This window comes from Aquimarina sp. U1-2 (genome assembly GCF_017897595.1).
In the GTDB taxonomy this organism is placed as follows: domain Bacteria; phylum Bacteroidota; class Bacteroidia; order Flavobacteriales; family Flavobacteriaceae; genus Aquimarina.
This window is the reverse complement of record NZ_JAGKIK010000007.1, coordinates 1-230,686: the sequence shown is the minus strand read 5'-3', so window position 1 is coordinate 230,686 and position 230,686 is coordinate 1. Positions and strand designations below refer to the sequence as shown.

Sequence of the window (230,686 nt, the reverse complement as noted above, 5' to 3'; positions counted from 1 at the left end):
CAAGAAAAGTGATCCAAATTATTTGCTCGTGGGAACCGATGGGGGGTTGTATGAGACTTTTGATCTTACCAAAAATTGGAGGTTTATAGATAATCTTCCGGTAACTCAGTTTTATAAATTAGCAGTAGACGATGCAGCACCTTTTTATAATATCTACGGAGGGACTCAGGATAATAGTACCCAAAGAGGGCCTTCTCGCACCGATAATGTGCATGGTATACAAAATTCTGACTGGGAAATTATTTTAAATTGGGACGGACATCAACCCGCTACAGAACCGGGAAACCCCAATATTGTATATGCAGAACGACAAGAGGGTAATCTCTCTAGGGTAGATTTAACCACTGGTGAAGTAACTGATATTCAACCACAACCTAAGGCCAATGAGAATTTCGAACGTTTTAATTGGGATGCTCCCATAGTAGTAAGTGCACATGATCCAAAAAGAATTTATTTTGCTTCTCAGCGTTTGTGGAGATCTGATAATCGAGGAGATAAATGGACTGCTATTTCAGGAGATTTGACCAAAAATCAGGAACGTATCGAATTAGAAATTATGGATAACAAACAATCCTGGGATGCACCGTGGGATTTTTTGGCCATGTCAAATTATAATACGATTACTTCGATAGCCGAATCACCAAAACAAGATGGCATTTTATATATTGGTACAGATGACGGACGTATTCAAATGACTGAAGATGGTGGTACAAATTGGCGTAAAATTGAAGTTGCAAGTTTACCAGGAGTTCCTGCAACGGCATTTGTAAATGATATTAAAGCAGATCTTTTCGATGCAAATACAGTGTATGTGGCTCTTGATAATCATAAATATGGTGATTTTAACCCTTATTTACTCAAAAGCACTGATAAAGGTCGTACCTGGAAATCTATTACCGGAAATATACCAAAGAACACATTAGTTTGGCGCATGGTTCAGGATCATGAACAACCTAATCTTTTATTTACTGCTACAGAATTTGGACTGTATTTTACCGTAGACGGAGGAAAAAAATGGGTAAAGTTAACAGGAGGTATACCCACAATTTCATTTCGTGATTTGGCAATTCAGCGAAGAGAAAATGATTTGATAGGAGCTTCTTTTGGAAGAGGGTTTTTTGTATTTGACGACTATGCCGCTTTGCGTAGTATTTCTGAAGCGAAATTAGAAGAAGAAGCAGTTTTATTTCCCACCCGTGATGCGTGGTGGTATCTCCCAAGACCAAGTTTAAGTTTCGGAGACAAAAAAGGGAGTCAGGGCGCGTCACATTATGTAGCAGATAATCCAGAATTTGGAGCTGTTTTTACTTATTATCTGAAGGATGGATTAAAGAGTAAGAAAGAAATACGACAAGAAAGCGAGAAAAAGAATAAGGGACAAGATATTACGTTTCCGGGATGGGATGCTGTAGAGACAGAACGCGTAGCCTCTAATCCAAAGATCATCCTTTCTATTGCTGATACAAATGGAAAAATCGTAAGAAGAATCGAAGGACCTATTAAAAGTGGTTTTCATCGTATTGCTTGGGATTTACGTTATCCGGCTCCAGATGCACTCACCCTAAAAACACAGGAGAATCCTTTTGGTTCACCTGCGGGCTTATTGGCAATTCCAGGAAAATATACTGCAACATTATCTAAAATTGTTGACGGAAAGGTAACACCGCTATCAAGTCCGGTTTCCTTCACAGTTAAGCGTATGAAAGAGGGAGCTTTACAAGGAGCAACTCCAGAAGAAGCCGCAGTTTTTTGGAGAAGTTTCGAAGATATAACCAGCAAGGTTTCTACTTTAAATATTCAGTTAAATACACTAGATAAGCGAATTAGAACTATGAAAAAGGCAGTATTAAGAGCAAATGAAGCCCCGGGAGACCTAGATAGTCGTCTTAATCGTTTAGAGAAAAAAATTACAGAGCTTACTAAAGAATATTATGGTAATCCTTCAAAACAACAAGTAGGTGAGAAGACCAAACCCACCATTGGTGATCGTATGTTCGCAATATACAGGGGTATTCAATGGTCAACTTATGGCCCAACAAATACGCACCTCGAAACTATGCAAATTATAACGACAAAATTAGCAGAGATAAATAAAACATATACGGCGCTCAAAAATGAAACAGATCAATTATCGAAGGATTTGCAAAAAGCAGGAGCACCATATGTAGAAGAGTAATGCACTTTTGATGGTTGTATTTGAAATGCTTAATTTTAGATACAATGCGAACACATTAATCACCAAAATTAATTTTTATGACATCTATTTTGAAATATATTGTAATTCTTACTTTCGTTTCGGTGTTGATAGGATGCAAAAACAAAACTTCTTCAGAAGCCGAAGAAAGTAGCAAAAGTAAACTAGAAGATAATGCTGAATTACCTGTTTCGATCGCAACTGAAGAGGTTCGTTATACTACGGATTCATTATCGATGAAAGGATATTTGGCCTACAATGAAAATGCAAAAGAAAAGAGCCCGGGAATAATTGTGGTTCACGAGTGGTGGGGACACAACGACTATGTACGAAAGAGAGCAGATATGCTTGCAGAAATGGGTTATGTAGCCTTGGCTATCGATATGTATGGTGATGGTAAATTAGCGAAGCATCCTGATGATGCAGGTAAATTTGCGATGAATGTAATGGGGAATATTGAATCTGCCAAAGAACGCTTTACTGCGGCTTTAGAATTACTTAAATCTCAAAAATTTGTCGATGCAGATAAAATTGCCGCCATTGGCTATTGTTTTGGGGGTAGCGTAGCACTTACGATGGCTAATTCTGGTATGGATTTGGATGCGGTTGCAGCATTTCATAGTGGAGTACAGTTACCAATAATGCCAACTTCTGATATTAAGGCCCGTATATTGATTTGTAATGGTGCCGAAGATCCATTTGTTCCTGAAGCCACTGTAGCTACCTATAAAAAAGCGATGGATAGTGTGAATGCACACTACAAATACATTGCTTATGAGAATACTACTCATTCGTTTACAAGCAAAGTTGCAGATTCGATAGGGAAAAAGTTTGATCTTCCGTTAGCTTATAATAAAGAAGCAGATCAAAAATCATGGAAAGAACTAGAGCTATTATTAGAAGAAGTATTCTAAGACAATGTGCACAGCCTCATATTGTTAAAATTTGAGGTGGTAAAGCTAAATCAACATAAAATATTTGTATAATTTTATGTTGATTTAGCCTATTATTTTCTCTTCTTATAAAAGGGAATTAAATAACTTATTGAGTATCCATAACCAACACCTATAGAACTAAAATCGTTGGTTCTTCCAAATCCCGGTATGAATAAATTGTCGAAACCATCGGGAATTTTTTCATTAACTTTACTACGTAAAGAAACGCTGGCTCCAAGATATATATTTTTGAATAGTTCGGCTTTTATGCCTAAAATAAATTCAATCCAGCTTGCATTTAAACCTTCAACAGTAACAGGTTCGGTAGTAGTGTTCTCTCCAAAATAATTAGTTCCTGTAAAGATAGTGTAGTCATTTAATGTTTGATCGAATGTAGAAAAGCCATACCGAAGCCCTACGAAAATACTGTTTTGCATTCCGTACCAATTGCTATAGGTGTTAAAATCGAAACCCGCTCTGAAATAATTTCCCGATCCTTCGACGTTAATATTTTCTTCGTCTCTAGTTAAAGATTCGTTACCTATTTCGACAGCGGCATAAAATTTTCGATATACCCTGTAATCTGCGACGACCTCAAATCCGGAATATTTATCATCTACCGAAGAACGAATGATTCTCCCAAGATCTACACCGGCTCTAAGTCCGTATTTCTCTCCGGGTGGTAATGTGTCTTGCGGAAGTATTTTTTCTCGCTCTTCTTCCTGCCCACTCATGATACCCGTAAGTAAAATACTAATGAAAAATAAGTATATGCGCATCTGTTTCATCTAAAATATCTCTTCTTCGTATTGAAATTTCACGAATCCAATCACCCGCTGTACCAGGATCTTCATCTGAGAATGTTAAACCATCATACACCACTCTAAATCCGCAGGCACTACTTACATATTCTTCTACAGGTGTATATTGAAAACTGATACGATCAGTATTGGGTGGCAAGTCACTAGCCGCGTTATTTGTTGTATCAGAATTGATGGTAAACTCGAATGCCGTACTACTACTATTGGTTCGAAGAGGAATAAAAATAGAATCTCGAACGGTTCCAATATCTATAAAACTATCGATTCCTACAGCTCTTACTTGCAACTCTGATGGTGCTTTTATTTCTGTTTTCGTATCAAAATCAAAAAATTTGACGATTAATAATGGAGTCGTTGGGGTTCCTTCTGCACAAATATCATCGCGTTCGCAACTACAAATGCCAAGTAGCAGTATTGCGAAGCACAAAAGGGTGAGAAAGGTGGTGTATAGTTTCATACGTTTAAATCTTTTTAATTGTTTGGAAACGAAATAATTAAAAAATTGAGAACGTATGTAAGCGCTACGCTCTCACATTAAAAACTTTAAACATTCCCTTTTGTGAAGTAATTTTTAAAATTTATTAATGCTCGTTTCATATGTTTATTTTATTGTTTTTAATGGTCAGATGGAATCGCCACTTAATCATATCGGTGGGTATCATCATTATTGTTATAGCTTATTTCATAGGTTATCTTTTTTCGAGTAATACCACGTTTTCAACATGATATGTTTGCGGGAACATATCCACGGGTTGAATTTTTGTGACTTTATACATATCATCTAATAACGCCAAATCACGTGCCTGTGTTGCACTGTTACAACTTACATATACAATTTTTGGAGCAGAAATATGAAGTAATTGAGTGATAACATCTTTATGCATACCATCCCGTGGAGGATCAGTAATAATTACATCAGGTTGACCATGCTCTTGAATAAAATGTTTACTAAATACTTTTTTCATATCACCTGCAAAAAAAGAAACGTTATGGATATGATTATTTTTTGCATTTTCTCTGGCATCTTCTATAGCTTCGGGAACCGCTTCAACCCCGATAACCTTTTTAGCTTTTTTAGCGACAAATTGTGCTATGGTTCCAGTTCCTGTATATAAATCATAAACCAGTTCATTGCCGGTAAGTCCTGCAAAATTTCGGGTCACTTTGTAAAGTTCGTACGCCTGGTTAGAATTGGTTTGATAAAAAGATTTAGCGTTAATTTTAAATCTTAGCCCTTCCATCTCTTCCTCAATATGGTCTTTTCCGCGATAGCATACTACGTCTTGATCATAAATCGTATCATTTCCTTTGGAATTTACAACATATTGCAGTGATGTAATTTCAGGAAATTCTGAAGCAATATACTCAAGCAATAGCTCCCTTTTTTCTTGATGCTCATAAAAAAATTGTACTAGTACCATGATCTCACCGGTAGAAGCAATGCGAATCATTAATGTTCTTAAAAATCCTTCTTGTTTTCTGGCATTGTAGAAAGGTAGTTCGTTTTGAGTAGCAAAATTTCTAATTTTGTTTCTAATAGTATTACTTGGATCTTCTTGTAGATAGCAGGTATCGATATCTAGAATTTTATCCCACATTCCGGGAATATGAAACCCCAAAGCATTTCTGTCTTCAATTGGATCTGCACCTTGAATTTCATCTATTGTAAGCCATCGGCTATCGCTAAATGAAAATTCCATTTTGTTTCTATAAAAGAATTGCTTTTTTGATTTCAAAATAGGGGATACTTCTGGCAACTCGATTTTACCCAGCCTGGTTAAATTATTTACAACTTCGTTTTGCTTATACGTTAATTGATGTTCATACGCCATAAACTGCCATTTGCATCCTCCACAAGTACCAAAGTGTTTACAGATAGGATCAATTCGTTTATCAGATAACTGATGAAATTGTATTGCAGTGCCTTCATAATAAGCTTTACGCTTTTTAGTAGTTTGTATATCGGTCACATCGCCGGGCACAGCATTATGCACCAGAATAATTTTCCCATCGGGAGCTTTGGCAATACTTTTACCTTTAGCCCCAGCATCCAGTATTTCTATATCCTTGAAAATTTGTCTTCGATTTTTTCTTGCCATGGGGCAAAAATAGAATAATTGAATGTATAAGCTTTCATTCGATAGAAAAAAGATTTCAATTGCTTATCGACTGATGATTATTTTCAACGAACGCATTGTGGGCTTGCATCGAGGTAGTTTACTTTCTAATGAATACAGTGTAATTTTTAGCGATCCCGTGTGAAATACAATTATATATTACCAAAGATTTAGTAATTTTGAGGTCTCTTTTAGGGATGATTTCTCTCCCACGCTGAATTTTCGAGACGTATCGAAAAGATAAAGGTACAGCAGGAATGGTTATTTTATCAATTTAAAGTATTTAAAAATGGCTGTTTTAGACCAATTAACTTCTCAAGAAGCAATCGATTTAGAAAACAAATATGGCGCTCATAATTATCATCCGTTACCTGTGGTGCTAAGCAAGGGAGAAGGAGTGTATGTATGGGATGTCGAAGGAAAGAAGTATTATGATTTTTTAAGTGCATATTCTGCTGTAAACCAAGGACATTGTCATCCAAAAATAGTGGAAGCATTAACCGATCAGGCTTCAAAATTAACATTAACTTCAAGAGCATTTTATAATGATGTATTAGGTGCTTACGAAAAGTTTATAACATCATACTTTGGATATGATAGGGTTTTGCCGATGAATACAGGTGTAGAAGGAGGTGAAACCGCTGTAAAACTTACCAGAAAATGGGCTTATGAAGTTAAAGGTGTTCCAGAAAATAAAGCTAAAATACTATTTGTAGAAGGTAATTTTTGGGGTAGAACGTTAGGCGCAATTTCTTCATCTACAGATCCTTCAAGTACTAAAGGTTTTGGCCCTTTTATGCCAGGATATGAAATTATACCGTATAATGACTTGAACGCTCTTGCTACTGCTCTTAAAGATCCTAATGTGGCGGGCTTTATGGTTGAGCCCATACAAGGTGAGGCAGGTGTGAATGTTCCAGACGAAAATTACTTATATGATGCGTATCAATTATGTAAAGAAGCCAATGTTTTATTTATAGCAGATGAGGTGCAAACCGGTATAGCAAGAACAGGAAAACTCGTTTGCTGTGATCATAGTGGATTTAAGCCAGACATCCTGATTTTGGGTAAAGCACTTTCTGGTGGCGTATTCCCGGTTTCAGCGGTTTTAGCGAGAGATGAAATAATGCTTACCATAAAACCAGGGGAGCATGGTTCTACTTTTGGCGGAAACCCTCTAGGTTGTAAGGTTGCTATGGCAGCATTAGAAGTCGTTAGAGATGAAAATCTTGCCGAAAATGCGCATGAACTTGGAGAACTGTTTAGATCTGAATTGAACAGCTATATAGAGAATTCTACTATTGTCACCTTGGTACGAGGTAAAGGACTTTTAAATGCAATTGTAATTAATGATACTGAAGATAGCGAAACTGCCTGGAATATATGCATGAAATTAAAGGAAAATGGTCTTCTAGCCAAACCAACACATGGTAATATCATCCGGTTTGCACCCCCTTTGGTAATGAATGAAGAGCAATTGTTAGACTGTGTAGCGATTATAACAACAACATTGAAACAATTTGAATAATCTTTTAGAAGTTAGTAGCTAATTACCTATGCTAAGATGCCATTTTGGTGCTACTTTCTATCTGAGCGCAGTCGAAATCTATTTTACAAAAGACGAAAAGTTCTTGACTGCGCTAGAATAGCTGTTGAATTACTGAAGATTAACTATAACAATTGAGCATTATCGGTATGTATCTATAGATCTCTGTACGCTTTTTTACACGATCATTTTGTATTAAATCTCGACATCACCCATACGTGGGGAAATGTTATAGAAGCAATCAATGTGAAGAATATTGACAAAAATAAACGATCTTGCTGATGAAAAAGAAAATAAAGTAATGATAACCCAATTAGAGATAGTATCCAATAGATAAAAGAAGATTTAAAATACTTAATAAAATTTTCTTTTTTGTAATTTCCATAAAGATAATATACCTGGTCTGTGAGAGATGGGATACTATGCCAAAAGATGAAGTAGATAGCAAAAGCCCATAACAACGATGCGGTATTAAAAACTATAAAAAAGAGAAATATATAGAAAAACTCTTCAAAAATATTCGTTTTTAACTTTTTGGCAATGTATGCTTTTATAATTGATATACAGAACAGAATTAAAAAAACGACTAAAAATATAAAAAAGGAATATTCATCCACATATATTCCTGTTATATTTTTGATAACGGCAGCTACTTCGTTAGCATTACTGTAAAATAAAATAAACAAGATTAATAAACCATACCATACATAAGTTAAAGAATTAACTTTATGATGTCCTTTAATTTTTGAAGCCCAATGTTGTTCTCCAAAATGATAAGCACTAAAGAGTATAAATAAAATAAGTGCTATGGCAGGCAAAAAGTAAAAGAGTGCTACGCTAAGAGAAATTACAACTAGATAAGCGATCAAGGTTCTTAGAAAATTAAGTGATATTCGAGAGTTAAAAACTTTCTTACTCTCAGTTGATTTTGAAGCTTTCCCAATTAACTTTATATCGTTAGCACCGTGTAATATGCCCAAGGACAAAATTAAAAAGTAAGCAATAAAGTTTTCTATTTCATTTTCAAAATATACCGCAAACCATAAAGAAAAGAAAGTTGCCAATACGATAAAGCTTTTCAAATTGTTAATAAATGACACGCTATTTTTCATAATGTTTAATAAATTTATCATAAAGTTAAACATTTTTTGTTTATTGTTTATTAAATTTGATTAAACAAAATTATAAATGTTATGAAAAATTTTTTACTGACAATTGCTGCAACCCCTGAAATTGCTACAGACGATTATGTAGGTTTCACATTTTTTGTAGGTTGTATGGCTATGATGGCCGCTTCTGTATTTTTTTTCTTCTCAATGAATAGTTTCGATAAAAAATGGAGAACATCAATTCTTATTTCTGGATTAATTACATTTATTGCTGCCGTACATTATTGGTACATGCGTGACTATTGGTATGCAAATGGTAGTTCTCCCACGTTTTTTAGATATGTCGATTGGATACTTACTGTCCCGTTAATGTGTGTTGAATTTTTCCTTATTTTGAAAGTTGCCGGTGCGAAAAAATCGTTGATGTGGCGTTTAATTGTTTTATCTGTCATCATGTTAGTGACAGGTTATTTTGGCGAAGCAGTATATAGAGATCAAGCCTGGTTATGGGGTCTTATCTCTGGAATCGCTTACTTTATCATTGTTTATGACATCTGGCTCGGAAAAGCGAAAAAACTGGCAGAAGAAGCAGGTGGAGCCGTTCTTACCGCTCATAAAACATTATGTTGGTTCGTATTAGTAGGATGGGCTATATACCCGATAGGATATATGGCAGGAACTCCAGGCTGGTATGATGGAATTTTTGATGGTCTTGCTATGGATGTGGTGTATAATATTGGAGACGCCGTTAATAAAATCGGTTTCGGTTTAGTAGTATATAATTTAGCTGTTACGGCTTCCCAAAAGTCGGTTAGCGCTTAGTTTTAGTTAGAAAAAAACCTGCTTCAAAGCAGGTTTTTTTCTATTACTATAGTTTTATGCGCCTGCAGATCTTCTAAATTCTTCGATCATTTCTTGATATCCTTCAAATCCTACGGTTGCAAATATAAAAATCACATAGATCAAATAAACAATACTTAATACTAAACCTATAATGGCTAATATTCTACCTGTTTTTACGTTATTATGTCCCTCATATAATTCGGGATTTTCTGTATATAAAGCAGTTGCTTTTTTAGCAAGAACAATAGCTACAATAGCAAAAATGATCCCTAAAATACCATAGCAACAACATCCTAATATAGATAGTATACCAAAAACTAGAATTAGGGTTGAATTGGGTAATGTTTGTTTTTCCATAATTAATTTTAATTGATTAGTTAAAAATAAATTTCATTTTAATCATATAGCCAATGATAATTGTAAGCACACATACAACGATAAGGCTAGTTTTGATTATAAACTCATGCTTGAATTTTATAAAAGTGTTACACCCCAAAAATAAGAGCAATACTATAATAGGGTATATTGCAGGATACATAAAAAAAGCTTGTTGAAATTCTCCTTGAAACAAAAGTGAAATTGACCTTTGCATGCCACAACCTAGACAATCTACGCCAAAAATTTTCTTGTTTACACAAGGAAGCATGTACTTTTCCAAAAGAAACTTTTATTGATTAGTATTTGCAATATACATAATAAAGTTATTTTTTTTGTTAAGAGTCGAAAAATCTGGCATTAGAAAAATTTAGCATGTTTCATGTATTAACCTGAGTTCGATCAGTATTTTGTTGAATAGTATTCCTTGACTTTGTCTGCCTAGTCAAGCGGAGTTGAGACCTAAGTAATGTACTTAGAAATAACCTTTTAATCTCTCTAGAAACGCCATAAATAAATCTTAGTTTTTGAAAATCTATAAGTTAACTATCAAATTTATATGACAAGAAAATCTATTACAGCAGATTTGGTATTAGAAAACACTTCCAAGGTTACGTCTCGTCAAAAGCAATGCTTTGTGGTGTGTTTTCAGATCTCATAAAGAAATTTTACTACATAAACAGGGATAAGTAGAGTTTAATTCAATTCGTTTGATATTTTTGTACTATTATGGATTTTAATATACTTAAGAAGGTTGCAAGTCTACTTTTAGTCGTTTCAGGTAGTATTGCTCTTATTTTTGAAATAGCTTCAACAACCAAAAACTATTACTTACAAAGTTTAGGAATAGTAGCACTAATGTTGGGTTTGTATCTCGTGAATTCGAAGTTAACTTCTACTTCAGAAAAAGAAGCTTCAAGAAATCCTAAACATGATAGCAATGATTAAAAAAGGAGATCTTGTATCAGTCGTAGATGAACCTATTTCAGGTAAGGTTATCGCGGTACATGCCAATGAAGTTACTATACTAACCGATGATGGTTTTGAGGTTGTTTTTTTGACTACAGAGCTTGTTAAGATTGGAGCTGACGAAATGCTCATGCCTTCTTTTGAAGAGGTTCAAAAAAGTGTTCATGAAAAAGAAATTTTTCGAAAAAAGCCCAAAAGAGCGGCTGTTAAACCTAAAGAACGACACCTTCCTCCCATGGAAGTGGATTTGCACATTCACAAATTGGTTGCATCTACAAAAGGAATGACAAATCATGAGATGGTTACATTGCAAGTAGACACTGCACAAAGACGATTAGAATTTGCTATCGATAAACGAATCCCGAAGATTGTATTTATTCATGGTGTAGGGCAAGGGGTGCTTAAAGAGGAACTTGCTTATTTATTCAGGCGATATGATAATGTGCGTATAAGCGATGCTGATTATAAGAAGTACGGCATGGGCGCCATGGAGGTGTATATCATTCAAAATCCAAAGCCGTAGTAGTTTATGGTGTAGGTAAAGTATAAGATCCCAGTTCAAAAAGCTCTTGTCGTATTTCTACATCTGTACCCAAAAAAGTAACATTAGAAAAAACCACGCTTCTGGTGGTAACATTATTTTCTGTAGTATAGGAGATAGTAGCAGTTCCGTTTGTACTAATCAATTCTCTAATAACACGTATATTTCCAGGTGGTATACTTGAACAAAAGTAAGCTTCGGCATCAATCGAATTATCAAATTGCCGATATATGAGATTATTAGTAGTATTAAGTTCTAGTGTTTGGTTCGCATTATCTTCTGGCGGATTGTCCAGATCAAAGTTAGTACTTGCAAAGTTTAAAGAAATAGTTTCATTTCCGTCGGTACTTACCTTAAAAATAACAAAATTGGTATCAATAGCGCAGTCTTCTAAAGTCGCTTCAAAATTAATATCGTCTTCTATAATATCTCCCTCGCTACAACTGGTCATCCAAAGAAGTAAGAGTATATATACAAATTTATCGTTCATTTGTTTTTTGTATTGCATATTCATTTTGAATAGAATTCGCTATTAAGAATCTTTAGTTGCTATTTACATGATTTGTATAGCACGCCTCATCATTCTTCATTTGAAATAATTAAATTTCTAGTTTGTTGAATATCTATAAAGCCAAAAGAGAAATTGTTATCATCAAAGTTTTCATTATTACCATCAAAAGTAATATTAGTAACATCAACTGTGGTTCGATAGGTTGAAAGTACCGTTGTATTATCAATATCAATTGTTGCATTTTCATTACTTTCAGAGGTATCAGGATCCAGGTAATTAAATAAATTATCTTCTGCAGCGTCAGTATTATCATTTCTAGGATTACCATCGTTGTCCAGATCTTCATTAATTGTTGGCGTACCGTCGTTATCATCATCTTCGTCCAAATAGTCTGGAATTCCGTCTCCATCTGTGTCGAGAAGATTACCGTTTTCCAAAAAATCGCTACCCAATTCTACACTGGTAAGCACATTGTCATTATCATCATCCTGATCTTTATAGTTGGGGATCCCATCGCCATCGGTATCATCGTCATCCAAATTGCCGTTACCGTTTAAATCTTCCTCTTCTGCCAGAATACCATCTTGATCATCTTCTACTGCAATACGTACATTTATTTCTGCAATTCCCGAAACGGCTCTCAATTCTTCGGTCACTATGATATCGCTAGGCGGAATGTTAGAACAGTAATAGTCATTTGTGATTGAAGTATTAAGCTGTCTATAGATCAAAGTTCCGGCATTTTCGCTCAAATCTATAACGATAGGTGTTTCGGTTACAATAGTATCGTTATAAACATCGTTTATAAAATTGAAGGATATGGCTTCGTTATTGGCAGCATTAATTTTGAAGAAAACAAATTCATTCTCCAATGCTCCATCACAAACTTCTAAAGTGGCATCTTCGAATTCAAAACTTGTAATAATAATGTCACCGTCATCACAACCAACAAGGGTTGCAAAAAAAAGAATCAGCCATAAGTGTTTCACGAGATTGTATTTAATACTGTTTAAGATTACTATTCGATTAGTTTTTTACCTTTTCTTAAAGACGCTACATCTAAGAGAAAGTTGCTAGATCATATGTTTTTATTAATGGACAAAAATAACCGAATTGAAAGATTATAACGCATAGCACTTACAATAATTTTGTTAAGAAGCGTAAAATGAGAATAAAAATTACGAATATTGCAAAGATTATGAAGTTTAAACCGGTTCGTTTATTGGCACTGCCCAAAAGGTATACTACCCCGAGGATTGCCTCGAAATTGAAAAATTGTTTCCAACGAATGCCTCGTGGGCTTGCCCCAAGGTAGTTTACTACTTCTTAAGATCTACGCTATTTCAAATGCAAATTTATAGCGTGTAAAATTTATCACTTGTAGAATTAAATGTTTGTGTGCTATGCAAAAGGTATATTTTGATAATGCCGCTACGACCAGTGTTCGACCTGAAGTAATTACCAGAATGATATCGGTTCTTGAAGAAGATTTTGGAAACCCATCTTCTATCCATGGCTATGGTCGTTCTGCAAAAAATCATATAGAACAAACCCGAAAAAATATTGCTAACTATTTAGGAGTAAAAGCTTCAGAAATCATATTTACTTCAGGAGGGACAGAAGCAGATAATCTGGTACTTCACAGTGCTGTGCGAGATTTGGGAGTACAACATATCATTACTTCAAAAATAGAGCATCATGCGGTACTGCATACGGTGCAAGAGATCGAAGCTAATAACGGAATAAAAGTAAGTTATGTCAATATACATCAAGACGGTGGTATTGATTATGATCATTTGAAATCGTTACTAAGTACCTCAACTGAAAAGGTTTTGGTAAGTTTAATGCATGTCAACAATGAAATCGGAACAATTTTAGATATTCGTCGCGTAGGGAGTTTATGCAAAGACTACGATGCGCTTTTTCATAGTGATATGGTACAATCGATTGGTCATTTAGAGGTAAACCTTGCCGAGCTTCACGTAGACTTTACCGCCGTTAGTGCACATAAGTTTCACGGTCCAAAAGGAGTGGGCTTTGCCTATATTCGTAAAAATTCTGGTCTTAAGCCGCTAATTTATGGTGGCGAGCAAGAACGTGGCTATAGGGCAGGAACAGAAAGTGTTCATAACATAGTGGGTATGGATGAAGCGTTACGATTAGCATATGAGCATCTTGCCGAGGAACAACAATACGTTGCAGCTATAAAACGCTATTTTGTAGCGCAGTTACAGACTCAAATTGAAGGCGTAACATTTAATGCGAATGGATGTGATCCTACTCATTGTACATATACTTTGATCAATGTTTGTCTTCCTATCCCAGAGGATAAAGCCGGTATTTTGTTATTTCATTTAGACATTAATGGTATTGCATGTTCTAAAGGAAGTGCATGCCAAAGTGGAAGCAGTAAAGGATCGCATGTGCTTACCGAAATTCTTTGTGACGAAGATTTAAAGAAACCCTCTGTTCGATTTTCCTTTTCAAAATATAATACGAAAGAAGAAGTTGATTATGTGATAAGGGTTTTGAAGGAGTTTATAGAGAATTGATTTTTATTACTTAACAAGATATCGAACCCCTAAAACCAAAAAACCTTCTATCGTGTCACTGATTCTGCTTTCTGTATAATTTATTGCATTAAAGTTTTCGGTGATTTCTGCATTATTAATATTTAATATATTATTGCCTTCTAATGTGATTTCCCAATGATCGTTTGCTGAAAATTGAAGTCCTGGCCTAATATCCAATATTTCGGTGCGGTCAATATCTGTTTCATAAATTGCATATTCACCTCCTAGTTTCCAGGTTAGTTTTTGGCTAAATAAAGAACCATTCACGTAAAAATAGGGTTTAAGGGACGAAGATTTGGTTTCGATATTGTTTACGGTAGTATTGTAGTTAAGTACATCATAAGACAATCCAGTAGTAAAATTAATCCCCTTTCTAAAATTAGTATAAATTCCCGATAGCAAACTAAGTCTTGAGGTTTTGGATATATTATGCTGTGAATTAATTTGATTTTCTTCTTCTATAAATGACCAAGTAGGATTAGCAAAAATAGAAAGGTTTAGTTTATTTATTGCATATTTGATTCTTGAACCTAAGGTAACTCGGTTTCGATTTTTGCCTATTATATTTTGAAAATTGATAACGCTATTTTCCAGAAACGTATTCATGGTTAAAAACCGCGGCGCAAAATTATAATTACCAAATAACAGAAAATTTGATCCCGATTTTGAATGAATATAAAAATAATTGGCTCGTATAGAATGTGAAGGTAGTATTTCGTCATTATCGATAGTACTGGACAATTGCTGTCTAAAATAATCCTTGACTATAGTATTCCTGTTAAGGGCTTTGCTGCCGGGTATTTGATAATCATATGCATACTCGAAACCTAGATTTTGTGATACATTCAAACGATAATCAATAGTGAAAGACGGCAAAAAAAAGTATCGATCAAAAGTTTGGTCAAATCTATTGAATGATACATATCTATATTGTGTTTTGGCGCTATAATAAAACTTACTAGATACATTGCCTTTGTATTGCATGCCAAAATAACTATCGGTGTGATCGGTTTCTATGTTATTGGCAAAAGTATCATTGTTTTCGAGAGTATTGGTGAACGTATCTTTTGAAAAAAATATTCCTTGATGAAACTCTAGTTTTGAGTTTTCGTATTTTGTAGAAGTTTGCAACTCGTACCCATAAACTCTTGACTCTTGATTCTGAAATTGAAAAACATCAAAAGTATTTTCAAGATTAAGATTTAAAAAAGGTTCATTCGATTGGATGTCGACATTGTTTTTCGAATTTTGCGTCTCTACTACACCAGACCAGGTTAATATCGTTTTTGGTCTAATTTTTTGCGTAATTGATAATTTTTGGTTGATAGTATGTCCTTTATTTGTAATATTCTGCAAAAAGCTGTTTGATCTCTGTCGAGACCTGTTATCAACAAAATATTCATCATCAGAATTCTGAGGATTATATGAAATTATGTAATTAACAAAACTTTTTTTATTGGGTTGATACCCTAATTCTAGCAGCGTAGTATTTAGAAAAAAAGTACTTTCTATTACTCTGGATTCTTGTTGTTGCGCATTGGGATTTTCAAAGAAGTTTCTAGTTAACAAAAATCGCTGGGATTGATTTGTATTGCTAGTTACGTTTAGAAACGAGATTTTCAGTTTTTTATATGGCTTGTAAACAAAACTCAAAGCTCCAAAAGTATTTTCTCTCTGTGATACATCTAGAGTTGGATCAAAAAACTTTGGTATTTGTTCGTTTTGTGGCTGTGTTGGCAAATTATTAATATGTAAATCATCTGATTCCCGGGTCTGTACAAGTCGTGAATATTCGTATGAGGTAAGAGACTGCTTACCTAAATTATTCCAGTCGCCGATAAAACCTAATTTGAGTTTGCCTCCCAATCGATATAGATTTGAATGTGTAGATGCTTTGCTCGCGATACCGCCTTCAACCCGTACATCTCCTGTTATTCTATTTTTGTATTCGTCTTTGATCGTGACATCCAGAGCCCGTATTAGGTTGTTGTCGAACCCTTCTAGATTTCCAAAATCGTTATATTTATCTAGATAGCGTATACCTTCTATCATTTTTGAAGTGATGCTTTCTGAGGTGGTACGATGTTGTTTTTTAAACAACTCTTCGCCATCAATTAAAAGTTTTTGCACCATTTTTCCATTGACCACAATTTGTCCTCCAGGTGTTATTTCTACACCGGGTAGTTTTTCCAGTATGTTACTTAGGTTTTTTTCGGTACCGTTGGTTAACTTTTTAAGATTGTAAGTTATAGTATCCTGTTGTATTTTCATCACCTTAGGGGTATATTCTAAAAATACTTCTCCTAATGTTTCTGTTTTTTCTGTAAGAATAAAATTTTTATCCAAAATATTAGGTGTATTGTTGATTTCAATAGTATCAATTACACTCTCATATTCAATATGGGTAATTTTTATTGTATAATTTCCTGTGTTTTTTAATTCTAGCGTGTATTCTCCATGAGTATTACTAATAGTATAGGTAATAAACTTACCATTATTAAGATTTACCTGGATAGTTGCCAAAGCAATGGGTTGTGAGTTTGTAGAGTTGGTAATTTTTCCGGTAACTGTATATTGACACCAAGATTGCATTGCGATTAGTGAAAGCATACAAGTTAATAGAACTCTTAGCATGTAATTAAGTTAGCAGTTTCAAAAATAACTAGACTTTTTATACGCGTATAAAAAGTCTAGTTATTTAATGGAGCCTTATTTCTAATTTAAAACAAAATTTTAGTTTTTACCTCCTGAAATTCTTACAACGGTACCATCTGGTCTAGTAATTGTTCTTGGCTTTAGCATATTTGCCATATAGGCTTCAAACTTTTCAGGGTTCATAATATTCCCTTCGGGTTCAGCGATTGCGATATTTTCATTTTTTTCTTTAACAGATGTGGCAACATAGAAAAATTTATCTCCAGATTGTAGTTGCACTATTAATCCGGGTAATCCCCAAAACCTACTTGGCCCATCATTTATTGGGATTTGGTCGGTGTACCATGCTACTAATTTTTCGCCACTCTCTTTATATGCTGTGGCTTGACGACAAGTATAGCCTGATATTATTTGGGTTTCTTTTGTTATTTTCCAACCATATGAGGTTAATTGCTCTTTTTTAATCGGATTTATTTCCCCAAATTTAGAGAATATCTCTCCGTAGTTGGTATATAATAACTTCTCTTTATGATTCTTGTAAGCACTGGTGTTAACAATCCTGGTCGTAGAGATTTTTTGATCACTACTATTTTTGTTGTCTTGCTTTACGATAGGGGTATCATCAATAGCACCATACCAAGAAATACCATTATTGTAAAGTAATACGTGGTCTGGAGTTTTTTGATCATCTTTCCATTTTGCCACAGCTTCTTCAAGGTTGCCATCTACATTTTTAGAAAACTTTTTGTAATTTATGGTGTAGGTTTGTGACCATCCAATATATTGGATTATTAATGCTAGTATTATAACTATTTTCTTCATAATTTAATTTATAAACTTTTGATTTAGAATATAATAGTAACAGAACAATAGATTCATTTTAATCTATTGTTCTGTTATACTTCTTTTACCGTTAGTCTACACACTGGCATTCAGTGTATTCATAACTTCCACCATCATCTTCGACAGTTGTCGTTTCACACCTTTCCAGTCTACAAAAAAAGAGATCTTCTTCTTGCATAGTCGTTTCTTTACCGTTTAGATTAGTAAAAGATACCATTCCTAAAGCAAATAACCCTTATAAAAATAAATTTTTCATACTTAAAATATTTTATGTGAGCTTTTAATTTCCACATAAAATAGGAAGTTTAATGTTTTGTCAACTCATAAATTTTATTAAGTACTTGTAAAAACCATAATAATTTTGCGTATTTGTTGTAATTTTTATTGAGGTTTTCCGTAAAAAAGAAAGGGTCTAAAAAGCACTTTTCTTTAATGCCATCACTTTCTAGACACCTTCTTTTATCTCATTTTTAAAAGCCTAAACCTTATGAGCTACCTATACTATTCTCTTTCCTGGACTTACGTGCTCTGGCATTTGTATTGATACGTTTTATAGATTGATCGATCTCGGTGAGTATCTGCGTTAAACCTTCTACCTGATTTCGTCTTGCATAGGTTTGTAGATCTCGCAATACATTATCAATCGCATCCTGCAAAGCGGTTTTTGCTTGCTTATCTGTCGGGATGTCTTTATTTGACTGGTTTTCATCCCGCTCTGATATCAAATTTGAAATCTCAGAAACCATGGTTTTCATCTCAGAATACCAGTTGGTTACATGCAGGATGTTAAGCGCTGTCTTGGCAGCAGGTGTATTTAGATCTACGTCTAAGCTATTAAATTTTGCACCTTGCGCTACATAACCGGCTGCATAAAGCTTATCATCGTTGTTTTTTAATATCTGACTCAATACCGCACTCGCTTCGCGCTCTTCACTTTCAGGACTATAAGCATAGCTATAAATAATATCCCTAAACCCAATAAAACTGCGGTTAAACTGTTGATCTAGCGAACTTATAGTGTCTGTATGTAGTTGTTTGGTAGAGCTACCAATCGCTTGTTGTGTAAGTTGTAAAGGTTGCTCAAGATCATTGATCAAAGGGGTGATAAGAACATGATCAACCCATTTTTGAGTGAGTTTTGATTTGATTTCCCTGCCCAACTCGTCAGTTTCTTCTATAGAATACAGGTAGAACGGGATGTTTGTTACTTTCATAAATAATGTGATTTTGTGATTTATGGCTTAAAAATATTAAAAATTTGAGTGCATAGTACCAGTATTAGGGCATATTTCTCTTTTTTGCTAGAATCAAAAAAGTTTAAATGACTTCTATACCAAAGTCAAAAGTCAATTTTTACTACCGGGGGGTCAACGTGAAAAAACTAAATCTATTTTTGTAGTGCTGGGGGGGGCAATGTGAAAAAACTAAATCTATTTTTGTAGTGCTGGGGGGGCAATGTGAAAAAACTAAATCTGTTTTTGTAGTGCTGGGGGGCAAAGTGAAAAAACTAAATCTGTTTTTGTAGTGCTGGGGGGCAGCGTGAAAAAACTAAATCTGTTTTTGTAGTGCTGGGGGGCGTCGTGAAAAAACTAAATTTGTTTTTACAGTGCCGGGGGTAAAACTGTTAAAACTCTATCCCCAACCGTACATTAAATACACGTGGTGTCAAAAAATTAGGAATAGCAAATTGGCGTTGGGTTGAGGCATCTCTTACAAACGTATTAGTAATCGAATTTTGGTTATCAAATACGTTGTAAATTTCGACGCCAAGATTTAGCGCTCTAAACGTATTTAAAAAATGCCCCTCTCGTAATCGTTTATTAGGGTCGACTACAACATAAGATATCCCTAAGTCTGCTCTTCGATAATCCCTAAGCCGGGTTTGAAAATCGTAAGGATCGGCATAACTGGGGGACCCGCCTGGTACCCCGGTTTGATACACCATGTTTAAATACATTTTTAGGCTGGGTATTGAGGGCACGTAGTCCTGAAATAAAACTCCGATTTTAAGACGTTGATCCGTAGGTCTTGATATAAATCCTCTATTGTCGATATTTTCTTCAGTTTTGAGATATCCCAGACTTATCCAGCTTTCTGTCCCGGGAACGAATTCTCCGTTTAATCTCAAGTCTGCACCTTGTGCATAGGCTTCGGCATTATTCCTGGCGCGATACCGTATACGTACATTTTCTATAGTATACGGATTCACATCGGTCAATTTTTTATAATAAATTTCTGAAGTGAGTTTAAATGGCCGATCCCACATGGTAAAGCTATAATCATGTCCCAACACTACGTGAATAGATTGTTGCGCTTTTACTTCGGGTCTTACCATACCCAAAGAATCTCTTAATTCTCGGTAAAATGGGGGCTGATGGTAAAACCCTCCAGATACCCGGAAGATCATATCGGTCTTCCAATTGGGTTTTAACGCAACTTGTGCCCTGGGACTTATCACCATTTGCGAAGCTGTAGGTTCTACCGTGCTGCCATAAACATTCCAGTGGTGAGCCCGTACACCAATATTAGTCCAAACTTCATGATCCTTGATAGCAGTTCTTAAACTGTATTGCGCATATCCAGAAATGCGATCAATAGTCACATCATTGGTAGCTCTTACACTAACAAAAGGTACCAGTTCGCTTTCAAAAGGGGTATAGGGTTGATCGTTTACTAGGTCCAGAATAGGAGGGCGTATCGAAAAACCGGCAGAATCTACAATTTCATATTCCTGCAAGCGATCCCTGATATCTTCTGTAGTATATTTAATCCCCCAGTCAAATTGATGCACATCTGCAGTATACGTTCCCTTATGCTCTACATTAAAAATCAAAGCATCAAGATCGTTACGTGCATGAGTAAGTTGCGAACCCACACCTTCAGCAAACTCTACCTCGCCCAAATCCTCGCTGCCAATATCTGTGTTCACGGTTCCTAAGGCGTAAGCGGCCAAAATATCATAATATTCTTGTTCCTGGGTATGGTATCCAGAAGCAATTAATTTTAGGGAAAGGTCATCGTTTGGTCGGTAAGTTCCTTTAAAAGCTCCAAAATACGTATGGTATCGATCTTCTTCTTGCCCTTGATAAGAAACTGTGAGTGCTCGTACGGTTTGTAATGTTCCGAAATTGACTTGTTGTCTAAGAGGTTCATAATCGTACTTATTAATAGCTACATTGCCAAGAAATCCTAACTCGAACGTGTCTGAAAGGTTATACGAAATATAGGTTTGAATATCTGCAAATAACGGCTGAAAGTTGGTCTCTGTATCCCTGGCGTTTACCAATAAACTATTATCTCTGTATCGAGCTCCCACAATGCCTGATATTTTTTTACTTTTTGAAACACCGCCTAGTGACATACTGCCCCCTAATAGACTTGCATTTGCAGTAGCTCCTAACCGGGTAGGTCTTTTGTATGTAATATCCAAAACCGAGGATAGCCTGTCTCCATATTTCGCCTGAAACCCCCCGGCAGAAAAATCTACATTTCGAACCATATCTGTATTCACAAAACTAAGTCCTTCTTGTTGGCCAGATCGTATTAAAAACGGGCGATAGACTTCAATCTCATTAACATACACCAGGTTTTCGTCATAGTTTCCACCTCGAACCGAGTATTGTGTGCTTAGTTCGTTGTTTGAACTTACTCCGGGTAAGCTCTTAAGCAAGCCTTCTACTCCGGCATTGGCAGATGGAGTTGTTCTAATGGTTTCCGGATCAAGCGTTGTTATTCCTTCTACGACTTTTTTTTCTCTACCCGAAATAATTACTGTACTTATTTGCTCGACGTTGGTTTTAAGTACCGGGTTTAATTCATATTCCTGGTTTTCTTGAAGGTTTATAGTGAATTGAAGACTTTTAAACGCAATATGTGAAATAACAATTTGCACGTCTTGAGCAGCAGGGATTCGCAATTCGTAAACTCCATTTTTATCTGACTGTGCTCCTGAATTGCTGAACGTGATATTTGCACCCTGTATAGGAACATTATCTTCATCTAGAACAATACCTTTTACAGTAGCATTTTGTCCGAAAGAAAAAACGCTCAAAAAGAAACAAAGGATAAAAGGATAAAAAAATGAATATTTCAAGAAAAGGTTGCGTTTTAAGGTTTTCTATAAAATGTAGTCTCAAATGTAGCTCTGTTTCCAACGTTATCAAACACTACCAGTTTAAAGTTATTTTCTGCAGCTATAGTAACATTGTCGCTAAAATCATAAACTAACATCCCGGTTTTATAATCATATTCCATCAAAATAAATTTACCATTAATAGTACCGCGATAACTTTTGATACCTGTTTGCGCATCATTTATTTTTATTTTTAAGTGACTTGCCTGTGATATCCATTTCTTATTAGAAACATTAATTGGAACTATTGTTGGTTTTTGAGTATCTGTAAATAGGGAGTATTTTCCAAAAGTCCTGGTTCGAGTAGAAAAGCGATTTTCTTTTTTTGTAGTTTTAGTATAGTAAACCTTATCCTTATGTCCAATCCGGCCAATGTATAGATTTTTCTTATCTTCATCTTTATAGCGTGAAACATCAAATACTATTGTCATGTTTTTATGTAATGGTGTGTGATCATTATGTAGTTCTGCCGTTTCCCCGTTTACATTCAGATCCAGATAGGTATCTTGATATAAACTCCCTTTTGGAATGAGAAGATCGACAATTCCCGAAGTATAGACGTAATTTTCATTTGCTTTTGCCAAATCTGATGTTTCAAACGGTTCCCACTTCGTAATAGTATCTGTATTTTTACCTAGAATAGGCACTTCAATGATTGTGGTATTGTTGTTAAAATCTTGAATTGAAACGCTGTAGAGATATGAAAGACTATCTTTAACATCAACATAGCCATTATTCACTTTTTTTTTGAAGACAGTAAGTGGGTTGTTAGGCGCTACAAAAAGTTTACTAATTCTACTTCGATTTTGTTTGTAGTACTTATAATCGATTAATCGGTTTATATATCGAGTTTCGGCAAATGAAAAACGATTCATTTCTAGTTCGAGGTGCTCTTGACCATTAACCTGAGCACTTACTTTATATACACCATTATGATTTTGAGCCAGATCTTGTTTGTCTACAGTAGATATACCAAAACCAATTGTACCATAAGCAGTGATATTTTCGGCCTTAAACGTACCGTCTCCTTTTTGAGTAAGCGTAAGACGATAAGGTTCTTGTTGTTGATTTACATGAGAATTTTCATTCAGGCTGTAGGCCCATACACTATTTACGATAGGTTTTCTAGTATCTTCTACTTCTATACCAAAACTTAAAGGATTCATTGGTCTCGATTTAGAATCTCTAATTTCGAAATGCAGGTGCGGACCAGAGCTGCCCCCTGTATTGCCACTAAATGCTATTATATCTCCTTTATTAACCTTTAAACTTTCAGATTTGGGAAAAAGTTCGATTTCGTAAGACTCTTTGGCATATTGTCTTTTTTTGACGTATGCTTCGATTTCGGGAGCAAACTTTTGTAAATGCGCATATACCGTAGTATAGCCGTTTGGGTGTAAGAGGTAAATAGCTTTTCCGTAACCGCCATGTGCTACTTTGATACGACTTACACGTCCTGATGCCGCTGCATACACAGGCAAGCCTTCTTCTCCATTGGTTTTTAAGTCTAGTCCTGAGTGAAAATGATTTGATCGTAATTCACCAAATGTTCCAGATACGACAACTGGAATATCCAGGGGTTTCATAAAATAGTCTGTAAGAATTTGTTCCTGCCCGAAACAACAATAGCACGCGAAAAGTAGTAAGAGAATTATTTTTTGCATAGAATCACCTGTAAAAATATAGTATGTGGCAAGACGTAAAGCTAAATTATTTTTTTAAATTAAAGGTGTTGTAACGCTTCATTAACAGCATTATTTAAATATCCGCCAGAAATTATATCTTTTTTTACACGGTCAACATTAGATTTCATCTTTTGATAATCGTTGTCAGACAGTTCTTCCAGAATCATACTTAAATCGGCTAAATTGGATATCGTAATCCCTAAATTATTTTCTATAATAAAAGTACTTATAGCTGCCTGATCCCAAACAATAACTGGTAACCCACAGAGAATATACAATGAAGTCTTGTGTGGATTATTAAATTTGAGATATTGCCCATATTGCCCGCTACACTCTTTTGTAGAAATCCCATCCCAAACTAAACCAAAGGATCCTTTAATATGATAGGCCACCTCATTTGATGGAAATGCTCCTTCATACCGTACTATAGATTCTTCTTTGGGAACGCTAAGTTTGTCATAATCAAAACCAACTCCGTAAAGTTTCATTACGAATTGACGTTGTGCTAAGCTGTCTAAATCGTAAATGTAAGAATTTTTACCTTCAGCAAATCCACCGGCATATACCACCTCATAGGGTTTCGTTTTGTTTTTGGTGTTTTGTTCTGGTAGTCCCTTGTCTAAAATATAGTCAAAAATACCTAAAACTACTATAGGTATTAGAACGCCTTGCGCCAAAAACCAATCCTTCATTGCTTGATTGTGTACAATAATAGCTTGTGAAGGTGTGATTTTTTGTAGTTCTTTAGATGCGCTACCTGTTCGTCCCTTTAAAAATCGTACATCATGTACTATTGTTATAATTTTGCAACGTTTCAATTTAGCGACAAATAGTACGTATCCTCTAAACTTATTAAGCGGATATTGGGTGCATAATGTACTATTGAAGGGAAGACGAAGAAGAGCAACACTTATCCCAAAAAAGTTTTTAATAGTGCCTATGGCAGAGTTGGGGATCGATGATTGTTTAAAACCAAGGTTTTTAAATCCCATAGTATTTAAAATAAGTTCGCAATCAGTTTTTGCTTTTCCCGCTGCATTAAATAGGGATTTGTAGTTTCTTGAGATGTAGTATCCTATCATGTCTTATGTTAAATCAATTAATGAATATCCGTAATCAATCATATCGCACTGTCTCATCAAGCGCAGTCGAGAGGTTAGTAAATCCAAATAGATATAAATCAGGTATCTACTTCGCTCGACCAGACATTAAAGTTAATTTTATGATGTATATCAGATATTCAAAATCAGTTCAATTTCAGAAAGGAAAGATACATACATTTTACTTTTTTTGTAACATATTCGTAAGATTATTAGCATTGTTAAAGGATGTAATACCCCGAAATAGTTTACTATATTACTGATTCTCAATCTAAGTTGTAGAAGCGCAGTACTTTCTATTTTCTTGGTTGTTTTAATGATCTCGTATAGTAGTCGTATCTTTGATGCTTAAATAATAGAGAAATATATCTAAATTTATAGAAAGTGAGCATAAAAAAATATGATTATCTAATAGTAGGAGCAGGGTTATTTGGGAGCGTTTTTGCTCATGAAATGACCAAACGAAATAAAAAATGCCTGGTCATTGATAAACGCGATCACTTAGGTGGGAATGTATTTTGTGAAGAAAAAGAAGGCATCAATATTCATAAATACGGAGCTCATATTTTTCATACCAATGATCATGAAATTTGGAAATATGTAAATCAATTTGCCACATTTAATAACTATATTAATTCCCCGGTGTCTTTATCAAAGGGTAAACTATATAATTTACCTTTTAATATGAATACGTTTTATCAATTATGGGGAACCAAAACACCAAAAGAAGCAAAAGCGGTAATTGATAGTCAAATTAAAAAGTATGGCACTACATCTCCACAGAATCTTGAAGAACAGGCCTTGTCACTTGTTGGTAAAGATATTTATGAAACCTTAATAAAAGAGTATACCGAAAAGCAATGGGGGAAAAAAGCGACAGACCTACCTGCTTTTATTATCAAACGTTTACCGGTGCGTTATACGTACAATAACAACTATTTTAACGATCGATACCAGGGAATACCCGAAGGCGGTTACAATACTATAATTAATGGTCTATTACGAGGTATTGAAACAAAAACAAAAGTAGATTTTTTTGCGAATAGAGCAGCATTAGAAAGGGTCGCGAATCAAATCGTGTACACAGGTAAAATTGACGAGTTTTTTGAATATACCTATGGAAAACTTGAGTATCGCTCATTACGATTTGAACACGAACTTCATGATATAGAGAATTACCAGGGAAATGCAGTAGTAAATTATAACGATGTCCAATATCAATTCACCAGGATCCTTGAGCATAAGCACTTTGAATTTGGAAAACAATCAAAAACTATCATTACCAAAGAGTATCCTGAAACTTGGGATCAGGGAAAAGAAGCCTATTACCCAATCAATAACCCCAAAAATCAAGAGATTTATAAGAAATATAAAGAAGCTTCTCATACAGTTAAGCATGTAATTTTTGGAGGCAGGTTGGCAGAGTACCGATATTATGATATGCACCAAATTATCGCATCTTCACTTAAAAAGGTAAAAGAAATATCAAAGATGCAATAGCGACAAAAGGTAACTGTGAAATACGCCGTAACGATAAGGTGGATACCCACCAATACGATTACATGGCCACGCTATTTTACCTCCTAGAAAATTATAAATATAAACCGATGAAATTAGTTTAAAAACTATTGGGTTTTTTCAATTGGTATGTTAACTTTGTGTAACGAAGTATTGCGAAATATACATTAATGAGTGATTTAATTGAAATTGTTGATTCTCTGGAGAATAGAATAAGCAAGTTGCTCCACAAATATGAATTGTTAAAAAAGCAGCAAGTGGATCTAAAACAGAAAATACAAGAATTAGAGACGATTTCTCTACTTCAAACAGATCAATTAAAGCAATGGGAAGAAAAATTCAGTGCGCTCAAAAATGCTAATGCAATGCTAGGCAGTGACGAATATAAACGGGAGACCAAGCTCAAAATAAACGCCTTAATAAGAGAGATCGATATGTGTATAGCACAACTCTCTGAATAGTAAATATATGGCAGATAAGCTTAAGATCAAATTATCTATCGCAGATCGAGTATATCCATTAACTATTAATCCAGAACAGGAAGAAGGATTACGAAAAGCCGCAAAAAAGATAGAAGTAATGATTAAGCAATTCGAGCAAAGTTACGCGGTAAGAGATAAGCAAGATGTTTTGGCAATGTGTGCTTTGCAATTTGCTGCACAGGTCGAACAAAAAAGTATAGATAAAGAAGATGATATGGATAAGGTAGCGAATAGATTGAATGCTTTAAACGATCTATTGCACGATCATTTGTCATAACGTTCATTACAAATAAATAGGTTACTGCCTGCACTAGTTGTTATTTTGATAAACTCAACAAGAATTAATTAAAAAGGGTGAGTTTAAGTTGTAAAAGCGCGCCGCCATGAGCGGATTCTTGATCAATTTGTTAGCCCTAAACCTGTTTTTACAGAGTTTATACAAAACCTTTGCTAGTGCAGGCTTTTTTTATATATAAATTTTACAAGAATTATGGATAGTATTATAGTAATAATTATAGCTTCAGTAGTGGGATTAATACTCGGGTTTGTTATCGCCAAAGTATTAGAACGCAATAAGGCATCAGAAATTATCAGGACTGCAAAGAAAAATTCAGAAAGCATACTTAGAGAAGCTAAGAGTGAAGGAGAAACTATTAAAAAAGATAAAATATTACAGGCAAAAGAAAAATTTATCGAATTAAAATCAGAACACGAAAAGGTAATCTTATCAAGAGATAAAAAAATCGCCGAAGCCGAAAAAAGAACAAGAGACAAAGAGTCACAGGTTTCTAATGAGCTATCAAAAAATAAAAAAATTAATCAAGAGCTTGAAGAAAAAGTAAAAACGTATGATAAACGAAACGAGTATTTAGAAAAGAAGCAAAGCGAACTCAAAAAACTCCATAAAAGTCAAGTACAACAGTTAGAAGTTATCTCAGGATTATCTGCCGAGGATGCCAAAGAACAACTTGTTGAATCTCTTAAAGAGCAAGCTAAAACAGATGCGATGTCCCTTATCCAGGATACTATCGAAGAAGCTAAACTTACAGCACAACAAGAAGCAAAGAAAGTGATTATCAATACCATTCAACGAATTGGTACTGAAGAGGCTATAGAAAACTGCGTATCGGTGTTTAATATTGAAAGTGATGACGTAAAAGGGCGTATTATTGGTAGAGAAGGACGTAATATTAGAGCTATCGAGGCAGCTACCGGCGTTGAAATCATTGTTGATGATACCCCTGAAGCTATTATTTTGTCATGTTTTGATTCGGTAAGAAGAGAAGTTGCGCGTTTATCTTTACATAAGTTAGTTACAGATGGTAGAATTCATCCTGCCCGAATCGAAGAGATTGTAAGAAAAACAAGAAAGCAAATTGATGAAGAGATCATTGAGGTAGGAAAACGTACTGTTATCGACCTTGGGATTCATGGATTACATCCAGAATTGATCAAAACTGTGGGTAGAATGAAGTATAGATCTTCTTACGGTCAAAATTTACTACAGCACTCAAGAGAAGTAGCCAAATTATGCGGAGTGATGGCTTCAGAATTAGGACTAAATCCAAAACTTGCCAAAAGAGCCGGGTTACTTCACGATATAGGAAAAGTTCCAGATACCGAGACTGAAGTTCCGCACGCTATATTAGGCATGCAATGGGCAGAAAAATATGGAGAAAAACAAGAAGTGTGTAATGCTATAGGAGCACATCATGATGAGGTTGAAATGACGTCATTAATATCTCCGATTATACAAGTTTGTGATGCGATTAGTGGTGCAAGGCCAGGAGCAAGAAGACAAGTACTCGACTCGTATATTCAGCGATTAAAAGATCTTGAAGAAATTGCTTTTGCTTTTGATGGTGTCAAAAAGGCATATGCCATACAAGCGGGTAGGGAATTAAGAGTTATTGTTGAAAGTGAAAAAGTAAATGATGAAAGAGCGGCAAGTCTGTCATTTGAGATATCTCAAAAAATACAGACAGATATGACCTATCCCGGTCAGGTAAAAATTACCGTAATTAGAGAGACCAGAGCAGTAAATATAGCGAAATAAGCCTATTTCTAACTTTTGAACACATACAAAGCTATACTAAATTTTTAGATCTCACATTAAATATTTTGTCTCTTTCGTATCTTAAAAAAGCAGAACGTAAAATCGAGGGTGTCTAAAAAGTATTAGAAAACGTCATTACGAAAAATTTTAATTTTGAAGTAATCTGTTTATCCAAAACTTAAGTTCAACAGATTCCTTCGCTTCTCTCGGAATGACAACTTTTTAGACATCCTCAATTTTGGTATTATATAATTCATGCTTCATCTTAAGTATCAATTTTCATTTATTGACATCGCCAAAGGGAACGTATACTACCCCGAGGTAGTTTGCTTTGAAACACATTTTCAAAAAGTATATTTCAGTATAAAACGAAAACTAGTAATTAAGATAAGCTCTTAAGTATCATAATCAATTGAAATAGTCAGTAGGTAAAACCCGCCCGTTGATAGCTTTAATCGCATAATCTGGAGCTCCTTCTGTTTTACTGGTTGTAAAAAAGAAGTCTTTTGTTCTACTATGGCGTTTTCTATAGAAGGGGATACCTTGATTATGATCAGATTTGTACACATAACCATATATCCCTTTATAAACAAAACCATATGTAGAACCGTCTCCTATTTCGTTATAATATATAGGGTAGAAATTGTCTGATCTCCCGGCATGGTAATATCTGTGTAAAGGTACAGTTCCCGGAATTTTATTCTTGAAAATTATACATTGTACACCTTCTAATTTCCAAGTGTTGTTTCCGTTGCCATATTTGCTAAAGTCAGTTGTATAATAGTGATCAGCATTTTTTCTACTATAATATCGATACAATTTGGCAGATGCTACCTCTTGTTGTCTCAGTAGCTTTAGTTGAGATATAACACTTATATCATAAGGAATATTAGCAGAACAGTTTATCGATTTATTGATATATTGATTAACCGTAGCCAAATTCGAAACTGCCAATTTTTTAATCTTGTTAGAATTCGTATTATTTTTAACATGAATTATAAAATCTCTAACAAATTCCCAGTCTTCTTTATTCTTAAAGCAATCGGTAATTTTTTCAGCAGCTTTTTTTAGTTCTGAAGAATTTATAAAACTACTATAAGGCTTTAGTTTGGTTTCTATATCTCCTGCCAACTCAGGGTTCGAGCGTAAATAATCTTGTATTCTATTGATTTCTCGATTTACATCATCAGGTTTGGAAATGGTGTTTGGCGCATAACCTACCAAATCAGATACAATTCCTGATTTAATCATAGTTTGTTCAATAATTTTTTCTTCTTGAGAAGTAGCACTTCCATCAGAATCAAATCCAAAAATTTTGCCAATAGAAAATTTAGCGGCTCTTTTGAAACTAGATTTACTAAGCATCGTTTGTTTTGTGTAGTTATAATTGTACACATAATAAATTTCTGCTCCTGTAATACGGTCGTCTATGTAAAGCGCTCCATATGCCGACAAGAATCTATTAAAGTCTTTGTTATCGATAAACGTTTGCGCCTCTGGTCGCATTGCGGGAGTACCTGTTACCAAATTTCGGAAACGTTTCACTTTAATTTTAGCGATAACCGAAATATGATTTTTATTAAACGTGAATTTTTGTTCAATGGCTTTTTTTTTCGATCCACCCAATTCGAAAATTTTGAGCTCTAAACCAGCAGATGTTTCTGAACTTTTCTTTATAAATCTGGATAGTTCTTGGTTTGTCTCAATTACCTCTAATTCAATATCGGTTGCCGGGCTTCCTACAGCACTGCTTTGAATTAGATTTGCGTCTGAGATGGCAATATTGAATGGGCGATATCCTGCGGGATCCATACCAAATCCGGCATGATAAATTTGACCATCTACGATAATAGATTTTCCTTGTGTCGTTTCGATCTGAGAAGTTGTTTCGACCGTTTGGGAATTAATATCTGTGTCGTCCTCGATATTACAGGAGGTTACTAGTGCTCCGGCTAGAAGCATACTAAAAATTGATTTTTTCATTGTAAAAGTTTTAAGATTAATAGAGATTGTATTTTGGCCAAATACATAATTTTGAATGGAAGGTAGTGTAATTTAGAGGTGAAATTGTATCAAATTATAACCTGATACATCTTTTTTGATAAATACATCAAGTATTTGAGTATTAATTGAATAATTTATACCAGCCGCTTTATTTTCTTTTTTATATGAAGATTTCCACACGACAAATTTGATCTACAAAGTATGATATCGAATACTTATAGAGACAAACTCAATTGCTAGGTATTATTTGGATATTTAATTAGACGTAAAACGGGGGTACTCAATTTTTATGCATTATTAAATCTATTACGGCTTAACATACCTTCAAAAATAAACGCTGGCTATATTTTGCGATGTCACCGCAGCCCTTCAATCCTTATTAAGATAATATAATACATAACACGGGTTATTATTAACGTAAATAGGATAAAAAAGTAAGGCTGCTAGTTTATAGCAGCCTTACTTTTATATTTAAAATCTTTGGAATAAAGTCCAAAATTATGATTCTGTCGAATTTTTAGCTTTTTCGATATTAATAGTTAATTCACCTGAATCGTCCATATCCATAAAAATACTATCACCTTCTTGTAACTGGGCGTTAATGATCTCTTCGGCCAAAGCATCTTCAATATATTTTTGAATCGCTCTCTTTAAAGGTCGTGCACCGTATTGTTTATCAAAACCTTTCTCGGTAATATAGTCTTTTGCTTTTTCACTAAGGGATAGATCATATCCTAATCCTTTGATACGATTATATAATTTATCAAGCTCTATATCAATAATTTTATGAATATCTTCTCTTTCTAAAGCATTAAATACAACTACATCATCAACTCTATTTAAAAATTCGGGAGCGAAAGCTTTTTTAAGAGCACTTTCTATGATACCCTTTGCATAATCATCTGCCTGCGTTTTTTTGGCTGCTGTACCAAAACCAACTCCTTGTCCAAAATCTTTGAGTTTACGAGCTCCTATATTCGAGGTCATAATAATGATAGCGTTTCTAAAATCTATTTTACGACCCAAACTATCGGTTAAGTAACCATCATCCAGTACTTGTAGCATCATATTGAAAACATCGGGATGTGCTTTTTCTATTTCATCAAGAAGGATTACAGCATACGGCTTTCTTCTTACTTTTTCAGTAAGTTGCCCACCTTCTTCATAACCTACATAACCGGGAGGTGCACCAATTAGTCTAGACACTGCAAACTTTTCCATATATTCACTCATGTCGATTCGAATAAGTGCATCTTCGCTATCAAAAAGTTCTTTGGCCAGTACTTTTGCTAATTGTGTTTTACCAACACCAGTCTGTCCCAGGAATATAAAAGAACCGATAGGTTTATTAGGATCTTTAAGTCCGGCTCGATTTCGCTGTATGGCTTTTACAACTTTCTTTACGGCTTCTTCCTGACCAATTACTTTACCCATAATTAGATCAGGCAATTCAGCCAATTTATTGCTTTCAGTTTGAGCAATTCTGTTAACAGGAATACCTGTCATCATCGATACCACATCTGCCACATTTTCTTCATCAACGGTTTCTTTGTGAAGTTTCGATTCTTTTTCCCATTGTTCTTGTGCTTTGCTTAGCTCTTTTTCTAAATTCTTTTCGTCATCTCTAAGCTTTGCAGCCTCTTCATATTTTTGTTTTTTTACGACGCTATTTTTATGTTCACGAACTTCTTCAAGTTTCTTTTCAAGATCAAGAACTTTTTTTGGAACATCAATATTTGTGATATGCACTCTAGATCCGGCTTCATCAAGCGCATCGATCGCTTTATCTGGCAAAAATCTATCAGTCATATACCTATTCGTTAATTTTACACAGGCTTCAATAGCAGCATCCGTATAATTAACATTATGATGTTCTTCGTATTTTTCCTTAATATTATTAAGAATTTCGATTGTTTCTTCAATATTGGTAGGCTCTACAATCACTTTTTGAAAACGTCTTTCTAGCGCGCCATCTTTTTCAATATATTGCCTGTATTCATCTAAAGTAGTAGCACCGATACATTGTATTTCGCCTCTCGCTAAGGCAGGTTTAAACATGTTTGAAGCATCTAGGCTTCCTGTTGCTCCACCTGCACCTACAATCGTATGAATTTCATCAATAAAGAGGATGATATCATCGTTTTTTTCTAGCTCGTTCATCACGGCTTTCATACGCTCTTCAAATTGTCCGCGATACTTAGTTCCGGCAACCAGACTTGCCAAATCAAGAGTCACCACTCTTTTATCAAATAAAATTCGGGATACTTTTCGTTTCACAATACGTAATGCAAGACCTTCGGCGATAGCAGATTTACCTACACCAGGTTCTCCAATAAGAAGTGGATTATTTTTTTTACGTCTACTTAGTATCTGCGAAACCCGCTCAATTTCTTTCGATCTTCCCACGACAGGATCTAGTTTACCATCTTCTGCCATGGCGGTTAAATCACGACCGAAATTGTCTAAGACAGGGGTTTTTGATTTTTTACCTGCTTTATTTCCTCCTGTAGAAGAGCTAAACGGATTTTCTTTAGAAGAATCCCCTGATAAATCATCGTCGTCAGAAAAGGATTCGGCTTTTGGGTTATCTATGTATTCTTCGTCGTTCGCAATCATATACTTAAACTGGTCTTTAACGTTATCATAATCAACTTTTAAACGATTTAAAAGCTTTGTAGTAGGGTCATTTTCATTTCTTAATATACACAACAAAAGGTGGGCTGTATTGATAGAAGAACTTTGAAAAAGTTTTGCCTCTAAAAATGTTGTTTTTAAAGCGCGTTCAGCCTGTCTTGTTAAGTGTAAGTTTTTTTTCTCGTTGGATACTATAGCAATATCAGGATTTGCGGGGCTTAAAATTTCTACTTTTCTTCTTAAATTTGTCAAATCAATATCCAAGGCATCCAGGATGCTTATTGCTTTTCCACTACCATCGCGCAACAAGCCTAACATGAGATGCTCTGTTCCAATAAAGTCGTGACCTAGTCGCAAGGCTTCTTCTTTACTGTAAGCAATAACATCTTTTACTCTTGGTGAAAAATTGTCATCCATATACTTTCTCTCTTTCTTTTTCTTTATAACTAAAATAGTAATTTTTAAGACTAGTACGACAAAAACTATTCCTTTTACATCATGATTAACAAATTATGACAATATAGCAACGTTTTGTCATGATTATGATAGGTATATGAATAATTTTTTAATTCAATCCTTTAAAATTTAAAGAAGTATTTTTCGTACTTCTTTGTAAATAGACAAAAAAAGGCTTAATAATCAAAACTAGGGGTACTCGACTTATTAACTAAAGATACTATAATTTTTGTTAATAAATTGCGTATATTAGATAGCTAAAATCACGGTACAAACGTCTTATTTACTTAAATTAGCGCGTTTATTAATTCAATTATAGAAAAAAGTTTTTTATGACAGAAGGAGAAAAACTTATACCTATTAATATAGAAGATGAGATGAAATCTGCATACATCGATTATTCGATGTCTGTAATTGTTTCTCGCGCACTTCCAGACGTTAGGGATGGACTTAAACCTGTACATAGACGGGTGCTGTATGGTATGTACGAATTAGGCGTTAGAGCAAGTAGTGCTCATAAAAAATCTGCAAGAATCGTTGGAGAGGTTTTGGGTAAGTATCACCCACATGGGGATACTTCAGTGTATGATACTATGGTTCGTATGGCTCAGGAATGGAGTTTACGATATATGCTAGTCGACGGTCAGGGTAACTTTGGGTCTGTAGACGGCGACAGCCCCGCTGCCATGCGATATACAGAGGCAAGAATGCGTAAAATATCAGAGGATATGCTTGCTGATATCGAAAAGGATACTGTAGACCATACATTTAATTTTGATGATACGCTACAAGAGCCTACTGTTCTTCCTACCAGAGTCCCCGGTTTATTAATAAACGGAGCTTCTGGAATAGCGGTGGGAATGGCAACCAATATGCCACCTCATAATCTTAGTGAAGTGGTAGATGGAACCGTGGCCTACATCGATAATACTAATATTGAAGTAGATGAATTAATTACACATATTAAAGCACCAGATTTTCCTACTGGTGGTATTATTTATGGGTATGATGGTGTACGAGAAGCCTTTAAAACAGGTAGAGGTAGGATAGTAATACGCGCAAAGGCATCTTTTGAAGAAGTAAATGGGAGGGAATGTATTATTGTTTCCGAAATTCCATATCAAGTGAATAAGGCAGACATGATCAAAAAAACTGCCGATCTTGTTAACGATAAAAAAATAGATGGTATTTCAACAATTCGTGATGAATCTGATAGAAAAGGAATGCGAATTGTATATGTACTTAAAAGAGATGCTATACCTAATATTGTTTTAAATCTTTTATATAAGTATACTGCTTTACAGTCTTCCTTTAGTGTAAATAATATCGCACTGGTAAATGGTAGACCTCAGTTGCTTAACGTAAAAGAAATGATTCATCATTTTGTAGAACACCGACATGAAGTAGTCGTTCGGCGTACAAAATTTGAACTTAAAAAAGCGGAAGAAAGAGCTCATATACTCGAGGGATTAATTATCGCATCTGATAATATTGACGAAGTCATAGCTTTAATTAGAGCATCTGCCAACGCCGATGAAGCACGTGAGAAGTTAATAAAACGATTCGAACTATCTGAAATACAAGCTAAGGCTATAGTCGAGATGCGTTTGCGTCAGTTAACCGGTCTTGAACAAGATAAACTTCGTGCAGAGTACGAAGAGCTCATGAAAACCATCGAGGATCTAAAAGATATTTTAGATAAAAAAGAGCGCCGTATGGCCATTATTAAAGATGAGCTTATCGAGGTAAAAGAAAAGTACGGGGATAAGCGTCGTTCCCAAATTGAATATGCAGGAGGAGATCTTAGTATAGAAGATATGATTCCTGATGAAAAGGTAGTGATTACTATTTCACATGCCGGGTACATCAAGCGAACTTCACTAAATGAATATAAAAAGCAGAATAGAGGTGGAGTTGGTCAAAAAGGAAGCACTACAAGAAATGAAGACTTCTTAGAACATTTGTTCGTAGGTACCAATCATCAATATATGTTGTTTTTTACCCAAAAGGGGAAATGTTTTTGGATGCGGGTGTACGAAATTCCAGAAGGGAGTAAGACTTCAAAAGGGAGAGCGATTCAGAATTTGATCAATATCAGTACAGATGATAAAGTAAAAGCTTTTATTTGTACTCAGGATTTAAAGGACGAAGACTATATCAATTCGCATTATGTCATTATGGCAACAAAAAAGGGTCAGGTCAAAAAGACGTCTTTAGAACAATATTCGAGACCGAGAACCAATGGAATTAATGCGATTACTATTAAAGAGAATGATGAACTTCTAGAAGCTCGATTAACTGATGGTAAAAGTCAGGTAATGCTTGCTGTAAAATCTGGAAAAGCCATTCGCTTTGAAGAAGAGAAGACCAGGCCTATGGGACGAGGTGCTTCTGGAGTGCGGGGTATACGTCTCGCCGATGATAAGGATGAAGTAATAGGAATGGTAGCCGTTAATGATATGGAAAGTAATATACTGGTAGTATCTGAAAATGGTTTCGGGAAACGTTCTAAATTAGAAGACTACAGGGTTACAAATAGAGGTGGAAAAGGAGTGAAAACCATCTCGATTACGCCAAAAACCGGTAATCTTGTCGCTATCAAAAATGTGACTGATCTTGATGATTTGATGATTATTAATAAATCTGGTATCGCTATTAGGCTTGCAGTAGAAGATTTACGTGTGATGGGCCGCGCTACTCAAGGAGTTCGTCTTATTAATTTAAAAGGTAAAGATTCTATCGCCGCTGTGGCCAAAGTAATACATGACGAAGACGAATTAGATGAAGATAATTTGGATGAAATAGCATCAGCTAATCCAGAGACAGATTCTTCGTCTAATGGCACGAATATTGATAAAGAAACGGAAGAATAATTAAAACTTATATTAAAAACTCGAATAATGAAGACTAAATTTATCGTAGTACTATTAGTAATGATCAGTACTGTCGGATTTTCTCAAAAACAAGCCTTAAAATCAGCTTCAAAAGCCTTGAAATCTGGTGATATAGAAGCGGCAAGCACAGCATTAAAAACTGCTGAAGGAGAATTAGAAGCTGCTGATGAAAAGCAAAAAGCGCAGTATTATTTTTTGAAAGGACAGGTACTTGCGTCTAATAGCGCAGATTCTTTAGATAAAATTGAGCAGGCTGCTACCGCTTACAATAAAACTATCGAATTAGAGCAAGCTTCTGGTAATTCTAAATTTTCTGCAGAAGCTAATCAGAAATTATTGGCATTGCGTCAATCTCTAATAGAAAGTGCGATCAAAGATCAAAATGCAAAAAATTATAAAGGAGCTTCAGATAAATTATATTTGGGATATACCACGAATAAAGTAGATACTACATATTTATATTACGCAGCTGGTAATGCTGTGAATGCCAAAGATTACGATACAGCTCTTAAATATTATGAAGAATTAAAGACTTTAGGTTTCCAGGGTGTTACGGTAGAATATGTTGCGACTAATAAAGAAACTGGGAAGGTAGAGCCTTTCGATGCGAAACAAACGAGAGATTTATCTGTAAAATCTGGATCTTATATCAAACCTGAAGATCGAAAAAGCCCAGCAAAATCCGGAGAAATTGCGAAAAACATTGCTTTAATTTATATCAATCAAGGTAAAGATGAAGAAGCTATGAAAGCGCTTGAGGATGCAAAAAAAGAAAATCCTAATGATGCTGCTTTAATGCAAGCAGAAGCCGATGTTTATTATAAGCTGGGTAATATTGAAAAGTACAAAGAGTTAATGGAACAAATCGTAGCAAACGATCCAGAAAACCCAGATTTGTTATATAATTTAGGAGTTAGCGCTTCTAGATTAGGAGATAATGACCAGGCAGTAGCATATTATAAGAAAGCACTAGAGCTAAAACCTGATTACTCTGCAGCTCAAATAAATATAGCTGCAGCTATATTGGGAAAAGAAAAGAGTATTGTTGATGAAATGAATAATCTAGGTACTTCTAGTAAAGACTATAAAAGATACGATGAGCTTAAAGAAAAGCGAATGGATATTTACAGAACCGCTGTTCCTTATTTAGAAGGCGCGCTAGAAAGTAAGCCAGACAACTTAGAAGCTTTAAGAACATTGATGAATATTTATTATCAATTAGATGATCCAAAAGCTGATGAAGTTAAAAGTAAGTTGGAAGCACTCGAAGGAGGAAACTAATAGATTTTCGCAAATAATCATACATAAAAACCGGAAGTATGTACACTTTCGGTTTTTTTGTGCTCTAGTTTTGAACTACTAACCTAAGTTCGATAAATCCAAAATGCATCAGTTTGATTGAAATTCTAATAAGAATTTTGTATCGAAAACAAGCATTTTGGAATCAAAAACCTATTCTCGATATACTTTTCATTCGTTAAAGTATTCGAATTAACAGTTTTTTGACAGTCTATAATAGAAGCAAACTCAAGTGAATATACCAAACGGATCAAAATCTACTATTTGATCAATACTACTTGCCAATGTGCATTTTTAGTACAGTAGCTTTGATGAAACTAGTATCAAGGCATCAATTACATTAACTTTTTAAGGGATGTAAAGTGAGCAATAGGATATTTTTCTGTGAACATCTTATCTTAATTCTGCACCTAATTTACTTTCAAAATTATGTTGCAGTTTATTCATGACTTTATCAATTTGTTTATCAGTAAGTGTTTTCTTTTCATCTTGTAACGTAAAGCTTACAGCATACGATTTTTTCCCTTTAGGGAGGTTTTTGCCCTGATAGACATCAAAAAGATGTATAGCTTTCAAAAGCTGTTTTTCGGTTTGCTTTGCAATACTATGAATGTCTTCAAATTTTATATGCTCATCTAATAGCAGCGCAAAGTCACGACGAACTTCAGGAAACTTGGGGATGTCCCTGTATTTAATAGTATTATATTTTGCATACTGCAAAACAGTATCCCAATTAAAATCAGCATAAAACACGTCTTGTGAAATCGAAAAATGTGTAAGCACAGATTTTTTTACTACACCAAAATCCACAAGTTTAGCTTTTCCTAAACTTAAAGATACTCCTTCAGAAAAAAGATCATTTTTGATAGGCGCGGTTTTAAGTTTTTCCAAACCTAGTCTGTTCAAAACCGAAGATACTATCCCTTTTAAGTAGAAGAAATCACTGGGTTGTTGCTTATTTTTCCAACTTTCAGCATTTTCATTACCAGTAATAAGTATACTTAGGTGTTTATTCTCAATGTGGCTTTCATTAAAATGATGATAGGTTTTTCCAAACTCAAAGAATTTAAGATTCGGTCTTTTTCGGTTTATGTTATACGAAACGGCCTCTAAGCCTGAAAACAACAAAGAGCGCCTCATAACTGCCAAATCGTTACTTAATGGATTCAACATTTCTACATTGTTTTCAGGTTGGATTTGTTTGCTCAACGCCCCATATTCTGGAGAGGTTAGCGAATTGGCCAACATTTCATGAAACCCTTGTCCTACCAGTTGGTTTGAAATTGTGTTTTGAACATGGTGATCAGAGAATTTATCTACATTAGCAATCGAAGCATTTAATTTCTGAGTAAATCCAATAGTATTATATCCATATATCCTTAGAATTTCTTCGATAACATCTGCTTCACGTCGTACATCATTTCTATACGCTGGAATGGTTAACCCCAGGCCACTTTCGGTAACACTATTCAATTTAATATCAAGTGAGGATAGAATGCTTTTAATGGTGTCCTTCGGAATTTCTTCGCCTATTAACTTAGTGGTGTTTTCAAAGGATAAGAATACTTGAAAATCTTCTATTTTTTTTGGGTATAGGTCTATGATCTCACTAGAGATATGACCTCCAGCTAATTCTTGAACAAGAAGAGCGGCTCTTTTTAAAGCATATTCGGTGATATTTGGATCTATGCCACGTTCAAATCTAAATGAAGCATCTGTATTTAATCCGTGTCTTTTAGCAGTTTTTCGAATCGTTACCGGATCAAAATAGGCACTTTCTAAGAAAATAGAAGTTGTACGTTCTGTAACTCCAGAAGTAACACCTCCAAAAACCCCGGCAATACATAGTGGCTTCTCAACATCGCAAATCATAAGGTCTTCTTCGTGTAATTCTCGTTCGATACCATCTAATGTGGTGAACTTTATGCCAGAACTCAAGGTTTTTACTTCGATTTGATTACCTTCAATATAATGCGTATCGAAGGCATGAAGAGGTTGACCTAATTCATGTAGTACATAGTTCGTAATATCCACAACATTATTTTTTGGAGTAAGCCCAATAGATTGAAGTCTATGTTGCAGCCATGTTGGAGATTCTTTGACCTGAATATCAGAAATAGTAACTCCACAATATCTGGGAGCAAGATCGGTATTCATTACATCTACCTTAATCTTATTCAACCTGTTTTCGACTCTGAAATTGCTTACAGAAGGAGTAATGAGCTCTACATTGATATCTTTTTGACGAAGACCAGCTTTAAGATCCCTGGCTGTACCCCAATGGCTCATAGCGTCTGCGCGATTTGGAGTAAGACCAATTTCAAAGACTTGATCGTTTTCAATATCAAAGATTTCTGAAGCTTTAGTCCCTACCGGTATGTTCGCATCCAGCACCATAATTCCGTCATGACTTTTTCCAAGACCCAGTTCATCTTCGGCACAAATCATCCCATGACTTTCTTCTCCACGAATCTTACCTTTCTTTATAGTCCATTCTGCTCCATCTGCATCATATAATACTGTACCAATGGTGGCAACAGGTACTTTTTGTCCGGCAGCAACATTGGGTGCGCCACATACAATCTGTACCGGTTCACCAGCGCCCAGATCTACTCGGGTGATTTTTAATTTATCGGCATTAGGATGTTTTTCGCAGTTTACAACCTGCCCAACAACAACACCTTCCAGTCCACCTTTAACACTTCGATAGCTCTCTATACCTTCAATCTCTAGCCCAAGATCTGTTAGTAAATTACCGGTTTTTTCTGCATCCCAATCCAGGTTAATAAACTGCTTTAACCAGTTGTATGAAATTTTCATTGATGATTTTTGTAAATTTAATTTGTAAAGATACTATATTGACTAAAGGTGGCAAACAAGAAAGACTTTATCTTCTCATGAATAAAAGATGTTCTACTGATTTGATTAAACATAAGTTACTAAATATATAGATTTGCGATTTACAGTAGTTTATTTTTTGTATTTTTGAAATTGATTATCCGTTAGTATACCTAAAATTTAACTGAGAAATCATCCTGAATTCATTTCAGGATCTCATTACGTTTATTTTCAGTACATTGAGATGAGAAGCTGAAACAAGCCTGTGCTGAACTCGTTTCAGTATTTAGCTCGACGCAAACCGTTTAAGTTAAATTATGGATATTGGTATTTTTGAATTTAAATTCAAATGATTATGAAATAAGTCATAACAAAAAGGATGATACCCACCGATAGGATGAGATGGCGATTCCATTTGACAATTAAAAAACAAAAAATATAGAGAGATGAAAGATTATAAACGAAGTACGTATTGTTTCATTACTTTTTTATTACTATGCTCATTTACTTTTGCTCAACAGCAAAAAGAAAAAAGTATGCATACTGAAAAAGAAAAAAATGTAACTATCGAGAAACTTAAGAAAAATGAAGTTAATGCCTCGAATATTGAAGAATTAGTTATTTACGACGAAGAGACAGCACCTTTTATTGATGCTAATGGCAAACCTGTGTTTCCTGAAGGATATGACAAAAGTAAGGATGTTATAATTCGTCAAAAATCAGAGAAGGGAGCCCCCGCGATTCTTATTGAAAAAGAAGACGATGGTAAAAAAAATGATAAAACCAAGACCCATAAAAAGAAGCAATAATTTTTAATTTAAATGTTCGCTTAGTTATCATAGTTTTTATTAGGGCTACATTCGATTCGGCTTTTTATCTAAACTTTTTGAAAGTGAAATTTATGTGATACTGAATTGACCTTTTTTCGGGATTGGGTTGACTTTAATCACATTAGTAAATTTAAAAACATATATTCAGAAATTTGAATAACAGAAATTAATTCGTGGCTGCCGTTACATAACATGTTACCGGCAGTTTTTTATAGACAACCACCTAATTTATGAATCATAAAAAACTATATTTCTTAGTAATAGTAATATGCTGCGTAGCCTGTAAAAAGGATAAACAACAATTGTCTTTTGACTTTAAAAGCGGTCCCTGGAGAGGAGTATTAGAGGTTCAGGATCATAAAGAGTTACCCTTTTTATTCGAGGTTATGGATGATCAAAGTTTAACTATATTTAATGCAGAAGAGAGTATTGAAGTAGATAAAGTAATACCCCATAAGGATAGTATCCAAATTAAGTTTCCTGTGTTCGAAGGCTATATTGAGGGAAAGTTTATCGACTCTACCCTTATATTGGGTAACTTTATCAATCAAAGTCTGAATAGAGTAGTGCCCTTTAAAGCACAATATGGGCAACAGGATCGATTTAAAATTTCTGAAAAGCCATTACATAACATTACTGGGGCGTGGGAGACCGTCTTTAAAGAAGATACTACTAAAGAACGTTATAATGCCAAAGGTATTTTTAAACAAAATGGAAATATAGTTACAGGTACTTTTAGAACAACCACAGGTGATTATCGCTATTTGGAAGGTGTACTTAATGGAAACCGTTTACAATTATCCACTTTTGATGGAGCCCACGCATTTTTATTTGAAGCGAATGTTACTGAAAACAAAATTGAAGGCTATTTTTATTCTGGTAATCATTCGAAAACCTCTTTTACCGCTAAACGAAATGAAGACTTTGAGCTTCCTAAAGAAGATTCGTTAACATTTTTGAAAGAAGGTTATGATACCTTATCGTTTAGTTTTCCTGATACTAACGGCAACATGATTTCATTAGAAGATGACCAGTTTAAAAATAATGTAGTCATCATTCAAATTATGGGAACATGGTGTCCTAATTGTATGGATGAAACCAAATATTACGTTGACTTTTACAATCAGAATAAAGGAAAAGATATCAAATTTGTGGCGCTGGCATTCGAATATGCAAAAACTTCAGATAAAGCTTTTCAGTCCATAAAACGATTACAAGAGAAATTGAAAGTAGAGTACCCCATTCTATTGGCTCAATATGGAACTTCAGATAAACAAAAAGCACAGGAGAAACTTCCTATGTTAAATCACGTTTTGTCATATCCTACTACCATTTTTCTGGATAAGAAAGGAAAAGTTCGCAAAATACATACTGGATTTAATGGTCCGGCGACCGGGACGCCCTATAAGAAATTTAAAACTGAATTTGAGCAATTCGTTGGGCAATTATTAGACGAATAGGTCAATTTGGTACTAGATGATTTCGGTTAGTGACCTTATTTCAGAATATAAAAAAAAGTAATGAATTTTTAGCTGTTTGTCGTGTGCCATTGCGTATTGGTGTATCTTTGCCATAAACCGATTTAAATGAGTAAAGCTGTTTATATTGCAACTATTGAACCTAATAGTGGAAAGTCTATTGTAGTTTTAGGAATGATGCGAATGCTGCTTGGCAAAATTGCCAAAGTAGGGTACTTTAGACCTATTATTGACGATCCCAGCGAAGGAGAAGTCGATAATCATATTAATACCGTGATCTCTTTTTTCGAATTGGATATTAATTTTAAAAATGCATATGCTTTTACCAGAAGTGAAATACTTCAAAAATACAACGAAGGAAAATCAGGTGAGATTATTGATGAAATTATACGTAAGTTCAAGAGACTTGAAGAGAAATTCGATTTCATCCTGGTAGAAGGAACAGATTTTTCTGATGAAGGTAGTATTATAGAATTTGATATCAACGTAATTATTGCAAAAAATCTGGGCATTCCGGCAATTTTGATCGCGAGTGGGATTGATAAAAAAAATGAAGATATTGTTGGTAATATAAAGCTTGCGTATGATACATTTCTTAGTAAAGACGTCGAGGTGCTGGCTGTATTTGCTAATAAAGTGATACCAGGAAACGAAAAAGAGTTAGCGCGCTTATTTCAACAAACATTTGAAGATCATGTCGATCAAATTATAATACCAAAATTAGATTCGTTAATCAACCCAACAGTCAAAGAAATTGTGAAGGAGTTGAATGGAACGATACTCTTTGGAAAAGAATATATCAATAATCAAGCGGGTAGTTTTGGAGTGGGAGCCATGCAATTGCGTAACTATCTTACTCATCTTAAGGAAAACAGTCTTGTCATCACTCCAGGGGATAGAGCTGATATTATTTTAGGGGTATTACAAGCTAACATATCAGACAATTATCCCAAAATCTCGGGAATGATTCTTACGGGTGGCATCATTCCAGAAAAACCTATTCTTGAACTTATTGAAGGGGTTTCTCTTTCATTTCCGATTATATCTGTAGCTAGTGGCACCTTTGCCATTACCAACCAAATAGGAGCAATCAAATCCAAAATCTATTTGGATAATTTACCAAAGATTACTACTTCGATCAGCACTTTTGCCAAATACGTGAACGAAGATGATCTGGCTAATCGTTTGGTAACGTTCAAATCAGATGGATTAACGCCACGAATGTTTCAGTATAATTTGCTTCGAAGAGCACTTCAGCATAAAAAACATATTGTATTGCCAGAAGGTTCTGATGAGAGAATTCTTTGGGCAACTTCTAGACTTCTCGTATCAGATGTGGTGGATATCACGTTAATCGGAGATGAGAAAAAGATAAAAAATAAAGCCACACAACTTGATATTTCTATTGATTTTAACAAAGTGCATATTGTTTCTCCAACAACGTCACCTCACTATGAGGATTATGTAGAAACATTTTACGAATTACGTAAACACAAAAATGTAAATATGGACATGGCTCGGGATATGATGGCAGATGTTTCATATTTTGGAACTATGATGATCTACAAAGGCCATGCAGACGGTATGGTTTCTGGGGCAGTACATACTACACAACACACCATTAGACCAGCATTACAATTTATTAAAACGAAACCAGGTGTTAAGGTAGTATCATCTGTATTTTTTATGTGTTTAGAAGACCGTGTTTCGGTATTTGGTGATTGTGCCATTAATCCAAATCCTAATGCAGAAGAATTGGCTGAAATTGCGATATCATCTTCAGAGTCAGCCATTGCTTTTGGCATAGAACCCAAAGTAGCCATGTTATCATATTCATCGGGGGCATCAGGAAAAGGAGCCGACGTTGAGGTGGTAAGAGCAGCTACTGCTATTGTAAATCGCGAACGACCAGATCTTAAGGTAGAAGGACCTATTCAATATGATGCCGCAGTCGATTTAAGGGTAGGAAAAAGTAAACTTCCTGATTCTGAAGTTGCAGGCCAAGCTAGTGTGTTAATATTTCCAGATCTGAATACAGGAAATAATACGTATAAAGCTGTTCAACGAGAAACAGGTGCCTTGGCGATTGGGCCAATGTTACAAGGCCTCAATAAACCGGTTAATGATCTAAGTAGAGGTTGTACTGTAGATGATGTATACAATACTGTTATCATTACTGCAATTCAAGCACAGGGATTATAATTTAAAATCTAGATGAGTTAAGTTATGCAAATACTAGTATTAAACTCTGGAAGTTCTTCAATTAAGTTTCAGTTATTCAAAATGCCAGAGGCACAAGTTATTTGCTCTGGCCTGGTCGAGCGAATTGGGCTAAACGACTCACAAATAACCTATACATCGGGTAAAGGAGCGTTTGAAAAAACATTGGCTATTAAAACACATAAGCAAGGGCTGGAACTTGTAGCAGCATATATTATGAGTGATCGCGTAGGTGTTGTAGCGTCTGCTTCAGATATCCAGATGGTGGGACATAGAGTAGTTCATGGGGGAAATGCGTATGCCGATACTGTGATCATAACCGAAGAGGTGAAGCAAAAAATTGAAGAACTTTCATCTCTTGCCCCGTTACATAATCCAGCAAATCTTCAAGGTATTTTGGTTGCAGAAGCTATATTTTCTGAAGCTAAGCAAATTGCTGTTTTTGATACTGCTTTTCATCAAACCATACCGGTTAAAGCCTATAAGTATGCGATTCCGAATACATTTTTAGACCAGCACCATATAAGACTCTATGGTTTTCATGGGACAAGTCATAAATATGTAGCGGCAAAGGCTATTCAATATTTGAATCGGGAGCACAGCAAAATCATAACCATTCATTTGGGTAATGGGTGTAGTATGACCGCGGTAAAAAACGGTAAAAGTATAGATCATACTTTAGGTTTTGCGCCCATGAATGGATTAATTATGGGAACCAGATCCGGGGATATAGATCCTGCCGTTATTTTCTATATGATCAATGCCCTAGGCTATACTGTAGATGAAGTATATCGTATTTTGCAGAAAAATAGTGGGATGCTGGGGCTTACGGGATACAGCGATTTAAGGGATATTGAAGCAAAAGCTAATGAAGGAGATCGCAACTGTAAATTAGCCTTAACCATGAATGCATATCGCATCCAAAAGTTTATTGGTAGTTACGCGGCTGTTATGAATGGTCTTGACGCTATTGTGTTTACTGCCGGAATAGGAGAAAATTCTGACCACATACGAAGTTTAGTTTGTAAAGAATTGGATTTTTTGGGTATTGAAATGGACTCAGAAAAAAATAAGATCCGATCAAAAGAAATTCGGGATATCAGTTCTTCTTCTTCACGGGTAAACGTGTTAGTCATTCCTACAAATGAAGAACTAGAGATCGCACAGCAGTCGTATGCCTTGATTTCTAAATGAATATAGAGCGTTTGTTTTTCAAGGTATCTTAAGCCGTAAGAGATTTTATTATACGTAATACGGGTTTAACATACCTTCAAAATAAACGTAGATGAATTTGATAATCTGACGAAAATGAAATTTATACTCCGACCCTGGAAACAAGGAGATTTGAAAAATTTGGTACGATATGCCAATAACTACAAGATTGCCAGAAATCTATCTGATAAATTTCCATATCCTTATACAAAACAAGATGGAGAAAATTTTATAGCCTTCGCTACACAAAAATCTACGCATTATATTTTTGCCATTGTCATCAACAATGAAGCCTGTGGAGGCATAGGTCTGCATCCACAAGACGATATCCATTGTAGAAATGCAGAACTTGGCTATTGGCTTGCAGAACCGTATTGGGGCAACGGAATCATTTCTAGCGCTATTCAACAAATAGTAGTTTACGGATTTGAACACCTGTCTAATGTTGATAGGATATTTGCCAGATCATTCGGGAGTAATTTAGCCTCTCAAAAAGTACTCGAAAAAACAGGTTTTGTATTAGAAGCTAAATTTACGAAGACATTATTTAAATTTGGTGAATATGAAGATGAGTGGATTTATGGATTAAGAAGACCATCCTAGGAATTTATCTGTTATACAAAACGAAAGAAATAGTACAGAAAATCGCCAGACTTCGAAGTAGTTTACTCATTAGAGAATAATAAAAACTTGATCTTACTATCCGGTGGCTGAATTTTTCCAATTTCTGAAAGACCTATTTTAGTAAGAAGCATACATGATCTACTATTTTCGGCAGTCGTTATTGCGTAAATCGGATGTATACCTAAGTTAGATTTTCCATACGCTAAAGTTGCTATAGCAATTTCTGTCATATATCCTTTGCCTTCGTAATCGGGTAGAATAGCAAATCCAATATCGGGATTTTTTAAGTACTCTCGTTTTACGAATCCACAAATACCTATTGGTGCTTGCGTGTTTTTTAACGATACTTTATACAGACCGTATCCTTTACTGCTATACGAAGTAAGTAAGCTCTTTTTGATATAAGTAATAGCATGAGTCTCACTTTTAATTCCTCTGTCACCAATATGTTCAATCCAATTTGGACTATTCAACAATTCAAAGAAAAATTTAGAATCGTTTATCGAGGCTTTTTCTAATAGAAGTCTTTCGGTTTCAAGAATTTTTTCATTCATCATTTAAAGTGAAAAATCGATATTGTAAAGCGAATATATAGTAATACCTCAAGATTTTGTCTTGGCAAAAAGCAAGTGTGTTCCTTTATTGGTAGACAAATCAAGTTTTATGGCAATAGTATTTTCAGAAGATTGAAAAATATGAGTTCTAGATGTCGTGTCTTTTTGATCAGAATTGATCAATGTATATTCAGACAGAAAACGAGATAACAATTTTAAAACATACTGCTGATCATTTGTCATATAGGTCACTTGTTTAGAGGCTTTGTTTACCCGAACGCCATAATAAAACGGCTCTGTATTCTTCCAGTTATAAAACGTATAATTACCGTTTGTATCTTCAGCTTTCGTAAAGTTTTTAGCGGCAAGGTCGTCTTCAAATTTTTTTATATTTCCAGATGCAATGTATTCCGAAAGTTTAGCCCATTCTTGCTCTTCCAGATGCTGTGCTACAAGTAGATTAGCACTTAAAAATAAGGTAATACTTAGTAAAATTGTTATTTTCATACGTTTGAATTTTAGTAATTATCTCATACAAATAAAACTAATTTAAAAATTGATTATCAATACTTTGTATAAAATTCATTGATATTTCCTTGGACTTACGATTCCATCTTTAATTCATGTCCTTTTGTAGAGGCGATTACCTTGCCATATCCAATCCCTCTATGAGGGTTTCATAATACGCTAATTATAAAAACATAAGTGCAAAAAAGTATTTTTTAGCAAATAGAAAAAGTGCAAGCCAGTTAAATTAATAACGAATCACTGAACGACTTATGATAGATCAGCTGATATAATTCCATATATTTTTATATTTCGCCATTTGTTGATAGGTGTAATTCAAGACTTTATTTTTTTCTAAAGACAACGTAGGATCTTCATTTAAAACTTTCATAGCATAGTATCGCGCTGTTTTTAGAATATCATTATCTCTAACAATATCGGCAATTTTCAAATTTAGAACACCGCTCTGTTGAGTTCCCATAATATCTCCGGGCCCTCGCAATTTTAAATCAACCTCGGCAATATCAAAACCGTCATTGGTGCGCACCATGGTTTCTAATCTGGTTTTACTGTCTGACGATAATTTATGACCAGTCATCAAAATACAATAACTTTGCTTGGCTCCTCGCCCTACACGACCACGAAGTTGATGCAACTGTGATAGCCCAAATCGCTCGGCACTTTCGATAATCATGACACTGGCATTGGGTACATTAACTCCAACTTCAATCACAGTAGTGGCCACCATGATTTGCGTTTCGCCTTTTACAAAGCGCTCCATCTCATAATCTTTTGCTGCGGGTTTCATTTTACCATGTACAATTGATATTTGATACTCTGGCGCAGGAAACGACCGCGCAACACTTTCATACCCATCCATCAAATCTTTGTAATCCAGAGCTTCAGATTCTTCGATTAGCGGATAAACCATATAAATTTGTCTCCCTTTTTTGATTTCATCGGCTATAAATTTAAAAACCTGAAGGCGATTGCTATCATATCGATGTACGGTTTTAATTGATTTTCTTCCGGGCGGTAACTCATCGATTACAGAAATATCGAGATCTCCGTACAAACTCATTGCCAAAGTTCTGGGAATAGGGGTTGCTGTCATCACTAAAATATGTGGTGGATACCTGTTTTTATGCCATAACTTTGATCGTTGTGCTACACCAAATCGATGCTGTTCGTCTATGATAGCAAGTCCCAAATTATGAAATTTTACCTTATCTTCTAAAACTGCATGTGTGCCGATGAGTATATGTAACGATCCATTCTCTAACTCTTCATGAATGAGTCGACGTTCTTTTGTCGTAGAACTGCCCATGAGCAATTTTACGTTTATTTTCAAATCTTTAGTTAATTCTAGTATTCCCTTATAATGTTGATTGGCCAAAATAGCAGTAGGCGCCATTAAACAAGCCTGAAAACCATTATCGATGGCAAGAAGCATGGTCATCAAACCTACAATGGTCTTGCCCGAACCTACATCACCTTGCAATAATCTGTTCATTTGAGCACTACTGCCTATGTCATTTCTAATCTCTTTAATAACCTTTTTTTGAGCATTGGTCAAATCAAATGGCAAATGGTTCTGATAAAAAGAGTTAAAATAGGTTCCGACTTCAGTGAATGGAAAACCTTTAATTTTTTGTTTTCGTAGTATTTTTTTTGTAATCAGTTGTAGCTGTATATAAAATAGTTCTTCAAATTTAAGACGGTACTGTGCTTTGGCCAAAAGTTCCTGGCTTTTAGGAAAGTGAATATTAAAAATGGCCTCACTTTTTGAAATTAATTTCAATTCAGAAACGATATCTTCGGCAAGGGTATCATAAAACCGAACTTTTGTCTCCATAAATAATTGTTGCATCATTTTTATGACCGCTCGATTAGTAACTCCTTTGTTAGAAAGCTTCTCTGTAGAAGGGTATATGGGTTGCATGGCTGTTCGTAGATTTTTTTCATGCTCTTCAAGCAATTCCATTTCAGGATGCGGCATGCTATACCCATTGTAATATTTTGTTTTTCCGAAGATAACATATGGAGTATTGAGCTTTAAGTTTTCGCGTATCCATTTGTGCCCTCTAAACCAGACCAATTCCATTTCCCCTGTATTGTCAATGAATTTGGCAACGAGACGTTTTCCTCGTTTTTGCGCTACAGTTTTGATATTAATAATTTTGCCTACGATTTGAACCTCGGCAGAGGTGCGTTGTAATTGATTAATCTTATAATATTGTGTTTTATCCAGATATCTGTTCGGAAAAAGATGTATCAAATCCTGATAGGTATGGATTCCTAATTCTGATCGTAGAACATCTGCCCGGGCAGGTCCTACGCCTTTTAGATAATCAATGGGTGTCTGTAGAATATTCGGATTCATTAAGACGAATATAGCATTAATTAGAAAATAGTTCAACCATAAATTTGCCACATTAACATGCTAAATTCGTTATTTTGGCAGAACATTTGATCAAATTATACTATGAGAAGTATTTTGTATGTTTTTTTATGGTGTATTTCCTTTGGAAGTATCGCCCAGCAAATAGAAAATTTTGATTTTTTAAAAGGACAAGTTGAGGTTACTATTGATGCGAAGACGAAGAAAGTAATAGGAGGGGTGAAGTATGCTTTCAAGGTTTTGAAAGAATCAAAATCTGTCTATATCGACGCACAAAACATGTCTATTGAAGAGGTACTTTTAAATGACCAGAACGTTAAATACGAGTACGACAGTAAAAAGATTACTATCCCATCAACGTTTACAGCAGGTACAGATCACATTATCGATATCCAATTTACAGCAACTCCTACAAAGGCTTTGTATTTTCTCGAGGATTATTGGGGAAATGATCAGATATGGACGCAAGGGCAGGGCAAGTATACCTCGAACTGGTTACCAAGTTTTGATGATATGAACGAGAAAGTTGAGTTTGATCTTACTATAGATTATTACAAAGGGTACGAAGTTATAGCGAATGGAAAGCTTCAAAAAACCACCTCGGTTAACGATTCCATACAACGATGGGTGTATGATATGAAAGACCCTATGAGTAGTTATTTGATAGCATTAGTAATTGGTAAATACGAAAAAGTTATTGAGACTTCTACAAATGGGACGCCTCTACTCTTGTACTATTATCCTGAAGAAAAAAACAAATTTGAATCTACGTACAGGCATAGTAAGCGGATCTTCGATTACCTAGAAAAGGAAATAGGATTTGCATATCCCTGGCAAAATTATAAGCAAGTCCCTGTGAAAGACTTTTTGTATGCAGGCATGGAGAATACAGGGACTACCATTTTTTCTGATGCCTTCCTAATCGATGAGCAAGCCTTTGTCGATAGAAATTATATCAATGTGAATGCTCATGAATTGGCACATCAATGGTTTGGAAATCTAGTCACCGAAACAGAAGGAAAACATCATTGGTTACAAGAAGGTTTCGCTACGTATTATGCATTACTGGCAGAACGAGAAATATTTGGAGAGGATTATTTCTTATTCAAATACTATGAGAGTGCAGAACAACTTACAGCACTTTCAAAAACGAAGAATGCTACTGCACTTTTAGATCCCACAGCGAGTTCGTTAACCTTTTATCAAAGAGGGGCCTGGGCATTGTATGCATTAAGAGATTTGATAGGAGATACCAGTTTTAAAATTACCATTCATAACTATCTCGAAAGCTACAAATTTCAAAATGTTACAACTAATGATTTCATAAATATCGCTGCAGAGGTAAGTGGTCAGGATTTGAGTAATTTCAAAAAGTTATGGTTAGAAAATGTAATGTTTCCATCAAAAGAGGCTCTGGCGTTATTAACACAGGCTACTTTTATCAAAGACTACCTTAATCTGGCACAAGAACGCACACAACCTATGGCAGGGAAATGGGGAGCACTTTCAAACACCCTTAAACCGCCGGTTAACGAATATCTTGGTCAAGAAGTTATTTATCAATTAGCCGGAGAAACCGGTCCAGAAGCTATTGCTCTTTATGAAAAAGCTTTTGCAACAGATAATATTTTTATCCGGCAGGCTATTGCCAATACATTGAGCACGATACCAAAGGACTTGCAAAAAGTATACGAGACCTTGTTAAAGGATCCTTCATACGCTACGATCGAGCCTGCATTGTATCATTTGTGGGCTAATTTTCCTGAAAAACGAGAAGAATATTTAGAAACTACCAAAAATAGTATCGGTTTTAGAAATAAGAATGTTCGTATACTTTGGCTGGTATTGGCGTTAAGTACTCCAAATTATCAAACAGATCAGCATCAAAAATTTTATAACGAACTCGCTGGATATACAGCGCCTACATATCATTTTAGCGCTCGTGAACATGCTTTCTCTTACCTCGAAAGTTTACAGGCTTTTTCTGATACGACCTTACTTCATTTAGTAGATGGCGCAACACACTACAATTGGCGATTTCGAAATGCTTGCAGGAAAATTCTTGATAAATTGCTAAAAGATGAAAAATATAAAAAGAAATATGTAGTTTTAAAAGATGATTTATCAAGGAATCAACAAGAATTTTTACGAAATAAACTAACCCCATAACCATATGATATGCGTGCATTGGTAATTTCTGGAGGCGGCAGTAAAGGTGCTTATGCAGGAGGAGTGGCTCAATATTTAATAGAAGAACAAGGTAAAAAATACGATCTTTTTCTGGGAACATCAACGGGAAGCCTCCTGATTCCCCAACTGGCATTAGGAAATATTAGTCGTATGTACGACATCTATACCAATGTAAATCAACATACTATTTTTAACGTAAATCCTTTTATTGTTCGAAAAAAGGGGAATCGAGAATTTGTATCGGTGAACTTTTTTTCATCACTATGGCAGTTTATGAAAAGGAAACGCACATTTGGCGAAAGTAAAAATTTGAGACGGGCTATTAGAAGAAATTTATCTGAAGCCGAATTCCGCTTGATCCGAAAAACAGCCAAAGACGTAGTAGTCACTGTTTCTAATCTTACCAAAAATAGAACCGAATACAAATCGATTAATGATTTTTCTTATGAAGATTTTTGTGATTGGATTTGGATATCTTGTAATTATGTGCCTTTTATGAGTTTGGCCACCAAAAATGGATGTGAGTATGCCGACGGTGGATTTGGATGTATGGTACCTATTAGAGAGGCGATACGAAGAGGAGCAACCGAGGTCGATGCTATTATATTAGAGTCTGAAAATATGGAACATAACAAAATACTAGGCAAAAACCCATTCTCTTTAATGGTAAATTTATTTAGTTATATGCTCGATCAGGTAGAAGGTCATGATACAATTGTTGGTAAATTAGCGGCTATCAATAAAGATGTACCACTCAATTTATATTATACACCGTCTAAACTTACAGAGAATTCTTTAATCTTTAACAAAAAATTAATGGGTAATTGGTGGCGCCAAGGTTACGAATACGCTGCTGAAAAGGCCAGACATGCCGAAGATAATAAATTGAAGGATATTGATATGGCCGGATGATCATGCTATATCATTAAACCCGGATTATGCAATAGAAAATCTATTCCGAGCTGAAATCCCTTCAAAATCAATTGCAGAGCTGCCTTTTTTGATTTAACCAAAACGATGCTATGCTAAAATCAATAAAAGCCTTGATTTTATTGGGCTTTCAACTCTCATTACGAAGTTCTATTGCATAATCCGGGTTAAAATCATAATAAATTACCAACCTCTTCTTTAACTTTTAAAAGTGCAGCTTCACTTGGAGCTCCGTTTTCTACAAGATAAGTCAAAATGGCTTCTCTCATTTGATCGGCAGAATTTACATCTTCTTTAAGTGTGATTTTTCGAACTAAGGCAATAGTAGCGTTTTTTGCAGCAATAATCGTATTCCAGCATTCGTCAGATACATAAATTTGTTGCGTAAGATTATGTTCAAATTCTTGATCTATCGTATTCACAAGTAATGCCTCATATCCTTTTTTGTCATTATCTACTGGCGTCATTCGAAATAACAATTTGCCAGGGGCAATCCTTTCTAAGAATAGTGCCATACGTTCATACGCTTGTAATCGCAACGGAAATGCTTGCTTTTGATGTTCCCGATGTAAAAGAAACCTGCGACGCCTTTCTTCATTGTTGGTATGTTGTTTAAAAAAATAAATAGCCAGTACGGTTACCAGCGTTGTTGGAATTAATGAAATAAGTAAGGGTATGATTTCTATAGTCATGGTAGTTTTTTGAAAATTAATTTGTGTGTATTATGAGTAGGATCCTCCAAGGTACATGCATTGTTTTAAATCTTTACTACTTGAAAATTCAACAGGATCTTTTGCATATTTAAATGAGTCTTCTAAGGTTCTGGTCAGCTCCCCATCATCAACGTTCAATTCGATATCCTTCATTGTAAACTGACACGGATGTTCGTATCCCGAAGCATGCGTAATTTCTATAAATTCTTTTCGAAATGTTTTAAAATATTGTGCCAGCCGATCCGATTTTAACGGTACATTAATACCGTTTTGAAGCCATGTGCTTTGGGTAGCAATTCCGCTAGGACAACGATTGGTATGACATACCTGCGCTTGTATGCAACCTATACTCATCATGGCTTCGCGTGCTACATTGATACAATCAACTCCCATGGCAAATGCCATAGCTGCTTTGGCAGGGAAACCCAGCTTTCCACTTCCTATAAAAACTACTCTGTCGGTTAATTTGTGACGTTGAAATATTTTGTAGATCGCAGTAAATCCATACACCCAAGGCAATGAAACGTGATCGGCAAAGCTTGGCGGAGCGGCTCCGGTTCCGCCTTCGCCACCGTCAATAGTAATAAAATCTGGTCCGCGATCTGTTTTCACCATAAGATCAGCAAGCGCTTCCCATTGTTCTGTTTTACCAATAGCAGCTTTAATACCAACAGGTAATCCGGTTGCCGCAGCAATGTCTTCAATATATTGTAAAAGTTCAGGAACCGTAGTAAAGGCGGTATGCGAAGATGGTGATAATACATCTTTTCCAGGTGTAACCCCTCTTATTTTTGCAATTTCAGGAGATATTTTCGCTCCGGGCAGTACCCCTCCTTTTCCGGGCTTGGCACCTTGCGATAATTTGATTTCGATAGCTTTGATAAACGGATTTTTTTGTACCAGCTCTTTCATTTTTTGTATAGAAAAATTCCCTTGTTCATCTCGAACCCCAAAATATCCGGTTCCAAAATGAAAAATAACATCACCTCCGTTGCTGTGATAGGGTGAAAGACCACCCTCCCCAGTATTTTGAAAAGCGTTTGCCTTTTGAATCCCAATATTTAAAGCCTCGACTGCTTTTGCAGAAAGAGAGCCATAGCTCATCGCAGATATATTGATAATTGATGCAGGGCGATACGGTTTTTTACGTTGATTATAAGCTCCCATGACTTTTGCGCAAGGAAGAAAAGAGGTGTCCATTTTATTAGGATGATCTTTTTCTATTTTGAAGGGAATCATGCAATTTTTAACAAAAATATGCTGGTGTTCATAGATATCTCTATCGGTACCAAAGCCTTCATAATTATTTTCGTTTTTTGAGGATGCATATACCCAACTACGCTCGATTCTATTAAAAGGGAGTTCTTCTCGATTATTGGCTACAAAATACTGTCGTATTTCTGGACCGATACTCTCAAGCATATATCTAAAATGACCGATTATAGGATAGTTATGATTGATCGTATGTTTTCTGTTAAAGAAAATATCTTTTATCGCTATTAGCAATAGAAAGATAATCATCCATAGCCACCAGGGTATTGATTTGAGTAAGTCGAAGATACTTTGCATATACAGTTGAGATATCTATTGGGCGTTGAGGTAGTCTAACGTAAGTTGAGACATGACTTTTACTCCAAGTTTAAGACCACTTTCATCAATATAAAAATCTGGGGTATGATGTGAAGCGGCATTCTGGGCTCCCGGGGTTTTTCCTCCCAGAAAAAAGTAAAATCCAGGCACTACTTCTTGAAAATATGAAAAATCCTCTCCGCCGGTAGTGGCTTTTGATAAAATTACATTTTCAGGACCTGCAATTCTCTGGATGGTTGGTAACATCATATTAACCAAGTCCGGATCGTTGTAGGTAATCGACGTATTGTTTTGAAAATCAATTGTTGCTTCTCCGCCATAGGTTTTTGCTATAGACGGTACCATTTCTTTCATTCTTCGAATAATAAGTTCACGCATTTGGGGGTCCAGAGTTCTCACCGTTCCTATAAGTTCTGCAGTTTCAGGAATGATATTAAAGCGCACCCCACTCGTAATTTTACCAACTGTAATTACTGCAGCCTCGTTGACCAGGGGAGATTCTCTACTTATGATGGTTTGTAAACCGTCTACTATTTTGGCAGAAATTAATATAGGATCCACACCAGTCCAAGGGGCAGACCCATGTGTTTGCTTTCCTTTTACATTAATAACAAAACGCTCTACAGCCGCCATGGTACCTCCTGGTTTATAGCGAATTTTTCCTACATCGGTACCCGAGTTGATATGCAAACCAAAAATTGCATCTACATCTGGGTTTTTCAAGACTCCTTCTTTAATCATCAGTTTGGCGCCGCCTTCTTCACCTGGTGGGGGTCCTTCTTCTGCGGGTTGAAATATAAATTTAACCGTACCCTTTATTTTTTCTTTGTATTTGCTGAGAATTTCTGCTACTCCCATTAAAATAGCGGTATGTGTATCGTGACCGCAGGCATGACTCACTCCAACTTCGGTATCAAGAAAGGTAGTTTTTACTGTGGATTTAAACGGTACATCGACTCTTTCAGTAACAGGTAATGCATCTATATCTGCTCTAAGGGCTACGGTTTTACCAGGATTATCGCCTTTCAAAATACCAACTACCCCGGTTTTCGCAACATTTTCAGTAACCTGAATACCTAAACCTTTAAGGTGCTCTGCAATTTTTTTTGCAGTTTTAAATTCTCTATTTGAAAGTTCTGGATTTTGATGAAAATCTCTTCTCCATTCAATAACTTTATTTTCCAATTTATTGGCCATTGCATCAACATCAGGGTCAATTTTTTGAGCACGAATGGTAGATGTAAAAATAGTAAGCCAAATGATCAATAAGGTAGATTGTGTTTGTATACTCATGATATTAAAAATTAATAAGTCGGTAATTTCCGTTTTGTAATTGTACGAGTGCTGTCATAGCAGATAGCGCAATATGTGTTTCGGGTAAGATATCCTTTTTTGAAACACCTCTATATGCCGTAGTTTGACCACAAAGAATGACTTGTACTCCGGCACCAGATAATGCGTTAATTAGTGTAGCGTTAGGATTATCAATACCATATTTTTCCTGATATCGATTATTAGATAATATATCAGTAATCGCGTCACCATGTACAACTAACGCTACATTAATATTTTTGGCGGGTACTCCGGCATTTACATGCATGTTTACATAACGTGCGGCAGTGTTAAAGAGTGGATTTATCGAGGTACTATCTTCAAAAGTTCGACCTACATCAAAAACCACCTTCAAGCTATTATGGGTGTCTGTTTTGAAATCTGGGTTACTTACTTCAAATGTTTCTCCGTATCCTGAAATGATTTCAGCTTTTTTTTGGGCATACATCATTACAGGAATTATAAATAGTACTACTATGAATAGCGTATTTTTCAATCTATATTTTTTGGTATTTAAAGATATTCAAAAATACGGTATACAAAAATTATATTGGCATAGTTTATGAAATACTAAGGATGCGTTCTAGCGGTATAATGGTAGATCGTTTTAGAATAACTTCTTTATCTGTAATACCCCAAATGGTCGTTTCCACTTTTTTAAATCCGGTATCGTCTACAAAAATAATTTTTACTTTTTGATGTTCAAGGTTTCCCAGAGAAAGTGCTCTTTGCAGTTCTAGAAACCTATCAATTTGATCTTTTCGTTTGTCTAGAACATCTTCTTTTGGAAATTTTAAAAATTTGATCTGCTCTTTTTCAATAACTTGTACATTTATGTCTGGGGCCATACGATTACATTTTAGATTAGTATTTTAAGTATATTGTATAGTAATTGTTAGGAAATCTTATACAATTCTGTATAGTTTAAAATGAGTGCGTCATTCTTACTATTTTCAATACAGACATCAGGTATTTTGTTGTAAACTTTCCTATCAATTTTTTAAATATAATACATTTTATCTTAAAATATTGCACTTTATCTATTTTATTTTAAGATTATCTACATGTTGTAAGAATTTTGAGTGAAATTTTGTGTGATTTCAATAGCATGGAATGAGCTAAAGTTATTGACTGTTATTTGTTTACAAAAAGACGCTTTATGAGTTTTAAAAAAGGCTTTCTTTGCTTAAATTTCGAATCATTTAAAATTGTCACGTTTGGAAGAGTATTTAGCAGAATTGAATGATGCGCAACGGGCTCCTGTACTACAGAAAGATGGACCTATGATCGTAATTGCCGGTGCCGGCTCTGGAAAAACACGTGTGCTAACCTACAGGATTGCTTATTTGATGCACCAGGGTGTCGATCCATTTAACATACTGGCATTAACCTTTACCAATAAAGCAGCACGCGAAATGAAAAAGCGAATTGCAAATATTGTTGGGGCTAGCGAAGCAAAAAATCTATGGATGGGAACTTTTCATTCTATTTTTGCAAAAATTCTTCGGTTTGAAGCAGATAAGCTTGGGTATCCTTCTAATTTCACTATTTATGATACGCAAGATTCACAACGATTGATAGCTTCTGTAATTAAAGAAATGGGGCTAGACAAAGATGTTTACAAATACAAACAGGTATATTCGAGAATTTCGTCCTACAAAAATAGTCTGATTACGGTCAAAGCCTATTTTCAAAATGCAGAATTAGTTGAGGCTGATGCTATGGCGAAACGCCCGAGAATGGGTGAGATATATCAACACTATGTAGATCGTTGTTTTAAGGCAGGAGCAATGGATTTTGATGATCTTTTATTGAAAACGAATGAGTTATTAAATCGTTTTCCTGAAGTACTGGCAAAGTATCAAAATCGATTTCGATATATTTTGGTAGATGAGTATCAAGATACCAATCATTCGCAATATCTAATCGTAAGGGCTTTATCAGATAAGTTTCAAAATATATGTGTGGTAGGAGATGATGCACAAAGTATTTATGCCTTCCGCGGAGCGAACATCAATAATATTCTCAATTTTCAAAGAGACTATGATCATGTGCAACAATATCGCCTGGAACAGAATTACAGATCTACAAAAAATATTGTACAAGCCGCAAACTCTATTATTGATAAAAATAAAACTAAACTTGATAAAGTAGTTTGGACTGCTAATGATCCCGGACCAAAAATTATTGTGAATCGATTACTTACCGATGGTGATGAAGGTAGATTTGTAGCAAGTTCAATTTTTGAAAATCAAATGCACAAGCAACTCGGAAATGGGGAGTTTGCTGTATTGTATCGAACTAATGCTCAATCCAGAGCTATTGAGGATGCGTTGCGTAAACGAGATATAAAATATCGAATTTATGGCGGTTTATCGTTTTACCAACGCAAAGAAATTAAAGACGTATTGGCCTATCTACGTTTGATTATTAATCCTAAAGATGAAGAGGCTTTAAAACGTATTATCAATTATCCGGCCAGAGGTATTGGTGCAACCACAGTAGATAAATTAATAGTTGCTGCAAACCATTATGATCGTTCTATTTTTGAAGTTATAGAGCATCTGGATCGAATAAACCTCAAAATTAATAGCGGTACAAAAACGCGTCTGGAAAACTTCATGAATATGATTAAAAGTTTTCAGATTACCAATCAAACATCTGATGCTTTTGTACTGGCTGAAACAGTTGCAAAAAAGACCGGATTACTTCAGGAATTAAAAAAGGACGGGACACCAGAGGGAATTGCCAGAATTGAAAATATTGAAGAGTTATTGAACGGTATTCGTGATTTTGTCGAAGGTCAAAAGGAAATAGAAGATGCCACCGGATCATTGGCAGAGTTTCTTGAAGATGTAGCGCTTGCTACAGACCTGGATCAGGATACCGGTGATGATGATAGAGTTGCGTTGATGACCATCCATTTGGCAAAGGGGCTCGAGTTTCCTTTCGTATATATTGTAGGTATGGAAGAAGATTTGTTTCCGTCGGGTATGAGTATGAATACCAGAAGTGAATTGGAAGAAGAACGACGTTTATTTTATGTAGCGCTAACAAGAGCCGAAAAGCAAGCCTACTTAACCTATACACAATCCAGGTATCGTTGGGGTAAGTTAGTTGATGCCGAGCCAAGTCGCTTTATTGAAGAAATAGACGATGAGTATCTCGAATATGTGACTCCGGTAGAAAATTATCGATATAAGCCCTTAATCGATGCCGATATATTTGGAGAAATAGATAAAAGTAAATTACGACTTAAAAAACCTGTTTCTGGATCACCGCCTTTGGCTCATAAACCTACGCAAGAGCAATTGCAAAAATTACGTAAACTTAGACCTGTTGGGAATGAAATATCGACTAGTGATACACCATCCAACATAGGTCATGATCATCTTGCTGCAGGCGTAGTCGTTGAACATATGCGTTTTGGAATAGGAAAAATTATGAAGTTGGAAGGAGTAGGGCAAGATAAAAAAGCAGAGATTAATTTTGAAAAAGGAGGTGTTAAGAAATTGTTGTTGAGGTTTGCAAAGTTAAAAGTTGTAGATAACTAAAATTGATTGTCTGTTATTATACCTAAAATTTAACTGAGAAGTCATCCTGAATTCATTTCAGGATCTCATTAAGTTTATTTTCAGTACATTGAGATGAGAAGCTGAAACGAGCCTGTGCTGAACTCGTTTCAGTATTCAGCTTGACGCAAACCGTTTAGGTTAAATCACGGATATTCGTATAACTGAATCTCAGAATTAAAACCAAATACTCATGATACAAGTACCATCGTTGATTTTGGATGTTGCAAAATGTAAAAAAAATATACAAGAGATGGCGCTGAAAGCCAAAAAACATGATCTTACTTTCAGGCCGCACTTCAAAACACATCAATCTCTTGAAATTGGTAGATGGTTTAAAGCATATGGTGTACAACAGATAACCGTTTCATCATTAGAAATGGCCGATTATTTCGCCGAAGAGTGGAATGATATTACTGTGGCTTTTCCTACGAATATTTTAGAGATTGATCGTATCAACGCGTTGGCCAAAAGAGTACATCTTAATGTTCTGGTCGAATCCGTTGATACTGCTAAATACTTGTCAGAAAATTTAAGAAATACCGTTGGTTTTTTTATCAAAATTGATGCAGGTTATCATAGAACGGGATTAGAACCTAACAAAACAACGATTATTAATGAAATTTTAAAGATCTCGAGTGCTGCACAGAAATTAGATTTCAAAGGTTTTTTGGCGCATTCTGGGCATACGTATAAATGTAATCAACATGAAGATATTCTTGAAATTCATGAAACATGCGTTCGGGTCTTGAACAATTTGAAGAAAATATATTCCGTCGATTTTCCTGACCTAATCGTTTCGTTAGGGGATACACCAAGTTGTAGCATAGCTGATCATTTTTCGGGTATTGATGAAATTAGACCGGGTAATTTTGTTTTTTATGATCTGATGCAACACAGGATTGGCTCTAACGCTGTCGACCAGATTTCGGTAGCTATGGCCTGTCCGATTGTAGCTATTCACGAAGATCGCAACGAGTTGGTTATTTATGGTGGTGGTGTTCATTTCTCTAAAGAAAGACTCGACACCAAAAATGAGGAGGGTGTCATTTATGGAGGTATCGTTGAGAAAAAAGGCAACGTGTGGGGTGATCTGATCCCTGGTACGTATATCAAAAGTTTGTCACAAGAGCATGGTATTGTTGCTGTACCAAGTACTCATATAAAGAAGTATACCATTGGTGATTATCTATTGATTGTACCTATTCATTCGTGTATGACAGCCAATTTGATGAAACGCTTCAAAACCACCGAAGGAGAAGAAATAGTTATGATGAATTCGTGGTAATTTTTAATATAATTTTTCAAATTAATCCAAAAAAGAACACATATCTTTGATATTAAACCAGTTCATTAGTTTGGTTTAAAAGATGGCAGATTTTATAAAAATATATAACGAAAATCCCAATCCGCGAGAGGTGCAACGCGTAGTGGATTGTTTACGCAGTGGTGGACTAATTATTTATCCTACAGATACAGTTTACGGTCTGGGGTGTGATATTACAAATACCAGAGCTTTAGAACGTATAGCTCAAATCAAAGGTGTTAAACTCGCAAAAGCCAACTTTTCTTTTATCTGTAAAGATTTAAGCAATTTATCTGATTATGTAAAACAAATCGACAACGCTACTTTCAAACTTTTAAAAAGGGCTTTGCCAGGACCTTATACCTTTATTCTTCCTGGAAACAGTAATTTGCCAACCGTATTTAAAAAGAAAAAGACTGTAGGTATTCGAGTACCAGATAATACTATCTGTAAAGCAATAGTAGACGGTTTAGGAAACCCGATCATTTCTACATCTATTTATGATGAAGATGAAGTAATCGAATACACTACAGATCCCGAACTGATTTTAGAAAAATGGGATACTATTGTAGACATAGTTGTCGATGGGGGATATGGTGATAATATTCCTTCTACAGTCATAGACTTAACTACGCAAGAACCGGTTTTAATTAGAGAAGGAAAAGGAAGTATCGATATAATTTAAGACACTGTATATTTCATCTCATTGCGATACATACTAGGTGTTTTTCCAGAGAATTTTTTAAATAGTTTATTGAAATGAGAAAAATTACTGAAGCCACTTTCATAACAAACATCGGTAATACTGGTTTGTTTTTCGTGTAATAATTTTGCGGCATGAACGAGTCTATACTCATTGACAAACTGTGTAAAGGTTTTTCCGGTAATTTTTTTGAAATACCGACAAAAGCCAGGAACACTCATACTTACTTTATCAGCTATTTCTTCTAAAGAAATGGGTCGAATAAATTCTTGTTGAACAAAGTTGAAGATGAGATTAATTCTATTATTGTCTTGTATTGCAGTTTCTATAATAAACCCTTCTGCATTTAAAATCGTATACTCATCAGTTTTTTCCATTTCTTTAAGAACTTTTAAAATACCAATCAATCTTTCAAATGATTCCAGATCTCGTAAAGCTTCTATTTGGGCTCCTATTTTCCTTTTGGTATTTCCATGAAACACGATTCCTTTTTTTGCCTGTCTCAATAGTTTGCCTATACCGCTCATTTCAGGAATATCGAAAAAATGAGTTCCTAAAAAATCGGGTAGCATCTGTACAATGGTTTCTCTGCTATTTCCTGTTTTTAAATCTGTAAAACCACAATGTGGTAGATTACTGCCTATAAGCATCAAAGCACCATTTCTGTAATACGACATGTGACTTCCTATTTGGCGCTTACCAGTGCCTCCATTTACATAAACGAGTTCTATTTCAGGATGATAATGCCAAATAGGGGCTTTATTTTGGTTTGTACGGGTAAACGTTTCATAGTACATAGAACTCCCAAATTCTGGTACTATTTTTTCTAAAGAGGGTTTCGTAGAATTCATAATTTGCGAGGTTAATTTATAAATATTGTAATAAACCGGTTAAAAAATTGTGATCTCACTATTAAAAGTGTGTTAAATTAACTAATTGTAATTGAATTGGATAATTTAAATGCTAAAATAGTACATAAATTGGTAAATTGTGTTGTGTTATACTATTTTCTTTGCTATTACTTTTGTACTGTAAATATTAACAAACTAAAACTAGAAAGTTATGAAAAGAGTAATTAACCTATGCCTACTTTGCGGAGTTTTATTATGGAGTAGTATCATAAAAGCTTCAGATGTTTTATCGGTCAAAGTTGAAAATGCTTCAACAATTAATGTTTCACTTTCGAATATTAGTAAGGGACAAAAATTGTATCTTAAAAATTATTCTGGAGAAATACTTTTTGATGTTACTTTGGACGCAATGACTTCTTATAGAAAATATTTTAATCTGAATACGGTAGAGAATGGTATTTACTTTGTCGAAACTGAATCTCAATTTGATATTAAAGTAACTCCCGTAGTCAAAAATGAACAAGGCGTTGCTTTAATTAATAAGTCTGCAACTATCGTTTTTAAGCCTAAAGTATTAGTTGAAGATCGTATGGTTAGAGTAATGATGACTAAATCAGATAAGACTTCTTTAGAGGTTACTGTTTATGATGAAGAAGGAGTTATGCTTTTTTCAGAAAATGTAGAAAATGAGAAAACTATCTTTAAAAGAGCATATAATTTTTCTGAAGTACCCTATGGTAAATACTTAATCTATTTTACACTTGACAATAGAAGATTTGTAAAAGAAATCAATATTTAAAGAAGCATATTCACTCATATAAAGTCAAAGGCGATGTTTTTCAACATCGCCTTTTTTGTTTTGCAAATAGCCACTTTGTTGCATAAACCGGAATTTATATTCCAATGTCTTTGCCTCGTGATAGTTTATGCTACTGGAAGAATACAACGACCAGAACCGGTACATATTCCGCCGATGACACATTCAAAAAGGCTAATACCAGGAGCCGCAGGAAAACAGCAGCGATCACCAAATTGAATACAGTTATTTTGTTGAGAAGCTGCGCGAATAGCACCTTGCTCTTTTTTCGTAAGTACTTTAAAATTTTGAATGTTTTTCATGTTTAAAAGGTTTTAAGATTTTGAAATATTAATTTACAAAACCTTTATGGTATGTAAAACAAATTAGTACTTATTTAACTAGAACCTGATCTAGTGCAATTCGTATATGGCGAATACTAAAAAAAGAGGCTGCCTTTACGCAGCCTCTTTTATAAGTTCTATTGATTGTAATCTTATTCTTTAACCAAATTGATTTCTACTCTACGGTTTTGAGCTCTTCCCGCTCTGGTTTTATTCGTAGCAATAGGTCGGTCTTCACCAAATCCTATGGCAGATAATCTAAATTGATCTATACCATTTTCAACCAAAAATGTTTTTACTGCATTTGCTCTGGCATCTGATAATCTTTGGTTTAATTTAGCGCTTCCGGCACTGTCGGTGTGACCTTCAACTTTGAATTTAGCTAGAGGGTATTCTTTTAAAATATTCACAATATCTGCTAATACTTGATTAGACTCTGCTTTAATGGTTGATCGACCAGAATCAAATAATATAGTTTTAGCATATTCGTTTAACGTTTTTTGAACCTCTTCGGTGACTTCTGGGCAACCACTGTTTGCGACTGTTCCGACTACATTAGGACAGTTATCATCTTTATCAAGTACTCCGTCCTGATCGGTATCAGGCCATGGACAACCGTAATTTTCCTGAGGTCCTGCAACTTCAGGACAGCTATCATCTTTATCAAGCAGTCCATCTTGATCAGTATCAGGCCATGGGCATCCGTTATTATCGACCTCTCCAGCTTCTTCAGGACATTGGTCATCTTTATCTAATACGGTATCCCCATCGGTATCAGGCCATGGGCAACCGTAGTTCGCTTCTGGTCCGGCAGTTTCGGGACATTCATCTACTTTATCCAGCACACCGTCTCCATCTTTATCTTTAGGTCTGGATTGATACACGGGGACTTTAAGACCAACATAAACATCGGCAGCTTTTGTTTCATCGCTTAATAAAACAGAGAGTACAGAACCAGATCCAACATACAACGGACCTGCTCTTAACCCAGCTCCCCACTGAAACCCACTATGCTGTAAAACACTTATAGGCGAATAAAAACTAAACCATTTGCTTTCAAATCTTGGAGTTAGAGATACTACATTTGCTATTCTACTTGTATTCGCTTTATCTCGGGACGTAAGTGAGAGATCTGTAGTTAAATTAAGATAGAATCTTTTATTCATACTCCAATCTACATTGGCATGAAGCGCCGTAGGTAAAACTGCTTTTTCTGAAGCTCCCAGAGTAGCTTGCCCGTATGATCTTTCTAACTCGTCAATATCGAGATCTTCAAATTCATTTTGAGTAATGGTTCTGTTGAAGTTATAACTTTCTTGCGTGCCTTCGTATGAAATGGCTCCGACATCGGTTAATGATAGTCCAAACTTCAATTTATATTTATTGACATCTTTTGGCATATACGTGTTCCCTTTACTATCGGTCGAAGTATATTCTTTATAATCAGGTCTCCACTCATAAACAAAACCTAAATCTACTCCAACACCCGTTGCACCGCTCACGATTTCGAATTCATCAAGGTCTTCTTCAAAATTTTCACTATATCCGTAGGCAACATCTCCTGTCGTGGTAACACTACCGTTTCCTGTATTAACATCGGCATCAAAATCGATAGACAAATCATTACCTGTAGCGTAAGCCGTACCTAAACCTTGTAGATATTTTAAAGTAAGACCACCCTTTAAAAAATGTTGTTCTTTATTAAAAATTACTCGCGCGTATGTTACTCCTATTTCTGCCCAGCTGTGTGCACTCGCATAAGCGCTTCCTTGATTTACATCGAAATCGATATTATCATCAAGATTATCAATGACACCTTCTAATGTTTCACCATTGATATCATTTACATTAAAAAATGCTCTTGCTCTGCTGTATACAGCTATCGAACTTTTTTCATTAATATTAAACATAAAAGCGGGACCCAGTACATCTACATTTCCTACCAAATTGTTTTTATCTTCAGGAAATGCTCTTGCTTCGTCTTCAATTTCGTAACTATCATCAAAAATATCAGAGAAGTTTACCCCATAATAATCGTTGCCCACAAAAGCGCTAACACCTACTAGATTAACATCTGTTTTAAATCTTGAATCTGTAATAGTAGCAGGGTTGCTTATTACCCCGTGTACACCGCTGTAGTTGTCGGTCAAAAATCCCATGTAGGATTGAGAGTTCATAGATGTTATGCATAACATCAATAGTGAAAATAAAACAAGTTTTCTCATAGTTAAAGTTTAGATAAGGGTTTGTTAAAGTCTGCAAATATATTAGTATTTTTTATATAACGAATAAAATACAGAATTCATTTAAAAAAAATAGGCTCCCTAAACTAGGGAGCTCATATAATTTTTTATATAAACGGTTGTCTAATTACCTCCTTGAGAAGCTTTTTTCATTCCGTCCTCAATCATATTATAAAATTGATCAAGTTTAGGTAAAACCACAATTCGTGTTCGTCTATTTTTAGCTTTATTAGCTGCAGAATCGTTGCTTGCTACAGGAACATAATAACTTCTACCAGCCGCAGTCATACGTTTTGGGTCAACTTTAAAGTCGTTTTGTAGTACTCTTACAACGGAAGTAGCACGTTTCACACTAAGATCCCAGTTGTCTAAAAGCACTTTATTTTTAATAGGTACATTATCGGTATGACCTTCTACTAAAAATTCGATATCAGGCTTATCGTTTACAACTTTTGCTACTTTTCCTAATACTTCACGAGCTCTTGCAGAAACATTATAACTTCCACTTTTGAAAAGTAATTTGTCAGAAATAGAAACGTATACTACGCCCTTTTCTACATTAATTTCAATATCCTCATCGGCAAGATTACCTAGAGCACCTTTAAGACTTGTAACCAAAGCAAGGGTTACAGAATCTTTTTTGGTAATCGCATCTTGCATGGTTTTGATTTGTAAATCCTTTTCTTTGATACTTTCTAAAGATTTCTCCAAATTTTCTGCTTCTTTTGTAGATAGCGTTGCAAGATTTCCTACATTATTCAATAATGCCGAATTTTGATTTTTTAGATTGGATACTTGATCTTGAAGTACTTTTAATCGTGATGAAGAACTTGCTTTTTCTTCTAAACAGCTGTTTAGTTTAACCGTTGCAGAATTTAATAAGTCTTCAGTTTCTTTTTGTTTGGCTTCTAGTTCAGAGAATTTCTTCTGTGAAACACATGAAGATAATAAAATGGCCATAGAGGCACCAATAATCATTACTTTTTTCATTAGAAAATTGTTTTAAGTCTTGTTCTGGTTATAGAACTCAAAATTATTAAAAATGTGGCGTAATAATAGGCCGTTAACAATAATTTATTAAATAACCTTATAATTGATTAAAATGTTTACGTTTTAAAATAAAATACTGCCATACAACGGAAAAAATTGAATAATATTTCCCCCGTTGAGAAAGTTTTTTTCTTTTTTTAACGAAACGGTTAAAATTAAGGTAGAAGCCAAAATGCGCCCTAAGTATCGCTGCAAAATGCGAAAATTTCCCCGAAATTAAAAATTTTATACCTGCTAATCCATCCAATAGCATTCGATTAAATAACACCCACCACACCTTAGGACCTGGAACATTTTTAAGGAGCATAAACAAGTTATTTCTAAAGTTTAGAAACGTTTTTCTTGGATTCATGGTATCTAATGTAGCCCCTCCTAAATGATATACTTTTGATAGGCCACAATACATGACTTTATAGCCAAGGTGATGTATTCGCCAGCAAAGATCAATTTCTTCTTGGTGAGCAAAAAAATCTTCATCAAGTCGTCCTACTTCTTCAAAAACCTGTTTTTTAATGAATAAACAAGCACCGCTTGCCCAAAATATTTCGATGCAATCATTGTACTGACCTTTATCTTCTTCTAATGTGTCAAAAATTCTACCGCGACAATAGGGATATCCCATTTTATCAATAAACCCACCTGCAGCTCCCGCATATTCAAAATACCCTTTGTTTTTGTAATCCAAAATTTTTGGTTGCACCGCAGCTACAGCACTATCGCTTTTAAAAGTTTTGATTATAGGAATAAGCCAGTCTTTACTTACCTCTACATCACTATTCAATAAACAAAAAATATCGGCCTCAATTTGGGAAAGAGCGTCATTATATCCCTTAGCATACCCACCGTTGCTTGTATTAATAATGATACGAACTTCAGGAAATTTATCTTTTATATAGGTTACAGAAGTATCTGTAGAGGCATTATCTGCTACATATATGACGGCCTCTTTGGAGTGAGTTATAACAGAAGGTAGAAACTGTTCTAGCAGTAGCCTTCCATTCCAATTTAATATGACTACGGCGATATTCATGAGTGTAGTGTCATGGGATTTATTTGCTATAATTTGGGAAGTCTTTTAAAAATGTATATTGCTGATTGTGATAATCTAGTTGACAAAAATAATGGTTCAATCCATTTGTAATCATTAGGTAATCGGCATTTAATACCAGGTTGTAACGAGCAATTTGATCAAATACTTCTTGTGTAATTTTAACTTTATAGGATTTGCATTCTACAATACAATGAATAGTGCCATCTGGTTTAAATATCACTATGTCATATCGTTTATAAATAGAATTGATTTTTAAAGACTTTTCTACATTTATTAGACTTTCTGCATATTTTTTATGTTCAATAAGATAATTAACGGTATGTTGACGCACCCATTCTTCGGGAGTAAGACTAACAAATTTTTTGCGAATTCGATCAAAAATAGCAATATTATTTTCGCTACTTTTGAATCTGAATTGATATGCCGGAAAGTTCAATTGCTGCATTTGCATGGCACAAATTTGATGATTTTTTCTGAATGGACGAAGTAAAACAAATTGTAACCGATATAAAAAGTGGAAATAGTAAACCTATTTACTTCTTGATGGGTGAGGAACCTTATTATATTGATAAAATTTCAGAATTTATTGATCAAAATATACTTACCGAAGAAGAAAAAGGCTTTAATCAAATGGTTTTATACGGTCGTGACGTAACCATCGATGAAATTGTGAGCAATGCAAAGCGATTTCCTATGATGGCAGAGCGGCAAGTTGTTATTGTAAAAGAAGCGCAGGAATTGTCTCGTACCATCGAGAAATTAGCTGAATATGCCGAAAATCCTCAGCCCACTACCATTCTGGTTGTGTGCTACAAATACAAAAAAATAGATAAACGAAAAAAACTGTTTAAACTGGTCTCTCAAAACGGAGTAATTTTTGAAGGTAAGAAATTATATGAAAATCAGGTAGCCGATTGGATTAGACGGGTTTTGGCAGGTGCAAAATACAACATAGACCCTAAAGCTACACAAATGTTGGTCGAATTTTTAGGTACAGATTTAAGTAAAATTGATAATGAATTACAAAAACTAAAAGTCATTATTCCCCAAGGATCTACTATAACTGCAGATCATATAGAAAAAAATATAGGAATAAGTAAAGAGTTTAATAATTTTGAGTTGCGCAAAGCTATTGGAGAGCGAAATATTCTTAAAGCGCATAGAATCATTAACTATTTTATGCAAAATCCGAAAGATAATCCGTTGGTAGTCACTATATCTTTATTGTATAGTTTCTTTTCGCAAGTACTACAGTATCATGGTTTGTCAGATAAGTCACAGCGCAATGTAGCCAGTGTTTTGAAAGTAAATCCTTATTTTGTTAAAGATTATACAGAAGCTGCGCGTAATTTTCCTATGAAAAAAGTGAGTGGTATTATTTCGTTATTACGGGATGCTGACTTAAAGGGAAAAGGGGTAGGGGCATCTAATCTTTCTCAGGGAGATATTCTTAAAGAACTACTCGTTCAAATTATGGCATAACTTCATGTTTTATTAGCAATAGTTTAACATTATTTCCAGTCGAACAATTCTATTTTAGAGGATGCAATTTTTAAACAAGACGATATTTCCTATTTTACTAGTAAATTTTATAGGTATTTTGGGATACAGTATCGTTATCCCGATCTTGATATTTATAGTTACAGATTTAGGAGGGAATGGATTTGTGTATGGTATTTTGGGAGCAATGTATCCTTTTTTTCAACTTATTGGAGCACCAATTTTAGGAAAATTATCTGATCGAGTAGGGCGCAAAAAAGTCTTGATAGTAAGCCAAGTAGGAACTTTTATTGCTTGGTCTTTATTTTTATTGGCTTTTATGTTACCCGAACTAGTGGTATGGTCTTCCAGTTCTCAATTTACCGGGACTTATATTATGACCTTACCTTTACTATTGATTTTTGTTGCTCGAATTTTTGATGGTTTTACTGGCGGAAACATTTCGGTAGCTAATGCGTATTTGTCTGATGTCTCTACTGATGATGATCGTGATAAGAATTTCGGAATGATGGGTGCTTCTACTAGTCTGGGGTTTGTATTGGGTCCCGCAGTTGCAGGTTTATTGGCATCGACTTTTTTAGGTGAAATGCTACCAATTATTCTGGCTGCAATCATATCACTTATTGCTATTGTAGTTATTTTGACAAAATTACCAGAAAGTAATCCTTGTGTCGTCGATACCGGAAAATTAGGTCTAAGATCATTTAGAAGGTTTTTTCAAGTAGAGCATAAAGAATGCTATACGGGTGAAGACCCAGAGGATTCCAATTCGAAGACATTTTTGGATATACTTCGACTTGATCATATACCTCTGTTGTATACTATATATTTTCTTACATTTTTAGGATTTAGTCTGTTTTACGCAGGATTACCAATTTATGCATCAACACTATTGCAATGGTCTTCTGTAGAACTAGGTGTTTTTTTAGCATATTCGAGTTTAATCATGATTTTAGTTCAGGGACCATTACTATCCAAGCTCTCAGGATCGATACCTAGTATGACATTTATTACTGTTGGTACACTTTTATTGTCGCTTAGCTTTTATTTGTTGTCGATACCTAATATTATGGTTATGTATATTGCCATTACATTGCTATCCTTAGGAAATGGTTTAATGTGGCCAAGTTTTTTATCGCTACTATCAAAAACAGGTACACATCAGCTGCAGGGAACTATACAAGGATATGGCAATAGTATGGGGAGTTTTGCCAGTATATTCGGACTTGTACTAGGTGGTATTTTGTTTGAAAGTATCGGAGTCCTGGTTTTTAAAATTGGAGCAGTCATTTTTTTATGTATACTCGTTTTAGTTCTTTGGTTTACCATTAGACCGAATAGCGTTCAAAAATAGAATAAAAATATCAAGTAGAAACTTGGGTATTTGTAGTTGTTCAAAATGGCATTCCTATGCGTGGTAGGAATAATGAAGAGGGTGTAGTGCATTTAGATACACGAACACAATCTGGATGAACTGAGTCGAAATATAAATCCAAAATTGAATTGAATATAACTATTTACTGGATTTCCTGATATTCCTTTTTTAAACACCGCCTGCATGTTGAAACGTGTTTGTTCGGATAAGAACCAATTGATTCCTGCCCCCAAATTAAATGAAATCACGTCTTCAGAATCAAAAAATGTCATTCCGGGGCCAGCGGCTAGATACCCTTCGTAAATCGCTCTTCGAGGATTGAGCCAAAGATTACTTATGTAATACTTAAGATGACCATCCAAAGCGATTACAGATACATCCTGATCCAAAGTCGTGCTATTGACCTGTTTTCCTTCTAACTGACGATTAAAATTAAAACGACCTTCTAGTCCAAAGTCATTTCTAAACCTTTTTTCTAAAGAAAGCGAAATTGGTGTTTGAAAGTGATAGTTTGATTTAAAATCAAATAAATCACCAACGCTTTGTGCAGAATCGTTAATAAGGTTAACACCTACGCCTAAGATCCATGGATTTTCATAATTTCTTTGTTGTGCTATGGTTGTGGTTGTAAAAATAATTGATAACACAAAAACAAACTGAAAACGATAAAAATTCATAAACAGTTACTTACAATTAACAGTTAAATATATTTTAGTTCGTTTACAGATATGATCTCATTCAATTTAAAAAGTAAACCATTTAAAAAACGCGCAGCTACGAGGAACTTAAACCCGCTTTATGCATTAGAAAATCCCCGCCTGCCATTTTATTTAGAAAAGGCGGGCAGGTATTACGGCTTTAATCAGCTGCAAAACCAAGCACTACGTTGTGTTTTTGAGTTTCACCGTAGCCCTTCGACTACGTTCAGGATAAACTACTATTCCGAAACTTAGAAAACACTTCCAAACGCTACATCTCGCCCAAAGCAATGCTTTATCGTGGCATTTTCAACCCTCATAACGAAATTCTAACGTATAAAGCGGGTTAAACTATTTTCTGTATTATGGAATAGGTAAGTAAGAAAAACCCTTAACTTCAGTCATTACAAAAGAGCTTTGAACCTTTGAAATATTCTCTAGAGAAGCTAATTTATTTGAAAGAAAGTCTTGATAGTGTTGCATATCCTTTACATAAATTTTGACTAAATAATCGAACATACCCGCAACATGATAGCATTCTACCACCTCAGGAAATTGGTGAATATCCTTTTCAAAGTTTTTAATAAAATCCTTTTGATGTAAGTTTAAGGTGATATTGCAAAAAGCCAACAACTGCAAACCTATTTTTTTTCTATTTACAATAGCTTTATATGAATCAATATATCCGTCTTTTTCTAATTTTTTAACTCTTTCAAAAATAGGAGTAGTAGTAAGATGTAATCGTTCTGCTATCTCTTTCATTGTTATTTTACCATCTTTTTGTAGTAAAAGAAGGATGTTCTTATCAATTGAATCCATAAAATTTTTCTGCTAATTACAATTTTTTTTATTCACTATAGAATTATATTCTAAAAATATATAATTTTTATGATTTTATTCTAAATATATGGTAATACTTAGTTTTTAATTCTATATGATGTAATTTTAGCTATGGAAAAACATGATTTTAACCCCGAGAGTTTAATGATGACATATGGTTATAAGCCTGAGTTATCTGAAGGAGCAGTAAAATGCCCAATTTTTCAAACTTCAACCTTCGTATTTCAAACTGCTGAAGAGGGAAAAGCTTTTTTTGAGTTAGCATACGGCTTACGAGAAAAGTCTCCTAAAGAAGAACTAGGTTTAATTTATAGCCGAATCAATAATCCTAACTTAGAGATTCTAGAAAACAGACTTTGCCTTTGGGATACGTCTGAAGATTGTGCTGTTTTTGAAAGTGGTATGTCTGCCATAAGTACTGTGCTATTAGAATTTTTGAAACCAGGGGATTTACTAGTGTACAGTAATCCTTTGTATGGTGGTACAGATCATTTTATTCATCATTTTCTGAGTAAAATTGGGGTGCATACATTGGGGATTATGCCTAACCAAGACATCGATGATATTACCAGAATGATTACGAACTCTGGTAAGGCAGACCAGCTTGCAATGATATATTTGGAAACTCCGGCAAATCCAACCAATGATATTGTAGACATTCAGATGTTTGTCGAGATTGCCAGGCAATTTAGTACCAAAGATAAAAAAACACTAGTCGCTGTCGATAATACGTATATGGGGCCATTATGGCAACACCCTTTACAATGTGGTGCAGATTTGGTGTTGTATTCTGCCACCAAATATATCGGGGGACATAGTGATTTGATTGCGGGTGCAGTACTAGGTGCTGCAGAATTGATGTTAAGAGTCAAAACATTACGAACCTTTTTGGGAAACATGGTAAGTCCGCATACTGCCTGGTTAATGCTTCGAAGTCTCGAAACGTTAAAGGTACGAATGGATCAACAAACTAGTAATGCGCAAATAGTAGCTAATTTTCTTAATCGGCACCCAAAGGTAAAGCACGTTTATTACCTGGGTTTACTAAAAGAAAATAGCAAAGCTTTCTCAATTTACAAGAAACAATGTACAGCTCCGGGTGCTATGGTGTCTTTTGATATTGAAGGAGGCGAGAAAGAAGCTTTTACCTTTTTAAATCATCTTAGGTTAATGAAATTAGCAGTAAGTTTGGGGAGCACAGAAAGCCTTGCAGAGCACCCTAAAAGTATGACTCATGCCGGGGTAGATCCCGAACAGTGTAAAAAAATGAATATAACCGATCAATTGGTACGACTATCTATAGGTGTCGAGCATCCAGATGATTTGGTCTGGGATCTGGAGCAAGCACTTGCAAAGGTGTAATGGTTCAGATTCAGAATCAAACTTACGTTATATTTTTAAGTTTATCATAGCCTTTCAACTCAGGTTAAACTGCTCTACTGAAACTTAGAAAATACTTCCAATGCTACATCTCGCTCAAAGCAATACTTTGTTGTGGCATTTTCAAACCTCATAATGAAATTCTAATACATACATCGAGTTCAACTCTATCTACTGTTCTTTATATCATGAGCATAATCATGTGTTTTCCAGCTTTGAATACGATCTATTTGAACCACGAAGGGGAGATTACCTGTAAATAAGGGTCTTTTTCCCCATTGCGTCATATACCTAATCAGATTACATTTGTATCAGAATCAATACGAACTTATTTAGAAATTAAATTAAACACAAAAATCATGAATGTATTAGGGATTAACTTCAGCTTTATTTTAAAATTTGTAAAAGAGCTTCCGAAAGCAAGTAGTTTCGCTATCCACAGATAAAGCGATACATAGAAAGCACGTTCTATCACACGATTTTGAAGTTTGAGAGCGTACTGAAAAATGTCAACTATAAAATTTATATCGTATACAATACTTTTACACAATATAATATGAAAAAGCCATAAAAATAAGGATGATACCCACTGGTATGATTTAATGGCTATTCCACCCGCCTACCAGCTGCTAGACAGGCAGGTTTGACAACTAAAAAAACAAAAAATATAAACAGATGAAATTCTTTCGAATTACCTTTAGATTTATGCAAGAATTTATGCGCGTACTACCAAAAATTAAGTAGTTCGGTAATAAATAGATAGTAATTGAAATATTCTTGTTGGGGGACAAAATATTTACAATTCGGGGAGATGATCAAAGTAAGAGAAAGTAAAAAATCCGCATTTAGATGAATGCGGATTTTTATCGTTTTATTGTACTGCTAAATTGATCTAATTTTTACGCTGATATACTCGTTCAATCTTCCTTTCTCTCATTGTAAAGATTTCAGCTGCTATTATTTTAATGCACCGACCATATCCTCTGGTTTTACCCATTCTTCAAACTCTGCTTCATTAACATATCCTAGAGCAATGGCTTCTTGCTTAAGTGTAGTTCCGTTTTTATGAGCAGTATTCGCGATTTCGGCAGCTTTGTAGTATCCTATTTTAGTATTAAGTGCTGTTACCAGCATTAATGAGTTATTCAACAATTCAGTAATCCTACTATGATTTGGTTCAATACCTGTTGCACAATGTTCATCAAATGATACGCAAGCATCACCAATAAGTTGCGCACTTTGTAAAAGATTGGCTGCCATTACTGGTTTAAAGACATTCAATTCAAAATGTCCTTGCATTCCTCCCACAGCAATAGCCACATCGTTCCCCATCACTTGAGCGCATACCATAGTTAAGGCTTCACATTGTGTAGGGTTTACTTTTCCTGGCATGATCGAACTACCAGGTTCGTTTGCCGGAATAATTAATTCCCCTATTCCGCTTCTTGGTCCCGAGGCTAGCATACGAATATCATTTCCAATTTTATTAAGAGATACGGCTAACTGCTTAAGTGCGCCATGAGTCTCAACAAAAGCATCGTGTGCTGCCAGCGCTTCAAATTTATTTTCGGCCGTTATAAAGGGTAAACTAGTAAACTGGGCAATAAATTCTGAAACTCGTTTCGCATACCCTTTTGGAGCATTTAATCCGGTTCCAACAGCAGTACCCCCTAACGCTAGTTCTGTTAAATGAGGTAACGTGTTTTCTAGCGCTTTAAGACCGTGATCTAATTGAGACACATAACCCGATAATTCTTGTCCTATAGTTAGCGGGGTAGCATCCATAAAATGAGTACGTCCGATTTTTACAACATTCTTGAACTCTTCAGACTTTTTCTTTAACGTATCTCTAAGTTGAGTTATACCAGGAATAGTTACCTCTACAATTTTCTTATAAGCTGCAATATGCATCCCAGTAGGAAAGGTGTCATTAGAAGATTGAGATTTGTTTACATCGTCATTAGGTTGTAAAGTTTTTTCTCCTTCGCCGATCGTATTACCTGCTAATTGATGCGCCCGGTTTGCGATCACTTCATTAACATTCATATTGCTTTGAGTGCCCGAACCAGTTTGCCATATGACTAACGGAAATTGATCATCGTGTTTTCCTTCTAAAATCTCGTCACATACTTGTGCTATAAGATCTCTTTTTTCGATAGGTAATGCTCCCAATTCACAATTGGTATACGCAGCAGCCTTTTTGAGATAAGCAAAACCATAAACAATTTCTAGTGGCATAGAGGCCGGAGCACCTATTTTGAAATTATTTCTTGAACGTTCGGTTTGTGCCCCCCATAACTTATCGGCAGGTACTTTTACCTCACCCATCGTATCTTTCTCTATTCTATAATTCATTACTGAGATGATTTGTTTTTTTGAAAACGCAAATTTAAGCATTTACAGGGCTATTTTTGAATATTACTCCTATTTTTTGCTCAGCTTTTAAGACTGTAAATTGATCGTATAAATAAATGTATTTTATGCTATGACATCTACGTAAGACTTATTATCTTTGCTGAAATTGAAAATATAAACAGTATTATGTTCGAATTCGATCAGTACCTTGGATTTTTAGCTTTTTTAACCATTTTGACGATAGGTTTTTGGTTAATGATTTTCTTGTTAACTTTTGTTGTTCCTTACTGGATCATAGGGGCAAATCTTGAAAATTTTAAATTGAGAAGAGAAGCTAAACGCAAAGCAAGAGAAGAAGCATAATTTTCTGAAGGTTACCCTTCAAACTCATCATTCCCATTATAGTTTCTTTGTGTGCCACTTCTTTTCTTTTTTTGATTAAATCTGTACGTGAATGATATATTGAAACTTCGTTCTCTCCATTGAAATTCACTATCTGAAATAAATGTAGGAGTAGTTGCTGTACTTATTCGTTTTCTGGAGTTAAAAACGTCATTTACATTAAACGTTAATGATGCTTTTTCTTTGAATAGGTCTTTACTCAAAGCCAGCGTCATACTGAAAATACCTTCATTTCTATTTTGGGCGTCTTCATTGGGTCCCCTGTAAAAAATACTGGTTTGCCAGTCGACTTTCCCGGGTAATATATATTTGTTATTTAACCTTGCGAACCAGCTCACATTCGTATTGTCTAAAGATTCTCCATTATTTTCACCTCTTATAGTATTCTGAAAAGCATTGAAGTTCCCATTAAGCCTCCATTTTTTATTGGGATTGTAAGTTAAGGTAAATTCAAAACCAAATCGATCAGAACTCGTTAGGTTTACCGGGGTTCTACGAAGTACAGGTACTTCAGTGCCAGAATTATTTTCATCGGCCCCTATAATTACAGTATCTCCTGTGTCTTCAGTAATAAAGGTGAATATTTGAGTAGATCTGTTGTAATATATAGAAGAGTTAACCGTCAGTTTACCTATTCGATTTAGATACCCCAAGTCAAATACATTAGAGTAGCTAGGATCTAGGTCGGCATTTCCTTGAAATAAGTTTGTCGCACTTGATCGTGAAGGAAAAGGATTAATAAAACGAGAGCGTGGTCGCCTGATTCTTCTGTTATAGCCTAATGTAAGACTTTGTTTTTCTGTTAATTTATAGCCAAGGTTTATTGTAGGGAACACATCGGTGTACTCTTTTCTATTGAAGTCACTGCTCGTTCGTTGATCGATTGTTATTTTGGTGTCTTCTATTCTAAGCCCAAGTAAATACGATAATTTTCCTAATTTGCTCCCCCATTGGGTATAGGCTGCATTGATTCGTTCTTTAAAAATCAAATTATTAGATAAATTCGTATCAGTAATTACAGAACCATTCGTATCAAACTGAACTAAAAAATCAGTGTTTAAATCGTTAAAGTTTCCTCTATATCCCAATTCGAATTGAGATTTTTCTCCAATAGGGAGCACATAATCAGCTTGTAAAAGAATACGATCTTGAAGCTCTAAAGTGTTCACTAGCTCTACAGTAGTGATATTTTCTTGAGTGATTCTAGAACGTTCATCTTCTGTGCTTTCTTCTACTTGAAAATCAAAAGATAATGTGTGCCCGCTGTCGTTGAAATTTTTTACATAGTTGAGTGCATATTGTTTGGTAAGATCGTCTTCAACTTCGGGATCAAAACGTAGGTTCTGACTCAAAATGTTTCCATTACTATCCGGTTCTGTTATTAGATTTGTGGTATTACGTTCATTATCTCTCGATCGATATAAAATTGAAGAGGTTAACGACGAACTATCATTGATATACCATTCGACCCCCAGGTTGACATTGATTCCTTTTTGGACCCTGTCGAAGTTTCTTTTTTCGGTAAGAAAAGAATCCGGGTTGTCTGTACCGTCAGAGGCGATATTGAAAAATCTAGTTTCAGTAAATGAATTTCCCGGAACTTCTCTATAGGTATAACCCGAAGTAGTAAAAAAGTTAAAATCTCCTGTTCTGTAATTTAAATTACCTGATGTTCCGGCGGTTGTAGGATACCCGCTATTTAATGTGATGGCACCATTTAACCCTAGTAATTTACTTCTTCTTAAAATAATATTTAAAATACCGGCTGTACCTTCAGCATCATATCGCGCAGATGGGGAAGTGATAACTTCAACTTTTTCAATTGATTCTGCCGGTAATTGACGCAAAGCTTCGGTACTATTTAAGCCTACAAGTCCCGAGGGTTTACCATTGATCAGTATGGTGACGTTATCATTTCCGCGTAGCGCCACATTGCCTTCAACATCTACTGATACCGATGGTACATTATCTAAAACATCGCTTACCGTACCGCCACTTACTGTAAGATCTTTACCAACATTATAAATTTTCTTGTCTAGTTTGATTTCGACTGTAGTTTTCTCGGCAATAACCACAACATCGTCTAGTGTTTCAGTATCCAGAGCAAGTTTTAGAGTGCCCAAATTGGTGTCTTTAGATAACGTTAATCCGGGTAAAGTTTTTGTTGTAAATGAGATAAACTCAACATTCACATCGTAAATACCAGCATGAACTTCTATTTTGAACCTGCCATTTTGATCTGTGATTCCCCCTGTAACAATTTTTTGCTGCTCAGGACTGTAAAATGAAACCGTTGCATATTCAAGAGGACTGTTTGTATCTTGATCTAGTACTAGTCCCGATACGGTAATACGATTTTTCTGAAAATTGTCAGTTTGTTGAGCGTAAATAGAAAGTATAGGCAGGAGTACAGCTACTATATAAAACCTTAACATATGTAATGTTATATTTTTTCCTGCTAAAAGTATCAAAGGTCTTACAAGAAAGTGGTTAATGCTGTGTTAAATCTATTTTTTGCTGTTAGCGTTGAAATTATTTTTTTATCCGTTATTATACCTGAAATTTAACTGAGAAGTCATCCTGAATTCATTTCAGGATCTCATTACGTTTATTTTCAGTAAACTGAGATGAGAAGCTGAAACGAGCCTGTGCTGAACTCGTTTCAGTATTCAACTTGATGCAAACCGTTTAGGTTAAATTACGGATATTCATAAATTATTTAATTGGATAACGGTGATAGGTTTATCGGTGCAGCCGTAAGGGTATGTTATCCATGTGCTTGTCTCGAAATTGAAAAATTGTGTTCCAAGAATGCTATGTGCGCTTACGCCATTGGTGGTTTACTTCGATCTACATTTTTTTCGGAAGCTCTGCATTTGGTGTTACGTATACATTCCAGACTTTTAAAAGCTAGATGTATAATAGAACGTTTAGCATCTTATTATCTGAATGGGATCACTACAAAATCTCTTTTACGCGTTCGGGAGGTCTTCCAATTATAGCTTTTGTACCGTTGATTATTATAGGGCGTTCTATAAGTTTGGGGTGATTAACCATCACTTCAATAAGCTGATCGTTAGTCAAATGCTTTGATTTGAAGTTTTCTTTCCAAATCGATTCATTCTTTCGAACTAAATCGATAGGCAAGATATCTAATATGTTGATGATTTTTTTCAATTCATCATAAGTTGGTGGGTGCTCCAAGTACTTTACGATAGTAATGTTAGAATTACATTCTTCTAGTATTTGAAGAGTTTCTCTTGATTTTCTACATCTTGGATTGTGATATATTGTAATCATATTTAATTAAGATTTCGGGTTTTTCAGGTTTCAGGTTTTAGGTTTCTTGTTTCTTGTTTCGGACTTCTAGTTTAATTACAAAGGTTTAAATTTTTTAAATGAAACTCCTATAACTACCTCACACCTCAAACCTCATAGCACACCTCACACCTAATCACTCCTCTTTCTGCCCCATCATCATCAAATACGCCTTTAAGAAGACATCTATACTTCCGTCCATAACGGCATCTACATTTCCTGTTTCTTCGGCAGTACGAACATCTTTCACCAATTTATAAGGATGCATCACGTAATTTCTTATTTGAGACCCCCATTCGATCTTCATTTTAGAAGCTTCGATTTCGTCGCGTTGCGCTTGTTGTTTTTTAAGTTCCAGTTCAAAAAGTTGCGATTTTAACATTTGTAATGCTTTCTCTCGATTATCGTGCTGCGATCTGGAATCTGAACACGATATTTGTATACCAGTAGGAAAGTGGGTGAGCTGTACTTTGGTTTCCACTTTATTTACATTTTGACCCCCAGCACCACTAGATCTTGATGTGATAATTTCATAATCCGAAGGATTAATTTCTATCTCAATACTATCATCGGCAAGAGGGTAAACATATACCGACGCAAATGAAGTATGCCGTTTAGCATTACTATCAAAGGGAGAGATGCGTACTAATCTATGTACACCATTTTCCCCTTTAAGCCATCCAAAAGCGTATTCACCTTCAATCTCTAATGTTACCGTTTTTATACCGGCAACATCTCCGTCTTGATAGTTAAGTTCTTTTATTGTAAACCCTTGTTTTTCTGCCCACATAAGATACATGCGCATAAGCATGCTTGCCCAATCACAGCTCTCGGTGCCTCCCGCACCAGCAGTGATCTGTAGTACTGCACTCATGCTATCCCCCTCATCACTTAACATGTTTTTGAATTCTAAATTCTCGACATGGGATAAGGTCTCTTCATAACGTTCTGAAACCTCGTCGGTAGTGACGTCTCCTTCTTTCAAAAATTCATAAAGTACCTCTAAGTCTTCGACAGCTACGACGGCTTTTTCATAATCTGAAACCCATTTTTTTTCTGCATTTAGCGTTCTCATTAATTTTTCTGCAGTTTGGGCATTATCCCAAAAATCGGGTGCGTAGGTTTTCTCTTCCTGATTGGCGATCTCTATTTGTTTGGCATCAATGTCAAAGATACCTCCTTAACGCAACCAGGCGCTCTCTAAGATCTTGCAATGTCTCAGTATTTATCATAATGTGTATTTACGGCAAAAATAAGATTTAACACTTCAGTACGAAACATTTTTTGGATAATTTTAGATCTTTAAAAAAATGTAGATATTTTTAAACCTGGATTAATCAAACTCATCTTCTATGAAAAAAGCGTACTTTATTATTTCACTTTGTATTCCCTCTATCATTTTAGGTCAATTTCTGGAAAGTAAAAAAGATCTCAAAGTATACAAGGGCTATTTTAATTTTTATTATAACGAATCCAAAGATGAAATTTATCTTGAAGTAGACCAACTTGACACTGAATTTTTATATGTTCACTCATTGGCGAGCGGACTAGGATCTAATGATATTGGTTTAGATAGAGGTCAGATAGGTGATGGGGTTGTTGTCAAATTTCAGAAAGCTGGAAACAAATTATTACTTGTACAGCCCAATCAAAGATACCGGGCAAATACTGATAATGTATTAGAAAAAAGAAGCGTAGAGCAAGCTTTCGCCAAATCGGTACTTTTTGGTTTTCCTATAAAAGAAACAAAGTCGAATACGTATATTATTGATATCACGCCATTTTTACTGCAGGACACGCATCGAATCATAGAGCGTTTAAAATCCCAAAAAGAAGGTACCTATAGTGTAGATAAAGAAAAAAGTGCAATATTTCTCGATCGCACAAAGGCTTTTCCTAAAAACGTAGAATTCGAAGCCTTGATAACCTATAAAGGGAATGCCACAGGGAGCAACATCGTGACTATTGCTCCTAATTCAAAATTCTTGACCGTAACCCAGCATCATTCTTTTGTAGCATTACCTGATGATTCGTATAAAAAGAGAACATTTGATCCCAGAAGCGGTGCTATTTCTATCTCGTACATGGATTATGCTACCCCTGTGCAAAAACCTATTGAAAAAAAATTTGTTATTCGGCATCGGTTAGAAAAAAAAGACCCTAATCTTCCTATGAGCGAAGCAAAAGAACCGATCATTTATTATCTTGATCCAGGCACACCAGAACCCGTTCGATCTGCTTTGCTCGAAGGTGCACGTTGGTGGAATGAAGCTTATGAAGCTATAGGATATAAAGATGCATTTCAGGTTAAGATGTTGCCAGATGATGCAGATCCAATGGATTTGAGATATAACGTGATACAATGGGTACATCGTTCTACCAGGGGTTGGAGCTATGGTGCCAGCGTTGTGGATCCCAGAACAGGAGAAATTCTTAAAGGACATGTGAGTTTAGGTAGTTTGCGTATTCGACAAGATTTTTTAATAGCCCAGGCGTTACTGAATCAACCTTTTAAAAATGGTGATGATAACGATCAACCTATGCTGGATATGGCACTTGCTCGTATCAGGCAACTATCTGCTCATGAAGTAGGACACACATTGGGATTTGCTCATAATTTTGCAGCAAGTACTAGTAGTCGTGCTTCGGTAATGGATTACCCACACCCAAAGGTGACACTAACTAACGGTAAAATAGATCTTTCAAATGCCTATGATACAAAGATTGGCGTATGGGATAAGGTCACCGTTGCTTATAGTTATTCAGAATTTAAAGATCGGGATAATGAAAAAGAAGCGCTGAATGCTATTTTGGATACCGCATATCAATCCGGTTTACGGTTTATTTCTGATAAAGATGCACGTGCACGGGGTGGTGCCCATGAACTGGCTCATTTATGGGATAATGGTAAAGATGCTATAGATGAATTATACAATGTGTTGAAAGTTAGAGAGATATCCGTTCGTAATTTTTCTGAAGATAATATCAGAAATAGCGAACCGTATTCTGTATTGGAAGATGTTTTTGTTCCTTTGTATTTCTTCCATAGGTATCAAACCGAAGCTGCTGTTAAATTGATTGGTGGTTTACATTACAATTATGCAGTTAAAGGAGATCAACAAAAAATTGTCGAAGTCATTGAGTCAAATAAACAGAGAAAAGCACTTCACGAAGTATTGAAGACAGTAACACCCAAAGTACTTGCTATTCCCGAGGATAAATTGAGTTTGTTTCCACCTAGAGCATTTGGCTATTCCAGAACGAGAGAGTCTTTTACGGGTAAAACAGGAGTAGGGTTTGATGCTTTAAGTGCAGCGGCTACGGCAAGTGAGATGAGTCTGTCTTTGTTACTGCATCCAGAACGGGTTTCTAGGTTGGTACAGCAAAAAAGCCTGGATAAAAATCAGTTAGGATTGTCTGAAGTATTACAGGAACTCATTACCGTAACCTTTAAAACCGATGTATCAACCGGTTATGATCAGGAAATACAACATACCGTACAGGCGAATGTATTAAAACACTTGATGAAGCTAAGCATTAGCAAAAAAGTGTATGCTCAGGTGAATGCCATAGCGTATGCTCAATTAGAAGCATTATTGCCATTTTTACAACAAGCTACACGCAATGATTTAAAAACTAGGTATTATCGATATTTCACAAAGCAGATTACCGATTTTTTAGAAAGGCCTACGACATTTAAATTAGCGCCTTCGCCAAAAATTCCTGATGGTTCTCCTATAGGTAGTTTTCAATGTGGATTACATTAATTCAATATACTAAACATGATCATAGATTTAAGAAGTGATACAGTTACCAAACCTACTGCTACAATGTTAGAAGCAATGATGAGCGCCAGTGTAGGTGATGATGTATATAAAGAAGACCCAACGGTAAATCAACTTGAAGAACAAGTAGCGCAAATGTTTGGCAAGGATCAGGCATTATTTTTTCCATCGGGAAGTATGGCCAATCAGGCTGCTATTAAGCTGCATACACAACCAGGCGAACAATTAATTGCCGATAAATTTGCACATGTGTACAATTATGAAGGGGGCGGAGTGTCTTTTAATAGCGGAGTATCATGTAGGCTGTTAGACGGTCATAGAGGTATGATTACGGCTACGCAGGTCGAAGCGGCTATCAATCCGCCAGATTTTTATCATAGTCCGCTTACACGTCTCGTATGTCTTGAAAATACTACCAATAAAGGCGGAGGCGCTTGTTATGATTTTAATGAGATTAAACGTATAAAAAAAGTATGTACTCGTCATAATTTAGGATTTCATCTTGACGGAGCGAGATTATGGAACGCTTTGGTAACCACTCAAGAAAGTGCGCTTCAGTACGGAGAAGTATTTGATACTATTTCTGTTTGTTTGAGCAAAGGATTGGGCGCTCCTTTGGGATCTGTATTAATCGGTGATCATAAAATCATGCAAAACGCAATACGAGTTCGAAAGATATTAGGAGGTGGCATGCGCCAGGTTGGGTATATGGCAGCTGCAGGATTGTATGCGCTTGAGCATCACATCCATCGGTTGGTAGAAGATCACAAGAAGGCAAAAGAAATTGGAGAGGTTTTGAAGAAATTATCTTTTGTAAAAAATGTAGCACCTATAGACACAAATATTATCATTTTTACTATCGATGGGAGCGAAGAAAATTTTATCTCTCAAATGGCTGCGAAGAACATCCATTTTTACGGAATGGGACAAGGTAAGTTACGTTTTGTAACACATCTGGATTATACTCAAAAAATGCATGAACACTTTTTAGAGGTTCTTACATCGTTTACATTTAAAAAGAGGGTGTTTAAAAAGTATTAAAAAACGTCATTACGAAAAATTTTAATTTTGAAGTAATCTGTTTATCAAAAACTTAGGTTCAACAGATTCCTTCGCTTCTCTCGGAATGACAACTTTTTAGACATCCTCTTTTTATTTATAATCGTAGTACTTCAAGTTTATTCCTCTTTTGTATCAGCTCCCGGCGCGTTTTCTTTTACAGAATTGATTCCGTTTTCCATTCCTGATTCTGAAGCATACATTTGACTGCTGCCTATTACCTGACCATTACCCGCTTTCAAATTAAAAAAGAATTTACCATTTTTGGCCGTTTTACGTTCATATCTAGCATCTTCAGTAGCATTTTTCTTGATGGAAGCAATTCCGTTCTCTGCAGCAGATTTACTAGTATAGGTTTCACTTGATAAAATAACCTGCCCGTTTTTTGCTTTTAATGTAAAATGATAGTCAGATCCTCCTTTATTTTTAAGTTCGAACATAATATTTAGTCTTTTTAGTTAAATTTTTACGTTTTTGTTAAATTTATATAAATAAATACAAAAAGAAAAATTATAATTGATCGAACTTAGGGTCTATATTCGTTAAAATAAAGAGAACAATACTAGGTGTTTGCATCTAAAGTGCTGAAAAAAAATACGTTAAAATTGTTAAAGGGATCAATCAATTCTTGTCATCAGATAACATTGATTCTAACTCGATTTACTTATTTAAATAAATCAAGCCCAGGAATGTTTGGCATCCCTTCTTTGGCAACAGCAGCCAATTCAGTTTCGTTAACTTCAGTTGCCCTTAAAATGGCTTTATTTAGTGTAACAATCAGATAGTCTTCCAATTGTTCTTTATCTTTTAAAAGTGACTCATCTATAGTTATACTTTTAATTTCCCGTTGCGCTGTTAAGGTGACTTTAAGCAGTTGATCGCTGCTATTTTCGTCGATCATAACTGTATGAAGTCTCTTTTTTGTTTCTTCTACTTTTTGTTGGGTTTCTTTGAGTTTTCCCATCATACCCATCATATCTCCGAACATAAGTGTTGTATTTAAGATTTTAGAGGCAAAATTAACCTTTCAGATCGGAATATTATCATGATTTTGTTCAAAATACGAATAACGACAAGCAAATACATTAATAACGCAAATGTGGTAAAATCAATAGAATAGAATAAATTCAGTCCTTTTAGCAGATTATATCCTTAGTTTCAGTTACTTTTGCAACTTCTCACATAATCAATGATCCTTTTGAAAGCAAAAAAGTTTAGTAAAACAGCAAAAAAAAAGCCAACGCAACTCGAAAAGCATGATGATCTTCGTGTTGATAACTATTTTTGGTTAAATAATCGTGAAGATGAAGAGGTACTAGCGTATTTGAAAGATGAAAACCAGTACTATGATGATATGACTGCGCATACCGAAGAATTTCAGTCTGTTTTATTTGAAGAAATGAAAGGGAGAATTAAAGAGGATGATGAGTCAGTACCCTATAAACTTAATGGCTATTGGTATATTACAAGATTTGAAAAAGGCAAAGGATATCCCATATACGCACGCAAGAAAGATACGTTAGACGCTAAAGAAGAAATTCTATTCGACTGTAATGTAGAAGCAGAAGGTTTCAGCTATTTTAAAATGACCGGTTTAAGTGTTAGCCCAGACAATAAGTTAATTGCATTTGGTGTCGACAGCGTTAGCAGGCGTAAATATGATATTCGAATTAAGAATTTAGAAACTGGAGAAATATACCCCGAAATCCTGAACTCGACTACAGGGGGGAGTACATGGGCTGCTGATAGCAAAACTTTGTTTTATACCAAAAAGGATAACGAAACGCTACGTTCTGATCGTATTTTTAGACACACGTTAGGCACTTCAACTTCTGAAGATGTCTTGGTGTATCACGAAAAAGACGATACTTTCTACACATTTGTATACAAAACAAAATCCAGAAAGTTCTTAGTTATTGGATCCAATAGCACACTTACCTCAGAATATAGAATTCTTAGAGCAGATAATCCTACAGGTGAGTTTACCATTTTTCAACCCAGAATTCGGGGTATGGAATATGGGATAGCCCATTACGATACTCATTTCTATGTGCTGACTAATGCAGATGATGCACTCAATTTTAAGGTGATGCAAGTTTCAGAAGAACATACGTCAAAAGAACATTGGAATGAGGTAATTCCACACCGTAAAGATGTTTTGATAGAAGATATAGATATTTTTAAAGACTATTTTGTAGTTAGTGAGCGCAAAAACGGACTTAATATCATAAATATTAGGCGGTGGGACAACACTGCTAATTATTATTTACCCTTTGATAACGAAACCTATACGGCTTATGTAAGTACCAATCCCGATTTTGATACAAAAATTCTTCGATATGCTTATAATTCTTTAACTACGCCTAATTCTGTTATCGATTTTGATATGGAAACAAAGCAGCAACAAGTTAAAAAAGAACAAGAGGTGCTAGGAGGTCAATTTGATAAGAATAATTACTTTTCTGAACGATTATGGGCTAATGCCAAGGATGGAACCAAGATCCCGATATCATTAGTATATAAAAAAGGATTACAAATGAATGGTGATAATCCGCTATTAGTATACGCCTATGGTTCTTACGGCTCTACTATAGATCCTTATTTTTCTTCCGTACGGCTAAGTTTATTAGATCGCGGGTTTATTTATGCCATAGCACATGTTCGAGGAGGGGAGTACCTGGGCAGAGCCTGGTACGAAGAAGGTAAACTTTTTAAAAAGAAAAATACATTTACCGATTTTATAGACTGTTCAACATTTCTAATCGAAAAGAAATATACTTCAGAAAAACATCTATATGCCATGGGTGGATCTGCAGGTGGCTTATTGATGGGGGCTATAGTAAATATGGCTCCACATTTATATAAGGGTATTGTTGCAGCCGTACCTTTTGTCGATGTAGTAACCACTATGTTAGACGAAAGTATACCTTTAACTACTGGAGAATATGACGAATGGGGAAATCCTAATGAAAAAGAGGATTATGACTACATGAAATCGTATTCGCCCTATGATAACGTAACAAAACAGCAATACCCAAATATGTTGGTAACTACCGGTTTGCATGATTCGCAAGTGCAATATTGGGAACCCGCAAAATGGGTGGCAAAATTAAGAGAGTTAAAGACCGATACTAATATTTTACTACTGCATACCAATATGGAAACCGGTCACGGCGGAGCTTCAGGAAGATTCGAAGCGCTCAAAGAAGTAGCTCAGGAGTATGCTTTTATATTAGATTTGGAAGGTATAAAAGAGTAATTCAAAAAATTAATGTAACTTCGTAGCGTTTTTGCAGTAATTTGTGATCCCCAAATTGTACTTCACAAATTCATAAAACAACAACTTATGAAAGAAAATATAAAGGCTTATAATAATGTTCTGGAACTTATAGGACAAACCCCCTTAGTCAAGCTGAACAGAATTATGAAGGATTATCCAGGTAATTACTATGCTAAAATAGAATCTTTTAATCCTGGACACTCTACCAAAGATAGAATCGCATTATATATTATTGAAGAAGCAGAGCGAAAAGGAATTCTAAAACCGGGTGATACGATTATAGAAACAACGAGTGGTAACACAGGTTTTAGTCTTGCCATGGTAAGTGTTATTAAAGGGTATGAGTGTATTCTCGCTGTGAGTTCAAAGTCTTCGAAAGACAAGATTGCAATGCTCAAAAATATGGGTGCAAAAGTATATGTTTGTCCTGCACATGTGAGTGCAGATGATCCCAGATCGTACTATCAAGTTGCGAAAAGGTTACACGAAGAAATCAAAGGCTCGGTGTATATTAATCAATATTTTAATGATTTAAATATCGACGCCCACTATAATTCTACAGGCCCAGAAATCTGGGAGCAAACCAATGGGCAATTAACGCATTTTGTAGCATGTTGCGGTACTGGAGGTACCATATCTGGAACGGCAAGATATTTAAAAGACCAAAACTCAGATATACGCGTAATGGGTATTGATGCTTACGGATCTGTTCTTAAAAAATATCATGAAACCAAAGAATTTGATAGCAACGAAATTTATCCGTATCGTATCGAGGGACTTGGTAAAAATTTAATTCCGACGGCAACAGATTTCGAGGTTATAGATCAATTTGAAAAAGTAAACGACGAAGACAGTGCTCATACCGCAAGAGAACTAGCAAAAACTGAAGGCTTGTTCTTAGGATATACAAGTGGTGCTGCCATCCAAGGGATTAAGCAGCTGGCCGCTCAGGATGTATTTGATGAATATAGTAATGTTATTGTTATTTTACCAGATCACGGATCCAGATATATGAGTAAGGTTTATAGTGACGATTGGATGATGGAACAAGGCTTTTTTGACAGTAAAAATGAAGCAGATGTTGCCAACAAAGTAGAATTTATTAAGTAAACTACCGTAGTCAAGCTCACGAGATATTCGTAGGAAACAATTTTCAGCTTCGAGACATACCTCGTGGTAATATATACCTATTGGCGGTATAAATAAAATGTCTGGATTTTATATAGAGAAGCTATTTTAAAAATTAGGAGAACAAATGAGTGTAAACTATTTTTGTTACATTTAAATTACCAGTAAGTTTTTGATTAATAGTTTTCTTCATAAATATATTTCTTTGTGTACATAGAGCAATCCTTGGTAGTATTCCTAACACTTTGGCTTTTTACTAACGGTAGCACCTGAATTATCATATTTTGTATAACATGCTTAAAATGTAAATTGCAGCGTTATAGTGGTGGTTTAAATTACAGAAAACCAGTAATTGAGATATGGATTGGGTCTACTTTTATCATGTAGGAATGATAAAATATGGCTTTATAAAAGTGAATTAGAATATAATTATGTCATCAAATCAATTTTACGTATTTTCGCACACTTAAAAGAAACAATTTTTGATAAATGAGAGATTTATTTGATAAAATTTATAAGGACAAAGGACCGTTAGGAAAATGGGCAGATCAAGCAGAAGGATATTTTGTTTTTCCAAAACTAGAGGGTCCGATATCAAATAGAATGAGGTTTCAAGGAAGAGAAGTTATAACCTGGAGTATCAATGACTATTTGGGTCTTGCCAATAAAGAAGAGGTTCGTAAGGTAGATGCAGATGCAGCTGCTGCTTATGGTTCTGCGTACCCTATGGGTGCGAGAATGATGAGTGGTCATACTGATTTGCATGAACAACTACAAAATGAACTTGCTGAGTTCGTGGATAAAGAAGCTGCCTATTTATTAAATTTTGGTTACCAGGGCATGGTTTCTACCATCGATGCTTTGGTAAGTAAAGATGATATTATCGTTTATGATGTAGATGCTCATGCGTGTATTATAGATGGTGTGCGATTACACCAGGGAAAACGTTACACTTATCGCCATAATGATATAGAAAGTATCGATAAAAACCTGATGAGAGCTACAAAAATGGCTGAAAAAACCGGAGGAGGTATCTTATTAATTTCTGAAGGTGTTTTTGGTATGCGTGGTGAACAAGGAAGGTTAAAAGAAATTGTAGCGTTAAAAGAAAAGTATAATTTCAGACTATTTGTAGACGATGCGCATGGTTTTGGTACGTTAGGTGCTACTGGCGCTGGTACAGGTGAAGAGCAAGGAATTCAGGACCAAATTGATGTGTATTTTGCAACGTTTGCAAAATCTATGGCAAGTACAGGAGCTTTTATTGCTGCCGATCAAGAAATCATCGATTATCTGAAATATAATCTGCGTTCTCAAATGTTTGCAAAATCGTTGCAGATGCAACTTGTTATTGGGGCACTCAAACGCTTAGATATGTTACGTACCATGCCAGAGTTAAAAGCGAAGCTTTGGGAGAATGTAAATGCGTTGCAAAATGGTCTTAGAGAACGTGGTTTTGATCTGGGAACAACTCAAAGTTGTGTCACTCCTGTGTATTTAAAGGGAAGTATTCCTGAGGCGATGGCCCTAGTAAAAGATTTAAGAGAAAATCATGGTATCTTTTGTTCTATTGTGGTGTATCCTGTAATACCTAAAGGATTGATTCTATTAAGGTTAATACCCACAGCATCTCATACTATTGAGGATATTAAAGAAACACTAACTGCATTTTCTGCCATACGAGAGCGGTTAGAAAATGGAACTTACAAAAAGATATCTGCAGCTGTAGCTGCAGCAATGGGTGAGTAGGGTATATCTCAACTTGTTAAAGTCTACAGTATTTTAATAAACAAAAGAGGTTCGATTGTTATATATAGCTAAATCAATATAAAATAACACAAATCTTCATATAAAAAACTTCGATGTAGCTGAGGCTACACCTGCGTTTTTTGCCTCAAACTCCAAGTTTTTTCTATATAAATCTTATATGTCATTTTATATTGATTTAGCTATAATTGAACTTTTTTTTGGGCTAAATTGTATAGCGGTAATTTACGACTATGTTATGTCAAATCTGCTATAAAATGGCCTAAAAGATGCAAAGTTGGTTTTCTTTGCTTTGAAGCCATAAATTATTGCATAGTTATAGCTACGGAATTATTTTTCAATGAAGTAGGAGGGAAAAATGAATAAGGAGATTTGTGTTTCTTTAAGATAGATTTGGGTATTAAAGCTCGCTAATATTTTTTCTAAACGTTCTTCTCTTCTTGTGTTGTTCGTGCTCATAACCGTTCCAAAGTGCCTGTATGGCTTTATTCTCTTCCAATTCAGGATTGGTTTCTACCATCTCGATACCATTACGTAAAAAAGCTTCATTCATTTCTTTAAAAATTAAAGCTGTAACTCCTTTGTTTTGATATTCAGGATCAACGCCTATAAGATAGAAAGCAGCGGTATCATTACGACGTTGTGCTTTAAGAATATGTAAAAATCGTAGCGGGTATACTTTTCCATTCATTTTTTTTAAAGCCTTTGAAAAAGAAGGCATTACGATCGAGAAAGCAATAAGTTTCCCGGTTTTATCGGCAATACACGTGATATACTCTGGGTTTAAGTAAGGCAGGTATTTTTTCTTATACATGTCAATTTGATATTGTTGTATAGGAACAAAAGTTTGCAAACTACTATACGTTTTGTTTAGCAAATCAAACATATCGTCTGCATATTTTAGAATTTCCTTACTTTTCTTGAATTTTAGTAACTTTAAACCGTATCGATCTTTAATAACCTGGGCAAATTTTTTGACTTTTTCTTTAGTTTCTTTAGGAACCTTAATCTTATATTCTACCCATGTAGCTGCAGGTTCGAAACCAAGTTTTTTCATATGATCTGCATAATACGGGTAGTTGTACCAGGTGATCATTGTATTTAGTTCTTCAAAACCTTTGATGAGTATTCCAGCTTTATCCATATTAGAAAATCCCACAGGCCCTTCGAGATACTCTAATTGGTGTTGTTTACCAAATTCTGAAACTTTGTGTAATAGCGCTTTTGTAACTTCAATATCATCGACAACATCAAACCATCCAAATCGAACTTTAGGTTTCTTTTGTTCATTTACTTCAATCCAATTAATAATTGCTGCGATACGACCTACAATTTCATCTCCTTTATAGGCCAAAAAATACTTTGCATCTGCATTTTTAAATACAGGATTCTTTTTCGGATCCATAACATCAACTTCTTCTTTGATGATAGAAGGAACATAATAAGGGGAATCTTTATATAAATGAAAAGGAAATTTAACAAATGTGGTTAAATCTCCTTTAGAAGTAATTTCTTTAATTGTAATCATACAGTTTCTCTAATACTTGACAAATATATGATCCTTTTGGCAAAAAAGGGGAACTGATTTAAATCAATTTATAGAAATGTGCCGATAACCTGGTGGTTTTAAGTTAAAAATCCTCAAGTTCTTTTTCAATCTCTTTATCGATATTGGGATCTTTTTCTTTATTTCTCTTGATTTTTTCTGCTTCTCTTTTTCTTTTCTTCTCTTCTTTAAGACGTTTTTTATCTTCTTTTTTTCGTCTCTTATCCTCGGCTTTTTTTATGCTCTCTTGCTCTTTTTGATATTCATCATATTGTGCATCGATATCGATTTCTTCTTTCTTTTGTTCTTTTTCTTCTTTCTTTTGTTCTTTTTCTTCTTTGGATTGATCTTCTGGTTTCGGTTTGTTTTCTATATCGAGATCCTGTTCCATCTTTTCAAGTTCTTTAAGTTGTCTATCCAAATCTTCAAGCTCTTGATCAACTCCTTTATCCTGTTCCATTTTATCGAGTTCGGCATCGATATCTTCAATCATCTTTGCTTTTTCTTTCTCGGCCTTTAAAGCAGCTTTTTCTGCTTCTCTAGCTTCTTTAGCTTCACGTTTCAAACGTCGAGCCTCTTCTTTTTTAAACTTTTTGCCTTCTTTCTTGTCAATTTTTTCTTGCTCAATTCGTTCTCGTTCTAAGCGCTCCTCTGTACGTTTTTCATCTAGGTCTCTTTCGAGTTCTTCTCTAAAACCATCATCCTCAAAGTCATTAATGAATGGAGTTTTGCCAGATTTCAGACTATCGGTTTCATTCTCCTCAAACTCCTCAAACGTTCCTTCTATATCTTCTTCACCTTCATTTTCTTCATTCTCTTCAATATCTTCTTCTTTAACACCACCTTCCAGACCAGGTTGCTCAATAATTTCATCTTTAGAATGCCAATCGAATCTATAAGAGGCTCCAAAACTTAGCGTCCATACAGAAGGTGTATCCTTAAAATTGAAAGCTAGATTGGTGTCGAACTGTAAGTCTTTGTCAAATAAGTATGCCCCTCCTAATCGCATAATATTGTCACTGTAGAAGTCACTTTTTTGCACTTGATATTCTAAAAAGCCAGCCCATTTATCATTTATGGTATGAGTAGCAGTCAAGATAAGACCCAGTGCCGGATTTTCTGTAGTAATTTTATCAATGATAATATTAGTAACAAAAGCCCAGTTACCACCATAATTAGTTGTCCAATTGTTTTGTGTGGCGATTACAAAAATTGGACTAATACTTTGGTCTTCAGGAAACGTAAATGGATTATCTGAACTAATAAAATTAACACCAGCATAGGCCGAAACCGCTGGGATTAAGGTCTTCCATTTAAATCTATGGTGCTCTTTCCAGCTTTTTAAGCTAGCGTATGTCGAATCTTCTTTTTTGGGTTTCTTATACGGATCATATATTAAATATTTGGCTCCCAGAGTATTAACTTCGAAATCACTTCTATTAATTTTTTGTTCATTAGCCCCTACGACCTGCCTTACACCGTCAGCTCTAAATCGACCATTCAATCTAATTTCTAATTGTTCGATTAAAAGGCCATATCGCACTGCATAATCAAAATTGAAGACGTTAGTTTTGGTATTAAAAATATTATGTTTTTCTTTTCCGAAACCAAAACCGCCTTCTATCTGTAATACATTGTTGCCAACAGAAAAGGCTCCCTGAGAGGTACCGGGTCTGTTAGAATTGATCTTATCGGTATACTGAGCAGAGGCTGTAACCCCCAATAGAAAAATGGATACCAATAGCAGAATAGATTTAGGGCTCATATTCAATATATTTGGTTCAAATATAGCAGATTTTATCATTTTTTTAGGATTGTCTACCGGTAATTGTGTATAGAGTTCCTTATTTTTGAAAAAAAAGGACATGCAAGAAGCTTCTTTACAAGGGGTGTTGAAAGTAATTCTCATTATTCTGTTACTATATTACGGTCTCAAAATAGTAACGCGATTATTTGGTCCTCTATTGCTTAGATATGTCACAAAGAAAGCGGGAGAAAAGTTTCAACAGCAGTTTAACCAATATCAACAACCCGACCAAACTCAAGAAGGTGATGTTTCTATCCATAAAAAGTCTAAAAAAAAGGCAACCAATAAGGATGTAGGGGAGTATATCGATTTTGAAGAATTAGACTAGTCTACTATCCTACTAGTGTAACATAGCCCTGCTTAGTCCTAATAAGTTCAGAAGTTATCATTTAAAAATTTTTCAGGATTTGTAAAGAAGTTACTTATATTTTTTAATTTGCCGCCTCATTAAGTAAATGCACACTATTCATGTCTTTAGTAAAAAGATTCTTACCTCACCTATTCGTTATATTGGGCTTTATCATTATTTCGCTCTTGTATTTTAATCCTGTATTAAGCGGTAAAGTTTTGTATCAGAATGATATCAAACTTTATGAAAGCATGGCAAAACAACAGAATGAGTACAGAGAAAAAACAGGTAAAGAAACCTATTGGAACAATGCTGCTTTTGGAGGTATGCCAACTTATCAAATAGGGGCCAGATTTCCTCATGATTATATGGATAAACTGGATCGACTCATTCGGTTTTTACCTAGACCTGCTGATTACTTGTTTTTATATTTAATGAGTTTTTATGTGCTCATGTTAGTGATGCGAATACCCTGGAAACTAGGTGTTATTGGAGCTTTGGCGTTTGGATTTTCGACGTATTTAATTATTATAATTGGTGTTGGTCATAACTCAAAAGCGCATGCGATTGCTTATTTTCCATTAGTTATTGCAGGGATTATTATGGTGTTTCAGAAACGATATTTGTGGGGATCAATACTTACGGCATTAGCTATGGGATTAGAAATACAGGCTAATCACTATCAAATGACTTATTATCTAGGGCTTTTGGTTTTTGTTTTAGGCGTTTGTTATCTTATTGACGCTTATAAGAAGAAAGAACTATCTCATTTTTTTAAATCCGTCGGATTTCTAATCGCAGCCGTTATGTTAGGACTGGCAACAAATGCCACAACACTACTTTCGACTTCAGAATATGTAGATACCAGTATTCGCGGTAAAAATTATTTGGCTGATGAAACGACTCGAGCCTCAGAAAAAGATGGCTTAGGCTATGACTACATCACAGAATATAGCTACGGAAAATTGGAATCTTTAAATCTATTTATCCCTAAGTTAATGGGGGTGGGCAGAGCATCTGATCTAGGCAACGACTCTGCATTTTATCAAAAATTAATTTCACTTGGTCAATCGCCAGAACAAGCGAATTATTACGCTCAAGGTACACCTTTGTACTGGGGAGCACAACCTTTTGTAGAAGCTCCTCCATATTTAGGAATTACCGTAGTATTTTTGGCGTTACTGGGGTTATTATTAGTGCGGGGCAGGCTTCGATGGTGGTTATTAGGCGGAATTATTTTGTCTTTAATATTGAGTTGGGGGAAAAATTTTGAGTTTTTTACTCGTTTTTTTATCGACTATGTACCTTTATACAATAAATTTAGAGCAGTATCAAGTATTCAGGTTATTTTGGAGTTGGTGGTGCCTATTGCTGCTGTTTTTGGGCTATATAAAATAATGAGTAAGGACATTACATTTGATGAAAAAAAGAAAAAGTTCTTGATTTCTTTTGGTGTTTTTGCAGGCCTATGTTTATTGTTTCTTCTATTTGGAGGCAGTTTGTTTAGTTTTAAATCACCTTCAGAAATTCAGCTAGAAATAGAACAGCCTATGATTTTTGATGCCATTAAAGAAGATCGCATCACCCTTTTAAAACGTGATAGCCTCAGGTCGCTGATATATATAGTGTTACTAGGAGGGGTATTATGGTTGCTACTTAAGAAGAAACTTTCTGAAAATGTTACACTGATAGGTGTTGCCGTATTAATTTTGCTGGATTTAGTATCGGTCGATAGGCGAAGTGTAAATGAAGACGGTTTTATTTCTAAAAGAAAATATAGAACATTTTTTCAACCCACAAAGGTTGATCTTCAAATTATGAAAGATGATTCGTATTACAGAGTATTAGATCAGGCACGAGGTTTTAATAATTCACATACCAACTATTTTTTTAATTCGATCAACGGATATACTGCAGTTCGACCTAGAAAAATGGAAGATGTTTATTTTGGGCATGTAGCCAAGGGCAATCTTGAAGTACTAAACATGCTTAACGTGAAGTATATTATACAACGTAATAAAGAAGGAAACCTCGAAGCACAAATAAATCCTGCTGCCAATGGTCCTGCCTGGTTTGTAGAAGATATTCTATATGTTGATGATTATACATCAGAATTTGAAGCTTTAAAGGATATAAAATCAAAGCAAACTGCAGTAATTCGAAAAGACTATAAAAACGAAATCGGACAGCTTGATGTACAGAAAGACAGTATTTCGACGATTGCCATCTCTAAAACCACTCCAGACCACCTGGCGTATAATGTGTATGCCGCTCGACCCGGTTTTGTGGTTTTTGCTGAGACGTATTATGCAGATGGTTGGAAGGCTTATATTGACAATAAAGAACAGCGCATTTATCCGGTGAATTACATGCTTCGAGGTCTGGTAGTCCCACAAGGAAAACATACGATTGAGTTTAAATTTGAGCCCAAAGTTGTGCAAACTGGTAGTATGATTACACTTACCAGCTCTATTTTTTTATTACTACTGATCGTCGCAGGGCTATTTTATCAATACAGAAAGAATAACGGAGTACTATTTTTACCAAACAAAGAGAAGTAGTCATTATTTTGAAAGTGCTAATCATTACATACTATTGGCCTCCTGCAGGTGGTCCCGGGGTACAACGGTGGTTGGCTTTTGTAAAGTACTTTCGAGAATTTGGTATAGAGCCCATCGTATATGTTCCAGAGAACCCGACTTATGCTTTAAAAGATGATTCCTTTACAGATAAAATTCCGGAGGGAATAACAGTACTTAAACAACCCATATTTGAACCTTACAAGGTTGCTGAAGTTTTTTCAAAGAAAGACACTAGAACGATCAGTAAAGGCATTATTGCAGGTAAGGCAAAACAGTCTTGGATTCAAAAACTTTTATTATATATTCGAGGTAATTTCTTTATACCCGATGCTCGCAAATATTGGGTCAAACCCTCGGTAACGTATTTGAAAACGTATCTTTTGCAGCACCCTGTAGATCTGGTGATTACAACAGGTCCGCCCCATAGTGTGCATTTAATCGGCATGCACCTTAAAAAAGAGTTGAATATCAAGTGGATTACCGATTTTAGAGATCCATGGACAACTATTGGGTATCACAATAAATTGAAACTAACTAAAAAGTCAGCACAAAAACATAAAAACTTAGAGAAGCAAGTCCTGTATTCAGCAGATCATATTGTGGTGACTAGCTATACCACAAAAAAAGAATTTCTAGAGCTTACTCATCGTCCTATCACCGTTGTGACCAATGGATATGACGAAGAAGGGGTGCCAATAAAACAACTAGATTCAAAGTTTACCATATCTCATATTGGTTCTCTGCTCTCTGGTCGAGATCCTAAAAATTTATGGAAAGCACTAAATGAATTAACACAGGAAAATGAATCCTTTGCCAACGCATTTACATTACAATTGGTAGGTGCGGTAAGTGATGATGTAATTTCTTCGATCAAAGAAGCAGGATTACATAGTTTTCTTGACCTTAAAGGCTATGTTTCGCATAGAGAAGCACTACAAATACAAAGAAGTTCTCAGGTTCTTTTACTCATCGAAATTGATAGTGCTGCCACGAAATGTATAATTCCGGGGAAATTATTTGAATATATGGCAGCCAAAAGACCTATCTTAGCCCTAGGGCCAAAAGATGCAGATATTGCCAGGTTAATCAAAGAAACAAATGCGGGTTGTTTTTTTGAATATCAAGAGTACACTCGTATAAAAGACAAAATACTACATTACTTTACATATTTTCAGGAAGAAAGATTGCACACCGAAATTCAGGGAATAGAAAAGTTTAGTAGGAGAGCATTAACTAAGCATATGTGTGAAATTATTAGGAGTGTTTGAGTTATTTGATAGCCAGCAAATTAAGTCATCAAAAATTATATGATTGGTATCGCCAAAGAGTATATGATACCCTGAGGCTTACCTTGAAATTGAAAAATTGTCTTCAACAAATGTCTCTGTTATGGGAATTGTAGCAAATCAGTCAATACGAAACGTTATTATTACGTGTTTAGGTTTTGGAATAGGTGCTGTAAATACGTTATTCCTATTTACCAATTTTATGGATGAGCAGCATTATGGTTTGGTTACGTATTTGATTTCAGCTTCAAATTTGATTTGGCCCTTAATGGCGTTTGGAACTCATAATACGCTGGTTAAATTTTTTTCTTCGTATACTGATAAAAATCAACAAGATAAGTTCTTAACCCAAATGTTGGTGTTACCCTTTTTATTTTCAATACTACTAGGAGGGATCGGACTCTTATTTTATACTTCGATTTTAACGCTAGTTAGTGCCGATAATGAAATTGAAGCTCCGTATGTTTGGACAATTTTTGTATTAGCATTTGCTGTCACTTATTTTGAGGTGTTTTTTTCATTATCAAAAGTAAAACTCAAAAGCGTTTTCGGGAATATTATGAAAGAAGTGTTTTTAAGAGCAGGTATTAGTATACTATTGCTTCTTTTGTATTATGAGGTGTTATCTGTAAATCAATTCATATACAGTTTGGTCATACTGTATGTTTTAAGAACCCTTATTATGAAAATCTACGCATTCAGTTTGCATAGTTTTGTTCTAAAGCTATCCTTGCCCAATAATTATGTAGCTGTATTTAAGTACACTTTTTTAATTGTAATAGCAGGATCTGTAGCTTCTATATTACTAGATTTAGACAAAGTAATGATCGAGGCGTTTCTTCCCATAGAAAATGTAGCCAAATATGGTGTATGCGCATACATGGCAAGTGTGATCATCATCCCTTCGCGAGCGATGCACCAAATAACATATCCGCTAACCGCTCAATTACTTAATGAAAAATCATTTGATCAATTAAAAAACCTGTATAAAAAAAGTTCAATAAACCTATTTATATTAAGTGGGATGCTATTTGTACTCGTGGTGTGTAATGTAACGACATTGTTCGAGATAATTCCCGATGAGTATGAATTATTTATTTGGGTTGTTGTTCTTATCGGAGTTACGAAATTAGTTGAAAATCTTATCGGAAATAACAACGCTATCCTTTACAATTCAGAGTACTATCGTATCGTGTTGTATATAGGGGTAGGAATGGTGGTTCTATCAGTAGTTTTAAATGTTCTCTGCATTCAATGGTATGGTGTTACAGGAGCAGCTATAGCTACTTTTGCTGCGGTGATTCTTTATAATGTTCTAAAATTATGGATTGTGTATTCAAAATTTGGTATACATCCATTTTCCAAAAAAACACTTTTAGTGGTGCTTCTACTTTTTGTTTTCACCTTCGGATTTTATTTTTGGAATTTTAGCTTTCATCCTCTAGTAAGTATCACCTTAAAAAGTGGTCTTATTATTGGTCTCTATATTGCGGTAATATATTTTCTAAGAATCTCACCCGAAATTAATACTATAGCCAAATCGATCTTAAGCGGTAAATAAACTTAAGTAGGAATCTGGAAGGTATTCGTAATCAACAATCAGCCCTCGACTCCGCTATACAAGACAGGCGAAAGTAAAAGAATACTATCCAACCCGCTTTATAGATATGACTTTTTAATTGTAATGTATACTATGATAAAGAAAATCCCCCGAGGTGTCTAAACATCTTCTCAAGGGGATTTTCCAACTAACCAACCAAAAATAAATTCTATCTATTGTTATTAACTTCTGCTTCTTGCGCTGCGTGCACGATTATTACTCGATCTTGTACTAGTTGAGCTTGAATACCCTCTAGAAGAACTACCTCTTTGTTTACTCACAGTTGCTCTTGAAGAAGTTCTTGCTTTATTTGTGCTATATCGATTCGTGCTCGAACGTTTCGTTACGTTTCCAGAACGGGTTCTACTGGTACTTTTAGGTTTCACACTATTAGATGATCTATTAGCTACAGTATTTCTGCTTCTTTGCGAACTTTGCGTTCTTTGCTTTGGTCTCGTAGTACTTGAATTTCTGCTGTAGTTTATACTACTAGGACTCTTAGATCTACTGGTTACTCTATTGCCAGAGCGTTGTGAACTAGGTGCTTTTTGTCTTGTTGAGGTACTTCTGCTACTGTTTTGTACTCTTCCTTTAGACTGAACAGTTCTACTAGTCGTTCTTGTTCTTGTAGTTGGCGTTGCCGAACGTGATCTCGTTACGCTTCTAGTAGTGCTTACCGTATTATTTCGAGTACCATTGCTCTTATAAGCACCATTAGATCTGCTTCTTGAAGTACTTCTGGCTCCGTACATATTTGAAGATGACCTACTTCGAGTCATGGTAGCATAGTTACGATCATTTCTTTTATACATTTGTGTTCTATGATCTCTGGTTCTATAGTGTAAAGCTCTTGCGTTAGAAACTCTGTACCCTCTATTAAAATTAGTTACTCTTTGATTGGGTCTAAAATAATGCCTACTTCTATAGGGGCGCTGATAATATCCATTGTAATAATTATTTCTAAATACAGTATATGAGCATCTATATGGATTATAGAATCGACGATATGGTCTATTATATACAATACATCTGCTTACCACTGGTACTGTAAAATAGGTATGAAAAGGTCTATATACATAATATCTATTAACAGGATTGATAAAACCAGTATAATTAATAAAGTGTCCGTAATTGTTATAGTGAACATATAATCCACCAACTCTAGCTACTCGACCCCATCGATTATAACTAATAAAAACATCACCTGCTTGTATAATTCTTCCAAAATGATCATAAAAAATAGGAACATTTTCTATTTGTACAACAGCTCCATAATCATCATACTGAACAAAAGGATCATAATTATATCCTGAATTAAAACTGATGTTTACCCCAGGAGCATTAACTCCTATGTGTACACCATTTCTTCTACCATTAAGATAAAAGTCAAACTGCCCATCTGCAAATACTGAAAAATCAATACCTCCTTCAGTAAAAATAAAGGACCTTCCGTTATTAAAATAACGAGTAGAGTTTTCTGCATTTAGGGTAGATGCACTTGTGATAAAAGTTGCTAATAATAAGCCTGTAACAAGTAAAACAACATTTTTCATAATACGTGATTTAGAAGAAACATAAAACATGTTTCTGATGTTCTCTTTATCAATATCAAGCAGCGTGCCATAAATTTAAAAAATTGAAAATCAATTAACTATGAATTTGTTATCCCCGCAAGGTTGCCCGAAAATAGTCTACTACAACGCTTAATCTAAAATTAATGTACCTAAATTTGAATAGATTTCTACTTTATGAAACATAGCATTCATGATTTGTACTATTTATCTCAATTTCGAGTTATGTACTCAAGAAGATCAATACGTAAATTTCAAAATTTTTTGAGATGCATATTTGAGAATGAAGTTGAACCATCTCAATTACGTTATTCGTTTAATTTGAATCCATTAAACTACTATCGATATAGATTTGCTCGTTTTATTAAAGTATACATGTATATTATAAGTAAGGAGGAACCTGAAAATCCTTTAAAGAGTAAGGAGAATTTATTTATTTTTAAATTATGTTAAAAAGTGTTTTAAAAATTGAAGGTGTGACCGTATTAAAAAGAAAAGACAAATTTGCTGTAAAAGCAGGATCTTGTGCGGATGATGCTTGGGAATACGGATCTCGTATGGAAAGAATTCTAGGAGCAGATGATTATGATGCAACTGAATGGTTTTATTCCAATTTTTGTGAATAAATATCATAAACGAATTGGGGTTGTTATAGCAACCCCAATATTAAATTATTCTATAACATATTTGAGAAACAAGTTTCGAGTAATTTTTGAATTTTACTCATAGTTCCATTATACTTATTTCGTGGTTATTTTTTCTTTCAAATAGTTCCCGGTATACGAATTTTTATGGTTTGCAACTTCTTCCGGAGTGCCTTCAGCAACAATATTTCCTCCTTGTTTGCCACCTTCTGGACCAAGATCTATAACGTGATCTGCACATTTGATTAAATCTAAGTTATGTTCGATAACTACAATAGAGTGCCCTTTATCAATAAGTTCATTAAAAGATGTCAACAGTTTTTGTATATCATGAAAATGAAGTCCGGTAGTAGGCTCATCAAAAATAAATAGTGCTTTGTCTTTTGTATTTCCCTTTACCAAGAAAGAAGCAAGCTTTATTCGTTGTGCCTCGCCACCAGAAAGGGTAGAAGAGCTTTGTCCTAGCTGTACATATCCCAAACCAACATCCTGTAAGGGTTGTAATTTTTTTCTAATCTTAGTTTGATGATGTAAGGTAAAGAAATCAATAGCATTATCAATTGTCATGGTTAGTATGTCATGAATATTCTTATCATGAAATGTAACCTCAAGTACATCTTTCTTAAAACGTTTGCCACCACAGGTTTCACATTCTAGATGTACATCTGCCATAAATTGCATCTCTATGGTAACTTCTCCTTCACCTTTGCAAGTTTCGCAGCGACCACCATCTACATTAAATGAAAAATGCTTCGATTTATAGTTGCGAATACTTGAAAGTTTTTGATTAGCAAAAAGACTTCGTATATCGTCGTACGCCTTAATATACGTTACGGGATTAGATCGCGAAGATCTTCCAATGGGGTTTTGATCTACAAATTCAACGTGCTTTATATTGCTGTACTTTCCTTTAAGTTCAGTAAATTGTCCTGCTTTTTCGCCGTATCCTCCCAGTTTTTTAACTACTGACGGATATATGATTTTTTTGACCAATGTACTTTTTCCACTACCCGAAACACCAGTTATAGCCGTGAAAACTCCTAGAGGAATCTTAACATCAATATTGTTCAGGTTATTTTCGCGAGCACCTATAATGTTGAGATAATAGGATGAAGTTCTTCTAATTTCTGGAATTTTTATGGCCAGCTCACCATTAAGATATTTTGCGGTAAGCGATTCAGCTTTTAATATTTCTTCGTAAGTTCCTGTGGCAACTACATGCCCGCCTAGTGTCCCAGCTTCGGGGCCTATATCGATAATTTCATCGGCAGCTTTCATAATATCTTCATCATGTTCTACGACAATGACTGTATTCCCCAAATCGCGTAAGGATTCTAGTACTTTTATTAGTTTTTCTGTATCCTTTGGATGCAGTCCTATGCTAGGCTCATCCAAAATATACATAGAACCTACCAAGCTACTTCCTAGTGAAGTTGCTAGGTTTATTCGTTGTGATTCTCCACCAGACAACGTATTTGATTTACGATTGAGCGTTAAATAGTCCAATCCCACATTTTGTAAAAATTGCAGTCTACTGGTAATTTCTTTTAACAATCTTTTTGCGATTTTTGCATCGTATTCAGAAAGTTTGAGGTTCTTAAAAAATTCAGCTAAATCATTAAGCGGTTTCTCAACCAGATCTGTAAGTGTAGCCTCGTTGATTTTTACATAGTTCGCTTCTTTTCGCAATCGTTTTCCTTTACAGCTGGTACATTTAGTTTTACCGCGATATCGAGAAAGCATTACCCGGTTCTGAATTTTATAGGCTTTGGATTCTAATTCTTTAAAAAAACTGTCAATTCCGGTGAAAAAACCATTTCCTGCCCATAACAGTTCTTTTTGTTCCTCTGAAAGTTCAAAATACGGTTTATGGATAGGGAAATCAAATTTGTAGGCATTATTCACGAGTTGGTCTTTGTACCATCCCATACTATCGCCTTTCCAGGGAAAAACTGCGCCTTCATAAATACTTAAAGCCGTGTTAGGAATCACCAGGTCTGCGTCAATACCAATAACATCACCGTAACCTTCGCATACGGGACAAGCTCCATAAGGATTATTAAAACTGAAGAGATGTACATTCGGTTCTAAAAACGTTATGCCGTCTAGCTCGAATTTATTACTAAACTGACGTTGCTTACCCGTCTTTAGCGTTTCTATGAAACAGGTTCCTTTGCCCTCGAAAAAAGCAGCATCGGCAGCATCGGCCAAACGATTATAAAAATCTTCGTCATCTCTTTTAATGATACGATCTATAACCAGGTACGGGGTATCTGTCTTCTTTATAACAGCTTCTTCGATCCTTAAGATCGTATCGTTTACTTTGATACGGGCAAAACCCTGTTGTTGTAATACTTGTAATTTTCCTTCAATCGTACGACCCTTTTCAACGAAAATTGGTGAGAGTAACAGTAGTTTTTCTCCCTCTTCAAAAGATTTTATGTACTCGATCACATCAGTTACCCTATCTTTTTTAACTTGATTTCCAGAAATTGGAGAGTATGTTTTTCCAATCCTGGCAAAAAGAAGCTTCAAATAGTCATAGATTTCTGTCGTTGTACCCACAGTCGATCTGGGATTGGTAGAATTCACCTTTTGTTCTATTGCTATCGCAGGTGCTATACCTTTAATAAAGTCAACCTTAGGTTTGTTAAGTCGACCCAAAAACTGTCTGGCATATGAAGACAGACTCTCAACATATCTTCGTTGTCCCTCGGCATACAGGGTATCAAATGCCAAACTGGATTTTCCAGATCCCGATAATCCTGTGATCACAATTAATTTGTTTCGAGGGATAACAGCATCCAAGTTTTTGAGATTGTGAAGCTTGGCGCCTTTTATGATAATATTCTTCTTAGAATCTAGTGCAGTAATATCTTGAATCATGGTCATAATGCGGTAAGAGCGTAAAGATAATAATTACAAAATAAGTTTGATAATCTATTGATAATGAAAGTATAGTTAAAAAAATTAACAAAAAAATGTTTGTTTTTAAATGATAGTTATTATATTAGCCCCTCGAAATCAAACCAATTAAACAGTAACGCCTATAGCATACCTTTACTTTTTAAGTTTAACATAGCCCGAGCCCCAAGCTTGTTGGTACTAAAATTAAGTATAAGGTATGAAAGATTACACTGTTGCAGACGCTGTTTTGGTAAATAACTACATTAAAGGAGACGAAAGTGCTTTATCTGTTCTCATCGAACGACACAAACAACGTATTTATAGTTTTATTTATTCGAAAGTATTTGATAGAGATGTATCAGAAGATATATTTCAAGATACCTTTATTAAAGTAATTCGTACGTTGAAAAACGGAAAGTATAACGAAGAAGGAAAATTTCTTCCTTGGGTTATGCGTATTGCTCACAATTTGGTGATTGATCACTTTAGAAAAGGAAATCGTATGCCAAAATTTGAAGATAATGGTGAATTTAGTATTTTTTCAGTAATAAGTGATGGAAACTTAAATGCAGAACGACGAATTATTAAAGATCAAGTTGAAGAAGATCTACGTAATTTGATTCAAGAGTTACCAGATGATCAAAGAGAAGTACTTATCATGCGAATGTATAGAGATATGAGTTTTAAAGAAATATCTGATAAAACTGGAGTAAGTATCAATACAGCTCTGGGTAGAATGCGTTACGCGCTTATTAATCTTCGAAAGGTAATTGAAAAGAATAACATAGTTTTAACAAATTAATAACACAAAAGTATAATAATAAATAATTTATGCCGTTATTATCTTATAACAATCAAAATTATAAGATTATTAATATGGCAAAATTTTACTTTAAATCTTCACACAAAGAAGAACAACATTCGGTACCAAGTAGAAGAACAATAGATTTTCTTCTCAACTATTCAAAATCGTTGAAAGTTACAAAATATCAAAGCTTAACGTTTGAGACGATTTTAAACTAAACTTAAAATAAGGACCTATTTTTTTATAGGTCCTTTTGATTTTTCATAGGCTTTTATTACCGTTTTTCTACCAATAGTTTTGGTGATAACATCTTTATCAAGATTCCATCCTCGAGCCGGAGAATATTCTCTTCCATACCAAATAATTTGAAGATGTAAATCATTCCATAATTCCTTCGGAAATAGACGTTTGGCATCTTTTTCGGTTTGCGTAACATTTTTTCCATTACTAAATCCCCAGCGATACATTAATCTGTGAATGTGCGTATCAACAGGAAATGCTGGAACTCCAAAAGCTTGAGACATGACTACACTCGCCGTTTTGTGTCCTACCGCCGGTAAGGATTCTAAAGCTTCAAAACTTTGCGGTACCTCACCATTATAGGTGTCGATTAGAATTTGTGACAAGCCATGAATGCCTTTAGATTTCATAGGACTTAGACCAACAGGTTTGATAATTTCTCGAATTTCTTCTACAGACAGTTTCACCATGGCATAAGGATTATCTGCTCTTTCAAAAAGTAACGGGGTAATTTGATTAACACGTACGTCGGTACTTTGAGCGCTCATTAATACGGCAATCAATAACGTGTAAGGATCTTTATGATCTAATGGAACAGGGATACTCGGGTACAATTCCTGTAGCGTTTTAATAGTAAAATCTATTTTTTCTTGTTTCGTCATGTAGCCTCAATAATTTTGCACTAATGTATTAAATAAAATTAGGATTGTCTGTTTGACCGGGATTGTGCATTAGAATTTCGTAATGAGGGTTGATACATACATCTTGACTATGCTTATTGTGACATACTATTATTGATTTTTAACCTTATGGTAATGTTACGAACACTCAAAATATAATTACAAAAAAAATATAAAGTTTATAGAGCAGTAGTTATTTTGTTTTACCTTTGATAATAAAAATTAAACAAAATATAATTTAAATAAATTACAGTTCTATGACAACATTAAAAGAAGGAGATAAGGCTCCTAATTTTGAAGCCCTTGATCAGGATGGAAATAAAATTACTTTGAGCGATTATAAAGGAAAGAAGTTGGTAATATTTTTCTATCCCAAGGCGAGTACACCAGGTTGCACGGCCGAGGCTTGTAATTTAAAGGATAATTATCAAACATTTCAAAAAGAGGGATATGAGATTATAGGTGTGAGTGCTGACAGTGCCAAACGACAACAAAATTTTAAAAATAAGTACGACTTACCCTATCCTTTACTAGCAGACGAAGATAAAAAAGTGATAGAGGCCTTTGGTGTTTGGGGACCCAAAAAATTTATGGGTAAAGAATATGATGGGATTCATAGAACTACTTTTGTTATCGATGAAAATGGAGTAATTTCTGAAGTTATTTCAAAAGTAAAGACAAAAGATCATGCTGCGCAAATCTTGTAAAGTACTATGTTGTGCATTTTAAAAGTTATCATAAAGAAAATCTAGAATTACGGATTTTGAATTAAATTCTAATACGATCTTACTAAAAAAGCTCGGAATTAAAGAACCCCGAGCTTTTTATATGTAAATATTTGTCTTTTATCGTTTAACAGTTTCTTCTTCGGGAGCTTTGTATCCAAAAAAGTTATTTTCTTTGATCATTTCGGGTACCAGTTCTGGTAATTGATCTTCCCATCCTGTCTCCCCATCTTGAATTTTCTGTAAAACCTCTCTAGAAAAAATATCCATCACGCTGGCATCGTAATCGGTAATATCAACCAGTTTACCGTTATATTTAAAGAATTTATAGAGCTCTTTCATTCTTGGGTGTACCTTTAAATTATCACTATTGGTAACTTCGTCGGTTTCCTGGTCGTGTAGCGGATACAAATATACTTTCAGATCTTTAAAGAATAGTTTTCCAAATGCTTCGAGAATACCACCACTCAAATGTCTGTAGTATTTTTCATCAAAAATATCGACAAGGTTGTTTACACCCATAGCCAACGCCATTCGTTCTTTGGTGTAATTAGAGAAATACTCGACTACTCGATAATATTCCTTAAAATTAGATATCATCACAGTTTGTCCCAAAGAGCATAAAAGCCTTGCTCTCGCCATAAAGTCCTCTTCATCTATTTCGCCTTCTGCTCTTAAATTCGAAAGTGTAATCTCAAAAATAACAACGGTTTTGTTCTTATTTACTTTGTTTTCATTTAAAAACATATTAAGAGACGACTTGTAAATATCCATATTTACTTTGGTCACCGGTCTAAAACTTCCGCGAAGCGCCAGAATATTTTTTTTGTATAAAATTGCAGCAGGTAAAATATTATTGCCATCGGGACCAAACATTACAGCTTCGGTCATACCATTTTTAACCAGTTGTAAGCTCATTAAACGATTATCAACTTTGGTAAATCTAGGACCCGAAAAGTTGATCGTATCTATTTCTATTTGATCCTTATCTAAGTGATCATATAAGTATCGCAATAATTTTTTAGGATTGTCATATTTGTAATACGCTCCGTAGATGAGATTAACACCTAATATACCCAATGTCATTTGTTGCAATTTCGCATCGTTTTCATGAAAACGAATATGCAGTGTAATTTCATTATACGCTTCGTTAGGAACGGTTTGATATCGTATACCCACCCATCCATGACCTTTGTATTTTTTTGCAAAGTCAATAGTGGCAACGGTATTGGCGTAACTAAAAAATAGTTTATTAGGATGTTTTTCTCTTGAAATTCGTTGTTCTATCAGGTTAACCTCATGCTTAAGCATCTTTTTTAACCTTGCTTCAGTTACATAGCGTTTGTCATTTTCTATGCCATAAATGGCATCACTAAAATCTTTATCATAGGCGCTCATGGCCTTTGCAATGGTTCCAGAGGCACCGCCCGCTCTAAAAAAATTACGAACAGTCTCCTGACCTGCACCAATTTCTGCAAAGGTACCGTAGATGTTCTGATTGAGATTAATACGTAAAGCTTTACTCTTTATCGAGGGAACAGATTCAAATTCTTTATCTCCCATTATCGTAATAGGCATAGTAAAAAGGGCTTTTTTTGTTTATTGGCACCGCCAAAGAGTATAATACCCTAAGCTTGCCTCGAAATTGAAAAATTGATTTCAACGAATTCCTCGTGGGTTTGCCCCGAGGTAGTTAACCGTAAAGGTACTAATACCGTAAGTATTAAAAAAGGAAGAAAGTAAATTTCTCTATGCATTTCATATCTTTAAAATAATTAGGAAATCTAAGTATTTTTTGACAAGAAAATATAGTTACATTTGTGATGTAACTATTTATTATGGAAATCACATTTTTGGGTACGGGTACTTCACAAGGTGTTCCCATTATAGGAAGCAAACATCCTGTTTGCCAAAGTGACGACCCAAAAGATAAGCGACTTCGGGTGTCGGTACTTATATCGTGGAATGAATTTACCTATGTGATTGATTGTGGCCCCGATTTTAGGCAGCAAATGCTCGCTAATCAAGTGTCTAGAATTGATGGGATCGTTTTCACCCATGAGCACGCAGATCATACGATGGGCATGGATGATATTCGTCCGTTTTTTTTCCGACAGGGGGATATTCCAGTGTATGCCCATAAAAGAGTACTAAAAGCGCTAAGAAAAAGGTTTGACTATATTTTTTCATCAGAAAACAAGTATCCTGGTGCCCCAAGTGTTATTGAACATGAGTTAACAAATTCACCTTTCATTCTCGGAAATTTAGAAGTCATTCCTATAAATACGATGCATAATCGATTGCAGGTTTTTGGTTTTAGATTTCAAGATTTTGCTTATTTAACTGATGTAAAAACTGTTGAAGACGAAGAAAAGTCGAAGTTATTAGGAGTTCAGGTTTTGGTGGTCAATGCCTTGAGAATCGAACCGCATCATTCTCATTTCAATTTAGAAGAAGCCCTCGAATTTATTGATGAAATAAAACCTAAAAGAGCGTATCTTACTCATATTAGTCATTTATTAGGTTTTCATGCTGAAGTCGAAAAAACACTACCTGATCATGTTTTTATTGCTTACGATAATTTAAAAATTACAATATAAGTTCATGTCATACTTAGAAAAATATTTCAAAGGTGAAATAGACCAGAATATTTCAAATACTAAAAAAAATCTATGAAAAAGAATATATTTATGTACCTCTTCCTTTTCACCGCTTTATTCGTGCTTTTTCAGTTTATGAATGCGAAGAAGGCTAAGGAATCTTATGATGCCAAAATTGAAAAACTTCAATTTCAGCTCAAATCTCAGGACTCTCTGGCAGCGATAAAAATTGATTCTCTAGTTGATATTAATTTGGATCTTACCTATTTTTCTTTGGAAAGTAATGAAGATGCTGCGAGTTATTTTGAAGAAATGGGATATAATCCTAATAAATTGGCACTAACCATAAGTGATAAGATTATAGGAGAAAACGCACCGGGAAAAGATAACCCTATTGTACCTTATGCTGGTATGGAGGGTCATATGGCGATTAATAAAGTACGATTATTAAATCATAAATGGATTATTGCTGATTTTACCGATGGAGTCTACTGGGGAGAACTCTTTATTACTTATGAGGTTAGAGAAGATGGTGTTGTGGATTTTGAAGTCGAAAGGTCATTCTTATATCCACGAAATTAAACATTTTATTAATTTTCAACGCTCATCCAGATCGTGACCAAAAGCGTAATCACATCTCATATTTTTAAAGAAGAGCAGCTTAGTTTAGAAGAAATTAATTTTATTCAATCCAAATTCGAAAGCATATCTGTCGATAAGGGGGATATTGTATTGCGTATGCATGATAGAGTGACCCATCAATTCTATGTGATAGACGGGTGCTTACGAACTTTTTTTATAGATGTAGCAGGCAAAGAGCATACATTACAATTTGCCGTAAAAGACTGGTGGATTAGTGATTACACTGCGTATTTTGAACAGAAAGAAGCACTTTTGACTATAGAATGCATTCAGCCAGCCAAACTGTATAAAATTTATAAAGAGGATATTGAAGAAATCTATCAAACTATTCCTAAAATAGAGACGCATTTTAGAAAAAAATTAGAGAAATCATTTTCAAGTTTTCAGAATAGAATTTTAGGCAATCTATCTAAACCCGCAAAGGAGCGATATATCGATTTCATGAGAGCATATCCTGATATCAATGCGAAGATCAAAAATTATCACATTGCTTCATATTTAGGTATCACTACCGAAAGTTTGAGTAGAATAAGAAAAGAAATAGCTTCTTAGTGTAGTCATAGAAAGGTAGGTTTTTAGTGTTGTAACAGTACTATTGACCAGAATTTAATTCTTATTTTTTGAATAGTAATCAAGTACTTTAGCCTGTCTGATCGAGCCCTTCGTCAGAACTCAGGACAGGCTCAGTCGAGACTTGGTTAATGAACTTAAAAATAACCTCTCGACCTCGCATAAAATGACTGAAACAAAATGAGGTTTCTGAAAATCAATAGAGTAATTATTGAACTTAGGTATTACTTATTACCATAGATCAATTTTTTTACAAACGCTATGTTTTAACTTTGTATACATTAAAAACTAAAATTAATGTATATGAAAAACATAATTATAATGCTAGCTGTTATTGCGTTTGCCTCTTGTGCAGAGCAAAAAAAGAGCAATAATACTCAACCAGAAACTTCAACAGGTAAAGAAGAGGTAACAACAAGTAAGAAAGTACTTTTTGTACTAACTAGCCACTCAGAACTAGGAAATACAGGAAAAGAAACGGGATTTTGGGTAGAAGAATTTGCAACTCCGTACTATATTTTGAAGGACAAAGGATTTGATATTACTTTGGCTTCACCAAAAGGAGGACAGCCACCTATCGATCCAAAAAGTGAGTTGCCAGATTTCCAAACCCCGTCAACCAAAGGATTTAATTCTGATCAACCAACCCAAAAACTATTAGCGAATACGATCAAGTTGGATAATGTAAGCGAAGCAAATTATGATGCTGTATTCTACCCTGGTGGGCATGGCCCGTTATGGGATCTTGCAGAAGATAAAAAATCAATCGACTTAATAGAAAAGTTTTACAAAAATGGTAAGCCCATTGCTGCCGTATGTCATGCACCAGCAGTTTTTAAGAATACCAAAAACGCTCAGGGTGATCCTTTGGTAAGTGGAAAGAAAGTTACAGGCTTCACCAATACCGAAGAAGCTGCTGTAGAACTAACTAATGTAGTTCCGTTTTTGGTAGAAGATATGCTTAAAAAAAATAATGGTATATACTCTAAAGCTGAAGACTGGAGCCCCTATGCAGTAGAAGACGGATTGATAATCACAGGACAAAATCCTGCATCTGCCGAATTGGTAGCAGAATTATTGGCCAACCAATTGAAATAAATCTATAGTTCATAAGGAGAAGAGACTATCTGAAAAAATGTTATGCCTGGCTTAGGGAAGTAAATTTTTACAATACTATGAGCAAAGAATTGATCGTGTATTGCTTAGCATAATTAGTGAAATTTTTCCAGATAGTCTCTTTTTGTTTAGAATAGTTGTAAAGTTGGTTAATCTGATTTACTTTATTTAAGAGTATGTAATAGATTTTCTAATGCACCATCCAGGTTTATCGCTTTACTAATTTCTTTTTGATGAATTCGCCATTCATATCAATCACGGCAATATAGATCCCTTTTTTAACTTCGATTCCGCTTTCTGTCGTACCATTCCATACATAACTGAACTTTCCGGAGTTTTTATCGTTTTCAACTAACTTTTTAATAATATTTCCTGCAATATCATATATAGTGATTGAAATCTGATGTTCTTTTGCCGTAGTACTAGAAAAAGTTACATGGTTTGTAAAAGTATTAGGATATATTTTGATATCATCTGCTATAGATTTCTCATTTTGATATCTTTTTTTCCAAGGTCTTCCTAAGGGTTGATCCAGCCAAAGCATTATGAATTCGTTATCATCTGGTAACCCCGTTCCTACATGTCTACCTACACTAAATGGATAATTATTATCATTCAAAACGCCTATTAAAAATGGATTAAGTACTACCACACTCTCAATAGTAACAAATGGGAATGCAAAGTTTCTTCCTATTCCCACATCACCTTCGAGTCCTGGTAAAGAAATTCTGCTAAAGTCTTCGATATTCAGTAGGTCAACATTCTTTCTTTTTTCTATCAATTCTTTATTTTCTTCTAGCTGTACTTCGTAAATCGCCTTAAATCCGTTTAGGTCTCCCTGAGTACCATCTCTTTCAATAATTACTCCTCGCTTATTGCTAAACATGACGAAATCCCCAATTGCTGTGGCTCTATCTTCTAATGGATACTGAAATTTTTTACCACTATATGCTTTATTCGCCAGGTCAAATTCGTGTACTAGCAGATTTTTTGTTTTGGCACCAACTAAGGGTTTTTCTAATAGGGGAAACAATTTCTTTTTATCTGCTGATAGCGCCATACCTTCAAAACCACCACTACCTCTAACCCTAAAAGATGTACTCGTTGCAGTACTTCGATAAGGCCAATATAAGCCACCTAGCCACGGAGTATTTTGACCATTTTGATCTTGTAGATTAGTACCATCTCCTGCTTGCTCAACTTTTGGGAAGTCACCAAATAGGCAAACCGTACGAATTTCAGGATACTTTTTATGAGCAATCAATAAGGTTCTAAAATCAAAACTTTGTATGTCTGCTCTTTCAGTCAGGTCGTTTGCTACAATAATTTCTGCAATTGCTTTGGTAAAGGTTTCCGGATCGACGGTTCTCTGGGCGAATATGTCTCCGCGATCATCCGTATCGGTTCTGGGATTAATTTTAGTTTCAATATTAAAACGAACCTTCGAAGCATTCATCCATCGTTTCTTGGCATCGGGATCTGATGCTCCTGGTCCGTTTTTGTAATAGGCTACGTAAAAATTTACAAAATCAAATACCTGCTGTAGCGATGGCATTACATAGGGATCTATTAATCTGTATTGATTAGCAAATGCAACCGATACAGGAGAAAGAGAACGATCGTTAGATTGTACTGGTCTGCCCTCAAGTATTTTATCCGCAATAAATGTATTTTGTATTTGATCCAGGGTTACATTTTTTACCAGGATCTCATCTTCAAATTCGTAGGGTGTGCCATCTGCTTTTCTGGTTTTGGCAGCTTCAATATGGGGATCATGATCAAGAACAGGGATGCCATCTAGTGTGATTCCACAATCGGTTTCAAGAGTTGGCATTAAAAAGTCGAGTGCAGCTTCCATAGAAGGGAGCGTGTTTTCGGGTCTCAAGTTTCGAGCTCCCCGATGACCTTGGGCGTCAAAAAGAGTCACGTCTATAAGACCATCACTATCTATAAAATCAGGTTTTCCGTTATTATCTTTATCAAAATTTTGAACAGCTTGCAATAAAAGATCAGGTCGGTCTGAGATGATCCCCTGAACGCCCAGATGAAGTAAAAGATTCATGTTTTCTAGATCGTTTACCGTATATACAACTACAGGATGTCCTGCTCTATTTAATGAAGAAACGTTATGTAGCTCACTAGAAGCTGGTGGTAAACCTGCTGGGGGATTGCTACGACTACCTACATTGGTCTCGTCATTATCATCATCTAACATTACAAACCAGGGAGACATGACCGGATTTTTGCTTCCATTCATTTTGGCATGTGCGCGCATAGCATTCATTATTCGTAATGCGCTAATCTCTTCGTTAAACGGATTTTGTGGAGCACGTAATTCTTTCCCAGGATTTTCAAAATCTGGAAGAGCAATGGGTGGATCTAATAATATACCGTTTTTATCAAAGTGCAGTAAAAAAGGTCCAAATTCATCTCCTATCCATAAATCACCATGTTCAGTTTTTTGTATCGATTCTATATCAAAATCAGCGCCTGTAAGTACGCGATCTCGACTAAAATGATTAACAATAGCAAAAGGAATCAAGCGGTTGGGATCTTTTAATTCAATAAAATTTAATACATCGATGGTACCATCCCCTTTACCCAAAATCGTTTTAAACTTTGGTTTGATATGATACACACGCAGATGATAGTCAGAAGAATTTTCGATACTCCCGTAGCCATTGTCTGATAACGCCCAAAAAGTACCATCGTAATTGCTTAAAACGGAAGAAAATCCCTGTACGGGTTGTTTATCTAAAAAAGGAACCGGCTGTTGATTAATGTATCCAGAACCGATGAATTGGCCCGAGGTGGGTCCTTCAGAGAATGTGTCTGCGGGTAAGACCGCTCTGGCGACAAGAACATCTCCAAAGTTAAAAAAGGGCCTACCAGTTCCTTTTGTGTATAGACTAGTATGTAAAGTTTGATCTAGTTGAATATCAAATTCATAGTTTTTTTCAGTTTTTTTGGTATGAGGAGCTATTTGCGCCAATATTGAATAAGGCGTACAAATCCCTAGAAAGAGTATCTTTAAAAGTAAAGCACATTTAAATATTGAAGTAAAAGCGTAGTGATTTTTCATTATTGTGTAATTTGTTTAGGATTAATTTGGTTAAAGACATCTCAAAAGTACGAGGATCATATTACCGAATTGTTTATCTTTTTTAAACAAATGTTTAGATAAAGGTTATCTGTATTAATTTTTGTAATTATAATTTTTAGCCGATTTGAATAGTATAATTCTATTAAAATCGCTTAAGGTATACTATGTTCTTAGAGTAGAGCGTTTAACATTTTCAAGCAATCGACTCAGGTTCTTGATACCTTTTGTGAGTATTCCCTTATATTTGGTTTCTTTTGATCATCAACAAACCGTTATTTACTTATGCATATCAAGTTTTTTCATCTGTTTTTTGTACTACTTGCGGCGATAACCTGTGTTTCCTGCAAGAAGAAGTATGAAGGTTCTTACCAGGGATTTACCCGTAAAGATGGTTATTTAGAAGTGTATAAGGATAATGGGAAGTATATCATTAAAGCGTATTCTGATCGAATAATGGAAACCTCCTTTATTCCGAAGGGTGAAACGTACGATCAAAAATCTCATGCTGTTACTTCTTCTGAAAGTAAAAAAGCAAAACTTAAGGAAGATAGCCATACAATAACTTATGCTACTGCAGGGATAGTAGTATGTATCACCAAAAAACCTTTTCAAATACACTATTTTTATAAAAATAAAGCATTAATTTCTGAAAACAAGGGGTATTTTAAAACGGATTCTACAGAAATTTTAGATTTTAAATTAGATAAAGATGAAGTAATTTATGGAGCAGGAGCCAGGGTAGTGGGTATGAACAGGAGAGGGCAAAAGCTTCAGTTATACAATAAAGCCCACTATGGATACTCTTCACATGCCGATTTAATGAATTACAGCATGCCGCTCATCCTCTCTTCAAAAATATACGCCGTTCATTTTGATAATGCACCTATCGGATTCCTGGATATCGATAGTAAGGGAGATCAAACTTTACAGTACGAAACGATTAGTGGTAGAAAAACCTATCAGGTCATAGCGGGAGACAACTGGAAAGATTTGATGAACGAGTATACCGATCTCACCGGTAAGCAGCCTTTACCTCCGCGATGGGTATTCGGAAATTTTGCAAGTCGGTTTGGCTATCATTCAGAACAAGAAGTTAGAAAAACAGTAAAGAAGTTCAAACAGGATAGTATCCCACTTGATGCTGTGGTACTTGATATTTATTGGTTCGGTGAAGACATCCAAGGTCACATGGGAAATTTGGAGTTTTTGGCAGATTCCTTCCCAACACCTAAAAGAATGATTAATGACCTCAAGGATCAGGGTATAAAAACAGTACTAATAACAGAACCTTTTGTTTTAACTACTTCAAAAAAATGGAGTGATGCTGTAGCTCAAAATGTACTTGCAAAGGATTCTGTAGGCAATCCGTACACCTATGACTTTTACTTTGGTCATACTGGCCTTATTGATATCTACGACCCAAAAGGTGAAACGTGGTTTTGGGATATTTATAAAACCTATACTCAGGAGTACAACATTGCCGGGTGGTGGGGAGATTTGGGCGAACCTGAAGTACATCCATCAAAACTACGCCATGCTACAGGTACTGCAGATGAGGTTCATAATAGTTATGGGCATGACTGGGCCAGGTTAATTTTCGAAGGATATCAAAGGGATTTTCCCGATCAGAGACCTTTTATTTTAATGCGTGCCGGCTATTCAGGTTCTCAGCGGTTTGGTATGATTCCCTGGTCTGGCGATGTGAGTAGAAGTTGGTCTGGGCTACAATCCCAACCAGAAATTGCATTATCGATGGGGATACAGGGATTAGGATATATGCATTCTGATCTAGGCGGGTTTGCCGGCGGAGAAACTTTTGATCCCGAGCTCTACATACGATGGTTGCAATATGGGGTGTTTCAACCTATTTTTAGACCACATGCCCAAGAGCATATTGCTCCAGAGCCAGTTTTTCACGATCAAAAAACAAAAGCACTTGCCAGAAAAAGTATAGAATTACGATATAGTTTACTTCCTTATACCTATACGCTAGCCTTTCAAAACAATCAACTAGGGCTACCATTAATGCGACCCTTGTTTTTTGAAGATCAAGACAACAAAGATCTATACGAAGTTAAGCATACGTATTATTGGGGAGATAATTTTTTAGTTTCTCCAATTCTAAATCCCAAAATAGTTGCTATCGATGTTCCTTTTCCAAAAAACACGAACTGGTATGATTTTTTTACGGGAAAGAAATATGAAGGAGGAAATTTTGCTACGGTAACGGTGGTAAAAGATCATATTCCGGTTTTCATTAAAGCCGGATCATTTATTCCTACAGTAGCTCCAGTTCAAACTACAGAAGATTACCATACAAAAGTTTTACAATTGCACTATTATCACGATAATACGGTAGCAAAAAGCTCTGGTATGGTGTATGATGATGACGGTAACACTCCAAATGCTTATGAACAGGGAAAATACGAATTGTTGCATTTCAAAAGTAAGGCGTCTTCAAAAAAGCTATCTATTACGTTGTCTGCAGAAAGAGGAAAAAAGTACAAAGCAATTGACCGTAAGATTACATTGATAATCCATAACATTGAAACTGCGCCAAAGCTAGCTGGTCAATATCATTCTTTTTCGTGGAACGAGAACAATAAGCAGTTACATATCAGTTTGATCTGGAATTCTGAAAAATCTCATACGATAGACATCAATTTTTGATGCCGTATAATAAAATTATTGGACATCTATTTTTGTAATAAAGAAATTTTTTAACGTCATTCCGAATTTATTTCGGAATCTCATCATGCTTATAAACAACGATTTATAGTGAAAACCTGAAACAAGTTCAGGTTGACGGTCATATCTTATTCTTCATTACGGATATTCAATTAAAATTATATGAATATCAATAATTTAACCTAAACGGTTTGCGTCAAGCTGAATACTAAAACGAGTTCAGCACAGGCTTGTTTCAACTTCTCATCTCGATGTACTGAAAATAAAGGTAATGAGATCCTGAAATGAATTCAGGATGACTTCTCAGTTAAATTTTAAGACGTAACCACTCTTTAAATTGATAAAAGTTTTGTGGTGCTACACCATGACCAACAGGAAATTCATGAAGCTCTGTTTTTATTCCTAGTTTTGATAGATATACTGGGGCTTGTCTTGCCCATTCTACCGGGATCACCTGATCTACGTTACCATGGGAGCAATAGATATGTAGGGTTGAAAAATCCTGATCTTCATGCTTCTCTTTCATAATATCGGTATTAATATATCCACTCAAAGCAATAACGTTCTTTACTTTTTTTGGATAAGATAAAGCAACTGCATAACTTAAAATAGTTCCCTGGCTAAATCCTAGTAAAGTTACATTATCAGGATCGAGAGTATATGCTTGAATTGCTTCGTCAATAAAGTTAGCGATTTTGTCCCGTGATACAATAGCCTGCTCATCGTCACTAAATTTACCACCAGGCGCATCAAAATGAATAGCATACCAGGCATTACCAGAAGGCTGCATGGGATAAGGAGCTCTTACCGAGATAATACATAGTTCTTCCGGAAGCTCGGGTGCAAAAGAGAACAAATCATTCTCGTCGCTTCCATAACCATGAAACATAAAAAGAACAGGAGAATTTTCTTTGGCAATTACAGGTTGTCTTATAATATGATGTAGGGATAGGTTTTTTGTCTGCATGATCGTATTTTATGGGTACTGAAGTTAGTTTTTCTATTTTAATTGTAGATATATGTGACTATCGTGTCGAACAGCTCGGCACAGCATAGAGTTTTTACGAAATAAAAGTAAACCACTGCTGAAAGTATGGACCAAGAAAGGGTACTGGCTTCTGTTCTTCTTTAAGAGCAGTAAGTAGGCCGAATATCCATAAGATAAAAATAAAAATATAAAATGCCAATGATATAGGCCATGAGTCGAAAAAAGTCACCAAGGCCCCGATAACATAAAAAGAAATATGAATACCCAACGCTTGTCTGATATGGAAGCTGGCGAATTGGTTTTTGGTATCATTATTCATAAAAAACGCAATGATAGTTCCTATAATAGTAATGTAAGCTACTATTGCTGAGGTTTTTCCTTGTTTTGCATAATCTGATTGCATAATTCTACTGTGGATTGTATGATTTTTTTTAATTTATTTACTATTGGTCTTAAGTTCGATTAAAAAACTATGCTGTTATCATTTTTCCGTTGGCTACGATACCGTACACAATACCTTTCATCGGTTTATTGATAAAAGCACTATTTTTAGAAGTGGATATCACATGTTCTTTAGAGAAAGTGTAAGATGTATCAGGATTAAAAAGGGATAAATTTGCTGGGTTACCCTCGGCAATACTGAACTCCTGTATATTAAAAATTTGTTTTCCTCGTGTTAGTATTTCGATAGCTTTTTCAGTATTAAATATCCTGTTTATGCATCCAAATGCAGATTCTAAACCTGTTGTTCCGTATGATGCGCTATCAAATTCTACTTTTTTGTGCTCTATATCTATAGGTTGATGATCACTGGTAATCATATCTATGGTGCCATCTTTAACACCTTTAATAAGGGCATCGATATCGTTTTGTGTTCGAAGCGGGGGCAACACTTTGTAATTAGAGTCAAAAGAATGTAGTTCTTCATCAGATAGTGTTAAATGATGTGCTGTCACACTGCAGCTTACCTGTAAACCTTTTTGTTTTGCTTCTCTAATTAGTGTCACAGATTTTGAGGTAGAAATTGTAGGAATATGAAGTTTACCTCCTGTGTATTCTAGTAACGACAGATCACGAATAATTTGCAGTTCTTCGGCGAGAGCCGGAATACCTTTTAACCCTAATAACGTACTTTCTTTTCCTTCATTCATTACACCGTTTCCTGCAATCTTATTTTCTTGTGGAAAAGAAAGCACAAGTCCATCAAAATTTTGAGTGTACAATAAAGCAATTTTCAACAAATTCGGGTTTTCAATGGCTTTTTGGTAATCTCCAAAACCTATAGCACCGGCTTGCTGCATGTCGTAGAGTTCGGCCATATCGACACCCGCTGATTTTGTAGTTAAGGCACCAATTGGGTGTAAAGTTACTGCATGATTTTGTGTCTTGTGAGTAAGATAACCAATAGCTGCGCCTGTATCTATTACCGGAAGTGTATTGGGTTGTACTGCAATATGGGTAAAACCACTTTTAGCAGCAACCTGTAGGCCATGATCTATTGTTTCTCGTTCTTCATAACCGGGTTCACCAAAACTAATGCTACTGTCGAACCATCCCTGTGATACATGCAAATTATCTAATATAACTTCTTCTACGATATCTTGGGTATTGATTGTCGAATCAATAGCTGCAATCGTTCCGTTTTTAATAAGAATATCTACTTTTTGCTGGTGAAAAGGAGAGGTTGGGTCGATTACAGTGGCCGCCTTTAGTAAGAAGTTCATTATAGATATTTTAGTAAAAGAATTTCAAGTAACAGAAATAATAAGGCAAAAATAATAAACCATTTCCAAAGATCATGACTGCTCGTCTCTTCTTTTATGCTTTCAAAAAGTTCTGAAACAGAATCACTTATTTCATATCCTTTTTGAGGTGTAAGATTATAATATTCCATTTCACTTTCAGCGCTTGCATAATTATAACTCACATATTGTATAATCTCATTTTCTCGTTGAACGCTATAAATTCCTGCCTTTGATGGGGTTTTATCTGTAGTAATTTTTACTTTATTGGTAAAACTTTGTTGTAACGGTATACTGGTTTCGAGATCAGACACCAATGATAAAACTCCATCTTCACCCAGAGAAACGGTAACATCATACGAACTGCGTTGCCCGATAGTGTACGAAATATTCGTGAGTTGTAAACTTTGTTTTCCCATGTTATATAAAGTAGGGACTACAAGAGGAGAATTCTTAAAATTAGAATTATTTGCGTTCATGGCCGCTGTAAAGACATAGCAATTCCCTGTTTTATATAAAAATGGTTGACTATCCTCAAACGACAATATGGCATTACTAGCGTCTGTAGTGTAAAAACTAGTAACTTTTGGATACTGAAAATTAGAGATTTTTTTATCAAAAACACCCTTATACAAAGGATGATCAAAGGTTATCCCGGTTATTTTTTTCTCCTGAGTTTTAAATTGCTTCAATTTTTGCCCAGAAAAACTAGTGATGAACTGTTGATAGGATGAGAGATTTCCCTTGCTAGACGGGATTACACAAACAGTTCCTCCCTGATCCATAAAAGCTCGTAGTGCGTTAATTAGCGAAGCCGGAATTTGTTGTATTTCATTAAGAATAAGAAGATTAGCATCGTTTATGGTATTGTAATTGAGTGCGTTTATAGGGTTGCTTTCGAGTTCGAACTCGTCAGGTGTAAAAATATTCTTAAGAAAAGAATCATTTTCTTCATTAATAGCGACTACCTTAATTTTTTTTGGTGCATTTATAGTGAAATACCTCGAATTGTCAAAAGTAATCGTTGGATCCTCTATAATAACTTTACCATTGATTTGAGTACGCTCGTCTAAACGAAATGCTGTTGCCGCAGTACTATTTTCTGGAATAGAAACTGCGGTTTTACCAAGTAATTGGTGATCGTTGTATAGACCGATAGAGACATTATCTGCATTTTTACCTGTGGCACTTAGTAGCACTTTAAGTTGTAGGCTATTATCTTCGTTTCGCTCTAAGAACAAGCTGTCAATCGCAATATTTTGTTTGGTTACCGGTCGCAAGTGTACGAGATCAGTTCTGGTACTTGGGTCTACGGGTAGAGAAAAGTTTTTTTCTTTTTGCTGAAAATCTGAGATCATAACGATACGCCTGATCGTTTCTGAAGATGAAGAGTTCAACAAATTCTTAGCTTTTAAATAAGCTGCATGATAAGGCAACTGATGGGCACTGTAGCCTAATTGAAGCAACTCATTTTGAATATCTTTTTTTGAAACGTTTACAAAGGTTTCTGTATTGGTGAGTAATGAAAATTGTTGCTCTTCATTCAAACTACTTAAGATTTCCTGTACGGCGCGTTTCAAAAGTGGACCCCTGGATCCTTTGGCTTGCATACTGAAAGAATTATCAAGGTAGATTACAGTCTCTACAGGTTTGCCCATAGCATCACCTGCTGCGAAGTAGGGTTGAGCAAAGGCAATAATACTACTAGCCAGTAATAATAAACGCGTAATTAGTGTGACCCATTTTTTGATTTGTGAACTCTTACGGGTCTGTATGGTAACCGCTTTTAAGAACTGAACATTAGAAAAGCGTACCTTTTTAAATCGACGCAGCTGAAAAAGATGTACTATAATAGGAATGATTAGCGCAAAAAGAGCATATAAAATTTCTGGGGATTTAAATTGCATTCCTAATTTAAGTTTTTCAAATATACTATAAGATTTAGTGTTTTGAGATCAAGGGTAAAAAAAATTAATACGCCGTAGGCCTTTTTTTAATCATACCACCTCTGGTATCATTAATGCTGTGCATGATCACAAAAGCCTTGGGGTCTATTTTTTCTATTTCGTTATTGAGTTTACTAATTTCCAGTCGTGTAATAACCGTATAGATAATATCGATATTTTCTAAGTTTTTCTGAATCCCATACCCTTGTTTGCCTTGATAAATAGTAACACCACGTCTCATTTTTTCGGTGATCATTGTTCTTATCTCCTGGTTGTATTCTGAGATTATAGTCACTCCTGTATATTCTTCTATTCCTTCAATAACAAAATCCAGAGTTCGCGATGCAGCAAGATAAGTTAACATTGAGTATAATGCGGTTTCTATGGATAAAAGATAGGCAGCTGCAGAAAAAATGATGATATTAATAATAGTGATAGCATCACCAACTGTTGTTCCTAATTTTTTACTCATAAAAATTGCCAGAACTTCTGTACCATCTAATACACCGCCACCACGTACCGATAAGCCAATACCGGCCCCTAGAAAAAAACCTCCAAATACCGATACTAATAATTTGTCCTGAGTCACTTCAGGAAATTCGACAAAGAATAAAGTAAGTGCTAGGGCAGTTATAGCTATGGTAGCTCGTATTGCAAATCGTCTTCCAATAACTTTCCAACCTAAAAAAATAAACGGTATATTAATAAGTAATAGTAACAACGAAAGCGGTAAGCCCGTAAGTTCTGAAACCAGTAACGAAATCCCTGTCACTCCGCCGTCGATAAACATATTTGGCAGTAAAAAACTTTCAAGTCCAAACGCAGCAGCAATAACACCCATAGTAATAAGCCCCATATCTTTAATCAACGAGATTATTGAAATTTTAAATCGAGCATATTCTTTTTTAAATTGTGAAGGGGTGATATTGGAGACTTGTTTCGATCTTTTCAGTTTTTGTGATAAAAAGGCTTCTATAATTCTTCTTTTCCAAATTGAAGTCATAAGTAAGTACATGTATTTTTATTGCATCACTAAGGATTATATGGTTACCAATTGAATGTGTTATAAAGCTACAGAACCTCAAGGATCATAAGGTAGATTTTAACAAAGTTTTGAGCATTAAAAAAGCGGAAGTAAGTACTCCCGCTTTGCTATATAGGTTGATTATTTTTTAGAAGATACGATATCCTACAGATACTTGGAAAACTGCATTTCTAGTATCGACATCATCTACAATGTCAGTTACACCAATATTATATCGCAATTGAGCAAAAAAGCTGCTAAATTGTGCACCTACACCCACGGCACCACTAAAATCAAAACTTTCTGGATCGCCTATTTCGAAGTCATCATTTACTACAAATCCAAATTGCGGACCCGCATGAATATCAAAATATTCGGTAAGCTTTATCTTTGCTAGAATAGGAACATTTAAATAATCTACATCTAAATCATCTGTACCCTGAGCAGAATAAATAACCTCTGGTGAAATTCCGAATTTATCAGATAAATTTAAATCTACCACAGCACCTAGGTGGTATCCTGTTCTACCATCGGCATCAATATCACCAGTGACATCGGCAAAGTTAAGCCCTCCTTTAAATCCTAAATGTACGCCTTGTGCAGATGAAGTACATGTAATTCCGACAATCGCAATTGCTATTATTACTAGCTTTTTCATAATTGTAATTTTAAGGTTTATTTCGACTCAAAGATATAAACTATAACCTTAAGAAAAGGTTAAATTTATTGGTACTGCCAAAGGGTAGCATACTCCCGAGACCTGCCTCAAAATTAAAAATTGTTTTCAACGAATGCTTCATAGGCTTGCCCCGAGGTAGTTGATACCAGTTCTACTTTAAAATTAGGAATATTCGGCTAAACTGTTAGAGCCCTTTAAACCCTTGTATCATTCAGAATTCATCATTCGTAATTTATAATATGGTGACCTATATGTATTTTGTCCCGTTCTTTTGAAAATTAAAAATTGAGATGCTTGTAATATGTTTTATCTTCGCATTGCAATTCAATATATCCAAATAGTGCAGTACGAACTTAGCATACAAGTTTCACCCAAAGTCGCGGCAAATCCCGAACTTCTCAAAGAAATAGTAGCCAGTAAGAATGATCTACATATTGGTGAAATACAGCATATCAAAATCTTAAAACGTTCGATAGACGCCAGACAAAAGGCAATAAAGGTCAATATAAGGCTTAGGGTTTTTGTAAAAGAAATCTATGTAGAGCAACCTATTGAACTTCCCGAATATCCAGACGTAACTCATAACCAGGAAATTATTATTATAGGAGCGGGTCCTGCAGGTTTATTTGCAGCGTTACGTTGTATTGAATTAGGTTATAAACCCATCGTCTTGGAACGAGGAAAGGATGTACGAAACAGAAGAAGAGATCTTAAAGCCATCAATCAACAGCATCTTGTCAATGAAGATTCGAATTATTGTTTTGGTGAAGGTGGGGCAGGTACCTACAGCGACGGTAAATTATATACCAGATCTAAAAAAAGAGGAGATGTACAACGAATTTTAGAACTTTTGGTAGGTTTTGGTGCTACCGATCAGATTCTGGTTGAAGCTCATCCTCATATCGGAACCAATAAATTACCAGGTATTATTGCTGCCATACGGAATAAAATTATAGAACGAGGGGGTGCTATTCATTTCGATACCAGGGTAGTTGATATTACACTCAAAAATTCTGAAATTTCTGGAGTAGTTCTTAAAGATAAAAGCGTCATAAATGCAAACAAAGTAATTCTGGCAACAGGTCATTCAGCAAGAGATATATTCGAGCTTTTGTATCATAAAAAGATTGCTATTGAAGCAAAGCCCTTTGCTTTAGGAGTACGGGTAGAGCATTCTCAACAGCTTATCGATCAGATTCAGTATAAATGTGAGGCCAGAGGACCCTATTTACCTCCATCACCATATAGTATCGTAAAGCAAATACGCGGCAGGGGAATGTACTCTTTTTGTATGTGCCCTGGCGGGGTAATTGCCGCTTGTGCAACCAGCCCGGGAGAAGTAGTCACCAATGGTTGGTCTCCTTCTAAAAGAGATCAGCCCACAGCCAATAGCGGAATTGTAGTTGAGCTTCGACACCAGGATTTTGAAGCATTTTCAAAGTACGGACCACTAGCCGGAATGTATTTTCAAAAAAGTGTTGAACAACTTGCCTGGAACATAGCGGGACAAACCCAAAGAGTGCCGGCACAACGCCTCGAAGATATGCTACAAGGAAGATCATCGACCACGCTGCCTGTGACCTCTTATCAACCGGGATTAACAGCTGCTAATATGAAACAGGTCTTGCCAAATTTTATATACAAAACCCTTAAAGAAGGTTTTAAAGCATTTGATAAAAGTATGAAAGGATATGTAACCAACGAAGCGGTAGTACACGCTCCAGAGTCACGAACATCATCTCCCGTTCGTATTCCCAGAGATCCAATTACACTAGAGCATATTCAGATAAAAGGATTATATCCCTGTGGTGAAGGTGCTGGTTATGCTGGCGGAATCATATCTGCAGCGATAGATGGTGAAAAGTGTGCACAAGCCTGTGTTAAGGCTATAAAATCTACCGTAGTTTAAGAACATTTTTTAATTGAAAAGTCGAAAGTTGTATATTCTTTCTCTTTAGAGGTAACAGTAATAGATCCACCTAAATTCTCAACTAGTTTTTTTACGGTCGATAACCCTATCCCATTTCCTTTATTACCACTTCTATCTACAGCACCTGCTGTGGTGAAAAGATCAAATATACTATCGAGCTGATTTTCGGGAATACCCATGCCGTTATCTGCTATTCTGAAATAATTAAACTTTTCGTCTGCAGTTGTTTCAATACGAACTATAATTTCGTCTTTGTCATTATATTTAATACTATTTCCTATGAGATTGAAAAAAATTTGTTTAAGCGCCAATTTATTACAATCTAGAATAGGGTCATTTTCAGGAAAATGTATAGAAGATCCCCGTTGAATACTTAACAATTCTACAATTTCATCAAGTAGTTGATTAAGATGAAAACGTTCTGGCTTGTTTTGTACCAAATTCTCACTTTCATAGTGTTCTAACACATCATTGATATAGGTACTCATTGAAAACGATGACGTCTTTATATAATCGAAATATCCCAAACTTTCTTCATCCAGTTTTCCTTCTAGAACTAGTTTTAATAAATCTGTAGTTGTTACGATGTTGGCTAGGGGCATTTTCAGATCATGAGCAATAACCTTGGCAAACTCTCGTAAGGCTTCATTCTTCTTTTTCAGTTGGGTCTGTATTTTTTCAAGATCATTATTTTTTTTGTTAATTTCAAAAAGTATAATAACCTGCCTGGCCAAAGCCTGCAAAGACTCTAGTTGAATTTTGGAAAGCTCTCGTGGTTTGCTATCCATAACACATAATGTGCCTAGCGCAAAACCATCTTTATCGATTAATGGAATACCAGCATAGAAAATTACAGGGTGATCTTCGAGAAAAATTTCAACTGCATTAAAACGAGTATCTTCCCGTGTATCCTTTATAATAAGTGGTTTATCGGGTTCTAGAATGGCATGAGAGCATAAAGAGTTTTTTCTGGGGGTTTCACACATAGTTACGCTTAACCCGGTTTTGGATTTAAACCATTGCCGATCTTTATCGACCAATGAGATTAAAGCCACTTTGGTATCACATAAAAAATTGGCCAAGGTCGTGATATCATCAAATTCTTTCTCAGACTGGGTGTCTAGAATATCTAACGATTTCAAAGCTTCGAGTCTAAATCCTTCATTTATTGGCAATGGGTCTGTTATCATTATGATTGATCATTTTTTAGGATCTGTCAACAATCCTTAATAAAATTAACAAAAAATGAGCACATAAGTGCTGATTTTAGAATATCACGTACAAATTCGGCGGAGTAACCGTAGTTGATTTGGGGTGCTTCTAAGCCCTTAGAACGATAAGAGATAGTATAGTATTGTTTATGGGGTAATTATTCTTAGAATTGATGTTATAGCTATTTAGGCCTAAAATTAAGCAAAAAAACGTAAAACTCAGCACTTTGAAATATATAGTTCTCTAAATTGTATAGAGATCAACGGTCAATACTATCAGATCACTATTCATAATCATTCTAATTATTAACGATAAGGTAATTTGTTAACCTTAGTTTTAGATTATGTTAACGTAATCAAAATTTTGTAGTAACGGTATTCCTTCAAATGACGAATACTTTTATCCAAAATAATTACTCACTAAATTTTGAAACTAATGAATACTTTACGTACTATTTTTTTAAGGATGTGTTTACTATCCTTTGTAACGATAATCTTTATGGGCTGTGAAGACGGAAGAGATGGTTTAGATGGAAGAGATGGGGTAGACGGTGTCGACGGTGCAGATGGAGCAGATGGAACAGACGGCACAGGTGTATCACTTGAAGAATCCATACCTTTAGAAAAATCTGTTGTTTCTAACGATGTCTTTGAGCTCAAAGGTAGTTTCGCTTCCTCTGCAAAATTAGAAATGATCATGACCTCTGCAGACATACTTCCTTCAGACTCGACTTTTGTTTATGGTTCTTATATGGATGGAGCTGCCTTATATCCTTATAAAGAGGGTATTTATGCTTTCATTAATAACTTAGAGCGTGATTATTCTATTGCTAGAATCATGTTGAATTCAGATTTACAACCTTTACAAGGAGATTACATAGTCAACTCTATTGCTACGGCTTTTACAGCGCAATGCTCAGGTTCTTCGGTGACGCAAGAAGAACATGGTTTTGGTCCGCTTTATCTATCCGGTGGTGAGTGGGGTGGAAATGCTAAGGGGGTTTATCGTATTCATCCTTTCCGTTCTGCAGATAATCGTTGGGAGGCTGAACGATTACCTGCTTTAGGCGAGTGGTCAACTGAGAATGCAGTTGTTATCGGTAAAGATGCGTATCCTTCAAAAACCGTAGTATTTATGGGGGATGATGATGGTAATGATGAACATCCAGAAGCCCATTTTGCAATGTATGTGGGATCCAGAGGAGATTTAAATGGTGGAAAACTATATATGCTAAAAGGTACAAACCCTGTAGAAACAGCACCTGGTGAGGGTGGTCAACTTTTTGAAATGGGGATGGCCGAAGGTACGGCGTATGATGTTGAGTGGATTGAGGTAGAAGAGAGAACGCTAGAAGAATTGAACCAAGAAGGTAGAGATTCATTAGCAATTGGTTTTCAAAGAATTGAAGATATCGATTGGAGAAGGGGTTCTGATAATAATAACAGAGAAGTATATTTTAATGTTACAGGTAGGCGAAAAGATGATAAGCCAGATTTAGCAAACAGAGGTACTACCTTTGGTCGTGTATATAAATTAGTACTTAATCGAGACAACCCAACTGGCCCTGCTACCTTAGAAGTAATGATGGATGGGGACCGTGAGGGGGGTAAGGCCGATGGGATGCATTCTCCCGATAATATATTTGTGACCCAAAACTATGCCTACATTCAAGAAGATCCTAATGGCTATGCTGCTTATAATTCAAGCATTCAAGGATATGCTAAGCTATGGCAATTAGATTTAAATACCGGAGCTGTAGCAGAGGTCATGGAATGTAACCAGGAATTTGCAGCATCTGAATTGAAAATTGGAAACACTACCAAATACTGGGAGATCACTGGCATGATTGATGTTACTGATATTATTGGTGCATCAGAACCCACTTTTATTGGAGGTGCACAAGTACATGGTTGGGACTTCGGAGATCAGCCTGAATCTGCAGTGCGGGCAGATGGTGCAAAATTTTACGATCCCACCGCTATAAATGAAGCTTCTGCTGGGCTTGAAGGTTCTTTCTTATTCAAGATCACTGGCTTACCTAGATAAAAATTAAATGGTTACCTACATAAACAAAAAGTTCCCAATTCGTTAGGGAGCTTTTTGTTTATTAAAATTACTTGTTTCGCTATGAAAAGTATATATTTTTTTTTAACAACTTTAGTTTTATGCATCCCGTCTTGTAAAAAGGAAGAAAAGTTAGTAGCATTGACAACTTCTGCGCATAGTGTATCGATGTTCAATAATACAATCCGAAATCATTATTTTAAAACGTTGGATAGTGCTGCTTTTTATATTCAGAAGGTAGATACCCTAAAATCATTAGAAGACAATAAAGCTAACTTTTTAGAAAGCCGAGAATGGTATAAACGTGCAGAGCCTATGCTTATGGCATATGATTATGAGAATTATCTATCCATGAACGCTCCAAATTTACTTAAAGTTGAAATCGAGGATTATCAGGATATCAAAAAAATAGAACCCAAAAGTTACCAGGTGCTTGAGGAATTACTATACGCAGATGAAGCTCCTGATAACAAAGAGCTGTATAGGGTTGCACAATATCTTCAAGTTCGTATTCCCTATATTAGAAAGAATCACATTCTGATCAGACAACAGGACAGACACCATTTAAAAATGGTACGCGATGCCATTGTAAATATTGCAACCAAAGGTATTACCGGCTTTGACTCACCGATGTTGGCAAACTCATTAAATGAAGCTATTTATAATTATGAAACCATTCAAGAGATTCTTGGTATTTATAAAGTAGCTTTTTTGTCAAAAGAGTTATATCAGTCCTGGGTTGAAGAGATAGACAAGACCATATCGATATTAAAATCGGGCAACTTTGACACTTTTGATCGGTATGCCTTTATTAAGAATCATACCAATAGACAATTAGAACTTCTCGAATCGACAGCAAAAGATTGGAATATACAATTAAATACCTCCCGTTCGCTTAATCCATCTTCTACCAATCTTTTTGATAAAGATTTTTTTAATATGGCACAGTTTTCACCCCCACGCTTGCCTGAAATCACCGATGAGCGAGTTACTTTAGGTAAGATGCTTTTCAACGACGAAACCCTTTCAAGTACAGGAAGCATTAGTTGTGCTACCTGTCATCATAAAGACAAAGCTTTTACTGATGGTTTAAAAAAAGCTAGAGGTATTAATAACATAGAATTAAAACGAAATACGCCTACCTTATCTTATGCTGTTTTTCAGCATTCATTCTTTTATGAGGGTCGTGCTTCCAGTTTAGAAGGTCAAATTGTAAATGTAGTGAATGATAAAAACGAATTTCATTTGGATCTCAATACGATAGAGCAGCGTATTCAATCGAATCCTGAGTATGTAAAGCAATTCGATTCTTTTTATGATGGAAATATGTCAAATCGTACGATACGCCATGCCATAGCCACCTATATTCGAAGTTTATCTCCTTTTGATTCTAAGTTTGACAGGAACATGCAAGGTCATGAAAATACGATGACTGATAAAGAAATTTTGGGTTTCAATCTATTTATGGGAAAAGCAGCCTGTGCGACCTGTCACTTTCCACCGGCATTTAATGGCACAGTGCCCCCAAAATACCTGGAAACTGAATTTGAAAACCTGGGAGTTCCTAAAAATGCAAGTTTTGAACATCCGGTATTAGATGACGATCCTGGTCAATATTATCCATATGAAGTAGAAGAAAAACGTAACTTTTTTAAGACATCAACTGTTCGAAATGCAGAGTTAACAGCACCTTACATGCATAATGGAGTTTATAGTAGCTTGGAAGAGGTGATTAAATTTTATAATGTAGGTGGCGGACAAGGAATGGGATTAGATGTACCTTATCAAACCCTCCCGGCCGATTCATTGAAGTTAACAGACAATGAATCTGAGGCGCTAGTTGCGTTCATAAAAACATTGAATGATAGACAGTTTGAGAAAGGCGATTAAACCTCGTTTACTTTTGCCTTTCTGGTCGAGCGGAGTTGGAATCTTGTCAATGACCCTAAAAATAACTTTTCGACCTTGAAAGAGATGACCAGAATAAAAATTGGGTTTCTGGAAATTGATAGCTTATAAATCAGATTGTTAATACACCTTCTTGTAATACTTCTGTATAGAAGATATACTAAGTTTCATATAGTTATCATAAACATTTGTTTATGATAACTATATTTAAATTAAATAATAATTTATGAATTAATTTTTTGAACTTTGTACTAGTAAATCTAATGATATAATTTCTAAATCGAATGAATATGAATAGTACATCAGTATCAGTTCAACAACAAACAGAAATTGCAAAGAGCATTAAAGTAGCTATTGCTAAAGGGGATGGTATTGGTCCTGAAATCATGGAAGCTACACTACGGGTGCTACATGCAGCAGGAGCCAAAATTGAACCAGAATTTATCGATATCGGCGAAAAAGTATACGAGTCGGGTAATACATCGGGTATTTCTGAAGCAGCATGGGACGCTATACGTAGAAATAAGATTATTTTAAAATCACCTATTACTACTCCGCAAGGTAAAGGATACAAAAGTTTAAACGTAACCTTGAGAAAATCTTTAGGTTTATTTGCAAATGTACGACCAGTGGCTGCACTACACCCTTATGTGCACACCAATTTCCCGGATATGGATGTGGTCATTATTCGCGAGAACGAAGAAGATTTATACGCCGGTATAGAACACCAGCAAACCCAGGATGTTGTGCAGTGTTTAAAATTGATTACAAGGCCTGGCTGTGAACGCATTATTAGATATGCTTTTGAGTATGCCCGAGCTTACAATCGAAAAAAAGTTACCTGCATGGTGAAGGATAATATAATGAAATTAACTGACGGTCTTTTTCATGAGGTTTTCAAAGAAATCGGTGCTGAGTATGAAGATATTGAGCAAGACGTACAAATTATTGATATTGGTTCTGCCAGACTTGCAGCAAAACCTGAAGATTATGATGTGATCGCAACTTCAAATTTATACGGAGATATAATTTCAGATATTGCAGCAGAAATTGGAGGGTCTGTAGGTATGGCAGGTTCTTGCAATATCGGTAAGAATATCGCTATGTTTGAAGCCATACATGGATCTGCACCAGATATCGCAGGACAACAAACGGCAAACCCATCGGGTTTACTTAATGCAGCCATCTTGATGCTGGCTCATCTAGGGCAAACTAAAACAGCCGATAAGATCAAGAATGCTTGGCTGGCTACTTTAGAAGATGGTGTGCATACCGCCGATATTTATAAAGAGGGAATGACTACAAAGAAAGTTACAACTTCAGAGTTTGCCGATGAGATTATCTCAAGATTGGGTGCAATACCTCAACAATTATCTGTAAGTAAACTTTCAACAGGAAAAGGTAAGATCACCATACCCGATTACAAGAGAAAAGAGACCGAAAAAGTGTTACTAGGAGTTGATGTATTTTTAGATTGGCAAGAAACCAATCCCGAAAAACTGGGCAAGTCACTAGAAAAAATCGATTCGTATAAACTCAAATTGAAGATGATCACCAATAGAGGTGTAAAAGTATATCCGAACGGACTTGAAGAAACGTTTTGTACAGACCACTGGAGATGCCGATTTGTATCTACCGATATGGACACTCAAAATAAAACGCTTACCTATGAAGAAGTAGAATTTGAGCAAGTAATCGATTTACTGTCCAAATTAAATGCCAACGGATTTAATGTGATCAAAACTGAAAACCTTTACGAGTTTGATAAGAAAAGAGGATTTTCTTTAGGACAAGGGGAGTAGTAGGTAGTTAATACCTTTGTACGAGCCTAAAGGTATTATACCCTTTGGCGGCTCCAATACAGTTCTTGAATTCTAATGATTTATAAAGTAGTAAACTTTTCAAAGACCCCTAGACCAAAAAGTGCGTAATCGTACTTGACAGGGTCTACGGGGTCAAATTTTCGTAGTTGACTATCTAACTCTTTAACAGCTTTTCCATCGTTTTGCTTACGACTTAAAATCCCAAGTTTACGAGCTACATTGCCGGAGTGGACATCCAAAGGGCAAGATAATTGTGAAGGGGAGAGATGCTTCCAAATTCCTAAATCAACACCTTTTCTGGCATCTCTAATCATCCAACGCAAAAACATATTGATTCTCTTGGCTGCCGAATTTTTGCGAGGATCACTAATATGTTTTTCAGTTCTGATTTCATGTGGATAGTTAAAAAATTCCTTTTTAAAATGATGTATTGCGTTTTGTAGATGTGTTTCAGTTTTGAATTGCGTATAAAACGCTTCCATGCTTGCATATTTTAGATAAAAATTACGCAAAGCTTTAATAAAATATACCAAATCCTCACCATTAAATGTTCTATGCACGAAGCTTTCCATATTTTTTAAATCATTTTTGGTATGATTCATTATAAAGTCGTGAGGGCTATTATCCAGTAACAGCATCAATTTATGGGCATTGTTTAAAATACTCTTTCGGTTTCCCCATGATATTGTTGCGGTAAGAAAACCTGAGATTTCTATATCCTCTTTTTGCGTAAAGAGATGAGGTATTTGAACCGGATCTGTTTCAATAAACTTGGGATGCTCGTAGCATAACGCTTTTTCATCAAGAAAGTCTTTTAGCTCATGCATTATGCTATGGTTTTGCCGAAGTTTTGTATGATATTACCATCAACCATGACGAGTTTTCTATCTGCCATATCGGCAAGCTCTTGATTATGGGTAACGATAACAAATGTTTGTCCGAACTCATCTCGTAATTTAAAAAAAAGTTGATGTAGATTTTCTGCAGCTTCACTATCTAGGTTTCCAGAAGGTTCGTCGGCAAATAGTACCTTAGGATTATTAATAAGTGCTCTTGCCACGGCCACTCGCTGCTGTTCGCCACCAGAAAGTTCGCTGGGTTTATGGTCGTATCGATGCGATAATCCTAAAAAGTCTAACAATTCTTTTGCTCGTCTTTCTGCTTCCAGTTTTGGAGTTTTTTTAATAAAAGCAGGAATACACACATTTTCTAAAGCAGTAAATTCTGGAAGTAATTGATGAAATTGAAAAATAAAGCCCAGTTGTTCGTTTCTAAATCTTGAAAGTTGCTTTTGCGAGAGCATATGTATATTAGAGCCATTAATAGTTAAGCTACTTTCTTTAAGATCAGTCGCTTTATCTAGCGTTCCTAAAATCTGTAATAATGTAGTCTTACCAGCACCAGAAGCACCGACAATAGAGACGATTTCACCTTCTTCAATATGTAGATTTACACCTTTGAGCACATGTAAATCACTATAATGTTTGTGAATATTATTTGCTTTAATCATTACTTTTATTTGAAAAAGGGAAAGGTAATCAATAGCATTAAAATCCCCAAGCGTATTGTCTAGAAGAACGTTTTAAATCATGGATTCTAAAATGCTTTAGTTTGCCTTTCATCTACTTTTTTGATCATTGTAAAACTATATTTTCGCCGAAATGATGATACTAATGAATTGTTAAAATGAGCCAAAAGCGCTTACTATCTGCGTATTTTAGTGAACTGATTTCATGTTCTGGTTTTAGACAAAACAACATTTTTTTAGCAAATTGAAAAAGTGTAAATCAGTTCAGTTATAAAAATAAGAATGAGTAGTGCTATGAATGATAAAACTTTGAAGAATGCCGTATTGGCCGGAGGATGTTTTTGGTGTACCGAAGCTGTTTTTCAACGTCTTGAAGGAGTTGAAAAAGTGATTTCAGGATATACCGGCGGAACTATTAAAAATCCCGCATATCGAGAAATTACAACCGGTAGAACGGGACATGCAGAGGCGATACAAATCATATTTGATGAAGAAAAAATCAGCTATAAAGAACTTCTGGAAATATTTTTTGCTACTCATGATCCTACAACTTTAAATCAACAAGGAGCCGATCGTGGTACTCAATACAGAAGTGCAATTTTTTATGTTGATGAAGAACAAAAACAAATTGCAAAAGAGTATATTAATTTTCTAACCCATCAAAATGTTTTTGATAACCCAATAGTTACTGAGGTTACTGAGTTAGGACCGTTTTATAATGCAGAAGAGTATCATCAAAATTATTATAACCAGAATAGTGAGCAAGGATATTGCCAATTTGTAATCAATCCGAAACTTAACAAATTAAATAGTACCTTTAAGCGTAAACTAAAAACAGAAAAACAGTCGTAATTACTATGTCATACTCAAATTTCGAAGAATACAATATGGAAGTTACAGCGGGGATAAAAGAAAAGTTTGAGGCGATAATTGATGAATTGGGAGAAGATGTAACGCGCGAAGGAATTGTAAAAACTCCTGAAAGAGCAGCGAAAGCAATGCAATTTCTTACGCAGGGCTATCATCAGGATCCGGCAGACATATTAAAAGGCGCTATGTTTAAGGAAGAATACGATGATATGGTCATTGTAAAAGACATAGAATTATATTCTTTATGCGAACATCATATGCTACCATTTTTTGGAAAAGCACATATAGCCTATATTCCCAACGGTTATATCGTAGGATTGAGCAAATTACCAAGAATAGTAGACGTATTTGCAAGACGTTTGCAAGTACAAGAGCGATTAACCCATGATATTCTAGAATGTATCAATGACACACTAAAACCTAAAGGTGTGGCTGTAGTTATCGAAGCTTCGCATATGTGCATGATGATGCGTGGTGTTCAAAAGCAGAACTCGGTAACGACTACTTCTGGTTTTAGAGGTCAATTTGAAAAAATTGAAACAAGAACTGAATTTTTACGTTTGATCACTGCTGACCTTGGGTAAATGTATTGGAATAGTATTTGTCATCACAGAAAGTAGGTGTTCAAACATTATGTAGAAGAGCTATCTTTACATTGTAAAAGAAATGGGAAGGGATACGGCAAGATTAAATTATAGTGATTATTTATGACAAGTAATACATATAAAAAATTGGGATTGAGCCTTTTATTTGACGGTCTGGGCATGGTTACTTATGCTATCCCTGGGATTGGAGAATTCGGCGATATCTTATGGGCACCTTTGTCGGGTTGGTTGATGACAAAAATGTATAAAGGGAATATGGGAAAGGCAGCAGGCATATTTACATTTGTTGAAGAAGCGCTACCCGGGCTCGATTTTATTCCGTCTTTTACGTTGATGTGGTTATATACTCACGTGATAAAGAAAGAAAAAGCAGAGCGCGTTATCGATGTAGATATTTCATAAACCGGATTTAATCCCCTAAAAAACGAGCAAATCCTAGTCTGCTTAGCATTTTTTTCTCAAAATTCCAGAAAAATTTAAATTGCCCAAAGAGCCATCCTATAATAAGAAGAAGTATTTGATATACAGGAAATATGAATACAATTCTTACAGGCCAATAGATCCAACCGATAGTAGTTTCTTTTGTTAAACCTAATAAACTAATAATAGGATCAGAAATACGTGCTGCAGTAGATCCCGTTATTGCAAATGCAATAAAAATTGCGATCAATTCCCAACGATACGTAACGTCCCATCGAGTTTCTAAGAAAGAAAATAATTTTAATGTGATAAATAAAAAGATGAAAGAGGCCAAAAGAGTAATTGAAGAAAGTAACCCTAAATAGGCTACGCTTGTTTCTGTAATACCTAATGTATTCATGATAAACTTGCCTAGCACATATCCCGAAAATAACAGTCCAATTATGCCTAATACAGGAAATAAAAGTTGCCAATTCGATTGTATCTCCCAACGATTTATAAATCTTTTCATGTATTCAAAATTTTATAATTCAATGAAAAATTAGTAATTACAAAATCATAAACAGATGTAACCACTTCGTTTTCGCATAAACTTGTTGTAATCATAACTGCAGGGTATGCTGAAAAAAGTTTGTGCTCATTTCATGTTGCAAAAATACAATTTAATATTGAACTCATTTGCACTTTTTTAATTGAACAAAAAAGTTTAACGTTATGAAGATCAGGGATCATTACTAATACTACTTCCACTTTAAAATTACTCATTAAATCTGCCTACCTGGTGGATGACAGGCAAGATTTACCTTTTCCGTTTATACTTCAGCATAAAAAGTAAGCCTAGCTATGGCTATGATTTAGGTTTCTTTTTTGTCTAAACAAAAAATGATTGCTTTTTATTTGAGCAATTTCAAAGTAGAACCAGTTGAAAGATGTTTAAATGAATTTATTGTTACGTCTAAACCCGATTAATGTATTAGGGTGTATTTTCAAAGTTTAAAAACATTGTTGTCCGATAAAAACGTTGATACGCTCTGAAAACTTCTATTACCATAAAGAATTTATGAGTTTATAGAAAAGACACCTTGCTTTTCTAAAATTTAGACAACTTATTTTGAAACTGAATAGCCTTTACTTCAAAAACCATACTAGACAAGTAGTTACAAATAAGTCTTTGTTCTATTTTCTAGCAGCGCAGCGGTCTAGTTTCTGTAACCGGATAATACTGGTTTAATAGTATAACATAATGCTTGGTTTTGCCGCAGTTTCAAGTCGTTATAAGTTTTCTAATACATAGAGGGGTTTAAAATGTTCTTCCCCTTGTCATTATAAAATTTTGACGATAGCGCTGTTCGAAGTATAGAAAATAGTGATAGAGTAAATAGTTCACCTCATATCCGTAGTGAATATTGGGCTCATACTCTATTCTTTGAATATACAGATTAGGATTAAATCGTTGAGGTTCAAGAACACGTTGGTTATATTCATTAACATACAACCTATTTCTTGTCTCTAAGAATTGTTCAGAATAAAAGCCTCTGGGCCGCTGTGTCACTAACCAACTTGTAAACCCCGGTTCTATTATTATGATTTCATATTCTAGACTGTCGTTGCTAATTCTAACGGTATCTGATGGATTAGGCGTTGACGACACATTCATATTTTTATGTTGTGTTGAAGTACAACTCACAATAAGTAGCGCAACCGATATTGCAATAAAAAACGTCTTCATTTAGCTATAGAATTACCATCAAAGCCAGCACAAAAAAGTTAGAGTTTAAGTCTATTTTCCAAAAAGACCACCTAATATACCTCCTAAACCGCCTTTCTTTTTTGTAGAACCACTAAAAATCATACCCGCCACATCGTCAAGAATACTTCCATCTCCATCGGCATCGAGAAATGACTCGATTAGCGACTGTTGTTTTGAACCTCTTTGCGCACCAGACAATCCGCCTAACAAATTCATCAAACCGTTCGAATCATTTACATTCTGTTGTGATGCTTGTTTACCAAGAATACCCATCAAAATTGGGGCTGCTACCTTTAAAATTTCACTTACCGATCCAGGCTCAACTCCAGATTTTTGGCTTAAGGCATTTTCGACAGCCGGTCTTTTACTACCCAGTATGTGCCCTAAGATTCCGGCGCCATCATTTCTAACCTCCTGATCTACGCCACCTTCAAATAAACCACCTAGATTGTCTAAAATTCCGCCAGAGTGCTTACCCGACAATGCACCTAAAATACCAGATGCTCCTTCTTGAGTGGTAGCATTACGTTGCATGGCTCCCATCAAAACTGGCATGGCCATACTAAGAACATCTCCAGTTTTATTTGCAGGCTGTCCTGTTTGAGAACTTACGCCATTAATAATTTGTCTGCCCATAGGGCTATTTAAAAGATCTAAAATTCCTGACATGGTTATGTGTTTTAAAATCTAATTTACATCTTTTCTGTTAAAAAAATTAAGAATACTACTTTAATTTTTTTTGATTATAGGAAATACCTAGGTATTTTTTAAAAAATAAAAAAAGCGCTATTCTAAAACTGAAATAGCGCTAAACTTCTTAATGTCCACTGAAATTTCTTATTTCAATAGTTGTATAATTTGATCTGCTAATTCTTGTCCAATACGATCCTGTGCTTCTGAGGTAGCAGCACCTATATGTGGTGTTAATGAAATTTTATTGTTCATTAATACTTTAATAGAGGGGCTTGGCTCATCCTCGAACACGTCGAGTCCGGCGAAGCTTAGTTTTTTATTCTCAAGAGCTTGAACTAGTGCAACTTCGTCGACCACACCTCCTCTTGCAGCATTAATAATGCCTGCTCCCTCTTTCATATGTTCGATTTCAGCTTTCCCGATAACGTAATCTTTTTGTGCGGGAACGTGTAATGTAATAAAATCAGCATTTTTGAGGACTTCTTCTTTAGATACTGTTTTGATTTTAAAATGTAAAGCTTGCCCGTCATAGAATTCTAAAGGAATTTCAACCTCTTCTGTATACGGATCAAAGGCAATTACTTTCATACCGACACCAATTGCTATTTTTGCAGTTGCCTGACCTATTCTTCCGATACCTATAATACCCAAAGTTTTTCCTCTTAATTCTACTCCCGCGGCATAGGATTTTTTAAGATTTTTGAATTTGCTATCGCCTTCTAAAGGCATGTTTCGATTGGCATCGTGCAAAAAACGAACACTTCCGTATAGGTGTGCGAATACGAGCTCTGCTACCGATCCCGATGACGCAGCCGGAGTATTAATAACATGCAATCCTTTTTCTCGTGCATAGGCTACGTCTATATTATCCATTCCTACACCGCCTCGACCAATAATCTTTAACGAAGGGCAGTTGTCGATGATATCGGTTCGCACTTTGGTGGCACTACGCACAAGTAAAACCGAAATATCATTTGTATTGATATAATCTATGAGCTGGTCTTGAGCAACAGTAGTCGTAATTACTTCGAATCCGTTTTTTTCTAGAGCTTGAATACCAGATTTTGAAACTCCATCATTTGCTAATACTTTCATTATTATTAAGATACGTTAGTGTGTTAGGCGCTGTTTCAATATGCCTTAACACTTTTGGTTAACTATTTAGTTTATGTTTATCGTCACCGCCAAAGGGTATAATACCCCAAGGTAGTTCACTAGGTTTGCCAGTGCTATTTATAAATGAATTTGCAAAAAAACTGGCACACCTTTTATGCTTTTCTCTCTAGGTCACTCATTACATCGACCAAAGTAGCTACACTATCTATGTTCATAGCATTATACATGCTGGCTCTGTAACCTCCTACACTACGATGACCATTTACCCCGTTAATACCGGCTTCTTTGCACATGGTTTCAAAAGTTTCTTTAAGATCTTCATTAACTAAAGTAAAGGTTGCATTCATAGTAGAACGATCTTCTTTTGCAGCAAAACCTTTAAAAAGCGGGTTAAGATCTATTTCTGAATAGATTAATTTGGCCTTTTTCTCATTTTTTTCTTCGATCACATCAATACCCCCCAAATTTTTTAACCATTTGAGTGTGAGCATAGATGTATATACAGCAAATACTGGTGGTGTGTTAAACATACTTGCTTTGCTAATATGAACTTGGTAATCGAGCATTGAAGGAATTTGCCGTTCTATCTTACCTAAAATATCTTCTTTAATTACAACTAGGGTAGTTCCTGCCGGACCCATATTCTTTTGAGCACCAGCATAAATAAGACCAAATTTCGAAAAATCCAGCTGGCGAGAAAAAATATCACTACTCATGTCGCAAATTAGAGGGGTATCAACTTCTGGAAATTCTTTCATTTGAGTTCCAAAAATCGTGTTATTACTCGTACAATGTAAATAATCTAGCCCTTTTGGAACCGTGTACCCTTTGGGAATATAATTAAAATTGGATTCTTTTGAAGATGCAATCTCTATGACCTCTCCATAGAGCTTCGCTTCTTTTATAGCCTTGTCACTCCAACTACCTGTATTTAAATAGCCGGCTTTTGATTGTAAAAAATTATAGGCGACCATAAGAAATTGAGTGCTAGCTCCACCCTGAAGAAAAAGTGCCTTATATCCTTTTCCTTCTAACCCTAGTAATTCAAGTGCTAAACTACGGGCATCTTCCATAACATCTACAAAATCTTTACTTCGATGCGAAATTTCAATAATAGAAAGACCTGAGTTATTGTAGTTTAAAATAGCTTCTGATGCCTCTTTAAATACTTCTTGCGGTAAAATGCAGGGTCCAGCGCTAAAATTGTGCTTTTTCATCGTTGATTTTTATTTTTATTAATTGTTTTAGATATATATTTAAGTATTGAACTGGTTTCAGCATCTCATCTTACTTGTAATCACTAGATATGAGTGAGATTTTGAAACCAATTCAATAGAACCTTTGTGTATTACCTATTACGGGCATTCAATTACGTAAAGGTAGTTCTACCCTAACAACACAAAGGTGCTAATAATCTTATTTAAAATCATTATTAAAATGATAAATTATCTAATTAATTTTTAACAAAAAATCAATAATATCAATACCATCTGCGTAATCTGAAAGAGAAGGCTTTTGCGATTGTCCGAATTGAATAGTGTTCTCATCAAAGTGATCTGCTATAATACACTGAATTTTTTCACTATTCTTTTTTAATGTATTAGCAAGCTGATCTGTAGTATCGTAGGTTTCATAGAATAAAGTCGCAATGGGTGATCCATAGTTTTGATCTTCTTTAATCATTAAAAAACCGTTTTCTAGTAGCTTAAAATTGCTCATCAGGTACACCGCTTTATTATAGTCATAATTATTAGCATATTTGGCGCTTTTCATGATATCCTTATAATCATACATCGCTTTGAAGAATACATCAAAATTGTAACCTTTGGGAACCATTAATTTAGATACATTTCTACATCCTAAACCATAGTATCTAAAAATATCTTCACCCAATAATTGAAGTTGTGTTGTGGATTCATTTCCATCTATAATGGCAATAGAGTTTCTGTTTTTACGTATAATATGGGGTACTTTGCCAAAATAATACTCAAAATATCGCGCTGTATTGTTACTACCGGTAGCTATGATAGCATCAAAATCAGAGATTTTCTTTGAGGTAAATGTAATTTTTTCTTCGAATTTAGGTTCGATTGCAATCAGATAAGAAGCTAAAAAGGGTAGAAGCTGATTATCATCAGAGGATTGTTTAACAATGATATGATGTCCTGAAATCAATACCGATAGAAAATCGTGAAATCCAACTAGCGGAATATTTCCCGCCATGATGACACCCACCGTTTTGGAAACCACGGTGTCTAAAGGATACGAAGATACCCATGCTTCTAAGCGGTTTTTTGTAAGAGCATTACTCCATTGTTCTAGTGCAAATATCACGTTATCCTTGGTAAACCAACCGTTATAATGAACTGCCCCATCAATCTTTAACACCATTTTATCAAAAAAGAGATCGTTATAAGATACGCTTCTAATTCTCTCATAACCAGTAGATTTAAATTGTCTAATAAAGTTACCTAATAGGGCAAAAGCACGAATTCTATCATTTAATGTCATTGCTTATTTGTTTATCACTAGTATAGGGGTTATTTTTGTTTTGCAAATTTAGAATAAAAAAGAGCTATGGCAATTATAATAACAGATGAATGTATAAACTGCGGAGCATGCGAGCCAGAGTGTCCTAACACCGCAATTTATGAAGGAGCAGACGACTGGAGATACGCAGATGGCACAGATTTGGAAGGCGATGTAATTCTACCTGGTGGAAAAGCTGTTAACGCAGATGAAGCACAAGAGCCTGTAAGCGACGAAATTTACTATATCGTACCTGATAAGTGTACAGAATGCAAGGGTTTTCATGAAGAACCTCAATGTGCCGCGGTATGTCCTGTAGATTGTTGTGTGCCAGACGAGGATATCGTAGAGACTGAAGAATTTTTATTGCAGAAACAATCCTTTATGCATAAAGATTAATTAGGCACTATAAGATAATAACTATAAGTTACATAAATGATCTTAAAAGGAATGCTTAAAGAATTAGAAGTAAACCTGTCAATAGACAGGTTTTTTTATGGTCATCTTTTAAATTTTAGTATTTTCGTTATTCATTTAATCCGATTTATGTATTAGAATTTCATTATGAGGGTTAAATATTTTAAAATTCGAAATTTTAATAAATCACCGCTATGTTTAAATTGAAAAATATAGTGAAGCCCTAATTTTTGAAGGAGTTTTGATCTGTACTATATTCTTTACAATATAAACTGTGTTTAATCTCAAATCAATGACAATATCATGAAAAAAATCATACTACTTTTAACTTGTGCCTTTTTCTCTTTTTCAAGTTATTCACAATACCGTTGGGAAGTATCTGCCGGAGCTACCTTTTCACAACTTGATTTGGATACTTCAGAATTAGAAAGTGAAGGTCGCAAAGCCGGATTTTTCGTAAATGCGGGTTATGGGTATGTTATGGGTGTACGAGCAAAAACGAGTATCGTTTTTTCTTTGGATCTTTTACAACGGAATAGCGAACTTACCAATAAACTTGTGGACCCAGAATCGATACAAGACATAAGTTTTTTACAAGTGGGAATTACTCCAAAATTCAGGTATCTATTTGGAGCGGGAAAAGATAGATTTAGAGCTTTTTTGAATGTAGGTCCATCGTTTAGAATTAATGCCAATGTAGAACTAGGCGGTGAAGAGTTAGATTCTGAAGCCTACGAAAATGTAATCATTGGTGGTGTTTACGGAGCAGGATTCTCACAAATGATCGGAGAAAAGTTTGATATCATGGTCGAAATAGGAGCGATGAATGATTTTGTAGATAATTTTAATGACGATTTTATAGAAGGGAACAGTAAATTTTTTGATTTTTACGCCAGAGCAGGCATACGATTTCGTATTTACGACGCTAGAAGATAATAATACGAAGTTATTACGTAGTGATGACGAATATCTAGTATTATTTCAAGCTCAGAGATCCCAAATACTATACTAATATGATAAATGGATAATTTCAGTCGATGCCCTTTTTGCTAGTTTGGCTTAAGTCACATTGAAATGAATTATTGATCTGTTTCTAGATCTATGTCGAATTACAACTTCTATTTTCGAAATTTGAGGTATTTATTTTTTAAAATTTCGGTCGTAATATCGATAAATAATTAAGCATACGAAACGAAGCTATCTGTATTAAGCATCGAAGCCCGAAAGAGCGTCTCTATATTCTCTTAGGTCAGCTACGTTTGTCTTGTTGTTTACACTTTTGGTTAATGAAATTAAATACTTTAGACTTTCTACAGGTTCTATGGTACCTTCATTTGTAATTTCTGAAGTTTCATCGACAGGCTCATCATCTGGTATCGGGATTAGAAAAGAGTTATTTTCTTCAATATGTTCATAAGTATACCGTAAGACCTTTACTACTAACGGAATTTCTTCTTGTAGTGCATATGCTCTTAATTGTTTCAAATCCTCGATTAGTGTATCCATGGTGATACCATTTTTATCGAGGTCTTCTAGAATCTTATCAACTAATTTGATGGCCTTTTTATTTTCCAAAGGAGTAAACGTATTTGATGAGTTAATTATTAAACACTGCAAATTTAATTTTTTCCAGAATTATCACCCTATGAAAAGAATTATTTATTTTGAGATATTGGTTTTTTTTGGTTTACAATTATTTAACAAATACAAGTTTATAAATATAAAATATTGAATATCAATGTTTTAATACCATCTACTTAAATGAATGATACTAATCCTGCTAAAGTTTGAGGTAAAACCGTAACCACATATGCTACAATCCTCTTTATCTTTGAAAAGTATTCCAATTACAATTTTTCCCTTACTTTTTTTGTTTTCCCCAACACTTACCTCCTTAATCCTAAGGAGGTAAGTTCTTTTTTATTGGCCTCCTGCGTATTCAGATAATAATGTTAGCATCAGTCCATATTTAGCTAAGCCTATAAAATTTTCAAATCCTAAAAAATCTATTTTACAAGCGCTGGGTCATTTAATCCAGTTTTCTTCTCAATCGCTTATAGTAATAGTGTGAATATGCATTGACCTTATAAATAAGGGATTGTGATCTGATTACTTAAAATTGATGGCAGAATAACAAACTGATAATATTTTCATACGCCTGAGATGCTTGATAGTTTTGTGTCTACTTATATTCGTTTCATTTATCTCCGGATACTTATGTAGTCGTCTTTACCCAAAATAGGAACATTTTGATTAACATAGTTCTAATAAAGGGGAAACATGTTTTATACCGTACTATTGATCGTATCAGTTGTGCATTTTGATTTTTTATTCAAAATATGTTGATTAAAGCGCTTCGATCATAGAAAGAAGTTCATCAAGCCTTTTAATAAGCTAAGGATACTATTGGATTTTAGATTAGAAAAGCTATTTTCGATACTCCTAATCAAGTTGAGGGCAGGCTAATTTTTCTTCATGTCATCTCAAGCAGAGTGTCGATAGATTATTAGGAAAAATCATTCAAATTAATGTTTTTCTTCACTATTTCCCTCCTAATACACAACGAGTTGATCATAAATTGAACTACGTTAAGAAACGTTTATTTTGGCAGAAACCACTTTTTGGTTATTAAGTAATCAAACCCAAATCGCCCAGAACCCAAAACTAGATTGTATATAGATATCCATAAGAACCCCATAGCAGGTAACATACCCCATAAACCATCATTCCATTTTTGTAAAAAGATAGCGACCAACATGGTACACATAATGAAGAATGAAGCTACTCTGGTTTTTAAACCAATTGCTAGAAACATTCCTCCAATAGCCTCACTAGCTGCACCTATCCACGCAAAAAATACAGGAAATATGGCAAAGATACCACCATAATTAGCTACATCATTCGGAAACCAATCTACAACTTCTAAAAATGCCAAATCTGGTGCGCTATTGGTACTCCATGGGACACCAAATTTGCTTCCACCAAAATTAACAGCAAGAAAAAACCCACATAGGATTCGAGGGATAGCAAATAATAAATCTATATACCATTGTTTCATTGTTACTGGGCTCACTACATTTTTTAATACTCTTTTCATGATTTTAACTTTTATTGATAGGTGCTACCATAGGGTATCATACCCTATGGTCTACCTTGTTATTGAAAATTAGTTTCTTATAAATACCCCTAAGATTTATCTCAAGGATAATTTACTAGACTCTTCAAAAGTCAAAAAATTCAGTGGTTAAAGCGTCTCAAAACATAAAAAGACGGCTCACATTATAATTTGAGCCGTCTTGTATTATAGGGTTCTTTTCTCTATTGCCTAATTTTTAAGAGCAAGCAAGGCAATATCAAAATCTGAATACAAAGCGACTTCATCTTTTATTACTGTTACTGTGGTACCAGAATAATGATCTGTCAGAACAGTATTTTCGGGGAAAATAGAATTAATTTTTATCGTTTTTTTACCTTTCGGAAGATCTAGGCCTATTATCACCTTATCCACGAATCCATTTTTAGAATAGTTTCTGTAGAATACATATGGAGATTTCGAAATCATTTTATGACTTCCTGCACCTATAGAAGGGTGATTGTATCTAAAAGTACCTAATTTTTGCCAATGGGCTAGCAATGCCTTGGTATCTTGATTTTCTAATGCTTTCCAATTCATATTTGATCGTAAGGTAGCATCTCCTTTGGTATCTTCAATAACTAATGGTCTGGCTATCTCATCTCCGTAATATACTTGGGATACACCTGGTGTCAATAAAAGTTTGGTTGCCGATTCATAGGTTTTTTGTCTTTCTTCATCAAAGGGTTCACCATCGTCATGAGAACTAATGTAATTCATTACACTTTTTCCTGTTAAATTAGTTTTCAAAATTGTATCGTATTTACTAAACAAAGCTTCATAATCTAACTGTGCCGCATCATATTTAAACTGAAAGTTAATTAGATTGTCGAAACCATGTGCAAAATAATCTACTTTGCGATCCCCAAAGTCATACTGTCGTTTACTATCAATTCCATATCCGTACAATTCACCTAACATATAGAATTTAGTATCATCCAGAACTTTATCGGGATGTGTTGTCTTCCATTCGGTAAAAGCAATTTCTGCTTGATCTGCTAATACAGCCCATACATCTTCTTCGACATGTTTTACTGTGTCTACCCGGTATCCATCTATTCCTAATTCCCGCACATAATCTGTAAGCCATTTTATAATATAATTTTTTGGAGATCTTTTTAATCCGGTTTTGGTAAAGAAAACATCGATTTCGGCCAATTCAGTTTCCAGTCTTCCTTCTGCTTTCCATTTATCTAAGAGTATCGTTGGCAGTTCAACTTCTTCATTACTTTCAGTTTTAATATCAGGAAGGTTTTCTACCAAAGTACATGAAACTGCGCTTTCATAACCTTTGTAGATACATTGAGGCGCTGTGCGCACCCAATTATCTGGCCAAACAGGATCTTTTTTGGTTACTGGTCCGGTATGATTTAACACTACATCCATAAGTATGCGAATGTTACTTTTATGTGCAACCTCAATCAATTGTTTGAGATCTTCATAAGTACCAAAGTTAGGATCAATTTTGGTCCAGTCTTTTGCCCAATATCCATGAAAAGCATAAGTGTTGCCTGTTCCCTCATCAACGCTACCATGAATTTGCTCTACTACAGGGTTGAACCATATGGCATCTATTCCAAGCTTGGTAAAATAGCCTTCTTCAATTTTTTGTATAATACCTTTTATGTCACCTCCTTCAAACCCTCTCAGTTTTCCGGTTTTTTTGTTGCGATCTAACACATTATCATTGCTAGAGTCACCATTTTTAAATCTGTCGGTTAGTAGAAAATATACATTGGCGTTTTCCCAAATAAAAGTTTTCTTTGTAGTAGAAGAGACTTCTATTTTTTCGTTCTGAGTAACTTCTGAAGCCGTTTTTTCTTCTTTTTTTGAATCGCTATTGCAACCTACAATAAAAACTATAAAGATTATTAGGGCCAGTTTAGTAAGATTCGTCATAAGTTTCATTGGTTTATAAAACGCTAATCTATAAAAACTAATATAAAAATTACAGAAAGGTGAACTATGAAATTCTTAAAAGTATTTTTAGTAAGCCTTTCCTAATGTTTGAAGGTATTGCGAAGGAGAAGTATTGGTAAGCTTTTTAAAAACTCTATTGAATGTGGCCTTGCTATTAAAACCGCATTCGAATGCTATTCCTAAGAGGGATAAATGTTCTTGTTTTCCTTCTTCTAGCATTTCCTGAACAGCTTGTACTCGGTAAGTATTGATAAAATCGTTAAAGTTTTTTTGAAAACCATCATTAATGGTTTCTGAAAGCTCTGATACTTGAATTTTGAGCATTTTAGAGAACTCTGTGAGATTTAAATCAGGATCTAAATAGGGTTTTTCTTTTTTCATAAAACTCTCAAGTTTGATCTTGCGTTGTTGCAGATCATTGTTAACTATTTTTGCAGATGATTTGAAGTTTTTTTTCTTTTCTACATTGAAATCTAATGATTTCAATTTATTTGTATCTGTGAAATATCCTTTTATTCCGATATAAATTATGGCTATTGCCGAAAAAAACTGGTACCACCAAAGTTGAGTCCAATGTAAATCTATTATTAAATCCTCGATTGTGCGTTGAAAAATGCTGTATAGAAAAAGAAACGAGTATATAAATAAAAAATTACGCATCCAATTGAGCTCTAGTTTATATGTGTTAGAAAAAAATTGGTGAATTTTATTTTTATATTTATAATATAATTGAATAGTAAATGCAAGATAAAGCAACATTTGGATGTTTTCTAGAATTCCTAATAAAGGTTGAACGTATTTTTCGTCAAGATTTATTTTTAAGAAACCGTTTTGAGTATCCTCAAATCCGGGTTGAGCAGCATCGTAAATAAAAATTATGATTTTGTAGATTACAAAAAGAAACACTGGAATAAAATGAATACAATCTATTTTTACAAATCTAAAATCAGATGAGGTGATTGATTTTACATAAAAATACAATAATGGTCCGATCGCAAGACTAAACGAAATCAACCAATAGTTAATTTTAGTATTCCTAAAAGTATCATACCATCCCATAAAACCAATAGTATATGTGGTTCTATGGTATCCAGTAATAAAGATCAGTAAAGCCAAAATTAGTGCCGGAATATACTTTTTCTGAAAAAAACGCTGAAGTAATAAAAATGCAAAAATAAATGCCTGAAGAACTAATAGTAGGAGGGGAGTGCTAAAAATGTTAAATGATGGGAACTCAAATAGAACAATATACGACATAATGCGAAGGTACAGAATTGAAAGAATTAGTTTTTATTTTTTTTTAGTATAAAATGATGTTCCTTTGAATTTAAATAATTTTTGATGAGTATATTGAAGGCATGGGTGTCTGCGGCCCGATTACGAACATTACCATTGTCAATATCAGGCATTATTGTTGGATCTGCTCTAGGAACCCCTATTTTTTGGCAGACATCAATTTTCTGGTTAGCTTTACTAACTACGTTGGGGCTTCAAATTTTATCAAATTTTGCGAATGATTACGGCGATGGCATAAAGGGGACAGATAATCAAGATAGAGTTGGGCCTCCCAGAGCATTACAGATTGGATCTATTTCGAGTACACAAATGCTTCGCGGTATAGTGATAACTGCATGTCTTACATTTGTACTCGCCATTTCACTTATTTACGTGTCTTTTGGAAAAGAAAATTATATATACACTATTATCTTTTTTCTTTTAGGTATTATGGCTATTGCAGCGTCTATACTATATACTGTAGGCAAATCTGCGTATGGATATCGAGGGTTAGGTGATGTGTTTGTATTTGTATTTTTTGGTTTGGTAAGCGTAGTTGGTTGTTACTTTCTTTTTACAAAAACAATCGAAGATTTAGTTGTTCTTCCTGCAATTACTATTGGGCTGTTAAGTACGGCAGTGCTCAATCTGAATAATATGCGAGATCATAGTAATGACAAAAAATCTAATAAAAATACATTGGTGGTTAAACTCGGTATTCAAAATGCTAAAATGTATCATTTTTGTTTGGTGATTTTAGCCATATGTATACTATCCATATTTATTTTTTTTAGTTATGAAAAACCCTTAGATCTTATTCCCTTAATTGCATTTATTCCATTATTTATACATATTAATAAAGTTAGAAATACGAAGCATGCAGAATTATTAGATCCAGAACTTAAAAAAGTAGCTTTAACAACATTTTTACTAGCAATACTATTTAGTCTAAGTCAGATTTTATAATTTTCAGAATAAAAACTCACATAGTTATGAAAATTACCTTCTACGGGCATAATACATTGTTAATCGAAATTGCCGATAGCCTTGTTTTAATAGACCCATTTATTTCTGGAAACCCGCTTGCTAAAGATAAAATAGCCCCAGATTCGATAAAAGCCGATTATATTCTACTTACGCATGCCCATCAAGATCATGTGCTAGATGCAGCCTCTATAGCTCAGGCAAATAATGCAACTATAGTTTCCAATTATGAAATTGCGATGCATTACCAAAATAAAGGGATAGAAGCTCATCCTATGAATCACGGTGGAAATTGGGAGTTTGATTTTGGCAGAGTAAAATATGTAAATGCCATACATACAAGTAGTTTTGAAGATGGCACCTACGGTGGGCAACCGGGTGGTTTTATAATTGAAGGGGAGCACAAAACCATTTACATCGCCGGCGATACAGCGCTAACTATGGATATGAAACTTATTCCATTGCATACCCAACTAGATTTGGCGATTTTACCCATTGGGGATAATTTTACAATGGGTGTAGATGATGCTATCATTGCGAGTGATTTTGTTGAATGCGACAAAGTACTAGGAGTTCACTATGATACGTTTGGGTACATCGAGATTAACCATGAAGAGGCTAAACGTAAGTTTTTTGATAAAAACAAAGACTTGATGCTCTTGGAAATTGGTGAAAGCATAGTGTTATAGATGAACGCAACATATCAAAAATATATACTTGAGTTTAAAAAGCCTAGCGGCACTTCTCGCGGAATTCTTAAAACTAAAGAAACTTGGTTCATTACAATTTCAGACGGTGAAGACTATGGTATTGGTGAATGTGGTATTTTGAGATCGCTAAGTATCGATGACAGACCAGATTATGAAGAAAAATTAGCATGGACATGTAACCATATTCATCTTGGAGTCGAAAGGCTTTGGGAAGAACTCATAGAATTCCCCAGTATTCAATTTGGTATTGAGATGGCCTTTTTATCGTTGCAAAGTGATACCCCTTTTTTAGTATTTCCTTCAGAATTTACGCAAAATCGAGATCATATTCCTATTAACGGATTAATATGGATGGGAGATAAAGAATTTATGGTAGCACAGGTTAAAGAGAAACTTGATCAAGGTTTTGACTGCATTAAAATGAAAATAGGAGCTATAGATTTCGCGGCAGAACTTGATATTTTGAATGATATACGATCTAAGTACGACTCAGAAACGATACAGTTACGAGTAGACGCTAACGGAGCTTTTTCTCCTGGTGAAGCTCTAGAAAAATTAAAATGCCTGTCAAAATACGATTTACATAGCATAGAACAGCCTATTAGACAAGGTCAATGCCAAAATATGGCCGATTTATGTGCTAGCACACCTTTACCGATTGCTTTGGATGAAGAATTGATAGGTGTTTTTGATATCACACATAAAAAAGAGCTGCTGGATACGATACAACCACAATATATTATTCTTAAACCAAGTTTGATAGGTGGGTATAGAGGAACCAAAGAATGGATTCAAATAGCTTCAGAACGGAATATTGGATGGTGGATTACAAGTGCTCTCGAGAGTAATATTGGTTTAAATGCTATTGCTCAATTCACGTATACTTTACAGTGTGATATGCCACAAGGATTGGGAACCGGAGGTTTGTATACTAATAATTTTCAGTCGCCGTTACAGGTAATTGATGGAACGTTGGTATATGATTCAGAAATTGAATGGGACGTTCGACTATAAATTAAAAATTATAAGTACATATGTATATAGAACAGGGCAAAAAAGGAAAACTCGGATTGTGGAAATATATTCCCATACCCCTCGTATTTATGGGGTTGATAGGGCTTCAGTATATCGCCGTTATACTATTCGATTTGGACGTAGCAAAAATTATGGAAGAGCAAATTAAAACAAGAAGTAAAATCAGTCTTTTTGCAGAAGGGATGATTTTCATGGCGGTTTTTCTGGCTGCATTACTTTTTTGGGTACGGTACGTGCATCAACAATCTATTGTATCACTAACTACCAGTAGAAAAAAAGTAGATTGGGGTAGGATATTCTTTATTTTTAGCCTAATGGGTTCATTTATTATTGTTTCTACATTACTGGTTTATTTTTTTACTCCCGAAGTGTATCAGGTTAATTTTGAACCCGTCCCGTTTTTCATTCTGGCCATTGTGGCAATCATTCTTGTTCCAATCCAAACCAGTTTTGAAGAATATCTTTTTCGTGGTTACCTAATGCAGGGGATAGGGATTGCATCCAAAAGCAGGTTTGTACCTTTATTTATAACTTCGGTTCTCTTTGGTTTAATGCATATTGCTAATCCTGAAGTTTCAAAAATCGGCCCCATAATTATGGTTTACTATATAGGAACAGGTTTTTTTTTAGGAATCATTACACTTATGGACGAGGGACTAGAATTGGCACTTGGTTTTCATGCAGCGAATAATTTAATTACTGTATTATTGGTAACGGCCGATTGGACTGCTCTACAAACTGATTCAATTTTTATAGATGTGTCAGACCCGGGAACGGGTTATGAAATATTATTTCCTGTATTTGTTATTTTTCCTCTTTTTCTACTCATTTTGTCGAAAAAGTATGCATGGACAAACTGGAAAGAAAAACTTTTTGGCAGCGTACACTAACCTGTGTTGGACTTTGGATCTTCGTCATCAAGTAAATTAATAATGAATGCGTAATGTACTTTTTACAATTTCATAACTTTTCTAACTATGATAACCTTGAAATTTGAATGCATTGATCATGAGTACTTTTTTTATTCCTGAAATACACGACGCGTTTAGTATAAACAAACAAAATGCTACCAAAGATAGTTTGAAGCGTATAGCTTTAGGTTTTATTAAAAATGGAGAAGTTTACGAGCAAGAAGTAGGTCATTTTTTATTAAATTGGTTAGATGATAAAGACTATATCTTAGTCAAAACTTCTGGTTCTACAGGGAAACCTAAAAATATAAAGTTGTTAAAGCAGCACATGATCAATAGTGCTAAAGCGACCGGAAAATTTTTTAAAGCTGAAGAGAAAACAACTGCACTTTTATGTCTTTCTGCCAATTATATCGCCGGAAAAATGATGTTGGTAAGAGCTATGGTATTAGGTTGGAAGATCGATTTGGTTCCGCCAAAAACAAATCCGCTGGATACCCTGTATAAACAATATGATTTTTGTGCTATGGTACCCCTGCAGCTTGATAACTCTCTTAATAGGTTGCACCTCCTCAAAAAATTAATTGTAGGCGGTGGTCCCGTTTCTGAAAATCTAAGACAATTAGTACAAGGCGTTAAAACCAAAATTTTTGAAACCTATGGGATGACCGAAACCGTTTCTCATATTGCAGCAAGAAGGGTGAATCCGAAAAAGAAAGATAAAAAAGATGCTTCCTATTTTAAAGCCTTACCTAATATTAATTTAGGAGTAGATGCTAGAAACTGTTTAGTGATCAAAGCACCACAGTTAAATCATGAAACAATCATTACAAATGATGTAGTAGAACTTAAAACATACAAAAAATTTAGTTGGAAAGGCAGATACGACAACGTGATCAATAGTGGCGGTATCAAGTTACATCCCGAACAAATAGAAACAAAGCTTCAACTTTTAATAGGTCATCGATTTTTTATAACTCATGTTCCCGATAATAGTTTGGGTGATAAATTAATATTGGTTATCGAGCAGGATTATGACCCTATTTCTAAACTAGCATTACAAGAAGCGATAAGCAAATTAAAGACACTTACAAAATATGAAGTTCCTAAAGAAATTTATTTTTTACCCCAGTTCATAGAAACGGATAACGGAAAAGTACAACGCAAAAAAACCTTGGAGTTAGTTCTTAAGTATTGAACTCAAAAGAAATTTGATTGTAAATGAAACTATAATTTACTAATTTTTAGCTCTTCTCTTCAAACACTCAATCAAAAGTATGTTTCACTCATTATAGATTGCTTTTAAACCTGGTAGTACCGTAGTTTTAATTGAATTTAAAACCATTTACTATGAAACTATTAGGTTATATGGGTATGTTTTTTCTGGTTCTGGGAAATTTATACGCACAGCAAATTAAGATTACAGGAAAAGTTACCGACGAGCAAAATTTACCTTTGCCCGGAGTAAACATTATTATTAAAGGAACAACATCTGGAGCGCAAACCGATTTTGATGGTTTATATACCTTGGTCGCCAAAGCAGGAGATATTCTTATGTTTTCTTATGTAGGGTTTGAAACTAAAGAGGTACAGGTTTCTTCAAACTCTAGCTTGATCAATGTTAATCTAAAAGCTTCTTCATCAGCGTTAGAAGAGGTTGTAATTACCGGATATGCTACTACCCGAAGTAGAAGAGTTGTAAAACATTCTATAGCTTCTTCAACCATATCAAAAAGGAAAAGAAGAAAATCTAAAAACCAAACTGGTTTACGAGGTCATGTAGCTGGCGTTCATATTTCAAAAGCTCCAAAGCTTTCTTCTACTAATGCTATAAAAATAAGAGGTATTAGCGCTATTTCGAAGGCTGAACAACCGTTATATATTATAGATGGTGTGCCTTTAGATGGTAAAGATATCAATCGAATACGTGGGATAGATCCTGCTAAAATTTCAAAAGTTGAAGTACTAAAAAATGCGAATGCTTCTGCCTTGTATGGAGCCAAAGCGAAGAATGGTTGTGTTATCATAACAACTCACAGCGGTAATTACAATGTAGATAATCACGAATCGTATAAAGAAATTGTAGAAAACGATTTCAAACAAGTACAAATAGCGCCACTTTCAACGTTTTCGATCGACGTCGATAAAGCTTCTTATAGTAATGTAAGAAGAATGATTAATAATGGAAACAAAATTCCGTCAGATGCTATTAAAATTGAAGAAATGATTAATTATTTTGACTATTCTTATGACCAACCCTTAGAAGAACATCCTTTTGCGATCCATACAGAATATGCAAGCACCCCTTGGAATAAAGACACACAATTGGTAAAAATAGGGCTGAAGGGAAAAGAAATACCACAAAAAGATATCCCAGCTTCAAATCTGGTTTTTTTGATTGATGTTTCTGGATCTATGTCAGATGCTAATAAATTACCTTTATTAAAAAAAGCCTTTACGCTTTTAGTACAGCAATTAAGAGAAAAAGATAAAGTTTCTATTGTAGTGTATGCGGGAGCGGCAGGGGTTGTACTTAAGCCAACATCAGGAGCATATAAAAATAAAATTAATCAAGCCTTACAAAGCCTTAGTGCCGGGGGATCAACGGCAGGAGGCGAGGGACTCAAACTTGCTTACAAACTCGCTTCAAGAAATTTTATAAAAAACGGAAATAATAGGGTAATTCTGGCTACCGATGGAGATTTTAATGTTGGAATGAGGAGTGATAAGGATATGAAAAATTTGATACAAGAGAAACGTAAATCCAATGTATTTTTAACATGCCTTGGTTTTGGGATGGGTAATTATAAAGATAGTACGCTAGAAACATTGGCCCATACAGGAAATGGAAATCATGCATATATAGATACTATGCAAGAGGCACAGAAAATCCTCGGAAAAGAGTTCGGAGGGACGCTATACACCATTGCAAAAGATGTTAAAATTCAGGTAGAGTTTAATCCTTCAATAGTAAAAGCTTACAGGCTTATTGGGTACGAAAACCGACTTTTAAACGATGAAGATTTTGCAGACGACACAAAGGATGCGGGAGAATTAGGAAGTGGTCACACAGTTACCGCCTTATATGAAATTGTCCCAATAGGTAGTAAAAGTAGTTATGTGAAAGAGGTTTCAAACTTGAAGTATACCAATGCTAGCCTCGATAAGAATTACACCAACGAGCTACTCACAGTAAAGTTCAGATATAAGAAACCTAAAGAAGAGAAAAGCATTAAAATCGAACATACCTTGACTACCAGTAAGTTTGACAAGGTTTCTCAAGATTTTAATTTTGCAGCTTCGGTTGCCTGGTTTGGCATGAAATTAAGAAACTCAAAGTACATCAAAAACCAAAACCTTGAGGATATTATTACTCTAGCAAACAAAAATAAAGATAAAGACAATCAGGGATATAAAAGTGAATTTGTTAGGCTAATGAGAAGCTATCAGGATTTATAAAACGGAATAATTCGATGAATATAATTTATTGTTGTTTGTTAAAAATGATGATACGAACCAAAAAAACTCAAAGAGTATCAAGGGTTCGTCGATTTGTAGAAAAAACACCTTGCTTCATGAGCATTAAGACAATTCCTAAGAGGTAAAATATGTATTATTTTTAAAATACTATTACAGATATACTTAGAAACAAGTCTTTGGTCTATTTTCTAACAGTATAGTAGTCTATTCTCTTTATCCAGACACTACTGATTTCAATTAGACATCTGCAATATATTGTAGATGTCTATTTTTTATAATAATTTAGTCTTACAAGAAAGCATTATCATCTTTTTTAGCTTACTCATGAAAAAAATCATTTTCGTTGTATTGTCATTTAGTTATCTGTCTAATGCACAAATTCTCTCTGAAAGAGAAAGGGCAGGAGTTATCGATATGGTTCTCGAAGAGCGTTTCAATACCATATTGCCACAATTAATGGATCGTACAGAGATTGATATGTGGATTTTAATTTCTCGCGAATATAATGAGGATCCAGTGCTTAGAACCATGCTTCCTTCTACATGGCTGAATGCCAGAAGAAGAACTATTCTCGTTTTTTATAGAAATAAAGATAAAAATACCATAGAAAAATTGGCAGTTGCTCGCTATAACATAGGTAAATATATTGATTCTGCCTGGGATAAAGAAAAGCAACCCGATCAATGGAAAGCTCTGGTTGATATCATTACCAAACGAGATCCTTCTGTGATTGGCATTAATTATTCTGAAAATTTTGGTATCGTTGATGGCATCGTAAAAACAGATTATGAAGCGTTTATGAAAGTGCTGCCTGAAGCATACAAGCCTAAAGTTATTTCGGCAGAAAAATTGGCTGTTGGATGGATCGAAACTCGAACAGAGCAGGAGATGGAAATTTACAAAGATTTAGTCAAAATCACTCACGATATTATTGCGGAAGCCTTTAGTACTTTGGTTATTCAACCTGGGACAACAACTACAGATGATGTAGTATGGTGGTTACGGCAAAAGGCAACCGATATGGGGCTAGAAACCTGGTTTCATCCTACAGTAGATATACAACGCAGTGGTGAAGTATTGCAGAGTCATATAACATCTTTCTCAGATCGACCTAAAGATAAAATTATACGTCCGGGAGATCTTATACACTGTGATTTTGGTATTACGTACTTACGACTAAATACAGATTGTCAACAACATGCATATATTTTGAAGAATAACGAAACAGCGCCACCTGATTATTTAGTAAAGGCGTTTGCTGCTGGAAATCGCGTTCAAGATATTTTTACATCAAATTTTGAAACTGGAAAAACTGGAAATGAGATTTTACTGAAATCCCTGGAACAAGGCAAATTAGAAGGTCTACAACCAGCCATATATACACACCCTCTTGGTGTATATGGGCATTCTGCAGGATCAACTATTGGTATGTGGGATGCTCAAGATGGAGTTCCCGGAACTGGTGATTACCCTTTATATGATAATACGGTCTATGCTATCGAATTAAATACAACAGTCACGCTTCCCGAGTGGAAGAAAAACATTAGAATTATGTTAGAAGAAGCTGGCTTTTGGGGAAAAGACGGGTTTAGATACGTAAATGAACGACAAACCGAATTGATCACCATTCCGAAGCGAGAATAAAGTATTTACCTAAGTTTGATTGTTAATCTATTGATTTTCAGAAGTCCTGTTTTGTTTCAGTCCTATTATTGGAAGTCAAAAGGTTATTTTTAGGTTCATTAATCAGGTTTCGACTGCGCTCGACCAAACAAGCAAAAGCAAACGAATACTATTCAACAAAACAATAATCGAACTCGGGTTATTTGTTATTTGAAGTGAACTTTTAAAACATGTAAATAGGAAAGATTAAATCAACTCTTAAGTTTGAATAACTCCTAAATTAAATCTTTTTTCTATAGGAGCGTGATTTGCCGCTTCGATTCCCATAGAGATTACTTTTCTAGTATCAAGCGGATCAATAATACCATCTGTCCAGATTCTGGCAGCCGCATAATATGGTGAAATTTGCCGGTCATATCTAGCTTTAATGTTATCAAAGAGTGCCTTCTCATCTTCTTCAGACAATGTTTCCCCTTTATTTTTTAAAGAGGCAGTTTCTATTTGTAACAATACTTTTGCTGCCTGAGCTCCTCCCATAACGGCTAATTCAGCACTGGGCCAAGCATAAATAAGTCTGGGATCATATGCTTTACCACACATCGCATAGTTGCCAGCACCATACGAATTACCAATAACAATAGTAAACTTTGGTACTACACTATTACTAACTGCATTTACCATTTTGGCACCATCTTTAATGATTCCGCCATGTTCACTTTTGCTTCCTACCATAAAGCCTGTCACATCCTGTAAAAACACTAGCGGAATTTTTTTCTGATTACAATTAGCAATAAATCTTGTCGCTTTATCCGCAGAGTCAGAATAAATAACTCCACCAAATTGCATTTCCTTCTTTTTTGTTTTTACAATTTTACGTTGATTGGCGACAATACCCACAGCCCAGCCATCTATGCGAGCATAGCCTGTAATGATAGTTTGCCCGTAACCTGCTTTGTATTCTTCAAAATCAGAATTATCTACTAATCTTTTAATAATTTCGAACATGTCATATTGTTCATTACGTGCTTTTGGTAGAATTCCGTAAATTTCATTTGGATCTTCTTTTGGTTGTAAAGGTTTTGCTCGGTTAAACCCTGCCTTATCAAAATCTCCGATTTTCGACATGATATTTTTTATGGTATCCAGAGCTTCTTTGTCATCTTTAGCCTTATAATCGGTAACGCCAGAAATCTCGCAATGTGTTGTAGCGCCACCAAGCGTTTCATTATCGATAGTTTCTCCTATTGCAGCCTTAACCAAATAGCTTCCTGCCAAAAAAATGCTTCCTATTTTATCAACAATAAGCGCTTCATCACTCATGATGGGTAAGTAGGCACCACCAGCAACGCAACTACCCATTACTGCTGATATTTGAGTAATTCCTAAACTACTCATTACAGCGTTGTTACGAAAAATTCTTCCAAAATGCTCTTTGTCAGGGAAAATTTCATCTTGCATAGGTAAATACACTCCAGCACTATCCACCAAATAGATAATAGGTAATTTGTTTTCTATTGCTATTTCCTGGGCTCTTAGATTTTTCTTTCCCGTAATGGGAAACCAGGCTCCTGCCTTTACAGTAGCATCGTTGGCTACCACTATACATTGTTTACTACTTACGTATCCTATTTTAACTACAACGCCTCCGCTGGGACACCCGCCGTGATCTTCATACATGTTTTCACCGGCAAAGGCAGCAATCTCGATACTTTTCGAGTTTTTGTCTAGCAAATAATCGATTCGCTCCCTTGCAGTTAATTTGCCTTTTGCATGCAGTTTTTCTATTCTTTTTTCACCTCCGCCTAATTTTACTTTAGCTAGTTTCTGCTTTAACTCAGATACTAAAATTTTATTGTGATCTTCGTTTTTATTGAAGTTTAAGTCCATTTGCGTGTATTGTTTGCACGAAAATACAAAAATCACCTTGTTTTAGAAGTGATAAGTATGCATTAAGCTATGTAAAACTATATTCTTCGTTCGCGTATGGTGAAGAAATTAAAGAATTCGAAATAGTATATACTGTATTGCTATTTCTCTTTATTACAAAAGTTAAATATTAACTAACTGTAAGCCAATAAATAAGCGAATTTCTTATCTTAAGATATATGTAAACACATGATTTTGACGATAAATTACCGATATTTGTTTTGGTCATGTTTAACATGAGATTAACATAAGAATTAAATAACGATGTATGGGAATGAATAAAAATACGGTGCTAGCTTGGGCTACATTTATAATGATTATAGTAGGACTTTCATTAATTGGATTAGGGGCGTTTCGATATAGAGAAGTTTCAGGATATGGGTTTGCAGCCGTGGGTGTAGGTTTTTTTGCAATAGCTTGGGTATTCAACGCTCTAAAAGGAAGAGTATAACATCAATTAATAACAATAATACAACTTTATAAAATTTTTAAGACGTATGTCAGACGATAAAAAAGTCATTTTCTCCATGTCTGGAGTTAGTAAAACGTTTAAAAGTGCTAATACGCCGGTTCTCAAAAATATATATCTTAGTTTTTTTTATGGGGCTAAAATTGGAATTTTAGGGCTCAATGGTTCGGGTAAATCTACGTTGTTGAAAATTATTGCAGGCCAGGATAAAAATTATCAGGGCGATGTAGTATTTGCTCCTGGTTTCTCTGTCGGGCTGTTAGAGCAAGAACCAAAATTAGATCCCGAAAAAACTGTACTCGAGGTAGTAAAAGAAGGCGCAGCAGAAATTGTGGCTGTTCTGGATGAGTACAACAAGATTAACGATCTATTTGCACTGCCAGAAGTTTACGAAAACCCAGATAAGATGCAAGAATTGATGGATAAGCAAGCTAATCTTCAAGATCAGATTGATGCCAGTAATGCCTGGGAACTAGATACCAAATTAGAAATTGCGATGGATGCCCTGCGCACCCCAGATTCTGATAAAAAAATAAGTGTGCTTTCTGGGGGAGAACGTAGAAGAGTTGCCCTGTGTCGTCTCTTATTGCAAGAACCTGATGTATTACTATTAGATGAACCCACAAACCACCTTGATGCAGAGTCTGTACATTGGTTAGAACACCATTTGCAGCAGTACAAAGGTACAGTAATTGCAGTCACTCATGATCGTTACTTTTTGGATAACGTTGCAGGTTGGATTTTAGAATTAGATAGAGGAGAGGGTATCCCTTGGAAAGGTAATTATTCTTCATGGCTAGAACAAAAATCAAAGCGCCTTGCACAAGAACAAAAACAAGCTTCTAAACGTCAGAAAACATTAGAACGCGAATTAGAATGGGTGCGTATGGCACCAAAAGGTCGCCAGGCTAAACAAAAAGCCCGTCTAAGTAATTATGATAAATTGTTGGGTCAGGATCAAAAGCAAGTTGATGAAAAGCTTGAAATTTACATTCCAAATGGTCCTAGATTAGGTACAAATGTTATTGAAGCTAAAGGGGTAAGTAAGGCTTTTGGGGATAAGTTATTATATGAGGACCTAAACTTCAATCTTCCGCAGGCAGGTATCGTGGGAATCATCGGTCCAAATGGAGCGGGTAAAACTACTATTTTTAAAATGATCATGGGCGAAGAACAACCCGATAAAGGAAGTTTTACTGTTGGCGATACCGCAAAAATTGCATACGTAGACCAAAGTCATAGCAATATACATCCTGAAAAAACAATATGGCAAAATTTCAGTGATGAACAAGAATTAATTATGATGGGAGGCAGGCAGGTTAATTCGAGAGCATATCTAAGCCGTTTTAATTTTAGTGGTAGTGAGCAAAATAAAAAGGTGACCACACTATCCGGGGGAGAACGTAATCGTTTACATCTGGCAATGACATTAAAAGAAGAAGGTAATGTATTACTTTTAGACGAGCCTACTAATGATCTAGATGTTAATACTTTAAGAGCTTTGGAAGAAGGTTTAGAAAACTTTGCCGGCTGTGCAGTAGTTATCTCTCACGATCGTTGGTTTTTAGACCGAATTTGTACACATATTTTGGCATTTGAAGGTGATTCGAAAGTTTACTTTTTTGAAGGCAGTTTTTCTGATTATGAAGAAAATAAAAAGAAACGTTTAGGTGGTGATTTGATGCCTAAACGAATAAAATATAAGAAGTTAGTAAGGTAATGATTCGTGCTTGAGTACGCTTCTTTTTGAGATGAGAAGTCAGTTCAATTGAATTTTTTATAAAGCACTCAAAAAAATCATATACTTAAAAAACTAAAAAAATGTCGTTACAAGAAATAAAAGTAATCGCCTTTGATGCCGATGACACGCTTTGGGTCAATGAAACTATTTTTAGAAGAGCAGAAGAAGAGCTTTGCGATCTTTTAAAGGAGTTTATGCCAAAAGAAGAGGCAGCAAAAGTACTTTTTGATATTGAAATGAAAAATCTACCATTATATGGATATGGTATAAAACCCTTTATCCTATCATTAATTGAGGCCGCTTTAACGATTACCGAAGGTAAAATGTCAATATCAATTGTAGAAAAGCTTTTAGAGAAGGGGAAACAAATGCTTAAAGAACCAGTCGAACTTATTGATGGTATTGACCATGCTTTGAATGTGTTATCTAAAAAGTATCGATTGGTAATGGCTACAAAAGGCGATCTGTTAGATCAAGAGCGAAAGTTAATTAAATCGGGACTAGAAAAATATTTTCACCATATAGAAATTGTGTCTGATAAAACTGAAAAGCAATACCAAAAGTTGGTAAAACAATTAGACATCAACGTAAATGAATTTTTGATGGTAGGAAATTCATTAAAGTCTGATATACTGCCTGTTTTAAACATTGGAGCACATGCTTTTCATATTCCTTTCCATACTACTTGGGCTCATGAAATGATCGATGATGAAATTAATCACCCAAAATTTAAGAGTTTTACCCAAGCGACTGAACTACTTGATGTTTTATAAGTAATGCGAACCAAATTAAATCTTAACAACTGGAACCGAAAAGAGCATTTTGAATTTTTTAGTGGCTTTGATGAACCGTTTTTCGGGATTACCACTAGTGTAGATTTTACCAAAGGGTTTCAAAAGGCGAATGACCTTGGCTATTCCTATTTCTTATTTTACTTGTATAAGTCTTTAGAGGCTGCCAATAACATAAAAGCCTTCAAATATCGTATAGATGATAATGAAGTGTATGTATATGCTAAAATTCATGCTTCAGCAACCATAGGAAGAGAAGATCACACCTTTGGTTTTTCCTTTATAGAATTTTAAGATGATTTTGAAACGTTTGTTTCAGAATCAATAAAAGAAATAGACGCTGTAAAGAAAAGTATGGGGATAAGACATACTGAAGAAGCCAAGAGGTTAGACACGATTCATTTTTCTTCAATTCCATGGTATAATTTTACCGGTCTTACACATGCAAGGCATTTTCAGTTTAAGGATAGTATACCTAAAATTTCTTTTGGGAAGTATTCTAAAAAAGAAGGAAAACTTAATTTACCAATAGCTATCAATCTACACCATGGTTTAGCAGATGGTTACCACATAGGGCAGTATTTGGAAGAATTTCAGAAATTATTGAATGCATAGTACCATGATATAATTTTATCATGGAGTTCGTGTCAATATATAGCATCTATTGTATTACTGCAAATTTGGTCCAACTCGTTCACTTCTCCAACCTTCATATTGTTAAGGTAGATATTCCCAACGCGTATTCGTACCAGTCTTAATGTAGGAAAACCAACTGCCGATGTCATTTTACGAACCTGACGAAATTTTCCTTCTTTTAACGTAATTGAAATCCAACTCGTAGGTCCATGTCGGTCATCTCGTATTTTTTTAGAGCGTTCTGGTAGTTTAGGTGGTGCGTTCAGTTTAAAAACTTTACATTTGGCTGTTGTGTATTTTTGTTTTTCAATACCAATCTCAACACCTTTACGTAATTGATTTATAGCTTTTTCAGAAATATCTCCATCTACTTGTGCATAATATTCTTTTTCAGTAGTGCCACTACAAATGTAGTTACTTACCTTACCATCTGTGGTTAAGAGCAATAAACCTTCAGACTTTTCATCCAATCGCCCGATCGCCATTATTCCTTTAGGAAAATCAAAGAGTGCCCCTAATAATTTTTTAGAATTTTGCTTTTGACCGTTATTTACAAACTGGCTAAGATAGCCGTAAGGTTTGTATAAAGCGAAATGTTTGTGTGCTATTTGTTCTTTAGAAGGTAGTCTCATTAGTAAGCAATCATTTTACAGCCAATTATAAAAGGTTAAGGTAAATTATACGAATACATTGTGCTACACCTACTTCAATCGGCATTTAGCCTTCAAAATAAGGCTTAAGGGATATCTGGATACCAATCGAGTTGAATTACTTCTATTTCAGGATTTTTGGCAACTATTTTTTTAAACACAGTAACATCACTTAAACCATTAGAGCCTCTGTAATGATAAGGGTAAACCTGTTTTGGCTTAAACTCTAGCACGGCATCTGCAGCACTTTCTACTGTCATCGTGTACGGTAGATTCATACATACAAATGCTTTATCAATATACTTCAAATTTCGCATTTCAGGAATGTCTTCGGTATCACCAGAAAAATAAATTCTTTCCTTCCCTAAAGTAATGATATACCCATTCCCTCGTCCTTTCTTGTGAAATTTTAAAGCCTCTTCCCTAAGATTATACATAGGTATAGCCTCGATAGGTATGCCTTGTACCTCTTTAATTTCACCATTGTTGATAATCACGAGTCTTTCTGTATAGCTCGCAGGAAGCTTTTCTGCTACTGCCTGCGGAACAACGATTTCGGCTTGCGATAGATTTAAACTGTCTAATGTGTCAATGTTCATATGATCCCCATGAATATCGGTAATTAGAACAATATTAGGAGGGTTTTTTCCCTCAAACGCTTTATAACCACCAGCAGGATCGATATAAATTGTTTTCTCTTTCCATGATAGTACTGCGGTAGCGTGTGCTATAGGGTCGATTTGAGCATCGCTTTTTGGGGTTTTAACCACTTCTTGCGTTACCTCGTTAATGAGTTCATTATCAATTTCTATACTCTCTTTTTTTTGTGTTTTACAATTTATCAATAGCAGACAAATGAATAAAACGCAGGGGGTTTGGCATTTCATTTTGAGTAGTATTATGTGTTTTTTAGTAGCAGAAAGATAAGAATAATCCTTCATAATTGAATAACCCGATACCGTAAGATTCTTTTTATTTGAGTAATTTTAAAGTGGAAGTGGTATTATATTCATTTTAGTATCAGTATTGTCCGGTTAAAGAAAATAGACCGCTGGCTGCTAGAAAATAGAACAAAGACTTATTTGTAAATACTTCTATATTATGGTTTTTGAAGTAAAGGCGATTCAGTTTTAAAATAAGTTGTCTAAATTTTAGAAAAGCAAGGTGTCTTTTCTATAAACTCATAAATTCTTAATGGTAATAGAAGTTTTCAGAGCTTGTCAAATTTTTTATCGAACAACAATGTTTTAGTATTAAAATATCTTTACTAATTTTTGCAAAAATCAGATCATGAACTATAAGTTATTACGTTTTGCGGATATTCGGCAATAGCTTGTTGTATGATTCTCATCTTAGCTATCAAACCATAATTTCACGGCCATCGCAATGACCATGATAATGAGAAAAACTTTTACTATACCATCACCCTTTTTAACAGCCCATCTACTGGCAATCCAACCTCCTGTAGCGTTGCCTGTGGCGAGAACTATACCATACAAATAATTAATATGTTCGTTGTATATAAAGATAACAAGAGCCCCAATGGTATAAATACATACCACCAAAACTTTTATAGCATTAGCACTAATCAGATTGGTAGTATTGATAGAGGTAAGGGCTAGGAGTATAAAAATACCTACACCGGCTTGTATAAAACCTCCGTAAATTCCAATAAAGAAGAAAATTACCAAAGATAGCCATAAATACTTGCCGTGTGTGCGTTCTTTTACATTCTCGATGTTCAGTTTAGGTTTGAACACCATAAAAAAAACAACCATCACCATAATGATGGCAAGCACTTTATTGAAGGTTTCTCCTTTGATATCAACAGCAATTTGAGCACCAATAATCGAACCGATTAGCGCGGAAATCCCTAAGTATACTCCAAAAACTGAAGGTTGTATCCCTTTACTTTTAAAACCTGCTATAGAGGTTATCCCCTGAACTAAAATCCCTATACGATTGGTACCATTGGCTACAGCAGGAGGTAATCCCATAAAAATTAGCATGGGCAAGGTGAGTAATGAACCACCTCCCGCAAGAGTATTAACGATACCGGCTACAAAACCTAAGATTGCAAGTAAAAGGAAAAGTGTGATTTCATCCATAATAGATTATATAAGGTTTCAAAAATAAATAAATGCATGACATAAATATGGCAAATAGAAATACTTTTGGCATAAATAGGGAACTGTCGTAGCTTTACGAAATCAACTTCAAAGAATACTAAAGTCAAAAATCTATACAAAATAGTTCCTATTCTTCAACTGTTTTTTACAAATCAGTACAATCTATCTACATTTAAAAAGGATAGTATCGCTGGTATTACTGTTGGCGTTATATTAATTCCGCAAGCTATTGCTTATGCTTTGCTTATGGGAGTACCTCCAATCTATGGTTTATACTCTTGTTTGTTACCTTTGGTATTATATGCGTTTTTTGGAACATCGAGACAATTAAGTATTGGGCCTGTGGCAGTTACTGCTATTTTGGTTATGAGTGGTGTAAGCCAAATAGCAGATCCATTTACAGATAGATTCGTAGAACTGGCGATCATAACAAGTTTGCTTACAGGGGTATTACAGATTGTAATGAGTGTTTTAAGGATGGGTTTTTTGGTGAATCTGATTGCTCAACCCGTAATCTCGGGATTTATTTCTGCGGCTGCAATACTTATTATCATTTCTCAACTAGAGGAGGGTTTTGGTCTTGATGTTCCAAATTTGAGACATGCATATGAAATATTAGGATATGTAATCCAAAATATTGCACATTCGAACTTGATAACATTGTTGATATGTCTTTTTTCAATACTAGCAATCGTTTTGTTGAAACGGTGGAGAAGTTCTTTTCCTGGTGCGCTATCTATTTTGGTGGTCACAACACTAGTAACATATGTTTTTAAATTACATGATAAAGGAGTGGCTATAATTGGGGATGTTCCAAGCGGATTGCCGTCTTTCGATATTCCTTCGATTGATTACGATACTATAGTAGCATTGCTTCCAGCGGTGCTTACGATTACCTTTATCGGATATGTGGGTAGTATGGGTATTGCAAAATCTATGGAAATGAAAAATCGAGATCATGTACTTAAACCCAATCAAGAATTGTTTGCCTTGGGGATTGCCAAGGTAGTAGGTTCACTATTTCAGGCAGTACCCTCATCAGGAAGTTATAGCCGAACAGCAATTAATGACGAGGCAGGTGCAAAAACCACCATATCCTCACTGGTCACTTCTAGTATCGTATTTTTGTCTTTGTTATTTCTCACTTCGCTTTTTTATTATATCCCAAAGGCCGTTCTCTCGGCAATTATATTGGTATCTGTATTTGGGTTGATTAATTTTAATGGAGCCAAGCATCTTTTTAAACTTAAGCGACGGGATTTTATAGTAATGATGATTACATTTTTAGGAACTCTAATCTTGGGAGTCGAACGAGGAATTTTTATCGGAGTACTTCTTTCGTTTTTATTTCTGCAATATTATAGTTCTCGTCCGCATATAGCAGAGTTAGTAAATATTCCAGAGACGCTGTATTATCGTAATATTGATCGATTCCCAAATGCCATTCAGTCAAAAAAGTATCTTATTATTCGTTTTGACAATCAATTGTATTTTGGTAATGCCAGTTATTTTAAAGATACAGTTCAACAGTACCTTTCTAAACGTACTGAGTTACCAAAATTTTTAATTCTTGATAATACCAACATGCATGATATAGACAGTACCGGTTTGCATGTATTGGAAGATATCTATGAATACCTTACCAATGTACACATTCAATTGTTAATTGTGGGTACGATTGGACCGGTACGGGATTTTTTAAAGCGATCTGGTTTTACAGATAAGTTGGGTATTGATCATTATTTCTTAACAATAGCTGATGCCGTGGGATATGCAGAAAATAAGATTACTCACGAAGTGAAACATGAAGCTGCCGTACAGTTTAATCAAAAACGAAGATCTTTTCTCGATTGAAGGTTATATTAGTTATTCATTATATACATGTAGCTTTAATCCCATCCCGTAATTCGTATTATTATTTTTAATAAGATTATTAGTAGTACTGTATTTAGGGTCGAATCGCTGCCATGTTCTGTTTTTAAAGAATATGCGGCGCGTAAATGTCTTATAATTATCAATCTTATTGGTAAAAGGAAGTAAAGGTCTAAACGTTGTAGAGACTTTAACCATTCCTTTTCTGGTTTCTATTTCATGATATTTTTTGGTTTGCTGAAGTTTACCTTGTTCATCTGCATATCCTAATACTTGTATTGAAATAAAAATACCATCTTTGGGAATATATATTTTATATTCTGAAACGTTCAGTTCAAAATTAGGTTTATCGTTATCGGTGATTTTAAAAATAATATCTTCATAAGGCAAACGTGCATCTGGGAAGCCATTGGTATTGCCATAAAACTGCATTTTAAACAATGTCGAGAATGATTGTTCTCTCGAAGAATTTTTATTAGAAGATTCAATTTTTACAGGTAGCTGTACGGTAGCAATTTTAGTGGGATTTAAGGAGCTTTTTGGAAAAAAAACGGCAATTTCAGATTCTACTGTAGGTAGCCAGCATCTAAAATAGTCATTATGCACTTGTGCAGGTAGTCGTTTTGTTTTGTACTTTCTTTTCTTTTCTGCAGTGATGATAACCTCATTAAGTTGAGATATATCTTGAGTAAGCAGTATGTTTTTGTGTAAGTCTAGGGTAGATAGCGCCAGTTCTTTATATCCCAAAGCCGAAATGTAAAGGGAATCAATATCTGGATACCATTTTTTTGAAAATTGGAACATACCATCGGCATCAGCAAAAGTACCGTTCCCGTTTCCAAAAGATATTGTAGCATAGGATATAGGAGCATTAAGTACACTATCTCGTACACTATATTTTTGGCCGACAGCAAATTGTACCAATAAAAGTAGGAGCAGGGGAAACAGCTTTTTCACAAATTTAAAATTTATAAGTCTACTGAAAATAATAAAATTAAAAACACTATTTTTCAACAGATGATTTAAACATTTTCAGCTGTTTGTGATAAAGCATAGTATAAAATAAAGAATGTATTACTATCCAATAAATTATGCTTGTGTCACGATACAGATTCAGGTTAAACAACTAAAATACTAAAATATATCCATAATTAAATACTATGATCATACCAAAACGTTGATCTACATGCTACAATTTTACTATATCCCATAAGTAACGTTTAAAATTATGTTCCAGTATTTGGGTGCATCAGTAATCAGTAAATTTAATGTTAATATTCATTTTGCTGTTATTTCTCACATTTTGCTATGCAAATTCTTATCAAATGTTTGCCAACAGGTAAAGCAATCAATGTTATCAAAGATGATTTTATTGGTATAGTCGATCGCCTTTATTTTGAACAAGGCAAAGAAGCTATTCAACATGCGTTAGATGTGATATCTAATTATAAATTTTATGCAATCCAGGCTAGAATTGCAATAAAGCAGATAGATTAACTTGAAGAAACTTTTTGTTTATACCTTTACTTTTTTATTTCGCTCTATATGAAAAATGCCATTTATTTTATGCTTTTAAGTGCTGTATCATTTACGGCAATGAATATAATGGTGAAGTACCTATCGCATTTTGGAGGTGGACAACTCGTTTTTTTTCGAGCTTTCGGTTCTCTTTTTTTTACGATGAGCTATTTGCTATGGCATAAAATTCCTATTTTAGGAAATCAGATAAGCTTATTAATTTTAAGAGGACTGGCAGGCGTTACCTCAATGGGGTTGTTTTTTATGTCGATAGCATATTTACCAATCGGTTCTGCCGTGTCACTTCGTTATACCGCCCCTATATTTGCAACTATTTTGGCAGTTTTTTTCTTAAAACAACGGGTTAAGTCCGTACAATGGTTATTCTTTTTTATTGCTTTTATGGGAGTAGTAATGATTAAAGGCTTTGATACCAATATGAATACTCTGGGCTTAATTTTGGTACTAACCTCTGCAGTATTTAGCGGAATGGTATATGTTTTAATCAATAAAATTGGTAATAGAGATCATCCTGTGATTATTGTGAATTATTTTATGTGGATTTCGGTCATAGTAGGAGGTGTTTTTTCAATATTTCACTGGACTATGCCAGTAGGTGTAGAATGGGTTTTACTATTAAGTTTAGGCGTTTTTGGTTATTTCGGACAGTTATTTATGACAAAAGCTTTTCAGTCCCAGGCAACTCATAGTATTGTTTCGTTAAAATACGTAGAAGTAGTTTTTACAATGTTTGCTAGTGTTTTTTGGTTTACAGACTCGTACCCGTTTTTAAGTTTGATCGGTGCCGTATTAGTAATTATCGGTTTAACACTTAATGTTTGGTATAGGCATGATTGATACAATACTTCTATTTTTAAACTAGTTACATCTATTTCTAGATTAATTAAGGAAAAAAATACAGCAATTATGTTCATTATTTTTGTAGTCTAAGAAAAATCTTCCCTTAAATAAAACATAATTTTTGCTTTATCAGCAAAGCTTTTTATGGTAATAATATCTCCTGTTAGTTTATTATAGATAACCTCTGCGAATAAGAGATCAATATAGAAAATACTATATTGAAAATCACGATTTTTATCGTCTATAGTGAATAAGTGAATACCACGATTCCAGATATCCTTATATTTCAGGTCTAATTGTCGAGCATTAAATTGTTGCTCCAAAGTAATTTTGTGCATAAGCAGTTTATTTTGATAAAGGGTGCTCTAAACTACAGAAAACTAACTATTTATCCAAATAATACCACTTCCATTTTAAAATTACTCATTAAAACCTGCCTACCTGGCGGATGGCAGGATTGCCCTTTTTCGCTTATACCTCAAAATAAAAAGCAACCCTAAGGCTTATAGAACCAAAAGCCAAAACAAAAGATAATTTAGTTTCTTAATTATCAAAGTAAAGTAATCCTTGTTTTAATATCCAGACGGCTATACCCGGGGGATAGTTCATTACTAAAACTAAGGTAAAGCTAATTAATAGACTTTTGTCTCTAACCACTTTAAATCTCTTGCCACGCCTTCTAGACCTGGATATAATAGTCTGAGATTTATCCCATATTTAAATAAAGTACGTTTGATCACAGATTTTAGCTGTTTAGGGATGATCACTTTTTTCAATTTTTCATGCTCAAAAGGTATATCCGGGGTATGGTGTATTGTAAATAAACCTGCTTGATTTTGAATTCTAGCCGAGATATATGGGGGCCTGTATTTATACACCTTATTAAGCTTGTAGGGATTTGTTTTATTAGGGTCTTGTATAGTAGAACAACCAGATAGGATATAAACTGCACTATCACATTCTGGATTAGATTCTACAGCAAAATAGGTAGAAACCAAAGGATTGTAACTCCAATCCAGTAATCTAGTAGGGAGGCCATAATGCTGTGCTACAGCTAGCCATTCCAGCTCATTATCAGGCTTATGTTCTAAATAGGGTATAGATGATTCTTTAAAAAGTTTGATTAGTCTTGCTTCTAGTCGCTCTATAGGCTTACCCATAGCAGATTCACATCGCCCAAGTGAGGTAATGAGTTCATATGAGGTTTTGGAGGCCCCACGATAAACAAAATTCTGACCGGGTTTTTGACTTTCAAAGGTTTCAAGTAATTCATCGAATTTCTTAATGGCTATGATCTCCATAATATATTTTCCTAAAGATAAAATTTTTTGTAGAACACCGTGTTAGGTATTTCGTAAAAATACTGTAAACAGAGTGCTGACTTGAATGTTTTATTCTACTATAAAAAAATAATATGCCTGTACGCCAGGCGAATATGTATTGAGGATACATTCATTTTCAACAAACTACGCATGTTGATTGTAAAAGGCTAACTATAAAGCTTTCTATATCGTTTTATGATTTGTAATGTACGTTAGATATCAACGACAAATTTTGTAAGGTTGTATTCTAACTTCTGTAAAAATGATTGATAGAAATACGAGTCAATACAAATAGTATATCAGCACATATTTAAATATTTATTTTTTTTCTTTTGTAGTGTATATTTTAAGATGATGTTTGAATATTTACACAATTCAGGATAAATGCTCACGATGAGTTTACTTAAAAACAAATTTGGTGCAGACTGGCTTTCAAGGATAGAGTTTACGAATATCAAAAAGCGCGTTGTTATGAGATGCTGAAATAAAATCGGCGCAGATTTAAAAAATTACACGATACGGCTAAAAAAATTAAAATCAAAAAGTTAAATATAAATTATTTGTATGAAAGAGATGAAATTATTATCCTCTCACAAAATGGGGGATTTAGAATTACCTAATCGTGTAGTGATGGCACCAATGACTAGAAATCGTGCTGTAAATAATGAAAATGCGGCTACAGCATTGCATGCCGAATATTATGCACAACGAGCAACAGCGGGACTTTTAATTACTGAAGGATCACAGGTCTCAAAAAAAGCTGTTGGATACATTAATACAGCTGGGATTCATTCTCAAGATCAAGTAGATGGATGGAAAAAAGTAACCAAAGCAGTGCACGATGCCGGTGGTCGAATATTTATTCAATTATGGCATGTGGGTCGCATGTCGCATCCAGATTTTCATGATGGAGATTTACCCTTAGCACCTTCAGCTATAAATCCCAACGCGCAAGCATATACCCAAGATGGCTTTAAAGATACTGTTACTCCTAAAGCGATGACCCTCGAAGAAATTAAAATTACAGTCAATGATTTTAAACAAGCTGCAAAAAATGCTATCGAAGCAGGCTTTGATGGAGTAGAAATACACTCTTCAAATGGATATTTGTTTCATCAATTTTTTAATCAAACCAGTAATACCCGAGAGGATCAATATGGAGGTAGCCGCGAAAATCGAGCACGATTCTTTTTTGAAGTTTTAGAAGCTGTAAAACAAGTAGTTCCAGAAAATAGGATAGGAGCTCGTTTCAATCCTTCATTACATAATATATTTGGTACTACGTTAGATAAAGAGACAATACCTACTTTTGATTATATCATAGAACGCTTGGATAAAGAGTACAATCTTGCCTATATTCATTTATCAGAACCTTTTAATGATGTGTCTGATGTTCCGCATGCTGAAGAACATATAGCTAAAAGATATCGTAAAAAGTACACAGGAACACTAATGATTAACTCTGGTTTTGATCGGGATAATGCTGAAAAAGTTATCCAAGATGGTGATGCTGATCTCGTATCCTTTGGAAAACTATTTATTTCAAATCCCGACTTGGTTGGGCGTTTTAGAGAGGGAAAAACTACAACTGATTGGGATGAAGATACTTTTTATACACCCGGTGAAGAAGGATATATAGATTATGAAGCAAAAACCCGAACTTTAATCCCTAATAAATAGAACTAAAAAAATTTAGTTTTCATTATATAATGTAGAAGATAGTTAGTAAATTTTATTGATTGTCCGTTATTAAACCTAAAATTTAACTGAGAAGTCATCCTGAATTCATTTCAGGACTTCATTAAGTTTATTTTCAGTACATTGAGATGAGAAGCTGAAACGAGTTCAGCTTGACGCAAATCGTTTCGATTAAATTAGGGATATTCATATAAATTTTCTTAAGTTCACTTCACATTAATACATACCCTACATGAAGGGAATAATAATAAAATTTTTAACGGGAGAGCGTAGTGGTAACTTACGTTCTCAATTTTTTAATTATCTTGTTTTCAGAAAATTAAAAATAGTTAAGCGTATGAAATGAGCATAAACTTTTTTCAGCATACCCTACCGATATGATTAAAATAAGTTTGTGCGAAAACGAAGTGGTTACATCTGTTTAATATTTTGTAATTACTTATTTTTCATTGAATTACAAAATATTAAACAGATGAAGCTCAAATTAAAAGAAGAAGAGTTTAATCCTTACTACGGGATGTATATTGCTAAATCTGTACATCCCAATATTGTAGAAGGGCTATCGATAAGTAAAATAGAATTTGTAAATTTTGTAAATTCAATTCCAGAGGATAAGTTAGGTTACGCCTATGCAGATAAAAAGTGGACTATAGCAGAAGTCTTACAACATTTAATAGATACCGAGCGAATTTTTGCATACAGAGCACTGCGATTTGCTCGAAATGACAAGACACCCCTCATGGGTTTTGATCAGGATGATTATGTGCCAAATTCTAGAGCAAATAGGTTGAGCACAAATGAAATTAGTAATGATTTTGAAGCTGTAAGAAATAGCTCAATAGCATTATTTAAAAGTTTTGATAGTGAAATGCTTTTAAATATTGGAAAAGCAAGTGGAAGTTCGATGAGTGTACGAGCTGTAGGCTATATATTAGAAGGTCATCAAAAACATCATTTTGAAGTGATTGAAGAGCGCTATTTGTAGTTCTTTTTAGAAATCTTCAATAACGGCATGTAAACTTTTAGGATTTAACTCGTGTCCCCCTGGATGAGTTTTAAACTCGATTTGCGGTAGTATTTTTTGAACACGTTCTTTTTCGACTATCACTTTTTCTTTTTCAAAATAGGGATCTTTTTCTCCTACAATGTGTATTATTTTTGAAGATTTGGATAAAAAATTAAAATCTTCTTTTTGTAATTCTTTTGGAAAACCACCCGATATCATAATAAAGGCGTGACAATGAATCTTGCGATTAGCCAACCAGCGGCTCGCTATACTAACTCCCTGTGAATAACCTAATATGATCAAATTTGTAGCTTCAGAAATGTGTTCTGAAGCTATTACAGCATCAACGTATTGCAATATATTCTTTGTTTCATTTTGAGTATTCTCTTTGGTCAACCAGCTAGATCCAACTCTTCGATATTCATTGCCTTTGTAATATTTTGAAGGAGCTTGCGGCGCAATAATATAGTTTTCCTCTTTTGGTAAACTATCAAATAATCGAATAAAAAAGCGACTCAAATACCCTATTCCATGAAAAACTATCCAAACGTTTTTTGTTTTTGTGGTTTGTATATTTAGGGTAGAGTAGGTGTTAGTAGCTTGATAAGAGACTTCTTTTTCTTCAATATTCATAGCGTATGTAATAAAATCTGATGGATTTTTTGGAAAACGTACATTAGCTCAATTCAAACCATTCAGAAACAATAGGCCACAAGATATTTTGATTTTTCTTTCTAAAAAAATCAAAGTGACCAATTTTTTTTAAATTATAATCTGCGGGTTTTAAATGTTTTCTGGTCACCTGGGCCCTACGAAAAACACGATTACCTAAAATATCTACAGATTTTTTAGGAGCAAAAAGATCATCTTCAATACTTATTAAAAGTATCTTATTCTTTATATTTTCATAAAAAGTTGAATTATATTCGTTAGAAAAGCTTAACATAGAATCTGGTCTTAGCAGAAACTTTGCCCAGTCTTTGGCAGCTTTTGTGGGTAATGATCGACCCAAACCAAACCATCCAGAAGGGTAATAACCTAAGATAGCAGTAGTAACCGGTACAAAAATGCGGAAGTTCACCTGTATCAACAACTTCATTTTTGGTTTGAAAAATTTATAGTATCCAAATTGAGAAGCAACCGTAAGGCATTTGTCATAATATTGAAAAGCATCACTAAATCCTAAGCTATTTCCGCCATAACTGTGACCGATCATATATTGCTTATTGTTAGGGAGTTTCTTTTTAATGTATTGGGACACTTCTTTAAAATCGGCTGCCCATGAGAAAAATCCATGATTTTTAAGAGACTTTATGTTTTCAGCCATAGAATCTCCTATGCCTCTGTAATCAAAAGTAAAAACGTTACAACCTTGATCTGTCAAAAATTGAGCGATATGAAAATAGAATTTTTGTGGAACTGCAATTGCAGGTGCAAATACAATAGTTTTATTATTTGCCAATTGGGGAACAAATTCATGAACAGATATAGCAAATCCGTCATATGAGGGGATGGTATATGATTTCATAGATCTTATCGGTTTAGAATAATTCTTTCCATTCTAGAAACGGCATTGTCTATATATTTTTGGTCGTTGTACACTTGAGCTAACAAAATTCCACCCTCAATATCCTGTACAATTTGTTCTGCAAGGGCCAAAGCCTTTTCAGAAGAATGATGAGATACCAATAATCGTTGTAATCCCTCAATAAAATCTGAAAAAAACATGCGAATTTCATTTTTATAAATAGGGTTGCGATGTATAGTTTCTAATGCTGTATTAGCCATAATGCAACCCCCATCAGACGTTCTAAAAATTTTTTGCAAAAGTTGTTTCATTTTGATCATCTTTTCTGGTAGGGATAAAGAGGCACTATCAATGGTTTTAAAAAGGTTGTAATTAAAGTAACTATAGACCAATGACAGCACCTCTTTGATTAGTTCTTCTTTATTATTGAAGTAGTAATAAAAATGAGATTTTTGAATATTGCAAGCTTTAGCCAATTCACTCATGCTACTATTTTGCACACCTCTGATTCTTAGTATAGGGATAACTTTACGAAGCACTTCTTCCTTTGACGTTTTAACTTTAGGCATTTTATTGAACGTTCGTTAAAATAATATTCAAATATAGTTATTATAATTTATAGTCAATGATTATTTTAGCTGTAAAAAAACAAAATGAGTTTATCTGAAACAGAAATACTTCAACAATGCAATGATATGTGTAAAAATACGCTAATGGAAACATTGCAAATTACGTTTTGCGAAGTAGGAAAGGATTACCTAGTGGCTAAAATGCCCGTAACTCCGAAAGTTCATCAGCCAGATGGAGTATTGCATGGTGGTGCTATGGTAGCTCTGGCAGAAAGTGTAGGCAGTGCAGCATCATATATGTTTCTAGATGCCGAAGATTTCTATATCCGAGGAATTGAGATTTCTGCAAATCATGTCAAGAGTATTCGCGAGGGATATGTTTTTGCAAGAGCTCAGGTGGTACATCAAGGAAGGACGACTCAACTATGGGATATTAAGATTCGAGATGAAGAAGAAAATCTAATATCTATCGTAAAACTAACTACAATAGCACTCGCTAAAGCCAAATAGTATGAGCATTACAGATGTTTATGCTGCCTTAAGCAAGCAATTAAATGAACAGCTTCCTTTTGTTGCCTATACCAAAGCAGATTCTTCAATATTACAAGTAGTATTGCAATGTGATGACACAAAACACATCTTAGATGAGTATACAGCTTCGGGATTTATTTTTGCGCCTTTTGATACTTCAAAAGAAACTATTTTCATACCATCACATCGTAGTGAAACCCTACATGTCGATCTTGGTGTTTATACGGAAGTTGAGACTAACCTCCCCCCTTCATTCAAGATGATTTCAGATACGACGAAAGATAAACTACGTCATATGCAACTGGTAGAAAAAGGAATAGAAACCATTACCTCTTCTACGATTGAAAAAATAGTGTTATCTCGTACAGAAGAAATCGTACATGCTGATACGTTCGACGCTTTGGTGCTTTTTAAGCGGTTAATTAGCTCGTATCCATCAGCTTTTGTTTATTTCTGGTATCATCCAAAAGTAGGTACTTGGTTGGGTGCCACACCAGAGACTCTATTGCAAAGCAAAAATGATAAAGTTGCTACAATGTCTCTGGCGGGAACTCAACCGTATGAAAGTAATAAACCAATACACTGGGGTAGTAAAGAAATTGAAGAACAAGAATTAGTGACACGCCATATTTTAAAAACACTTCATCCCGTCTTACATACCATCACATCTTCTAAAACCTATACGTATCGCGCTGGTTCTTTGTTGCATCTGCGTACCGATATTACTGGAGATATAGCTGCCGAAGCCAATTTGAGCGAAATTATTAAAATTTTACATCCAACACCTGCAGTATGTGGTCTACCAACAAAAGAAGCACAAACATTTATACAACAGCACGAAGGTTATGATCGCAAATTCTACACAGGTTTTCTAGGTGAATTGAATAAAAATGAGAATGGTGAAACAGCATCGAATCTATTTGTAAACCTTCGTTGTATGGAACTAAAAAAGAATAGAGCAATTCTTTATGTAGGTGGTGGAATCACGAAAGACTCCATACCCGAAAAAGAATGGAAAGAAACGGTTAAAAAAACTGAAACCATGAAAAAAGTATTGTTTTAAAATACCCATAAAACATTGGTTTAACTTACGACGATATCGTACTTTAGCCATTTCAATGAGAACACGATTATATTCCAAAATTCCATTAGCACAAACGATCGTCACTTTATGCGAAGCGAAGGAAATTTATCATATCGTCATATCTCCTGGATCTCGAAATGCGCCTTTGATTATCGGTTTTAGCGAACATCCGGACATGCATTGTTATAGTATAGTTGATGAGCGATGCGCTGCCTTTTTTGCATTAGGAATTGCACAGCAAACTAAGAAACCGGTAGCTTTGGTTTGTACCTCGGGGAGTGCCTTATTAAATTACTATCCGGCGGTATCTGAAGCTTTTTACAGTGACATTCCTCTAGTGATTCTTAGCGCAGATCGCCCTATAGAGCGTATTGATATTGGTGACGGACAAACCATTCGACAAAAGAACGTATTTGAAAATCATATTCTATATTCTGCAAATCTATACTCAGAAATTGTAGTAGAAACTGAAATTATAGACCCCAAAGTACGACAAAAGCTGCACGAAGCTCAAAAACATAACGAAAGGGAAATAAACCTGGCTTTGAATGCATCGATAGAGCAAAATGGACCAGTTCATATTAATGTACCGTTTTACGAACCCTTATACGACAAGCTTGAACAACCTACAATAGTTCCTAAAAACATACCTGTAGAATATCCAAAACATAGTATTTTAGATACTTTACAAAACGAAATGGTAGCAACATGGAATGCTTCAAAACGAAAGATGATTTTGATTGGGGTGAATTCGCCGGGGATCATAGCACAAAAATGGATTGAAGATTGGGCAGACGATCCTTCGGTACTTGTACTTACCGAGACAACTTCTAACATTTATCATACATCTCACATCAATTGCATCGATCAATTGATCTCTACCTTAAACGAAGATGAATTTAAGGCGTTGCGACCAGAAATTTTGGTAACAGTAGGGGGGATGGTAGTTTCTAAAAGAATAAAAGCATTTTTACGCACCTATCAGCCTAAGGCACATTGGCATATTGATTCTAAAAAAGCGTTTGACACCTATTTTTGTCTTACTGAACATATAAAACTTAAACCCAATGTTTTTTTTACTAAATTTTTACCACACACAATAACCAATGTAAGCGATTATAAGTCTTTTTGGCTAGAGGTAAGAGATAAACGCAGAAAAAAACATGCGGTCTACCTAAGCAATACTACCTTTTCAGATTTAAAAGCCTTTGAAATTATTTTTAAGCATATCCCAGATCAACAGATGATTCAACTTAGTAATAGTTCTACTATTCGATATGCTCAATTATTTTCTTTAGATCCATCACTAGAGGTATATTGTAATAGAGGTACCAGTGGTATCGATGGTAGTACCTCTACTGCTATTGGTGCTGCATGGGTCTCAAAAAAACCAACGACATTAATTACTGGTGACTTGAGCTTTTTTTATGATAGTAATGGATTATGGAATGCGTATATCCCTAGTAATTTTAAGATAATTGTCATTAATAATAATGGTGGGGGAATTTTTAGAATTTTACCGGGGAAAGAGGAAAGTAAAACCTTTAGTACATTTTTTGAAACTACACACAATTTATCAGCATCACATTTATGTGCAATGTATGGATTAGAGTATCACGCTGCGAATACCGAGATAGAATTGCACCAGGCATTAAAAACGCTGTATGATCAAAATGACTTACCTCAATTACTAGAAGTATTCACACCGCGCGTAGAAAATGATCGTACTTTAATCGATTATTTTAAGTATTTGGTCTAATAATGGCATCTTAATATACTTTATAGTTAATTTTTTCATTAATTATTCATCTATATTTGAATATTGTTAAATCTGAACTGGTTTACACTTTTTCGCCTAAATCAAAAAAGATTAAACCAATTCTCTATCTAAAAATCAAAATGTAATAATCCTATGAGTAAAAGAGACGAACTAATAGCCAAATACGCTGCCGACATTAAAGATAAAATCGGTCAAACTCCTGACATGGATCTTTTGACAAAGGTAACTATCGGCTGCGGACCATCAATCTACAATTCAGATGCTGCTACGGTATCAGGCAGTGACCAAGGTGAATTAGATACAGTAAAGAAAAATTTCTTAATCAAAAAGTTAGGTCTTTCTGATGGCTCGAAATTAGACGAAGCAATTGCTTCAGTAATGGAGACTTATGGTAAGTCGAACCGTAACAAATACAGAGCCGTGGTCTACTATTTGTTAACGAAACATTTCGGTAAAGAATCTATTTACAAGTAAAAAAGATCAAGCCGAATTCATATTCAAAAAAATGTGAACGCTTGTTAAAAGGTTGTCTAGAAATGAGTCTACTTCTTTTTAGACGACCTTTCTTTTGTATTATTAGTACATACTTTACAATAAAACCCTTGTTACTAAATTCTATTGTATAATCTGGGTTACATCGACAATTATCAAGTTCTTTTCTGATATTTTAATAACAAAACCTAAAGTGCTTCATATATAAATCGTTATTGGGACTACCATACACTACTAAGTGGGAGTCTAAAGAAAGTTCTTTATGAGCTGAAAAAAGTTTAAACCTCTTCATAATAGAAATAGAAAAAAGTATCTTTGTACATAAAGTATAAAGAAAATGCTAGCGTTAGGGGTTTATAATACATTAGAAATAGTAAGAGATAGAGAGCCAGGACTTTATCTTAGCGACGATCAGGGTAATGAAGTATTACTTCCTAATAAGTATGTTCCCGAAAATTTTGAAATCGGAGATAAAATTGATGTTTTTGTTTACTTGGATAGTAGTGAAAGAATCGTAGCAACAACATTAGAACCTTATGCCACAGTAAATTCATTTGCATATTTAAAATGTACCAGCGTCTCTACCATTGGAGCTTTTTTGGATTGGGGTTTAGAAAAAGATCTTTTTGTTCCTTTTAAAGAACAAGCTTCAAAAATGAGAGTTAATAGCTGGTACCTGGTGTATGTTTATTTGGATAGTGAAACAAATCGCCTGGTAGCCTCTAGTAAAACGAATAGATTTCTTGACAATTCGTTAGTACTTCTTTCTGCTTATGATAAAGTAGATGTAATTGCATCACATCCTTCTCCCCATGGCTGGAATATGATTGTAAACCAGAAGTACCTAGGTCTGGTATACGCCGATGAAATTTTTCAAAAAATAACCCCGGGAGATCGGTTACAAGGTTATGTAAAAAAGGTTCGTCCCGATGGCAAAATAGATCTTACGCTGCAACGCCATGGATTTAGAGGGATAGAACCTAATGCACAACAAATTTTGAAAGAACTGGAGCTAAGTGGCGGTTATATTGATTTAAATGATAAATCTGATCCAGAAGACATAAAAGAAGTATTTCAACTAAGTAAAAAAAGTTTTAAAAAGGCAATAGGCTCTTTGTATAAGGCACGAAAGATTAATATTGAAGATGGTGGAATTCGATTGATGGATTAACGACTATTTATTGAATTTAATATAGAAATTTCTTCTTTATGAACGCTATTTCGTGACGTTTTAGTTTTTAATAAAAAAGTCCGGTTATAGGACAGAAAGCACCCGTGTAGAACCCAGCATCTTTATACGCATTATTTTTAACTTGTCCTGTATCATTCACATTAAAAGCATTATTATTTCCTCTTACCGAAAATTCAATGCTTCCTTGTTTTGATTTGGGTAGATTGAACGTATAATTTGGCTGGATAAATTTGTTTTTTGGAAGTAGCATCATTGGCGGGCTATTCTTTTCGAGATATTGTTATCTTAAATCGATGCTTAGATCTACTTCAAGAAGTTGGTATGAAGTATTGATTATTTTTTCAGCAGATAGTAGGGGAGCCCCAAGTTTTTCTAATGGAACAACAAGAGTATTCCAATTTCTTTCTTGTCCGTAGGATAAGCATCCTATACTGCTAATTGCTAGTAGTACTATTATTTTTACTGTATAACTATTTATGAGTTTCATACGTTTAACTATTTTTAATTGTTCGAAAACAGTTTAAACCAGTTCACTATTCGTTTCAGCTGTTTAATTATTAAAATTGAAATAAATAGTTCAGTACTAAAGATGCATTGATTTACAATTTTTATTTCAATGTATAATTATATGAATATCCATAATTTAACCTAAACGGTTTGCGTCAAGCTGAATACTGAAACAAGTTCAGCACAGGCTCGTTTCAGTTTCTCATCTCAATGTACTGAAAATAAACTTAACGAAATCCTGAAATGAATTCAGGATGACTTCTCAGTTAAATTTTAGATGTAATAACAGACATTTAAATATAAATATATCAAAAACTGTGCTAAACACATCTCTGATAGCGAATTTTGAAATACATCCTAAAAAGCATCCATCTAAATAATTCGCCAAGTGTTATTTTATGTTAATGTAGCCATACCTATTATTAACACATTAGTCATAATTAGCGTATAGTTCTTGGCACAAATCTTCTTGAAAGTATTATTTTTGCTGAATAAATACGGTTTTATGAGCGCAATACATTGGAAAAAAATAACAAAATATCAAGACATTACGTATGCTAAAGCAAATGGGGTAGCTCGAATTGCTTTTAACAGACCAGATGTTCGTAATGCTTTTCGTCCTCAAACCACTAGTGAACTCTACGATGCATTTTATGATGCGCAAGAGGATACTTCTATTGGTGTAGTATTATTGTCTGCAGAAGGTCCATCAACAAAAGATGGAGTCTATAGTTTTTGTAGTGGTGGTGATCAAAAGGCTAGAGGTCATCAAGGGTACGTAGGCGAAGACGGTATGCATAGACTCAATATTTTAGAAGTTCAACGACTTATTCGATTTATGCCTAAAGTCGTTATAGCAGTAGTGCCGGGATGGGCTGTAGGAGGAGGACATAGTCTTCATGTGGTTTGTGATCTTACACTAGCAAGTAAAGAACATGCTATTTTTAAACAAACAGATGCCGATGTCACTAGTTTTGATGGAGGATATGGCTCTGCCTATCTGGCGAAAATGGTGGGCCAGAAAAAGGCTAGAGAGATTTTCTTTTTAGGAAGAAATTATTCTGCACAAGAAGCGTATGAAATGGGAATGGTGAATGCAGTTATACCTCATGAAGATCTTGAACAAACTGCATACGAGTGGGCTCAGGAAATTCTTGAAAAATCACCTACTTCTATAAAAATGCTCAAGTTTGCCATGAATTTGACCGATGACGGTATGGTAGGACAACAAGTTTTTGCAGGGGAAGCAACACGATTGGCCTATATGACAGAAGAGGCAAAAGAAGGAAGGAATGCATTTTTAGAAAAACGAAAACCTGATTTTAAAAATGTGAAATGGATTCCGTAAGAATGTTATCGCAGACACATTCGTTCGAGCGCAGCCGAGAACTTTTCACGTTCGTAAATTAGGTTTCGATTGTTGAGCCTGTCTAAGCTCTGACGAAGGCTTAAACAGACAGTAGTACTATACGACTTATTCTGGTAGGTAACTAATAACTGATCTCTAAAACTTTAAATACGTTCATAATTACGAAAGGGAAAATTAGCAACAATATGGACAAAAAAGAAGAAGAAATTTTATCGATGCATTATCAGATCGAAAAAACTGATATCAAGCAGCAAAAAATGGAAGATCGATTATTATCGATTTCAAAAGATTTAAGAAAAAGTAAAAAAATTAGTAATCTATACTTCATCTTGATTGTAGGACTCATTATATTGATGGCAGCTAGTAGTTTCTATTTTATCAAAAACGATACCTCTTTTTCTTCAGAAAATGCCGACGAAATAGAGAAGTTGCGAGTAATAAATGATTCTTTACAACATGAGTTATTAAAACTTAGAACGGCAGTTTCTAAACAAAGTTATTCTAGCCATAAACTACAGGACACTTTAAAAAATGATAGAGAATCAAAGCTCGATGCTATATCAAAAGACAGCAGTAGTACATCAAATTTTGATTTTAAAAGACAGTTTAGTTACGTAAAAAGAGCGTACAAAAGTAATGATGCCCTATTTATCGAAGCCGATTTTATAGAATATTATGAAGGTAGAAAGGCTGTAAAGAAAGCTAAAGAATACGGTGAAGCAGAATACGATATTGACAAAAAAGGAGATACTTTGTATTATTTATTTAATAATTATTATATTCACAACCAAAATTCTACAACTAGAATTTTAGAACTTGACGATAAAGCGAGAGTACGGATTGAAAGTATAAATCAAATTTCGAATGGTTTTCCGTTAAAAGCATTTCAGAAAATAATCAAGAGTAATCCTGTTTTAATTCTAGAAATAAGTAATGGAGTCGTATATAAAATCAGTCAGCAAAAACTCCTTTAGGCGTAATTCGTTATCTTTACAATAGGTATTATAACCCCATAAACTACCCCAACACATGAAGGTTATTAAAGATGAGGATCTTTTATCCCTACACAATCAAATAGAAAAATCTGAAGTTAAACAGCAAGAGCTTGAAGAAATACTAGAGTTCGAGGCTAAAAGACTTAAAAAGAGTAAAAAAACAAACAGATTATATGGATCGTTTTCAGTAATTTTTTTATTATTAGCTGTTTTTCTAGTAGCCAATGCATTTTATTCAAACAAGTCTTCTTCTAGTGATATGTCAGAAAATGAATTTGCTAGGAAATTGTCTTCGGTTCAAAATGAATTGCAAGCGGCTCAGCTAGAATTGGCGTCTTTAAAAACTGAAAAAGCAAAGATTCGAGAAGTTGAACACGTTCATTTATATCGTAAAATGATTCAAAGGGATACTATATACTCTGTACAAATTAAAGCACTAAATGACCAAAAGATATCTTCAGTTTCAGAAAAATTTACAAATACTTTAGTCTATAGTGATGATGCTCTCTATAAGTTGAGTTTGGGCATATTTGCAACACTTCCCGAAGCACAAAGTTTTAGAAAAACCTTGATACAATCTGGTTTACTTGATAAAAGAATTTTTGTGATATCGTATAAAGACGGAAAACGTATTAAAATAGAAGATTTTCAATAATTTTATCGTAGTTCTGGATAATTTTTAGGGTCTGCCTCTGACATTATCTGATATGTGACTTCAAAAATATCTTCTATTGAGGGTTTGCTAAAATAATCCCCATCGGTTCCGAATGCAGGTCTGTGGGGTCGGGCGCTTAATGTTTGTGGCTTACTATCCAGGTATTGATAGATGTTTTGTTCATCTATGAGCTTGTGTAGTATATATCCTGTTGCTCCGCCGGGTACATCTTCATCTATAATGAGCACTCTATTCGTTTTTGCGATACTTTTTACGATATCATGATTAAGGTCAAACGGAACTAAAGACTGTACATCGATAACCTCTGCATCGATACCTACAGTTGTTAATTCTTTTGCAGCTTGCTCGACTAATCGCAATGTAGAACCATAAGACACCAAGGTAATATCTTTTCCTTGTTTAACAGTTTCTACGATGCCGATTGGCGTTCTAATTTCTGATAAATTAGAGGGCATCTTTTCTTTTAAACGATATCCATTCAAACATTCGACTACAAGAGCAGGTTCATCGCTATCTAATAATGTGTTATAGAAACCGGCTGCTTTGGTCATATTTCTGGGTACTAATATATACATCCCTCTAAGCAAATGAATAAGACCGCCCATTTGAGAACCTGAATGCCATATGCCTTCTAGGCGATGTCCTCGTGTTCTTACGATTAAAGGTGCTTTTTGTTTTGCAAATGTGCGATAGCGTAACGTAGCCAAATCGTCACTTAATCCTTGTACACAATACAGTATATAATCTAAATACTGAATCTCTGCAATAGGTCGAAGCCCGCGCATCGCCATTCCGATACCTTGCCCAATAATGGTTGCCTCACGAATACCTGTATCTGAAATTCTAATATCGCCGAATTTTTCTTGCAAACCTTCAAGTCCTTGGTTTACATCACCTATTTTACCGCTATCTTCTCCAAAAATTAGTGTTTCGGGTATTCTGTCAAATATATTTTCAAAATTATCACGTATGATAATTCGACCATCAACTAACTCGGTATGCTCATTATATTTTGCCTTAACTTCTTTGATTTTTGTAGCTCCAGAATCAAAATCGTTATATAAGTGATCACTATATTTGGGCTGTACGTGTGCTATATATTGATTAATCCAATTTTGAAGTGCAGATTTTTCTTCAAAGATTTCGTGAGTAAGGTACCGTAATGTTTTTCTAGTCGCTTCAAGAATATCTTTGCGAATCGGATCTTCTTTTGCCGCTAATGTTTGTATAACGGGTGAGATAAAATTTTTGTTCGCGCTTTTAGTTTCTACTTGGTGAAGAAGATCTAATGCTTCTTTTTGCTCTGCTTTTATTTCTGAAAGGTAGGCATTCCAGGCTTCATTTTTACCTTTGCGAACTTCTTTTTTGGCAGCTTTTTCGAGAGCAAGTAATTCATCTTCGGTAGCGATATTTCGCTCGATAATCCATTCTTTAAATTTTCGATTGCAATCGTGCTGTCTCTCCCAATTTAGACGTTCTTCACTTTTATAGCGTTCATGCGATCCAGAGGTAGAATGCCCCTGGGGTTGTGTAAGCTCTTTAACATGAATTATAACCGGGATATGTTCTTTTCTAGCGAGCCTGTCTGCTTTTTCATAAGTTTCAATTAAGGCAGGATAGTCCCAACCATTAACTTTAAGAATTTCGTAGCCTTCATGCTGTTCGTCTCGTCTAAAACCTTCTAATATTAGAGAAATATCTTCTTTGGTCGTTTGGTGTTTTGCATGCACAGAAATACCATATTCGTCATCCCAAATACTAATTACCATAGGAACTTGAAGAACGCCGCCTGCATTTACGGTTTCCCAAAATAAACCTTCACTTGTACTTGCGTTGCCTATAGTGCCCCATGCTACTTCATTCCCCTTATTTGAGAAATCAGAAAAATCTACAACGCTTTGTTCGTTACGATACACTTTTGAAGCCTGAGCCAATCCCAAAAGTCTGGGCATTTGACCTGCCGTAGGTGATATATCTGAACTTGAATTTTTTTGTTGCGCAAGTTTTTTCCAGCTTCCATCTTCATTAAGACTATGCGTGGCAAAATGACCACCCATTTGTCGACCCGCTGCAAAAGGTTCTCTTTCAATATCGGTATGTGCATAAAGACCTGCAAAAAATTGATCTACACTATATTGATCAATCGCCATCATGAAAGTTTGATCCCTGTAATAACCCGATCTGAAATCGCCATTCTGGAAAACCCTCGCCATCGCTAGCTGGGGTAATTCTTTTCCGCCTCCAAAAATTCCAAATTTTGATTTACCCGTCAAAACCTCTCGTCTACCTAATAAGCTACATTCTCTACTAATACATGCAATTTTGAAATCTCTAAGTATTTGATTTCTGTATTCTTCAAAAGATATGTTAGATGAGCTTATAGTTTCAGGTTGCATACGAGCGATGATTTTAGATTTGCAAATTTAGCAAAAATACCAACGAATTGCAAGGCTCAAATTCTTAATTTTGTTGAATATTCTTTAAATAAAACTGTATTTTATTGAGAATTTATTTTTTTGGAAGCTATTTTTAAGGATTGATTAACAATTATTCAAAGTTTTCACATTTGAATTATTTAGTAATTCCAAATGGCATTAATACCATTCTCTAGTAAAAAGCCCGATAAGCGTTTCTGGACTAAGAGTGATGATAAATCTAATTTGCTGATCGTAATTAGGCTGGGCTATTTCCCATCCTTTATTCGATACAACCGGGAAAAAGAGTTCAAAATAATCTGCCACTAAGCTTAATCGAACCCCGGCATCATATACATATTTAGCCGAATTCCCTTTATTTTTTACAATACCAATATCACCATAAGCATAAATCCAATTCCATATATTAGTATTTGCATTGAGTGTGGTCATCCATTGATTGGCAAACGGAAACTCTAATTGAGATTTAAAACCACCTTCAGCAATAATAATTTGCTGGCTTACCAGACCAGTATCTTCACTACGTCCCAAATAATTGAAATCAAAAAGATAGTCAGTAGGTCGGTCTAGAGCAAAACTAAAAAAATCACCGTCTTTCTCGGTATCATTAAATACAAAGGCACCGGCAAATAGACGAAGATTTAGTTGTCGGTTATTTAAAAACAACTTCCTATAATTTATAGTAGTAGATAACTTGCTAAAGTTTTTGGATATCTGATAATCTACTGAATATCCCATAAAATCGAGAAGATTAAAATCTGAATACAGGTAACGGGCATTAAAAATATTGTAATCCGGAGTTTCTACAGGATTTTCTTCGTCCCTATCTCTAAAAACATTAACATTTCGAAGCGTAAGCTTTTGTTTTACATTAGAGCGAAGATTTTTTGGTCTGAAAAGAAAACTTGTTGATGTTGATAATCTTCTAAATAACAAATCGGGAGCATAACTAAACATGTTACCATTTATGCTATATCGAATCTGGTAGAGGCCATGCTCTGCTATTTGATCTCTTAAAGAAAAAGTGGCAGAACCTAATAACCTATTCGATTTAAAACCGTAGGCCGGAGCAACATTAAATTCGAAATCACGTCGAATGATAGACTTATTATAAAATTTTCCTGCTACAACAAAGCCATCGTATACATTAAATTCAAATTCAGGGATTACAAATAACTGACTGTATCTGGGATCTTCTACGTCTTCTAATATTCTGAATTGGATAGGTTTGTTAAATATCCATTTTAAATTTCTGTAATTGTTACGACGATTAACCTCAGGAATGTTTTGTTCATAATCGAGCACGAGTTTGGTAATTCCTTCGTTTGCAATTTTAACGGTTTTGGTATCGGTTATATCGGTAATCCATGTCTTAGAAACCGGTTCTTTTTTTCGAAGGGCAGAAAGAGACACCGGCATAGTATTGTTTCTCTTATTTTTGATCGTTACTTCAATAGAATCCTTTCTTTTCTTAACCGATTTAATTTTAAAGTCTATTTTTTTATTAGAAGTGATAAAATCATCAAAAAACCACGCTACATCTTTATTAGATTTTGATTCTACAATGTCTCTAAATGCATTTGAATTGGTTTGCTGTAAAGTATTTTGAGTGTAGAAGGCTTTAATACTTGCATCAATAATAGTGCTGTCTTCTAGATAATCTTCAAGGTATTTAAAACCAACACCAGCTTTATAAGCATTGGCAATATTTTGATTAAATTTTACGAGTTCATCCTTTGGTGTTGATAATGGTTGATCTAAAAATAATCTTGCCATATTCTTATAGGCTAGAAAATATTGATCATTAAAATCCAAATCGGCGACGTGAAACCATCGTAACCCGATCACCTTACTTAATTTACCAATAATTTTCATATCAGGATAAAACTGCTCGGTATAGGACATCATCAAATAGATGTGAATCGCATCTTTTATCCATGCATCATGTCGCTGATCAATAATTAACGTGTTTTCGAGAAATTTTTCGGTAATGGCTTTAAGTTGCTTAATTTCGAATTGAAAACCGTCTGGGTAAGGTCTCAAAAAGTCAGGAAGTTGATTTAAACCGTATACTGGATTATTTTTATAATCGCTTTCAGAAACTACTATTTTGTCAAAAGGGTATTGACCTAATTTTTTTTGTAAGAAGCTAAGTATTTTATCTACCGCAACTATTTTCATTTCGGGCATTAAATCATTATCTTCAATATTACTCAGAAATTCTATAGTATTGGTTTTAAAACTATAAAATGAACCGGTACGCTCGATATAGAGATTGACTTCATTTCGATTCTTACCGCTTAGTTTTATTGTTTTCGTATTGTTTTCATCAATCTGTAATGCGATTTCCTTGTTTAATTCACTAACAATATGATATCCATCTGGGATTGTTATGTCTATTTGGTAATTGGATATCGGAGCGTATAAATCATCCAGATTTTTATGGCTATAAATGTTCCATTCATGATCATAAATGGCTGGCATGATATACCAATATTTGAGATCAAAATTTCCATTAGGATGGTACCCATACCTGGTAAATTTACCACTCGCAATTTTAATCTTATATTTTAAGTTAAAGAACTGGCTTTCTCCGGGGTATAGTGGTTTTGTGCATGCTATCCAAATGATATCAGATATGCCTTTATGGCGCCCCCATTTTAATGGGTTAGATGCTGCATCGGTTATATTTTGAATGATTGTGCTTCCTCTTTCATTTTTTTTTGCGAAATAGAAGCGCTTTAAAAAATCTTCAGAAAATCGCTCGCCAAGCGGTGTAGTTTTACTCGAAAAGCTATTCGCCCAATCATGAAAAAAAATAGTGTCGAGTGTATCATTAGAAGTATTGGTGTACCTAATTTCTTGTTCTATTGTTAATATCTTTCGTTCTGCATCAAGCTCAGCATGAATACTAATGTTGTTTTGAGCTGATGCCGAAAAAATTATAAATAACAAAAAAATGATATGGTAAACTGTGTAGGTTTTCAAATTTTAGAATAACGAAAGTTAAGTTTTAAGAAGTTCATATAACCAATAACTCTTTTTGTAGATAGATGTTTCAAAAATTTGGGCTTAAATTATATTCTGCATAAAATTTATCAAGGATCTGAAGCACTTCTTCTGGCGTATCGACTACGTGAATAAGATCCAGATCGCCAGGGCTAATGTTTTGAAAAAGATCTAATAACGTATTCTTTATCCAATCCATAAGACCACCCCAAAAGTCTGTACCTACTAAAATGATAGGAAATTTATCAATTTTTTTTGTTTGTATTAGTGTCATGGCTTCAAAGAGTTCATCTAATGTTCCAAAACCGCCAGGCATTACTACAAAACCTTGTGAATATTTGACAAACATTACTTTACGAACAAAAAAATAGTCAAAATCCAAACTTTTATCACTATCAATATAAGGATTATCATGCTGCTCAAATGGCAAGTCAATATTTAACCCGACCGAGGTACCACCACCAAGGTGTGCTCCTTTATTTCCGGCTTCCATAATACCAGGACCTCCACCGGTAATTACACCATATCCATTGTCCACAATTTTTTTAGCAATAGCTACAGCAAGTTGATAATATTTGTGATCGGTTTTGGTTCGCGCTGATCCAAATATAGATACACAAGGCCCAATTTTACTCATTTTTTCAAATCCACTCACAAACTCTCCCATAATTTTGAAAATTGCCCAGGAGTCGTTGGTTTTTATTTCGTTCCAACCTTTGTGATGCTGTTGTTCTCTCATTATAAATATCTTTAGTTTAAAATACCCAATTCTTTCTTAAGAAATTTAGCAGTATAGCTTTTGTCATTTTTTATAATCTCTTCTGGCGTACCTTTGGCTACGACCTGACCTCCGTTTCGACCTCCTTCATAACCTATGTCAATAATATAATCAGCCATTTTAACTACATCCAAATTATGTTCGATAATCAAAACCGTATTTCCTTTATCTACAAGTTTGTTTAATACCTCCATCAGAACTCTTATATCTTCAAAATGAAGTCCTGTGGTAGGTTCATCAAGTATATAAAATGTGTTTCCCGTATCTCTTTTTGATAGTTCTGAAGCTAATTTAATTCGTTGGGCTTCACCACCTGATAGGGTAGTCGATTGTTGTCCTAAAGTAATATACCCCAGACCAACGTTTTTAATGGTTTTTAATTTTCTTGAAATTTTAGGAATATGTTCAAAAAAGGTACAGGCTTCATTGATAGTCATCTCCAAAACGTCGGATATAGATTTTCCTTTGTATCTTATTTCAAGAGTTTCTCGGTTAAAGCGTTTGCCCTGGCATGTTTCACATTCTACGTATACATCTGGTAAAAAGTTCATTTCGATAACTCGTAAACCACCACCCTTGCAAGTTTCGCAACGACCGCCTGCTACATTAAAACTAAATCTCCCAGGTTTATAACCTCGAATCATAGCTTCTGGTGTTTTGGCAAATAAACTTCTTATTTCAGAAAATACTCCTGTATATGTAGCCGGATTAGAGCGTGGTGTGCGGCCTATAGGTGATTGATTGATATCTATGACCTTGTCTGAGTGTTCGAGACCTTTAATACTTTTATAGGGCATAGGTTTTTTTACCCCATTAAAATAATGCGCATTAAGTATAGGGTAGAGGGTTTCGTTAATCAATGTAGATTTGCCACTACCCGAAACTCCGGTAACAGCTATCATTTTTCCCAAAGGTAAATCTATGGAAACATTTTTTAAGTTATTGCCAGTAGCTCCTTGAAGTACTATTTTTTTTCCATTTCCTTTGCGACGTTTCTTCGGAATTTCTATTTGTTTTTTTCCGTTTAGATACGCTGCGGTCAATGTATTGTGTTGTTGTAGCTCTTCAGGCGTTCCTTCGCTAATAATTTCGCCACCATGTTTTCCTGCAAACGGTCCTATATCAATCACATGATCTGCACGTTCGATCATATCTTTATCGTGTTCTACAACGATTACCGAATTGCCAATATCGCGCAATTGTATGAGCGAATTGATTAGTTTTTCATTATCTCTTTGATGCAACCCAATGCTAGGTTCATCTAAGATATAGAGTACACCAACTAACTGCGAGCCTATTTGAGTAGCTAACCGAATACGCTGAGCCTCACCACCTGATAGCGATTTACTACTTCGGTTTAAGGATAAATAAGTAAGTCCGACATCTACCAAAAACTGAAGCCTGGCATTTATTTCTTTTAATATTTCACCAGAGATTTGCTTTTGTTTTTCGCTTAATTGACTAGGAAGCGCTTTAAACCACTCTGTAAGCTCGATAATATCCATTGCCGCCAGTTCTGCAATGTTTTTCTTATTAACCTTAAAATACAATGATTCTTTGCGTAATCGAGACCCTTTACATTCGGGGCATATTACGTTATCCATGAAATCTCGTGCCCACCTGCGTAGGGAAGTAGAATCATTGTTAGCATAGGTGTTTTCTATAAAGGTTACTACTCCTTCAAAATCAATTTTATAGTCTCTGGTAACACCTAAAGTCTTACTATCCACACTAAACTTATCCTTTCCACCATACAGAATAACCTGCATAGCTTCTTCAGGAATTTTCTTAATTGGGTCACTAAGCTTAAAATTGTAGCGCTGTGCAATAAATTCTAATTGTTTAAATGCCCAATTTTTTTTCTGAGGACCGTGTGGGACTAACCCTCCGTTTTTGATAGATTTAGAAGTATCCGGAATGATCTTTTTCAAATTCACTTCGTGTAACGTGCCTATTCCATTGCATTTCGGACATGCACCTTTTGGAGAGTTAAATGAAAAATTGTTTGGTTCTGGATTAGGGTAGGAGATACCGCTCGAAGGACACATCAAATTTCGACTAAAAAATCGAACGGTTTCAGATTCTTGCTCGATAACCATCAACACATCATCACCGTGATACATAGCGGTATTAATGGTTTCCATAAGTCGTTTTGAGTTCTCTTGATCCTTTGTTACCTTCAATCTATCGATTACAATTTCAACATCATGAGTTTTATAGCGATCGAGCTTCATTCCTTTGGTGATGTCTCTTATTGCTCCATCTGTTCTTACCTTTACAAATCCCTGTTTTGCAATTTGTTCAAACAATTCTCGATAGTGACCTTTTCTCGAACGTACTACAGGTGCTAAAACATTTATTTTCTTATTGGCAAAATCTTTTAAAATGAGATCTTTTATTTGTTCATCACTATAGCTTACCATTTTTTCACCGGTATTGTAACTATATGCATCACTACCTCGCGAGAAAAGTAATCTTAGAAAATCATATATTTCAGTAATCGTACCTACAGTACTACGCGGACTTTTACTGGTCGTCTTTTGTTCTATCGCAATAACAGGAGAGAGGCCATCTATTTTATCTACATCGGGTCGCTCTAATCCACCCAAAAATTGGCGCGCATAAGCCGAAAAAGTTTCAATGTACCGTCGTTGTCCTTCTGCATAGATAGTATCAAAGGCCAAAGATGATTTACCAGACCCCGACAATCCTGTAATGACCACAAGTTTTTCTCTAGGAATAGTGACATCTAAATTTTTAAGATTATGAACACGTGCTCCTAAAACTTCAATATTTTCTTCTGATTCAATCATAAAATTTTAACCAAGATTGCAAATGTAGGTATTAAAAATAGAAACATAGTATTAAACCTGGTTTATGCATTAGAAAATCTATTACGTCTTAACATGCCTTCAAACCAGGTTAAAGCGCGTTGTAGTACTCAAAAGCTTTATGCAGTAATTCATGAGGTACTTTACAGTCGTATTGCGCTTCGCCAATCGTATTCAATAGCACAAATAGCACATTTCCTCGCTCATTTTTTTTATCGTGTACTAGCAGTGCTATTATTTTCTCATGATCTTCTGCCGGTATTTCAACTTTAGGAAAAGTAGCCAAAATTACAGCACTTACAAATTGAAGATCTTCTGAAGTTACCGCCAACAATTTTGATGAAATATACGTTTCCATAATCATCCCTATAGCTATTGCTTCACCATGCAAAAGGGTGGGTGTCTCAGGATGAGTAAGGTAGAAAGATTCTATAGCATGACCCAAAGTATGTCCAAAATTGAGATATTTTCTTATATTTTGTTCTGTAGGATCCTTGCTTACAATAGTATTTTTAATAACTATCGAATCGTAGATTAGTTGATCTAGATCATCAAGTTCTAATTGTGATAAGTCACTTAATTTCTCCCAGTATTCTTTATCTTGAATCAGGCCGTGTTTCAGCATTTCGGAAAAGCCACTACACATTTGATTTACAGGTAGTGTTGCCAGGTATTCGGTATCTATAAGCACCATTTCAGACTCACTTATAACGCCCACCATATTTTTTAAATTACCAAGATCTACACCGGTTTTTCCTCCTACAGAAGCATCTACCATGGCTAATAAGGAAGTAGGAACATTAATATAATCGATTCCTCTTTTATATGTACTCGCAACAAATCCACCAAGATCTGTAATAACACCGCCACCTAGATTGATGAGTAAGCTTTTACGGTCAAAACCTAATTCAGACAACGCATTCCAAACACCACTGCATGTTTCTATGTTTTTGTGAATTTCACCAGCTTCGATTTCTAGAATTTCAATGTCATATTCTTTATCAATAGTACTCATAAAACGAGATAGGCAATACTCATGCGTATTACTATCTACCAAAATACCCACCTTCGAATACTTCGATTTTTCTAGATGCGCATTGAGTTGTGAATAACTTTCTTTGCCAAAATATACTGTTGAATCGTTTGAAACTATAGGCTTCATATCATAACTAAAATTAAGATCAGCGAAATTAAGCAGAATTTAGATCAAATTAAACTTGCATGTTTTATATTTGCAGAAATGACAAAAATCTGATGTGCTATTCGGTTTTATTAGTCATATTTTCATGAAAACGTTTATAAACCTGAAGATTCCTAAAATTAATGTTGATGGTTGAACATACTATTTTCGATAATACCAAAACGGCATTTGCTTTAAAAAGTGATTCTGAGTTAGAAAGAGCTTATTTCCTCTTTAAAATGATCTCCAAAGAGCCGCTTGTCAAGATAGGCACTGCGGTTACCAATTTTGCTTTAAAAGCACACTTACCCGTTCAGGGATTAATACGAGCTACCGTTTTTGATCATTTTTGCGGTGGGGTAAGTGAGGATGATTGCTTACCTGTAGTAGACAAAATGTATGCAAAAAAAGTTTGCTCTGTATTAGATTACTCTGTAGAAGGTAAAGAAGAAGAAGCACAATTTGATGCGGCACTCAAAAAAACGATAGAACTTCTTGAATTTGCAGACCAAAAAGATGCCATGCCCTTTGGTGTTTTTAAGCCAACAGGCTTTGGACGATTTTTAATCTGGCAAAAAAAAACTGAAGGAACAGCATTAACGGCAGCAGAAGAAGAAGAGTGGAAACGGATTGTACAGCGTTTCGATAAAGCTTGTAAAAAAGCGTATGAGTGCGATGTTGCTTTATTAATTGATGCCGAAGAGAGCTGGATGCAAGACGCGGCAGACGAACTCGTTTCCCAAATGATGCGTAAGTATAATAAAGAAAAAGCTATTGTTTACAATACATTACAAACGTATAGACACGATCGCTTAGAATATGTAAAAAAATTACATGAAGAAGCCCGAGCTTACAAATTTAAAATTGGAGTTAAAGTAGTACGCGGTGCTTACATGGAAAAAGAAAATGAACGTGCTCTAGATAAAGGATACCCTACGCCTATCTGTAGCGATAAAAATCATACCGATAAAAACTTTAATACTACGATGATGTATTGTTTAGAAAATATCGAAGATATTTCTGTTTTTGTAGGCACGCATAACGAAGCGAGTAGTTATTTGGCTATGGACTTAATGAGAGAGCTTGGTATCGTGCGTGACGATCCTAGAGTTTGGTTTGGACAGCTTTACGGAATGAGTGATCATATAAGCTTTAATCAGGCTGAAGAAGGTTTTAATGTGGCCAAATATGTACCTTTTGGCCCTGTTCGAGATGTAATGCCCTATCTCATTCGTCGTGCAGAAGAAAATACATCGGTTGCGGGGCAAACTAGTCGCGAGCTCAACTTGATAGCTCAAGAGCGAAAACGAAGAAAATTATAAATGAATCTTAATCAAATTACAGTACCATCAAACGATGTTATCGTATCGATTGATTTTTATAAAAAATTAGGATTGCGTTTGATTGTTGAGGCATTGCCACATTATGCTCGTTTCGAATGTAGAGAAGGTGATGCGACATTTTCTATTCATTATGTAGAAAAGTTACCAGACGGAGAGGGCATATATGTATATTTTGAAACTGAAAAACTGGATCAAGAGGTAGACCGCTTACAAAAAGGAGGTTTACAATTTGATCAATTACCTACTGATCAGTCTTGGTTGTGGCGAGAAGCTCGACTTAAAGATCCTGATGGAAATCAAATCATTTTGTATTTTGCCGGTGATACTAGAAAAAACCCACCTTGGAAACTTGAGAGTTAAGATATACATTCGAAAAGGATATGAATCACTCAATTTTTGATCAGACTTTTAAAAATGACCACTTTTCTGGTAAAAAATTACCAGCTAGAGCGTATGATAATTGCACATTTCTAAACTGTGATTTTACCGCTACTAATATGTCAACAGTTACTTTTTTAGAATGTAATTTTGACACCTGCAATTTTGATTCAACAATGTTAAAAGAAACTTCGTTTCAGGGAGTGGTGTTTAAAGCATCTAAAATGCTCGGCGTAAATATAGGTAGCTGCAATGATTTCATGTTTTCTGCAAAGTTTGAAGACTGTAACCTGGATTACAGTTCTTTCTATGGATTTACAATGAAAAATACAATATTTCATAATTGCAGCCTTAAAGAAGCCGATTTTACAGATGCTGATATCGTAGGTTCAACGTTTCACGATTGTGATTTGGCTAAAGCCATTTTCGAAAACACCAATGCAGAGAAAGTTGATTTTAGTACGGCCAAGAATTTTACAATCGATCCAGAAATGAATAAATTAAAAAAAGCAAAATTCTCAACATCTGGATTGGCTGGATTGCTGTACAAGTATGATTTAGAGATAAAATAATTCCTGATTTAGCTTGTCGAAATCATCTTTAAGGCTTTTTCTAGACAGTCGATAACCCTTTTGATTTCCGATTCGTTTAAAGAGGCAAACCCAAGCCGTATTCCATTATGTCCTGAACAATCGTTATCATACCGTTTCCATTCTGGATTAAGTTCAACGCTTTGCTTTTTACACTGGATTACTACATCATCCCAGTTGTACTTTTTGTTTAGTCGAATCCAAACGGCCATGCCACCTTTCGGAATTTCAAAATCAAAATATGCGTCAAGTTTTTCTTTTAGTAATGTGCAAAACAAATCACGCCTTGTTTTATAAATTTTTAAAACTTTTTGGCAATGCCTTTGCACATCCCCAGTTTTGATCATGTGTGCCAGTGTTTGTTCTAACAAGCTATCTCCTTGACGATCTATGATCTTTCTCAATTTTGAGGCTTCATCTATAAAATCTTTTGGAGCGATTAGATAGCCTATTCGCATTGCAGGAGCTATGATTTTAGTAAAACTACCTATATAAATTACATTTCCATTGTAATCATTGCTTGCCAGTGGCAAAATAGGTGCATTGCCATAATGGAAGTCATAATCATAATCATCTTCTATAATAGCAAACCTGAATTGTTGTGCCAATTGCAACAAATGCATGCGTCTTTCTGCAGAAAGTGTTACTGTAGTAGGGTGGTGGTGATGGGATGTCACAAAAACGGCAGTAATCTTTTTAGTCTTACATAGCCCTTCTAAAGCAACAGTGTTTAAGCCATATTTGTCTACAGGAACCCTTTCGATAATTCCTCCGGCATCGACAAATGTAGTATCTGCGGTCATATAATTACTGTTACCAACAGCAATATGGTTTTTGGAAGAAAGAAGTAATTGAGAAGCTATATAAATCCCCATTTGACTACCTCGTGTGATGAATACATTATCAACGTCTATACGAAGCCCTCGTGTTTGATTTAGGTAATTAACCAAAATTTTTCGTAATTCTAAATTTCCGGATACGGGTCCATACGTAAGAAGTTTTCGATGGTATGTTTTTTTGATGACGTTTCTATAGACTCTCGAAATTTCTTCAATAGGTGCAAGGCGATGATCAGGAGATCCATCATTTACTTTTATGATTCCGGTTTCAGAATAGTCGTTCAAATCAGGCGTTAAGTTGGGTCGCTGTATAAACGAAAAACCACTTTTCTTTTCTTTTGTCGCTTGAGCAGTATTTGGGTCAAAATGTTGCGGTTTAATGATCGGAAGGATACTATTTACGAATGTACCTCTTGCAGGAAGCGTCTCTATCCAACCTTGAGATAATAGCTCGTCATATGCTGCAATTACCGTTTTACGATGAATTTTCAAATCCTCTGATAACCTCCTGGATCCGGGTAATTTGGTCGACGGAAGAAGCTTCCCTGATTTTATAAAACCAATAATTTGATCACATAACTGAAGATACAAATTACGATTAGAGGTGCGATCGAGTACAATGTTACTTTTAAAAGGAAACAAAACTGGACTATTAGGTATTTAAAAACTGGATCATTATAACACACCATAAAACTACTACTTTTGATGAATATGTAAAACCAGCGAACCGATTTTAACTAAAAATGAATCATGAAATAAGCCATAACAATCAGGATGATACCCACCAATATGATGATATGGCGATTCCATCTGACAACTAAAAATCAAAAAATATAAATTGATGAAACGAGCATTAATAAATTTTAAAAATTACTTCACAAAAGGGAATGTTTAAAATTTTTAATGTGAGAGCGTAGCGCTTACATACGTTCTCAATTTTTTAATTATTTCGTTTCCAAACAATTAAAAAGATTTAAACGTATGAAAGAATATCAAATATCAGAACTAAACAAAGTAAAAAGAGGGCCAAAAAGAGCCAGTTACGACGTCGACACTGTACATGCTATTTTAGATGATGGTTTTTTATGCCATATAGGGTATATTTTTCGAGGAAAAGCTATTGTGATTCCAACTGCGTATTTTAGAAAAGAACATAAAATTTACATTCATGGATCTCTTAAAAATCGTATGATGACCAGTTTGTTAGAAGCTGGCGAAGCCAGTCTTACAGTAACTCATTTAGACGGACTGGTTTTGGCAAGATCAGCTTTTCATCATTCGGCGAATTATAGATCGGCAACCATTTTTGGTACGGTAAGAAAAGTTGATGATCCTAAAGAAAAAATGGAAGCTTTAGCCGGTATTGTCAATCACATGGTTGCAGGTCATTGGGATCATGTTAGACAACCTAATAAAAAAGAATTTAATGCTACTTTGGTCTTAGAAATAAGTATAGATACTGCTTCTGCAAAAATAAGAGCCGAAGGCGTAAATGACGAGCCAGAAGATCATAAATTACCAATTTGGGCAGGTGTAGTGCCTATCAAACAAGTGGCATTTCCTGCAATTTCAGATGAAAATTTGTTAAGAGATGTAACAACGCCTGATTCTGTATTAACGTACGTTGAAAAGAATAGAGTAAAATAAAAGATGTAAATTAATGAATACTAAAAGAAATGTAGGGATCTTAATTTTTGACAATGCAGAGGTGTTGGACTTTGCCGGACCTTTTGAAGTGCTTTCTGTAACTTCTGAGTTAAACAATTTTGAACTATTTAATGTTTTTACCGTTGCAGAAAATCGTAACCCGATTTCGGCTGTAAATGGCTTATCTGTAAATCCAAAATATGATTACAAAAATAGCCCAGATATCGATATTTTAATCATATCCGGAGGTTTTGGAGTGCGACAACAGATTAAAAATGAAAATACACTAAATTGGATACGTAATGTGCATCAAAAGACAGAATATACGATAAGTATTTGTTCGGGAGCCATGTTGTTAGCTGCATTGGGATTATTGGATGATAAACCTTATTGCACCCATCATCAGGTATATGATGATATAATCGAGATGGTTCCTACTGGAATTCCGCAAAAAGATAAAAGATTTGTAGAGGTCGACAAAATGTATACTTCTGGAGGGATTTCGGCTGGAATAGATGTGTCTTTTCATATTGTTGAAAAGATGTACGAAGCACAAATAGCTCAAAAGACGGCTAGATATATGGAATATAATTGGGTACATTAAGCGTATGATTACGATAAGACAAGCTACTTTAGAAGATGTCAAAAGTATTTCCTTTTTAGGAAAAAGAACATTTGATCAATCTTTTGGGCATCTTTTTAAAGATAGAGATGATTTAATTGATTATTTGGATACTACTTTTTCATTTAAAAAATAAAAAGCAGTATAGTTAAGGCTAACAACATATTTTGGATAGTAATAGATGGTGATTCACCTATTGGCTATGCCATATTACAACTTAACGCTTCATCTAGTTATATTACCAATAAAAATGTTTGTAAACTTCAAAAGATTTATATGTTCAAAGGAACTTCTTCAAAAGGGATAGGGAGTAAATTGCAGCAAATAATTTTTGATAAAGCAAAGGAGGAAGGTAGTGAATACTTGTGGTTGTCCGTCTTGAAAGAAAATGAACGTGCCATTACTTTTTATCATCGAAATGATTATCAGATTGTTGGACAGCACCCCTTTACCATAGGAAAGCAAGAGTTTGACTTTTGGGTTATGACTAAGAAACTAATCTAATAACTTTGTCAATTTAAGTGTATTGATTTTAGCAATAGAATCGCAATTTTCAACAAAAAGAGAAATTGCTTTTTCTTTTACCGTTCCTTCAACGAAGTAAATTTTGCACGAATCTAATGTTGTATTACTTTTAGAAAAATCAACGCTACCTTTTAAAAGAAGTATCGATATATCTGCGGTATCAATATCATACGATTTCATTTGGGCCAAGACTTGTTGTGATAACACGCTCTCTTTACTTCTAATATTTTTGAGAACCCTTGCTGTAGGACTGTAGTTACACGAAGTTTTTTTACCTCCTAAAAAAAAGAATAAGATGATAAGACCAATTACAAATCCACCCAAATAGTAGAATAAGCGTTGTGCTAATTTCATTTGACGTTAAAGTTAAAAAGTCAAAAGTAACTATTTTTTAAAGTTTGAAAGGCTAATTTTGGGGTAAATACTACTACTTAGCAAGAATTTGATTTATGAAAATTTGGTAATTTTAATCACTTCAATCTTGATATCAAATTCAGAGTGCTTAGGTTTATAATATCAGCAAATTAATATCTCTATGCGATAGATCAAACCAATCGGCAATGGGTTTGCTGGTTAAAATTCCATGATAAAAATACAATCCGTTTTTTAAGCCTCTATCAAAGCGTACTGCATTTTCAATTCCGCCTTCTTCGCCAATTTGCAATAAATACGGAGTAAATATATTGCTGATTGATAAAGAAGATGTTCTAGCATAACGCGAAGGTATGTTGGGCACGCAGTAATGTAATACTCCATGTTTCTTGAATGTAGGATGATCGTGCGAAGTAACTTCGCTAGTTTCAAAGCAACCTCCCATATCAATACTTACATCGATAACTACGGCACCGGCTTTCATAGATTCAACCATAGTTTCGGTAACTATCACGGGGGCTCTGTTTTTTCCTCTAACAGCGCCGATTACTACATCACAACGGCGTAAGGCCTTTAATAAATTTTTAGGTTGAATAGTAGATGTAAATAAGGGTCGTCCTACATTGGTTTGAATACATCTTAATTTGGTGATAGAATTATCAAATATCTTCACATTGGCTCCTAATCCGATAGCAGAACGGGCAGCAAACTCTCCTACAGTTCCGGCACCGATGATGACAACTTCGGCAGGGGGTACGCCACTAATGTTACCCATCATAAGGCCAGATCCTTTAGATATCGTGGCGCTACTCATCAATTCTGATGCAATAAGAACAGCGGCTGTACCTGCAATTTCACTCAACGCGCGTACTGCGGGATATGCACCGTCGGCATCGCGAATAAATTCAAAACCAAAGGCGGTAATTCTTTTTTTGGCAAGCGTTTGGAAATATTCTTTTGATTGTGTCTTTAATTGTAAGGCAGAAATTAATACTGTTTGAGGATTAATGAGTTCTAATTCAGCTATCGAAGGGGGTTCTACCTTAAGAATGAGCGGACATCCAAAGACTTTTTTTTTGTCATTCGATATTTCGGCACCGGCTTCACTGTAATCACGATCGGTAAATCTGGCGCCTATACCTGCCTTGGTTTCTAACAGAACCCGATGACCATGTGCAGTTAATGCAGCAACAGCATCTGGTGTTAGACATACCCTTTTTTCTTGATAACTTGTTTCTTTTGGGATTCCTATAAACAGTTTTCCTTTTTTTCTTTCAATTTCTATCATTTCCTCCTGCGGTAGGAGTTGCTCTTTTGTAAAAGGAGATTGTGGCTTAGTCATTAGTGTGAAATTCTGTATCTCAAATTACGAATAAAAAAGCCAAGAAAACAAATTGTGTGGGATTATTTAAATCCGGTACACTATCTTATTTGATAAGTAAGTACTCTTTTTTTATCATTGGTTACTTTGATTGAAATAGTACTGCTGTCGGGTGGTAAGAGATTCGCTATTTTATCTGGCCATTCTATAAAAACCCATGCATCACTACTTAAGTATTCTTCAAATCCTATTTGATACGCCTCTTCTTCATCTTTAATTCTGTAAAAATCAAAATGATAAATAACTCCAGAGTTTCCTAAGTATTCATTTACCAAAGCAAATGTTGGACTAGAAATTACATCTTGTACACCAAGTTGCTTACAAATCTCTTTAATTAGGGTAGTTTTACCTACTCCCATTTCAGCATCAAACAAAACAATCTTGTTTTTTAATTGCGCAAGTACTTTTTGCGCAACGTTAGGTAAATCTTCCAAAGAATATGTTATGGTCATTGCCTATTATTCTATTTTAAATATCGCTTATGCTATTTATAGTATTTCCTGTTGATGTAGCTTTGTACTATCTTGGTTTTAGCACAACAAAAGGTATGATCATTTCTTCTAATGATACCCCGCCATGTTGATAGGTATTTCTATAGTAGCTTACATAGTGATTGTAATTATTGGGATATGCAAAGAAAAAGTCACCTTTGGCAAAGATAAATGAACTACTCATGTTTATAGATGGTAGATGAATAGATTTGGGATTTTTTGCTTCAAGTACTTCTTTTTGTTCATAGGTAAGACTTTTTCCCGTTTTATACCTTAAATTAAGACTCGTATTTTTATCACCAATAACTTTGGAAGGATTTTTTACATTAATGGTTCCGTGATCTGTTGTTATCAGTAATTTAAAGCCCAAATGTTGTGCTTGCTGAATCATTTCTAATAAAGGAGAATTTTTGAACCAACTCTGTGTTAACGAACGATATGATTTATCGTTTGAAGCTAGTTCTTTAATGACCTCCATTTCAGTTTTACTGTGGGATAGCATGTCGACAAAATTATAGACGACAACAGTGAGATCGTTATCTTTTAAACCTTTGAAATTGGTCGCTAGCGTTTTACCAGATTTTTCGTTTGTAATTTTGTAATACTCATGTGTTATATCTAATCCCAGACGTTTTAGTTGAGCGGTTAAAAATTCATTTTCATTCATGTTCTTACCACCTTCATCGGTATCATCTAACCAAAGGTCAGGATGCCTTTTCTTCATTTCAGAGGGCATAAGACCAGAGAAAATAGCATTTCTGGCATATTGCGTAGCTGTAGGAAGAATACTGTAATAGGATAACTCCTGTTCTTTTTTATAGTAATTTTGTATGGTAGGCTCAAACGCTTTCCATTGATCATAGCGTAAATTATCAATTACAATGAGTAAAGTTGGTTGATCTTTACTAATTTCAGGAACAACCTTCTCTTTAAACAGCGTATGCGACATAACAGGCGCATTACCTTTACCCTCAAACCAATCTGGATAATTTTTATCGATAAACTTGCAAAATTGAGAGTTTGCTTCTACTTTTTGAGATTCGAGAATTTCAAACATTCCCGTATCTTCTATACCTTCTAATTGAATTTCCCAGTAGATAAGGCGCAAATATAATTCTGACCACTCTTCGTACGAATTGACCATCGCCATATCCATCGCTATCTTTCTAAAAACTTGCTGATAGTTGGATGTAGTTTTTTCTGAAACCAATCTCGAATTATCTAGGTTTTTCTTAAGACTAAGTAATATCTGATTAGGATTCACAGGTTTAATTAAGTAGTCTGCAATTTTACTTCCGATAGCCTCTTCCATGATATATTCTTCTTCACTTTTTGTGATCATCACCACCGGGATACTGTCTTTTTTCTCTTTAATTTCAGACAGCGTTTCTATTCCCGAAAGGCCAGGCATATTTTCATCTAAAAAAATGATATCAAAGTTAGTAGTATCCAAAATATCTAATGCCTCTGTACCGCTCTGACATTTTGTAACTTCGTAATTCTTCTTTTCTAGAAATAGAATATGTGGTTTAAGTAAATCAATTTCATCATCTACCCACAAAATTTTTATTGTATTCATTAACGCTATATTTTTATATGCAACCGTCGCAATTTTATTACTTCGAGGTGAATCCCTAAAATTACACGACTTTACCTTATTATTTTAAAACTTTTTTCTAGAAACTTGATCTTGTCTTTACGCCAGATCTTATCTTTTATTCTACAAAACTAAATACAATCCTAATTTTATTTTGAAATGCTTTATATGAATAGCATATATGTATCTTTGTTTTGGTAAAAGTAATCTGAACTTTGAAAAAAAGAAATAAACTTAAAATATTAAACGACCCAATTTACGGTTTTATTACGATACCCAATGAACTAATTTTTGATCTATTAGAGCATAAATATTTTCAAAGATTACGGCGTATATCGCAAATGGGGCTTTCATATTTAGTATATCCTGGGGCACATCATACACGTTTTCATCATGCGCTAGGTTGCATGCATTTGATGCAAAAGGCGGTGCGAGTTCTTGGTTTTAAAGGGGTTGCGATTTCTGAAGATGAAGAAGAGGCACTCTATATTGCAATTTTACTACATGATATAGGTCACGGCCCTTTCTCGCATGCTATGGAACATAGTATCGTGAATGAAGTAAATCACGAATCTATTTCTTTGATGTTTATGGAGAAGATCAATGAAGAATTTAACGGTAGTTTAACGCTAGCCATACAAATTTTTAAGGGAGAATATCATCGTAACTTTTTGCATCAACTCATATCAAGTCAATTGGATATGGATAGATTAGACTATCTCAAAAGAGATAGTTTTTATACAGGAGTGTCTGAGGGAAACATTAATAGTGAGCGTTTAATAACAATGTTAACTGTTGTTAACGATGAGTTGATGATTGAAGAGAAAGGAATTTACTCTGTAGAAAAGTTTTTGTTATCCAGAAGATTGATGTATTGGCAAGTATATCTACACAAAACCAGTATTGTAGCAGAAAATGTATTGATAAGGGTGTTGCAAAGAGCTAAAGAATTGGTCGAACAAGGGATCGAATTACCAGCAAGCAAAGCGTTGACATTTTTTCTGAATCATAAGATCACTTATGAAAATTTTACATCAGAGGTATTAGACAGGTTTTCAAAACTAGATGATTACGATATTGTATCAGCCATGAAAGAGTGGATGCACAGCGATGATTTGGTACTTCGTAAATTATCATCTATGATCATTCACAGAGATCTTTTAAAAATAAAAATTAAGAAGAAACCCTTTGATCCAGAGAAAATTGAAAAACATATAACCAAAATCAGCGAAACGTATAAAATTTCTAAGGCAGATGCTCGTTATTTTGTTTTTGAAGGTGCTATTTCTAACCAGGCCTATCATCAAAATAAACAGAATATTAATATTTTATACAAATCAAGAAAAATAGTAGATATTGTGAAGGCTACAGATGCATACAATCTAGAAGCATTATCAAAACCTGTAACCAAATATTTTATGTGCTCTCCAAAGTACAAACATTAACACATTTTTTATACTTTTGCTAGAATGATTTTTACAGCCACACAAATTGCAGGTATTTTAGATGGTGAAATCGAAGGAGATGAAACCGTCGAAGTATCAAAATTAGCCAAAATAGAAGAGGGGACTAAAGGTTCATTAACTTTTTTGTCTAATCCCAAATATACCCAGTTTATTTATTCTACAGATGCTTCTATTACTATTGTAGACAAAAATTTTGAAGCAGAATCTAATATCAAAACAACGCTTATTAGAGTAGATGATGCTTACAAAGCATTTTCACAGCTTTTGGAGTACTACAATATGGTAAAAATGAATAAAAGTGGTATCGAACAGCCAAGTTTTATTTCAGAAAGTGCCACTTATGGTAATGCTCTGTATTTGGGTGCTTTTTCTTACCTGGGAGAAAATGTTAAGATTGGTGAGAACGCCAAGATTTATCCCAATGTTTATATAGGTGATAATGTTACTATTGGAGATAATGTCATTGTTTTTGCAGGTGCTAAAATATGTTCTGAGACCAGTATAGGAAATGGGTGTGTCATTCATAGCGGTGCCATCGTAGGAGCAGATGGTTTTGGGTTTACACCTAATGAAAAAGGAGAATATAGCAAGGTCCCGCAAACTGGAAATGTAATTATAGAGGATAATGTGGATGTAGGAGCCGGTACTACTATCGACAGGGCGACTCTAGGATCGACAATCATAAGAAAAGGTGTAAAGCTTGACAATCAAATACAAATTGCACATAATGTAGAAATAGGTGAGCATACTGCTATTGCTGCTCAAACCGGTATTGCCGGATCTACCAAAATTGGGAAACACTGCCTGATTGGTGGCCAAGTGGGGATAGCCGGTCATCTTGTTATAGGCGATAATGTAAGAATACAGGCACAATCAGGAATAGGAAGAAATATTAAAGATAAAGAAGCTATTCAGGGGTCTCCGGCATTAGGGTACTCTGATTACAATAAGTCTTATGTGCATTTTAAAAATCTTCCAAAAATCGTAGATAGGGTTCATAAATTAGAGAAAAAGATAAGTAATAATGAGTGATGTTGTTGTAAACAAACAAAGAACCATCAAAAAAGAAGTTAAACTTACCGGTGTAGGTTTACATACAGGAAAAGAAGTTACATTAACCTTCAAACCCGCCCCAGAGAATCACGGTTATGCATTTTGCAGAGTAGATCTTGAAGGAAATCCTATCATCGAGGCAGATGCCAATTATGTGGTGAATACGCAAAGAGGAACCAATCTCGAAAAAAACGGAGTGAGTATTCAAACCTCAGAGCACGTACTTGCAGCATGTGTTGGTTTAGAAATCGATAATCTTTTAATAGAATTAGATACTTCAGAACCTCCAATCATGGATGGTTCTAGTAAATTTTTCGTAGAAGCTTTAGAAAAAGCGGGTATTGTTGAGCAAGAAAGGGATCGTGAAGAATACATTGTAAAAGATGTCATTTCCTATACCGATGAAGAAACAGGTAGTGAAATTATTGTTATGCCATCTGATGAGTACCAGGTTACAACAATGGTTGATTTTGGTACCAAAGTTTTAGGAACCCAGAATGCATCATTAAAACGATTATCAGACTTTAAAAAAGAGATCGCTGATGCTCGAACATTTAGTTTCCTGCATGAGCTAGAAATGTTGCTAGAACATGGATTAATTAAAGGAGGAGACCTAAATAACGCTATAGTTTATGTAGATAAAGAGTTAAGTACGTCTACTATGGAAAAACTTAAAGTTGCTTTTGGTAAAGAATCTATAGCTATCAAACCTAACGGAATCCTGGATAATCTCACATTACATTATCCTAATGAAGCAGCAAGACATAAACTATTAGATGTTGTAGGTGACTTGGCATTGATAGGAACAAGAATTAGAGGAAAAATTATAGCCAACAAACCAGGGCACTTTGTGAATACGCAGTTTGCCAAAAAGCTTTCTAAAATAATTAAAATTGAAAAGCGCAATAAAGTCCCGCAGTTTGATCTTTCTAAAGAACCTTTAATGGACATCAATAAGATTATGAGTATGCTTCCGCATAGACCTCCTTTCTTATTGGTTGATAAAATCCTGGAAATGTCTGATAAGCATGTTGTAGGATTAAAGAATGTGACCATGAACGAGCCCTTTTTCGTAGGTCATTTTCCCGGAGCACCAGTGATGCCAGGTGTGTTACAAGTAGAAGCTATGGCTCAAACCGGCGGAATTTTAGCGTTAAGTACAGTGCCAGATCCAGAAAATTACCTAACCTATTTTATGAAAATCGATAAGGTAAAATTTAAGCAACAAGTATCACCTGGGGATACCCTAATTTTTAAATTAGAATTGATTACGCCTATTCGTCGGGGAATATGTCATATGCAGGCTTTTGCTTACACCAACGGAAAATTAGCGACCGAGGCAGAGTTAATGGCTCAGATAGTGAAATCAAAATAACAAATTCAAAAAATACATGAATCAACCTTTAGCATATGTCCATCCCGGAGCTAAAATTGCCAAAAATGTTGTAATAGAACCCTTTACTACAATACATAATAATGTGGTAATCGGAGAGGGTACCTGGATAGGTTCCAACGTAACCATTATGGAAGGGGCTCGTATAGGTAAAAATTGCAGTATTTTTCCCGGAGCTGTAATTTCGGCAACACCGCAAGACAAAAAGTTTAATGACGAAGATACGATCACAGAAATCGGAGATAACACTACAATAAGAGAATGCGTAACCATTAATAGGGGTACAGCAGATAGAATGAAAACCAAAATAGGTAAAAACTGCTGGATCATGGCGTATTGTCACATCGCTCATGATTGTATTGTTGGTGATCATTGTATCTTTTCGAATAACAGTACCTTGGCTGGGCATATTAATGTAGGTGATTATGTAGTTTTAGCAGGAATGGCAGCTGTACAACAGTTTTGTAGTATAGGAAACCATGCCTTCGTGACCGGGGGGTCCTTGGTGCGAAAAGATGTACCTCCGTATGTAAAAGCTGCCAGAGAACCTTTGTCGTATGTCGGTATCAACTCAATTGGTTTGCGTCGTAGAGGTTTTACTACCGAAAAAATTAGAGAAATACAGAATATTTACAGAATTTTATATCAAAGAAACTACAATAACTCCCAGGCAGTTGCTATTATAGAGGCTGAAATGGAAGCCACGCCTGAGCGTGATGAAGTTCTTGAGTTTATAAAAAATTCTCAAAGAGGAATTATGAAAGGGTATTTTTCCAACTAAATTGAATAAAAAAATTATGGATTGTCCGTTAGTATACCTAAAATTTGACTGAGAAGTCATCTTGAATTCATTTCAGGATCTCATTACGTTTATTTTCAGTACATTGAAATGAGAAGCTGACACGAGCCTGTACTGAACTCGTTTCAGTATTCAGCTTAACGCAAACCATTTAGGTTACATTACGGATATTCGTTAAAAAATTAAACAAAGCATAAAAATAATGGCAAATACTAGTGATATTAGAAATGGTCTGTGTATAAAATACAATCATGATATATATAAAATAATCGAGTTTTTACATGTAAAACCAGGAAAAGGTCCTGCCTTTGTACGTACAAAACTTAAAAGTGTTACTACGGGTAAAGTAATTGATAATACATTTTCTGCCGGACATAAAATCGATGATGTACGCGTAGAAACTCATAAATTTCAATATTTATATGCCGAAGGGGACACCTATCATTTTATGAATACTGAAGATTACAATCAAATCACACTTCAAAAATCGTCTCTTGATGCGCCAGGTCTTTTAAAAGAAGGAGAAGTGGTTACGGTAATTATCAATTCTGAAGATCAAATGCCACTTTCAGTAGAAATGCCTGCAAGTGTTATTCTCGAAGTTACTGCAACAGAACCGGGTGTTAAAGGCAATACCGCAACAAATGCAACAAAACCTGCTACTGTCGAGACCGGTGCTGAAGTCATGGTGCCACTTTTTATAAATGAAGGTGATAAAATCAAAATAGAGACGGAAAAAGGTACGTATAAAGAAAGAATCAAAGAATAGTAACGATCTTAATTTATTGTATGAAATTTCCTCAAAAGCATACGTTACAACAAATTGCAACTATACTTTCTTCAAAATTCGTTGGAGATTCAGATTTTCCGGTATTGGGAATGAATGAAATCCATGTCGTTACTCCGGGAGATATAGTTTTCGTCGATCACCCAAAATATTATGACAAAGCCCTCAAAAGTGCAGCAACGGTTATTTTAATTAACAAAGAAGTACCATGTCCAGAGGGAAAAGCTTTATTACTATCAGACGATCCTTTTCGAGATTTTAATAAGTTAACTACGTATTTTAAACCTTTTGAAGCTGCCGAATCGAACATATCTTCAACAGCAAAAATAGGAAAAGACACGATTATTCAACCAGGAGTTTTTTTAGGCAATAATGTCGTTATAGGAGATCATTGTTTACTACATGCAAATGTAAGCATATATGACAATACAGTTATTGGCAACAATGTTACTATTCATTCAGGAACAGTTCTTGGGGGAGATGCCTTTTACTATAAAAAAAGACCTGAAGGATTTGATAAATTGATTTCGGGGGGTAGAGTAGTCATAGAAGATCACGTTGATATAGGAGCTTTGTGTACAGTTGACAAAGGTGTTACTGGGGATACAATTATAAAAGAAGGTACAAAACTAGACAATCAGGTGCATATAGGTCATGATACCGTTATAGGTAAACAATGTATTATCGCATCTCAAGTGGGTATTGCCGGATGTGTAGTTATAGAAGATGAAGTCACCATATGGGGTCAGGTAGGAATAACCAGTGATGTGACTATCGGAAAAAAAGCAATTATATCTGCACAATCAGGAGTAAGCAAATCATTAGAAGCGAATAAAAGTTATTTTGGAACGCCGGCAGATGATTTTAGAAAAAAGTATAAAGAACTTGCGGCAATCAGACAGATTCCGGAGGTAATAGAAAAGTTGAAAAAGAATGAGTAATACAGCAAAGGACATAGTTAGATCCTTTTATGAAACCGATTTAATACATAACCCTGAAGCCTTTTCAGAATATTTACATCCTGAAATAACACTATTTTGGAACAGTAGTTTTGGTTTTACCAGTAAAAATTTTGAAGAAATCGAGGCAATGTTTACGCAAATGGCTAAGTCTTTTGAAACTTTCAGATGTGAGATCAGTCATTTAATCGCAGAAGAAGATACAGTAACCGCTCGATATACCTATTTTGCCACAACGATTGAGGCACCTGATAAAGAAGAGGCAATTGCTCATTTTATTACTATTTGGGAACTCAAAGATCACAAATTATATAAAGGATATCAAATTAGTCAACAAGGGGTTGACTCTCCAGAAAGTATGGAATCGTTTATTTCAAAATAACAAGATAACCACCTACTTAGGTTTAATTAAAGTACCTCACGAGACCATTAGGGATTCGTAGAAAACAGTTTTTAATTCTCGCGGTAAACCCCATAGGGTATTATACTTTTTGGTAGTGCTAATAAAAAATACAAGGGAGTTCTACGATAGTTTGGTGTTTAGTTGAAATAAATTATCAAAATATTTTATGTTTTCATTTTAACGATAGTATTCAAAAGCTTATTTTTGGAATCGTAATTAAGAAATAAAAAATCCATAACGCAATGAGTGTTTTAGTTAATAAAGATTCAAAAATTATTGTTCAAGGTTTTACTGGAAGTGAAGGTACTTTTCATGCCGGTCAAATGATCGAATACGGTACCAACATCGTTGGTGGTGTTACACCGGGAAAAGGAGGACAAACGCATCTTGATAAACCTGTTTTTAATACGGTAGAAGATGCTGTAAAAGAAGTACAAGCCGATACAACGATTATTTTTGTTCCGCCTGCTTTTGCTGCCGATGCTATTATGGAAGCAGCCGATGCTGGAATTAAAGTCATTATTACTATTACCGAAGGTATTCCTGTTGCAGATATGATCACTGCATCAAATTATATTAAAGATAAAGAGTGTAGACTCATAGGTCCAAATTGTCCTGGAGTTATCACTCCGGAAGAAGCAAAAGTAGGCATCATGCCAGGTTTTGTATTTAAAAAAGGAAAAGTAGGTATTGTTTCAAAATCAGGAACACTTACCTATGAAGCCGCTGATCAAGTGGTCAAGCAAGGGTTGGGAATTACAACGGCTATAGGTATAGGTGGAGATCCAATTATCGGAACAACCACCAAAGAAGCTGTAGAGTTATTAATTAATGATCCTGAAACCGAATGTGTAGTAATGATAGGAGAGATCGGAGGTCAATTAGAGGCAGATGCCGCACGATGGGTAAAAGAAAACGGTACCAAAAAGCCTGTAGTTGGCTTTATAGCTGGTGAAACTGCGCCGGCTGGTCGTACCATGGGGCATGCAGGGGCCATTGTTGGAGGTAGTGAAGATACCGCTGCTGCTAAAAAAGCAATTATGAGAGAATGTGGTATTCACGTAGTAGATTCTCCTGCAGAAATAGGTAAAAAGGTAGCAGAAGTACTAGCATAGAAAGACAAGTTTTAGAACTTTTAAGTCTTTATTATAAATTGAACAAAAACCTTTTGGATGTAGTATACCGAAAAGGTTTTTTGTTTTTTATAATATATATGTAACAGAATTAGCTATTTTACGTCTTTTATATCAGTTCTACTTTAAAATGGCTCAAATAAAAATCAATCTATGAAGGTTTTCAAATCATTTTTACTATTGTCTTTAGCTGCTTTAGCTAGCAGTTGTAACAACCAATCAAGCGATTTATCAAAGGAAATAAAAACTGAACAGCATACAGATGCTGCTGGTTTTACTTATGAAACTGTTACCAATGATCCAACTGGTTTGAGATTATATACACTGGATAACGGTCTTAAAGTGTATCTGGGAAAAAATGAAGAGGAGCCGAAAATCCAAACTCTAATTGCAATTAAAGCCGGGTCTACATATGATCCCGCTGATAATACCGGATTGGCTCATTATCTCGAACATATGGTGTTTAAAGGAACTGACGAAATTGGTACTACAGATTTTGAAAAAGAAAATTCGTTAATCCAACAGATTTCGAACCTTTATGAACAACACAAGCAGGAAACAGATCCCGAAAAGAAAAAAGAAATTTATCAAAAAATAGACGAGGTTTCTCAAGAAGCGTCTAAGCTTTCTATTGCTAATGAATATGATAAATTAGTAAATTCATTAGGTGCCGAAGGGACAAATGCTTTTACCTCAAACGAACAAACCGTATATGTAAATAAAATCCCTTCTAACGAACTGGATAAATGGCTTACAGTAGAGGGAGAACGCTTTAGTCAATTAGTACTTCGTCTTTTTCATACAGAACTCGAAGCCGTTTATGAAGAATTTAATCGCGGACAAGATAGTGATAGACGCAAACAGTATTTTGCAGTTTTAGAAGGATTGTTTCCAACCCATCCCTATGGCACACAAACTACGATAGGAAAATCAGAGCATTTGAAAAATCCATCGATGGAGGCTATTCATGCGTATTTCGATAAATATTATGTCCCCAATAACATGGCAGTGATATTAGTAGGAGACCTTGATTTTGATGCCACGATTAAAAAAGTAAACGAAGCTTTTGGAAATTATAAGAAAAAAGAGGTTATACACCCCAAGTTTCCTAAAGAAACACCAATTTCGGCACCGATAAAAAAAGAAGTGTATGGTCCAACTTCAGAATCTATATATGTTGCATTTAGAACAGATGGCTTTGGTTCAGAAGAGGAGAAAATGGTGACGCTTATAGATTACATGCTGGCAAATTCTCAAGCCGGTCTAATTGATCTTAACTTAAACCAGCAGCAAAAAGTACAGCAAGCGGCTTCATACACAAATTTTAATAAAGATTATGGACTTCACATTCTTTTCGGAAAACCAAAGGCAGACCAAACACTGGATGAAGTTAAAGAATTGCTTTTAGGTGAGATAGAAAAAATTAAAAAGGGAGCGTTTGATGATTGGTTAACTAGTGCGGTAATCAATGACTTGAAATTATCTCGGGTACGTCAGTTTGAAAATGCCAGCGCTACTGCTTATGCGTATCTTGATGCATTTATTCATTTTCAAGATTGGAAAGATCGGTTGACAATGCTAGACGAGATGAAGGAAATTACAAAACAAGATATTGTTGATTTTGCTAACAAGCATTATGGTAATAATTATGTAGAGGTACATAAGATCAAAGGTGAAGATAAAAATATTGTTAAGGTAGAAAACCCTGGTATCACTCCGGTAGCATTGAATAGAGATAAAGAATCTAAATTTGTTAAAGAATTTAGGTCAATAGCTTCTGAACCGTTACAACCAAAATTTATTGACTACAAATCTGCAATTAAAGAAACAAAACTAGCCAATGGTATCTCGGTTTCTTATATAAAAAATGAAACCAATGATTTGTTCGATCTCAGTATTATTTTGGACATGGGTCTGGATCATGACAAAAAATTATCTTTAGCAGCAGGCTATTTGGATTATTTAGGTACAAATACCTATACTCCTGAAGAACTTAAAAAAGAGTTTTATAAACTGGGAGTTAATTATTCGGTAGCCTCTTCTGCAGACAAAACGCAATTGAGCCTTTCTGGATTAGAAGAGAATTTAAGTCAGGGATTAACCTTATTAGAACACCTTGTCAAAAATGCTGTAGCCGATCAGGAGACGTACACTAAGTATGTTCAAAAAATAGCAAAAGGAAGAGCAGATGGAAAAACTCAAAAGGGAAATATCATGTGGAATGGACTAATGAGTTACGGTAAATATGGTGAAAATTCAAGACTTAGAAACATTTATACTATTGCCGAGTTAAAAACGATTGATCCGCAGGAGTTAGTTGATATTGTTAAAGATCTCTTGAATTATAAGCATCGCATTTTTTATTATGGAAAAGATATAGATACAGCCATTGCAGCATTAAACGAGCAGCATAAGATTAGTGAGCAGCTAAAAGAGTATCCTGAGAAAACAGAGTACGTCGAGAAAGAAACAGGAGGAAACGTTTATTTTGTAGATTATGATATGGTGCAAAGTGAGATGTTATTTCTTGCAAAAGGTTCAGAATTCGATCCTAAGAAGTTAGCAGCTTCAAGTTTGTTTAACACCTATTTTGGTAGTGGATTATCTTCTATTGTGTTTCAGGAAATTAGAGAATCAAAATCACTGGCATATTCTGCTTTTTCACAATATAGAAATGCGAGTGAAAAAGGAAAGTCCAATTACATTTATGCGTATATAGGCACGCAAGCCAATAAAATGCCAGAGGCTGTCGACGCGATGATGGATTTGATGACCAATATGCCAGAAGCAGAACAACAATTTAATCAGGCAAAAGAAGCTACACTAAAAAAAATAGCGGCAAAACGTATTACAAAATCAAATATTTTTTGGTCGTATGAGAATCTTAAAAAGCAGGGGATCGATTATGATAATCGCGAAGAAATGTACAATACGATTCAAAACATGACTCTCGAAGATCTTAAGTCATTCTTCAATGATAATATTCGAGGTGAAAATTACAACATATTAGTAATAGGTAACAAAAACGATGTCGACATGAAGGCGTTGTCTAAACTCGGAGAAATTAAAGAGATGGATATTGATTATCTATTCAATTACGAAAAGAAAAAGGAAGATATCAAGTTGTAAGTTTAAACCAATTCTTATGTAAGCCCTATGAGAAATCGTAGGGTTTACTATTGTTCACTTTTTAGTAATGCTTATATTTGAATTGTTGGAACAGGTTAAACTTTTTCAGTAGCAGCGAAAAGGTTGAAATCACTTCAAAAAATATAAACACAAAATCATTGATTAATGAATCTTTTACAGGATAAAACAGCCATTATAACTGGTGCCACAAGAGGTATTGGCAAAGGAATCGCAGAAATTTTTGCCAAAAACGGGGCAAATATAGCATTTACATATAGTTCTTCAGTAACTGCAGCAGAGCAGCTCGAAAAAGAATTGATCGACTTGGGGGTCAAGGCAAAAGGTTATCAAAGTAATGCAGCAGATTATACTCAAGCACAGGAACTTGTTAAAGACGTGCTCGAAACCTTTGGTGCTATTGATATTTTAGTAAATAATGCAGGGATAACAAAAGATAACTTGTTGATGCGTATGGGAGAAGAGGACTTTGATACGGTGATTGAAGTTAATCTAAAAAGCGTATTCAACATGACTAAGGCAGTACAACGCACAATGCTAAAACAAAGACATGGGAGTATTATCAATATGAGTTCTGTTGTTGGAGTAAAAGGAAATGCAGGTCAAGCAAATTATGCAGCTTCTAAAGCAGGAATTATAGGATTTTCAAAATCGGTAGCTTTAGAACTTGGATCAAGAAATATTAGAAGTAATGTGGTAGCCCCTGGGTTCATAGAAACCGAAATGACGGCGAAACTCGATGAAAAAGTAGTCGAGGGTTGGCGTAATGCTATTCCCCTGAAAAGAGGAGGTACACCAGAGGATATTGCTAATGCATGCGTGTATTTGGCTTCCGATTTAAGTGCCTATGTAACCGGGCAGGTACTACATGTCGATGGTGGTATGCTAACCTAATTAGTGAATGCTAATACATATTCATGCAAACACAAACTATTTTGTTACTTGTAGCAGCTTTCGTAGGTGCATCACTAATAGCTTTATATCAATATGTATATAAAGTAAAGAGCAGACAAAAAAAAAGTTTGCTCTTTGCTTTTTTACGTTTTTTGAGTGTTCTGGTAGTTTTGGTATTACTTATAAACCCAACATTTAAAAAACAGACGTATTATACGGTTAAACCAAATTTGATAGTTGGTGTCGATAATTCTGCATCTATTAAGCATTTAGAACAAAGTGAACAGGTAGTTCAATTTGTAAAACAGCTTCAAAATAATGCCACACTTAATGATAGGTTTGAGGTTGCTTACTATTCCTTTGCCGAAGGTTTACATGATTCGCTACACTTTTCCTTCGATAAAAAACAAACTAATATTTCTGAAGCGCTAGAAAATCTCGACCAGATCTATAGAAATTCAATAGCACCCACAATACTCATTACCGACGGAAACCAAACCTACGGGAAAGATTATCAATTTACCACTCGAACATCAAAACAACAGATTTTTCCTGTTATTTCTGGAGATACGATAACCACTACCGATACCAAAATCCAGCAATTAAATGTGAATCGTTACGCGTTTCTAAAAAATAAATTTCCTGTAGAAGCTATTCTGACGTATTCTGGTGATGAAAATGTAAAAACTACCTTCGAGATTACCTCTGGGAATAGAAAAGTGTATACCCAAAATGTTGTTTTTTCTTCTGAAGAAAATTCGAAAATAATTAACCTTACCTTGCCGGCTAATACCCCAGGTGTCGCTCAATACACCGCAAGACTTATTCCTGTAAGTAATGAGAAGAATACGATCAACAACAATAAATCATTTGCGGTTGAAGTAATTGATCAAAAAACGAGTATCCTCGTGATTAGCTCGATAATTCATCCAGATTTAGGAGCAATTAAAAAAAGTATCGAAAGTAATGAAAGGCGAAGCCTGAAAATTGTAAAACCTTCGCAAGCTACAAATTTAGACGATTATCAGCTTATTATTCTGTACCAGCCTAATTCAAGATTTGTTAATGTTTATAAAGAAATAGAGACCTCAAAAAAAAACTACCTAACGATTACGGGAGCGCATACCGATTGGGTATTTCTGAATCGCATTCAGGATAAATATAAACATGAAATAACAAGACAAACAGAATATTATCTTCCTAGATTTAATAGCAACTACAGCTCTTTTTTACTTGAAGATATAGGTTTTCGAGAGTATCCTCCGCTGTTAGGAGCTTTTGGATCTATTACGGTAAATTCAAATTATGATCCATTGCTTTATCGTGTAATAAATGATATTGAGACTCAAGAACCATTATTGTTCACTATAGAACAAGATGGGATACGAGAAGGAATAGTATTAGGCGAAGGATTATGGCGCTGGCGAGTGCAAAATTATCTGGATACTAAAAATTTTGAAAGTTTTGATGATTTTTTTGGCAAAATAGTTCAGTATCTTGCTTCTAACAAACGTAGAAGCCGATTGAATACGATCTCAGAATCTTTTTATTATGGAAATTCAAATATTACGATTAAAGCAGAATACTTTACTAAGAACTATGAGTTTGATAGACGGGGGAACTTAAGAATAGCTGTAAAAAATAAAGAAACCAAAGCTGTACAAACCGTACCTATGTTGCTAAAGAATACTTCTTTTGAAGCTGATTTGAGTAATTTAAGTGCAGGTGACTATGATTTTACGGTATCGGTAGTAGGAGAGAATATTTCTAAATCAGGAAGTTTTACAGTACTCGAATATGATGTTGAACAACAATTTCTTAATGCAGATGTAGCAAAACTTAAACAATTGGCCAGTAATTCCCAAGGAAAATCATATTTTACGAATCAAAGCGAGTTATTAATTAACAATTTATTGGCAGATCCGCGGTATCAAGTTATACAAAAAAGCAGAGAAGAAATAGTATCTTTGATCGACTGGAAATATCTTCTCGCGATCTTAATTTTACTACTGGCAATAGAATGGTTTGCGAGAAAGTATAACGGTTTGATATAATTTTAAAACAAAAATTCACTATGGAAAAATTACCAAAAATAGGATTACCCATTCTCATCGCAATAGTTTTAACTATTGTTTTTATTTCTAAGTCTACAGAAACGATAGCCTCTGGTGAGGCAGGAGTTTTGTATAGAACTTTTGGTGGCGGAGTAGTAACCGATCAGCCTCCGTTAGGCGAAGGTTTTCATATTGTGGCTCCGTGGAACAGAGTCTATGTGTACGAAGTTCGCCAACAAGAAGTCTTTGAAAAAATGCAGGTGTTATCGTCAAATGGATTAGAGATTAAATTAGATGCCTCTGCATGGTTTCAACCAGATTATGATAGATTGGGCTTATTACACCAACAAAAAGGTGAAAATTATGTAGATAGGGTTTTATTACCAACAATACGATCAGCGGCAAGAAGTGTAGTGGGTCGATATACACCAGAGCAGTTGTATTCTAGTAAGCGAGATGCTATACAACAAGAGATTTTTGAAGAAACCAAAAAAATTGTAGCCAATCAATATATTCAATTGAATGAGGTGTTGGTTCGGGACGTTACATTACCACCAACTATTAAAGAAGCAATAGAACGAAAATTAAAACAAGAGCAAGAAGCGCTAGAATATGAATTTAGATTAGAAAAAGCTCGAAAAGAAGCAGAACGCCAAAAAATTGACGCAGAGGGTAAGGCAGTAGCCAATCAAATCCTAAGTGCCTCTTTGACAGATAAAATTCTGAAAGAAAAAGGCATACAAGCTACGCTAGAACTGTCTAAATCTCCAAATGCAAAAGTTGTTGTTGTGGGATCAGGAGACGATGGGATGCCTTTAATCTTGGGTAATCAGTAAATAGCACGAACAAATCGAGGAATTATCGGTTTTTAATTCGATATTTTAAATTATCGGTTCTATAAACGATATTATAAATTATCGGTATTTAATACGATATTTGTAGTTTTCAACATATCATATCATGATTGCTATACTTACAGGCGATATCATTAATTCACAAGCTGTTGATTCTAAAATTTGGTTGACCAAATTAAAGAAGATACTCAACATGTATGGAAAAACACCTAAAACTTGGGAAATTTACCGAGGTGACAGTTTTCAACTTGAAGTTGATATACACGACGCTTTAAAAATAGCTATTCACATTAAAGCCGGTATGAAATCAATTGCAAATATTAACGTACGAATTGCTATTGGTTTAGGCGATAAATCATATAACTCAAGTCGTATTAGCGAATCGAACGGTTCAGCATTTGTGAATTCAGGACAATGCTTTGATGCCTTAAAAAAGAATACACTTGCCATTCGGTCACCTTGGAAGGGTTTTGACGAAGAATTCAATTTATATGTACGACTATTACTATTAACCATTGATTCATGGTCTGTAGTTACAGCACAAACTGTTTTTGCGATATTAGAACACCCGTCTTTAAATCAAAATGAACTTGGTCAGTTACTCAATCGCACCCAAAGCACTATAAGTGAGACCTTACGAAGAGCGGGTTACGAAGAAATTGACAGACTTATCAATCGTTATCAAACCAAAATTTCAGAATTATAATGACTGCTTTATTTCTCAAAATATTAGTAGCACACTGTGTAGGCGACTTCTTGTTACAACCTGCCTCATGGGTACAACAAAAACAAGAAAAGAAAATTACCTCAAAGTTTTTGTACCTACATACGCTAATTCACTTTGCTATATTGGTTTTTTTGCTTCAGGCTAGTTATTGGATCGGTATTCTATTTATTACGGTTAGTCATTTCCTGATAGATGTAATTAAACTGTATATGATAAATAAGAAGAATGAACGTATGCTTTTCGTTATAGATCAGATCGCTCATCTTGTAGTATTGGTTGCAGTATGGCATTATTATGAACCCATACGGTTTTCTTATCCTTTTGTTTTTAACAATGATCTTCTGCTTTTAATATTATCTCTTGTTTTCGCTACATCGATATCATCGGTATGTGTAAAATATTTATTAAGACCATGGGATAAAGAAATAGATTTTGAAAATAAATCCTTAACCGGGGCAGGGAAATACATAGGAATTATAGAACGTTTATTTGTTTTTTGTTTTGTATTACTCAATACCTGGTCTGCCATTGGATTTTTAATTACAGCAAAATCTGTGTTCAGGTTTGGAGATCTTAATGACGGTAAGAATCGAAAGCTAACAGAATATGTTTTGATCGGAACGTTGCTAAGTTTTGGGTTTGCTATACTTTCTGGACTATTATATCAAGAACTATTAAAATATATGAATGAACTGGTTTAAACTTTTTTCAATTTGCTAAAAAAAATGATTTGAAAATTTCTCAGAAGATAAAAAAGTTTTAAATTCGCAATATATTCAAGACAAATAATGAAAACTATTTTTGTACATCATCATCATTCTTACATTCTCGCTCAGGCGTGATAAGTTTGTTATGTGTATAAAACCACAATAAATGATAACCCGTTTGAGATGCTCAAACGGGTTTTTTCTTTTATTTGAACCAGCTTGAGTAGATCAAACTCAACTTTTAAAAACAACATGTCAAAAATTAAAATTGCTATTCAGAAAAGCGGTCGTCTTAACGAAGATTCTGTTAAAATTCTAAAGGATTGTGGGATTTCTATTGAAAATGGAAAAGACCAATTAAAAGCGCAAACACGAAATTTTCCAATGGAAGTTATGTTTTTACGTAACGGAGATATCCCCCAATATTTAAGGGACGGAGTAGTAGATATTGCAATAATCGGTGAAAACGTATTGATTGAAAAAGGAAAAGACATTTCGATTGCAGAACGACTCAACTTTTCTAAATGTAAAGTCTCTTTGGCCGTACCGAAAGACTTCGAGTATCATTCGATCAATGATCTTGATGGTAAAAAAATAGCTACCTCTTATCCCAATACAGTTAACGAATACCTCGATAAAAAAGGAATCAGTGCCGAGTTGCACCAAATATCAGGGTCGGTAGAAATCGCACCTAATATAGGGTTAGCCGATGCTATTTGTGATATTGTTTCCAGCGGTAGTACGTTGTTTAAGAATAACTTAAAAGAAGTAGAGGTGATGCTTGCTTCAGAAGCAGTTCTTGCAGTTTCTCCAAAAATTTCAGCAGAAAACAAAAAGCTTTTAGAGAAACTTCAATTTAGAATTAAATCAGTATTAAAAGCTCGTAATTCAAAATATGTATTACTAAATGCACCGAACAATAAGATAGAAAATATAGTAAAGATACTTCCTGGGATGCGTAGCCCGACCGTATTGCCTTTGGCAGAAAAAGGATGGAGTTCTATACATACAGTAGTTGATAAGCATAAATTTTGGGATATTCTAGATGAATTAAAAGCAGAAGGTGCTGAAGGAATTTTGGTGTGCCCAATTGAAAAAATGGTGCTGTAATAGTAAGAAGAATTAACAATGAACAAAATATACAATCCAGAAAGAAAAGATTGGTCAAAATTATTGCAAAGACCAACACAAACCGTTGAAGATATAGAAGCAAAAGTGCTTAAAGTTTTTAATGAAGTAAAATCAGAAGGTGATAAAGCAGTTAATAGGTATACACAAAGGTTTGATCAGGTCGAACTGAAAGAAGTTTTGGTTTCTGAAGAGGAAATTGAAGAAGCAAAACGGTTGGTTAGCGATGAACTTAAAAATGCGATCCAAATTGCGATGTCAAATATTGAAAAGTTTCATGCGGCACAAAAAACCGATAAAGTAACTGTTGAAACTATTGATGGTGTTTCATGTTGGCAAGAAAAAAGACCCATACAAAAGGTAGGACTGTACATTCCCGGTGGTACTGCACCCTTATTTTCTACGATTTTGATGCTGGCTATACCGGCTAATTTAGCAAGGTGCAAAGAGATTGTATTATGTTCACCCCCTAACAAAGAAGGAAAGATACATCCGGCTATTTTATATACAGCCGATCTTTGTGGAGTCACAAAAATATGTAAAGTAGGTGGGATTCAGGCCATTGCCGCAATGACTTTTGGTACCGAAACCATCCCTCAAGTGTATAAAATATTTGGTCCGGGTAATCAATTTGTCACGGTTGCAAAGCAACTCGCTACTAAATTTGGTGTAGCAATAGATATGCCTGCAGGTCCTAGCGAATTGTTAGTGGTGGCAGATGATAGTGCTAATGCTGCTTTTGTAGCCTCTGATTTGTTGAGCCAGGCCGAGCATGGTAAGGATAGTCAGGTAATTTTGATTGCTACCTCGAAAGATTTGATTGAAAAGGTAGCACTAGAAGTGGATCAACAACTTGCTGTTTTGCCAAGAAAAGAAATTGCTGAGGCTGCAATAGAAAATTCAAAACTTATTTATGTAGATAATGATCAGGAAGCCTTAGATATGATTAATGAATATGGCCCAGAGCATTTTATTGTTTGCATGAAAAATGAAGACTATTATGTGGAGAACATATCCAATGCAGGTTCGGTTTTTATAGGGAATTATACCCCAGAAAGTGCAGGGGATTATGCATCAGGAACCAATCATACCTTGCCTACAAATGGATATGCAAAACAATATAGTGGGGTAAATCTTGATAGTTTTATGAAATCGATGACTTTTCAAAAAATTTCTCAAAACGGAATCAAAACTATCGGGAATGCCATCGAACTTATGGCTGAAGCTGAGGGGCTACAGGCACACAAGAATGCAGTGACTCTTAGATTAGATAGTTTTAAATAGTCATGTTACGTCACCCTGAACTTGATTCAGGGTCACACCGGATCAGAAAGAATACTTTTAATGAAAAAAAGTTATACTTATATAATGACAAACAAACATAGAACCACTTTTTATATTGGTGTAACGGCAGACTTGAAAGAAAGAATCACCGCGTATCAATCAGGTATTGGATCCAAATTTACGACTAAATATAACCTAACGGAATTAGTTTATTTTGAAGAGTTTACAAATATCAACGAAGCTATTTCGAGGGAAAAGCAATTAAAAAATTGGAAAAAAGATTGGAAGATAAACTTGATTAAAAAGTTAAATCCTAAACTTGAAACATTAGAAATATAAATAATGAGATTCTGAAACGAGCCTGTGCTGAACTCGTTTCAGTATTCAGGATGACAACAATTTATGAAAACAACACCATTCAACATAAAACAACTAGTTCGCGAAAATGTAAAAGAACTAAAACCATATTCTTCTGCAAGGGATGAATATGTTAGCGATGGCTCAAAAATGGTATTTCTCGATGCTAACGAAAATCCATTTGAAAATGGCGTGAACCGATATCCGGATCCTCAACAAAGAAGCCTGAAACAAGTACTGTCAGATCAAAACGAGGTTGCTACAGCAAATATTTTGTTAGGTAATGGAAGTGATGAAGTATTGGATCTGATCTTTAGAGCTTTTTGCGAACCAAAAGTAGATAATGTTGTCACTTTACCACCTACATATGGAATGTATAAAGTACTCGCAAATATTAACAATGTAGAAGAAAAAGAAGTGTTGCTTACAAAAAGCTTTCAGCCGGATGTAGAGCAAATTTTGGAGACCATTAATCAAAATACCAAAATTATCTTTCTATGCTCTCCAAACAATCCTACGGGTAATTCATTCTCTGAAGAAAATATAGTTCGTATTCTTGAAAATTTTAACGGATTGATAGTAATAGATGAAGCTTATATCGACTTTTCTGAAAAAGAAAGCTGGTTAACTAAAGTAGATAAATACCCAAACCTTTTAGTGACTCAAACGTTGTCAAAAGCTTATGGATTAGCTGGGATTCGTTTAGGTGCTTGTTATGCTTCAACAGAGGTGATAAATATTCTTAACAAAATAAAGCCGCCCTATAATGTAAATGAACTAACACAGCAAAGAGCCTTAGCCCGCGTGCTTCATCAAGATCAAGTTAAAAACGAGATTTCCAAAATATTGCAAGAAAGAAAAAAACTATTTCAGATTTTAAAAGAAATTTCTTTTGTGCAAGAAGTTTACCAAAGCGATGCTAATTTTATTTTGGCAAAGGTTGATGATGCTAACAAACGATATACACAATTATTAGATATGGGGATTGTAATTCGTAATAGAACTACTCAACCTTTGTGTGAAAATACGCTTAGGTTTACGATTGGTACACTGACAGAAAATGAGAAATTGATTACTACCTTAAAAAAAATAGAAAATTGAAATTAGAAAAACGAAAACTTCGTGCTATATTCTCAAATTTCTACTTTCGTATTTCGTAATTATGAAAAAAGTACTATTCATTGATCGCGATGGAACGATCATTAAAGAAACCAAAGATGAACAGATAGATGCATTTGAAAAAATGATATTTTATCCAAAAGCATTTACTTATTTAGGTAAAATCGCTCAGGAACTCGATTATGAGCTGGTCATGATAACGAATCAAGATGGTCTGGGCACAGATTCGTTTCCTGAGGATACCTTTTGGCCCGTGCATAATTTTATAATGAAATCTTTTGAAAATGAAGGCGTAATCTTCGATAAGGTGTTTCTAGATCGAACGTTTCCGCATGAGAATGCAAATACCAGAAAACCAGGTACAGGATTACTTACCGAATATTTCTCTGATGCATATGATCTTGAAAATTCATTTGTGATCGGGGATCGTTTAACCGATATGGAACTTGCTAAAAATCTTGGAGCCAAAGGTATTTTTATCAATGATGATACCAACCTTGGTACGGGTGAGATTACCGTCAAGATGGAAGAGCTAAAGGGCTACATCGCTTTAGAAAGTAATGACTGGCAAAATATATATGAGTTTTTAAAACTCAATGATCGAGTAGCTGAAATTTCAAGAAAAACGAATGAAACTAATATTTATATCAAACTGAATTTAGATGGTACCGGAAAAAGTAATATCAGTACAGGGTTAGGATTTTTTGATCATATGCTGGATCAAATTGCTCGTCATGGTCAGATGGATCTTGATATTCACGTAAAAGGAGATCTCGAGGTAGATGAGCATCATACGATCGAAGATACCGCCATAGCATTGGGCGAGGTATTCGCAGAAGCCTTAGACAATAAGTTGGGCATCGAACGCTATGGTTTTTGTTTACCTATGGATGATTGCCTTGCTCAAGTTGCTATTGATTTTGGAGGGAGAAACTGGTTAGTGTGGGAGGCTGATTTTAAACGCGAAATGATAGGTAAAATGCCTACCGAAATGTTTTTTCACTTTTTTAAATCATTTACAGACGGTGCTAAAGCAAACCTTAATATAAAAGCCGAAGGAATCAATGAACATCATAAGATCGAGGCCATATTTAAGGCATTTGCAAAGGCAATCAAAGTTGCGATAAAACGCGATCCTGAGAAAATGATTTTACCGAGTACTAAAGGAGTTTTGTGAAATTAGAAATTAGAAAAACGAAAGTAGAAAATAGAAATTGAGAAAATGGAAACGTAACATAGCGTTCGTATTTCTACTTTCGTTTTTCGTATTTAAACCATGAAAATAATAATAATCAATTACGGAGCGGGCAATATTCAGTCCATCAAGTTTGCCATACAACGATTGGGGTATGAAGCTGTTTTAAGTAAGAATCCCGAAGAAATTATTGCAGCTGATAAAGTCATATTTCCCGGAGTAGGAGAGGCAAGTAGTGCCATGAAGAAGTTAAAAGAATCCGGACTGGATACTTTAATCTCAAAACTACAACAACCGGTACTTGGTATTTGTTTAGGTATGCAATTGATGTGTACATATACTGAAGAAGGTGATACGCAAGGTTTAGGGATTTTTGACGTAGAGGTGATTCGTTTTAATTCAGGTACTAAAGTACCACAAATAGGGTGGAATCAATTAGAATCGCTAAAATCGCCTTTATTTAAGGGTGTGGTCGAAAAAGAGTATGTGTATTTAGTACATAGCTACTACGCTCCAGTCATAAAAGAAACCATAGCACAATCAACATACGGAGTAACGTATAGCACGGCGTTACATAAAGATAATTTTTATGGTACCCAGTTTCATCCCGAGAAATCATCAGATGTGGGAGAGAAAATATTGAAGAATTTTTTGGAAATCGGAAATTAGAAAAACGAAATTCATCCATGAAAGACATGAAATTAAGAACAAAAAAGTTTGCTATAGATTGTTGGAAACTTTGTTCTCAATTACCGAAAAGTAGAGAATATAATAATTTAGTTTTTCAACTATTAAAAAGCTCAAGTTCGGTAGGAGCAAATTGGAGAGCTTCTCAACGACCAAAGTCGAATGCAGATTTCATCAATAAACTTAAAATAGTAGAAGAAGAAGCTGATGAATCTTGCTTTTGGTTAGAGGTATTAATCGAAATTACGGATCGCGAGGTGTCTGAAGCTAATCGTTTGTTAAAAGAAGCTGACGAATTACTTAGAATTACAGTAGCTTCAATAAATACAGTCAAAAATAGAACGAATTAAATATTTCTAATTTCAACTTTACCATATGAGAATTAAAGCTACTTTTGTTTTTCTACTTTCTAATAAAACGTATTGGATATCCGTTTTCATGCCTAATATCAAAACTAAAGTCATCCTGAACTTGATTCAGGATTACACAATATTCATTTTTATAAAGTTAAATGAGAAGCTGAAACAAGTTCAGCTTGACAAACACTTTTTAGATAGCTTAACAGATATTCAAATAAAAGGTAACACGTTTCGTTTTTCAACTTTCTAATTTCAACTTTACCACATGAGAATTAAAGCTACTTTTGTTTTTCTACTTTTTAATAAAACGTATTGGATATCCGCTTTCATGCCTAATATCAAAACTAAAGTCATCCTGAACTTGATTCGGGATTACACCGTATTCATTTTTATAAAGTTAAATGATAAGCTGAAACAAGTTCAGCTTGACAAACACTTTTTAGATAGCTTAACAGATATTCAAATAAAAGGTAACACGTTTCGTTTTTCAACTTTCTAATTTCAACTTTACCACATGAGAATTAAAGCTAC

The 230,686-nt window shown here is 34.9% G+C and carries 191 protein-coding genes, 1 other RNA gene and 1 pseudogene (1 of these 193 cut by a window edge); 106 read left to right on the top strand and 87 right to left on the bottom strand.

Features of this window, described 5'->3' with window-relative positions; genetic code table 11:
• Positions 1 to 2,176: the 3' portion of a glycosyl hydrolase gene (locus J8281_RS11510; protein ID WP_210197769.1), read on the top strand. It extends 1,097 nt beyond the left edge of the window; the window shows 2,176 of its 3,273 coding nt (coding positions 1,098–3,273); its start codon lies off the left edge, out of view; its stop codon occupies positions 2,174 to 2,176.
• 77 nt (positions 2,177 to 2,253) lie between these two features.
• Positions 2,254 to 3,108, top strand: coding sequence for a dienelactone hydrolase family protein (locus J8281_RS11505; RefSeq protein ID WP_210197768.1), 855 nt, complete (start codon positions 2,254 to 2,256; stop codon positions 3,106 to 3,108).
• 92 nt (positions 3,109 to 3,200) lie between these two features.
• On the opposite strand, the gene J8281_RS11500 is transcribed toward J8281_RS11505, so the two are convergent.
• The 3 genes from J8281_RS11500 to rlmD form a co-directional block, all read right to left on the bottom strand.
• Positions 3,201 to 3,908, bottom strand: a complete 708-nt coding sequence (locus J8281_RS11500) for a DUF6048 family protein (RefSeq protein ID WP_246849089.1) — start codon at positions 3,906 to 3,908, stop codon at positions 3,201 to 3,203.
• Positions 3,883 to 4,407, bottom strand: a complete 525-nt coding sequence (locus J8281_RS11495) for a DUF6452 family protein (protein ID WP_210197766.1) — start codon at positions 4,405 to 4,407, stop codon at positions 3,883 to 3,885. Before J8281_RS11495 ends, J8281_RS11500 begins: the two co-directional genes overlap by 26 nt.
• 232 nt (positions 4,408 to 4,639) lie before the next feature.
• Positions 4,640 to 6,049 carry a 23S rRNA (uracil(1939)-C(5))-methyltransferase RlmD gene (rlmD, locus tag J8281_RS11490; RefSeq protein ID WP_210197765.1) on the bottom strand — a complete coding sequence of 470 codons (1,410 nt, stop codon included), beginning with the start codon at positions 6,047 to 6,049 and terminating at the stop codon, positions 4,640 to 4,642.
• Positions 6,050 to 6,356: 307 nt separating this feature from the next.
• Here rlmD and rocD point away from each other — a divergent pair, with 307 nt between their 5' ends.
• Positions 6,357 to 7,595, top strand: coding sequence for an ornithine--oxo-acid transaminase (gene rocD, locus J8281_RS11485; RefSeq protein ID WP_210197764.1), 1,239 nt, complete (start codon positions 6,357 to 6,359; stop codon positions 7,593 to 7,595).
• Positions 7,596 to 7,798: 203 nt separating this feature from the next.
• Here the strand turns inward: rocD and J8281_RS11480 are convergent, their stop codons facing one another.
• Positions 7,799 to 8,725, bottom strand: a complete 927-nt coding sequence (locus J8281_RS11480; protein WP_210197763.1) for a Brp/Blh family beta-carotene 15,15'-dioxygenase — start codon at positions 8,723 to 8,725, stop codon at positions 7,799 to 7,801.
• Between the two features lie 81 nt (positions 8,726 to 8,806).
• On the opposite strand from J8281_RS11480, the gene J8281_RS11475 reads away from it, so the two are divergent.
• Complete coding sequence (locus J8281_RS11475) at positions 8,807 to 9,544, top strand: bacteriorhodopsin-like (protein ID WP_210197762.1); 738 nt, start codon at positions 8,807 to 8,809, stop codon at positions 9,542 to 9,544.
• Positions 9,545 to 9,598: 54 nt separating this feature from the next.
• On the opposite strand, the gene J8281_RS11470 is transcribed toward J8281_RS11475, so the two are convergent.
• Positions 9,599 to 9,922, bottom strand: a complete 324-nt coding sequence (locus J8281_RS11470) for a CCC motif membrane protein (RefSeq protein ID WP_210197761.1) — start codon at positions 9,920 to 9,922, stop codon at positions 9,599 to 9,601.
• 16 nt (positions 9,923 to 9,938) lie between these two features.
• Positions 9,939 to 10,157, bottom strand: coding sequence for a DUF2752 domain-containing protein (locus tag J8281_RS11465; protein WP_371812608.1), 219 nt, complete (start codon positions 10,155 to 10,157; stop codon positions 9,939 to 9,941).
• Positions 10,158 to 10,669: 512 nt separating this feature from the next.
• On the opposite strand from J8281_RS11465, the gene J8281_RS11460 reads away from it, so the two are divergent.
• Positions 10,670 to 10,888 (top strand): hypothetical protein, encoded by a 219-nt coding sequence (locus J8281_RS11460; RefSeq protein ID WP_210197759.1) that lies wholly within the window; start codon positions 10,670 to 10,672, stop codon positions 10,886 to 10,888.
• Positions 10,881 to 11,432: a Smr/MutS family protein gene (locus J8281_RS11455; protein ID WP_210197758.1), complete on the top strand. Its 552-nt coding sequence runs from the start codon at positions 10,881 to 10,883 to the stop codon at positions 11,430 to 11,432. Before J8281_RS11460 ends, J8281_RS11455 begins: the two co-directional genes overlap by 8 nt.
• 4 nt (positions 11,433 to 11,436) lie before the next feature.
• Here the strand turns inward: J8281_RS11455 and J8281_RS11450 are convergent, their stop codons facing one another.
• Both J8281_RS11450 and J8281_RS11445 read right to left on the bottom strand, forming a co-directional pair.
• A complete protein-coding gene (locus J8281_RS11450; protein WP_210197757.1) occupies positions 11,437 to 11,940 on the bottom strand; it encodes a hypothetical protein in 504 nt (167 codons plus the stop codon).
• A gap of 89 nt (positions 11,941 to 12,029) precedes the next feature.
• A complete protein-coding gene (locus J8281_RS11445; RefSeq protein ID WP_210197756.1) occupies positions 12,030 to 12,950 on the bottom strand; it encodes a hypothetical protein in 921 nt (306 codons plus the stop codon).
• A 414-nt stretch (positions 12,951 to 13,364) separates the two neighbouring features.
• On the opposite strand from J8281_RS11445, the gene J8281_RS11440 reads away from it, so the two are divergent.
• A complete protein-coding gene (locus J8281_RS11440) occupies positions 13,365 to 14,513 on the top strand; it encodes a cysteine desulfurase family protein (protein ID WP_210197755.1) in 1,149 nt (382 codons plus the stop codon).
• A 6-nt stretch (positions 14,514 to 14,519) separates the two neighbouring features.
• Here J8281_RS11440 and J8281_RS11435 read toward each other — a convergent pair whose 3' ends face one another.
• The 6 genes from J8281_RS11435 to J8281_RS11410 all read right to left on the bottom strand — a co-directional run bounded on the left by J8281_RS11435 (position 14,520) and on the right by J8281_RS11410 (position 24,931).
• Entirely contained in the window at positions 14,520 to 17,144 is a 2,625-nt protein-coding gene (locus J8281_RS11435; protein ID WP_210197754.1) for a carboxypeptidase-like regulatory domain-containing protein, read from the bottom strand.
• 123 nt (positions 17,145 to 17,267) lie between these two features.
• Positions 17,268 to 18,011, bottom strand: a complete 744-nt coding sequence (locus tag J8281_RS11430) for a GLPGLI family protein (RefSeq protein WP_210197753.1) — start codon at positions 18,009 to 18,011, stop codon at positions 17,268 to 17,270.
• Positions 18,012 to 18,517: 506 nt separating this feature from the next.
• The gene (locus tag J8281_RS11425) at positions 18,518 to 19,246 is read right to left on the bottom strand and encodes a DUF6261 family protein (RefSeq protein WP_210197752.1); all 729 of its coding nucleotides are present in this window, start codon (positions 19,244 to 19,246) and stop codon (positions 18,518 to 18,520) included.
• A 410-nt stretch (positions 19,247 to 19,656) separates the two neighbouring features.
• On the bottom strand, positions 19,657 to 22,125 hold the full coding sequence (locus tag J8281_RS11420) for a carboxypeptidase-like regulatory domain-containing protein (protein WP_246849088.1): 2,469 nt from the start codon (positions 22,123 to 22,125) through the stop codon (positions 19,657 to 19,659).
• A 14-nt stretch (positions 22,126 to 22,139) separates the two neighbouring features.
• Positions 22,140 to 23,828, bottom strand: a complete 1,689-nt coding sequence (locus tag J8281_RS11415; RefSeq protein WP_210197751.1) for a M23 family metallopeptidase — start codon at positions 23,826 to 23,828, stop codon at positions 22,140 to 22,142.
• Between the two features lie 59 nt (positions 23,829 to 23,887).
• A complete protein-coding gene (locus J8281_RS11410; RefSeq protein ID WP_210197750.1) occupies positions 23,888 to 24,931 on the bottom strand; it encodes a beta-1,6-galactofuranosyltransferase in 1,044 nt (347 codons plus the stop codon).
• Between the two features lie 408 nt (positions 24,932 to 25,339).
• On the opposite strand from J8281_RS11410, the gene glf reads away from it, so the two are divergent.
• The 5 genes from glf to rny all read left to right on the top strand — a co-directional run bounded on the left by glf (position 25,340) and on the right by rny (position 29,005).
• Entirely contained in the window at positions 25,340 to 26,449 is a 1,110-nt protein-coding gene (gene glf, locus J8281_RS11405) for a UDP-galactopyranose mutase (RefSeq protein WP_210197783.1), read from the top strand.
• 188 nt (positions 26,450 to 26,637) lie between these two features.
• Positions 26,638 to 26,928 (top strand): hypothetical protein, encoded by a 291-nt coding sequence (locus J8281_RS11400; RefSeq protein ID WP_210197749.1) that lies wholly within the window; start codon positions 26,638 to 26,640, stop codon positions 26,926 to 26,928.
• A gap of 7 nt (positions 26,929 to 26,935) precedes the next feature.
• Positions 26,936 to 27,226: a cell division protein ZapA gene (locus J8281_RS11395; protein ID WP_210197748.1), complete on the top strand. Its 291-nt coding sequence runs from the start codon at positions 26,936 to 26,938 to the stop codon at positions 27,224 to 27,226.
• A gap of 52 nt (positions 27,227 to 27,278) precedes the next feature.
• Positions 27,279 to 27,385, top strand: a non-coding RNA gene (gene ssrS, locus J8281_RS11390) — 6S RNA.
• A 54-nt stretch (positions 27,386 to 27,439) separates the two neighbouring features.
• Positions 27,440 to 29,005: a ribonuclease Y gene (rny, locus tag J8281_RS11385; RefSeq protein ID WP_210197747.1), complete on the top strand. Its 1,566-nt coding sequence runs from the start codon at positions 27,440 to 27,442 to the stop codon at positions 29,003 to 29,005.
• Positions 29,006 to 29,413: 408 nt separating this feature from the next.
• On the opposite strand, the gene J8281_RS11380 is transcribed toward rny, so the two are convergent.
• Together J8281_RS11380 and J8281_RS11375 are read right to left on the bottom strand one after the other, a co-directional pair.
• On the bottom strand, positions 29,414 to 30,988 hold the full coding sequence (locus J8281_RS11380; RefSeq protein WP_210197746.1) for a hypothetical protein: 1,575 nt from the start codon (positions 30,986 to 30,988) through the stop codon (positions 29,414 to 29,416).
• A 519-nt stretch (positions 30,989 to 31,507) separates the two neighbouring features.
• Positions 31,508 to 34,060, bottom strand: a complete 2,553-nt coding sequence (locus tag J8281_RS11375) for an ATP-dependent Clp protease ATP-binding subunit (RefSeq protein ID WP_210197745.1) — start codon at positions 34,058 to 34,060, stop codon at positions 31,508 to 31,510.
• A 371-nt stretch (positions 34,061 to 34,431) separates the two neighbouring features.
• Between J8281_RS11375 and gyrA the strand changes: the two genes are divergently transcribed.
• Together gyrA and J8281_RS11365 are read left to right on the top strand one after the other, a co-directional pair.
• A complete protein-coding gene (gene gyrA / locus J8281_RS11370; RefSeq protein WP_210197744.1) occupies positions 34,432 to 36,972 on the top strand; it encodes a DNA gyrase subunit A in 2,541 nt (846 codons plus the stop codon).
• Between the two features lie 27 nt (positions 36,973 to 36,999).
• The gene (locus J8281_RS11365; RefSeq protein WP_210197743.1) at positions 37,000 to 38,274 is read left to right on the top strand and encodes a tetratricopeptide repeat protein; all 1,275 of its coding nucleotides are present in this window, start codon (positions 37,000 to 37,002) and stop codon (positions 38,272 to 38,274) included.
• Positions 38,275 to 38,685: 411 nt separating this feature from the next.
• Here J8281_RS11365 and pheT read toward each other — a convergent pair whose 3' ends face one another.
• Positions 38,686 to 41,112: a phenylalanine--tRNA ligase subunit beta gene (pheT, locus tag J8281_RS11360; RefSeq protein WP_210197742.1), complete on the bottom strand. Its 2,427-nt coding sequence runs from the start codon at positions 41,110 to 41,112 to the stop codon at positions 38,686 to 38,688.
• Positions 41,113 to 41,576: 464 nt separating this feature from the next.
• Between pheT and J8281_RS11355 the strand changes: the two genes are divergently transcribed.
• The 5 genes from J8281_RS11355 (at position 41,577) to J8281_RS11335 (ending at position 47,473) form a co-directional block, all read left to right on the top strand.
• Positions 41,577 to 41,939, top strand: coding sequence for a hypothetical protein (locus J8281_RS11355; RefSeq protein WP_210197741.1), 363 nt, complete (start codon positions 41,577 to 41,579; stop codon positions 41,937 to 41,939).
• A 251-nt stretch (positions 41,940 to 42,190) separates the two neighbouring features.
• Positions 42,191 to 43,420, top strand: a complete 1,230-nt coding sequence (locus J8281_RS11350) for a peroxiredoxin (RefSeq protein WP_210197740.1) — start codon at positions 42,191 to 42,193, stop codon at positions 43,418 to 43,420.
• A 126-nt stretch (positions 43,421 to 43,546) separates the two neighbouring features.
• Positions 43,547 to 45,640 carry a phosphate acetyltransferase gene (pta, locus tag J8281_RS11345; RefSeq protein ID WP_210197739.1) on the top strand — a complete coding sequence of 698 codons (2,094 nt, stop codon included), beginning with the start codon at positions 43,547 to 43,549 and terminating at the stop codon, positions 45,638 to 45,640.
• A gap of 24 nt (positions 45,641 to 45,664) precedes the next feature.
• Entirely contained in the window at positions 45,665 to 46,852 is a 1,188-nt protein-coding gene (locus J8281_RS11340) for an acetate/propionate family kinase (RefSeq protein WP_210197738.1), read from the top strand.
• A 114-nt stretch (positions 46,853 to 46,966) separates the two neighbouring features.
• Positions 46,967 to 47,473, top strand: coding sequence for a GNAT family N-acetyltransferase (locus tag J8281_RS11335; protein ID WP_210197737.1), 507 nt, complete (start codon positions 46,967 to 46,969; stop codon positions 47,471 to 47,473).
• Positions 47,474 to 47,535: 62 nt separating this feature from the next.
• Here the strand turns inward: J8281_RS11335 and J8281_RS11330 are convergent, their stop codons facing one another.
• The 3 genes from J8281_RS11330 to recG all read right to left on the bottom strand — a co-directional run bounded on the left by J8281_RS11330 (position 47,536) and on the right by recG (position 50,938).
• On the bottom strand, positions 47,536 to 48,051 hold the full coding sequence (locus J8281_RS11330; protein ID WP_246849087.1) for a GNAT family N-acetyltransferase: 516 nt from the start codon (positions 48,049 to 48,051) through the stop codon (positions 47,536 to 47,538).
• A 45-nt stretch (positions 48,052 to 48,096) separates the two neighbouring features.
• Positions 48,097 to 48,555, bottom strand: coding sequence for a hypothetical protein (locus J8281_RS11325; RefSeq protein WP_210197736.1), 459 nt, complete (start codon positions 48,553 to 48,555; stop codon positions 48,097 to 48,099).
• Between the two features lie 280 nt (positions 48,556 to 48,835).
• On the bottom strand, positions 48,836 to 50,938 hold the full coding sequence (recG, locus tag J8281_RS11320; RefSeq protein WP_210197735.1) for an ATP-dependent DNA helicase RecG: 2,103 nt from the start codon (positions 50,936 to 50,938) through the stop codon (positions 48,836 to 48,838).
• Between the two features lie 102 nt (positions 50,939 to 51,040).
• Here recG and J8281_RS11315 point away from each other — a divergent pair, with 102 nt between their 5' ends.
• Positions 51,041 to 53,125, top strand: a complete 2,085-nt coding sequence (locus J8281_RS11315; RefSeq protein WP_210197734.1) for a M1 family metallopeptidase — start codon at positions 51,041 to 51,043, stop codon at positions 53,123 to 53,125.
• Between the two features lie 9 nt (positions 53,126 to 53,134).
• The gene (locus tag J8281_RS11310) at positions 53,135 to 54,058 is read left to right on the top strand and encodes a patatin family protein (protein WP_210197733.1); all 924 of its coding nucleotides are present in this window, start codon (positions 53,135 to 53,137) and stop codon (positions 54,056 to 54,058) included.
• A 191-nt stretch (positions 54,059 to 54,249) separates the two neighbouring features.
• Here the strand turns inward: J8281_RS11310 and J8281_RS11305 are convergent, their stop codons facing one another.
• From J8281_RS11305 to J8281_RS11285, 5 genes are all read right to left on the bottom strand, one after another.
• The gene (locus J8281_RS11305; protein WP_210197732.1) at positions 54,250 to 54,768 is read right to left on the bottom strand and encodes a hypothetical protein; all 519 of its coding nucleotides are present in this window, start codon (positions 54,766 to 54,768) and stop codon (positions 54,250 to 54,252) included.
• Positions 54,769 to 54,798: 30 nt separating this feature from the next.
• Positions 54,799 to 56,358, bottom strand: a complete 1,560-nt coding sequence (locus tag J8281_RS11300) for an FMN-binding glutamate synthase family protein (RefSeq protein ID WP_210197731.1) — start codon at positions 56,356 to 56,358, stop codon at positions 54,799 to 54,801.
• Positions 56,359 to 56,373: 15 nt separating this feature from the next.
• Positions 56,374 to 57,672: an amidohydrolase gene (locus tag J8281_RS11295; RefSeq protein WP_210197730.1), complete on the bottom strand. Its 1,299-nt coding sequence runs from the start codon at positions 57,670 to 57,672 to the stop codon at positions 56,374 to 56,376.
• A gap of 4 nt (positions 57,673 to 57,676) precedes the next feature.
• On the bottom strand, positions 57,677 to 58,207 hold the full coding sequence (locus J8281_RS11290) for a DsrE family protein (RefSeq protein WP_210197729.1): 531 nt from the start codon (positions 58,205 to 58,207) through the stop codon (positions 57,677 to 57,679).
• A 64-nt stretch (positions 58,208 to 58,271) separates the two neighbouring features.
• Positions 58,272 to 58,559 carry a hypothetical protein gene (locus J8281_RS11285; protein WP_210197728.1) on the bottom strand — a complete coding sequence of 96 codons (288 nt, stop codon included), beginning with the start codon at positions 58,557 to 58,559 and terminating at the stop codon, positions 58,272 to 58,274.
• Positions 58,560 to 58,928: 369 nt separating this feature from the next.
• On the opposite strand from J8281_RS11285, the gene J8281_RS11280 reads away from it, so the two are divergent.
• The 3 genes from J8281_RS11280 to J8281_RS11270 all read left to right on the top strand — a co-directional run bounded on the left by J8281_RS11280 (position 58,929) and on the right by J8281_RS11270 (position 63,274).
• Positions 58,929 to 61,265: an ATP-dependent helicase gene (locus J8281_RS11280; protein ID WP_210197727.1), complete on the top strand. Its 2,337-nt coding sequence runs from the start codon at positions 58,929 to 58,931 to the stop codon at positions 61,263 to 61,265.
• Between the two features lie 211 nt (positions 61,266 to 61,476).
• Complete coding sequence (locus J8281_RS11275; RefSeq protein ID WP_210197726.1) at positions 61,477 to 62,571, top strand: alanine racemase; 1,095 nt, start codon at positions 61,477 to 61,479, stop codon at positions 62,569 to 62,571.
• 82 nt (positions 62,572 to 62,653) lie between these two features.
• The gene (locus tag J8281_RS11270; RefSeq protein ID WP_210197725.1) at positions 62,654 to 63,274 is read left to right on the top strand and encodes an L-threonylcarbamoyladenylate synthase; all 621 of its coding nucleotides are present in this window, start codon (positions 62,654 to 62,656) and stop codon (positions 63,272 to 63,274) included.
• On the opposite strand, the gene J8281_RS11265 is transcribed toward J8281_RS11270, so the two are convergent.
• On the bottom strand, positions 63,271 to 64,143 hold the full coding sequence (locus tag J8281_RS11265; RefSeq protein WP_210197724.1) for an AraC family transcriptional regulator: 873 nt from the start codon (positions 64,141 to 64,143) through the stop codon (positions 63,271 to 63,273). The two genes, J8281_RS11270 and J8281_RS11265, sit on opposite strands and share 4 nt — an antisense overlap.
• A gap of 211 nt (positions 64,144 to 64,354) precedes the next feature.
• On the opposite strand from J8281_RS11265, the gene J8281_RS11260 reads away from it, so the two are divergent.
• The gene (locus tag J8281_RS11260; protein ID WP_210197723.1) at positions 64,355 to 64,942 is read left to right on the top strand and encodes a hypothetical protein; all 588 of its coding nucleotides are present in this window, start codon (positions 64,355 to 64,357) and stop codon (positions 64,940 to 64,942) included.
• Positions 64,943 to 65,067: 125 nt separating this feature from the next.
• Here J8281_RS11260 and J8281_RS11255 read toward each other — a convergent pair whose 3' ends face one another.
• The 5 genes from J8281_RS11255 to J8281_RS11235 form a co-directional block, all read right to left on the bottom strand.
• Positions 65,068 to 65,262 carry a hypothetical protein gene (locus J8281_RS11255; RefSeq protein ID WP_210197722.1) on the bottom strand — a complete coding sequence of 65 codons (195 nt, stop codon included), beginning with the start codon at positions 65,260 to 65,262 and terminating at the stop codon, positions 65,068 to 65,070.
• A 173-nt stretch (positions 65,263 to 65,435) separates the two neighbouring features.
• On the bottom strand, positions 65,436 to 67,508 hold the full coding sequence (locus J8281_RS11250; protein WP_210197721.1) for a DUF5723 family protein: 2,073 nt from the start codon (positions 67,506 to 67,508) through the stop codon (positions 65,436 to 65,438).
• 141 nt (positions 67,509 to 67,649) lie between these two features.
• On the bottom strand, positions 67,650 to 68,516 hold the full coding sequence (locus J8281_RS11245) for a flagellar motor protein MotB (protein WP_210197720.1): 867 nt from the start codon (positions 68,514 to 68,516) through the stop codon (positions 67,650 to 67,652).
• 97 nt (positions 68,517 to 68,613) lie between these two features.
• Positions 68,614 to 69,606: a glycosyltransferase family 2 protein gene (locus tag J8281_RS11240; protein WP_210197719.1), complete on the bottom strand. Its 993-nt coding sequence runs from the start codon at positions 69,604 to 69,606 to the stop codon at positions 68,614 to 68,616.
• 19 nt (positions 69,607 to 69,625) lie between these two features.
• The gene (locus tag J8281_RS11235) at positions 69,626 to 70,072 is read right to left on the bottom strand and encodes a type I restriction enzyme HsdR N-terminal domain-containing protein (protein ID WP_210197718.1); all 447 of its coding nucleotides are present in this window, start codon (positions 70,070 to 70,072) and stop codon (positions 69,626 to 69,628) included.
• A gap of 32 nt (positions 70,073 to 70,104) precedes the next feature.
• Here J8281_RS11235 and holA point away from each other — a divergent pair, with 32 nt between their 5' ends.
• On the top strand, positions 70,105 to 71,109 hold the full coding sequence (gene holA / locus J8281_RS11230; protein ID WP_210197717.1) for a DNA polymerase III subunit delta: 1,005 nt from the start codon (positions 70,105 to 70,107) through the stop codon (positions 71,107 to 71,109).
• A gap of 61 nt (positions 71,110 to 71,170) precedes the next feature.
• Positions 71,171 to 72,481, top strand: coding sequence for an MFS transporter (locus J8281_RS11225; protein ID WP_210197716.1), 1,311 nt, complete (start codon positions 71,171 to 71,173; stop codon positions 72,479 to 72,481).
• Positions 72,482 to 72,573: 92 nt separating this feature from the next.
• Here J8281_RS11225 and J8281_RS11220 read toward each other — a convergent pair whose 3' ends face one another.
• Both J8281_RS11220 and J8281_RS11215 read right to left on the bottom strand, forming a co-directional pair.
• Complete coding sequence (locus J8281_RS11220) at positions 72,574 to 73,179, bottom strand: hypothetical protein (RefSeq protein WP_210197715.1); 606 nt, start codon at positions 73,177 to 73,179, stop codon at positions 72,574 to 72,576.
• Positions 73,180 to 73,563: 384 nt separating this feature from the next.
• Positions 73,564 to 74,019, bottom strand: coding sequence for an Lrp/AsnC family transcriptional regulator (locus J8281_RS11215; protein ID WP_210197714.1), 456 nt, complete (start codon positions 74,017 to 74,019; stop codon positions 73,564 to 73,566).
• A gap of 132 nt (positions 74,020 to 74,151) precedes the next feature.
• Here J8281_RS11215 and J8281_RS11210 point away from each other — a divergent pair, with 132 nt between their 5' ends.
• The gene (locus J8281_RS11210) at positions 74,152 to 75,402 is read left to right on the top strand and encodes a cystathionine gamma-synthase family protein (protein WP_210197713.1); all 1,251 of its coding nucleotides are present in this window, start codon (positions 74,152 to 74,154) and stop codon (positions 75,400 to 75,402) included.
• 975 nt (positions 75,403 to 76,377) lie between these two features.
• Here the strand turns inward: J8281_RS11210 and fumC are convergent.
• The 4 genes from fumC to prfB all read right to left on the bottom strand — a co-directional run bounded on the left by fumC (position 76,378) and on the right by prfB (position 82,727).
• Positions 76,378 to 77,775, bottom strand: a complete 1,398-nt coding sequence (gene fumC / locus J8281_RS11205) for a class II fumarate hydratase (RefSeq protein ID WP_210197712.1) — start codon at positions 77,773 to 77,775, stop codon at positions 76,378 to 76,380.
• 374 nt (positions 77,776 to 78,149) lie between these two features.
• Positions 78,150 to 80,612: an outer membrane beta-barrel family protein gene (locus J8281_RS11200; RefSeq protein WP_210197711.1), complete on the bottom strand. Its 2,463-nt coding sequence runs from the start codon at positions 80,610 to 80,612 to the stop codon at positions 78,150 to 78,152.
• A gap of 523 nt (positions 80,613 to 81,135) precedes the next feature.
• Entirely contained in the window at positions 81,136 to 81,477 is a 342-nt protein-coding gene (arsC, locus tag J8281_RS11195; protein ID WP_210197710.1) for an arsenate reductase (glutaredoxin), read from the bottom strand.
• A 154-nt stretch (positions 81,478 to 81,631) separates the two neighbouring features.
• Positions 81,632 to 82,727, bottom strand: a protein-coding gene (prfB, locus tag J8281_RS11190) for a peptide chain release factor 2 (RefSeq protein ID WP_210197709.1) whose coding sequence is annotated in 2 segments (ribosomal slippage) — positions 81,632 to 82,663 and positions 82,665 to 82,727 — 1,095 coding nt in all. Because the reading frame shifts where the segments join, the coding sequence is not laid out codon by codon here.
• 120 nt (positions 82,728 to 82,847) lie between these two features.
• Here prfB and J8281_RS11185 point away from each other — a divergent pair.
• A complete protein-coding gene (locus J8281_RS11185) occupies positions 82,848 to 85,262 on the top strand; it encodes a zinc-dependent metalloprotease (RefSeq protein ID WP_210197708.1) in 2,415 nt (804 codons plus the stop codon).
• A gap of 15 nt (positions 85,263 to 85,277) precedes the next feature.
• Positions 85,278 to 86,321, top strand: coding sequence for a low specificity L-threonine aldolase (locus tag J8281_RS11180; RefSeq protein WP_210197707.1), 1,044 nt, complete (start codon positions 85,278 to 85,280; stop codon positions 86,319 to 86,321).
• 137 nt (positions 86,322 to 86,458) lie between these two features.
• Here J8281_RS11180 and J8281_RS11175 read toward each other — a convergent pair whose 3' ends face one another.
• Complete coding sequence (locus J8281_RS11175; protein WP_210197706.1) at positions 86,459 to 86,779, bottom strand: YegP family protein; 321 nt, start codon at positions 86,777 to 86,779, stop codon at positions 86,459 to 86,461.
• Positions 86,780 to 87,003: 224 nt separating this feature from the next.
• Entirely contained in the window at positions 87,004 to 87,327 is a 324-nt protein-coding gene (locus tag J8281_RS11170) for a YbaB/EbfC family nucleoid-associated protein (RefSeq protein WP_210197705.1), read from the bottom strand.
• A gap of 201 nt (positions 87,328 to 87,528) precedes the next feature.
• On the opposite strand from J8281_RS11170, the gene J8281_RS11165 reads away from it, so the two are divergent.
• The 3 genes from J8281_RS11165 to J8281_RS11155 all read left to right on the top strand — a co-directional run bounded on the left by J8281_RS11165 (position 87,529) and on the right by J8281_RS11155 (position 92,496).
• Positions 87,529 to 89,598, top strand: coding sequence for a S9 family peptidase (locus tag J8281_RS11165; protein WP_210197704.1), 2,070 nt, complete (start codon positions 87,529 to 87,531; stop codon positions 89,596 to 89,598).
• Positions 89,599 to 89,685: 87 nt separating this feature from the next.
• Positions 89,686 to 90,729, top strand: coding sequence for a PLP-dependent cysteine synthase family protein (locus tag J8281_RS11160; protein WP_210197703.1), 1,044 nt, complete (start codon positions 89,686 to 89,688; stop codon positions 90,727 to 90,729).
• Between the two features lie 507 nt (positions 90,730 to 91,236).
• Positions 91,237 to 92,496 (top strand): aminotransferase class I/II-fold pyridoxal phosphate-dependent enzyme, encoded by a 1,260-nt coding sequence (locus J8281_RS11155; protein WP_210197702.1) that lies wholly within the window; start codon positions 91,237 to 91,239, stop codon positions 92,494 to 92,496.
• A gap of 418 nt (positions 92,497 to 92,914) precedes the next feature.
• On the opposite strand, the gene J8281_RS11150 is transcribed toward J8281_RS11155, so the two are convergent.
• The gene (locus tag J8281_RS11150; RefSeq protein WP_210197701.1) at positions 92,915 to 94,042 is read right to left on the bottom strand and encodes a GNAT family N-acetyltransferase; all 1,128 of its coding nucleotides are present in this window, start codon (positions 94,040 to 94,042) and stop codon (positions 92,915 to 92,917) included.
• Positions 94,043 to 94,145: 103 nt separating this feature from the next.
• Complete coding sequence (locus J8281_RS11145; protein WP_210197700.1) at positions 94,146 to 95,825, bottom strand: transporter; 1,680 nt, start codon at positions 95,823 to 95,825, stop codon at positions 94,146 to 94,148.
• 85 nt (positions 95,826 to 95,910) lie between these two features.
• Between J8281_RS11145 and J8281_RS11140 the strand changes: the two genes are divergently transcribed.
• The 4 genes from J8281_RS11140 to J8281_RS11125 all read left to right on the top strand — a co-directional run bounded on the left by J8281_RS11140 (position 95,911) and on the right by J8281_RS11125 (position 101,645).
• A complete protein-coding gene (locus J8281_RS11140) occupies positions 95,911 to 96,195 on the top strand; it encodes a DUF4834 family protein (protein ID WP_246849085.1) in 285 nt (94 codons plus the stop codon).
• Positions 96,196 to 96,467: 272 nt separating this feature from the next.
• The gene (locus tag J8281_RS11135; protein ID WP_371812603.1) at positions 96,468 to 98,777 is read left to right on the top strand and encodes a YfhO family protein; all 2,310 of its coding nucleotides are present in this window, start codon (positions 96,468 to 96,470) and stop codon (positions 98,775 to 98,777) included.
• Between the two features lie 14 nt (positions 98,778 to 98,791).
• Positions 98,792 to 100,066, top strand: coding sequence for a glycosyltransferase family 4 protein (locus J8281_RS11130; protein WP_371812607.1), 1,275 nt, complete (start codon positions 98,792 to 98,794; stop codon positions 100,064 to 100,066).
• Between the two features lie 121 nt (positions 100,067 to 100,187).
• Positions 100,188 to 101,645, top strand: coding sequence for a lipopolysaccharide biosynthesis protein (locus J8281_RS11125; protein WP_210197698.1), 1,458 nt, complete (start codon positions 100,188 to 100,190; stop codon positions 101,643 to 101,645).
• A gap of 221 nt (positions 101,646 to 101,866) precedes the next feature.
• On the opposite strand, the gene J8281_RS11120 is transcribed toward J8281_RS11125, so the two are convergent.
• A complete protein-coding gene (locus tag J8281_RS11120) occupies positions 101,867 to 103,237 on the bottom strand; it encodes a hypothetical protein (protein ID WP_210197697.1) in 1,371 nt (456 codons plus the stop codon).
• A gap of 464 nt (positions 103,238 to 103,701) precedes the next feature.
• Between J8281_RS11120 and J8281_RS11115 the strand changes: the two genes are divergently transcribed.
• The gene (locus J8281_RS11115) at positions 103,702 to 103,881 is read left to right on the top strand and encodes a hypothetical protein (RefSeq protein ID WP_210197696.1); all 180 of its coding nucleotides are present in this window, start codon (positions 103,702 to 103,704) and stop codon (positions 103,879 to 103,881) included.
• Between the two features lie 114 nt (positions 103,882 to 103,995).
• On the opposite strand, the gene uvrA (J8281_RS11110) is transcribed toward J8281_RS11115, so the two are convergent.
• A complete protein-coding gene (gene uvrA / locus J8281_RS11110; protein ID WP_210197695.1) occupies positions 103,996 to 106,785 on the bottom strand; it encodes an excinuclease ABC subunit UvrA in 2,790 nt (929 codons plus the stop codon).
• A 238-nt stretch (positions 106,786 to 107,023) separates the two neighbouring features.
• Between uvrA (J8281_RS11110) and J8281_RS11105 the strand changes: the two genes are divergently transcribed.
• Positions 107,024 to 107,608: an RNA polymerase sigma factor gene (locus tag J8281_RS11105; RefSeq protein WP_210197694.1), complete on the top strand. Its 585-nt coding sequence runs from the start codon at positions 107,024 to 107,026 to the stop codon at positions 107,606 to 107,608.
• Between the two features lie 236 nt (positions 107,609 to 107,844).
• Here J8281_RS11105 and nth read toward each other — a convergent pair whose 3' ends face one another.
• Positions 107,845 to 108,513, bottom strand: a complete 669-nt coding sequence (gene nth, locus J8281_RS11100) for an endonuclease III (RefSeq protein WP_210197693.1) — start codon at positions 108,511 to 108,513, stop codon at positions 107,845 to 107,847.
• A gap of 275 nt (positions 108,514 to 108,788) precedes the next feature.
• Between nth and bcp the strand changes: the two genes are divergently transcribed.
• Positions 108,789 to 109,238, top strand: coding sequence for a thioredoxin-dependent thiol peroxidase (gene bcp / locus J8281_RS11095; RefSeq protein ID WP_210197692.1), 450 nt, complete (start codon positions 108,789 to 108,791; stop codon positions 109,236 to 109,238).
• Between the two features lie 138 nt (positions 109,239 to 109,376).
• Here bcp and J8281_RS11090 read toward each other — a convergent pair whose 3' ends face one another.
• On the bottom strand, positions 109,377 to 110,834 hold the full coding sequence (locus tag J8281_RS11090) for a TonB-dependent receptor (protein ID WP_210197691.1): 1,458 nt from the start codon (positions 110,832 to 110,834) through the stop codon (positions 109,377 to 109,379).
• 260 nt (positions 110,835 to 111,094) lie between these two features.
• Between J8281_RS11090 and J8281_RS11085 the strand changes: the two genes are divergently transcribed.
• The 4 genes from J8281_RS11085 (at position 111,095) to J8281_RS11070 (ending at position 114,166) form a co-directional block, all read left to right on the top strand.
• Positions 111,095 to 111,856 carry an MBL fold metallo-hydrolase gene (locus J8281_RS11085; protein WP_210197690.1) on the top strand — a complete coding sequence of 254 codons (762 nt, stop codon included), beginning with the start codon at positions 111,095 to 111,097 and terminating at the stop codon, positions 111,854 to 111,856.
• Positions 111,857 to 111,928: 72 nt separating this feature from the next.
• Positions 111,929 to 112,438: a hypothetical protein gene (locus tag J8281_RS11080; RefSeq protein WP_210197689.1), complete on the top strand. Its 510-nt coding sequence runs from the start codon at positions 111,929 to 111,931 to the stop codon at positions 112,436 to 112,438.
• A gap of 33 nt (positions 112,439 to 112,471) precedes the next feature.
• Entirely contained in the window at positions 112,472 to 113,050 is a 579-nt protein-coding gene (locus tag J8281_RS11075) for a Crp/Fnr family transcriptional regulator (RefSeq protein WP_371812602.1), read from the top strand.
• Between the two features lie 321 nt (positions 113,051 to 113,371).
• Positions 113,372 to 114,166, top strand: a complete 795-nt coding sequence (locus tag J8281_RS11070) for a type 1 glutamine amidotransferase domain-containing protein (protein WP_210197688.1) — start codon at positions 113,372 to 113,374, stop codon at positions 114,164 to 114,166.
• Between the two features lie 226 nt (positions 114,167 to 114,392).
• Here J8281_RS11070 and J8281_RS11065 read toward each other — a convergent pair whose 3' ends face one another.
• A complete protein-coding gene (locus J8281_RS11065) occupies positions 114,393 to 117,266 on the bottom strand; it encodes an esterase-like activity of phytase family protein (RefSeq protein WP_210197687.1) in 2,874 nt (957 codons plus the stop codon).
• A 303-nt stretch (positions 117,267 to 117,569) separates the two neighbouring features.
• Between J8281_RS11065 and J8281_RS11060 the strand changes: the two genes are divergently transcribed.
• Positions 117,570 to 119,957 carry a TIM-barrel domain-containing protein gene (locus J8281_RS11060; RefSeq protein WP_210197686.1) on the top strand — a complete coding sequence of 796 codons (2,388 nt, stop codon included), beginning with the start codon at positions 117,570 to 117,572 and terminating at the stop codon, positions 119,955 to 119,957.
• 325 nt (positions 119,958 to 120,282) lie between these two features.
• Here the strand turns inward: J8281_RS11060 and J8281_RS11055 are convergent, their stop codons facing one another.
• From J8281_RS11055 to J8281_RS11030, 6 genes are all read right to left on the bottom strand, one after another.
• A complete protein-coding gene (locus J8281_RS11055; protein ID WP_210197685.1) occupies positions 120,283 to 120,942 on the bottom strand; it encodes an alpha/beta hydrolase in 660 nt (219 codons plus the stop codon).
• Between the two features lie 94 nt (positions 120,943 to 121,036).
• Entirely contained in the window at positions 121,037 to 121,366 is a 330-nt protein-coding gene (locus J8281_RS11050) for a DUF4870 domain-containing protein (RefSeq protein ID WP_210197684.1), read from the bottom strand.
• 67 nt (positions 121,367 to 121,433) lie between these two features.
• Positions 121,434 to 122,687 (bottom strand): dihydroorotase family protein, encoded by a 1,254-nt coding sequence (locus tag J8281_RS11045; RefSeq protein WP_210197683.1) that lies wholly within the window; start codon positions 122,685 to 122,687, stop codon positions 121,434 to 121,436.
• A complete protein-coding gene (locus tag J8281_RS11040; protein WP_210197682.1) occupies positions 122,687 to 124,612 on the bottom strand; it encodes a BatA and WFA domain-containing protein in 1,926 nt (641 codons plus the stop codon). The genes J8281_RS11045 and J8281_RS11040 overlap by 1 nt, the downstream gene beginning before the upstream one ends.
• A gap of 64 nt (positions 124,613 to 124,676) precedes the next feature.
• A complete protein-coding gene (locus J8281_RS11035) occupies positions 124,677 to 125,654 on the bottom strand; it encodes a YitT family protein (protein ID WP_210197681.1) in 978 nt (325 codons plus the stop codon).
• A gap of 169 nt (positions 125,655 to 125,823) precedes the next feature.
• Entirely contained in the window at positions 125,824 to 126,333 is a 510-nt protein-coding gene (locus tag J8281_RS11030; RefSeq protein WP_210197680.1) for a porin family protein, read from the bottom strand.
• A 361-nt stretch (positions 126,334 to 126,694) separates the two neighbouring features.
• Here J8281_RS11030 and J8281_RS11025 point away from each other — a divergent pair, with 361 nt between their 5' ends.
• Entirely contained in the window at positions 126,695 to 128,263 is a 1,569-nt protein-coding gene (locus tag J8281_RS11025) for an FAD-dependent protein (protein ID WP_210197679.1), read from the top strand.
• Here J8281_RS11025 and J8281_RS11020 read toward each other — a convergent pair.
• Positions 128,260 to 129,474 carry an ATP-binding protein gene (locus tag J8281_RS11020; protein WP_210197678.1) on the bottom strand — a complete coding sequence of 405 codons (1,215 nt, stop codon included), beginning with the start codon at positions 129,472 to 129,474 and terminating at the stop codon, positions 128,260 to 128,262. The two genes, J8281_RS11025 and J8281_RS11020, sit on opposite strands and share 4 nt — an antisense overlap.
• A gap of 457 nt (positions 129,475 to 129,931) precedes the next feature.
• On the opposite strand from J8281_RS11020, the gene J8281_RS11015 reads away from it, so the two are divergent.
• The 3 genes from J8281_RS11015 to J8281_RS11005 all read left to right on the top strand — a co-directional run bounded on the left by J8281_RS11015 (position 129,932) and on the right by J8281_RS11005 (position 135,270).
• Positions 129,932 to 131,542 (top strand): PhoX family protein, encoded by a 1,611-nt coding sequence (locus J8281_RS11015; RefSeq protein WP_246849083.1) that lies wholly within the window; start codon positions 129,932 to 129,934, stop codon positions 131,540 to 131,542.
• 81 nt (positions 131,543 to 131,623) lie between these two features.
• Positions 131,624 to 133,450, top strand: a complete 1,827-nt coding sequence (locus J8281_RS11010) for a cytochrome-c peroxidase (protein ID WP_210197677.1) — start codon at positions 131,624 to 131,626, stop codon at positions 133,448 to 133,450.
• A 308-nt stretch (positions 133,451 to 133,758) separates the two neighbouring features.
• On the top strand, positions 133,759 to 135,270 hold the full coding sequence (locus J8281_RS11005; protein ID WP_210197676.1) for an NADP-dependent isocitrate dehydrogenase: 1,512 nt from the start codon (positions 133,759 to 133,761) through the stop codon (positions 135,268 to 135,270).
• An 80-nt stretch (positions 135,271 to 135,350) separates the two neighbouring features.
• Here the strand turns inward: J8281_RS11005 and J8281_RS11000 are convergent, their stop codons facing one another.
• Together J8281_RS11000 and J8281_RS10995 are read right to left on the bottom strand one after the other, a co-directional pair.
• Positions 135,351 to 136,118 carry a TIGR02757 family protein gene (locus J8281_RS11000; RefSeq protein ID WP_210197675.1) on the bottom strand — a complete coding sequence of 256 codons (768 nt, stop codon included), beginning with the start codon at positions 136,116 to 136,118 and terminating at the stop codon, positions 135,351 to 135,353.
• Positions 136,118 to 136,801: an ABC transporter ATP-binding protein gene (locus tag J8281_RS10995; protein ID WP_210197674.1), complete on the bottom strand. Its 684-nt coding sequence runs from the start codon at positions 136,799 to 136,801 to the stop codon at positions 136,118 to 136,120. Before J8281_RS10995 ends, J8281_RS11000 begins: the two co-directional genes overlap by 1 nt.
• A 312-nt stretch (positions 136,802 to 137,113) precedes the next feature.
• Between J8281_RS10995 and msrA the strand changes: the two genes are divergently transcribed.
• The 3 genes from msrA to J8281_RS10980 all read left to right on the top strand — a co-directional run bounded on the left by msrA (position 137,114) and on the right by J8281_RS10980 (position 138,696).
• Entirely contained in the window at positions 137,114 to 137,671 is a 558-nt protein-coding gene (msrA, locus tag J8281_RS10990) for a peptide-methionine (S)-S-oxide reductase MsrA (RefSeq protein ID WP_210197673.1), read from the top strand.
• A gap of 5 nt (positions 137,672 to 137,676) precedes the next feature.
• Entirely contained in the window at positions 137,677 to 138,273 is a 597-nt protein-coding gene (folE, locus tag J8281_RS10985) for a GTP cyclohydrolase I FolE (RefSeq protein ID WP_210197672.1), read from the top strand.
• Between the two features lie 123 nt (positions 138,274 to 138,396).
• Entirely contained in the window at positions 138,397 to 138,696 is a 300-nt protein-coding gene (locus J8281_RS10980) for a hypothetical protein (protein ID WP_210197671.1), read from the top strand.
• Positions 138,697 to 138,703: 7 nt separating this feature from the next.
• Here the strand turns inward: J8281_RS10980 and J8281_RS10975 are convergent, their stop codons facing one another.
• From J8281_RS10975 to J8281_RS10950, 6 genes are all read right to left on the bottom strand, one after another.
• Complete coding sequence (locus J8281_RS10975; protein ID WP_210197670.1) at positions 138,704 to 139,225, bottom strand: DUF6787 family protein; 522 nt, start codon at positions 139,223 to 139,225, stop codon at positions 138,704 to 138,706.
• A gap of 789 nt (positions 139,226 to 140,014) precedes the next feature.
• Positions 140,015 to 140,443 carry a DUF6146 family protein gene (locus J8281_RS10970; RefSeq protein ID WP_210197669.1) on the bottom strand — a complete coding sequence of 143 codons (429 nt, stop codon included), beginning with the start codon at positions 140,441 to 140,443 and terminating at the stop codon, positions 140,015 to 140,017.
• Between the two features lie 51 nt (positions 140,444 to 140,494).
• Positions 140,495 to 141,133: a DUF937 domain-containing protein gene (locus J8281_RS10965; protein WP_210197668.1), complete on the bottom strand. Its 639-nt coding sequence runs from the start codon at positions 141,131 to 141,133 to the stop codon at positions 140,495 to 140,497.
• A gap of 168 nt (positions 141,134 to 141,301) precedes the next feature.
• Complete coding sequence (locus tag J8281_RS10960) at positions 141,302 to 142,252, bottom strand: D-2-hydroxyacid dehydrogenase (RefSeq protein WP_210197667.1); 951 nt, start codon at positions 142,250 to 142,252, stop codon at positions 141,302 to 141,304.
• A 173-nt stretch (positions 142,253 to 142,425) separates the two neighbouring features.
• Positions 142,426 to 143,490: a 3-phosphoserine/phosphohydroxythreonine transaminase gene (serC, locus tag J8281_RS10955; protein ID WP_210197666.1), complete on the bottom strand. Its 1,065-nt coding sequence runs from the start codon at positions 143,488 to 143,490 to the stop codon at positions 142,426 to 142,428.
• A gap of 232 nt (positions 143,491 to 143,722) precedes the next feature.
• Positions 143,723 to 144,784 (bottom strand): acyl-CoA reductase, encoded by a 1,062-nt coding sequence (locus J8281_RS10950; RefSeq protein WP_210197665.1) that lies wholly within the window; start codon positions 144,782 to 144,784, stop codon positions 143,723 to 143,725.
• Between the two features lie 66 nt (positions 144,785 to 144,850).
• On the opposite strand from J8281_RS10950, the gene J8281_RS10945 reads away from it, so the two are divergent.
• Together J8281_RS10945 and J8281_RS10940 are read left to right on the top strand one after the other, a co-directional pair.
• The gene (locus J8281_RS10945; RefSeq protein ID WP_210197664.1) at positions 144,851 to 145,201 is read left to right on the top strand and encodes a 4Fe-4S dicluster domain-containing protein; all 351 of its coding nucleotides are present in this window, start codon (positions 144,851 to 144,853) and stop codon (positions 145,199 to 145,201) included.
• A gap of 321 nt (positions 145,202 to 145,522) precedes the next feature.
• Positions 145,523 to 146,155 carry an outer membrane beta-barrel protein gene (locus J8281_RS10940; RefSeq protein WP_210197663.1) on the top strand — a complete coding sequence of 211 codons (633 nt, stop codon included), beginning with the start codon at positions 145,523 to 145,525 and terminating at the stop codon, positions 146,153 to 146,155.
• Positions 146,156 to 146,425: 270 nt separating this feature from the next.
• Here J8281_RS10940 and J8281_RS10935 read toward each other — a convergent pair whose 3' ends face one another.
• The 4 genes from J8281_RS10935 to J8281_RS10920 form a co-directional block, all read right to left on the bottom strand.
• Positions 146,426 to 146,794: a hypothetical protein gene (locus J8281_RS10935; RefSeq protein ID WP_210197662.1), complete on the bottom strand. Its 369-nt coding sequence runs from the start codon at positions 146,792 to 146,794 to the stop codon at positions 146,426 to 146,428.
• Positions 146,795 to 147,818: 1,024 nt separating this feature from the next.
• Positions 147,819 to 148,316 (bottom strand): DoxX family protein, encoded by a 498-nt coding sequence (locus tag J8281_RS10930; protein WP_210197661.1) that lies wholly within the window; start codon positions 148,314 to 148,316, stop codon positions 147,819 to 147,821.
• 228 nt (positions 148,317 to 148,544) lie between these two features.
• A complete protein-coding gene (locus J8281_RS10925; protein ID WP_210197660.1) occupies positions 148,545 to 150,251 on the bottom strand; it encodes an alpha-amylase family glycosyl hydrolase in 1,707 nt (568 codons plus the stop codon).
• A gap of 87 nt (positions 150,252 to 150,338) precedes the next feature.
• Entirely contained in the window at positions 150,339 to 151,529 is a 1,191-nt protein-coding gene (locus tag J8281_RS10920; RefSeq protein WP_246849082.1) for an AraC family transcriptional regulator, read from the bottom strand.
• Positions 151,530 to 151,613: 84 nt separating this feature from the next.
• On the opposite strand from J8281_RS10920, the gene menA reads away from it, so the two are divergent.
• The 7 genes from menA (at position 151,614) to J8281_RS10885 (ending at position 160,311) form a co-directional block, all read left to right on the top strand.
• Complete coding sequence (gene menA / locus J8281_RS10915) at positions 151,614 to 152,513, top strand: 1,4-dihydroxy-2-naphthoate octaprenyltransferase (RefSeq protein ID WP_210197659.1); 900 nt, start codon at positions 151,614 to 151,616, stop codon at positions 152,511 to 152,513.
• A gap of 26 nt (positions 152,514 to 152,539) precedes the next feature.
• Positions 152,540 to 153,220: a metal-dependent hydrolase gene (locus J8281_RS10910; protein WP_210197658.1), complete on the top strand. Its 681-nt coding sequence runs from the start codon at positions 152,540 to 152,542 to the stop codon at positions 153,218 to 153,220.
• The gene (locus J8281_RS10905; RefSeq protein ID WP_210197657.1) at positions 153,221 to 154,255 is read left to right on the top strand and encodes an o-succinylbenzoate synthase; all 1,035 of its coding nucleotides are present in this window, start codon (positions 153,221 to 153,223) and stop codon (positions 154,253 to 154,255) included.
• 20 nt (positions 154,256 to 154,275) lie between these two features.
• Positions 154,276 to 155,166, top strand: a complete 891-nt coding sequence (locus tag J8281_RS10900) for a CPBP family intramembrane glutamic endopeptidase (protein ID WP_210197656.1) — start codon at positions 154,276 to 154,278, stop codon at positions 155,164 to 155,166.
• A 118-nt stretch (positions 155,167 to 155,284) separates the two neighbouring features.
• Positions 155,285 to 156,385: an AMP-binding protein gene (locus tag J8281_RS10895; RefSeq protein ID WP_210197655.1), complete on the top strand. Its 1,101-nt coding sequence runs from the start codon at positions 155,285 to 155,287 to the stop codon at positions 156,383 to 156,385.
• Positions 156,386 to 156,537: 152 nt separating this feature from the next.
• Positions 156,538 to 158,646: a VWA domain-containing protein gene (locus J8281_RS10890; protein ID WP_210197654.1), complete on the top strand. Its 2,109-nt coding sequence runs from the start codon at positions 156,538 to 156,540 to the stop codon at positions 158,644 to 158,646.
• Between the two features lie 345 nt (positions 158,647 to 158,991).
• Positions 158,992 to 160,311, top strand: a complete 1,320-nt coding sequence (locus tag J8281_RS10885; RefSeq protein ID WP_210197653.1) for a M24 family metallopeptidase — start codon at positions 158,992 to 158,994, stop codon at positions 160,309 to 160,311.
• 237 nt (positions 160,312 to 160,548) lie between these two features.
• On the opposite strand, the gene J8281_RS10880 is transcribed toward J8281_RS10885, so the two are convergent.
• Positions 160,549 to 162,177 (bottom strand): acyl-CoA carboxylase subunit beta, encoded by a 1,629-nt coding sequence (locus J8281_RS10880; RefSeq protein WP_210197652.1) that lies wholly within the window; start codon positions 162,175 to 162,177, stop codon positions 160,549 to 160,551.
• Positions 162,178 to 162,484: 307 nt separating this feature from the next.
• On the opposite strand from J8281_RS10880, the gene J8281_RS10875 reads away from it, so the two are divergent.
• From J8281_RS10875 to J8281_RS10860, 4 genes and pseudogenes are all read left to right on the top strand, one after another.
• The gene (locus tag J8281_RS10875) at positions 162,485 to 162,667 is read left to right on the top strand and encodes a CAL67264 family membrane protein (RefSeq protein WP_210197651.1); all 183 of its coding nucleotides are present in this window, start codon (positions 162,485 to 162,487) and stop codon (positions 162,665 to 162,667) included.
• Between the two features lie 46 nt (positions 162,668 to 162,713).
• A complete protein-coding gene (ettA, locus tag J8281_RS10870) occupies positions 162,714 to 164,405 on the top strand; it encodes an energy-dependent translational throttle protein EttA (RefSeq protein WP_210197650.1) in 1,692 nt (563 codons plus the stop codon).
• A gap of 101 nt (positions 164,406 to 164,506) precedes the next feature.
• Complete coding sequence (locus tag J8281_RS10865; protein ID WP_210197649.1) at positions 164,507 to 165,199, top strand: HAD family hydrolase; 693 nt, start codon at positions 164,507 to 164,509, stop codon at positions 165,197 to 165,199.
• Between the two features lie 3 nt (positions 165,200 to 165,202).
• Positions 165,203 to 165,832, top strand: a pseudogene (locus J8281_RS10860) (CatA-like O-acetyltransferase).
• A 32-nt stretch (positions 165,833 to 165,864) separates the two neighbouring features.
• On the opposite strand, the gene J8281_RS10855 reads toward J8281_RS10860, so the two are convergent.
• The 3 genes from J8281_RS10855 to J8281_RS10845 form a co-directional block, all read right to left on the bottom strand.
• Complete coding sequence (locus J8281_RS10855) at positions 165,865 to 166,485, bottom strand: pseudouridine synthase (RefSeq protein ID WP_210197648.1); 621 nt, start codon at positions 166,483 to 166,485, stop codon at positions 165,865 to 165,867.
• A gap of 104 nt (positions 166,486 to 166,589) precedes the next feature.
• Complete coding sequence (locus J8281_RS10850) at positions 166,590 to 167,348, bottom strand: MBL fold metallo-hydrolase (protein WP_371812601.1); 759 nt, start codon at positions 167,346 to 167,348, stop codon at positions 166,590 to 166,592.
• Positions 167,349 to 167,855: 507 nt separating this feature from the next.
• Complete coding sequence (locus J8281_RS10845; RefSeq protein ID WP_210197646.1) at positions 167,856 to 168,611, bottom strand: sulfite exporter TauE/SafE family protein; 756 nt, start codon at positions 168,609 to 168,611, stop codon at positions 167,856 to 167,858.
• A 141-nt stretch (positions 168,612 to 168,752) separates the two neighbouring features.
• Here J8281_RS10845 and J8281_RS10840 point away from each other — a divergent pair, with 141 nt between their 5' ends.
• A complete protein-coding gene (locus J8281_RS10840) occupies positions 168,753 to 170,486 on the top strand; it encodes a SulP family inorganic anion transporter (protein ID WP_371812606.1) in 1,734 nt (577 codons plus the stop codon).
• 12 nt (positions 170,487 to 170,498) lie between these two features.
• Here J8281_RS10840 and J8281_RS10835 read toward each other — a convergent pair whose 3' ends face one another.
• The gene (locus J8281_RS10835) at positions 170,499 to 171,461 is read right to left on the bottom strand and encodes a carboxypeptidase-like regulatory domain-containing protein (RefSeq protein ID WP_210197645.1); all 963 of its coding nucleotides are present in this window, start codon (positions 171,459 to 171,461) and stop codon (positions 170,499 to 170,501) included.
• Positions 171,462 to 171,833: 372 nt separating this feature from the next.
• Here J8281_RS10835 and J8281_RS10830 point away from each other — a divergent pair, with 372 nt between their 5' ends.
• Both J8281_RS10830 and J8281_RS10825 read left to right on the top strand, forming a co-directional pair.
• Positions 171,834 to 172,001, top strand: coding sequence for a hypothetical protein (locus J8281_RS10830; RefSeq protein WP_210197644.1), 168 nt, complete (start codon positions 171,834 to 171,836; stop codon positions 171,999 to 172,001).
• 48 nt (positions 172,002 to 172,049) lie between these two features.
• The gene (locus J8281_RS10825; RefSeq protein WP_246849080.1) at positions 172,050 to 172,880 is read left to right on the top strand and encodes a DMT family transporter; all 831 of its coding nucleotides are present in this window, start codon (positions 172,050 to 172,052) and stop codon (positions 172,878 to 172,880) included.
• Positions 172,881 to 172,969: 89 nt separating this feature from the next.
• Here J8281_RS10825 and J8281_RS10820 read toward each other — a convergent pair whose 3' ends face one another.
• Both J8281_RS10820 and J8281_RS10815 read right to left on the bottom strand, forming a co-directional pair.
• Positions 172,970 to 173,221: a hypothetical protein gene (locus J8281_RS10820; protein WP_210197643.1), complete on the bottom strand. Its 252-nt coding sequence runs from the start codon at positions 173,219 to 173,221 to the stop codon at positions 172,970 to 172,972.
• Positions 173,222 to 173,515: 294 nt separating this feature from the next.
• Positions 173,516 to 174,184 carry an FRG domain-containing protein gene (locus J8281_RS10815; protein WP_210197642.1) on the bottom strand — a complete coding sequence of 223 codons (669 nt, stop codon included), beginning with the start codon at positions 174,182 to 174,184 and terminating at the stop codon, positions 173,516 to 173,518.
• A 585-nt stretch (positions 174,185 to 174,769) separates the two neighbouring features.
• Here J8281_RS10815 and J8281_RS10810 point away from each other — a divergent pair.
• On the top strand, positions 174,770 to 175,885 hold the full coding sequence (locus J8281_RS10810) for an alkene reductase (RefSeq protein WP_210197641.1): 1,116 nt from the start codon (positions 174,770 to 174,772) through the stop codon (positions 175,883 to 175,885).
• A gap of 490 nt (positions 175,886 to 176,375) precedes the next feature.
• Positions 176,376 to 176,888 (top strand): DinB family protein, encoded by a 513-nt coding sequence (locus J8281_RS10805; protein ID WP_210197640.1) that lies wholly within the window; start codon positions 176,376 to 176,378, stop codon positions 176,886 to 176,888.
• A gap of 6 nt (positions 176,889 to 176,894) precedes the next feature.
• Here the strand turns inward: J8281_RS10805 and J8281_RS10800 are convergent, their stop codons facing one another.
• From J8281_RS10800 to J8281_RS10790, 3 genes are read right to left on the bottom strand one after another with little or no spacing between them, the layout of a single operon-like run.
• Positions 176,895 to 177,542, bottom strand: coding sequence for an alpha/beta hydrolase (locus tag J8281_RS10800; protein ID WP_210197639.1), 648 nt, complete (start codon positions 177,540 to 177,542; stop codon positions 176,895 to 176,897).
• 43 nt (positions 177,543 to 177,585) lie between these two features.
• Entirely contained in the window at positions 177,586 to 178,437 is an 852-nt protein-coding gene (locus J8281_RS10795; protein WP_210197638.1) for an alpha/beta fold hydrolase, read from the bottom strand.
• 5 nt (positions 178,438 to 178,442) lie between these two features.
• Positions 178,443 to 179,006: a TetR/AcrR family transcriptional regulator gene (locus J8281_RS10790; RefSeq protein WP_210197637.1), complete on the bottom strand. Its 564-nt coding sequence runs from the start codon at positions 179,004 to 179,006 to the stop codon at positions 178,443 to 178,445.
• A gap of 84 nt (positions 179,007 to 179,090) precedes the next feature.
• Here J8281_RS10790 and J8281_RS10785 point away from each other — a divergent pair, with 84 nt between their 5' ends.
• The 5 genes from J8281_RS10785 (at position 179,091) to J8281_RS10765 (ending at position 184,064) form a co-directional block, all read left to right on the top strand.
• The gene (locus J8281_RS10785) at positions 179,091 to 179,516 is read left to right on the top strand and encodes a PaaI family thioesterase (protein WP_210197636.1); all 426 of its coding nucleotides are present in this window, start codon (positions 179,091 to 179,093) and stop codon (positions 179,514 to 179,516) included.
• Position 179,517: 1 nt separating this feature from the next.
• Positions 179,518 to 180,600 carry an isochorismate synthase gene (locus J8281_RS10780; protein ID WP_210197635.1) on the top strand — a complete coding sequence of 361 codons (1,083 nt, stop codon included), beginning with the start codon at positions 179,518 to 179,520 and terminating at the stop codon, positions 180,598 to 180,600.
• Positions 180,601 to 180,655: 55 nt separating this feature from the next.
• On the top strand, positions 180,656 to 182,380 hold the full coding sequence (gene menD / locus J8281_RS10775; protein WP_210197634.1) for a 2-succinyl-5-enolpyruvyl-6-hydroxy-3-cyclohexene-1-carboxylic-acid synthase: 1,725 nt from the start codon (positions 180,656 to 180,658) through the stop codon (positions 182,378 to 182,380).
• A gap of 153 nt (positions 182,381 to 182,533) precedes the next feature.
• On the top strand, positions 182,534 to 182,875 hold the full coding sequence (locus J8281_RS10770) for a DUF2853 family protein (RefSeq protein ID WP_210197633.1): 342 nt from the start codon (positions 182,534 to 182,536) through the stop codon (positions 182,873 to 182,875).
• Positions 182,876 to 183,230: 355 nt separating this feature from the next.
• Positions 183,231 to 184,064: a S1 RNA-binding domain-containing protein gene (locus J8281_RS10765; RefSeq protein WP_210197632.1), complete on the top strand. Its 834-nt coding sequence runs from the start codon at positions 183,231 to 183,233 to the stop codon at positions 184,062 to 184,064.
• A gap of 67 nt (positions 184,065 to 184,131) precedes the next feature.
• Here the strand turns inward: J8281_RS10765 and J8281_RS10760 are convergent, their stop codons facing one another.
• Both J8281_RS10760 and J8281_RS10755 read right to left on the bottom strand, forming a co-directional pair.
• Positions 184,132 to 184,338 (bottom strand): hypothetical protein, encoded by a 207-nt coding sequence (locus J8281_RS10760; RefSeq protein WP_210197631.1) that lies wholly within the window; start codon positions 184,336 to 184,338, stop codon positions 184,132 to 184,134.
• A gap of 27 nt (positions 184,339 to 184,365) precedes the next feature.
• Positions 184,366 to 184,572 (bottom strand): hypothetical protein, encoded by a 207-nt coding sequence (locus J8281_RS10755; protein WP_210197630.1) that lies wholly within the window; start codon positions 184,570 to 184,572, stop codon positions 184,366 to 184,368.
• A gap of 525 nt (positions 184,573 to 185,097) precedes the next feature.
• On the opposite strand from J8281_RS10755, the gene J8281_RS10750 reads away from it, so the two are divergent.
• From J8281_RS10750 to J8281_RS10740, 3 genes are all read left to right on the top strand, one after another.
• Entirely contained in the window at positions 185,098 to 185,940 is an 843-nt protein-coding gene (locus J8281_RS10750) for a 1,4-dihydroxy-2-naphthoyl-CoA synthase (protein ID WP_210197629.1), read from the top strand.
• 206 nt (positions 185,941 to 186,146) lie between these two features.
• On the top strand, positions 186,147 to 186,935 hold the full coding sequence (locus J8281_RS10745; RefSeq protein ID WP_210197628.1) for a hypothetical protein: 789 nt from the start codon (positions 186,147 to 186,149) through the stop codon (positions 186,933 to 186,935).
• Positions 186,936 to 186,990: 55 nt separating this feature from the next.
• Positions 186,991 to 187,611 carry a hypothetical protein gene (locus tag J8281_RS10740; protein ID WP_210197627.1) on the top strand — a complete coding sequence of 207 codons (621 nt, stop codon included), beginning with the start codon at positions 186,991 to 186,993 and terminating at the stop codon, positions 187,609 to 187,611.
• 2 nt (positions 187,612 to 187,613) lie between these two features.
• Here the strand turns inward: J8281_RS10740 and J8281_RS10735 are convergent, their stop codons facing one another.
• The 5 genes from J8281_RS10735 to aroB form a co-directional block, all read right to left on the bottom strand.
• A complete protein-coding gene (locus J8281_RS10735; RefSeq protein WP_210197626.1) occupies positions 187,614 to 190,028 on the bottom strand; it encodes a thiamine pyrophosphate-dependent enzyme in 2,415 nt (804 codons plus the stop codon).
• Positions 190,029 to 190,226: 198 nt separating this feature from the next.
• Positions 190,227 to 193,055, bottom strand: a complete 2,829-nt coding sequence (locus J8281_RS10730; RefSeq protein WP_246849079.1) for a metalloprotease — start codon at positions 193,053 to 193,055, stop codon at positions 190,227 to 190,229.
• Positions 193,056 to 193,125: 70 nt separating this feature from the next.
• Positions 193,126 to 193,815 carry a TIGR00730 family Rossman fold protein gene (locus J8281_RS10725; RefSeq protein WP_210197625.1) on the bottom strand — a complete coding sequence of 230 codons (690 nt, stop codon included), beginning with the start codon at positions 193,813 to 193,815 and terminating at the stop codon, positions 193,126 to 193,128.
• Between the two features lie 11 nt (positions 193,816 to 193,826).
• A complete protein-coding gene (uvrA, locus tag J8281_RS10720; protein WP_210197624.1) occupies positions 193,827 to 196,667 on the bottom strand; it encodes an excinuclease ABC subunit UvrA in 2,841 nt (946 codons plus the stop codon).
• Between the two features lie 109 nt (positions 196,668 to 196,776).
• A complete protein-coding gene (gene aroB, locus J8281_RS10715; RefSeq protein ID WP_210197623.1) occupies positions 196,777 to 197,847 on the bottom strand; it encodes a 3-dehydroquinate synthase in 1,071 nt (356 codons plus the stop codon).
• Between the two features lie 167 nt (positions 197,848 to 198,014).
• Here aroB and J8281_RS10710 point away from each other — a divergent pair, with 167 nt between their 5' ends.
• The 3 genes from J8281_RS10710 to J8281_RS10700 are packed head-to-tail and all read left to right on the top strand — an operon-like array spanning position 198,015 to position 200,158.
• Entirely contained in the window at positions 198,015 to 199,187 is a 1,173-nt protein-coding gene (locus J8281_RS10710) for a proline dehydrogenase family protein (RefSeq protein WP_210197622.1), read from the top strand.
• On the top strand, positions 199,188 to 199,568 hold the full coding sequence (locus J8281_RS10705; RefSeq protein ID WP_210197621.1) for a VOC family protein: 381 nt from the start codon (positions 199,188 to 199,190) through the stop codon (positions 199,566 to 199,568).
• A gap of 20 nt (positions 199,569 to 199,588) precedes the next feature.
• A complete protein-coding gene (locus tag J8281_RS10700; RefSeq protein WP_210197620.1) occupies positions 199,589 to 200,158 on the top strand; it encodes a pentapeptide repeat-containing protein in 570 nt (189 codons plus the stop codon).
• A gap of 8 nt (positions 200,159 to 200,166) precedes the next feature.
• On the opposite strand, the gene J8281_RS10695 is transcribed toward J8281_RS10700, so the two are convergent.
• Positions 200,167 to 201,657 carry a PLP-dependent aminotransferase family protein gene (locus J8281_RS10695; protein WP_210197619.1) on the bottom strand — a complete coding sequence of 497 codons (1,491 nt, stop codon included), beginning with the start codon at positions 201,655 to 201,657 and terminating at the stop codon, positions 200,167 to 200,169.
• 339 nt (positions 201,658 to 201,996) lie between these two features.
• Between J8281_RS10695 and J8281_RS10690 the strand changes: the two genes are divergently transcribed.
• From J8281_RS10690 to J8281_RS10675, 4 genes are read left to right on the top strand one after another with little or no spacing between them, the layout of a single operon-like run.
• Complete coding sequence (locus tag J8281_RS10690; RefSeq protein ID WP_210197618.1) at positions 201,997 to 202,662, top strand: pyridoxamine 5'-phosphate oxidase family protein; 666 nt, start codon at positions 201,997 to 201,999, stop codon at positions 202,660 to 202,662.
• 13 nt (positions 202,663 to 202,675) lie between these two features.
• Positions 202,676 to 203,266, top strand: a complete 591-nt coding sequence (locus tag J8281_RS10685; RefSeq protein WP_210197617.1) for a DJ-1/PfpI family protein — start codon at positions 202,676 to 202,678, stop codon at positions 203,264 to 203,266.
• A gap of 4 nt (positions 203,267 to 203,270) precedes the next feature.
• Complete coding sequence (locus tag J8281_RS10680; RefSeq protein WP_210197616.1) at positions 203,271 to 203,420, top strand: hypothetical protein; 150 nt, start codon at positions 203,271 to 203,273, stop codon at positions 203,418 to 203,420.
• A complete protein-coding gene (locus J8281_RS10675; protein ID WP_210197773.1) occupies positions 203,417 to 203,788 on the top strand; it encodes a GNAT family N-acetyltransferase in 372 nt (123 codons plus the stop codon). Before J8281_RS10680 ends, J8281_RS10675 begins: the two co-directional genes overlap by 4 nt.
• Here J8281_RS10675 and J8281_RS10670 read toward each other — a convergent pair.
• The 4 genes from J8281_RS10670 to J8281_RS10655 all read right to left on the bottom strand — a co-directional run bounded on the left by J8281_RS10670 (position 203,780) and on the right by J8281_RS10655 (position 207,632).
• A complete protein-coding gene (locus J8281_RS10670) occupies positions 203,780 to 204,163 on the bottom strand; it encodes a DUF4258 domain-containing protein (RefSeq protein WP_210197615.1) in 384 nt (127 codons plus the stop codon). The genes J8281_RS10675 and J8281_RS10670 overlap by 9 nt on opposite strands.
• A 154-nt stretch (positions 204,164 to 204,317) precedes the next feature.
• Positions 204,318 to 205,523, bottom strand: coding sequence for an alanine dehydrogenase (locus J8281_RS10665; RefSeq protein ID WP_210197614.1), 1,206 nt, complete (start codon positions 205,521 to 205,523; stop codon positions 204,318 to 204,320).
• 80 nt (positions 205,524 to 205,603) lie between these two features.
• The gene (tsaE, locus tag J8281_RS10660) at positions 205,604 to 206,014 is read right to left on the bottom strand and encodes a tRNA (adenosine(37)-N6)-threonylcarbamoyltransferase complex ATPase subunit type 1 TsaE (protein ID WP_210197613.1); all 411 of its coding nucleotides are present in this window, start codon (positions 206,012 to 206,014) and stop codon (positions 205,604 to 205,606) included.
• Positions 206,015 to 206,081: 67 nt separating this feature from the next.
• Entirely contained in the window at positions 206,082 to 207,632 is a 1,551-nt protein-coding gene (locus J8281_RS10655; protein ID WP_210197612.1) for a bifunctional response regulator/alkaline phosphatase family protein, read from the bottom strand.
• Between the two features lie 233 nt (positions 207,633 to 207,865).
• Here J8281_RS10655 and J8281_RS10650 point away from each other — a divergent pair, with 233 nt between their 5' ends.
• The 21 genes from J8281_RS10650 (at position 207,866) to J8281_RS10550 (ending at position 230,146) form a co-directional block, all read left to right on the top strand.
• Positions 207,866 to 209,095 carry an HD domain-containing protein gene (locus J8281_RS10650; protein WP_210197611.1) on the top strand — a complete coding sequence of 410 codons (1,230 nt, stop codon included), beginning with the start codon at positions 207,866 to 207,868 and terminating at the stop codon, positions 209,093 to 209,095.
• Between the two features lie 24 nt (positions 209,096 to 209,119).
• Entirely contained in the window at positions 209,120 to 210,148 is a 1,029-nt protein-coding gene (lpxD, locus tag J8281_RS10645; RefSeq protein WP_210197610.1) for a UDP-3-O-(3-hydroxymyristoyl)glucosamine N-acyltransferase, read from the top strand.
• A complete protein-coding gene (locus J8281_RS10640; protein ID WP_210197609.1) occupies positions 210,141 to 211,544 on the top strand; it encodes a bifunctional UDP-3-O-[3-hydroxymyristoyl] N-acetylglucosamine deacetylase/3-hydroxyacyl-ACP dehydratase in 1,404 nt (467 codons plus the stop codon). Before lpxD ends, J8281_RS10640 begins: the two co-directional genes overlap by 8 nt.
• 16 nt (positions 211,545 to 211,560) lie before the next feature.
• Positions 211,561 to 212,343, top strand: coding sequence for an acyl-ACP--UDP-N-acetylglucosamine O-acyltransferase (lpxA, locus tag J8281_RS10635; RefSeq protein ID WP_210197608.1), 783 nt, complete (start codon positions 211,561 to 211,563; stop codon positions 212,341 to 212,343).
• A 220-nt stretch (positions 212,344 to 212,563) separates the two neighbouring features.
• Positions 212,564 to 213,130 (top strand): elongation factor P, encoded by a 567-nt coding sequence (efp, locus tag J8281_RS10630; protein WP_210197607.1) that lies wholly within the window; start codon positions 212,564 to 212,566, stop codon positions 213,128 to 213,130.
• Positions 213,131 to 213,150: 20 nt separating this feature from the next.
• A complete protein-coding gene (locus J8281_RS10625; protein ID WP_210197606.1) occupies positions 213,151 to 214,089 on the top strand; it encodes a UDP-3-O-(3-hydroxymyristoyl)glucosamine N-acyltransferase in 939 nt (312 codons plus the stop codon).
• Entirely contained in the window at positions 214,082 to 214,489 is a 408-nt protein-coding gene (locus J8281_RS10620; RefSeq protein WP_210197605.1) for a nuclear transport factor 2 family protein, read from the top strand. Before J8281_RS10625 ends, J8281_RS10620 begins: the two co-directional genes overlap by 8 nt.
• A 263-nt stretch (positions 214,490 to 214,752) precedes the next feature.
• The gene (gene sucD, locus J8281_RS10615; RefSeq protein WP_210197604.1) at positions 214,753 to 215,625 is read left to right on the top strand and encodes a succinate--CoA ligase subunit alpha; all 873 of its coding nucleotides are present in this window, start codon (positions 214,753 to 214,755) and stop codon (positions 215,623 to 215,625) included.
• Between the two features lie 171 nt (positions 215,626 to 215,796).
• Entirely contained in the window at positions 215,797 to 218,772 is a 2,976-nt protein-coding gene (locus J8281_RS10610) for a pitrilysin family protein (protein ID WP_210197603.1), read from the top strand.
• A gap of 165 nt (positions 218,773 to 218,937) precedes the next feature.
• Positions 218,938 to 219,684 (top strand): 3-oxoacyl-[acyl-carrier-protein] reductase, encoded by a 747-nt coding sequence (gene fabG / locus J8281_RS10605; RefSeq protein ID WP_210197602.1) that lies wholly within the window; start codon positions 218,938 to 218,940, stop codon positions 219,682 to 219,684.
• Between the two features lie 23 nt (positions 219,685 to 219,707).
• Positions 219,708 to 221,738, top strand: a complete 2,031-nt coding sequence (locus J8281_RS10600) for a VWA domain-containing protein (protein ID WP_210197601.1) — start codon at positions 219,708 to 219,710, stop codon at positions 221,736 to 221,738.
• 20 nt (positions 221,739 to 221,758) lie between these two features.
• Positions 221,759 to 222,574, top strand: a complete 816-nt coding sequence (locus J8281_RS10595) for a prohibitin family protein (protein WP_210197600.1) — start codon at positions 221,759 to 221,761, stop codon at positions 222,572 to 222,574.
• 124 nt (positions 222,575 to 222,698) lie between these two features.
• Positions 222,699 to 223,298 (top strand): transcriptional regulator, encoded by a 600-nt coding sequence (locus J8281_RS10590; RefSeq protein ID WP_210197599.1) that lies wholly within the window; start codon positions 222,699 to 222,701, stop codon positions 223,296 to 223,298.
• Positions 223,298 to 224,020 (top strand): DUF3307 domain-containing protein, encoded by a 723-nt coding sequence (locus tag J8281_RS10585; protein WP_210197598.1) that lies wholly within the window; start codon positions 223,298 to 223,300, stop codon positions 224,018 to 224,020. Before J8281_RS10590 ends, J8281_RS10585 begins: the two co-directional genes overlap by 1 nt.
• A 258-nt stretch (positions 224,021 to 224,278) precedes the next feature.
• Entirely contained in the window at positions 224,279 to 225,136 is an 858-nt protein-coding gene (hisG, locus tag J8281_RS10580) for an ATP phosphoribosyltransferase (protein WP_210197597.1), read from the top strand.
• A gap of 18 nt (positions 225,137 to 225,154) precedes the next feature.
• Entirely contained in the window at positions 225,155 to 226,438 is a 1,284-nt protein-coding gene (gene hisD, locus J8281_RS10575) for a histidinol dehydrogenase (protein ID WP_210197596.1), read from the top strand.
• Positions 226,439 to 226,498: 60 nt separating this feature from the next.
• On the top strand, positions 226,499 to 226,777 hold the full coding sequence (locus tag J8281_RS10570; protein WP_210197595.1) for a GIY-YIG nuclease family protein: 279 nt from the start codon (positions 226,499 to 226,501) through the stop codon (positions 226,775 to 226,777).
• Positions 226,778 to 226,840: 63 nt separating this feature from the next.
• The gene (gene hisC, locus J8281_RS10565; RefSeq protein WP_210197594.1) at positions 226,841 to 227,896 is read left to right on the top strand and encodes a histidinol-phosphate transaminase; all 1,056 of its coding nucleotides are present in this window, start codon (positions 226,841 to 226,843) and stop codon (positions 227,894 to 227,896) included.
• Positions 227,897 to 227,957: 61 nt separating this feature from the next.
• Complete coding sequence (gene hisB, locus J8281_RS10560) at positions 227,958 to 229,091, top strand: bifunctional histidinol-phosphatase/imidazoleglycerol-phosphate dehydratase HisB (RefSeq protein WP_210197593.1); 1,134 nt, start codon at positions 227,958 to 227,960, stop codon at positions 229,089 to 229,091.
• Between the two features lie 99 nt (positions 229,092 to 229,190).
• The gene (gene hisH / locus J8281_RS10555; protein ID WP_210197592.1) at positions 229,191 to 229,778 is read left to right on the top strand and encodes an imidazole glycerol phosphate synthase subunit HisH; all 588 of its coding nucleotides are present in this window, start codon (positions 229,191 to 229,193) and stop codon (positions 229,776 to 229,778) included.
• 17 nt (positions 229,779 to 229,795) lie between these two features.
• Positions 229,796 to 230,146 (top strand): four helix bundle protein, encoded by a 351-nt coding sequence (locus J8281_RS10550; protein WP_210197591.1) that lies wholly within the window; start codon positions 229,796 to 229,798, stop codon positions 230,144 to 230,146.
• Positions 230,147 to 230,686 lie beyond the last annotated feature (540 nt).

Coding starts and splice junctions, on each gene's coding strand:
- J8281_RS11330 (WP_246849087.1), bottom strand. CDS start 48,051: ATGATGAATGAAAAAATTCTTGAAACCGAAAGACTTCTATTAGAAAAA.
- J8281_RS10750 (WP_210197629.1), top strand. CDS start 185,098: ATGAGCGCAATACATTGGAAAAAAATAACAAAATATCAAGACATTACG.
- J8281_RS11310 (WP_210197733.1), top strand. CDS start 53,135: ATGCGTGCATTGGTAATTTCTGGAGGCGGCAGTAAAGGTGCTTATGCA.
- J8281_RS11410 (WP_210197750.1), bottom strand. CDS start 24,931: ATGATAGGATACTACATCTCAAGAAACTACAAATCCCTATTTAATGCA.
- J8281_RS10690 (WP_210197618.1), top strand. CDS start 201,997: ATGAAAGAATATCAAATATCAGAACTAAACAAAGTAAAAAGAGGGCCA.
- J8281_RS11000 (WP_210197675.1), bottom strand. CDS start 136,118: ATGCATGAGCTAAAAGACTTTCTTGATGAAAAAGCGTTATGCTACGAG.
- J8281_RS11020 (WP_210197678.1), bottom strand. CDS start 129,474: ATGATAACAGACCCATTGCCAATAAATGAAGGATTTAGACTCGAAGCT.
- J8281_RS11440 (WP_210197755.1), top strand. CDS start 13,365: ATGCAAAAGGTATATTTTGATAATGCCGCTACGACCAGTGTTCGACCT.
- rlmD (WP_210197765.1), bottom strand. CDS start 6,049: ATGGCAAGAAAAAATCGAAGACAAATTTTCAAGGATATAGAAATACTG.
- J8281_RS11105 (WP_210197694.1), top strand. CDS start 107,024: ATGAAAGATTACACTGTTGCAGACGCTGTTTTGGTAAATAACTACATT.
- J8281_RS10725 (WP_210197625.1), bottom strand. CDS start 193,815: ATGAGAGAACAACAGCATCACAAAGGTTGGAACGAAATAAAAACCAAC.
- J8281_RS10685 (WP_210197617.1), top strand. CDS start 202,676: ATGAATACTAAAAGAAATGTAGGGATCTTAATTTTTGACAATGCAGAG.
- J8281_RS10790 (WP_210197637.1), bottom strand. CDS start 179,006: ATGCCTAAAGTTAAAACGTCAAAGGAAGAAGTGCTTCGTAAAGTTATC.
- J8281_RS11045 (WP_210197683.1), bottom strand. CDS start 122,687: ATGAACTTCTTACTAAAGGCGGCCACTGTAATCGACCCAACCTCTCCT.
- ettA (WP_210197650.1), top strand. CDS start 162,714: ATGTCAGACGATAAAAAAGTCATTTTCTCCATGTCTGGAGTTAGTAAA.
- J8281_RS11265 (WP_210197724.1), bottom strand. CDS start 64,143: ATGAATTCTACGAAACCCTCTTTAGAAAAAATAGTACCAGAATTTGGG.
- J8281_RS10610 (WP_210197603.1), top strand. CDS start 215,797: ATGAAGGTTTTCAAATCATTTTTACTATTGTCTTTAGCTGCTTTAGCT.
- J8281_RS11050 (WP_210197684.1), bottom strand. CDS start 121,366: ATGCAATCAGATTATGCAAAACAAGGAAAAACCTCAGCAATAGTAGCT.
- J8281_RS11295 (WP_210197730.1), bottom strand. CDS start 57,672: ATGAGTATACAAACACAATCTACCTTATTGATCATTTGGCTTACTATT.
- J8281_RS10625 (WP_210197606.1), top strand. CDS start 213,151: ATGAAATTTCCTCAAAAGCATACGTTACAACAAATTGCAACTATACTT.
- J8281_RS10945 (WP_210197664.1), top strand. CDS start 144,851: ATGGCAATTATAATAACAGATGAATGTATAAACTGCGGAGCATGCGAG.
- J8281_RS11270 (WP_210197725.1), top strand. CDS start 62,654: ATGGCAGATTTTATAAAAATATATAACGAAAATCCCAATCCGCGAGAG.
- J8281_RS10785 (WP_210197636.1), top strand. CDS start 179,091: ATGAGTTTATCTGAAACAGAAATACTTCAACAATGCAATGATATGTGT.
- J8281_RS10875 (WP_210197651.1), top strand. CDS start 162,485: ATGGGAATGAATAAAAATACGGTGCTAGCTTGGGCTACATTTATAATG.
- J8281_RS11365 (WP_210197743.1), top strand. CDS start 37,000: ATGAAGACTAAATTTATCGTAGTACTATTAGTAATGATCAGTACTGTC.
- msrA (WP_210197673.1), top strand. CDS start 137,114: ATGAATGATAAAACTTTGAAGAATGCCGTATTGGCCGGAGGATGTTTT.
- J8281_RS11395 (WP_210197748.1), top strand. CDS start 26,936: ATGGCAGATAAGCTTAAGATCAAATTATCTATCGCAGATCGAGTATAT.
- fabG (WP_210197602.1), top strand. CDS start 218,938: ATGAATCTTTTACAGGATAAAACAGCCATTATAACTGGTGCCACAAGA.
- J8281_RS10965 (WP_210197668.1), bottom strand. CDS start 141,133: ATGTCAGGAATTTTAGATCTTTTAAATAGCCCTATGGGCAGACAAATT.
- J8281_RS10680 (WP_210197616.1), top strand. CDS start 203,271: ATGATTACGATAAGACAAGCTACTTTAGAAGATGTCAAAAGTATTTCC.
- tsaE (WP_210197613.1), bottom strand. CDS start 206,014: ATGACCATAACATATTCTTTGGAAGATTTACCTAACGTTGCGCAAAAA.
- J8281_RS10845 (WP_210197646.1), bottom strand. CDS start 168,611: ATGGATGAAATCACACTTTTCCTTTTACTTGCAATCTTAGGTTTTGTA.
- J8281_RS11250 (WP_210197721.1), bottom strand. CDS start 67,508: ATGAGAAAACTTGTTTTATTTTCACTATTGATGTTATGCATAACATCT.
- J8281_RS10585 (WP_210197598.1), top strand. CDS start 223,298: ATGACTGCTTTATTTCTCAAAATATTAGTAGCACACTGTGTAGGCGAC.
- hisD (WP_210197596.1), top strand. CDS start 225,155: ATGAACAAAATATACAATCCAGAAAGAAAAGATTGGTCAAAATTATTG.
- J8281_RS11210 (WP_210197713.1), top strand. CDS start 74,152: ATGGAAAAACATGATTTTAACCCCGAGAGTTTAATGATGACATATGGT.
- J8281_RS10920 (WP_246849082.1), bottom strand. CDS start 151,529: ATGTCGTATATTGTTCTATTTGAGTTCCCATCATTTAACATTTTTAGC.
- J8281_RS10810 (WP_210197641.1), top strand. CDS start 174,770: ATGAAAGAGATGAAATTATTATCCTCTCACAAAATGGGGGATTTAGAA.
- J8281_RS10940 (WP_210197663.1), top strand. CDS start 145,523: ATGAAAAAAATCATACTACTTTTAACTTGTGCCTTTTTCTCTTTTTCA.
- J8281_RS10760 (WP_210197631.1), bottom strand. CDS start 184,338: ATGATGCTACTTCCAAAAAACAAATTTATCCAGCCAAATTATACGTTC.
- pta (WP_210197739.1), top strand. CDS start 43,547: ATGAGTAAAGCTGTTTATATTGCAACTATTGAACCTAATAGTGGAAAG.
- J8281_RS11035 (WP_210197681.1), bottom strand. CDS start 125,654: ATGACTTCAATTTGGAAAAGAAGAATTATAGAAGCCTTTTTATCACAA.
- J8281_RS10795 (WP_210197638.1), bottom strand. CDS start 178,437: ATGAAATCATATACCATCCCCTCATATGACGGATTTGCTATATCTGTT.
- J8281_RS10595 (WP_210197600.1), top strand. CDS start 221,759: ATGGAAAAATTACCAAAAATAGGATTACCCATTCTCATCGCAATAGTT.
- J8281_RS11055 (WP_210197685.1), bottom strand. CDS start 120,942: ATGCAGACAAAAAACCTATCCCTACATCATATTATAAGACAACCTGTA.
- J8281_RS11350 (WP_210197740.1), top strand. CDS start 42,191: ATGAATCATAAAAAACTATATTTCTTAGTAATAGTAATATGCTGCGTA.
- J8281_RS11455 (WP_210197758.1), top strand. CDS start 10,881: ATGATTAAAAAAGGAGATCTTGTATCAGTCGTAGATGAACCTATTTCA.
- recG (WP_210197735.1), bottom strand. CDS start 50,938: ATGAATCCGAATATTCTACAGACACCCATTGATTATCTAAAAGGCGTA.
- J8281_RS10740 (WP_210197627.1), top strand. CDS start 186,991: ATGAAGGTTATTAAAGATGAGGATCTTTTATCCCTACACAATCAAATA.
- J8281_RS11015 (WP_246849083.1), top strand. CDS start 129,932: ATGAATACTTTACGTACTATTTTTTTAAGGATGTGTTTACTATCCTTT.
- hisB (WP_210197593.1), top strand. CDS start 227,958: ATGAAAAAAGTACTATTCATTGATCGCGATGGAACGATCATTAAAGAA.
- J8281_RS11435 (WP_210197754.1), bottom strand. CDS start 17,144: ATGCTTTCACTAATCGCAATGCAATCTTGGTGTCAATATACAGTTACC.
- J8281_RS11480 (WP_210197763.1), bottom strand. CDS start 8,725: ATGAAAAATAGCGTGTCATTTATTAACAATTTGAAAAGCTTTATCGTA.
- J8281_RS10640 (WP_210197609.1), top strand. CDS start 210,141: ATGAGTGATGTTGTTGTAAACAAACAAAGAACCATCAAAAAAGAAGTT.
- J8281_RS11235 (WP_210197718.1), bottom strand. CDS start 70,072: ATGCAGCAATTGAACTTTCCGGCATATCAATTCAGATTCAAAAGTAGC.
- J8281_RS10815 (WP_210197642.1), bottom strand. CDS start 174,184: ATGGAGATCATAGCCATTAAGAAATTCGATGAATTACTTGAAACCTTT.
- menA (WP_210197659.1), top strand. CDS start 151,614: ATGAGTATATTGAAGGCATGGGTGTCTGCGGCCCGATTACGAACATTA.
- J8281_RS10600 (WP_210197601.1), top strand. CDS start 219,708: ATGCAAACACAAACTATTTTGTTACTTGTAGCAGCTTTCGTAGGTGCA.
- nth (WP_210197693.1), bottom strand. CDS start 108,513: ATGACGAAACAAGAAAAAATAGATTTTACTATTAAAACGCTACAGGAA.
- J8281_RS10900 (WP_210197656.1), top strand. CDS start 154,276: ATGTATATAGAACAGGGCAAAAAAGGAAAACTCGGATTGTGGAAATAT.
- J8281_RS11070 (WP_210197688.1), top strand. CDS start 113,372: ATGAAAAACATAATTATAATGCTAGCTGTTATTGCGTTTGCCTCTTGT.
- uvrA (WP_210197695.1), bottom strand. CDS start 106,785: ATGATTCAAGATATTACTGCACTAGATTCTAAGAAGAATATTATCATA.
- J8281_RS11245 (WP_210197720.1), bottom strand. CDS start 68,516: ATGAAAAAAGTAATGATTATTGGTGCCTCTATGGCCATTTTATTATCT.
- J8281_RS11325 (WP_210197736.1), bottom strand. CDS start 48,555: ATGAAAATAACAATTTTACTAAGTATTACCTTATTTTTAAGTGCTAAT.
- fumC (WP_210197712.1), bottom strand. CDS start 77,775: ATGAATTATAGAATAGAGAAAGATACGATGGGTGAGGTAAAAGTACCT.
- J8281_RS10925 (WP_210197660.1), bottom strand. CDS start 150,251: ATGACGAATCTTACTAAACTGGCCCTAATAATCTTTATAGTTTTTATT.
- J8281_RS10710 (WP_210197622.1), top strand. CDS start 198,015: ATGGTTGAACATACTATTTTCGATAATACCAAAACGGCATTTGCTTTA.
- J8281_RS11215 (WP_210197714.1), bottom strand. CDS start 74,019: ATGGATTCAATTGATAAGAACATCCTTCTTTTACTACAAAAAGATGGT.
- arsC (WP_210197710.1), bottom strand. CDS start 81,477: ATGATTACAATATATCACAATCCAAGATGTAGAAAATCAAGAGAAACT.
- J8281_RS11460 (WP_210197759.1), top strand. CDS start 10,670: ATGGATTTTAATATACTTAAGAAGGTTGCAAGTCTACTTTTAGTCGTT.
- J8281_RS11165 (WP_210197704.1), top strand. CDS start 87,529: ATGATCCTTTTGAAAGCAAAAAAGTTTAGTAAAACAGCAAAAAAAAAG.
- J8281_RS10550 (WP_210197591.1), top strand. CDS start 229,796: ATGAAAGACATGAAATTAAGAACAAAAAAGTTTGCTATAGATTGTTGG.
- J8281_RS11425 (WP_210197752.1), bottom strand. CDS start 19,246: ATGAAAGTAACAAACATCCCGTTCTACCTGTATTCTATAGAAGAAACT.
- J8281_RS10995 (WP_210197674.1), bottom strand. CDS start 136,801: ATGATTAAAGCAAATAATATTCACAAACATTATAGTGATTTACATGTG.
- J8281_RS10895 (WP_210197655.1), top strand. CDS start 155,285: ATGAGTACTTTTTTTATTCCTGAAATACACGACGCGTTTAGTATAAAC.
- J8281_RS10930 (WP_210197661.1), bottom strand. CDS start 148,316: ATGAAAAGAGTATTAAAAAATGTAGTGAGCCCAGTAACAATGAAACAA.
- J8281_RS11465 (WP_371812608.1), bottom strand. CDS start 10,157: ATGCAAAGGTCAATTTCACTTTTGTTTCAAGGAGAATTTCAACAAGCT.
- J8281_RS11450 (WP_210197757.1), bottom strand. CDS start 11,940: ATGAACGATAAATTTGTATATATACTCTTACTTCTTTGGATGACCAGT.
- J8281_RS10825 (WP_246849080.1), top strand. CDS start 172,050: ATGAAAAATGCCATTTATTTTATGCTTTTAAGTGCTGTATCATTTACG.
- J8281_RS11150 (WP_210197701.1), bottom strand. CDS start 94,042: ATGATTACAATTAAAGAAATTACTTCTAAAGGAGATTTAACCACATTT.
- J8281_RS11255 (WP_210197722.1), bottom strand. CDS start 65,262: ATGAAAAACATTCAAAATTTTAAAGTACTTACGAAAAAAGAGCAAGGT.
- J8281_RS10960 (WP_210197667.1), bottom strand. CDS start 142,252: ATGAAAGTATTAGCAAATGATGGAGTTTCAAAATCTGGTATTCAAGCT.
- J8281_RS10655 (WP_210197612.1), bottom strand. CDS start 207,632: ATGAATACAATAAAAATTTTGTGGGTAGATGATGAAATTGATTTACTT.
- J8281_RS11135 (WP_371812603.1), top strand. CDS start 96,468: ATGGCAAAACAACAGAATGAGTACAGAGAAAAAACAGGTAAAGAAACC.
- J8281_RS11065 (WP_210197687.1), bottom strand. CDS start 117,266: ATGAAAAATCACTACGCTTTTACTTCAATATTTAAATGTGCTTTACTT.
- J8281_RS11200 (WP_210197711.1), bottom strand. CDS start 80,612: ATGTTAAGGTTTTATATAGTAGCTGTACTCCTGCCTATACTTTCTATT.
- lpxD (WP_210197610.1), top strand. CDS start 209,120: ATGATTTTTACAGCCACACAAATTGCAGGTATTTTAGATGGTGAAATC.
- J8281_RS11470 (WP_210197761.1), bottom strand. CDS start 9,922: ATGGAAAAACAAACATTACCCAATTCAACCCTAATTCTAGTTTTTGGT.
- J8281_RS10765 (WP_210197632.1), top strand. CDS start 183,231: ATGCTAGCGTTAGGGGTTTATAATACATTAGAAATAGTAAGAGATAGA.
- J8281_RS10890 (WP_210197654.1), top strand. CDS start 156,538: ATGAAACTATTAGGTTATATGGGTATGTTTTTTCTGGTTCTGGGAAAT.
- J8281_RS11010 (WP_210197677.1), top strand. CDS start 131,624: ATGAAAAGTATATATTTTTTTTTAACAACTTTAGTTTTATGCATCCCG.
- J8281_RS11400 (WP_210197749.1), top strand. CDS start 26,638: ATGAGTGATTTAATTGAAATTGTTGATTCTCTGGAGAATAGAATAAGC.
- sucD (WP_210197604.1), top strand. CDS start 214,753: ATGAGTGTTTTAGTTAATAAAGATTCAAAAATTATTGTTCAAGGTTTT.
- efp (WP_210197607.1), top strand. CDS start 212,564: ATGGCAAATACTAGTGATATTAGAAATGGTCTGTGTATAAAATACAAT.
- J8281_RS11125 (WP_210197698.1), top strand. CDS start 100,188: ATGGGAATTGTAGCAAATCAGTCAATACGAAACGTTATTATTACGTGT.
- J8281_RS11185 (WP_210197708.1), top strand. CDS start 82,848: ATGAAAAAAGCGTACTTTATTATTTCACTTTGTATTCCCTCTATCATT.
- lpxA (WP_210197608.1), top strand. CDS start 211,561: ATGAATCAACCTTTAGCATATGTCCATCCCGGAGCTAAAATTGCCAAA.
- J8281_RS10885 (WP_210197653.1), top strand. CDS start 158,992: ATGAAAAAAATCATTTTCGTTGTATTGTCATTTAGTTATCTGTCTAAT.
- rny (WP_210197747.1), top strand. CDS start 27,440: ATGGATAGTATTATAGTAATAATTATAGCTTCAGTAGTGGGATTAATA.
- J8281_RS11080 (WP_210197689.1), top strand. CDS start 111,929: ATGAAAAAGAATATATTTATGTACCTCTTCCTTTTCACCGCTTTATTC.
- gyrA (WP_210197744.1), top strand. CDS start 34,432: ATGACAGAAGGAGAAAAACTTATACCTATTAATATAGAAGATGAGATG.
- J8281_RS11225 (WP_210197716.1), top strand. CDS start 71,171: ATGCAATTTTTAAACAAGACGATATTTCCTATTTTACTAGTAAATTTT.
- hisC (WP_210197594.1), top strand. CDS start 226,841: ATGAAAACAACACCATTCAACATAAAACAACTAGTTCGCGAAAATGTA.
- J8281_RS11085 (WP_210197690.1), top strand. CDS start 111,095: ATGGAAATCACATTTTTGGGTACGGGTACTTCACAAGGTGTTCCCATT.
- J8281_RS11285 (WP_210197728.1), bottom strand. CDS start 58,559: ATGGCCCCAGACATAAATGTACAAGTTATTGAAAAAGAGCAGATCAAA.
- folE (WP_210197672.1), top strand. CDS start 137,677: ATGTCATACTCAAATTTCGAAGAATACAATATGGAAGTTACAGCGGGG.
- J8281_RS10865 (WP_210197649.1), top strand. CDS start 164,507: ATGTCGTTACAAGAAATAAAAGTAATCGCCTTTGATGCCGATGACACG.
- bcp (WP_210197692.1), top strand. CDS start 108,789: ATGACAACATTAAAAGAAGGAGATAAGGCTCCTAATTTTGAAGCCCTT.
- J8281_RS10910 (WP_210197658.1), top strand. CDS start 152,540: ATGAAAATTACCTTCTACGGGCATAATACATTGTTAATCGAAATTGCC.
- J8281_RS10880 (WP_210197652.1), bottom strand. CDS start 162,177: ATGGACTTAAACTTCAATAAAAACGAAGATCACAATAAAATTTTAGTA.
- J8281_RS11500 (WP_246849089.1), bottom strand. CDS start 3,908: ATGCGCATATACTTATTTTTCATTAGTATTTTACTTACGGGTATCATG.
- J8281_RS11155 (WP_210197702.1), top strand. CDS start 91,237: ATGAGAGATTTATTTGATAAAATTTATAAGGACAAAGGACCGTTAGGA.
- J8281_RS10905 (WP_210197657.1), top strand. CDS start 153,221: ATGAACGCAACATATCAAAAATATATACTTGAGTTTAAAAAGCCTAGC.
- J8281_RS11115 (WP_210197696.1), top strand. CDS start 103,702: ATGTTAAAAAGTGTTTTAAAAATTGAAGGTGTGACCGTATTAAAAAGA.
- aroB (WP_210197623.1), bottom strand. CDS start 197,847: ATGAAGCCTATAGTTTCAAACGATTCAACAGTATATTTTGGCAAAGAA.
- J8281_RS11430 (WP_210197753.1), bottom strand. CDS start 18,011: ATGAAGAAAATAGTTATAATACTAGCATTAATAATCCAATATATTGGA.
- J8281_RS10670 (WP_210197615.1), bottom strand. CDS start 204,163: ATGAAATTAGCACAACGCTTATTCTACTATTTGGGTGGATTTGTAATT.
- J8281_RS11475 (WP_210197762.1), top strand. CDS start 8,807: ATGAAAAATTTTTTACTGACAATTGCTGCAACCCCTGAAATTGCTACA.
- J8281_RS11505 (WP_210197768.1), top strand. CDS start 2,254: ATGACATCTATTTTGAAATATATTGTAATTCTTACTTTCGTTTCGGTG.
- holA (WP_210197717.1), top strand. CDS start 70,105: ATGGACGAAGTAAAACAAATTGTAACCGATATAAAAAGTGGAAATAGT.
- rocD (WP_210197764.1), top strand. CDS start 6,357: ATGGCTGTTTTAGACCAATTAACTTCTCAAGAAGCAATCGATTTAGAA.
- hisH (WP_210197592.1), top strand. CDS start 229,191: ATGAAAATAATAATAATCAATTACGGAGCGGGCAATATTCAGTCCATC.
- J8281_RS10745 (WP_210197628.1), top strand. CDS start 186,147: ATGGACAAAAAAGAAGAAGAAATTTTATCGATGCATTATCAGATCGAA.
- J8281_RS11375 (WP_210197745.1), bottom strand. CDS start 34,060: ATGGATGACAATTTTTCACCAAGAGTAAAAGATGTTATTGCTTACAGT.
- J8281_RS11170 (WP_210197705.1), bottom strand. CDS start 87,327: ATGTTCGGAGATATGATGGGTATGATGGGAAAACTCAAAGAAACCCAA.
- J8281_RS10755 (WP_210197630.1), bottom strand. CDS start 184,572: ATGAAACTCATAAATAGTTATACAGTAAAAATAATAGTACTACTAGCA.
- J8281_RS10570 (WP_210197595.1), top strand. CDS start 226,499: ATGAAAAAAAGTTATACTTATATAATGACAAACAAACATAGAACCACT.
- J8281_RS11145 (WP_210197700.1), bottom strand. CDS start 95,825: ATGAGCCCTAAATCTATTCTGCTATTGGTATCCATTTTTCTATTGGGG.
- J8281_RS10620 (WP_210197605.1), top strand. CDS start 214,082: ATGAGTAATACAGCAAAGGACATAGTTAGATCCTTTTATGAAACCGAT.
- J8281_RS11030 (WP_210197680.1), bottom strand. CDS start 126,333: ATGAAAAAGCTAGTAATAATAGCAATTGCGATTGTCGGAATTACATGT.
- J8281_RS11160 (WP_210197703.1), top strand. CDS start 89,686: ATGAAAGAAAATATAAAGGCTTATAATAATGTTCTGGAACTTATAGGA.
- J8281_RS11060 (WP_210197686.1), top strand. CDS start 117,570: ATGCATATCAAGTTTTTTCATCTGTTTTTTGTACTACTTGCGGCGATA.
- J8281_RS11175 (WP_210197706.1), bottom strand. CDS start 86,779: ATGTTCGAACTTAAAAATAAAGGAGGATCTGACTATCATTTTACATTA.
- J8281_RS10855 (WP_210197648.1), bottom strand. CDS start 166,485: ATGAGACTACCTTCTAAAGAACAAATAGCACACAAACATTTCGCTTTA.
- J8281_RS10590 (WP_210197599.1), top strand. CDS start 222,699: ATGATTGCTATACTTACAGGCGATATCATTAATTCACAAGCTGTTGAT.
- serC (WP_210197666.1), bottom strand. CDS start 143,490: ATGAAAAAGCACAATTTTAGCGCTGGACCCTGCATTTTACCGCAAGAA.
- uvrA (WP_210197624.1), bottom strand. CDS start 196,667: ATGATTGAATCAGAAGAAAATATTGAAGTTTTAGGAGCACGTGTTCAT.
- J8281_RS10975 (WP_210197670.1), bottom strand. CDS start 139,225: ATGAAAAGATTTATAAATCGTTGGGAGATACAATCGAATTGGCAACTT.
- J8281_RS10980 (WP_210197671.1), top strand. CDS start 138,397: ATGACAAGTAATACATATAAAAAATTGGGATTGAGCCTTTTATTTGAC.
- J8281_RS11180 (WP_210197707.1), top strand. CDS start 85,278: ATGATCATAGATTTAAGAAGTGATACAGTTACCAAACCTACTGCTACA.
- J8281_RS11090 (WP_210197691.1), bottom strand. CDS start 110,834: ATGCCTATTACGATAATGGGAGATAAAGAATTTGAATCTGTTCCCTCG.
- J8281_RS10950 (WP_210197665.1), bottom strand. CDS start 144,784: ATGACATTAAATGATAGAATTCGTGCTTTTGCCCTATTAGGTAACTTT.
- J8281_RS10820 (WP_210197643.1), bottom strand. CDS start 173,221: ATGCACAAAATTACTTTGGAGCAACAATTTAATGCTCGACAATTAGAC.
- J8281_RS10780 (WP_210197635.1), top strand. CDS start 179,518: ATGAGCATTACAGATGTTTATGCTGCCTTAAGCAAGCAATTAAATGAA.
- J8281_RS11305 (WP_210197732.1), bottom strand. CDS start 54,768: ATGACTATAGAAATCATACCCTTACTTATTTCATTAATTCCAACAACG.
- J8281_RS11240 (WP_210197719.1), bottom strand. CDS start 69,606: ATGAATATCGCCGTAGTCATATTAAATTGGAATGGAAGGCTACTGCTA.
- J8281_RS11340 (WP_210197738.1), top strand. CDS start 45,665: ATGCAAATACTAGTATTAAACTCTGGAAGTTCTTCAATTAAGTTTCAG.
- J8281_RS11335 (WP_210197737.1), top strand. CDS start 46,967: ATGAAATTTATACTCCGACCCTGGAAACAAGGAGATTTGAAAAATTTG.
- J8281_RS10665 (WP_210197614.1), bottom strand. CDS start 205,523: ATGACTAAGCCACAATCTCCTTTTACAAAAGAGCAACTCCTACCGCAG.
- J8281_RS10705 (WP_210197621.1), top strand. CDS start 199,188: ATGAATCTTAATCAAATTACAGTACCATCAAACGATGTTATCGTATCG.
- J8281_RS11260 (WP_210197723.1), top strand. CDS start 64,355: ATGAAAAGAGTAATTAACCTATGCCTACTTTGCGGAGTTTTATTATGG.
- J8281_RS11300 (WP_210197731.1), bottom strand. CDS start 56,358: ATGCAAAGTATCTTCGACTTACTCAAATCAATACCCTGGTGGCTATGG.
- J8281_RS11220 (WP_210197715.1), bottom strand. CDS start 73,179: ATGAATTTTTATCGTTTTCAGTTTGTTTTTGTGTTATCAATTATTTTT.
- J8281_RS10700 (WP_210197620.1), top strand. CDS start 199,589: ATGAATCACTCAATTTTTGATCAGACTTTTAAAAATGACCACTTTTCT.
- J8281_RS10770 (WP_210197633.1), top strand. CDS start 182,534: ATGAGTAAAAGAGACGAACTAATAGCCAAATACGCTGCCGACATTAAA.
- J8281_RS11315 (WP_210197734.1), top strand. CDS start 51,041: ATGAGAAGTATTTTGTATGTTTTTTTATGGTGTATTTCCTTTGGAAGT.
- J8281_RS11355 (WP_210197741.1), top strand. CDS start 41,577: ATGAAAGATTATAAACGAAGTACGTATTGTTTCATTACTTTTTTATTA.
- J8281_RS11275 (WP_210197726.1), top strand. CDS start 61,477: ATGATACAAGTACCATCGTTGATTTTGGATGTTGCAAAATGTAAAAAA.
- J8281_RS10735 (WP_210197626.1), bottom strand. CDS start 190,028: ATGCAACCTGAAACTATAAGCTCATCTAACATATCTTTTGAAGAATAC.
- hisG (WP_210197597.1), top strand. CDS start 224,279: ATGTCAAAAATTAAAATTGCTATTCAGAAAAGCGGTCGTCTTAACGAA.
- J8281_RS11380 (WP_210197746.1), bottom strand. CDS start 30,988: ATGAAAAAATCAATTTTTAGTATGCTTCTAGCCGGAGCACTAGTAACC.
- pheT (WP_210197742.1), bottom strand. CDS start 41,112: ATGAAAATTTCATACAACTGGTTAAAGCAGTTTATTAACCTGGATTGG.
- J8281_RS11120 (WP_210197697.1), bottom strand. CDS start 103,237: ATGAAAAATGTTGTTTTACTTGTTACAGGCTTATTATTAGCAACTTTT.
- J8281_RS11005 (WP_210197676.1), top strand. CDS start 133,759: ATGAATAGTACATCAGTATCAGTTCAACAACAAACAGAAATTGCAAAG.
- J8281_RS10800 (WP_210197639.1), bottom strand. CDS start 177,542: ATGAATATTGAAGAAAAAGAAGTCTCTTATCAAGCTACTAACACCTAC.
- J8281_RS11040 (WP_210197682.1), bottom strand. CDS start 124,612: ATGCAATTTAAATCCCCAGAAATTTTATATGCTCTTTTTGCGCTAATC.
- menD (WP_210197634.1), top strand. CDS start 180,656: ATGAGAACACGATTATATTCCAAAATTCCATTAGCACAAACGATCGTC.
- J8281_RS11415 (WP_210197751.1), bottom strand. CDS start 23,828: ATGCAAAAAATAATTCTCTTACTACTTTTCGCGTGCTATTGTTGTTTC.
- J8281_RS11495 (WP_210197766.1), bottom strand. CDS start 4,407: ATGAAACTATACACCACCTTTCTCACCCTTTTGTGCTTCGCAATACTG.
- J8281_RS10970 (WP_210197669.1), bottom strand. CDS start 140,443: ATGAAGACGTTTTTTATTGCAATATCGGTTGCGCTACTTATTGTGAGT.
- J8281_RS10805 (WP_210197640.1), top strand. CDS start 176,376: ATGAAGCTCAAATTAAAAGAAGAAGAGTTTAATCCTTACTACGGGATG.